Here is a 221,521-nt window from a genome sequence, read left to right as displayed (position 1 = left end):
ACAAGTTCCACTGCGCCGCCTGCGGCCACACCGCGCACGCCGACACAGTCGGAGCTGTCAACGTTCTACGGGCCGGGCTGGTCCGTCGCGACGCCAACCCGGCATAGCGAGAAGCCCCCTCGTTTACGAGGGGGAGGAGTCACGATGAGCGTGAACGTCGACGGCCTGTTCTTCGCCTCCCGCGCCGCCTTACCCCACTTGCGCGCGGTCCGCGGGTGCATCGTCAACATCGGATCCGTCGGTGGCGTGCGCGGTGACTGGACGCAGGCCGCCTACAACGCGACCAAGGGAGCGGTGGCCAATCTGACCAATGCGATGGCCCTCGACCATGGCCGGGAGATCCGGGTCAACGCCGTCCATCCCGGTGTGACGACCAGTCGCGAGGAGATCCGGACAGCGCTCGCCGAGGGCACGCCGCTGCGCGACCGGTTCGACGACCGCGTGCCCATGGGCCGGCCCGGCGATCCCGCCGAGGTGGCCGCTGTCGTGGCGTTCCTCGCCGGCTCCGACGCCTCGTACGTCAACGGCGCGCACATCGCCGTCGATGGTGGCCTGACCGCGTCGAACGGCCAGATCGATCTCTTCCGTTGACGCGACCCGACCACGGATCCGACCCTGTGAGGGGGTAGCGTCGCGGCGGCCGGATCGGCGCCGCACCGCCGGCGTGCAGCTGCGACGCCTCGCATCCGTACCAGCAGGTCACCCCCCTCGCCCCCAGGATGGGAGCCGCGAAAGGAAAGGGAAGCAGTGGTCTTCAAGGTCGATGTGCCGGGCCACTCGGGCTCGGCGACCTGAACGGCTCCCGCGTCCTCTCCACAGCTCTTGCCGAGCAGCGTCCGGCGTGGGAGCCGGGCACCCGGCACGGCTACCACGGCCAGTCGTTGGGCTGGTACGAGAGCGAGCTCGTAAGCCGGATCGACCCTGGGAAGCGCCGCATCGGCCGGTTCTTCGCCGACGAGGTCGCCACACCGCTCGGCCTCGACTTCCGCTTCGGTCTGCCGCAGGACACTGACCGCGACCGGGTCGCCCGTATCCACGGGTTTCGTCCCTGGGAGGTGATGCTGCACCTGAGAGCGATGCCGGTGTCATTCGTCCGGGCATACGCGAATCCACGCAGCCTGACCGCCAGGGCGTTCGGCAATCCGCGGGTTCTGGGCACCGTGGAGAACTTCAACCGGCCGGACGTGCAGGCCGCGGAGATTCCGGCGGCCAACGGTGTCGGCCAGGTGCGGTCGATCGCCAAGCTCTACGGTGAGGTGGCAACCGGCGGTGCCGCCCTGGGGCTCACCGATGTCACGATGGACGCGTTGCGCGTCGCTGCCCACCCCCGACGAACGGACTGTTCGACGAGGTGCTGCGCGTCGATACGAGGTTCTCCCTGGGGTACGTCAAGCCGTTCCCGGCGTTCAGGTTCGGCTCCGCTCGGACCGGGCCTTCGGCACGATGGGCCTGGGCGGGTCCTTCGCCTTCGCGGACCCGGATACCGGTACGGGCTTCGCGTACGCGATGAACCGCACGGGATTCCGGCTTTGGGACGATCCTCGTGAAGTGGCGCTGCGAGAGGCGCTCTTCGCGCGGATCCTCGGCGAACGGCCTCAGCGGCCCGACCCGGCCTCCGGGCGTTCCGGCCCTGATGCACGAGGTGCGAGCCCACGGCGGCATCGAAAGAAGTTGGCCGATCAACCATGTTGGCCTGGAGTCCCGGGCAGAAGATCAGCGAACCCCGCGTCCTTCCAGTCCCGGTGTGGGAGGGGAGGAGTGGAGGGAAGTCCCCGTGTACATGGCTGCGGCTGTCCTCGGCGTGATCCTCGCTCTCGTGAGCCTGGCCGCGGGTGCACCCAAGGGGCGCCTCTCGTGACCCGGGCAGTCGCATCCGCCCCGCCCGGTCAGTCCGGCTGCTTCTCCACGTGGTCCAGGATGCGCTGGGAAATCCGGCCGAATGTCTTGAGCTGGTTCGGGGTCAGGGCGTCGATGAAGAGGCGGCGGACGTGCTCGACGTGCTGGGGTGCGGCCTCTTCGATCGCCTTGTAGCCGGCCGGGGTGGCGACTATGAATGCTCCGCGTCCGTCGTCGGGGCATTCCTCCCTGGCCACGAGCCCGCGTTTCGCCATCCGTGTGACCTGGTGGGACATCCGGCTTTTCTCCCACTCCGCGAGTTTGGCCAGATCCAGGAAGCGCATCCGCCCGTTGCCTCTTTCGGTGAGGTTGACGAGCACGAGGTAGTCGGCTGCTGACATTCCGGAGTCGGCCTGGATGCGTCGGGACAGCCGTCCGGTGAGTTTCTCCTGCATGCGGATGAAGCTGTCCCAGGCGGCCTTCTGTTCTGGGTCGAGCCAGCGTGGTGGTGCGTCCATGAGGGCAGTCTAACGAAATCGTTGACAGCTCACCTACTGGCGGTGGCGGGGATGCGGCCCTCGGCGAGGCCGGGTGTGTCGTGACCCGGATGCTTCGGTTCACATCCGGCCCCGGTGCGCGATCCGGGAGGTGCCGGGATCGATGCCTGTCGGACGAGTGGGGGACGTCGTCGAGCGCTAGGTTGATGTATCAACCTTGTGGGGCTAGGCTGAGGTCCTGGCTGACGGGAATCCGCCGACTTGAGCGGGATCGGACCCCACAAGGAGGACACATGACGATCGAAGTGAGCGACGCGCCGGAGGCGAAGCGCTACGAGGCCCGTGTCGACGGAGAGTCCAAGGTGGCGGGCGTCGCGGAATACATCCGTACGACGGAACTCATCGCGTTCGTGCACACCGAGGTCGAGGCGGAGTACGAGGGCGCGGGTGTCGGGTCCGCGCTGGTTCGTACAGCCCTGGACGAGGCTCGCGCCGCGAACCTGCGGGTGCTGGCCACCTGTCCCTTCTTCGCGGGCTGGATCAGCCGGCACCCCGAGTACCAGGGCCTGCTGTACCAGTCCCGCAGCAGGGTCAGTGACTGAAAGCCGAGCACGGCAGGAACGGAGGCCGGCATGAGCGGCGAATCCGAGCGGAAGGCATACCGGACGGAGTCGATCACGGTGACCTTCGAGGCCAGGCGCTGCCTCCACGCCGCCGAATGCGTCCATGGTCTGCCCGAGGTGTTCGACCCGGCGAAGCGACCGTGGATCCAACCGGACAAGGCTACGGCCGAGCGCCTGGCGGAGGTGGTGCGGCGCTGTCCCTCGGGCGCACTCCGGTACGAACTCGTGGAGGGCGAGGCGGAGTCCCCCGACCGGCCCACCACGATCACCCGCAGTGCCGCCGGGCAGTTGACCCTGCGCGGGGAGCTGAGGGTGGACACGCCGCAAGGCGTACGCGCCGAGACCAGGGCCGTGCTGTGCGGCTGCGGGCAGAGCCGCCTCCAGCCGTACTGCGACCACGCGGGGCCCTGTGGTCAGTGAAGCGGCAGTGCCCGACTACCGCAGGTGACACCGAAGATCCTGACGTCGAGCAAACGTCCCTCGCCGTGCAGTTCTCCGAGTACGTCACCCTGACGTGCTGCGTATCGTCGATGTTCCGCCGCTCACCGCGGGCCCCGGGCAGGTACGGCTCGCGGTGAGCGCCGCAGGCGTCCATCCGATCGACGGGAAGATGCCGCACGGCTCTGCGCGTCAGGTGATGCCCGTCGATCTCCCGGGCGGCTTCGGTTCCAGCAAGGCGGGGTGGTCGACCAGGCCGGCGAGGGGGTGACCGCCTTCAGCCTCGGTGACGAGGTGCTGGGGGGCTGCCTTGCCCCCTCCTGCGCGCGGTCGGCGCTCGCTGACCCCGCTGCACCGGTCGCCAGGCCGTCCTCCGTTCCCGCGTCCTCTCACTCGTGGCCTTCGACGCCGCGGGCGCCGTCGCGCGCGCTCCCTCGCCCTCACGCGGCGGCAGGGGCTGTGCGAGTACGTCGGTGCCGTCCGGTCCAGGCGCACAGGACCGAGCCGGGAGCGGAGGGTCCCGAAGCGCTCGGTGACATCCTCGCCCTCATCGGGGCGGGACGGCTGCAGATGCCTGTCGCAAGTACCCATCCCCTCGATGAGGTTGCGGCGGCACCGGCAGTGAGTCAGTCCGGGTCGACTGAGCGGCAAGCCCGTAGTACTCCCGGCGGAGAGTCGGGGCCTGCGTAGTCGGACCTCCGCCCCGCCGGCCGAAGGTTCGGCGCGCCTGACAGAGGTCCAGCCGGGCGGATGGGCACGGAGCTCCTCCATCCTCGTCGCGGAGAGCTCTTCTGGCTCGGGTGAAGCCGGTGCTCAAGCCCCTGGACGGCCTCCTCGCGGCCATGGCGGCGGCCCTGAACGCCGCCCGCGTGTGGGCCGAACTGGGCGTCCGGCCGGTCGCGTTGTGCCACTCGGGCGACTTTCGCGGCGATCACCGCTGAATCCTGCACCACAAGTTGATTAATCAACCAGATCGTGCTTCAGTTGACCCATCAACAATCTCTCGGGTAGGGGTATGACATGAGCGAGAAGAAGGTCGTCGCGGTCACCGGAGCCACCGGTGCGCAGGGAGGCGGCATCGCGCGGGCGATCCTCGCCGACCCGGACTCAGGATTCACGGTGCGTGCGCTGACCCGGAACCCCGACTCACCCGCGGCCAAGGAGCTCGCGCAGCTGGGTGCGGAGGTCGTGCGGGCGGACTTCTATGACGAGCCGACCGTGCACGAGGCGTTCGAGGGCGCCTACGGCGCTTTCCTCGTCACCAACTTCTGGGCGCACGTTTCGGCGGCCAAGGAGAGGGAGGAGATCGAGGTCCTGGTGCGGGCCGCGAAGAATGCCGGGCTGCGGCACGCGGTGTGGTCGACGCTGGAGGACACCCGCGAACTGCTGCCGCTGCAGGACGAGCGGATGCCTGTCCTGCAGGAGAAGTACAACGTCCCGCACTTCGACGCCAAGGGCGAGGGCAACGAGCTGTTCCGGCAGGCCGGGGTGCCGACCACCTTCCTGAACACCGCCTTCTACTTCCAGGGCTTCCTGTCGGCGATGGGTCCCAAGCGCGCCGAGGACGGCGTACTGACACTGACCCTGCCGCTCGAGGACGGCAAGCTGCTGGCCGGCGTGGACGTGAACGACATCGGCCGCACGGCGCTCGCCCTCCTCAAGGACGGCGAGCGGTTCATCGGCCAGACCGTCGGCCTCGCCGGCGACCACCTGACCGGCGCCCAGTACGCGCAGAAGATGGGCGCCGCGATCGGCGAGCCGGTGCGCTTCCAGTCGGTGCCCTACGACGTCTTCCGCTCCCTGGGCGTCCCGGCGGGCGACGAGATCGCCAACATGTTCCAGTACTACGGCGACTTCGACCAGGAGTTCACCGGCGCCCGCGACCTGGACTTCCTGCGGGAGATCAACCCGGCACTCAAGAGCTTCGACGACTGGCTCGCCGAGAACGCCGCGGACATCGAGGTGGGCTGAGTCGCTACCGTCGGCGGGCCGTGCCCCGGGGGTGCCGCTTGCGGGCACCCTCGGAATGCCGATGAGGGGAACGCGCCTTCACCGGCGCGGTGTCGTGCCGGTGAAGGGGCAGGAACAGAGGAGCTGGGAGCTCCCCGCTCGGCGGGGCTCCTTCGGCTGGGGCGGCATCGCCGGCCGGTCGTCCGAGCCGACCGTTGTGAACTGAGGGCCGGACCGTCGACGAGCGGCCGCGGCCTCTGCATGGAAGAGCGGTGCGTAGGTTGACGGCGCAGGAGCAGCATGTGTGGCGGAGCTTTGTCCGCATGCATGAGAGGCTCATGGGCCGCTTGTCTCGCTTGTTGCAGACGGAGTCCAACGTATCGCCTGCCGACTTCGCCGTACTGGTCGAGCTGACGGACGTACCGGAGGGGCGGCGGCGGTTTCTGGACATCGCCAGGGCGTTGCAGTGGGAGAAGAGCCGGATGTCCCATCACATCGCCCGGATGGTGAAGCGTGGTCTGGTGGTGTGCGGCAGGAGTCCCGAAGACGGCCGTGGCATGTTCGTGGTCATCACGGACAAGGGGCGAGCGGTGATCGAAGCAGCCGTCCCACGTCATGTGGAGGCGGTGCGCAGGCTCTTCCTTGACCACGTCACGCCGTCGGAGCTGCAGGTGCTGGCTCGGATCTCCGAGCGTGTGGTGGAGAAGCTGGACGAGGAACCAACCGGTCCGGATCGGGTGGCCCGGCCTGCGCCATCTACTCGGCACAAGCGTCGCAGCAGTGGCTGCTGAGGGCGGAGCCTCGTGAGGTTTGCGCGACTCGTCAACCGAGTCTCCGCCGCACTGGCCAGGTCTGACTCATGGTTTCGGAATGAGTGCGTTGTGGCAAACCGGATCTCGTTCGAGGTGTGCGGCGCGGGTGGCCATCTGGACAGAGGTACGGGTGCGGCCACGGGCATGAAAGAACGGGCCCCTTGGTAGTGACGCGGTTACGACACCCAGCACGACCAAGGAAGCCCGTTGCCCGACCAGTTGAGCAGTATCTCTGTGGCCGCGTCCACCGCGGTCACCCCTGGGTGTGACTGCTACGTGCACCGGTTCGGTTCGATCGCTGCGGGGCGGGGAGCTGTTGGTGTGGTTGCTCACGTCGGGGGCTCCTTCGGGCCACGCGGGGAGTGGTCGGTGTTCGTGCGGGTGAGTGGCCATTTGGCTGCCTCCATGGCATCATAGTTGACGTAACAACCAGAACGTATAGGGGGTACTCTCGGTGAGCGACACGGAGGCTGATGCCGCGGCTCTGCGCTGCGGTGTGCTCGTCGACGGCGGCCGGCTGGCCGGAGCCCCCAGGGTCGATGTCCTGTCGGCGCGAGAGGTCCCCCTCGGCGGTCCACGTGCGATGCACGTGCGGCGGACGCTGCCCCAGCGGGAGCGCACACTCATCGGTGCCTGGTGCTTCGCCGATCACTTCGGCCCGCACCAGGTCGCCGCGTTGGGCGGCATGGACCTGCCCCCGCATCCACACACCGGTCTGCAGACGGTGAGCTGGCTGTTCAGCGGCGAGTTCGAACACCGCGACACCCTCGGCACCCACGCCTTCATCCGGCCCGGCGAGATCAACCTCATGACCGGCGGATACGGCATCGCCCACTCTGAGGTCTCCACCCCGGACACCACCGTCATCCACGGCGTGCAGTTGTGGGTCGCGCTGCCCGAGGAACACCGCAACGCCGCCCGGGACTTCCAGCACTACGTGCCCGAACGCGCGCAGGCCGACGGGGCCGAGATCAGGGTCTTCCTGGGCTCGCTCGTCGGCCGGACCTCCCCGGTCCGGACTTTCACGCCGCTGCTCGGCGCCGAGATCGTCATCGAACCCCGTGCAACGCTCACTTTCGCCGTGGACGCGGCTTTCGAGCACGGCCTTCTCGTGGACAGTGGGGAGATCCGTCTGATCGACACTCTTCTGCAGCCCGCCGAACTCGGCTACGTCCCTCGCGGCGCGGACACCCTGACGATGGTGAACGAGACCGACGCCCCGGCGCGGACCATCCTCCTCGGAGGGCCTCCCTTCGAAGAGGAGATCATCATGTGGTGGAACTTCATCGGCCGCAGCCACGAGGACATCGTGAAAGCCCGCGAGGACTGGGAAGCCTCCTCCGACCGCTTCGGCGTCATCAAGGACTCTCCCAGCGGCCGCCTTCCCGCACCCGCCCTGCCGAACGCCGTCATCACGCCGCGCCGGAACCCGCCGACCCGCTGATCTCCCTTACGAAAGGCACACCATGAGCGAGTCCTCCACCACCACGGCCGTCGAGCGTGTGGACGCCGATCACCGGTACGAGATCCTGGTCGACGGCCAACGCGCCGGTCTGACCGCCTACCGTGACCTGGGCGTGCAACGTGTCTTCTTCCACACGGAGATCGACGAGGCCTTCGCCGGCCAGGGGCTGGCCTCACAACTGGTCCAGCAGGCACTCGACGACGTGCGCGCATCCGGAATGCGGATCGTCCCGGTCTGCCCCTACGTCGCCAAGTTCCTCAAGCGGCACGACGAGTTCGCGGACATCACCGACCGGGTCACACCGGATATCCTGCGGTGGCTGAAGGCGCAGCTCGGCTGAGCACCCAGTCTTCTTCTCGGCCTGGCCGACGAAGTCGTGCGTCTTGACCTTCGTGCCCGGCGTTCTTCGCAGTCGCCGTTCAGGTCGGGTAGGTGCGGCACATTACTGCGCCGCACCCCCCTCAGAACCGTGCGTGCCCGTCGTCCGAGCACACGGCTCAAGCAGGCCCCTTGGGCTTGCTGACAGGTTGCAGTGCTGTCCGGGTCTGTCAAACGAACGGCTCTGCCTCACATCCGGTGGTGACAGAGCGTCAGCACTGATGCGCCTGGTCCGAGCTCCAAGGAGAGCAGTCGCAGACGCGCCGTCGAGCGAGACAGGCGCGGTGCCGACGGTCGCGTCACCCTTACTGGCCTGGGAGTGTTACTGCCAGCCACGTCAACTACTTACCGTCACCACCGGATATGAGACAGAGCCGAACGTTTTACAGTCCCCGGCAACAGTGATGTCCGTGGCGGCGAACGTGCTGCACGCCTGGCTGCGGGTCGGGGAGCGGCCGGCGGGGCGGTCACCGGGCGTCGCTCAGCAGATCGGGTCCGCGGTGTGGCCGATCGGGCTGTTGCTGTCCGGTCGAGGTGCTGTCCCGGGTGCGCTGGGCGCCGGCCTACCCGGGGTACCAGGGATGCCAGCCGGTCGACGCGAGGTCGGGGCGAACGCAGGCGGCGGTCCCGTCACTGAGGGCGAGGAACGGCAGCACGGGCGGTGGCTCGTGGTCAGCGCCTTCGAGGATCGCGATTTCCTGGTGAGGATCGCGCCCGGTCACCGGTCATCCCGGTTCAGCCCCTCCGCTCGGCGGCGACGAGCTCGCGGGCGCGTGGAGCGACCTCCCGGCCGAACAGCTCGAGTGCGCCCGGCTCGTCGGAGGCGAGGACGAAACCGGACGTCCCGTGGGTCAGGGCGATGTCGGTGATCTGCTCGGCCCACTGCTCCGGCGGCCCGTCGAAGAGCCCGTCACCGTTGCTGGAGAACTGCCCGACGATGTTGAGGTAGCGGGTCACCGCGACCGGATCGCGGCCCGCCCCGGTGGCGCCCTCGTCGATGTGCGCGTTCATCGCCGCCAGCGACGCCGGCCCGTCCGGCAGGTACATCAGTGACGGCAGCCACCCGTCGGCGAGTCGTCCGGTCAGCCGCAGCATCCGGGGCTTGAGCGCCCCGATCCGGATCGGGATCGGGTGGGCCGGGGCGGGGCCGCGTTTCGCACCGTCGACATGGTGGAACTCGCCGTCGACGCGCAGCCGGCCGGGCTCGTCGGCCGCCCAGATCCCCCGCATGATCGCGATGGCCTCCTCGGTCGCGCGGACGGCCTGGCCGGGTTCGAGCCGGGTCCCGCCCATGGCGGCGACGCCGTCCCAGAACGCGCCGGCGCCGAGGCCCATCTCGACCCGACCGTCGCTGAGCAGGTCCAGGCTCGCGGCGGCGCGGGCCAGCACCGCGGGCGGGCGCAACGGCAGGTTGAGCACGTTGCCGCAGATCCGGATCCGCTCGGTGCGGGCGGCGACGAACGACATGAGCGTCCAGGTGTCGGTGAATGCCGCCTGGTACGGATGGTCCTGGTAGGTGACGAGATCCAGCCCGGCTCGTTCGGCGACGAGCGAGAGTTCGACGGGACGCATCGGGGGCTGTGCGACTGGCGTGATGAAGCAGCCGAAGGTCAGCTCGTGGCCGTAGTCGGTCATCGGGGACTCGCTTCCTGGGTGTCGGAGAAGTTGTCCGGGCGGCTGGGTGGGGACAACGAGAAGTTGTCGTCGAAGACGCCGTCCGGGTCGTAGGTCGCCTTGAGTGCCCGCAGCCGGGCGAGCGTCCGCGGCGGCCAGGCCTGCTCGATCCGCTCGGGCCGCAGGCTCGTCTCGAAGCTGAGGTAGAGCCCGTCGAGGAACGGCGCGAGCAATGCCCACTGCGCGTCGACGGCCTCGGGATCGTCGCCCATGACGACGAGCGAGAAGTTCGGCGCCCGGTGCGGGTAGGCCGTCGCGTCCGGATCGACGTCGGCGACCGCACCGCCCACCGAGCGCAGCTGGAACCAGTGCACGGAACCGCTGCGGAGCACCCGACTCGCGGCCGCCGCGAACTCCGGCGTGAGGTGGTGGACGAGCCCACTGCGGGAGACCGGCTCGCCGCGCGAGACCGGTGCGTCGTCACGCGCGTTCGCCATGATGTCGGCGTAGGAGGTGATGGCCACCTGCTGCTCGTACATCGGGGCGAGCCCGGCCAGCGGCTGCAGCCTGGACAGCACGGTGTCCGGGTCCGGCGAGTCGACGACGGTGCGGGTGAGCGCCACCGCGGGCCGCCTGCCGCGCGGCGGTGGCACGATGAGGAAGCTGGTGAGGTCGCGCGGGGACTCCTCGACCACCCGGCCCCACTCGACCAGGTAGCGCGTGGTGTCCCGGACGATCTGGGTGAGCGCGGCCAACGCCACCGGGCCGACCTCGTCGGCGGAGAACTCGAACGCGGTCACGATCCCGAAGTTGGCCCCGGCACCGCGGACCGCCCAGAACAGGTCCGGGTTCTCCGCGTCGCTCGCCCACACGACCGAGCCGTCGGCGAGCACCAGCTCCACCGCACGCAGCCGGTCGATCGTCAGCCCGTGCCCGCGGGCCAGGTAGCCGACGCCACCGGCGGTGGCCAGCCCTCCGACGCCGACGCCGCCGTAGTCTCCCGAGCTGATCGCCCAGCCGTACGGGGCGAGGGCGTTCGCGACGTCGGTCCAGCGGGCTCCCGGTCCGATCCGGACCCGGCGCGACGTCTCGTCGAGCACCTCGATGGTGTTCATCGGCGACACGTCGACGACGATGCCGCCGTCGTTGGTGGAGCGCCCGGACAGCCCGTGCCCCGCGCTGCGCCGGGACAGCGGCAGGTCGGGGTGCCGGCGGGCGAACGCCAGGGCGTCGACGACCTGTCCGACGGTCGCCGCCCGCAGGACGATGCCCGGTGAACCGCCGCGCAGGTATCCCCCGCGCAGACGCGCGTAGGCGAGGTCCCCCGGTTCGACGACCTCGGCCAGCCCGGCCGGGACGCCGTCGTAGTCGATGCCGGGGCGGCGCCGGGCGAGCGCCGCCGAGCGACGCACGCGCACCCCGGCCGCGCCGTGCGGGAGCGCCGCATCGGCACCCGCCCGCACCGCCGGAACGATCTCGCGGGCGAACCGGGTCAGGGTCGCCGGATCGTCGGTGGCGAGGTCGAGCACGATCGTCCCCACCCCCTGCTCGACGACGAGCTCCAGCAGCGTGGCCGCCCAGCCGTCACCACTCGCGGCGGGAACGGTCACCCACCGGCGGATCTCCCGCGGGTCGCGCCCGGCGTCCCGGGCGGCCGCGTCGACGAGGAGCCGGCCCGCGGTGAGGTCGTCGGCGCCGGTCAGGGGCACCGACCAGCCGTCGGCGTGAGTGCCGGCCACCCGCGCCAGGTCCGGGTCGCGCGGGTCCGGTCCGCGCACCGTGATCGGCACGTCGTGCGCGGGCGCCGCCTTCTGCGCGCCGGCGAGCCGGTGCCGCGGACCGTCGACGCGGGCGAGTCCACGGTCGAGGACGTTCCACAGCTCGGCGACGACGTCGATCGTCTCGTCGCCATCGTGCCCGGGTCCACCCACCGTGATCCCGAGCTCGACCCGGCCCCCGCTGAGGTGGTCGAGGCCTGCGGCCGCCCGGGCGAGCATCGCCGGGTTCCGCGCGGTGCCGTCGTGCCCGTCGGTGCCGATCCGGACCGTGTCGGTGACGGCGGCGATCCAGGACAGTAGCGTCCACGCCTCCGCGTCGGGGCGGTCCGGACGGTCGGGCACGACGACGAGGTCGAGCCCCAGCTCCTCGGCCGTGCGGGCGAGCCGGACCGTCGGTCCCGGGGCGGGTCCGACGGGCAGCCGGACACCGAACTCCACCGCGTGTCCGTAGTCCGCCCGGACCGACTGCCCGGGTGTGGCGGTCATCGGCGGATCCCGGCCCGCACCGCCAGCGGCACGTCGGCGCCGGCGGACCCGATGCTCCCGTTGGTGAGCAACGAGATCGGGTGGGCGTCGAGCGCGACGGCGACGGCCATCCGCCGCCGCGGGGGTGGCTGCGCCGGGACCCCGCCGTCGGTGGACCACCCCTCCGTCCCGCTCAGCTCACGGCGGGCGTTCTCGGCGTGGTGGTGCCCCTTGCAGTCGGCGAGGAACGTTGCCCGCCGCGGCGGTTCCGACCATGCCCAGGCCGACTCGCGGTCACGGAACCGGTGCACCACGATGCACCGTCCGTCCGGGGTGGTGGGCCGGAACGGTCCGCCACCGAGGTGCCCCGGTGCGCTCGCCGCGGCGTCGATGAGGTCGCGCGCCCAGGTCTCGAAGTCGTGCTCGTGGCCCGGTTCGACGAGCCGCGCGAGGCTCACCGTCGCATCGCTCGCCCGGGCTGCGCTGTTCACCGAGCCTGCGGTCACGGTGCCGGTCGCCCGCGCACGGCGGGGCTCGGAGTCGGAGTCGGGGTCGGGGTCGGGATCGGTCACAGCGGGCCACACTCTCGTCGTCCGGGCGGTGCAGCACCGCCTGGCGGGTACCGGGTCGCCGGGAACGCTACGAACTCCCCGATCCGGGCGGATCGGGCATCCAATCGGTCACCGTCCGGGTCACCGACCGACCGAGCTGATCCGGAGGTCGCCCGCGAAGTCGATGCGGGCGAGCTCGGCGCGGGAGGTGATGCCCAGCTTGGGATAGACGTTGCCCAGGTGATGGCCGACCGTGCGGGGGCTGATCAGCAGCTGTGCCGCTATCTCCCGATTGGTGAGCCGGTCGGCGGCCAGTTGCGCGACCCGCAACTCCTGCGCGGTGAGCCCGACTGCGTCCCTCGGTCCGGCCGGCCCATGCATCCGCGAGCCTTCGCTCAGGGCCAGCTCGCGGAGCGCCCGAACCCGCAGCGGTTCCGCGCTGAGACGCTCGAAGACCTGGGCGGCACCCGCGAGATGGCGCCCGGCCTCGGCCCGCCGGCGCGCCCGCCGCAACCACTCCCCGTAGAGCAGCCGGGTACGGGCGTACTCGAACGGATCGTCCGGTGCGCCTGGCACCTCGAGGGCAGCCCGGTAGGACTCCTCCGCCTCCGGCCCGTTCCGGACCAGTGCGCGGAGCCGGTGCGCGGCGGTGCGGGCCCAGGTCGCGCCGGTGCGCCGCACCCAGCTGTCGATCATGGTGATCTGCGGTTCGACCACGTCGAGCCGGCCGACCTGCACCGCCGCCTCGACGGTGTCCGCGGCGGCGAGGAGCGCGCACGTGTGGTGGGCGGCGTCGTGGCCCGGTTCGGACAGGCACACGAGGTGGTCCAGTGCCTCCTGCGGGCGGCCGGCGAACAGAGCCGCCCGGCCCCGGTGCCAGTACGCGTTCGAACTCAGCGCCCGCACCCCGCGCGGGACCGAGGCCGCGAGTACCCGGGTGGTGAGGTCGTCGACGGTGTGCTCGTCGCCGCGGGGGGCGGCCAGGGACGCCAGGGTGAGCCGGCACTGCGTGGCCACATTCTCTGTTCCGACCTCCTCGGCCAGCTCCAGTGCCTCGACGGCAGCGTTCCCGGCGGCGTCCCACCTGCCCGCGGTGACGTCGAGGACCGCGGTCTGGACGAGCAACGCCGCCAGCGCGGTGATCTCCTGGCGCCGCCGCAGCGCCACGGTCTGCATGCGCAGCACGTCGTGCAGCGGGCCCTCGACACCCCAGGACTGCAACAGCGGGATCGGTGGCAGCAAGCCCCACGCCCGCGTCCCCAACCGGTCCGCGAGATCGCCGACCGTCTCCGGGTCGACCGGGTCGACAGGGCCGGTCGCGTCGTGGCAGGCCCACCAGGAACGGAGCAGGGGCACCAGGTCGGACAGGGTGGTATCGCCGCGGGTGTCCACGGCCGCCAGCCGCTCCAGCGCCTCCTGCTGGAGGTCGTCCCGCCCGGCCGACCACGCGGAGCGGACCGCCATCGAGCCCATTTCCATGACCCCGTGGGGATCCTCGACGACGGCCATGTCGGAGGTCAGGTAGTGATGGGCACGCTCCGGCACGCCGTAGGCGAACTCGAGGAACCCGCGCAGCCCGTGGCTCAGGCGGGCGACGTGGTGCTCGCCGACCAGGTTCTCGGCGTCGTCGAGCAGCTGCCGGGCCGCCCCGGAGTCCCCCGCGGCCCACGCGGCGCGGGCGGCGGCCGCGAGCCGGCGCGCCGCGTCGCCCTCGTCCGGGGACAGCTCGGCGGCCCGCCGCAGCGTGCGGACAGCCGTCGGCCCGGCGCTGCGCCGCAGCGACTGCTCCGCTGCCTGCTCCAGCAGCGCGGCGACGTCCTCGTCGGCCGTATCGGCCGCGGTGGCCAGGTGCCAGGCCCGTTCCGCGGTGGCGTCGGTCGGCAGGGCGGCGGCCAGCGCCCGGTGGGCGGCCTGCCGCTCCGCGAAGGGCGTGCCGTCGTAGACGGCCGCCGGGATCAACGGGTGCCGGAACTCCAGCCGGGGCCCCGGAGCGCGGACCAGACCGGAGCGCAGGAGCTCGTCCCAGGTCGACCTGTCCACGCCCCAGCCGGCCCCCGCACGGTGCACCACGTGCCGGTCGCCCCGCTCCTCGGCGGCGGCCAGCAGCAGCAGCGCACGGGCCGGCGGCGACATGGCCGCGGCCCGGGCGACGAACGCCCGCCGCAGCCGCGGCCCGACCGTCATCAGGTCGCCGGGCCGTCCGGGCACCGGGTCGGCGTCGGGCTCGTTGTCGATCGTGGGCAGCTCGTGCAGCGCCAGCGGGTTGCCGCCCGCCGCCCGGACCGTGCGGTCGACCAGGTGCTCGGTCGCTCCAGGCACGGCGGCGGCGACGAGCCTGCGGGCATCGTCCTCGGCCAGGCCCACGACCTCCAGCGCCGGCAACCCCTCCCACGGCCCGACATGCGGGTCCTCGTGTCCGGTGAGGAGCACCGCGACCGGATCGGCACCGATCCGGCGCGCGAGGAAGCCCAGGCAGTGCGCCGTCGCCTCGTTCACCCACTGGGCATCGTCCACCACGACGAGCACCGGACGTTCCCGGGCCATGCCGCATACCAGCGACAGCACGGCCGCGCCGACGAGGAACGGGTTGGTCTCGTCCCGGCTCAGCCCCAGCGCGCCGCGCAGCGCCGCGGCCTGCGGGGCGGCGAGCGTGTCCAACCGGTCCATCACCGGCCACAGCAGCTCGTGCAGGGCGGCGAACGCGATGCCCGCCTCCATCCGGGTGCCCCGGCAGCGCAGCACCGTGACGTCGGGTGCGGTGTCGACGGCGTACTCGAGCAGGGCGGTCTTGCCGATGCCCGGCTCGCCCCACAGCACGAGCCCGGACCCCGCACCGTCCGCTGCGCGGGCCAGTACACCGTCGAGTGCCGCGGTCTCCGCGCCCCGTCCGAACAACTCCATGTCGCCCCCTTCAATCTCAGACCGACTACACGACCAGGAGATCGCCGCGATCATCTCCTCCGAGTTGTCTCGGGCGAGGCAGATCGCAGAGATCGCCGCCGAACTCCTACAACTTTCGAGCCACGCACGCGCCGGGCTGCAGGAGTATCAACTCGGCGACGAGCCCTACGACCTGGAGGAGGTCGCTGCTCACACGAGCCAGACCCTCGGTATGGCTGGGCTCGGGTGAGCGCTTCAGTGTCGCGTGGATGAAGAGTGCCCTCAGGCCGTCGAATCGCGGCGGCACGGTCACAGGGTCGAGGGTCAGGTCGGTCATGTCGGCCACCTAGTCGCTGACCCTGGACGGGGCCGCGTTGTAGAGCAGGTCGCGGTACTCGGGGTGATTGCGCAGCCAACTGATGATGTAGGGGCAGATCACCAGCGCTTTCAGTCCTCGTTCGCGGATGTCGTCGAGCGCGGCGCGGGCCAGGGCGCCGCCGACTCCTCGACCCTCGAAGGTCGGGTCGACCTCGGTGTGAGTCAGGACGATCAGCTCGCTGGTCTCCTGGTAGTCGATGAATCCGGCGACCGTCGTCTCGCCGACGGAGGCTTCGTAGCGCCGCCGGTCCGGATTCCTGGTCACGTTCACGTCGATGGACATTGTTTGTCGAGCCTCCTGTTTCGGTGCTGTGACAGGTCGTCATCTCGGGTCGACCGTGGGTTGCCCGGTGGCCAGACGAATCAGATCGGTAGCGCTTCCCGCTCGCCACGTGGAAGGTCAGATACTCGTCGGGCCAGGGGTCGTCAAAGTTGAGTTCATCAACTTCGATGACGGGACTGGCGAACACGACGTTCCTTTCGCTTCGGAGCGTTGCGGTGTCCCCAGACTCGCGCAGCAGGCGCTCGTTCGCGTCAGGGAGAGTTGCCTAGCCTGGTCTACCCAACCTGGTCCCAGCCTGGTTCGGGTGGACAGCCCGCCCTGGACCCGGACCGGGCAGCCAAGCGGCGGATCTGGTGGGCCGGCGCGCCGACGCGAGACGGTCGGACAGCGTCTCGCCCGGGTGCGTGCCGCGGCTGGACCGTGCCGGTGCGCAACCCGACCCGCAGCGGGACTTGACCGGGCCGACCTGGGTCCGGCGTCCGGATTGCACGTCGGAACACGACCGGACCGGGGCCTGGTCGGGACCCCTCGCCACCCCTTACTTGACGATTGTCATCCGGAGCTTCCGACCGTGGTCCGCCTGTCTGGTCAGGGAAGCGGCAGTTCTCTGAGCTGCCGGCGGGAGGTGATGCCCAGCTTGCGGAAGATGCTGCGGAGGTGGGCTTCAACCGTGCGTGGGCTGAGGAACAGTTGCGCGGCGACCTCCCGGGAGGTCGCCCCGGTGGCCACCAGCCGTGCGATGTGCAGCTCGTGGGCGGTGAGGGAGTCGGTCGGCTGGGCGGTCCGTTTGCGGGGATGCTCACCGGTGGCGCGCAACTCGCGGGCGGCCCGCTCGGCGAACGCCTCCGCCCCCATGTCCGACAGCAGCTGGTGGGCGGTGCGGAGGTGTTCGCGTGCGTCCTGGCGACGACGTTCGCGGCGCAGCCACTCGCCGTAGACGAGGTGGGTACGAGCGAGGTAACCGCCCATCCGGGTGTGCTTGAGCTGCGCGATCGCCTCGCGGTACTGATCCTCGGCTGCCGATCCGGTGCTCGTGAGCGCCTGTGAACGCGCCGCCATTCCCAGCGCCCACGGCGTCCCGCTGGCACGGGCCCGGGAGCAGAGCTGCTTCATCGCCTCGACCGCGCGTTCCGGTTGACCGGCGCGGGCAGCTGACTCGATGAGCTCGAAGTGGACCAGGTTGCTGAGCGACAGCTCGGGGGACTCGAACGCCCGTGCCGCAGCGTCCTGCGCCGCCGGATAGTTGCCCAGCCCGTTGTGGAGCACCGCCATCGCGTACTGAGCCATGGAGGCCTCCGTACTCTCGTCGGAGAAGGCGACGTCTTGGGCGGTGATGGCGTTGAGCGCCGTGGTCTCCGTCTGGTCGCCACGCCAGGCACTCAGGATGATGTGAGCGTGCCGTGGCTGTACGCCGCCGGTGGCCTGCGTGATGGCCGTCGCCTCGGTGGCGAGCTCGCCGGCTCGGGCGAGTTCGCCCATCAGGACCGAAGTGATGGACAGGAAGCGCAGCGAGTCGGGGAGCGTCGCCAGCGCACCGGCCTCACGAGCCAGCTGGACGTTACGGCTGGCCAGCAAGTAGAGCAGCTCGTCATCGAGGATTGCCAGCGCGTTGCGACAGGCCAGCCGCAGCCAGCGGTCGCTCTGGCGGTCTGGCTCGGCGTCCGTGAGCAGGTTGTCGCGAAACGCCTCCAGGGCGTGCCGCAGCACGAGCGCTCCCGCCGCATATCCACTCGTCAAGGTCTTCGTGAGGCCATCAAGCAACTGGTCCTGCGGCTGCGGCGACCCGGGCGGTGCAGGTGCGGCCCGAGCGGCCTCGGCGACGTCCAGGACGCCGCGGTCGGAGTCACCGGTCACGAGCGCCGCGTCGAGCGCGTGCAGGTAGGTCTCACGGGCCAGGGCCGCATCGAGCGGGGTGAGGGTCCTGGCGGCGTCCAGCAGCATTTCCGGCACCCCGCTTCCGCGCGTGGTGTGGAAGGCGACCTGGGCGCGCAGCAACTTCAGGCGTGCTGCTTGCAACGCGTCCAGCGGCCCGGCGGCCGCGACCGTCAGCAGCCTCAGGGCGCTCTCGGGCGCGCCGGCCTCGTGCTTGGCGTGCGCAGCTTCCAGCGCCCGTCTCGTACGGTTGGCCGGCTCGGGAGTCAGCTCTGCGGCTTGCTGCAGGAACGCGGCTGCGGCAGCGAGCCCACCGCGGGAGCGCGCCCGGTCGGCCGAGCGCTCCAACTCGGCGGCGGCCTCCTCGTCGATGCCCAGCACGCCCTGCCCGCGGTGCCAAGCGCGCCGGTCAGGGTCGACCTGTGGGTCGGTAGCGTCGGCCAGCGCGCGGTGGGCTCGACGCTGATCCGGCGCTGTGGCCGCCTGGTAGACCGCAGAGCGGACCAGCGGATGACGGAACCGCACCCGAGCGCCTATCTCCAGCAACCCGCCGGCCTCCGCAGGTAGGGCCGCCTGGGGGGAGATGCCCAGGTGGGTGGCCGCGCGCCACAGCAGCGCCGTATCGCCGGTCGGGTCGGCCGCCGCGACCAACAGCAGCAGTTGGGTCTCGGCCGGCAGCCTGGCCGAACGGCGTTGGAAGCCGTCCTCGATGCGGCGAGGAACACTCAGCACGTCTGGCCGCTCGAACCCTCCGGCGAACTGTGCCGGGGGTGCGCCTCGGGGCAGCTCCAGCAGCGCCAACGGGTTACCGCGCGCCTCGGCGACGATCCGGTCGCGCACCCCGTCATCGAGCGGTGTGCGGACCGCGGCGGCCAGCAGCGCCTGCGCGTCGGTCTCACCGAGCCCCTCCAGGCGCAGGGCGGGCAACCCGGGGAACGGATGATCGTCGCCTGCGCCGGAGTCGCGCAGCGCGAACACCAGCGCCACCCGCTCGGCCGACATCCGCCGTGCCACGAACGCCAGGACCTGAGCGGACGCCTCGTCCAGCCACTGCGCATCGTCGACGAGGCACAGCAGAGGCCCCTCCTCGGCGACCTCGGCCAGCAGGTTGAGGACGGCCAGCCCGACCAGGAAGCGGTCCGGCGCGGCACCGGCTCGCAGTCCGAACGCCACGCCCAGGGCGACCTGCTGTGGGTCGGGCAGCGCGTCCGCGCGGCCCAGCAGCGGCGCGCACAGCTGGTGCAGGCCCGCGAACACGAACTGCGTCTCGGACTCCGCTCCGACCGAGCTCTCCACCCGGAAGCCCGAGGGGGCCGCGGTCTCGCGGGCGTACTCGAGCAAGGCGGTCTTCCCGATGCCGGCTTCCCCGCGCAGCACAAGCGTCCCGCTGCGCCCGGCCCGTGCCTGCGTGAGCAGTTGTTCGACCGCCTCGCGCTCCGCACGCCGGCCCAAGAGGTTCGTCAGCTTCGCTCCTTCGAGTACGTACCGGACTAGGTGATTCTTACCTATGCGAACCGCAGCCCGCCAGGTGGGGGCTCGGAATATGGGCGTGATGACCGGCGAAAGACATCGGGGCTTCCACCGAGGCGAAGGCACCGTGCCCGGCGCGAGTCTGATGACACGGCACGAACCGGCATTGACCGGGTCAGCCGGACCTCCTCGGCCCGGGAACGGGCCTGACCCGTGACGCCACCGGCTCGTGGACACGAAAGGAAACACCATGCCCGCCACTCCCGTCATCGACGTCGAACGTCTGAACGTGACCTACGGTGACTTCACCGCCGTCCGTGACCTGTCCTTCCACGTGAAGCGCGGCGAGTTCTACGCGTTACTGGGCACGAACGGAGCCGGCAAGACGTCCACCCTGGAGGTGGTCGAGGGTCACCGCCGGGCCGCCTCCGGCACGGTGCGGATCTTCGGTGAGAGCCCGCAGGATCGGCGCGCGGTGCGGCCGCGGATGGGCATCATGCTGCAGGAGAGTGGCTTCTCCCCCGATCTGACGGTGCGGGATTCGGTCGGCCTGATCGGCGCGCTGAGCGGGAGACACGACGACGTGGACCGGGTGCTCGGCATCGCCGGCCTCACCCGCAAGGCGAGCACCAGGGTCTCCCAGCTGTCCGGTGGCGAGAAGCGCCGCCTGGACTTCGCCACCGCCGTGTACGGCGGGCCCGAGCTGGTCATCCTTGACGAGCCCACCACCGGGCTGGACATCCAGTCCCGCGACGCCCTCTGGGCCGCTGTCGACAGGCTGCGCGAAGAGGGGTCCACGATCGTGCTCACCACCCACTACTTGGAGGAGGCCCAGCAGCGCGCCGACCGCATCGGCCTCATGCACGAGGGCACGCTCCATCGGGAAGGCACGGTCGCGGAGCTGACGCAGTCCCTGCCGTCGGTGATCAGTTTCGCGCTTCCACCCGGCGCCCCCGAGCCGCCGACCGTGGGTGCGCTCAACGGGGCCTTCCACATCGAGACCTTCAGGCTGCAGGACGACCTCTACCGGTTGCTGGGTTGGGCGCATGACACCGGGGTGGAGCTGCGAGACCTGCAGGCCGGCCCGACCCGCCTCGACGACGTCTTCCGCGCCATCAGCCGCGGCTGAAACCACACGGCGCTTTGCCGCGAAAGGAACCACCAGCATGTTGGAGATCGCTCGCAGTGAGATGATCCAGATCTTCCGGAACCGGCTGGTCCTGGTCACCGGTCTCGTCATCCCGGTCGTCGTCAGCGGCTACTTCGTCCACCAGCACGAGGTGTTCTCCGATCTCGGCAGCCTCGGCTACATCGCGGCGATCGTGATGTTCACCGTGCTGGCCTTGGGGCTGTACACCACGGCGGTGACCACGCTGTCCTCGCGCCGCCAGAACCTCTTCCTCAAGCGGCTGCGCGCCACCGCCGCGAGCGACGCGGACATCCTCGCCGGGCTGGTCCTGCCGGTCACCGTTATCGCGCTCATCCAAGCGGTCGCGATCCTGATCGTGCTGGGTGTGGCCGCCACCGGACCGGCTCAGATCCCGCTCCTCGCGGTCGCGATCCTGGCAACGACGGCCATGCTGGTCGCCCTGGCTCTGGCCACGGCAGGACTCACGAACTCCCCGGAGCATGCCCAGGTGACCACCCTGCCGGTGAGCCTGTCTGTGATCGCGGTGGCCAGCTGGGTGGGAATCACCGGCACCGAGGACCTCGCCCTGCTCAAGCGGCTGCTTCCCGGAGGCGCGGCCACCGAACTGATCGTCAACGCCTGGAACGGCGGCGTCCCCCTCGCCGACTCCCTGCCCCTACTGCCGATCACCATGGCCTGGGTCCTCGTCGGCGTCGCACTGGCTGTCCGGCTCTTCCGCTGGGAGCCGCGTCGATGAGCCTGACATGCACCGAAGGGGCTCAGCCGGTCTCGGCGACACGATCACCATCACGATCTCTCCCGGACGGCGGAGAAGGGCTGATGAATGCGGATCGAGTCATTGACGGTCGGTACGAAGTGGGTGACGTCATCGGTCGGGGTGCTACGGCCCACGTCCACCGCGGTCGCGACATCCGCTCGGGCCGTTCGGTCGCCATCAAGATGCTCCGCAAGGACCTCGTGCGAGATCCCGTGGTCCGGTCCCGCTTCCAGCGCGAAGCGATGACGGTGGCTGGTCTCAGCCATCCCGCCATCGTCTCCATCTACGACATTGGGCACGAGGAAGTCGGAGGTGGCTCGGCGGGCAAGGTCCGGGTTCCCTTCATCGTCATGGAGTACGTCGAGGGACGGTCCTTGCGGGATCTCCTCAGGATGCGCGGGCTCACGCTCAACGAAACGATTCAGTACCAGGTCGGGATCCTCTCGGCGCTCGATTTCAGCCATCGAGCAGGCATCGTCCATCGCGACATCAAGCCGGCCAACGTGATGATCACGCCCGAGGGTGCAGTCAAGGTCGTGGATTTCGGAATTTCGCGTGCCACTGGCGATCCGGCCCTGACCCAGGCCCAGGTGGTCCTCGGAACTCCTTCGTACCTCTCTCCCGAGCAGGCGTGCGGTGAAACCGTGGACGCCCGCAGCGACCTCTACTCCGCAGGCTGCGTGCTCTACGAACTCCTGACCGGGCGGCCACCGTTCGTCGGAGACAACTCCCTCTTCGTTGCCTACCAACACGTCCACGAGCAGCCCGCGCAGGCCGGCACCGCTCTTCCGGCACTTGATGCCGTACTCGCGAAGGCTCTCGCCAAGGAGCGGGAGGACCGTTTCCAGGACGCGCGCTCGTTCGAGGAGGCGCTCTTGTCCGCGGCGAAAGACACCAGGCACGTCCATCACGGCGCTCTTGTGAGCACCTTCGACACCGACGGGCCCTTGGCAGCCGCCCTGGGCAGCCGCATCGGTATGGCCGACGTCGGCTGTTGACCGGCACAGCAGAACCGAGCAACGAGGAAAGGAACCACATTATGGGATTCATCACCGTCGGGAACGAGAACAGCACCCCCATCGAGCTCTACTACGAGGATCAGGGCGCGGGACAGCCCGTGGTCCTCATCCACGGGTATCCCCTGAACGGTCACAGCTGGGAGCGCCAGGCGCGCAGCCTGCTCGCTGCCGGGTACCGCGTCATAACCTACGACCGTCGCGGCTTCGGCCAGTCGTCCAAGATCGGGTCCGGCTACGACTACGACACGTTCGCCGCCGACCTCAACACCGTGCTCGAGACCCTCGACCTCCGTGAGGTCGTCCTGGTCGGTTTCTCGATGGGCACCGGGGAGCTCGCCCGCTACGTCTCGCGGTACGGCCACCAGCGGGTCGCGAAGCTCGCGTTTCTCGCCTCGCTGGAACCGTTCCTCCTCGCCGGGGACGACAACCCCGAGGGGATGCCGCAGGTGGTCTTCGACGGGATCGAGGCAGCGGCGAGGGAGGACCGCTACGCCTGGTTCACACAGTTCTTCTCCGACTTCTACAACCTCGAGGAGAACCTCGGCAGCCGGATCAGCCAGGAGGCGGTCGCCGGCAGTTGGAACGTCGCCATCTCCAGCGCTCCGGTGGCGGCCTACGCCGTCGTCTCCTCGTGGATCGAGGACTTCCGCGCCGACGTCGAGGCGGTCCGGGCCAGCGGCAAGCCGGCCTTGATCCTGCACGGTACGGCGGACAACATCCTGCCGATCGAGGTCACGGCCCGCCGCTTCCGCAAGCTCCTCCCGGACGCCGAGTACCTCGAGATCGAGGGCGCGCCGCACGGGCTGCTCTGGACGCACGCCGACGACGTCAACGCCGCGCTGCGGTCCTTCCTCGGCTGACCGAGGGGGGCACAGCGAGGAAGAAGAGCTCATGGACGAGAAGCTGATGCCGGTCCGGGGCGATCTGCTGATCGTCGAGGACCTGATGCTGCTCCTGATGAACGACGACGGCGCCCCCCAGGCGCCGGGCACCCTGTACTACACGCTTGGCGCCGCCGTGCCGACCGAGCTCACGCTGCTCGGTCGGAAGGGTCACCCACCAGACAGCCATCGACCGCATGCTTCAGGCCGGGGCGCAGCCGATCACCTCGCTGGTGTTCGGCTGTGAGCTCATGCGCAACTGGGCACGCTCGGATGCTGACCGGTACCGCACCGTCATCAACGCCTACTTCCGCCGCAGGCGTGAAGCGGGACAGTCCTCAGGCGACCCGTTCTCCTGAGCCCGAAAGGACGCCAGATGACTCAGGAGCTCAATGACAACACCGGTGAGGTTGTCGGTCATTCCGCCCGTACCGGGCCGACCGATCGACCGACCGATCCGGTGAGGCCGGGACGCGGCAAGACTTCGGCATGGCCGCCCGGACGTCGTCGCGGCTGAGCTCCGATCGTCAGAAACCCCAGGAGTCACCCGTGACCCGTGTGAGCCACTCGGCCCGCGCCGCAGTCCTCGAGGAGAAGGACGGCCCGTTCGTCTGGCAGGACATCGAGATCGACGGCCCCCGGCCCGACGAGGTGCTGGTCCGCATGGTCGCGACCGGCATCTGCGCGACCGACGCCCACGTCCGCCGGCAGCAGATGCCGGTCCCGCTCCCGGTCGTCCTCGGTCACGAGGGCGCCGGCATCGTGGAGCGGGTCGGCTCGGCGGTCGCCGGCCTCGAACCGGGCGACCACGTGGTCCTGAGCTACCACTCCTGCGGCCGGTGCCCGTCGTGCGTCTCCGCCCACCCCGCCTACTGCGACCTGGCCTGGGAGGCGAACTTCGCCGCCGCCCGGCTGGACGGCACTCAGGGGCTGCACCGCACGGGAGCCGAGCTGCACGGCCACTTCTTCGGCCAGTCGTCGTTCGCCACGCACGCACTGACCCACCAGCGGAACACCGTGAAGATCCCGTCGGACATCCCGCTCGAGCTCGCCGCCCCGCTCGGGGTGCGGGCTGCAGACCGGCGCGGGGACCGTGCTCCAGGCCTTCTCGGCCTCGCCCGGTGTGTCGATCGGTGTCATCGGGGTCGGTGCGGTGGGGCTCGCCGCGGTCATGGCGGGGAACGTGGTCGGGGCCCGGGCCGTGGTGGCCGTCGACGTCGACGCGGCCCGCCTCGACCTCGCCCGTGACCTCGGAGCGACGCACGTGATCGACGTCCGGGACACCGCCGACCTGTCCACGGCGCTGCGGGGCGTCACGCCCCGTGGCCTGGACATCGTGCTGGAGACCAGCGGCCGGGCGGAGAACCTGACCGCGGCCGTCGACTCGCTCGCCCCCCGGGGGCGGGTGGGGATCGTGACGTTCGAGCAGGGCGCCGGCGGCGGGGTCACCTCGGCGCAGCTCGCGCTCGGGCGTTCGGTGCACGGGATCGCCCAGGGCGACGCCGTCTCGCCGCTGTTGCTCACCACACTGGCCGACCTCTGGCGGGCCGGAGGCTTCCCCGTCGACCGGCTCGTCACCTCCTACGACTCCGACGACATCAACCAGGCGTTCGACGACGCCGCAGCCGGGCGCGTGCTCAAGGCCGTGCTCCGGTTCCCCTGCTGACCCCCTCGGAAAGGACCTCGCAACCCATGTGCGACAAGACCCAACGGCCGATCGCGGCCACCGACGAACCCGGCTTCTTCGGGATCGACAACTACGGCTTACCGGTCAACCGCGACGACCCGCTCGACCCACCGGAGTACTACCCGCCCTACCTCGACACCGAGCACTTCCGGACCTACCGCTACCACGTCGAGGAGCTCCGGGACGGCTTCTACTGGGTCACCAGCGCGGGCTACGACGCCGCGTTCGTGGTCACCGCGGACGGCGTGATCGCGATCGACGCGCCGCCGACGATCGGCGAGAACATGGTCGCGGCGATCGAGAGCGTCACCGACAAGCCGGTGACCCACCTGATCTACAGCCACTGGCACACCGACCACATCGGAGCGACCCCGGTCTACGGGCCGGACGTGGAGATCATCGCGCACGAGATCACCAAGGAGCTCCTCGAACGGTTCCCCGACCCGAACCGCCCGCTGCCCACGGTGACCTTCCGCGACACCTACACGCTCACGGTCGGCGGCGTGACCCTGGAGCTGGCGTACAGGGGCGAGAATCACTGCCCGGGCAACATCTTCATCCACGCCCCCGCTCAGCGTGTGCTCACCGTCATCGACATCGTCAGCCCGGGCAGCGCCACGTTCATGCACTGCGACGCCTCGCAGAACATTTGGGCCTGGTACGAGGCCCACGCTCAGATCCTCGAGTACGACTTCGACTACTTCGTCGGCGGCCACCACATGCACTACGGCACCTACGAGCAGGTGAAGACCTGTGCCGAGTACTTCGCCGACATCCACGAGGGCGCCATGGCCGCGGTGGAGCGGTTCAGCCGTTCGGACCGGCTCGACGAGATCCTGACCGCGACCGGCCCCGGCCGGGTCTGGGTCGGCACCGAGAACGCGATCAACTCGATGGTCAACTACACGGTCAAGCACGTCCTGGAGAAGCGAACGAGCGACGGCCGGCTCTGGTCCGACCGGCTCGCCGGGGTGATCAGCCAGACCAAGTACCACGCCTACACCGTCGTCGAGGCCATCCGCCTGGAGCGGCCGCGACCGCAGGCGGGCTACCGGCTGCGCGGGGAGAACCCGCCGCCGTTCATCGCCTGAGACCGACCTACAGGAGGATCACCGTGCACCACAACCACACCGTGCGCTGGGAACTACCAGAGGCCTACGAGACCGGTGACGGCGTCGTGCGGTGGGCACGACTGGGCACGGGCGGAAGCCCGGTCGTCCTGGTCCACGGGACGCCCTATTCGTCGTTCCTCTGGCGCGACGTCGCCCCGGCACTCGCCCGGACGCGCACGGTGTACGTGTTCGACCACCTCGGCTACGGGCAGTCGGACAAGCACGAGGGCCAGGACCTGACGCTCACGACACAGGCCCACCGGTTCGCCCGGCTCCTCGACCACTGGGGTCTCGACGAGCCGAGCGTGGTCGCGGGCGACATCGGCGGTGCGGTCGTGCTGCGCGCCTACCTGCTCGAGTCGGCCCGCTACCGGGATCTTACGATCTTCGACGCTGTCAGCGGCGGGAGCTGGGAACGCGGCCTGTTCCGGCTGATACGCGAGAACCCCGAGGTCTTCGCCGCGCTGCCCGGCTACGCGCACGAGGCGCTCGTCGCGTCCCACCTGCGCAACGCCAGCCACCGTGGCCTCCGCCCGGACGTGCTCGAGGCCTACCTCGCGCCTTGGCGCGGGCCGGAGGGGCAGGCGGCCTACTACCGGCAGTACCGCCAGCTCGCCGAGGCCGACACCCGCCCATACGAGGATCTCCTCGGCACGATCACCGTCCCGGTGCGGCTGCTGTGGGGGCGGCACGACCGGATCCTGCCGCCCGAGTACGGCACCTGGCTCCACGACCGCATCCCGCACTCGACCCTGCACTGGATTGACGACGCCGGTCACCTGCTGCAGGAGGACGCCCCCGCCCGGCTGATCGCGCATCTGCTCGACGAGCTGCCGCCGGCCGCGTGAGTTGAACACCCCTCTGGTCTGGGAGAGAACACACCATGCCCGAGCTCAGCATCGGTACCGAGAACGGCAGCCCCGTCGAGCTGCACTACACCGACCAGGGCACCGGCAATCCCGTCGTCCTGATCCACGGCCGGCCCCTGTCCGGCCGCTCTTGGGAGACCAGGTCCCCGCCCTGGTCGACGCCGCGCCCCGGCGACCCGAACCAGTTCCCGCAGCGGGTGAAGCCCTCTCGTCGACCGCTTCCCATCACGGCGTACTCCGGCTCCGAGATCCACCAGAGGTGGACGTCCGCTCCCTGCTCCGTCCCTACGACTTCGAAGGGCCCCGCTACTCATGAACGACCGCACTAGCACCGTCCCTCCCGGCGTCGAGTACCACCGGGTACTGGCCGGCGACACCCGCCGCATCGGTCGTGGCCTGCCCGAGGTGTTCGACCCGGCGAAGCGACCGTGGATCCAGCCGGACAAGGCTACGGCCGAGCGCCTGGCGGAGGTGGTGCGGCGCTGTCCCTCGGGCGCGCTCCAGTACGAACTCGTGGAGGGCGAGACCGTCATCGGCTCCTTCGAAGAGAGACGCTGGTGTCCGGCCCCCTACGCAAGTCCACGAACCCAGGTGCTGAGCACCCGCTCGGTTCCACCGTGCGAGAGCCTGGATTTCTGGCACGACGCCGTGCTCGCGACCCTCGTGGGGATGGACATCGCCACCGACGGCCGCACCTATGACGCCGCCATGCGCACCGACCACCTGGGGGGCCTGCAGATCACCACGGTGGAATGCGACCCGGGCCGGGCCCACCGGTCGCCGCGCTTCATAGCCCGCGGCGACGGTCGGGACGTCTTCGTGGCGCTCCAGAGCACCGGCCGGGCCAGAGTCGAACAGGACGGTCGGACCACGGTGCTGCGAGCCGGTGACATCGGGTTCTTCGAGACCATCCGGCCCTTCCGCACCACCTTTCCCGAGCGCTTCCAGTTGAAGATCTTCGCGGTGCCGCGAGCCCTGCTCGGGCGGTCGGAGGCCGATCTGCGGCAGCTCACCGCGCGGGCCGTGCGCCCGAGCGGCGGTCTGCCCGCCCTGCTCACCCCGTTGCTGGAACGGCTGGCGGAGACCTCAGAGGCATACGCGACGCCGGTGGCGGAGCAACTCGCCGAGGGCGTCATCGACCTGATGGCGGCCACGGCGGCGGACCAGCTGGGAGAGGATCCCGCTGTACTGCCGGGTGCCGACCGGGTCCTGCTGCTGCGGATCAAGACCTTCATCCGCTGGCACCTGTCGGACTCCGGCCTGACCCCCCAGGCCATCGCCGATGCCCACAGCATCTCCGTCCGTTATCTGCACCGGCTCTTCAAGGCCGAGGGCCCCAGCGTGTGCCAATGGATCCGCGAGCTGCGCCTGCACGAGTGCCGCAGGGAACTCGCGGTACGGCCACCGGGATCTGTTGGCCTGGGCCAGGTTGCGCGACGCTGGGGTTTCACCAGTCCCGCCCGGTTCAGCAGGGCCTTCCGCAGGTCCTACGGCCTGTCTCCCACGGATTGGCTCGACCGAGAGCGTGCGGTCCGCGCGGCGGGAGAAATGCCGTGCTGACCGGTTTGCTGACTACTCCCGGCCACGGGGTGTCCTTTTCCACCCGGGACCTGGCTCCCGACGATCGCGCCGCGGCCTGGGAGCGTACGCTGTCACAGGTCTTCGTGGGCCTTGAGGTCGCCGTGGAGCGCGGCCGTCCGTGGACGGGCGAGCTGACCGCCGAGCGCCTGGGCGCTCTTCAGATCGCCACCGAGGAGTTCGGCCCGGGGACGATTCTGCGTAGCGCCCGGTCGGTGGCCGCCGACCACAGCACCCACATCCTCGTGCGTCTGCAACTGGACGGCAGCGCATTGCTGTTCCAGGACGGCCGCACGGTCGAACTCCGGCCCGGCCGCTTGGCGTTCCATGACGCGAGGCGCCCGTACCGGATCGTGCTGCCGCAGCGGCAGCGGGCCCGGATCCTCATGATGCCCCGGGCCCTGCTCCGGCTGGAGGAAGGGCAGCTGTCCGCACTGACGGCCACCGTGGTGGACGAAGCCGGTGAGGGCGCGGCGGCCCTGTTGCTGCCGCTGCTGTGCGGGCTTGTCGACGAGGTCATCAGTGCCCATGCGACCCGACGCGACGAACTCGCCCGAATCGCCGTGGAGATCCTGGCCACCCTGGCCATGGAAGCGGTCAGCAGGCGGCCCGCGCCGGCGCTGTGGGAGCGGATCACGGCATCCGTCCAAGCCCGGCTGCAAGACCCCGGACTCACCCCCCAGGACATCGCCGACCAGCACGGCATCTCCCTGCGCTACCTGCACCGGCTCTTCCAGATGCAGGGCACCACCGTCAACACCTGGGTACGGACGCGGCGGCTCGAGGCGGCACGCGAGGAACTCTCCCAGGACGGCGCGACCCACAGATCGATCGGGGCGGTGGCCGCACGCTGGGGCTTCACCAACCCCTCCCACTTCAGCCGGACATTCCGGGAAACATACGGGGTGTCGCCGGTGCAGTGGCGCGGTGAGCACCGAGAGAAGGCAAGACCCGGGACACTGTCAGCATGATCGCTCCCGTGCTCGGTGCCTTCCTCTGATGCGCCCTGATCTGCTGGAGGCGTCGTCGATCTGATCCAGCACAGCACCATCCGCGCACGCGGCCGCTACGCCGCATCTGGACGAGCGTCAGCGCCGGCTGGCCATAGGGGCGGAGTCGCGGTCGCTGGGGCATGGCGGGATCATGATCGTCGCTGCTGGCCCTGGCGAGCCGCGGGCGAGGAGCTGGAAGCGCCTCCAACCGAAGTCCATCATGGGCGGTCGTGGGGCCCATTCGGGCGGATGGCACCGTCGGCCGGGCGTGGCCGCGTGGCACGGGATCTTTGCTCCCTTACTCTCCGGCTGACTGACCAGCGGCATACGGATCTTCGGCCGGACGTTCCCGGTCGGGGCCCGCTCGTTTTCCTGGGGGAGGAAGTGACCCGGCCCACCAGGCGTTGTTCCGCGCCCTCCCGCATCGTCGTCGGTCTGCTCCTTGCCGCGCGCTGGTCCGCAGTCCGAGCTCGGTCGCCAGCTTCGCGACGGGCAGGGTCACTTGATCGACCAGGTCGGCGATCCACCGCATGGCCAGGCCCGGCAGGCAGGTGACCTTGCAGCCTGCGTCTTGAGCGACCGTGAGCGGGAGGGCGTGCCGGCGCGGCCGGTTCGCCACATCGCGTGAATCCGTGCGATCCGGGGGCGGCAGGGCTCGCCGGGCGTGCTCGTGTTCGCTGCCCGGCGAGCCGACCAGAGGTGGACGCCCGCTTCAGCGGGCGGTCGCCCAGGTGCGGTGCGTCCAGTCGGCGAAGCCGGTCCAGCGGATCTCCGGGTGAGCATCGTGGAGTGCGGGGATGTCGACGCGATAGCCGGGCCCGTTCAGGAACGCCCACATCGCGTGCATGTCCGGATTGCCGATGGACGTCAGCGGTACGTACTCATGGCGGACGTCCCGTCGCAGCGCTGCGCTGAGCGCGGCTGCCATCTGCGTGGGAGTGGGTGCGTCGCTGGCTAGTTCGATGCGCTGCTCGAGGTACGGGGCGGGGTTGAGCAGCACTTCCGCCGCGAACGCGCCGAGGTCGGGGCGGGCGAGCTGCTGCAAAGGCCGGTCGGGCGGCAGCGGCAGATCGAGAACGCCGTCGAGGATGCGCCGAGCTCCACCGAGCGCGTTGTCGAAGAAGTACGTCGGCCCCAGAATCGTGTACGGAACATCGCCCGCGGTCAGTTCCGCCTCGATGCGCGCCTTGCTCTCGAAATGCGGTACCCCGCTGTCCTGGTCGGCCCCGGCCACCGAGCTGAACACGAGATGCGGAACGCGCTCCTGCGCCGCGGCGGAGAGGATCGCCCGCCCCTGGCCCACCTCTGCCTCGACACCGGCTTCGAAGGGCGTGGTGAACGCGAAGACACCGGCCACCCCCTTCATGGCCGTGGCGAGCGACTCGCGATCGCTCAGGGAGCCCGCCACCACGTCGACACCCTGCTCGGCCAGTTGCCGCGCGGCACTTCGGCCGGGGTCGCGTACCAGCGCCCTGATTCGGGCTCCGCGACCCAGCAGCGCGTCGGTCACAGCCCCGCCCTGTCCGCCTGTCGCGGCGAGCACCAGGATCGGCCCATGCGTCATGGAAGAACTCCCTTTCCTGCAGAGGGGCATCAGATCCGAAGTCGGCCCCGACCAACTATGCGTCACGAACGACAGCGCACGATAACGACCCGCGCGAGAAGGGCGCTGAAGGGCTCGACCCGGTGCACGCACAGTCATGACGATCGTCCGACCGGCGCCTGGCGTTCCCCACCTCACACGATTGCCGGAAGAAGAGAGACCCATGCAGTTCGGCATCTTCACGGTCGGGGACGTGACGACCGATCCGACCACAGGCCGCGCTCCGTCGGAGCACGAACGCATCAAGGCGATGGTTGCCATCGCGCTCAAGGCGGAGGAGGTGGGCCTGGACGTCTTCGCGACCGGCGAACACACAACCGACCGTTCGTCCCGTCCTCGCCGACGACCATGCTCGGCTACATCGCGGCGCAGACGGAGAAGCTGCACCTCTCCACCGCCACCACCCTGATCACCACCAACGACCCGGTGAAGATCGCCGAGGACTACGCGATGCTCCAGCACCTCGCGGACGGCCGGGTCGACCTGATGATGGGCCGGGGCAACACCGGGCCGGTGTACCCGTGGTTCGGGCAGGACATCCGGCAGGGCATCAACCTCGCCATCGAGAACTACGCCCTGCTGCACCGCCTGTGGCGCGAGGACGTGGTCAACTGGGAGGGCAAGTTCCGCACCCCGCTGCAGGGCTTCACCTCCACACCCCGCCCGCTGGACGACGTACCGCCGTTCGTCTGGCACGGGTCGATCCGCTCGCCGGAGATCGCCGAGCAGGCCGCGCCTTTCGCCGATGCGGCCTTCGCAGTGGTCTCGCGCAGCGCCTCCGGCCTTATCACCACGCCCTTGCCGTCGACCGAGAGCACCAGCGCCGTGGCGTCGGTGCACGGGGCGGGCACCAGGGCGTCGTAGAAGGCGTCGATGTCCACCGCGGCGCCCACGGTCAGCTCCTGGACCTGCCGGTGCCCGATCCCGGCACCGGTGACAGCGTTGATCCGTGCGCACGCCTCGGCGAACGAGCCCCGGGATGCCTCGATCGCCGCGAGTCTGGCCAGCCCCAGACTGTGTATCCCCGTCGGCAGATTCAGCACCGCGTCGGCCGGGTGCAGATCGGCCACCTTGGTGCCGCGGTAGGCGATCCTGGTCACCGACACCTTCCCGAACACCGTCGCCAGGATCCTGGAGCGGCCCCGCTCGATCCGTGTGCGCTCCACGCCCACAGCGTCCACGACCTGCGAAAGCCGCTGCTCGGTCAGTGCCCGCAGCCGCAGGTGATCCTGGAACAGCTGCCGGGTCACTTCCCGCATCCGCGAGCCCAGCAGGTCTTCCAGCTGCGAGTGCGTCAACGCCGCCGCGTCGGCGGATTCCAGCTCACCGGTGACAGACTCGAACAGGCGGCGGGAGGCGGCGAACGCAGTCTCGGCGGCAGTCAGATCCGCCCCGCACCCGCCGCTCACCGCGCACCCGCCCGGGACGACAGCGTGAACAGCCCCGGCTCGGTCTCGGCCAGGATCTGGCGCTCGACCAGCCGCTTCAACTTCGACCGCATGCCCTCGACGTGGCCGGCCTGAGTCCCCAGACCCACGGCGGCGCACACATCCTTGCACCGCAACGGCCCCGGAGCCTCGGCGAACGCCACCAGGATCCGACGGTAGGCCGGCGAGGTCACCGTGGCGTCCCCGGAAGCCTCCGCAGCGAGCATCACCGGTGCCAGGTCCGTCAACGGCAACACCGCGGACTCCACGTTCCCCACCAAAGCCGCCGCACCGGGACCGTCGGCCAGCACCTCATCCACCGTCTGGCGCGTGATCTGCAGCCGAGACAGCTCCACCTCCAACCGCGACAACTCCTCGGACAACTCGGTGATTTGCTCGCGCAGCCGATCAGCCCGGCCACGAGCCGCTGCTTCCCTGGTCTCCAATGCCTCGATCAACGACGGCACTGCACCACCCACCTCAGCCAGCGCCCGCACCCGCAGCGGGCTCAATGCTGACGAAGGGAGGAGCCAGCAACCCCAGTCACGCCGCAAAGCCCGACGAATCACCCCAGCGAGGCACCCTCACAAGATCTGCACCCCACTGGAAACTTGCCTGCGGGACCTGGCGCTATCCGGAGGTCCAAGAGCCGGACCTGGCGTCGCCGGACTCCGGCGTACGCGTGCCTTGATCCGGCACAGTGGGGCCCGACGCGGCGTCGAATGCATGGGTCACCTCGGGCAGGGCCCCCGGCAGGAGCAGCTCACGAGCCTGCTCCTCGTAGCGGCGGTCGGTGGCTGTCAGACGGGTGTGGTGCTGTGCGCGGTGTTCCGCCCAGGAGGCGACCAGGTAGTTCTCGATGAAGCGTTCCGGGTCGTTGCCGTCCTGGTAGAGGCCCCAGGCAAGGGCTCCCGTACGGCGCCTGGAGCGCGCGACATGGTGCATGCGGTCCGTGAACTCGGCGCGGCTGTCCAGAGGGACGCGGTAGATGACTGAGATCAGGACCGGCCCGTCGGTCTCGCCCGCTTCGAACACCAGGGGAGGAGTGGGCCAGTGGTCGGACGGCGAGGGATCGATGCCCTCGGCATCGTGCAGGGGCCACCGCCGTACGCTGGCGGCACTCAGCAGCATCACGGCACCGGCGACCAGGAGGCAGGCGGTGAGCCCGAGCCAGTCGGCCACCGCACCCCACAGGGGCGCCGCCAGCGCCTGACCGCCCTGGAAGACCAGGAGATAGACGGCGAGCCCACGAGCCCTGACCCAGCCCGGAAGCCGCGTCTGCACGGCTGCGTTGAGCGTGGACAGTACACCGATCCAGGCGAGACCCGCGGGTAGCAGGGCGACCGTCACCAGCCACGGTGTTCGGACCGTGCCCAGCACTGCCAGGACACCGGCGAACCCCAGCGCGCCGGCGGCGAGGGTGCCGTTGGCCCCCAGCACGCGGTGGATGCGGGGCAGTGCGAAGGCTCCCGTCACCGCCCCCGTGCCGACTGCCGCCAGCAGGAGTCCATATCCACCCGAGCCCAGGCCGAGGGAGCGGCTCGCGCTCAGTGGCAGCAGTGCCCACAGGGCGGCGCCGCCGGGGATGAACAGGAGCGTACGCAGAAGGACACGGCGCACACCGGGGGCGTTCCACACATAGCGGCGGCCGGCGGACAGGGCGGCCAGCAGCGGTTCGCTCTCCGCGGCGGGGGAGGCCGTCTCCGGGCGCCGCCACATCATGAGGACAGCCGCGATGCCCAGGTAGGAGGCCGCGTTGAAGGCGAAGACCCATCCTACGCCCGCCGCCGCGACCACCGCCCCGCCGAGTGCCGGGCCGACGGCTCGAGCCAAGTTCATGTTCACCGCGCCCAGCGCCGCCGCCTGACCGAGTAGGCGGCGCTCCACCAACTCCGGCTGGATTGCCTGCCAGGCCGGTCCCATCAGCGCAGTGCCGCACCCCAGAAGGAAGGTGAGGACGAGCAGCACTTCCGGCGTGAGCGCGTCCGTGAACGCCAGCACGGCCAGCGCACCGGACACCGCGAGCATCACGAACTGCGCGGCCAGCAGCACCGAACGCCTGTCGAAGCGGTCGGCGACGACCCCGGAGGGCAGGGCCAGCAGCACGACGGGAAGACTGGAGGCGGTCTGAACGAGCGTCACCAGGGCGGCACTGTCCCCGACCAGAAGCCACTGGGCGCCGACCGTCTGCATCCAGCTGCCGATGTTGGAGACCAGCTGGGCGATCCACAGTGCCCGGAAAACGCGCGCCGCGAGCGGCGCCCACGGGGACTCTGATTCCGCGGGTACTGGTGGTGACGGTGGTGGTGCGGCGCTCATCGGATCTCCTTGCCACTCCTCGCGTGACGTCGTCGTCGTGCCGGAGGCCCCCTGGACGAGGAGGCCTCCGGCACTTCATGCGGCATCCCGCGGCCGGTCGGTCCCGTTCCGTCAGGACGGCGGCCGGATCCAGGCGGCGTCGACGGCCGACAGGCGGTGCGTGATCACGGAGGTGAGCACGGTCAGCAGCAGGGCCAGGCCCAGGATGAGCACGAGATGACCGTGCAGGAGGAGGACAGCTCCGACGAAGGCTCCGAGGAACATGGCCAGCACGGACAGGATCCGGCGGCCGGATCGCGGCGCCGCACCGCCGGCCGGGGCGGAGTCCGCGGCCAGCCCCGCCAGAGTCAGCGTCAGCACGGTCGTGGTGAGGTCTGGCACACCGAGGCGCCGGGCGACCGCGTTCTGCAGGCCCATACCGAGCCCCAGCAGCACGATCAGCGTGTACTGGACACCAGTGGTGACCCGGCCGCCGCCGGCCGCGGCGACCGCCACGGTGACGGCGACCAGGACCGCCTGCACGCCGGTGGCCGCCGTCAGCAGGCGTCCCCGGTGCGCCGCGAACCGGCTGCCGAGCCTGCCCCCGGCGAGGGCGCCCAGGAGGAACGCGGCCAGCGCGACGACGGAGGCGGACGCGGAGAGGCCCGCGGCGCCCGCCAGCGCGAACGCCAGGAAGATCACATTGCCGGTCATGTTGGCGACGAGGACGTGCCCGAGACCGAGAAAGCTCACCGCGTCGATCAGGCCCGTGACCACCGTCAGCGTCAGCAGCAGGGGAGGCAGCGGGCCGTGGCGTTCCCCTCGGGGCGGCACGAGCGTGCGGCCGGCGTCACTCAGCAACTGGCGCATGGGGCGTTCCCTTCGGTGTGGCCGCTTCCGGCGCGGCGGGCGAGCGGCGCAGCACGACGCGGGCGAGCAGTCCGCTCATCGGGCCGGCCAGGATCGCCGCGACGACCAGCCACAGCGGCCAGGGGCTGGCGCCGAGGGCGTGGTCGAGGGACCACTGGCCGGGTCCGGTCAGAGCCAGCGCGGCGGAGACGATGACCAGGACCAACGGGTACTCGTAGCCGTCGTTCTGTACCCACAGTCCCTTGGGCCACTTGACGGTGCCCGCGACTGTCATCACCCCCATCGCGGCCATCGCCGCCAGCGGCGTGAGCAGACCGGCGGCCAGGAACAGGCCGGCGCCGATCTGACTGCCTCCCGCGACGATCGCGGTCAGCCGGCCGCCGCGGAAGCCGTCGTGGCGGAACTCCTCGGTTCCGCCTGCCAATCCGTTGCCTCCCAGCCGGAAGCTCATCTTCTGCACTCCATGGCCGGCGATGAGGAGCCCCACCGCCACCCGGAGCACCAGCAATCCAGCGTTCATCGTTTCCCGCCTGTTCCTGACATCCGTCCTTGGCGCTGTTCGACCGGCGCGGGATCAGCCCGCCGCGTGCGCACCGATGACGGCCTGCGCGTAGAGGATGCCGAGGCCGTACGCGCCGCCGTGCTCCTTCACCACGTCCGTCACGGCCGCGTATGTCTCCGTGCGGGCCCAGTCGCGCTGGAGCTCCAGAAGCACCTGCATCCAGGTGACCGGGACCGCGCCGGCCTGGACCATGCGCTGCACTGCGTGGTCGTGGGCCTGCGGGCCGACGCCGCCGGAGGCGTCGATGACCACGTATATCTCGTAACCCTGCGCGAGGGCGGAGAGCGTGGGCAGCACGACGCAGACCTCGGTCCACAGGCCGGCGATGACGAGCTTCTTGCGGCCCGTCGCCTTGACCGCCTCGACGAACGCGGGGTCCTCCCAGGCATTCATCGAGGTGCGGTCGATGATCTTGTAGTCGGGGAAGACGGCCGGCAGTTGCGGCATGATCGGGCCGGAGAAGGACTCGGCGGCCACGGTGCTCAGGACGACGGGGACATCGAACACCTTGGCTGCCTTGGCCAGGCCCACCGTGGCGTTGATGATCGCGGTCCGGTCGCCGCTGCCGGTGCCGAAGAACATCTGCGGCTGGTGGTCCACGAACAGCACAGCGCAGTTGTCGGGTGTGATCAGGTCGGGGCTGGGAGCTGCGGTGACCTGGGTGATGTCGACCATGAGGGTGCCTTTCCATGGGAAGCGGCGCGGACGGGGCGTCGGCGCCGGAGTGAAACCGTCCTGTGACGGGGCTGGAAGGGGCCCGGGCGGGGCCGACTCAGGGCCCGGCCCCGCCCAGGAGTTCTAGAGGGCGAAGCAGGGATCGAAGGGCGTTGCGGTGGCCGGGACGAGACCGCGGGCGACGCGCCACGCGCGGTGCTGCTCGGCCTCGGCGACGGCCTCGCCGAGCGACTCCGCCTGGCGGACGCCCGAAAGGCCCTGCCGGGACGCCTGGTAGCCGCCGAAGTGCGCCACCGGGCTCCAGACGGGGCTGATGGGCGGCAGTTCCTCGTCGAGGCCCTCGTACTCGGCGGCCGCGTAGACGATCCGGCCGCCTGTGACGGTGAGCAGCGACTCGATGTGGGGGATTTCCGGCTCAGGCACCGTGAAGTAGTCCTCGGACAGGACAGCCAGGTCGCCGTAGTACCCCGGGCGCAGAACGCCCTTGACGTCCTCCTCGCCGGTCAGCGCGGCGCCGGCACGAGTGAACATCGTCAGCGCGGTCTGCCGGTCGACACGGTTGGTCCGCGGGCGGAGCACCAGGTCACCGACGCTGCGGCCGCTGACCAGCCAGTGCAGGGCGACCCAGGGGTTATACGTGGAGACCCGGGTGGCGTCAGTGCCGGCGGCCACGGTCAGCCCGCGGTCCAGCATGGCCCGGATCGGCGGAGCGTCCGCGGCGGCTCCGGGGCCGTAGCGGCGCAGGAACGCGTCGCTCTGGAAGGACAGGCGGTTCTGCACGGACATGGCTCCGCCGAGGGCGGCGACGCGGTCGAGGCTGTCCGGGGAAGCGGTCTCCGCGTGATCGAACAGCCAGCGATTCCCGGCCGGGAAGAGCCCCTCCGCGGCCAGCTTCTCGAAGACCGCGAGATCCCGGCGGATGGTCCCGTCATACGTGGCGTGCAGCCGGAATCCCCAGCCGTTCTCCATGAGAAGACGTACCGCCTTCTCGAACTCCGCCTCGTAATCGGGGGCGAGTTCCGGACGTGGCTGGGCAAAGTTCTCGAAATCCGCCGCCGCCCAGGTGAGATTCTCTCCCGCGCCATTGAGGCGCAGCCATGCATCCCCGTCCTCGGGCCGGGTCATTTCGATCCAGCGGGTGAGGTCGGCTATCTCCTGGCCGGCCGTCTGCGGGAAGAGGTGGTAGGCGATCCGCAGCGACAACTGGCCGGTCTTCGCCAGTTCGGTGACGATGCTGTAGTTGTCGGGGAAGTTCTGGAATCCGCCGGCGGCGTCGATGGCAGAAGTCAGTCCGAACCTGTTCAGTTCACGCAGGAAATGACGGGTCGAGGTCTTCTGGTCCTCGCCCTGGAGCACCGGCGCCTTGGCCAGGGTCGAGTAGAGGATGAGGGCGCTGGGTGCGGCCAGCAGCATGCCCGTCGGCTCCCCGTCCCGGCCGCGTACGATCTGACCGCCCCTGGGGTCGGGGGTGTTCCTGTCGAATCCGGCGGCCTTGAGCGCCGCTCGGTTGAGGACGGCCGACTGGTACAGGTGCAGCACGAATACGGGGGTGTCCGGGGCCGCGGCGTTCAGCTCCGCCACGGTCGGCAGCCGCCGCTCGGCGAACTGCTCGGCCGACCAGCCTCCCACCACCCGCACCCACTGTCCCTTGGGCGTGCGCGCGGCCTGCTCACGCAGCATCGCCAGGCCCTGACGCAGCGTGGGCACCCCGTCCCAGCGCAGTTCCAGCACGTAGTTGAGGCCGCCGCGAATGACATGCAAATGGGAGTCGTTGAGGCCCGGGACCACCCGCCGGCCGAGGGCGTCCACCACCTTGGTGACGGCACCGACGTGCGGGGCCACGTCCATGTCGTCGCCGACGACGGTGATGACACCGCTCCTGACGGCGAGTGCCTCGGCGTGCGGGCGGTTCGGGTCTCCCGTATGGACCTTCGCGTTGCGGACGACGAGGTCCGCAGCTTCGTCGGTGGCTTGGGGAACCAGTCCGCCGACCGGCATTGCTGACACGTGAGTACAACCCCTTCCGTGAGGAACGGCTTCCAGATGTCCGCTGTACGGGATGTCGGCGGACGGAGGATGCGGGAACGCATGTGTGTTCGTCCGTCACGCTAGGCGCGGCGGACGCCGTTGCTTGTTCCCTCAGCGCACTGGATGGTTCCGCACAGTGCACGGGATTCCCGTGCCGTCGATCAGGGACCGGGGCCGGACGACTTCCGTGCACTGTGGGGACATCGGTGGTGCGCTCGCGGGCAACGAGTGCCTGTCAGCCGGCTTTAGCGTGGAAGTCGGCGGCACCGGAGCATTCGGCACATGCTTCCCGGGCCGCGGGCCGGAAGAACCGGCGTCCCCAACACAATTCCAGGAGATTCGCATGTCCGATGCCGTTGCGCCGGTTCAGCCCGTGCTGGAGCCCGCGGCAGCCGCGTTCGCGGAGGCGACCGCCAACCCGCCGTACCTGTTCGATCTGGCCCCGTCGGAAGGGCGCAAGGCCGTCGACGAGGCGCAGTCGGGCGACATCGAGAAGCCGGCGATCGACGAGGAGTGGATCACCGTCGAGGGCGGTCCTACGGGCAGTGTCCGGGCTCGTATCGTCAAGCCCGCCGGTGCCGAGGGCACCCTTCCGGTGATCCTCTACATCCACGGTGCCGGGTGGGTGTTCGGCAACGCCCACACCCACGACCGTCTGGTGCGCGAACTCGCCGTCGGCGCGAACGCCGCCGTGGTCTTCCCCGAGTACGACCTCTCGCCCGAGGTCCGCTACCCCGTCGCCATCGAGCAGAGCTTCACAGTCGCGCGGTGGGTCGTGGAGCGGGGCGCGTCCAGGGGACTCGACGGTGCGAGGCTGGCGGTGGCCGGGGACTCCGTCGGCGGCAACATGACCGCGGCGCTGACCTTGATGGCCAAGGAGCGCGGCGGCATCGCGCTGGTGCAGCAGGTGCTGTTCTACCCGGTGACCGACGCGAACTTCGACACCGGCTCGTACCACCAGTTCGCCACCGGCTACTTCCTGCGCCGGGACGGCATGCAGTGGTTCTGGGACCAGTACACGACCGATGAGAACGAGCGCGCCCAGATCACCGCGTCCCCGCTGCGGGCCACTGTGGAGCAGCTGAAGGACCTGCCCCCGGCGCTGGTCATCACCGGCGAGGCCGACGTGCTGCGCGACGAGGGCGAGGCGTACGCCAACAAGCTGCGTGAGGCAGGCGTGCCGGTCACGGCCGTGCGTTTCCAGGGCATCATCCACGACTTTGTCATGCTCAACGCTCTGCGCGGGACCCACGCGGCCGAGGCCGCCATCGCCCTGACCGTCCGCACCCTGCACACCGCCCTGTACGCCGTCTGAGTCCGAGGAGACAACGCACACATGACCACCTCCGTGCCCACGGTCGTCCTGGTCCACGGCGCGTTCGCCGACGCGGCCAGCTGGTCCGGGGTCATCGCGGAATCGCAGGGCCATGGCATTGCCGTGATGGCCCCGCCGGACCCGTTGCGTGGCCTTGCGGCCGACGCCGCTTACGTTGCCTCCGTTGCCTCCCAGATCGATGGTCCCGTCGTACTGGTCGGCCACTCCTACGGCGGTGCGCTCATCACCGTGGCCGGCACCGCCGACAACGTCGTCGGGCTGGTCTACGTGGCCGCCTATGTCCTCGAGGAGGGCGAGAGTCTCGGTGAACTTCAGGGCCGCTTCCCCGCCTCGCCGCTGGTGAGCAACCTCAAGCAGTGGACCTATCCGGTCGCGGACGGGGCCCTGCTGTCGAGGTCACCATCGCCGAGGAGGTCTTTCCGTCGGTCTTCGCCGCCGATGTGCCGGCGGAGGTCACGAAGGTCCTCGCGACGGCTCAGCGGCCGCTCGCCGCCGCGGCCTTCGGAGAGACAGCCACCGCCGCCGCATGGAAGGCCAAGCCGTCCTGGGCACTGGTGGCCGGCGCGGACCAGGCCATCAACCCCGAGGTGGAGCGCTTCGCCGCGAAGCGCGCAGGGGCGACCGTCGTCGAGATCGAGGGCGCGTCGCACGCCGTCGCCGTCTCCCGTCCCAAGGAGGTCGCGGATCTGATCCGCGAAGCGGTACGCGCGACGAGCTGACAGGCGGTAGGGACAGGTATGCGGAACACTCCCCGCACCGCGTCCGTGCGGCTCGGTCGTCGTGCCTCCCGGACCGCACGGGTCGCGGGCAGCGATCTCAGTTGCCGGGCCTTGAAATCTGTAACCTGGCGGGCGGTGAACCGCGCGCCGCTCCGAGGGTGGGGATGCCTCTTCGGTGCAATGCCCGCCAGAGGGCCTCGCTCGGGTGTGGTTGGCTCAAGCTCTGCCGGACGGTTCGAGCCCTCGGGGCCGCCGACGATGAAAACCGCCCGAATCCGACATGAACCAAGTACTTCAGGAGCCAGCTTGTCCCGGAGCCACTCTCGCAAGTTCTCTCGTTCTGAGACCACACGGGCTGAGGCCTTCAGCGATGGTGTGTTCGCCATTGCCGTCACGCTTTTGGCCCTCAATCTCGCTGGTCCGCCGCACAAGCCGGGCGGCCTTGGCCAGGCTTTGCTGGCTCAGTGGCCCGCCTACCTCGGCTACCTGGCGTCCTTCGGCTATGTTTCCGTGATCTGGCTCAACCACCACCAGGCCTTCGTGCGTATCAGGGCCATGGACCGCGGACTACATGCCGCCAACCTGTTTCTCCTGCTCACCACGGCGGCGCTTTCCTTCCCCACCGCGGTGGTCGCGGACGCACTGCAGGCCGACCCCACGGGCTCCGACGCGCGGGTGGCCGTCGCTCTCTACGCCGGCCTCGCCGCAGCGATGTGCCTGAGCTGGGTGGCCTTCTACCAACAGGTCGCCCGCCGACCCGAGTTGCTCGACCCTGATGTGGAGGACACGTACGTGCGGCACGGACAGCTTCGTTCCTGGGCTGGAGCCGCCGCCTACACCGTCGCCGGCCTCCTTGGGGTGTTCGTCGCACCGTTGCTGGCGATCGCGGTGTTCGTAATGCTCCCTGTCTTCTACTTCGTCACCAGCGAAGGTTTGCCCGGTGGCCGGGACGGCTCTCCTGATACAGGACCGCATGCCGACGAGGGAGGTCGTGGCGGTGCGGTCTGACGCGTCCTGACACTCGGTGGCACGGTGTCGGCCAGGCGGGCGGTGTCATACGAGCGTCCGGCTCCCTGGATCAGCTGAGGTGTCCCGCTTCGCGTTTCGACTGGTGCGTCGGGCCAGGCGCGTCACGCAGGTTCCCCTGGACATGGCTCTGCCAGGGTCCGGCGCCTCCAGGGACGCGTATGGGCCACTCGAGAGGAGAGTGGCCGTAGAAGCTGCCAAAGAACCAGACACCTTCCGGCGCAAAGTCGCGGAAGTGGCCGACGCGCAGCAGCGTGGCGATCTCGCCTTGGAGATACAGCCCGACGGTCTCCTGACCATGGTCCTCGCCATGGGCCCAGGCGTGGTTCCGGGCCGCCGTCGGCCGCGCCCCGGTCTTTTCGGCGTGGGTCGGGCACCCGGACGGCGCGGCCGTCATCGACGACACCGCACGCTCCTTCGGCCGGCTTCGGGAGCAGGTGCTGACGCGGCTCGGCATCCCGTCCGCCGATATCGGGTCGGTGGCGCCCGGGCCGGAACGGCCCCGTGTCCCCGGGGGCGAGAGCGGGGATTCCGCCGGGCCCCGGGACTCAGCAGCTGCCGGGACTGACGAGGCGTACGACGACGCCCCGGGTGAGACCCTGCCAGCAGGCTGGATGGAGCTCCTGCCGGAGGACCCGGTACGGCTCGGTCGGTTCCGGCTCCGTGCACGCAGTGCCCACGGTTGGCCCCACCTGACGATGTACCTGGCCGAGGACGAGGACGGCACCATCGCCACGGTCCGGGCGCCGGTCATGCTGCATACCCGCGGCCCGGGAACCGCACGGGACCTCGTCCGGACGGAAGCCGAGTGCCTGACGCGCATGCAGGGCACGCATGCCCCCGCACTCCTCGGCGTGGCGACGCTCACCACAGGGGAGCTGCCGTGGGTCGAGGCGAGCTGCGTCCACCGCCGCGCAGACGCCCCGTCCTCACCGCCCGCACCGAACCTGCGCGCCGTCCTCGACGAACACGGGGGAACGGTCCCGGAGGAGCTCTTCTTGAGCATCGGGCTGGGCCTGACGGAGGCCGTTGCCCTCGCCCACTCCCGGGGGCTCGTGCACGGCTCGCTCTCACCCCTGGCCGTTCTCGTGACCGACCGCGACGTCCGGCTGGTCGGTTGGGCGACCGCGACCGCGACCGTCGACGGAGTCGACAGTGCTCACCGCGACGTGCTGCCCCTCAGCGACACCTACCTGGAGGCGGACGACGACGGGCGGTCGCCCACGCCGCAGAGCGATGTGTACGCCGTCGGGGCGCTGTTGCTGGCCCTAGGTTCAAGTCATGTTGTCCCGACTCGTGAGAGTCGCAGGTCAGGGCCGGTTCGGAGACATCCGAACCGGCCCTGACCATACTTGGGGGGCCGGCGCTCTTGACCGGCGTCAGCGGGTGGGAGCGCGGCGCGTCCCCGGGCACAGAACCCGTCGCCCTACTGGGCGAGCTGCTTGGCCCGCTTCGGCGTGCGGGTGGCCATGTAGAGGGCCACACCCCAGCCGATGAGCGACGCCCCGAAGACGACGTTGATGAGAAGGATCAACCACCGGTCTTTCGCATCACGCGCGAATGCCAGGTACGAGGGCAGCAAATAGACGACCCCGAGGGCCACCACGACCAGCACTGTCAGCAGACTGTCCATGTTTCAGCGCACTCCCATTGATTTTCACCGTGTCCCTGCGCACTGTATCGGGGCGAGGCACGCAGGTGTCGACGGAGACCGGCGACGGTTCCGGCGCGTCAACTACCGCACACCGAAAGGGAACTGGCCTCCGGGTGGTCGTGCGCCGATGTGAAGAGCCCCTTCGGCTCCGGTCGGCTCCGGGCCCTGTGGTCTGCCGTCCGTACGTGGACCCGCTGATCGCCGAAGACCCTTTCCGCGTAGGCCCGTACCGCCCGACCGCCCGCCTCGGTGCGGGCGGTGTGGGCCGCGTGTGTCTTGCGCGATCCGAAGGCGGACGGACCTCAGGTCCGGTAGTGGTCGTCGAGGGGGACGCGTGCCTCGTCGAAGAGGGCCGGGCCGTGCTGTTCCACCGTCGGTCAGGTACCCGACTCCGGGTTGAATTCGACGAGTTGCTCGGTGGACAGGGCGTAGACGACTTGGCCGAGACCGGACCGGGCGATGCCCCGGCGCACATGGTGCGCGGCCGGCAGCTGGTGTACCTGGTGGTGCGTGCGGCGGTGGCGGCATCGAGCTCGCGGGCGGCCCAGCGGGTGAGCTTCAGTTCCGGGTGGGCGCTGATGTCGTCGTCGCGGCGCACCGTGTTGTGGGCCTCGACGAGAAGCGTGCCGTCGGGGCCGGCCGGCAGCGAGCCGTACGGCGCGTCGCCCAGGGTGAGGGCGTGGGCGGCGACGGCGATGCGCGCCGCAGAAGGTTCTCGTCGGCGGTCGTGATCATGACGGTGTGCTCCAGTGCGTGGCCACGGCGGTGAGTGCCCGCCAGGCCTCGTGGGGCCGACGGGTCTCCTGCGGATCTCCGTGGTACGGGTCGAGGACCACGGTGTCGGCGCCCAGTCGGCGAAGCTGCTCGAGATCGCCGAGGATCTGCTCGAGGGTGCCGACGCCCAAAGGCCGTTCGGGGTCGTCGACGGGGGCGGCGGTCAGCCGCAGCGCGATGCGGGGCGCGACGGCCCGCATCGAGTGGTTCGCCAGGGCCGAGCGCAGCTGGGGAATGCCGACCCGCAGTGGATGCCAGGCGTCCCCGAACCGTACGGCGCGCCGGATCGCGGCCTCACTGTTGCCGCCGACCCAGACGGGAATCGCAGGGGCGCCGTCCCCGGTCTCCGCGTGCCAGGTGTCGCGCAGGACGGCCAGGTGCTCGTCGGTCAGTCTGCCGCGCGCGGAGAACGGCACGCCGAGCGCCTCGTACTCCTGGCGTGACCAGCCGACGCCCACGCCCAGCACGAACCGGCCGCCGCTGATGTGGTGGAGGTTCGTGGCCATGCGCGCCACCAGCAGCGGATGCCGGAGGGGCAGGAGGAGTACGGTCGTGCCCAGCCGCAGCCGGGTGGTGACGCCGGCCAGCCAGGACAGTGCGGTGAACGGTTCGTAGAACGGCTCCGGGTACCGCTCGGCCACGTCCGGGGTGACGGCCACGTGATCCGACATCATGAGGAGGTCGAAGCCGAGCCCCTCCACGGTCCGTGCCCACTCGCGAAGAACGCCGGGATCGGTCCCGGGCCCGAAGTTCGGTACGTTGACGCCAAGTTTCATGCCTCGAAGCTATACCGGTGATCCGGCATCACGGAACCGACTTCTCCCTGTTCTGAATGCGTTCTCCCGTGAATCTGCCGGTAGGGTCGCGGCGTGACCGTTAACCTTGATGATGTCGACTGGGCGATCCTCGAGCTGCTGCAGCAGGAGGCGCGGATCTCCCTCAGCGAGTTGGGCCGACGGGTGGGCCTCAGCTCCTCGGCCACCACGGAACGGGTGCGGCAACTGGAGGCGCAGGGCGTCATCACCGGCTACCACGCGGTGGTCGACCTGGCGAAGGTCGGCTACCCCGTGCTTGCCCTCGTCCGCCTGAAGTACCCGGGCAACCGCCATCAGCCGTTGCGCCAACTGCTTGCCGGGCGACGGGAGATCCTGGAGTGCCTGCGCACCACCGGCGACGACTGCTACACCCTGAAGGTGTCGGCGACCTCCATGGGGCATCTGGAGACGCTCATGGACGAGCTGGCCGGTCTCGGCAGTACGACGACCAGTGTGGTCTACAGCCAGACGATGCCTTTTCGGGGACCCGTCCGGCCGTGACCGGCGGCGGACCGCGACCGGTGGGCGGGCGATCGCCCCGGGGCGGCCTGTGGGCAGCCGACCGGCTGGCGCTTTCCTGTACGTGGCGTGGGCCGGGAGTCGGTCACCCTCCCCGGACAATGGCGCTTACAGACTGCGGCAGAACCGGTACTGTCGGGCCATGCCGTTCGCGCCCGCATACCTGCATCTCGTCTTCCCCGGCACGGAGTTCGAGGCCCTCCTCTACGGAAGGGCGTCACGCGACCCAAACAAGCAGGGCTCCAGCGTGACGGACCAACTGGTCGCCGGCCGGCGCCTCTGCCAGGACTACAACTGGCCGGTCTACGAGGAGTTCAAGGATCTTGGCCTCTCCGCAGCCCGCGGTGCCAGGACACGCGACGACTTCGAGGACCTCCTCGAGGCAATCGAGGCGGGCCCCTCCCGCCCCGGCGTGACCCGCATCGTCGTCGCCTTCGAAGCCAGCAGGTACTACCGCGACTTGGAAGCGTACGTCCGGCTCCGCAACGCCTGCTTCAACGCTGGCGCCCTCCTCTGCTACAAGGGCAAGGTCTACGACCTCAGCCTCAGCGAGGACCGCAAGGCCACCGCGATGGACGCCATCGCCGCAGAGGGCGAAGCCGACGACATCCGGGACCGGAACCTCCGCACCGCCCAGCGGACCGCAGCAGCAGGCGACCCTCACGGTCGGCTCCTGTTCGGCTTCGCCCGCGACTACGAGGTCGTCAATGGCCGCCTCCGCTGCGTCCGCCAGTACGAGGACCCCGTCACTGGCCCGTACGTCTTTCAGGCCATCGAGCGCATCGACGGTGGGCACTCCGTCGGGTCCGTCGTGCGCTGGCTCCGCTCCGAGGAGGGCGCCACCCGGCCTGACGGCAAGCCGTGGGTCGCCATCACCGTCCGCCGCATGCTCCAGAACCGGGCATACCTGGGGGAGCGGCTCCACCGCGGCGAATGGCGGAAAGCGTCCTGGGCCCCGATCAAGGGACTCGATACCCCTGCGGGCCGGGCCATGTTCAACCGTGTCGCGGCCAAGCTCTCGGACTCGAGCCGGCGCATGACCCGCGGTACGGAGCCGGTACACCTGCTGACCCACATTGGACTGTGCGGGCACTGCGGCGACCACGCTCCGCTCCTGGCCGCCCGGGTGGGGGACAGACAGGTCCTGCGGTGCGGGGAGAAGAAGGACGTGAGCGTCAGCGAGGCCTGGCTCGACGCCTTCGTGGAGGAGGCGGTCATCGCCTGGTTCGCAGACAAGGCGAAGGCGACCGCGGCTCTGGTCGCGGACGATGGCGACACCGAAGAGAAGGTGGTCACGGCTCAGCGGCGCATCAACGGGTACGAGGAGCAGCTGGCCGAAGCTCGTGCGCTGGCGGAGGACTTCGACGAGGAGACGGGCCGCTTCAAGCTGTCTGCGGGCTCTCTCGCGTCGCTGGAGCAGCGGCTGCTGCCGAAATTGGAGGTTGAGCAGAAGGCGTTGCGGTCTCTGACGGGTGTCTCGCCGCTGGTTCTTTCGCTCCTGAACGCGCCGGATCCGGATGTTGTGTGGAACGGCCGCAGCGACGACGGCGGCCGGGGAGTGCCTGAGCTGACGCTGGGGCAGCGGCGGGAGGTGATCCGGGCGGTGGTGACGGTGCGGTTGGTCAAGTCTCGTCGCACGCCGATGGGCGGTGTCCGCGGGACGGACGATAGCCGGGTGCAGTTGGCGTTCGTGGGGGAGCCGGGGTTCAGGGACCGGCTGCTTCGTGCTCCCGAGTCCGGTCCTGTTCCAGCGCCTCGGGTTGCTTCTGCGGGAACTTGAGGAGGTTTCCGCGGGGCGGTCGGGAGCGTTTGAGCATGCCGGCGCGTTCCATCTCGACGCCGGTCTGGAATGCCTCGCTGAGTTCTTGGGCGCGGCTGCCCTCGAATTCGGCCTGCATTTTTTCGCGTTCGACGGTGAGGGTGGCGGTGAGGCGGGCGCGGTCGGCGGCCATGTCGCGGGTCAGGCGCCCCTGTTCGTTCTCCAGGGCAGCTTGGGCAGCGAAGTAGCGGGAGCGTTCGCCTTGGGCTTCGCGCTGTGCGGCGGCGAGGACGCGCCGCTCGTCGCTGGTGTCGCAGACCCAGCGGCGCACGAAGGTGAGGCTCCCGAGGGCCAGTCCGGCCATGACGAGGCAGGCTCCACCAATAGAGCCTGCCACGTTATCCCTTGAGGTGTTCTGCACAATCACGGCGAATCCGCAGATCAGGATGCCTATTGCTGTTGCGACTGCGGCTTTGTTGCTGGCCGTGAGACCCATGCACACCCCCGGGTATTACGCCTGTGCTGTCGCGCCTCCGGGGGTGTCGGCGTCGTCAGCGTCGTCGGTCGTGAGCTTCTCGACCACAGCGAGGAATGTGTATCGCCCCACGTCGTCATGGATGCCCAGTCGCTCCGCCGCCTCCTCCGGAGTGATAGATCCCGACCTTACCTGTGACCGATTGGTTTCGGACAGTGTCTGCTGAGACTTGAGGTACTCGGGCGGTAGGACGTTGGCGGCGACGAGTAGGTCGACGGGGTCCTTGTCGATGGCTCTGGCCAGGGCGGGGAAGAACTTGACGTGGGGGATGCCCTCGCTGTTGAGGAGTCGAGAGACGGTGCTTTTGTTCATGCCGGTGTCGGCTACCAGCCGTTGCTGGCCGCCGTATGCGGCGTAGCCGGCCTCTTCGAGGGCGGGGAGGACGAGCGCGAAGAAGGCCTTGCGCTGGGGGGCATCCGTCATGTCTGAGCACTTTACTTCCCTGGAGAGGGAATAGTCACTACTTCCCTCACGCGGGAAAGCGGCCATTCGGCCACTGACCTGCGTTAATACTGGTCACACTAGTTATAGAACGCGCGTACGAATACGCTCCCACCCTTCCCTCATGCGCACATTCCCTTGCCAGGGAGGGAATGTGTATGGTCTAGTTTCCCTCGACAGGGAAACCATCTCGCTACCTGCGAAGGGAGGGACATCCGCGTGTACCGACTGAACATCCAGAAGCTCCTCGACGCCGCCTGGCGACGCGGCGACAAGAAGCCGTACGCCATCGCCAAGCGAACCGGACTCAACACGTCCTCGACGTACCGGATCCTCGCCGGACAGACGCAACCTGACTTGAACTCGGCGCTACGACTCGCACACGCATATGACCTGGACATTCGTACCGTCATGGACCTGGTCGACGACGAGGAAGAAGAGCCCGTCGGAGCCGTCGCATGACCCGCGAAGAGCGCCGCGCGATTCTCGGCGACGGGGTCATCGCCCGCATCCGTGAGCGCGTCGCGCAGGCCCCGGAGCCGAGCGACGAGGTCGTGGAGGTGCTCCGCCGGATCATGACGCGCCCTGGGGGCGCGGTCCCGGTGCCCCGGCCGATCTCGGCGTCCTGGCCGGCCGCGAAGGCCGCCTGACCCCATCTACGCCGAAGGGCCGCCCGCTTGTCCGGCTCGGCGACCCCACGACTCGGCGACCCCATCAACCATCGAAAGAGAGGTCCCCGTGACCGCAGAGATTACCCAGCCCTCCACCTTCCAGGAGCGGCAGGCCGCCCGGGAGAGCAACGAGTTCTCCTACCGCAGCACCGTCGACTACCACGGTCTCCTGTCGGTGCACGTGGCCGCGCAGGCCACGCACTCGGCGGTGTTGGTGACCGCGACGAACATCGACGTGCTGGCCGAATGGCTGTACGTGCAGGGCGGCACGGTGACGACGACGGACCTGCCGTCGGGTCAGACGGTGTGGACGTTGCACACGACGACGTGGACGGACTCGCCGGTGAAGTTCCCGGTGGTGCCGGTGCACTTGTCGGTGGTGTTGCCGTCGGGTGAGTCGGTGATGCACGAGATCCGTGCGGCGGTGGCGGCATGAGCGGCTCGATCCGCGGCGTGGCGACCGGTGTCTTCCGCATCATCGCCGAGGTCGCCAACGCTGACGGCGCCGGGGACGCCAGCTACGCCTCTGGCCGCGTCGGCTACGCCCTGGAGGAGTACGGCTACGAGGCCACCGTGTGGGTGGACGCCGACGCCGGCGATGAGCTGGCCGCGTTCCGTGCCCTGGAGTTGGGTGCGCTCAACGGACGGGTGTCGGCGTCGTGCATCGAGCCGGGGCATCCGACGTGGCTGCGGGCGCCGGATGACACCCGGGGCTGCCCGTGGTGCCGGATCGCCGAGTTGGAGGCCGAGGAGGAGCGGGCCGCCGCTCACACCGAGCATCTGGCCACCACGTTGGTCGCTCGCACTGAGGACCTGATGGCCCCCGAGCTGGAGGCCGCGCAGGGCACCGTGTACCGGGCGTCGCACGACTCGATCGTGATGGGCCTGTACACCACCCGCGAGGCCGCGATGCACCACTGCGAAGCCGCCATTACCCGGGACCCGTTCTTCCGTACCTGCTCGTTCTTTTGGGCCGAGAACGAAGACGGCGGCGTCTGGAGACTGACCGCCGAGTCCACCCGCGACGCGAAGAGGGCCACCGACTACCGGGTCACCGCGCTCGAGGTCGCCTCCGAGTACGACGAGGAGGCGGACGAGTGAACGCCGCGACGACCACCGAGTGGGGCACCGCCTTCGCGGTCGGCGTCGCCGCGTTCCTGCCCGGCGCCCTGCTCATCCTCGCCCTCGACCACACGCCCACCCTCGCCCCGGCCCGTACGGCCGTGGCCCGGGTGTGGCTGGCCGTGGCGCTCCGCATCTCCACCATCCCGACGGGGGACAACCGATGAACCGTCTTCGCCTGATCTTGCACCGGCTGCTCCGGCGGCCGGCCATCACCGGCCCCTACCGGCTGTACGTCCGTCCCATCCCCACCGGGGCCATGCTCGACCTGGAGCACTACCTGGTCGCCGTAATCGAGACGATCACCGACAACCCGGGTCTCATGGATCTGCTGGTGGAGATCGAGGAGGACCGGAGGAACGCCCGCGCTCATCGGCACGACGGATGGGAGCCGGAGGAGCTGCTCGTCGAGAAGCTGACGCTGGCCCTCGGCTACGAGGTGCCGGTGTACGGGCCGCAGGTGGCTGCTCTGGCGGACCGGCTGCGGGCGTGCGCTCCGGTGGCCGTGGCCGTCCCGGCGCAGCGTGAGGGTGGTGCTGCCGCATGAGCGCCCGCGACAAGATCCTCAGCACCCTCCGCCCCGGCAGCGTCATCCCGGGCCTGCTCGACACCTACCGCACCGAGGTGCTCGCCGAGGTCGCCACGTGGCTGGTGAAGAAGGCCCGTGAGTTCCGGGCCGAAGGCCAGACCGTGCAGAGCGACACCGCCTCAATCCTCGCTTCGAAGGTCGAGCGTGGTGCGGTCCGTCCCGACAACCTGCGGATGCTGCCCGCCGACTTCTTCGAGCCCGGCCGGACTTACACCGTCAATGAGCCGTTCGCGGCCCCCGAGATCCGGCCCCACTTCCAGTGCGTCGCCGTTGCCATCCACCCCACCACCGGGAAGCGCCGCGCGTTCGGCTTCGAGCAGCGGACGGCGAACGCTCCGTGGACGTCCGCGTCTCTCCGGGATGAGGAGTGGGCGGACGGCTGGGTCGACGTCACTGAGGCAGGTGCCGTATGAGCGCCGCCATGGAGCTGCACGTCGCCCTCTCCCTGCGGCTCGACGCGATCGAGGCGTACCGGCTGGCGCACGCCTACCGCGACGAGGTGCTCGCCAAGGCCGCGGCCGACACCGTCGAGGCGTACCCCGGCGAGTTGGCCATGCTGCACGGCCTCATCGCCACACTTCGCGCCGTCGCCGACCACGGTGACCTGACCGACGTGCGGAAGCTCCTCGACGAGCACCAGCGCGACGACGCCCAGGCCCGCGCCGAGGGGAAGAGCAGCCGCACACCGGCCGACGCCACCGCCCGGCAGACCCAGCTCCTCACCGAAATCCGTCTCCAGGGCGGCCGCTGGAAGGCCGGCCGCGCCCACCGCGCCCTCACCGACCTTGGGTTCGAGGTCAGCAAGGGCACGGCCGGTCATGACCTGGCCCAGCTGGCTGCGGGCTACCTCGTGCGGCACGACGAGCCGGGCGTCACCTACTACACCGTCCCCCGCCAGACCAGCACGAAGGGCGGTACTGCCTGATGCAGACGAGCACGACGGTCGGGGCCACTCAGGCCCCGGCCGCCGGCCGCCGGGTCACACCCACCGGCCGGCTCATCCTCCCCGCCGACGCCGACCGCACCGACTGGCTCACCGCCCGCCGCAACGGCATCGGCTCCAGCGACGTCCCCGCCCTCCTCGGCCTCGTCGACCAGAAGCCACCCCTCGCCGTCTACTACGACAAGACCGGCCACGACATCGACAATGCGGGCGAAGCCGCCTTCTGGGGCAACGTCCACGAAGAGCCCGTCGCCCGCCACTGGGCCATGCGCAACCGCTCCGTCATCCGCCGCGTCGGCCTCGTCGCCCACGAGACCCACCCGCACTGGATGACCACCCTCGACCGCCGCGTCACCGAGTGCCCCCTCACCGAGGACCGCACCCCGTGCGCGCTGGAGGTCAAAACCCGCTCCGCTTTCAAGAACGCCCAGTGGCACGCCGGCGCCCCGGACGATGTCCTCGCCCAGATGCTGTGGCAGATCGTCGTCAACGGCTACGAGCACATGCACTTCGCGGTTCTGATCGGCGGCAACGAGTACCACCAGGGCACGGTCCGCGCCGACCAGTACACCGACGTCATCGACGACATCACCACCGCCGTCGACAAGTTCTGGACCGAGCACGTCCAAGCCGAGGTGCCGCCGGAGCCGTCCGGGGACGGCGAGGCCCTCGCGAAGATGTTCCGCCGCCTCCATCCCACCCGTACGGGCGCCGTGGACGTCGACATGCACACCGATGCCCTCGACGCGCTCCTCGCCTACAACCGGCACCAGCGCGAGGAGTCCGCGGCGAAGAAAGCGAAGGCCGCCGCGAAGGCTCGAATGATCGCAGCCCTCGGTGGCGCCCAGCAGGCCCTGCTCGGCGGCGAGCGCGCCTACTCGCTGGAGCCCACGAACGCGGCTCCGAAGGTCGATCTGGAGCAGCTGGCCGAGCGCTGGCCCGACGCCTACGACGCCTGCGTCACGCCGAATCCGACCGAACGCATCGACATCTCCAAGGCCTTCAAGGGGGGCATCTGACATGGGACTGCGCGAGAACGCAGCAGCCGCGGCCGGCCGGACGCTGGACGACAACGAGTCGGCGAGCGTCGAGGTGCGTGAGGCACCGAACCTGACCGAGCCGGACCTCGGAGACCTGAGCAAGGACGCCGAGTCCGCCAGCGCCGTCATCGCCTGGTCCCGGGTGATGGGCGAGGTCCGTTCCATCGGCAAGAACGAGCGCTTCGACGGCGGACGGGCCGGACGGTTCAACTTCCGCGGCATCGAGACCGCACTGAACGCCTTCGGGCCAGCCTGCCGTAAGCACGGCGTGCTGGTGATCCAGCACAAGGTCGAGACCGAGTACCGCGACATCTCCACCAGCAGCGGTGGCCGGATGCGCGAGTGCACCGCCCTGGTGACGTTCCGGATCTACGGCCCTGACGGGTCGTTTTTCGACTCGCAGGCCGCGGGCGAGGCGTCGGATTCCGGCGGCCGGTCGACCCCGAAGGCGCAGTCGATCGCCCTGCGGACGCTCCTCATCAACAACGGCTTGGTGCCGACGGAGGACCGGGACGCGGACGCGGCGCAGTTCGAGCGGGCGGAGTCGCCGGTGCGGCCGGCGGCCAGCTACCTGGACGAGATCTGCAACCCGCACACGAGCGCCGGTCGGCTGCGGCAGATCCACCACGAGCTGGGCACGACGCGTCAGCTGGGCGCGCTGGTGACGAACGAGGTGGGCGAGGAAGAGCAGATCGGCGCGATGGTCGTGCGGATCGGCAAGGAGCGTGCTGCCGGGGGTGCCGAGTGAGCACCTTCACCGACGTCCGCAAGGCCGCATGGGACACCGAAACAACGGGCCCGAACCCGCTCGAAGACCGCATCGTCACCGCCGCGTTCATCGTCCGCGGCGGCGGCCGGGAAGACCGACTCTTCTCCTGGCTCATCAACCCCGGCATCCCGATCCCGGCCGAGGCCTCCGAAGTCCACGGCATCACCGACGAGATGGTGCGGACCGACGGGCAGGACCCGAAGACCGCCCTCGACGAGATCGCCACCAACCTGCTCCAGGCAGCCGTATGGGGCATGCCGATCGTGGCGTTCAACCAGTCCTTCGACTGGTCGATCCTCCACCACGACCTCGTGCGCAACGGGCTGCCCACCGTCGAGGAGCGCCTCGCCGAGTACTCGGACCTCCCGATGCCACTAGTGGACCCGCACGTCATCGACAAGCAGGTCGACAAGTACGTGAAGGGCTCCGGTATGCGGAAGCTGAAGCCCACCTGCGAGCGGTACGGCGTGCAGCTGACCGACTGGCACACCGCCGAGGCCGACGCCCTGGCCGCGCTCCTCATCGCCGAGGCGCAGTTCGACCGATACCCGCAGCTCAACACCATGGGCCCGCAGCAGCTGTTCGCCGCGCAGAAGGCGTGGCGGGCAGAGCAGCAGGCCGGCCTCCAGGAGTGGTTCCGCACCCGGGCCACGCCGGAGCAGGGCGGCGACCCGAACAAGGTGATCGACGGCTCCTGGCCGCTCATCGCGCGGACGGAGGGCCAGTGATGTTCGGATTAGTTTCCCGCCGCCGGCGCGAGCAGGAGCTGGCCGCCGCGCAGAACGAAATCGCCGCGCTTCGGCGCCGCGTCCTCGCCACCGAGGAGCGGCACGACGAGGTGGTGCGCGAACACAACCGGCTCGCCGAGGAACTCGCCGCGACCCGCATCGTCAACGGCTGCCTCACCGGCGACCTGACCGACGCTCAGGCCCGGCTCGCCGAGTACGACGGCCGCCGCACGGTGTCCGACGTCCTGATCGAGCACGACATCCACCGCACCGCGCTCGCCGACGCGCTCGGGGAGCAGATGCGGCACCTGAACTGGGACCAGCTCATCGCCGACGCCAAGCGGACCCGGGAGGCCGCGGAGGAGTGGATGAAGGACCACACGGCGGAGAAGAAGCGCGCGGACCGCCTCCAGCAGCGTCTCGACGACACGCTCGGCCTCGACGACCCCGCGGTGCTGGCCGGCCAGAACTGGCAAGCCACCCGGCAGGACATCGACCGGAAGGGGACGTCGTCGTGAGTCAGTTCGCTGCGGCTCTCGGTGGGGCGGTCGTCGTGATGGGGTCCGGGGCGGCCCTCATGTCCCGGTACTGGGCGACGCCGAAGCCGAGGCCGGCCGGGCGTCACCGGGCCGCCGGTCCGGCGCTGCCCGCGGTGGAGGCCCTCGACAAGACCGCCGCCCTGTGCGCGACGGAGCGGCAGGTTACGACCCACTTCCGGACGCGGGTGACGCGCGAGTTCCGGTGCATGACCTGCCTCAACCTCAGCCCCGACCCCATGTCCTTCCAGACCCGAGAGGGGGCGAAGTGACCGCCCTGTTCGACCTCACCGAGGCCTCGGCCGCCACCACGGCGGCCGGGCCCCGGCCCACCGGCCCCATCCCCAAGGTCATCGGCCTCGACGTCGCCATGGGCACCACCGGCATCGCCGGAGAAGGCTGGACCGACCACGTCCGCGCCAAGGGAGCCAGCCAGCACTCCCGCTTCGAGCAGCAGCTCACCGGCATCGCCGACCACATCCGGCACGCCGACTTCGTCGTCATCGAAGGCCCCGCCTTCTCCAAGAACAACAACGGGGCCGACGCCCTCTCCGCGATGCGGTGGATGGTCCGCCACGACCTGTGGAAGCGCCGCATCCCGTACGCCGTGGTGAACCCGGACCACCGGATCATCTACGCCGTCGGCACCGCCGCCCCGAAGGACTCCGAGACCGGGGTCCGGCTGAAGGGCGAGCCGCTGAAGGCCGTTGTCCGGCAGGCCGTTGCCGAGACGTACGGGGTGGTCACGGAGGGCCTGGCGAAGTACGACGAGGCCGACGCCTACATCCTCATGGCGATGGGCCTGCACTGGCTCGGTTGGCCCCTCGCGGTCGTACCGGACGACCGTCGGCGGGCGCTGGACTCGGTGCGCTGGCCGGAGCGAGCGGCGGTGACCGCCCGATGATCCCCGACACCACCTGGCTCCAGGAAGCCGCCTGCGCCGGCGTCGACCCCCGCGCCTTCTACGCCGAGGGCCACCACGCCGTGGAACAGGTAGCCGCGGCAAAGCGCATCTGCGCGCTCTGCCCCGTCCGCCCGCAGTGCGCCGAGATGGCGATCACGTCCGGAGAGAAGTGGGGCGTCTGGGGCGGGATGACCCAGACGGAACTCCGCCAGCGCCGCCGCCGCTTCACCAGCCGCGCCAAGTCGGACATGCGGGAGGCGGCGTGAACTGCACGCACTGGATCGGAGCCGAACGCCGCCACTGCCACTCCACGAAGGACGTCCGCCCGTACCTCACCGGCCCGTGCTGCCCCGCCCACACCCCGAACGCCCTTAAGGGTCTCCCCGAGGCCCCGCCCGGGCCCGGCATGCCGGCCGCCGCATGGACCACGCCGTCCCCGCTGAACGACAGCCGGGTGCACGACGCCCGGGCCGTCGCGAGCGGGAAGCGCCGTTCCAACCCGCAGGCCTACCGCGCCGCCCAGGCCGCAGTCGACAACCACCAGAACGGAACCACCTCATGAGCGACTCCCCGTACACCGACAACGACCTCCGCGCCGAGGCCGCCCGCCTGCACGCCAGGGCCGCCCGCGACACCGACGACAGGATCCGCCCGGCAGCCAAGCGCAAGTGGGCGCAGGCCGCGCCCGAGGTGATCGACGAGGCATGCGACGAGCTGGTCAGCCTCCTCGACGGCGCGGCCGACACCTCCGAGTGGGCCGTCAACCTCGGCGCCGACCGTCTCGAGCCCACCGGCCACACCGTCCAGCTCGGCGTCGACCCCGGCGACGGCGACCGCCCCCGCGTCCGCCTCCACTTCGCCTTCCACCCCGACATGACCGACGCCGACCGCGACAGCTTCGTCATGGCGCTGTCGAAGGTCGTGCTCCGCAACCTCTGACCACCCACCCGGGCCCGCCCCGACTTCCCCCTGGCGGGGCGGGCCCACCCCCAGAGCCACACACCCACAACGCCAGACCCATAAGCAGAAAGGCACCACCCAGTGACCGTTCAGCCCGAAACCGGAGAAATCCAGCAGGCCCCCGTCGCCGCCTTCATCGCCAGCCACCTCAACGGCCGCACCGACGAAGAACTCAGCGCCGAATTCCACACCCTCCTCGACGCCGTCCGCACCCACGGCAAAAAGGGCCAGATGACCATCACCATCGTCGTCGAACCCCCCGCCAACGGCGTCGACTCCGCCCCCATGCCCATCGGCGTCGAGTCCACCGTCAAGGCCCCCAAGCCCACCCCCGTCAAGAGCCTCTACTTCCTCGACGACGACGGCCAGCCCGTCCGCGACGACCCCCGCCAGATGTCCATCGAGTTCCGCACCGCCCCCACCACCACCGACTACAAGAAGGCCTGACCCGTGACCGACAACGCCCAGACCATCGTCGACACCGCGCTGCGCACCGCCCCGCCGGCCGAACTGGAGCCCGGCAAGTACTACGCCTTCCACACCCCGGGCGGCATCCGGGAAGTCGACCTCACCGGCGACCAGCACAAGGACCAGCCCACCCGCAAGACCGGCACCACCACCGTCCGCGACGCCCAGTCCTTCCTCGCCTACTGGGACAAGCACCACGACACCGCCTCCGAGGTCTACGCCGACAGCGACCGCCTCACCATCACCGCCGTCCTCGACGCCCACCAGGCCGACAGCGCCCGCTGGGCCGGACACCGCCTCCACCTCGCCCTGCGCGAGACCACCGCCTGGAAGCAGTGGCTGCGCCTGGACGGCGAACTGATGGACCAGGAGGCGTTCGCCGAGTTCCTCGAGGACCACCTCCCCGAACTCCTGGAGCCGGCGGCCGCGGACATGCTGGAGATCGCCCAGTCCTTCCAGGCCGCGCAGAAGGTCGACTTCCAGTCCGCCACCCGACTCACCTCCGGGCAGCGCCAGTTCCAGTACGTCGAGACCCAGACGACCAAGGCCGGGCAGAAGGGCCAGCTGACCGTCCCCGAGACGTTCATCATCGGCCTCGTGCCGTTCGAGGGCAGCGAGGGCTACCGGCTCACCGCCCGCCTCCGCCACCGCATCGGACAGAACGGGCTCCGCCTCGGCTACAAGCTCGAGCGGCCCGACGAGATCCGCACCACCGCGTTCGCCGACGTGGTGAAGGCGATCGGCGAGCAGATCGACGTCCCGGTCATGAACGGGACCGCGGCCTGATGGCCGGGGCCGGCCGCAGGCGGAGCGGAGCCGACACTTCGCGCTGCCCTGCCTGCGGCCGACCCCTCCTCACCCAGTGGGTCGGTGACACCGCGGCCCTCCGCGCGGCCGTCACCCTCCCCCCGGCCGACACCCGCCTCCCCTACACCGAGGCCCTCAAGCACCGCACCCCGAACAACCTCGTCTGGTGCCTGCCCCGCAGGCAGTACGGACCGCTCCGGCTCCGCTGGACCCACAACCGGCACCCACCCGACTGCCCCCACCAGCACCTCACCAGCCACAACTGCCCGCCCGCAGCATCGACCACGCTCTTCTGAGGAGACCGCCCGTGGACATCGTCCGCCACATCCCGCACCAGGCGGACCAAGACGGCCCCGACCAGCATGAGGCTGAGCGGTACGTCCTCGGCGGATGCATGCACGAGCCCAAGCAAATCCCCGCCCTACGCAACACGCTCAACCGCACCGACTTCGCGCTCCCCGCCCACGAACTCATCTGGGACGTCATCGGCCACCTCTACGACGAAGGCGGCCCCGTCAACCCGATCTCCCTGCGCATCGAGCTCGACAACCGCAAGGAACTCCGCCGCGCCGGCGGCACCGGCTACGTCGCCCAGCTCGGCAACTACGGCGGCGACCCCCTCTACTACGCCCAGGAAGTCCGCCGCCGCGCCGAACTCCGCGCCGAAGCCGACCTCGGCCGCCGCATCGTCCAGCAGGCCACCGGCCCCGAAGCCGAACCCGGCCGCGCCGTCACCTTCATCGACGACTACCTCAAGCGGCAGAAGGAACGCGCCGCCGGCCGCTCCGGAGACCCCGCCGACGCCCTGCTCGCTGAACTCCTCGACGCGTCCAGTCTCGACAACATGCCCGCCCTCGAACCCCTCGTCGGCGACCTGCTCCACCTCGACTCCCTGGCCCGGATCATCGGCCCGTCCGGGCACATGAAGTCCTTCGTCACCATCGACCTCGCCGGGCACGTCGGCACCGGCATGAAGTGGCACGGCCACCACGTCCGCCAGGGCACCGTCGTCTACCTCGTCGCAGAAGGCGCCCGCGGTATCCGCAAACGCGTCCGCGCCTGGGAGAAGCACTACGGGCTGAAGATGGGCAACGTCCTCTTCCTCCCCCGCCCCGTGCAGGCGATGGGGCCCGAGTGGGACACCCTCATCGAAGCGATGCGCCGCCTGGCCCCGCAGATGATCGTCATCGACACCCAGGCCCGCGTCTCGGTCGGCGTCGAGGAGAACTCCAACACCGAAGTCGGCGTCGTCATCGAGCGGATCGAGGAGCTGCGCCGCGCCACGCAGGCCTGCGTCCTGGTCATCCACCACACCGGGCACGTCGGCGAGCACGGCCGCGGCGCATCCTCGGCGAAGGGCGCCCTGCAGTCCGAGCTTCACGTGTCGAAGAAGGGCGACAACGCCAAGAACATCGTCGTCACCGTCAAGGTCGGCAAGCAGAAGGACGACGAGGAGTCCGGCGACATCCAGTTCGGGTTGAAGGTGGTCACCCTCGACGGTGAGGCCAAGCCGGACGGCCGGCCGGTCACGTCGATCGTGCTGGAGTCCCTCGACTACCGGCGGCCGGAGGAGATCAAGGGGAGCCCGGAGTGGCTCGTCCGGGTCCTCGACAAGGCGCAGGTGCCGGTGAAGTGGGGCAGCCCGCGGGTCATCAAGTGGTGTGCCGAGTACAGCATCCAGATGCGGAAGGACAAGGTCGAGGAAGCCGTCCGGATCCGGAAGCAGCGGAACAGCTTCGACGAGGCCTATACCGGGACGGGGGATGTCAATTCGGACGCCCAGTCTGGGGCAGACCCGGACATGACCGACAGTACAGCCGGAGCGGTGTCCGAATCGCCCCTAAATAACCTCCCCCCGGACCTCCCCCGCGATCTTGAAAGCCAACTCCCCCGCGATCAAGGGGGGAGTCCCGGGGAGTTCCGGCAAAACCCCACGTCAAACCTCCCCCCAAACCCCGGGGGAGGCCCGGGGGATGCCCCATCAAAACCTCCCTCCCCCCGCTCCCCCTCTAGGGAGGGGGGAGGTGTGGGGGAGGCCAGGGAAAACAACACCCCCCCGAACCCCCTCTGCACCATCTGCGACCACCCCCTCCCCGACTTCCGTGCTGACCGCGGCTACACCACCCACGTCGGCTGCGACCCCGAGACCGGCAGCCACCCCGACCGACCCGACCACCCCCAGCACAACCACACCGAAAGGCACACCGCATGAACGACTGCCGCACCTGCCACGGCGACGGCGCCCACCCCGAGTGCAACGGCACCGGCTGCAACGGCTGCGACCCCGAAACCGGGAACTGCCCGACCTGCTGCGGCACCGGCAACGACCCCAGCCACTGGATGCGCCGCACCGCCTGAGCGCGGTCATCCGGATACACACCAACCACACGCAAACCACCCACCCACAACACCGCGCCCCGGACCCGGTTACCACCGGACCCGCGCGCAGGAACCCGCCCCACCGAACCTGAGGAGAACACCGTGACCAACCAGCAGCCCTACACCAACGACGACCTCCGCGCCGAGGCCTCCCGCCAGCACGCCATCCTCACCGAGGACCCCGACTACGTGGGCGTCGGCGAGCAGATGGAAGACGCCTGGGTGCCGTCCGTCGAGACCACCGAGGACGGCAGCGCGCGCACCTGGAGGCAGCTCCTCGTCATCGAGAAGGACGACGAGGACGACGAGGACTACACCGCCTACGGCGAGGCTCAGGAGAAGATCCACGGCCTGATCAACGGGGCGGCTGACGTGTCCGAGTGGGCCGTCAACCTCGGCGCCGACGGCCTCCAGCCCGACGCCCACCAACTCACCTGGAGCGCCGGGGAGCAGCCGATCGTCCGCGTGCACTTCGCCTTCCACCCCGACATGCACGACGAGGCGCGGGACTACCTGGTGACCGCGGTCGGTGAGGCCCTGCACGAGCAGATGCAGCGCGCCGCCACGGTCCCGGCCGCCGAGGAGAAGCCGGCCGGGGCGTGCGGCCAGTGTCGGCAGTCGTTCGACCCGTCCGACACCCGCTTCGACGGCAAGGCGCAGCAGACCGGGACGCCGTACTGCCGCGGCTGCGTCGACCGCTGCCACGAGTCGACGGATGCCTTCCACGTGTGCGCCATCTGCCGCTGAACAAGGTCGGCCGCCCGCAGTCGAGTTGCGGGCGGCCGGTGTCCGGCACTGTATCCGCCCTTTGAGGAGCACCCCATGACCACACCCGCCGACGAACTCACCGCCGCCGCCGACAAGCTGCGCGCTCTCGCCACCAACGCCACCCCCGGCCCGTGGCGCCAGCACGACACCCACCTCGGGCAGTACGGCCACACCGCGACCGTCCTGTCCGGCGAGCGGAACACCACCGAACTCCGGGCGTGGCTGCCGTCCATGAGCCATGAGCCGTGGGACGAGGCCCGGAACGTGTGGGCTGACGCTGCGTACATCGCCGTGATGCACCCCGGCGTCGGTGAGGCGCTCGCCAAGTGGCTGGAGGCCGCGGCCGTGGACGCCGTGCAGATCGGCCCCAGCCCGCACGCCCTGACCGTCGCCCGCCGGATCAACGCCGCCGCCTGACCTCATCCCGGCTGTCCTGCCCTGGGCAGCCCCCGAAAGGACCACCGATGACCGACCAGCCTCGTGAGCACTGCGGCAACCTGTCACCCCAGACCTTGCTCACTACCCCTCGCACGGAATGCGTCCTGCGCCCGGACCACCAGGGCAGCCACGCTGACGACCGTGGATGCCGCTGGTGGGCAGCCCCCGCTCCGTCTGCCGCCCCGCTGCCGCCCGCCGACCTTCCCGCCCGTCTCGAAGCCACCCTGACTGAGCGCTACACCGAGCTCGGCAATCCCTTCTCCCGGATGCGGCGCCAGGAACAGGGCCCGGACGGCTGGCCCGCCGAGCACCCCGTCGGCCCGCACCACGTGGCCGAGGTACTGCGGGAGCTGCTGGCCGACGAGACACAGCCCGCCCAACCTGAACCCGACGACCACCGACACGCCGCCGCCCTGCACTTCCTCGGCAAGACCATCCCCACCGAGGACGGGGCCACGCCGTGATAGCCGAAGCCATCGACACCGCCCTCATCCTCGGCTGGGCCTTCGCGGCCTGGCTCCTCGTCTTCGCCTTCGTCGGCGCGATCACCCTCCTCACCCTCGCCGCGACCGGCGCGTGGGCCACACGAGCCCTCTGGCGCGCCACAGTCGGCCCCTCCTGGGCCCACGGGCACATCAGGGCCCGAACCCACACCCGAGCCCGCCTCAGACGCCACAACAAGCGCACAGCCGACCACAACTACCAGGAGGCGGCATGACCCCCGCCCGCCGTACCGCCCGCGCCTGCCGCGCCCTCGCCTTTATCTCCGCCGCCAGCGCCGGCTACTCCGCCACCCACCACCCCTACCTCGTCATCCCCGGCATGGTCGCCGCCGCGATCCTCCTGACCGTCGCCGCCACCTACGACACCGAAGACCAGCGGCAGCAGGCCCGGCACGCCGCACTGAAGGCCGCAGCCGACGCCGACGCCCAGCCCCTCGACCCCGGCACCACCGACACGACCAGGAGCCGCACAGCATGAGCGCCCGTCACGCCGTCGATTCGATCACCAGCGACGAACTCGACGCCCTCTACGACCAGCTCGACCGCGTCCGCGCCCTGCACCAGCAGGACGGCGACCACTGCACCACCTGCACCGAGGACTTCGGACGGCTCTCCGCCCCCTGGCCGTGCCCGACCGCCCGCGCCCTCGACGACACCGACCAGCCCGACGAGGAGCGAGAGAAGACCACCCGCGTCTTCACCGGACTCCACCGGTCCGCCGAGGCCGACGTCACCCGCGTCATCGACCTGTACGAGCAGTGGGTGAAGACCGGACCGCCGCCGCTCGGCACGTCGATGGCCCGCTGGTGGGACGCGCGGCTTGTCGAGCTGCACGACGCGATCCGACCGCCCGCCGGCCAGCCCAAGGAGCAGCAGCCGTGACCGCCCGCCTGGAGATCCTCGGCGACGACGGCGAATGGCACGAACTCCCCGACGTCACCAACGTCGAGCTACACGAAGTCGAGCCGGAGCACGACCCCGTCCCGGACCGCGACACGTCGGTGACCACCGCCCGGCCCCGGGTCATCGACCAGGACGGCCGACCGGTCCGACCCGCCTGGCAGTCACCGTACGGACCACCCCCAAGGAGGCACTGACCATGCCCATCTGGCAACTCGCCCTCATCGCCGCCGTCCAGCTCATCGGCTGGTACCTCGCCGCCCTCATCACCGACATGCGCGCCATCGAGCGTGAGACCCGCCGGACCGCCCTCGACCAGCAGTTGAACGAGGCCCTGCGGGACCTGTTCGAGCAGCGCGAACGACAGACCAAGGAACAGTGACCATGCCCCGCTTCATCCTCGGTGTCGTCCTCGGCGCCATCTCCGGAGGCGTCACCTACGGCCTCACCACCGACGGCCAACTCGCCGCGATCATCGGCGTCATCGCCGCAGTGCTCACCTGACTCGGCATCGCCAGCCTGATCATCGCCGACGACTGAGACATGACGAAGGAGCAGTGACCATGGACCCATTCGCCCCACTAGGTCGCTTCGTCGACGTCCGGGGCCAGAAGTGCGGCCACTCGCCCGACGACACCCCAGCTACCGACTGCCCCACCGACGCCACCTGGCACATCATGTGGAACACCGACGGGGACGTCGGACTCGCCTGCGACCCGCACATGGCCGAGGCCCGGCGCCGCTTCGTGTTCGTCGACGCCCACCGGGTCGGGCCAGACTGCTCCATGCCCGGGACGCTCTGGGACTTCGACAACCAGCGGTGCGTCTATCTCGACGAGCCGACCGTCGAGAGCGCCGCAGCCGAGCAGCCCGCGAACGCCTGAGCATGACGAAGGGGCGCGCCCACAGACCTCCCCAGGCCAGGCACGCCCCATCCGGTGGCCATCACGATACGCCGCCCCACCAGCACCACGGAGCCACGATGACCACCACCGCCACCCACCTCCGCACCTGCGTCCTCCACTGGAACGACCTCCACGAAGCCGCAGGCGCCCCCGCCCAGTACGGCGCCTTCGGGTTGGGGTTGAAGGGCTACCTCGCCCGACTCGACCAGGCCGACGCCGAGCAGCTCGAGTACGAACACCACCAGGCCGCCCACCTCCGCAGCCTGGAGCGGGACCCGATCCAGCTCGGCAACCGCCCGGTGCCGGTCCGCCTGACCATCCTCGACACCATGCGCGTCGTCGAGGCCGCCCTGATCGCCTGCGCCGACGACATCGCGGCCGCCGCCCAACGCGCCCCGATCACCGTCCCCGCGGCCCGCAAGGCGGACTACCGGACGCTGCGCGAGGCCCGCATCGCCCACCAGGAGCGTCAGCGACAGCAGCAACTCGCGCTCGCCGACGAACACGACCTCCGCCGCTGGCGCTGGACCGGCCGACGCACCGCCCCGTACGCCGCACTCTGGCTCCTCGCCCGAGTGGAGCGGAAGCCGGGCCCGTGCCGGCGCATCACCGACGACGAGGAACGCCGCATCGGGACCGTCGCCGCCGGCGCTGCGGACCGTGTCGAGCGGGCCCTCGACATCGCCGCCCAACGCCGCACCCTGGAGCAGCCGTGCGCGTGCGGGGGCCGGATCGACGTGCACGGCGGTGAGGGCCGGCTGCCGGTGGCGCACTGCACCGGCTGCGGACGCATCTGGACGGAAAGCGGGATGGTGGCAGCATGACCACGCTCGGCACGATCGTCATCCAGGACGCCCGCCGAGGCGTCGACCACCGACTCGCCGTCACACAGATCACCTTCGCCAACGGGGCCCTCTGCGTAGAAGCGCGCGCCACCATGCGCACGAGCGGCTCCATCGAGGACGGCGACGTCGTGGCCATCTACGACCCGGACCGACGGCTGGTCACCCGCTACTGGCTGACCATGCAGGGCAGCGGCACCCAGTTTGTCGAGGGAGAGGACCTCATGCTGGTGTTGCCCATCAGCATGGGCGGTCCGGGCGGGATGGCGTTCGCTGACCTCAGCTTCGACCTGGCGGCCCAGCTGGGGAGTGCGTGACCGTGGCATTCTGCAAGGCATGCGCGTCTACGGCCACGACCACACCGACCCCGAGCAAGGCCCCCTCCCCGGCCGGGAGTACGTCGAGCTCCTGGGCGGCCCGCTCGACGGCCAGCTGTACGACGTCACCGACCTGAGCCCCGCCGAACAACGCGACGGCGCCCTGCTCATCACCGAGCAGGGCGCCCACGGGCCCGGCGGCCGCGCCGACTACGAACCCGGCAACCAGGCCGGCCGGTGGGAGTGGCGCGGAGACATGCCGTAGCCGCGCCGGTCGAGCGCCCGCCCAGACGACGTCAGCCCCGCCGCCCGACAAGGGCAACAGGGCTGACTCTGACGCTGGTTGGGCTTCTACCGGGTCAGCGCCGCCCGGTCCACGATGCTGTCGCAGCGGTAGCAGGACTGGTAGCCGTGGTTGCTGACGAGGTCGCTGGCGCTTTCGGCGTCGCCCACGGTGGTGGTCTCCTCCCCGCAGAGCGCGTCGTGATCGGGGTTGGTGCGGTGGACCGTTGAGTCGACGCCTTGGCCGTATCCGGGCGTGAAGTCCATGAGGATTTCCTTCCGTTGGGCCTCGTGGCCCCTTGGCTGCATCTCACGATGCAGCATGTGATGAGGCGGTGGCGGGAGAATCCCGAACCGCGCGCGGCCCGCTGTCCTCTGACGGGTGCGGCGGGCCGGAGCCTCCGTCTCGACCAGCCGAGACGGAGGTTCGGGCTACGGCCGCCAGTCGTCCCGGTAGCCCGGCCGGTCCTCGTACGGCAGAGCGAGGAGACGAAGCGTCGGGCAGGGGAAGACCTGGCCGACCTCCCCGTTGTCGCAGGTGGAGCAGACCCAGCCATTGAGTGCGTGTTCGGCGACGAGTTGCCGCTTCGCGTCGATCTCGCGCAGCACCCTCTCCTGCGTCCAGCCGTTCTCGGTGTCCGCCCAGTTCCGCAGCTTGGCCATGTCGTCCCAGCCCTCGGCCGGGTTGCGGTACCAGGTGATCGCCATGTTGCCGCCCGGCCGGACGTGCAGGGCGACCGAGCCGTCTTCGCGCACGCCCGGTGACGGGAAGATGCCGCGCCGCGCCTCCGCGTCCCGCTCGTCCTCGTCGAGCTGTTGCCCGAGCCACCGCACCAACTCATCCATCCGACTTCTCCACCTTCGGCCGCGTCGTCCCCGACCCCTTGTAGCCGCGGAACACCGCCTGCACCGTGGACAACTTGATCCCGAGGCGCGCCGCGATCTGCCGGTACGACAGGTCTTCCTCCTCATTCAGCCGGCGAACCAGCTCGTCCCGCTCCTGCGACCACTCCTTGTTGCGCTCAGCCTGGGCAGCCATCACCTGACTCTTCGCCCTGACCCGCTGCTCCAAGTCCGCAATCCGCTCGATCGCGTCAAGGGCGTCCGACACGCGGCGCACCTCCTCATCACTCATTTCGGGCCCTTCGTTTCGGTGGGCCGCTTGCGCTCACTGTAGGGGACCCCTACAGTCATCAACAAGCAGCCCGACGCTGCCAATGCACAAAGCCCCCGGCCCGGAGTTGCTGCTCCATATGGGCCGGGGGCGGACCCACCCACAACCACGAGAGCAGGTCCGCCATGGAGCGTACCGACCAGCCCACCCCGCCGCCCACCCCGGCGCCAGCCTCCTACGACCCGCTGAGCACCCCGGACACCGAGGTCGCCCCCGCACCCCTGGAGCGCGAGCTGCAGGCGGCCCGCGAGTACCTCGCCCAGGTGGCCGCGGCCAACATCCACGACCACCAGGCGATGGTGAAGGCGGCGGCCTGCCTCCACTACCGGCTCCAGTCCCTGATCGCCGCGGTGAACGCCGAACAGGGTGAGCGCCGATGAGCGAGCAGACGCCCGTCGACCAGGACCGGGACGCGACCGCCGCCGAGCTCCAGCAGCGGGCCGCCGAGGACTACGCCGCCGCCGAAGCCCGCCGACGCGCCCAGGAGGGTCGCCGATGACCTGCTGCGGAAAGTCCATGGCCCGCGAGGGCACCAAGTGGGTCTGCCGGAAGTGCGGCAGCTGGTTCGAGCCCGGCACCCAGCGGCCGGCCTCGACCCGTACCGCGCTCCTCGCCCTGGCCGACCGGCTCGACACCCGCCCCAACCGGCCCGTCGACATCTACACCGTCCGCGGCTGGGCCCGCCGCCTCGGCCTCACCAGCGACTGGGTCGACGTCCTCCCGCCCCCCGCCGGCGCCCACCACTCCGCCTACGCCACCCGGCTCCGCACCCTCGCCGGCTGACCCACCCTTACCGCCGCGCCCGGCCCCACCGGCCGGGCGCGGCCCCTGGAGACCCCGCATGCGCACCCTGCTCCGCATCCTCGCCGTCGCCCTGGTCCTCGCCGTGCCCGCCGCCGTAGCCGTCGCAGTCACCCACCACCGTCTCGCAGGGACCGACTGGACCGACCCCACGCCGCACCGGCCGTCGCCGAAGCCGACCAGCACGGTCACCGTCACACCCGCACCGACCACCTCAGTCAGCCCCACCCCGACCGGCACGCCCCACCCGTGGCCGCTGGGCTCCTGCATCACCACCGAGCTGCAGCCCGCCCCGTGCACCCCGGGCGCGTTACGGATCGTCGGCTGGACCGGCCACCCCAGCTCCACCCCCTGCGCCGGCATACCCGAGACCGACCACATCCGCCGCACCGACGACTACGCCCTCTGCCTCACCACTCACTGACCCACCGGCTCCCGGAGGAGCACCGTGAAGACCCGCACCATCGAGCGCACCCGCCTCGTCCCCCACACCGTCGACGGCATCACCGAGATGGTCCTCGACCGCGAGAAGATCGAGGTGCCCCAGCCGCCCCGCGACTGGGACCACATCGTCCGCACCGCCGTCACCATCGGCGCCGCGCTCCTCGTCACCGTCTCCCTCGCCTGGACCACCACATCCATCGGCGCACTCCTCGCCATGTCGGTCGTCGCCGTCGTGGCGTACGGCGCCGCGGTCGCCTTCGACGCCACCTGGATCATGTGCATGGGCGTGGAATGGCTGCTGCGCTACGACCCCGACCGCGCTGCCCTCGCGAAGAAGGCTGGCCACGCCTCGCTCGCCGTGTCGATGGGCGCGGTCTTCGCGCACGGCTACCTCACCGGACAGCTCGTCGTCGGCGTGGTCGGTGCGCTCGTCTCCGCCCTCGCGAAGGGCGGGTGGACGATCGCCATGCGGGTGCACGCCCGACCGCTCGACCCGCGCACCCAGCAGTGGGTGACGAAGCGGCGCGCCACCGTGGACGGGCAGCTGGCGATGATCCCGATCCGCCGTGAGCTCCAGCGCGGGGAGGCCCTCGTCGACGCGGAGCAGCACGCCCTCGGCGCCGGAGCGGATGCCGGATCCGGCCCCGGATCCGCCGATCCGGACCACTCCGGACAGCGTGCGGACAGTCCGGACCCCGATCCGCAGCCTGCCGCCACCGGGCCCATGACCATCAAGGACGCAGTCCGGACCGCCCTGGACTCAGGAATCCGCGATCCGGATCGGGTCCTGGCTTACGTCCGCAAGGTCGCCGACGCCAACGCGAAGCCGGAGACGGTCTCCCGGTACGTCCGGCTGGCCGGCTGATGGGTGCGCAGCCGTCGCCCGGCGCCGACGAGTTGCGCGCCCGCCACTACCTCCACCACCTCGGCGCCCGCCCCATCGGCCACCAGGAGCCACCCATGCCCGACCGCCCCATCACCCCCACCCGGATCATCCCCGCCGGCGCACCCCTCCCCGCCCGACCCCCCGAGCCCGGAGAAGCCCCGCCGTGGCGGATGCCGCCCCCGGCCCCGCCCGCGGTACCGCCACCGTGGCCCGGCCCTCCACCGCCCCCGCCTCCCGGCCCGATCGAAGTCCGGGTCACCCTCGTCCCCGTCCCGCTGCCCGAGCCAGAGCCGGAGCCCGGGCTGTGGTCCCGCCTTTGGGACCGCCTCGCGACCTGGCGCATGGCCGTCGCCCTCCTCGCCGCCCTCACCCCCTGGGCCGGAGGGCAAAGCCCCGTCGGGCTGTGGGCCCGCACCGTCCACCAGGCCCGCACCGAGGCCGGCATCCCCGCCGCCTACGTCGTCGCCACCGTCGCCCTGCTCGCTGCCTGGGCCCTCGACCGGCACACCGGCCGCGTCATCCCCCGCTTCCTCCTCATCACCGCCAGCCTCGGCGCCCTGGGCGTCCTGCACTGGTGGGATCCGATCCACCTCCTGACCGGAGTCGACCTGTGAACGCCACGTCCACACTCACCCTCGGCGGACTCCTCGCCGCCCTGATCGTCCTGACCTGCAACCTGCACCCCTGGTGGACCGGGAACCGCGAGGTCAAGCAACTTGCCGCGTTCGGGAAGGGCTTCGGTGCCGCCGCCTGCGCCGCGGCCTGCCCCGGCGGCATCCTCGGCTGGGCCCACTCCCGCACCGGCACCGTCGCCAACGGAGCCGGCGAGCGAGCCGGGACCGCAGCCACCGGCACCACCTCCGGCAGCGGACTGACCACCGGGCAGCTCACCGGCATGGGGGCCACCGGCGCTGTCGTCGCCGTTATCGCCGTGCTCCTGGTCGTCCTCTCGTACAAGGCCGCGGGCAAGAAGGACCAGAAGCGCATCCTGGGCGGCGCCTTCGTCGGGTCCGTCCTGTGCCTCACCGCCGGAGTGGCCGGCGCCCTGGCCTGGCTCCCGGGCGCCCTCAACGGTGCTGGCGACTTCGTGGTTGCCGCAGTGCAGGGAGCGGGCATCCTGTGAGCCGTCTCGCCCGTCCCGCCTCCCGTCTCGCCACCGGGTCCGCCCTCCTCGCCCGCCGCCTCGCCGCGCGGGCCGCCGCCTGGTGCGCGCGCGGCCGCCGCGACGACCTCACCGGCTGGCGCGCCACCCTCGGCATCATCGTCCGGCTCGCACTGCTCATCTTCGGCGCGTACCTGCTCGCCCGGATCGTGCGCGCACTGCCCGCCTTGATGTGGCTGCTCTCCACCGGCTGGACGATCGCCTCTTGGAGGGCCGGACGACCCGCCGCCGAGGAGGCCGAAGAGGAGCCGGAGGAGGGGCCCGTCGAGCCCCCTGCCCAGGCTTCCGGGGAGGCCCTCCGCAGCCTCCTCCTCACCCTCATGGGCACCGGGTCCGCAGTCCACCTCTCCACCGTCCTGGCCCACCTCCAGCGACAGCCCGACACCGCGGCCCTCACCGCCTCCTGGGAGATCGCCGATCTGCGCTCCCGTCTGGAGGACCTGGGCATCCCCGTCCACCCCAAGGTGAAGGCCAGCGGGAAGGGCCCGACGAGGGGCGTCCGGCGTGAGGATCTGGCCGCTTCCCCGGCCACTGCCCCGGAGGCGTCTCCCGCCGCGTCTACCGCCGCCTGACCTGCACGTCTACCGCTCTGTCTACCACGATCTACCGCCCGTCTACGGGCCCATCTACCCCGGGGCGGCCGCCCGCCTGGCAGCTACCGGCCGCCCCGGTCCCATCCCAACCACGAGACAGGACCGCCATCATGGCACTCGGATTCCCCAAGCCCATCCGCAAGGACGACCCCCGTTTGCAGGGCCACGAGACGACGTACCAGGCGAGCCGCGGCGGCTGGCTCAAGCCCGCGAAGAAGACCACCCCGGCCAAGCCGAAGAAGGGATGATGCGGGGATGAGCGACCCCACCGTCCTGTACGACGTCACTGAGCAAGTCCGCGAAGCCCTCGTGTCCGCGCCACTCCTTGGCTGGACCGGAGACCGGAACTACGACGTGGCCGCCACGCACGCCGCCTCGATCGCGCTGTACGAGGTGGCTGACATCCTCCGCGAGCGGGCCGAGACGTACGCGGCCGAAGGCAAGCACGAGGCTGCGCGCGCTCTGATCGACGAGGCAGACCGGATCGCCGACCGGGACCGAACCCGCCCGCACTGCCCGTAGCCCTGCCACACTGGCAGTACCCCCCTGGCCCCACCGTCTCCCCCCGACGGTGGGGCCGCCTCATGCTCGCAGGGGCAAACCTCGACCTTGCTTGACGTTCCCGCGCTCATCGGCGACCATGGGGCCAGTCCTGGCGTGCCCGGAACCGGAAGCACCCGACAGCGCATCATTCCCCCCGTACCTCACATCCGTTCCAGGGGGGAACATGCACCACCAATCGCACCAGCCACCGCGCCGCTTCGTCGACCGCAAGGGCTTCCGATTCGGCTGCTTACCCGCGATGGTCATCACCTGGGTGATCTTCCTGCTCACCCTCTTCACCGGCGGCGACACCGACAACACCAGCGGCAAGGACGACGCCAAGGCCACACGACCAACCGCGTCAGCCACCACCACCGCACCCGGCATGGACAAACGGCAGATCACCGAACTCAGCGTCGACATGGTGTGGGACAGCTACAACGCCGCCCGTCGCGACCTCATGTGCGTCGGCATGGAAGTGCATGGCCCTGGCTGGTTCGCCGAGCAGCTGGAGAGCGACAGCATCGACCCGGAGTACGCAGAGGACCTCGTGACGGAGAAGTGCGAGTCCCGCTGACCTTCCGCTGAACTGGCCCGGCCGCCCACCACGTGAGCAGCCGGGCCTTCCGCATGTCCAGGGGGTGACCGCCATGGGCAAGGGGCCCGTCACCGACGACGAGCGCGAAGAGGTCCGCCGGCTGCACGGCGCGGGCAAGGGCCGCAACGAGATAGCGGAGATCCTCGGGCGTTCCGGCCGCACCATCAGCAAGATCGCAGCCAGCTTCGACCCACCTCTCAGCTTCAACCGGGCCGCCGAGGTGCGCGTGGCGACCGAGGTCCGCCAGGCCGACCTCGCCGCCAGACGCGCCGCCCTCGCCCAACGCCTCCAAGACGTCGCCGAACGCGAGCTGGAGAAACTCACCAAGCCGCACACCTACTTCGACTGGGGCGGCAAGGACCACGAGTTCGACACCTACGAGGCACCCGAGCCGACACCGGCCGACAAGCGGGCCCTGATGGGCGTGGTCGCCACCGCGGTGGACCGGTCGATGAAGCTCGCCCCGCCGAAGGATGAGACCGGCACCGAGGAGGGCATCGCCCTGATCACCAACCTGATGTCCGGCCTCGCCGAGATCCACAAGGCGCAGCAGGAGCAGGAGGCCAGCGAGGGGTCCTGATGCTCCAGAACGTCGACCTGCCCCTCTCCCGCAAGCAGATCGCGAGCATCGTCGAAGCCACGGCCCGCATCAACATCTGGCACGGCGCGATCCGCTCCGGCAAGACCATCGCCTCGCTCATCGCGCTCCTCGCCGCGATCGCCACCGCACCCCGGGCCGGCCTCATCCTCATCACCGGCCGCACCCTCGACACCATCGGCCGCAACATCATGGAACCGCTCGTCGACCCCGGCCTGTTCGGGTCGCTGGCGAAGCTGATCGTCTGGACGCCCGGTGCGAAGACCGCGGTCATCCTGGGGCGGACCGTGCACCTGATCGGCGCGAACGACCGCCGCTCCGAGGGAAAGATCCGTGGCGCGACGGTGTCCCTGGTCTACTGCGACGAAGTCAGCCTGCTACCGAAGGACTTCTTCCGCCAGCTCCTCGGCCGCCTGTCGGTCAAAGGTGCCCGGCTCCTGGGCACCACCAACCCCGACAACCCCGGACACTGGCTGAAGAAGGAGTACCTCGACCGCGAGGGCGAACTCGACCTCCGCTCGTGGCACTTCAACCTCGACGACAACCCATCGCTGGACGAGGACTATGTCGCCTCGCTGAAGAAGGAGTACGTCGGCCTCTGGTACCGGCGCTTCATCCTCGGCGCCTGGGTCCAGTCCGAGGGCGCCGTCTACGAGATGTTCGACCCGCTGCGGCACATCGTCCACGACCTACCGAGGATCGACCGCTGGCTGGCCGACGGCATCGACTACGGAACCGTCAACCCGTTCGCGGATGTGCTGGTTGGCTTGGGCGCCGACCACAAGCTCTACGTGGTGGGCGAGTACCGGCACGACTCCCGCATGGCTCGCAAGCAAATGACCGACGCGGAGTACTCGCGGGCGCGCCGACAGTGGCTGGCGAAGGTGCGACACCCGCACTCGTCGACGGTCGGCGTCACTCCAGAGTGGACCGTCGTCGACCCATCCGCGTCCAGCTTCATCGAGCAGCTGCACCGTGATGGCGTGACCGGTGTGACGCACGCCGACAACGCGGTGCTGGATGGGATCCGAACGGTGTCGTCGCTGCTGGCGACCGAGGATCTGCGGATCCATGAGTCGGCTGTCGGCCTGATCGATGAGTTCCCAGGCTATTCCTGGGATGACACGGCGGCTGAGGCTGGCGAGGACAAGCCGATCAAGGAAAACGATCACTCGCTCGACGCGACGAGGTACGCCCTGCGGACGACCGAGTCTCTGTGGCGGCCGTACCTACCGACCCGACTGGAGGTAGCCGCGTGATCGCCTGGTGGTCCTGGCTGCTCACGGCAGTCGGTGTGACCGGCCTGTACTTCGCCGGTCGGAAGCGTGCACTCGGCTGGGCCATCGGCCTCGGAGCACAAGTCCTGTGGGTCGCCTACGCGCTGTCGACTCGGCAGTACGGATTCCTGGTCTCGGCCTTCGCGTACGGCTGGGTGTATGCGAAGAACTTCCGCGCCTGGCGCTCGGAGAAGGGGGTGTCCGATGCCGCTGCCGACGCGTAACGTCGCCTGGCCCCCGCCCCACCTCCGGCCCGCCCTTGACGCCATGCACACCTGGGACACCTGGTGGTCTGGCGACCCCGACCGGCTGGAGTCCCTGTACGGCGCAGGGCACGGCGGAGGCCCCGACCCCAAGCCGGTCCAGTTCTCGGACGGCGTGATGGGGAAGATCGCCCGCTGGTGGTGGGGGACCCCGACCGCACCCGGCGAGCGCCGCACCAAGCTGCACGTGCCGATCGCCGGAGACCTCTGCGGCGGATCCGCCAACCTCCTCTTCAGCGAGCCGCCGACGCTCACCGCCGCCGACGACGAGGCCACGCAGAAGCGCCTGGACCAACTCGTCGACGACGGCATGCTCGCCACCCTCCAGACCGCCGCCGAGGTCGGCGCCGCGCTCGGTGGCGTGTACCTGCGGCCCGTATATGACGTCGACATGGCGGACCGGCCGTGGCTGGACGCCGTCCACGCCGACCGCGCAGTCCCGGAATTCCGGTGGGGCCGGCTCGCCGCGGTGACGTTCTGGCGGATCGTCCACGAAGAGGACGGCCAGGTGTGGCGGCACCTCGAGCGGCACGAGCCCGGCGTCATCGAGCACGGCCTGTACCAGGGCACGAAGGCCAAGCTCGGTCGCGTCGTCCCGCTCGAGGACCACCCGGCGACGCAGGCCTTCGCCGAGACCGTCGACGAAGAGGGCCGGATCGAGACCGGTTTCGACGGCCTGGACGTCTCGTACATCCCCAACGACGTGTCCCGCCGCTGGCGCCGCGACACCGAGCTGAAGGACCTCGGACGGTCCGACCTGGACGGTGTCGAGCCGCTCATGGACTCGCTCGACGAGACCTACGCCTCGTGGATGCGGGACATCCGGCTGGGCAAGGGCCGCATCGTCGTTCCGGACGCGTACCTCCAGTCCAACGGGCCCGGCCGCGGCGCCTCGTGGAACCCCGATCAAGAGGCGTTCGCGGGGATCAACATGCTCGCCCGCGGCGACGGCGCGCAGCTGACCGTCGCCCAGTTCGCAATCCGGGTCCAGGAGCACCGGGACACGGCGGAGGACCTGGTCAACCAGATCCTCCGCAGCGCCGGCTACTCGGGGCAGACGTTCGGCATCGGCGGCGACGTCGCCATGACGGCGACGGAGTCCAACGCGAAGGAGCGCCGGTCGATGACGACCCGCGGCCGCAAGATCCTGCGGACACGGCCCGGCCTCGGCAACGCAGTTGAGGCCTTGCTCGCCGTCGACCGGCACGTCTTCGGTACACCAGTGGTCCCGCAGCGGCCCTCGATCGAGTTCTACGACTCGGTGCAGGAAGACCCACTCTCCCTGGCCAACACCGCCGACGTGCTGAAGCGTGCTCAGGCCGCGTCGACGGAGACGCTTGTGCGGATGGTCCACCCCGAGTGGGACAAGACCCTGGTCGAGGCGGAGACGAAGCAGATCCTGGCGGAGACCGGACAGGCAGTGCCGGACCCGATGCAGACCGGCGCGCTTCCGTAAAGGAGGTGAGCGGCCATGCCCGTTTCCCCGGCCATGGCCGAGGACCTCGCCTCCACCGTCTCCACGCTGTACGAGCAGGTGGAGATGGTCCTCACCCAGCGGATCCGCCAGGCGGCCGCCGACGGGATCGACGCCCCGACCTGGGTCGAGCAGAAGCTCGCCTCGCTCGGCAACCTCCAGGCTGGTATCCGCTCCGTCGTGGACGCGCTGAGCGTCGACGCATCCGGCGCCATCCACCAGGCAGTCACCGACGCGTACCGCCGAGGCCAGCAGGCCGCAGTGGCGGAGCTCGGCGCGCTGCCAGCAGGCGTGACCCAGGCGGTCGCAGACGCGATCCCGAACGCTGCGGTCATCGACCGGCTCGCTGCCGCGCTGGTCAACGACACCCGGCCGGTGCATCTGCGGATCTTGCGCGAGTCGATGGACACGTACCGCGACGTCATCGCTCGAGCCTCGGCTGCTCCGCTGTCTGGTGCCCAGACACGCAGGCAGGCCGCGCAGTCGGCGCTGGACGACTTCGCCAACCGTGGTGTCACTGGCTTTGTCGACAGGTCTGGCCGCTCCTGGAACCTGTCGTCGTATATCGAGATGGCGACCCGGTCCACAGTCGGCCGTGCCGCGATCGAGGCGCACACGGACCGGCTCGGTGAGGCCGGAGTCGACCTGGTGATCGTGTCGCGGGCACCGGAGGAGTGCCCGCTGTGCCGCCGCTGGGAGACCAAAATCCTCGTCCGTTCTGGCCAGCCTGGGGCGCGCACCATCGAGGTCGAGCACGCCACCGAAGACGAGCGCATGGTCAAGGTGCGGGTGGCTGGCTCGCTCGAGGAGGCGCGGGCTGCTGGCCTGATGCACCCGAACTGCCGCCACACCATCAGCGCTTACCTGCCTGGGTTGACCAAGGAGCCTGAGCCGGTCCCGGCGCGCGGCACGTACGAGCAGTCTCAGCAGCAGCGCTACCTCGAGCGGCAGGTGCGGAAGTGGAAGCGGCTCGAGGAAGCAGCCACGGACGACGCCACAGCGAAGACACGGCGGGCGCGGGTGCGCGCGTACCAGGCGAAGATCCGCGAGCTGGTCGACGAGTCGGGCATGCCGCGCAAGCCACGCCGCGAGCAGCTGGCCAAGCCGTCGCCGCAGCAGAAGGCGGAGCTCGGCGAGCAGCAGCCGGTGACGCCGCCGGAGCCGCAGGCGGTGAAGCCGCCTGCTCCGCCGGAGCCGCAGGCTCGCGTGTCTCAGGCGACCCGGGACCGTATCGAGCAGGTGCGGCGCGAGCTGCCGAAGGACCGCTCCGAGTGGGTCGATGGGCGGTTCCAGGAGGTCGACAACCGCGACCTCATCGCAAGACGTGAGCAGTCGATCGCTAACGCCGACGTCCGCCTGGAGCAGGCCCGCGCGGATCGTGAGGAGATCGTCAGGGCGAAGGAAGCAGAGTTCCGGGCGCGGCGCACACCGAAGGCGAAGCGGTCGGATCTGCTGGCCGAGGCGACGAGGAGCGTCGACGACTGGATCGCTTCCCTCGAACGTGGTCGCGAGCGTGACCGTGCTTCATTGGAGGAGCTGCGCAACAAGCCTCCGGAGTTCAAGTGGCTCTACCGCAAGCAGCCTTCAGGCGAGCTGCTGCCGCCGAAGGAGTACGAGCAGCACCTGGACAGGGTGCTCGATGCCGGTCAGGCGCTGGAGGGCGATCTACGGAGCGCGCTGGACAACGACCAGCACCTCGCGGAGCTGCGGGAGAAGGTCGTGCGGCTGTCGCAAGGAGCGAAGCCGGACGCTGATGAGCTGCGTGCAGCTCAGGCTGCAGTCGCGGCGCGGGAGGCCGAGACGGTCCGTCGGCTCGTGGCGGACGTGCGGAAACTGGGCGGTCGGATGACCACCAAGGTGGCTAACTCCGACTTCATCGCAGCACGCGGACGCGGCACGACCGCGGTCCGTGAGGACTGGGAGGACGTACTCGACGAGGCGCTGGGGCACTTCCCACGTGAGTGGCTGGACCGCATGCGGTCCACGCCGCTGGTCATGGTGGGGGCCCGCCGGGCTCACTACCAGGGCCGCGGCGGGGGCGACGGCTCCGACCTGATGGCACTCGATACGGACGCTCCGACCTGGTACAACGGCGCATTCAGCTCGTATGCGGCGGAGGTCGCCACGCACGAGCTGGGGCACCGGATGGAGCAGTACGTGCCCGGCCTGCGTGAGCTGGAGTACACGCTGGTACGCAGGCGCGCCATGTTCCAGGGGGTGCTGGGGTCGGCGAGTTCGCTGCAGTACGTCTATCCGGGGTCGTCGTACCGTGACGACGAGATGACCTACCGGGACCGATGGGCGGACGCTTACGCCGGCAAGACCTACGAGGCGGCGAACCCGGGCGACCCTGCGTCGGTGTCGTCGGAGGTGTTCCAAGTGGGTCTGCAGGATCTGTTCGGTCGGTCTGGGCGCCGCTTCGACAATGAACCGGACCTGCAGAGGTTCGTCCTTGGCTGCCTTGCGCTGCTGTGAAAGGCTGGATGCGTGGCTTGGAGAGTGGAGTCCCGTACTGAAGCGGGCCGCTGGGTTGCTCACGATGGGAGCCGGTGGTCCGCTGACGATGCGACTCGCCCTCACATGATCGCTCTGGGGGGCGGGGCGCAGCCGCTGACGCCGACCGGTCCGTACTACACACCGACAGGTCCGGACGACGAGGTCGCTGCGTACCTGACCGCGGTGCGTTTGGTGCCTGCTCCGCAGGTGTCTGGGCAGCCGCCGCAGGTGCCGAGGCTGCCTGCTGGTGATGACCCGCCGGACATCGTCTACTAGCTCCATCTCTTTGGAGGGCCCGCCTGGTGCGGGCCCTTTTTCATGCCCGGATCCGGGCGTCTGATCTTCCGCCCGCCAGGCGCGGGCCGGATCGCACAAAGCCCCGCCAGGCGCGGGGCCTCTTATCACCGACGCGCACCAGGAGTGCACGCATGCAGAAGCGAACCCTCCCCAGGCTCCAGCTTGCTGGCGGCGGCTGGGCACACCCCTACGGTCACGGCCCTTTCGCCCCGTTCCTGTACGCCGACGGCGGGGACGGAGACGACTCCGGATCCGACGACAGTGGCGGCAGTGACGACGGTGCGGCAGACGACGGCAAGGGCGACGACGCCGGCGGGACCGGCGACGACGACCAGGACGACGACGGCGCGGCCAAGGACGAGAAGCCGAAGCCGCCCGCCAAGAAGGACGGCGACGAGACCCCGGCCGCGACGATCGCCAGGCTCCAGAAGGAGCTGAAGACGGCGAACGGCGAGTCCGCGAAGGCCCGCACGACCGCCAAGAAGCAGGCGGCGGACGAGGCCCGCAACGAGATCGTCCAGGAACTCGGCAAGGCCCTCGGCCTGATCAAGGACGACAAGGACGCCCCGCTGGACCCGGCCGCCCTCAAGGCGCAGGTCGAATCCGCGACGGCCGCCCACAAGTCCACGGCCATCGAGTTGGCGGTCTACCGGGGCGCGGCCAAGGCGGGCGTCGACCCGGACGCGATCACGGACTCCCGCGCCTTCATGGCGTCGATCCAGGCTCTCGACCCGTCCGACGAGGGATTCGCGAAGGCAGTGACGGCCGCCATGAAGAAGGCGGCCGAGGACAACCCCAAGCTCAAGGTCGCGACCGCTCCCAAGCGGACGAGCAGCGACTTCTCCGGTGGGGCCGGGAGCTCCTCCGAACCCGACAGCATCGACGAGATCCGCGCCGCGCGCCGTAAGCGCCGGACCGGATAGGAGGAAACACCCTCATGGCCAACACCATTCTGACCCCCGGTGCCATCGCTCAGCAGGCTCTCGCCTCGCTGTACGAGGCCACCGTCATGGCGAACCTGGTCCACCGCGACTACGAGAACGAGTTCGCCCGGAAGATCGGCGACGCGGTCACCATCCGCAAGCCGGCCGTCTTCACCGCGAACGAGTACGAGCGGTCGTCCGGCATCACGGTCCAGGACGTCACCGAGACCTCGGTGAACCTGACCCTGAACCACATGGCGGACGTCAGCTTCGCGGTGACCGCGGAGGACCTCACGCTGAAGATCGAGGACTTCGACGAGCAGCTCCTCACCCCCGCGATGGAGGCCATCGCGCAGAAGATCGACCGCGATCTCCTGGCTCTGCGGGACGACATCGTGGCCGAGGTCGGCGACGTCGCGGCGTCCGGCCCGCCCGCGACGTACCTGTGGTCCAACCCGAAGGTCCTGATCGAAGCCGGCAAGACGCTCGACATCGCCAAGGTGCCGAGCACTGAGCGGCGTGTGGTCACCGGTCCGACGACCGCTGCCGAGTGGGTCGCCGACCCGCTGTTCCACGAGGCGGACAAGCGCGGCAGCACCGAGGGCCTCATGGAGGCGTCGCTGGGCCGCCGGGTGTTCGGTTTCGACCCGTACATGACGCAGAACATCGCGGTCCCCAGCCCGCAGGGCAGCGGCATCTCCACGACCGAGGTCGGCCTCGCCTTCCACAAGACGGCGCTCGCGCTCGCGTTCCGTCCGCTCGCCCTCCCGAAGGGCAACACGAACGCCGCGATCGCGAACTACAAGGGCTTCGGCCTGCGGGTGATCTACGGGTACGACATGGACAAGAAGCAGGACGTCGTCTCCATCGACTGCCTGTACGGCACGAAGGTCCTGGACGCCAACCGGGCCGTCCTCATCAAGGGCCTTGACGGCTGATCCTCTGCGGCCGCCAGCTCGCGGCGGCCGCACTGTCCACGCCCAGCACTCCAGTCAGGAGACCCCCATGGCGTACCAGCGCCGCATCGTCACTCAGTCCATCCGGCTGACCGGTTCCCCGGTCGGCGCCGCCTCCACTGTTGTGTGGCGGGCGCCCGTCCCCTGCACGGTCGTCCGGCTGCACGGCTACCGCTCCGGTGGGGCCGCGGCCGCCGTCAACGCGAAGATCGGCGCGACCGCCGTCCTCGCCTCCAACCTGACCGCCGGCAACAGCGCCTTCGCCTCCGCCGTCCCGACCGGCACGGCCGGAGACATGGCGGCCGGCGCGGTCCTGGCGCTGGACGTCATCAGCGGTGACGCCACCACGGTGATCATCCAGGCGGACATCGCGATCGACGCCGACGTCAACGACCTGCCCTGATCGGAGGCGCACACCGCATGTTCGTCTACCGCAACAACAACACGGGCGATGTCGTCCGGTACGAGTACCGGTCGGCGCGGCTCGACATGCTGCCGAACTGGGAGCTGCTCCAGGAGCCGGAGGCACCCGCCGGGCCGGAGCCGCAGGACCCCGGCCCCGCCACTCAGGAGCCGGGGCAGCAGGGCGGCGCAGAGACGCCGCCCACGGAGCCACCTGGTGGAGGTGGAGGGGACGGAGACGGGCCGGGCGCACTCGAGCGCCCGGCCCGCTCCGCGAACAAGGCCGACTGGCAGGCGTACGCCCGCTCGCTCGCGCAGGACTCCGACGAGGAGGCCGCGATCGACGGCCTCACCAAGGAGCAGCTCATCGAGCAGTACGGGAGTGACGACTGATGGCACTCTCCGGAACGCTCCTGGCCGTGGCCGCTCACGCGGAGCTCACCCAGGCGCTCGACCTCGGGGCTGGCCGGGCGCCGCAGTCGCTGACACGGAAGATGCAGCTGGCCAGCGGTACGGGCGTGGGCAAGGCTGACCGCGTGTGGTCGGACCGGCGCACGATCGCCGCGTCCGGCAGCGAGGACCTCGACCTCGCCGGGGTGTTGCTCGACGCTTTCGGCGCGGCGGTCACCTTCGCCCGGGTCAAGGGCCTGATCATCGCCGCGGCCGTCGGGAACACGAACAACGTCGTCGTCGGGGCCGCTTCGGGCAGTCCGTGGATCACGCTGCTCGGCGCGACGCACACGCTCACCCTGCGCCCGGGCGCGTTCGTCGCGGTCGGCACCGGCGAGACGGACGCGACCGGCTACGCCGTGACCGCCAGCACCGGCGACCTGCTGAAGATCGCCAACTCGGCGGGCTCGACCGGCGTGACCTACGACATCCACATCATCGGCTCGAGCACGTAGCCGACCTGACGCGGTGAAGGGGGCCCTGGTGGCCCCCTTTCCGCATGCCTGGAGGACGGATGAACATCACTTTCAACGTGGCCTTGGGCAGGACGGCGTATTACGCCTCGCTGCCCGCCGCGTCCGACGGTCTCGTCATGGTGCCGCTGGAGGCCGCCGGCCTCGTCGACGACGCCACGATGCGGGACTACGACGACCTGCAGGCGCTCCTCGCGGGAGCGTCGAACGAGCAGACCGGCATGGGCCGTAAGCCCCTCACCGGGGTGACGGCGACAGTGGACGACACCAACGACCGCGTGAACCTGGACGCGGCCGACGTCACCTGGACCGCCGCCACCGGCGCCCCGATCGGCGCAGTCGTCATCTGCTACGACCCGGACACCACCGGCGGTACGGACGCCGACCTGATCCCGCTGACGAAGCACGACGTCAGCATGACGCCGGACGGGTCGGATTTCACGCTGACCATCTCGGACTTCGCACGGGCCACCTCGACGGCCTGACACACGGGGGTGGATGATGGGACGGCTGTGGACGTGTGGCTTCGAGCTGCAGAGCACCTCAGCGGAGGCCGGCGTCAACTCTGGTGCGATCGTCACCGGTACGCCGTCCATCTCCACCACCGTGCGCCGCGCAGGCACCGCCTCCCTACGCTGCAACCCCACCGTCGCCACGGGGTTCGTGGAGCATCAGTTCACCCCGGGCCTGGTCATGCGGAGCATGCACCGCCTGTACCTGCGCGTGGACGCCTACCCGAGCACCAACACGAACATCTACAGCATCGGCCAGGGCGGGTATTTCCCGGCGCTGCTGCGGCTCCAGCCTGACGGCCGGTTGGTGCTCAGGGATGGCTTCGTCGAGACCACCCTCGCGGGCACCTCCCCGGTGCTCGATCTGGGCCGCTGGTACCGCATCGAGCTGGACTACACCGACGTCGCCGGGGCCCTCACCGCCGGAGTGGCCGCCTTCAAGGGCTACCTGGACGGCACCCTGTTCGCCGACGCCCTGTGCACCAACACCAACGGGGTCAGTCGCGTGCGCATGGGCGTCCAGCTCGCGGCGACGACCGACCTGTACATCGACGACGTCGCGATCAACGACACCGCCGGCAGCGTGCAGAACGGGCTCCCCGGGCCCGGCAACGTGGTGCACCTGCGGCCCAACGCGGCCGGGGACGCCAACCTGTGGGCGACCGCGGTCGGCGGCACGGCCGGCGCGGCGAACAACTGGACCCGCGTAGCCGAGCGGACGCCGGACGACGCGACGTCCTACAACCAGACCGCCGTGACTGGTACGACCGCCATCGACGACTTCAATGTTGAGTCCCCGGCGGCGGTCGGGATCGGCTCGGGGGACGCGGTCACGCTGGTGCAGGTCGGCGGCCGGGTCGCGTCGAACGCGGCGACGGCCGCGAGCATCGTCTACCGGCTGAAGGGCCAGGCGGGCGGCACGGTAGCCGAGTCCGCGTCGGTGTCGGTGGCGAACACCGCGTGGTCGGTGCACTCCGGGGTGTCCCCGCGCCCGTATTTCCTGACCGCGTACACCAACCCGCAGACCGGGGCGGCCTGGTCGCCGGCCGCGCTGGAGGGTCTGCAGGTCGGCTACCGCGGCAACGTCTCCCAGACCACCGTGCGCAGGGTGAGCACCCTGTGGGCGCTGGTGGAGTTCGTGCCCGCGACCGCGCAGGCGCTGGGCACGGCCTCCGAGACGGGCATCGCGCAGTCTCTTGGCCGTACCAAGACGATGGCGCTCGGCACCGCCACGGAGACGAGCGCCGCGCAGCCGGTCGCCGCCGCCCTGCCCGGCACCCCGATCAGCGCGCTCGTCGACGCCTTCGACGACGGCGTGGTGGACCCGGTGCGCTGGCCGGACTCCTACGAGGCCGGCGGGTTCCTCGAGGTCGGCGGCCGGGCCCGGGTCGCCTGCAACGTCGGCTACAACGCCTTCGCGTCCGATCCGGCGTACCGGCTGCGCGAGTCGTCGGCGCACGTCCGCCTCTGGCCACCGGCCGCCGGCGGGGCGACCGACGAGGCGTGGGCACAGCTGCTGATCCAGACGACCACGCTCGGCACCGACGCGATTTTCGAGGTGTCGGCGGTCGCCGGGACCCTGATCATGGCCAGCCGTACGGCGTACTGGGACCCGGAGCAGGTCACGATCCCGTACGACCCGATCGAGCATGCGTGGCTGCGGGTCCGGGAGGCCAGCGGCCAGCTGATGTGGGACACGTCGCCGGACGGGGTGACGTGGACCAGCCGGCGCACCATCACCTCCCCGGTGTGGGTGGGGGATACGACGCTGCAGGTGCAGCTCATCGCCCACCGCGACGGCGGCGTCGACGACTTCGCGGAGTTCGACAGCTTCAACGTTGTCCCCGGCGGAGGCACGGAGGCGGACCTCGTCCCAGCCACCGAGACGGGCAGCGCGCAGGCCCTGGCTGGCCGGAAGACACTGGCGCTCGGCACCGCCGTGGAGACTTCCGCCGCGCAGGCCTTGACCGGCCGGCGGACGCTGCTGCTCGGCACCGCGGGCGAGACGTCCGCCGCCCAGGCGCTCGGCCGCGCGCGGTCCCGGGCGCTGACGCCTGCGGCCAGCACCGAGGCAGGCCATGCCCTCGCCGGAACCAAGCGGTCCGCTCTCGGGGCGGCTACGGCCACCGACACGGCGCAGGCTCTCGGCCGGGCGAAGCAGACGGCGCTTACCGGGGCTACGGCCGTGGAGACGGCCCGCTCGCTCGGCCAGGCCAAGCAGATCGTCCTTGGCGCCGCGGTACAGACCGAGGACGCGCGCACGCTCGCCAGCGGACGCACTGCCGCACTCGACCCCGCCGGGGAGAGCGCGGCCAGCCAGCCCCTCGGCCGGCGGAAGGCGCGCGCGCTCGCGGGCGCGGCTGGGACGGAGACCGCGCAGCCGCTCACCGCGGCGAAGCGGGCTGCCCTCGGTACCGCGTCCGAGGCGACCGCCGGTCAGCTGCTCGTCGGCCGGAAGGCTGAGGCGCTCGGTGTCGCTGGGGAGACGAGCGCCGCGCAGCCGCTCGCCTCGGCGTCCGGGCTGACCCCAGCCGAAGAGACCAGCACCGCCCTGCTCCTGGGGCGGTCGAAGACCACCACGCAGGGCGTGGCGGGTGAGGTGGGTGAGGCCCGGCCGGTGGGTCGGGCCAAGCGGCAGACGCTCGGCTGGGCGGCCGACACGTCTACCGCGGGGCCGCTGGCAGGCGGCCTCTACCAGGCGCTCGCCCCGGCCGAAGAGACGAGCACGGCTCTCCTCTTCGGCCGGGCGAGTACCCGGGCACTGCCCACCGCAGCCGAGACGTCGGAGGCGTCCACTCTGGCCGCCGGGTCGGTCACTGCGCTCGACCGGGCGCGGGAGACCGGTACGGCTCGGCCCGTGACCGGCCGCAAGACGCAGCCCCTGCCCGCCGCTGGCGGGGTGGACGCTGCGCAGTCGGTCACGGGCCGCAAGGCGCTCGCCCTGGGGACTGCCGCAGAAGCGACCTCCAGCCAGGCCCTGGCCGGAGCGAAGCGGCGCCCGCTCGGGCCCGCCGTGGAGAACAGCCAGGCGCAGCAGCTACTCATCCCGGGCCGGGTCGACACAGCGGAGGAGGAGACGGCCGCCCGGCCGCTCCGCCCCGGGAAGACGCGCGCGAGCGGGCCCGCGCTCGAGACCGTGGCAGCGCGTCCGGTCACCGGCCGGAAACGGGCCACGCTCACGGCCGCTGCTGAGACCAGCGCCGTCCGGCCGCTCGCGGGCAGGAAGACCCGCGCGCTCCAGACAGCGGTCGCGGTCGACGAAGCCGGGCAGCTCGGCTCCATCACCCGCCTCCACCTCGGCATCGCCACCGAGACGACACGGGCCCTGATCGGCCCGGCGATTCGCCTCACCTGGGCGGCCGAACGGGGCGAGGCCCGGCCGATGACAGGCCGTCGGCAGCGGCCCGCCGACCACCTGGACGCCACCACCAGCGGGCCGGTGCTCACCACGAGCACGAGCGGTCCGGCCCTGACCACCAGCACCAGCGGGCCCCACCTGGCGGCCACATCGACCGGAGGAGGCTGACGTGCCTGATGTAGGGGACCTCGTCACCGCACGGCTGGCCGTGACACCGGCCGACGAGACGACCACGGCGGCCCTGCTGGTGACCCGGCCGGACGGTACGACGGACACGCCCGTGGTGACGTCCGCCGAGGGTGGCGCGGTGTGGACGGCGCCTGTCGTCTACACGCTGGCCGGGATCTGGCTGCTGCGGTGGACGGTGGCGGGCACGGGTGCGTCGGTGGAGACCGAGACGGTTGCCGTTGCGCCGGCGCCCGCGACGATGGCGGACGTCCGCTCGTACGCGACGACCACCCAGCTCGCCGTGTTCCTGCACGCTGCGCCGCCGCTGGACGCGGTGAAGCTCCTCGAGCGCGCGACGGAGCTGCTGGACTCAGACTTCCTGAAGGCAGCGCTCTACGACACCGACGCGGACGGCATGCCGACCGACCCGGTGGTCCAGGCCGCGTTCGCCGAAGCCACGTGCGCCCAGGTGGAATTCTGGGGTGAGGTCGGCGAGGAGACGGACATCGCGGGCCCGCTCCAAGGCGTGACGCTCGGCTCCGTGAGCCTGCAGTTCGGCGCTGGCGACAACCGCAGCAGCCCGGACTACTACGCACCCAAGCTCGTCCGCGCAATCCAGACCATCCCCTCGGACAAGCTGCGCTGGATCGCGTCCACGGGCGGCTACTGATGGCCCGTATCCCCCGCCGGTACCTGATCCACACGATCATGGTGGAGCCGTACGCCGGCGAGTCCAGCACCGGCCCTGTCTACGGGACGGCCACCCCGGTGCCCTGCCTCCTCGATGAGCAGACCCGGGCCGTCCGGACGCCGGGCGGTGAGCAGGTGACGTCCACGTCGACCGCGTACGCCGACCTCACGGTGACGGCCCCTCCCCTGTCCCGGGTCACCCTCCCGGGCGGCCGGACCACGACGGTCATCCAGGCCAAGCGACGCGACGGCAAACGCCTCGGCACCCCCAACCACCTGGAAATCCAACTCGAGTGAAGGGGGACGGCCATGGCTCAGGTGCGGGTGCGGTTCAACGGGGCCCCGGTGGCACGCAAGTTGCGGGCCGCCGCGGCCCGGGGCGTGTTCCTCGGCGCTGAGCACGTCCTCGGCGTGAGCGACGACCGCGTGCCGTTGGACGAGGACGCGCTCCAGCGGTCCGGGATGGCCAGCGTCGACGAGGCCACCCTGACCGCGATGGTCAGCTACAACACGCCGTACGCGGTCCGTCAGCACGAGGAGCTGACGTGGCGGCACGCGCCCGGCCGGACTGCCAAGTACTTGGAGAACAGCCTCAACGAGGAGCGCGCGCAGGTCGACGCGATCATCGCCGCCCAGATCAGGCGGGCGCTGCGGTGAGCGGGGAGACCCACGATGTCGACCTCCTGGTCGGTGTCGCCGAGCTGCTCGCTGCCGAGGGCGTCGGGACGTACGAGCCGTCCGGGGTCCTGCCGGCGGGCGGTACGGGGATCGTCCTGGGGCGGGTGCCGGACGGCCCGGACCGGGTGATCGGGCTGACCCCGTACCCGGTCAGCGATGACGACTCGACGGACTCCGTGACCGGAATCCAGGTGCGCATGCGTGCGGGCACGAACCCGCTCGACCTGATCCAGCTCGCCAACAGCGTGTTCAACGTCCTGCACAACCGGCGCTCCTGGGATGCCCGGGGCGTGTGGGTGGAGATTTCCTGGCGCAACTCGCAGGCGTGGATCGGCCAGGACAGCCGCGGGCGCATGGAGCTCGTCGGCAACTACTACTTCCGGACGGTCAGGTCCGGGACCCACCTGAACGACTAGGAGGACCTGATGTCCACTCCCACCGAGGAGACCGAGCTCGCCCGCGAATGGCGACTGGAGGTCAACATGGGCACCACGGAAGCCCCGGACTGGCGGCTCTGCCCCGGAGTGCGGGAATTCCAGCCCGCGAGCGAGCCCAACCTCGAGGACTCGAGCGACTACGACGGCGAGGGCTGGAACGACAACGAGAAGACCGGCCAGTCCTGGGAGGTCAGCGTCACGATCCGCCGGAAGGCGAACAAGGCGACGAAGGTCTACCACCCCGTCCACGAGGCCATCCGTCTCGCGCACTTCGCGTGGGGCGATGCCAATAAGGTGCACTTGAGGTACATGAACCGCGAGGGCCTCCCCGAGGCTTACGAGGGCCGCGCGATCCCCAACTGGCAGCCGAGCGGCGGCGAGCACACCGCCCTCGGCGAGGTCGAGATCACCTTCACCGGCTGCGGCAAGCTCACGCCGATCGACAACCCGCAGGCGCCCTGATGGCCGGCGAGCCCTTCGAGGCGCTCGACGCCTTCCTCGACGACTACCTGGAGCTCCCGGTGAAGGGGCGCGACGGGCAGACCCGGGTGTACCGGATCGAGGACCCGCCCGCCGAGGACGGCATCCGCATCGAGCGCGTCACTACCCTGGCGGCCCGCCTCGCCGCCGGGGAGAAGCGCCCGGACGCCCCGGTCCTGGACGACGACGAGGAGCGGGACCTGTACCGCATGTGTCTCGGCGACGCGTACGACGAGATGCTGGCGGACGGCGTGGGCTGGTCCCGCTTCAAGCACGTGGCCTTGACCAGCATGTTTTGGGTGATCTCCGACAAGGAGACCGCCGAAGAGTTCTGGAAGACGGGCCAGCAGCCGGGGGGAAAAGCGCCGAACCGGGAGGCCCGGAGAGCGCAGGAGAGGCGCGCCATCTCGGGGTCGGGCGGGGCGAGTACGACCCGGTCACCGGCCTCTACGAGTGGTACGAGGGCGGGCTCCCGACGCCGGGGCGGGCGCGGTCGGGGAGCCTCTCGAACCTGACCTGGGAGCGGCTCCTGGAGCAGTGGTCGCTGATCGAGGCCGACCTCCACTCGGAGTACGGCATCGACGCCGAGTCCGGTGTCCTCCGTGAGCGGACCTGGCGGTGGCTCCAGGTCCGCATCCTCGGCCTCCTCAGCTGCGAGTCCCGCCTGTACCGGCACTTCGCACCACCTCCTGAGGAACCCAAGAACCGCAGAACCCGAAGGAGGTGAGCCCTCATGGCGCTGACCGCTGGTGAACTCAACGTCGTCCTGGCCGTCGATGACCGTGCCGTACAGCCTGCTCTGCGCCGCGTAGAGCAGGCGATGCGCAGCACGGGCCAGCAGGTGGGCGACGATGCCGAGCGTGCCGGACAGGAGGCCGGGGAGGAGCTCGGAGAGGGCCTCGTGCGTGGCGCTGACGGTGCGGGCGAGGATGCGGGCCGCCTGCTCGGGCAGGGCCTCGTGCGTGGCGCTGACGGCCAGTGGCGGAACATGCGTGGCGAGCTGGTCGACGCGGTGACGGCTGCGGCTGCTGAGGCGGAGGGTGCGGCTCGTCGTGGTGGCCAGCAGGCGGGCCAAGCTCTCGGTGACGGGCTCGAGCAGGGCGCAGACCAGGGTGCGGACCAGGCGACCACTGCGGCCACGGGGCGCCTGGAGAAGCTGAAGATGGGTGCGGCTGCGATCGGCGCTGTAGCTGGCGCCATGTTGATGTCGGCGATGGCCGACGCGATGGATCAGTCGCGGATCACTGGCCGTCTGGGTGCGCAGCTGGGTGCGACGCCCGCGGAGGCGCAGCGGTACGGCAAGCTCGCCGGGCAGCTGTATGCGGACGCGGTCACGGAAGACTTCCAGGGTGCCGCGGACGCGATTTCGGCTGTGATGCGGGCGGGGATCGCCCCGCCTGGCGCGACGAATGCGCAGCTGAAGAGCATCGCGACGAACGTCTCCGACCTCGCCAGCACCTTCGAGCTGGACTTGGGGCAGGCGTCGAACGCGGTCGGCCAGATGATCAAGACGGGGATCGCGAAGAACGGCCGCGAGGCGCTCGACGTGATGACCGTGGGCCTGCAGAAAATGGGCCCCAGGGCCGACGACATCGCCGACACCTTCAACGAATACAGCACGATCTTCCGGAACATGGGCCTGAGCGCGAAGGACGCGACGGGCCTGATGTCGCAGGGCATGAAGGCGGGCGCCCGCGACACGGACATCGTCGCCGACGCCATCAAAGAATTTTCGATCGAGGCCGTCGCCGGGTCCGACAAGATCGGCAAGGCGTGGGACACCCTCCACCTCGACAGCGACAAGCTCTTCAAGCAGGTCGCCGCCGGCGGCGACCAGGCCAAGGAGGCCTTGGACCAAACCCTCCAGGCCCTGGCGACGATGGAGCCCGGCGTCGAACGCAACGCCTTGGCTGTCGAGTTGTTCGGCACCAAGGCAGAGGACCTGGGCGACGCTCTTTTCGCCCTCGACCCGGCCAGTGCATCCGATGCTCTGGGCAAGGTGGGTGGGGCCGCGGACAAGATGGGCGACACCCTCCGCGAGAACTCCGGCACCCGGTTGGAATCCTTCAAGCGGAACATGCAGCAGAACGTCGTCGACTTCCTCGGCGGGCAGGTGATCCCGGCCTTCGGCAAGGTGAAGGACGTAGCAGGCAAGGCACTCGGCAGCATGTGGGCGGAGGCCGGGAAGAACGCCGACAGCGGGGGCCTGGCGGACCGCATCGTCGCCTTCGTGCCGCTCTTGGGGCAGAAGCTCTTGGAGAAGGCCAAGGAACTGGCGCCGAAGATGATCGAGGGCATCATGGGCGCCGGCCAGACGGTCGCCGAGTGGATCATGGCGAACCCGACGCAGGTGCTGAAGATCGCGGCGCTCGCTGCGGCGATCACCATGGCGCTGGTGGCCCTGCCGGCGCTCGCCGCGGCCGCGATCGCCGCCGCGGGCATCTCGTTGATGGTGGGCTTCGTCTCGTCGCTGATCAGCGCGCTCGTGGAGAACGTGCCGCGCTGGTGGTCGAGCTTCACCGGCTGGGTGTCGGAGAAGGCCGGCCAGGCGGGCGCGGTCTTCAGCGTCCTGGGCAGTGCGGTCGGCTCCTGGTTCGGGGGCCTGTGGTCCAAGTACATCAGCGGCCCTGTCAGCCGTACGTGGAACAGCTTCATCACAACGGTGCAGGGCCTGCCTGGCCGGGCGAGCAACGCTCTGTCGGGGCTGGCCTTGGCGATCACCCTGCGTGCGGTCGCGGCCTGGAACAGCTTCCGGGACGCCTCCGTCCAGAGGGCCCTCGGTCTGGTGACGTGGGTGGCTGGACTGCCGTCCCGGATCTCTGCCGGGATCGGGTCCCTGTCCGGGCTGCTCACCCAGAAGGGGAGGAACGTCGTCCAGGGCCTGTGGGTGGGTATCCAGGGCATGGGCGGCTGGATCAGAGACCGGATCATCGGCTGGGCCAAGTCGGTCATCCCGGGCCCGATCGCGAAGGCCCTCGGGATCTCGTCGCCGTCGAAGGTGACGGCGGCTCAGGGCAAGTGGATCGCGCGCGGCCTGGTCGACGGCCTCACCGGCTCGACGAAGCAGGTCAAGGCCGCGTCGTACAAGCTCGTCGACATCGTCAAGGACGCACTGACCGGCAAGCGGGAACGGGCCGCCCTGAAACGGATCAACAAGGACGCGAACAACCTGGTCTTCAACGCGAACTGGGCCGACAAGGTCGCCAGCCAGCTGAAGAATGCCCGGAAGAAGCTCGACGACCTGAAGAAGGAGCGGTCAAAGCTCGTCGCCGATGTGAAGAAGGGCGTCTTGTCCGACGCCGACATCACGAAGCAAGACTCGGGCGGCTGGGCCCAGACGGCGGAGACGATCCTGGCCGGGCTGAAGCAGGACACGGCCGCCGCCGTGACCTTCGCGAAGCACCTCGCGACGCTGCGGAAGAAGGGCGTCCGCTCCGACCTCATTGCGCAGATCGCGCAGGCTGGCGTCACGGGCGGGGCCTCCTCGGCTGCCGCTCTGGCGAACGCCAACAGCTCCCAGATCAAGCAGATCAACGCCCAACAGTCGACGCTCGTGAAGGCTGCCGGGCAGGCAGGCACGACGGCTGGTGACGCCATGTACAAGGCGGGGATTCAGGCTGCTGAGGGTCTGGTGAAGGGCCTTACGAAGCATCAGAAGTACATCGAGTCGACGATGTTGAGGATCGCGAAGGGGATGTCGTCGGCGATCCGGAAGGCTCTCGGGATCAAGAGCCCCAGCCGCGTGATGGCGGCGATCGGTGTGCACACGGCGCAGGGTCTGATCCGGGGCGTGGAGGGCCAACGGTCCGCGGTCAACCGCAGCATGGCCAGTCTGGTGGAGACGCCGGCGCCGGGCTCGTGGGACATGGCGAGCGGGCGCGCCCGCGCGGCCGCATCCCAGCGGGTCGTGCTCGAACTCCGGTCCAGCGGGCGGCAGGCCGACGAGTTCGTGATGGAGAGCATGCGCCGCGGCGTACGAAAGAAGGGCGGCGGCGACGTCGACCTCGTACTCGCAGGAAGGAGGAACGGCTGAGATGGCGTTTCCCGAGGACTCGTTGGGCACCGAGGTCGCATTCCAGATCGGCGGCACTTGGGTCGACGTCACCGAGTACGCGCAGCTGCGGGACATCATCACGCACGCCCGGGGCAAGTCGGGTGAGGGGCAGGGCGTCGATCCGGCGTCCTGCACCCTCACCCTGCGCTCCCCCGAAGGGCGCTTCTCGCCGCGCAACCCGCGCTCTCCGTATTACGGGCTGCTCAGCAAAAACACCCCGATGCGGGTGGCGGTACACGCCGGCGCCCCGCGCCTGCTACTCCCGGAGGGGCAGCGGACGGCCCGCGCAGCCACCCCAGACACCGGGGTCCTGGACGTCACCGGCAGCATCGACCTCCGCATCGAGGTCGCGCTCCGCCCGCGCCCGGGGCAGATCGTCGAACTGTGCGGCAAGTACAGCCTGACCGGGGATCAGCGGTCGTGGCTCATGCTGATCGGCAGCAGCGGTGAGCTCACCCTGCGCCGGAGCACAGACGGAATCGGCCTCGTCCAGTACGGGTCCACCAGCCCGATCCCCTTCCCCGCCTCCGGACGGATCGCCCTGCGGTCGACGTGGAATGCGGCGACCGGCGTGTACACCCACTACACGGCCCCGTCGATCGCGGGCCCGTGGACCGAGCTCGGGCTCGCGTCGTCCGGCAGTGGCGGCACCGCACCGACGTACGCGTCGTCGGCGCCGCTGCATGTGGGCGATGTCGCGAGCATCGGTCTCGAGCCCCCGGACGGCAGCATCTACAGATTCCAGATGCGGAACGGTATCGACGGCACCCTGGTCGCGGACGTGGATTTCACCGCGCAGGCGGTCGGCGCGGCTGGTTTCACCGATGCGGTCGGGCGGGTGTGGTCGCTGTCCGGGGGCGCGGCCATCAGCACCTGGCGGATCCTGTTCTCCGGGGAATACTCGGACTGGCCGCCGCGGTGGGACCGGGCCGGTCAGCTGATCACGATCGAGGGCGAGGCGGCCGGCGTCCTGCGGCGGCTGAATCAGGGGAAGAAGGTGCTCCAGTCGACGCTGCGGCGGCGGATCCCTTCAGACCCGACGCTGATCGCGTACTGGCCGATGGAGGACGACTCCGAGGCGACTCAGGCGTACAGCCCGGTAGCGGGCGTGAAGCCGATGCGGCTCACCAACTTCGCGATGTCCTCCGACGACAGTTTCTCGGGGTCGGAGCCGCTGCCGGTGGTGGAGCCCGGGGCGATCCTGTCGGCAGAGGTACCGCCGCCGGCGGTGGGCACCGGCCCGTGGCAGGTCGAGATGGTCTACCGCATCCCGACCGCGCCGGTCGCGCTCGCCACCTTCTTCGAGGTCCACACCACGGGTACGGCTGTTCGGTGGACCGTGCAGGTTCAGACGGACAATGTGCAGGTCAAAGCGTTCGATTCGGACGGGGCACAGCTCTTCTTCATCAACTCCACGGCTGGCAGCACGCCGAATTTCTTCGGCAGCGAGAACCGAGTCCGCCTCTTCGCCCGACAGGTCAGCGGCACCGTCCAGGTCGACCTCGGGTGGATGAACGTCTCCTCCGTCGGCGTCTTCCACACCACGAGTTTCACGGGTCAGGTCGGCCGCGTCCGCCGTATCAGCAGCGCCTTCGGGGCCGGCATGGACGACACCGCCATCGGTCATCTCGCCGTTTTCCAGGCGACTGACACGAAGATCATGGACGGAGCCGACGACGGCTACCTGGGCGAGACCGCGGCCGCGCGGCTGCGGCGCCTCTCGCTTGAGGAGGGTCTGTCGATCGCGGTGGCGGGGGTGCCGGGCGAGACGGCTCGGATGGGTCCGCAGCGTCCGGGGACGCTGCTCGAGCAGCTGGAGCAGTGCGAGCAGGCCGATGGCGGGATGCTGGTGGAGGATCGGGAGCGGCTGGGGCTGAAGTACCGGTCGCGGGGGTCGCTGTACAACCAGCAGCCGGCTCTCACGCTGTCGTACCGTCAGCGGGGCCTGGGCGGGCTGGAGCCGATCGACGACGACTCCACCCTCCGCAACGACTGGACGGTCCAGCGAACGGGCGGGTCGTCGGGGCGGGCGGAACTGACCAGCGGACCGCTGTCGGTGGAGGACCCGCCGCTGGGGGTGGGCCGCTACGACGACAGCGTCACGCTGAATCTCGACAGCGACGATCAGCTGGAGCCGATGGCGTGGTGGCTGTTGCACCTTGGCACCGTCGATGAGGCCCGGTATCCAGTCGTCTCGATCCGCTTGCACCGGGCGCCGGAGTTGATCCCCACGGTCCTCGAGCTCACTGAGGGCGACCTGATCCGGCTGACGGATCTGCCGGATTGGCTGCCGCCGGGGCCGGTGGATCTGATTGTGCAGGGTCTCAGTGAGGAGATCGGGGTCCGCACGTGGACGGTGAATCTGGTGTGCGCGCCCGGGTCGCCGTGGCGGGTGGGGGTCGTCGGGGACGCCGAGTTGGGGCGGGTCGATACGGACGGCAGCCAACTCGCCGCACCGGTGGGTGAGGCTGTTACCACGCTGTCCGTGGCGACCGCCGTGGGCCCCGCGTGGGTCACTTCGGCCACGCGCCCGGGGGAGTTCCCGTTCGACGTTCGGGTGGGCGGTGAGGTGATGCGGGTGACCGCCATCACCGGCGCCGCGTCTCCGCAGACGTTCACCGTCGCTCGAGCCGTCAACAGTGTTGTGAAATCCCACGCGGCGGGCGCGGATGTCCGGCTCGCCACCCCCACCATCGTCGCCTTGTAGAGGAGCAGCATGCCGTACGAGCCTTGGCAGCCGGGGATGCGGATCACCGCGACCCGGCTGGGGTCGATCTCCCCGACGTGGCAGGACTGGACACCGGTCTGGGCGACAACGTCCGGTGCGGCGACGCCGTCTTTCAACAACGCGAACGTCACCGCCCGCTACGCGGTCGCCGCCCGCACGGTGTACTACCGGCTGGAGATCGCCTTCGGGACGACCACCAACTTCGGCGGCGGCACTACCACCGACAACTGGCAGTTTTCAGCCCCAGTCGCCGCATCGTCGGCCATGCTGATCACCGGCATGGGGGATATCGAGCTGTCCGGTCCGTCGACCCGCATGCCAGTCCGCGCCCGCCTGAACAGTGCCACGCAGTTCGTCATCGAATGCTCGGGCCGCCGGTACGACGACGCTGTGCCCAACTCGTCCGGGGTCATCGACGCGGTCACGCCGTGGACGTGGGCGTCCGGGTCTGCGATTCGTCTGCATGGGTCGTACGAGGCCGCCGCCTGATCTCGCCCCTGCACGCACGCGCCCCGGGCCGAACGGCTCGGGGCTTCTTCATGCCCTGGAGGGCCCATGGCACCACCCCTGACCGCCGCCAGATTCCTGGCCGCACTGAAGGCCGAAGGCGTCACCGTCGTCGAGGTCGGCGACTGGCACACCCACACCCGCACCAGCGAGACGAGGGCCTGGGGCCCGGTGCACGGCGTGATGATTCACCACACCGTGACGAAGGGCAGCGCGGTCACCGTAGACATATGCCGCCGCGGCTACTCCGGCCTGCCGGGCCCGCTCTGTCACGGCGTCATCACCAAGGACGGCCGCGTGCACCTGGTCGGCTACGGCCGGGCCAACCACGCCGGCCTGGGCGACGACGACGTCCTCCGGGCGGTCATCGCTGAGCGGCCGCTGCCCGCCGACAACGAGGCGAACACCGACGGCAACAGCAGGTTCTACGGCTTCGAGTGCGAGAACCTCGGCGACAACGTCGACCTGTGGCCGGCCGCCCAGGTCGACGCGATCGTCCGCGCGTCCGCCGCGGTGCTCCGGGAACACGGCTGGAACAAGGACGGCAAGGGCGCCATCTCCGTCATCGCTCACGAGGAGTGGCAGCCCGGCAAGGTCGACCCGCGCGGCCCGGGCTACCCCGGGCACAGCACCATCCGCACTCGCGTCGCCGAGCGCCTCACGCACCCCGCCAGCTGGTCGCCCGGCGCGAAGCCGCCCGCGCCGAAGCCCCCGACCCCGAAGCCCACCACCGAGGAGCGGCTCACCGCTCTGGAGAAGCGCGTCACCGCGCTCGAGAAGAAGTGAGGATCACCATGGCATCTGCCTCTGCCCCGATCGAGAAGAAGGTCAAGGCGTCCAGCGTGCTCGCCTACCTGGCCAGCCTCGCCGGACTCGCGATCCTCGGCGCCGTCACCGACGACCCGTCCCTCATCTCCGGCATGCCGGACGCGCTGGAGCCGTTCGTCCTCGCCCTCGTCCCTGCTTCCGCGGCGGCGATCGCCGGGTGGGCGGCGCCGCATACGCCGCGCTCGGACGTCTGATGCCCGGCCGGGCGGCCCGGTGGCTCATCCAGCATCTGGGCCGCCGCGGCAAGGCTCTCCTGATCCTCGGCGTCGGCAAGGTCTGCTACGGCGCAGGGTTCATCGTCGACCCGCCCTCCGGCGACGGGCTGGAGCTGCTCACGATGAGGTGCTCCCTCCAGTCCTGGGCGTGGCTGTGGATCGTTTGCGGCAGCATCACCGCCATCAGCGCGTTCCTGCGGGTGGGGAACGACCGATGGGGATTCGTGGCCGCGCTCGTCCCGCCCACCGTGTGGGCAGTCGCCTACGCCGTCTCGTTCGCCACCGGGTTCTACTCGCGCGGGATCTTCCCGTTCATCTGGTACGCCACATCTCACGTGGCAATGATCGTTTGGGCCTCGCGTGTCCCGGAGGAGGTACCTCGCAAGACTGCTCGCCGGGGGGCTGAGAGGAAACCCGGATGAGTCCACTCGTCGGTGTCGCAGGTGCCGTAGCCGCTGTCCTCGCCGCGATCGTGGCGGGGTGGTTCTCCGTTCGAGGGTCCCGCGCCGCAGCCCGCATCTCTACCGCCCCAACGGCGAAGGCCATCGACCTGTCAGTTCTGCAGGCGTCCGTGGAGCGGCTCAAGGAGGAATGCACCGAACTGCGGCAGGAGCAAACCCGCACCCGCGGGGTCCTGTGGTCGATCAGCCGGTGGGCGCTCGTCCTGCGAGACCAGGTGACCACCCTGGGCGGGACGCCACAGCCCCCTCCCCAGGATGTGGAGGACCACTACCGCACTGGTGTGTAGGCCCCGGACCGGCCCCGGCGTATGAGGCCGGCCCGGGACGTCTCGCCCCGTCAACGTGCCCCTGCTCTCCCCAGTTATGGGGAGGGTGGGGGCCGTTTTGTCGTGTCTGGGGTCAGTCGGTGGGCGGGTGGTCGACGACGAACGTGCCGATACCGGCCTCGCCCCTCAGGTACCCCTCGCGCCGCAGGTAGGCCAAAGCCTTCTGGCTGGTCGAGGAAGCAATACCCAGCTCGGTGGCTAGCTCGAGCGTGCCCGGTACCCGGCTGCCGGGCGGGTAGGTGCCGTCCTTGATCCGGCCGATGACGATCTGCGCCACCTGCCGCCATACGGCTCTCGTCCGGTCAAGATCGTCACTCATGCCACTGACCGTAGGAAGCCGCGCCTCACCGCGCGACCGCAGGAACCCGCGCGATACCTCGGCAAGGCGCGGTAAGCCGCGGTATGGTCCAGGTCACAAATGACCCCCGCGCCGTGGGACCGGCCGGGGGTGTGGACGACGCTTCGAGGAGCGACGACATGGCAGAGACTACTGACTCCACCGCCTTACAGACAGACTCCAGCGCCCTACCCATGCTGCCGCTGCCGCAGGTCATCGGCCTGACCGAGCCGCAGCGGCGCGGCGCCGAATGCGTGTGGTGCAGCACCGCACTGACCGCCGAGACCGCGCGGGACCTGGGTGAACGGCTGACGTCGGGAGGCCGCATCTGGCCCCGCGGCTGCACCCCGTGCGTCTGCACGGAGGCGCGCCGTATTTTTCTCCTGCACGCACGCCACTGCCAGAGCTGCATCCGCAACAAGGCCCGCTGCCCGGACCGGCGCGCGCTGCGCGACCTGGCCCTCGAGGACCGACGGGAGAGCTGCTGATGTTCTGCCAACGCTGCAACAAGCCGCTCAAGGACAACCAAGCCAAGCGCATCAACCACTCTGGCGCGACGGGTGCCGGGGCCACGATCTACGTCTGCCGGGGTGGGTGCAAGCGGGTACCGACCCAGACCGCTCCGTCCGGCCTCGGCCGATAGCCCACCAGACCCCCGCTACCGGCACGCAGCACGCCGGCCGTGCCGGTAGCGGGACCGAGCGGCCCGACCCCGACCCCCGACGGGGACGGGCCGCTCACCCAACCAGGCCGGCGAGGGGTACGTCGAGGGCGTGCGCGATGAGCAGTAGGTGATCGACGAGCGTGCCGTGGCCCTGCTCGATGCGGTTGACCGTCTTCCGGTCGAGGCCGGACAGCTCGGCGAGCTTCTCCTGGCTGAGCTTCCGCTCTATGCGGGCGGCACGAACGCGGTCCCCGATGGCCCGGCGGCGGGTGAGTACCCAGGCGGGCAGCGGATCGGACGGCACCTATCTACGCTGGTTGGTTCCATGATCAGTGTCTGTACCAGTGTTGGTACATTTCCCGTCAACAGCTATTGAACTGTTGTCAACGCGCCCGACACGCGTCACAGTCGATCATTCCAACGTCCGTACGCCAGACATTGGCAGGTGCCACCCTCATGCCCGACCCCCTCACCGAGGCCCAGGCGGCCCGCCGTGACTATGCCCGCAGGGACCTCGACTCCGCCCGCGCAGCCGACCTTGCGCAGCTTCCGGCGGACGGGCTGATCCTCCTTGTCGAGAGACTCCGGACCCGCCTCGATGACACCCTGAATCTGGTCGACGAGGTCACTAACAGCCCACCCTCTTGAATCGGCGGCCGGAAGACGGCCACCTCCACAGTGCCTAAGCGACACTGTCCCCCGAAGGTGACCGACTCCCGGCCGCTCCCCCGGCGCCGGACAGTGGTCGTGGCGTCCGTGTTCAGCGGACCGGTGCCGTCACCAGCACATGACCGCGGTCTCGCCCGAACCCCGTGCGGAGTAGAGGCGGATCCGGACGTAGTAGCGGCGGCCCTTGACGAGCCGGACCGCGAGGGTCGCGTTGTGCGGGGTTCCTCCGTCGTCGTGCCCGGCGAGGTAGCGGGGCTCCCCGGCCCGTTCCTCGAACAGCACGACGACCAGGTCGCCGTCGCCGAAGGTGCCCACCGTGTAGTCGCGGGTCTCCACCGGGTCGATGGGGAAGTCGGCCTGTTCGCCGGGGCCCAGACCGAGCGGCACCGAACGGAACGGCACCAGTGCGGCCGGGCCGGGCCGTTCGGCCGGGGGATACCAGCCGAGGGCGAACTCCTTGTCCGCCGCGGACAGCGTGCCGGGCGGATGCACGCCCCCGCGGAACTGCTCCGGTTCCAGTATCAGTCCCGGCGCGAAGGCATACCCCATGATCGAATCGGCGTCCCAGACGGGACCGTTGGCCTCGTTCACGTCCAGCTTGCGCAGGATGTTGTGGTGCGTCCGTTCCCGGCTCCAGTGGTTGGGCGGACCCGCGAACTCGGCGTACACGGCCTCGTCGTCCCAGTGGAGACCCGCGCAGGGGCTCTGGTGCTCGTGCAGCATGCCCAGGGCGTGCCCGATCTGGTGCAGGGCAGTCGCACGCTCCCCGGGCTCGGTCAGGTCCCAGCCGAAGTTCATGGTGCGCTCGTGCAGACCCGCCAGGAGTGCCTCCTTGCCCACGGCCGACCAGGAGCCGCCGCCGGACTGGAAGCCGATGCGCAGCTCCGCCTCCGAGCGGTCGTGGACCTCGGTGAAGGTGAGCCCGATCCCGAGGCCCTGCCACTCGGCGAAGCACTCGCGCACCACGTCCTGCTGCGTCTTGGTGCCACCCCATGACACCCACCGGGTCCGGCCGGTTCCCGGCACGGGAATGACCGACCCGTCGGTGTCGCCGCGGAAGAAGCAGTAGTGCAGCACGGTGCCGTTGACCCACATCCGCCGCCCGGCGGTCAGCGCGCCGAGCCGCTCGGCGGCGAGCCCCGGAGCGAAGGCGGGGGCCGGCTGCCGCGTCAGCGAGCAGTAGCGAGGGGCCATGGCGAACAGGGTGCCCCACGGACGTTCCCCGACGCCTGAGTCGGGGCCTACTCAACTCGCCCTGTATCAGGCGTGAGTATCCCCGCTCCTGTTGATGTGACGACTTCGCCGGGAAGCACGACCACGCCGTACAGGCTGTTTTGGCCCCATGAGAGGGAGCGGACGCAGTCCGTGAGGGACGCGGTGGCGCTGGATCCCTCCCCGCTCTGGCCCTTCATCGGCAGGGAGGACGAACTGCAGCTGGTCCGTGGGTCGTTGACCGGAGCACGGCGTGGCATCGTGGTGACCGGACCGCCGGGCCGGGGCAAGTCCCGGCTCGTCACCGAGGCCGTCCGCGGCACCGACTGCGCCCGGGTCGCAGGAATCCCGCAGGCCCACCGGATGCCGTTCGCCGCCTTCGCCTCCCTGCTGCCCGAACCGGTCACCCTGCACCGCGCGGTCCGACTCCTGTCCGGAGTAAGGATCCTGCTGGTCGACGACGCCCACCTGCTCGACGACTCCTCCGCCGCCCTGGTCCATCAACTCGCCGTACGGTCGGACACCCGGCTCCTGATCGTCGTCACCGACGGAGCTCCCGTGCCCGCCGCGGTGTCTCGGCTGTGGACCGGTGAGCTGCTGCCCCGCCTGCCCCTGGGGCCGCTGCCCCGTGAGGAGACCGCACAACTGGTCACGGCGGGCGCGGGCCGGACTCCGGAGCCTCTCACCGTCAACCGGCTGCACCGCCTCGCCGGCGGCGACCTGCGGCTGCTGCGCGAACTCCTGTGGGTACTACGGGTACATGAGGGCCTCACCCGTGTACCGGGTACGGACGAGTGGGCCTGGCGGGGCCCGGTGCCGCTCACTCCTGCCGTCCGCGAGCACACCGCCGACCTGCTCGCCCGCAAGGGCGCCGGCGAACGCGAGACGCTGGACCGCCTCGCCTTCGCCGAACCCCTGCCGGTGAACGTGGACGACCCGAGGGGTGCGGAGGGACCGACGGACCCGGCGGGCCGCCCGGTGGGCCCCGGCCCCCTCGACCTCGCCGCTCTCGAACGCCTGGAGGACGAAGGCCTGGTCCACGTCGACTGCCAGGGTGCCGTCCGTCTCGCCCACCCCCTGCACGGCCCCGTCCTGCGGGCCGCGGCCGGCAGGCTGCGGGCACGACGGCTGGCACGCTCCCCCGAGGAGTACGGGCCCGCCCTGGACGCCGAGGCCGCCGCCCTCACCGCGCTGATCGGACAGGCCGACGTCCGGACCGTCCCGGCGCCCGTGGGGGACTGGCTGGTCGCGGAGGGGGTCCCGGTGCCCGCCGGGTACGCGGCGCTGCGGGCCCGGTACGCGCGGCTGCGTGGCGAGGTGCGGGAAGCCGCCGCATGGGCTCGCGAGGGACTGCGCACGACGGTCTCCGCACCCTCCGGCCCCACCGGCACCGGAGCAGAAGCCGAAGCCGGGGCGGCCGTCGAAGCCGGAGCCGAACTCGCCCTCGCCGAGGCCCGGTCGGCCGCTCTCATGAGCGGCCGGCATGCCACCCAAGCCACCCACACCACCCACGACCCCTATGACGCCGTCCGCCTGGGCACCCCCGAGCGGGCCGCCGGGCGGCTCACCGGTGTCTTCGCCGCCCACGCCGCCGCCCTCACGCACGCCGACGGTCCAGCCCTGGACCGTGTGGCCGGCGAACTGGAGCGGCGCGGCTTCCTGTTGTTCGCGGCCGAGGCGTACGCCCAGGCCGCCGTCGCCCACCGCGACCCGGGCGCCGCCCGTACCGCGCGCACGCGTGCCGTCGCCCTCGCCCGCCGCTGCCAGGGCGCCCGCACCCCGGCACTCGCCGGTCTGGTCCTGGGCGAACTCACCGCACGGCAACGGCAGATCGTCACCCTCGCCGCCACCGGCCTCAGCAACCGGCAGATCGCCGAACGCCTCACCCTGTCGATCCGCACCGTCGGTAATCACCTGTACAGCGCCTACACCCGCCTCGGCGCGAGCGACCGCGCCGCCCTGCCCCGGCTGACCGACTTCCGGCCGACCGAACTCCGGCAGGCGCAGCCCGCCTGACCCCTCGTACTCCGGGCCGGGGGCCGACCGTTCGGCTCAGGCCGCGCCGAACGCCGAGAACGCCCACCCGGTGGCCCGGTGCACCGCGTCGTCCGGCAGCGAGGCCCGCGCGTCGCGCAGGGCCTGGGCCAGGGACAGCCCCGCGTCGAGCCCCTTGTGCAGCGCGAGCATCAGAGGCACCACCGCGGCGTCGTTGACGGGCGCGCTGCACGCCACCACCCCCGCAGTGCCGAGCGGCAGCAACGCCGTGACCAGACCCAGGAGTTCGTCGGCCCCCACATTGGCGAACCGCGCGGTGTCGCAGCAGGACAGGATGATCCGGTACGGGCTGCGGTCGAGCCGCTCGAAGTCGTGCACGATCAACGGCCCGTCGGCCATCCGCAGCGAGGAGAACAGCGGACCGTCCGCGCGGAACTCGCCGTGCGCGGCGATGTGCGCCAGCTCGGCCCCGTCCAGTTCCTCCAGTACCCGCTCCACCCTCGCGTCGTCCTCCTCCAGGACCCTCGCCCCGCCGTACCGGCCGGCGAGCTCCGGCACCTCCGCGCCGCCCGTCGCGAGCCCGGGACCGCGCACCAGCACCTGGCGGCCACCGGGCGGCGGCGCGGTCTCCCGCGCGCGCAGCCACCCGCTCGCCGACGGCGACACGCTGAGCACCCGGTCCCGCAGCGACGGCAGCAGCGCCCACGGCACCCGGTGCAGCCGCCCCGGCGGAACGACCACCAGCGCACCGGGGCCCAGATGCGCCGCCGCCGGACCCAGCAACAACTCCTCCAGACGCCGGCCCGCCGCCTCCACCACCGGCAGCCGCGCCTGAGCCCCCGGATGGGCGAGGCGCCGCAGCCCGGCCTGCACATGCTCGGCCTCGGTCTCCGCCGCGGCCAGCAGGCCCGCCTGGAACCGCCGTACCCGCCCCTGCCCGCACAGCAGCACCTGCACCCGCCCGTCGAGCACGGCGAGTTCCACCAGCTGGACGTCACCGCTGTCGCTCAGCCGCCGCAGCAGCCTGCCCACGTCGAACCGGCCCCCGACGTCGAACCGGCCCCGGCCGTCGGTCGCCGTACCGCGCATATGCAGGGTGCGGGAGCGGATCTCCCGTTCCAGGCGCCGCTGTTCCCGCTCCAGCGCCGGCACGGCCCTGCCGTCCATCCGGGCCTCCTCCGCGCGGGCGGCGATCTCCCGGTAGGCGGTCATGCCGCTGAGCAGCACCGGGTCAGCGGGCGGCCGGGTGGGCGGCGTGGACAGCGCGGTGGCCCGCCAGCGTTCGCTCCACACCAGCAGCCGCCGCGGCCCGCCCGAGACCAGGCTCGCCCGCTGAGCCAGAGCGGCCAGTTCCGCGCCCTGCGCGGTGGCACGCGCCCGAAGCTCCGACGCGCCCAGCGTCATCCGGTGGTCGTCGAGCACGTCGAGCCCCCGACGGCAGGCCTCCAGGACACCCCGCGCGGACCCGGCCGCCTGCGCCCGCAACGCCTGCGCGGCCCAGCCCGTCAGCCGCGCGAGCGGAGGCCCGCTGCGTCTGCTGCGGGCGGCGACCGCGAGATGCCGCTCGGCGTCCGCCGTCCAGCCGAGGTCCAGCGCGATCCGGCCCGCGAGCAGGGACGCCTCCGGCGCCGCCGGCGCGCCCAGGGAGGCCAGCCGGTCGGCCACCGTCGCCGCCTCCGCGACCAGCCGTCCCGAACCGCGCCCGGCCGCGTGCCGCGCCTCGATCAGCACCAGCCGCGCGTGCGTTTCCCACCAGGTGCGCCGTTGCCCCGCGAACAGCCGTACGGCGAGCGCCGCACGGGCGATCGCCGTCTGCGGGTCGTCCGCCAGCCGGGCGGCCCGCGCGGCGGCCAGCAACAGCTCCGCCTTGCGGGTGGACTGGCCGCCGATCCCGTCGAGCGCCTTGACCGCCGCGTCCGCCCCCGCCAGAGCCTCGGACGGCAGTCCCGCCGCCAGCAGCACCTCGCAGCGCCGGATGTCGAGCATGAACGTCGGCGTGCCGAGCTTGGCGTAGCGCTCCTCCGCCTCGTCGAACAGCCTGAGCGCCGCCGGGACGTCACCGGAACGGAACGCGGCAAGACCCCGGCTCTCCACCGCGTCCGCCTTGTCGTGTTCCTGGCCCGTGGTGTCCCACAGCGCCTCCGCCGCGGTGAAGTCGGCGTTCGCCTGCTTCACCGCCCCCAGCGCCAGATGCACCGTCGCGCGCAGAGTCAGGGCGCGCGCCGTCCAGATCACGTCGTCCGCCTGCCGCAGCACAGTGATGGCCCGCCGTACGTCCTCCAGCGCCTCCTTGTGATGTCCCAGCACCCACCACGAATAGGCACGCCGGAACAGCACACGCGCGCGTGTGTGCCCGCTGCCGCGCTCGACTCCACGACCCAGGGCGTCCAGGCCCTGCCGGGTGCGCCCCGCGTGCACCAGTGCCACCCCGAGGGTGCCCAGGACGTCCGCCTCCCGCTCGGCCGAGTCCGCGCGCGCCGCCCAGTCCCGGGCCCGCCGCAGATGGGTCAGAGCCAGCCGCATGTCGCCGAAGTCCCGCTGCCAGATGCCGATCACCTGGTGGGCGACGGACGCGTGCAGCGGCGGGGGGCGGTCGCCCAGCACCTTTTCCGCCCTCGCCAGGGCTTCGCCCGGGTCGGCGAAGACCATCGGCAGCAGTTCCAGCACCGGTTCGCTTCCCGCTGTCACCTCATGGATGGTAGTGCTCCGCAACCGTGCCTCACAGGTGCGATGTTGTATCAAACGGCCGCCCCACGACTCTGATTCACGACGCGCCGTTCTCCGGCAGCCCGGCCGGACACCGGCACCACCCGACATCCGCACCGTTCTACGGCAGCTTCGTTCTATGGCATCTCCGTTCTACGACAGCACCGTCCTACGACGACAGCACCGCTCTACGACAGCTTCCGCGGCCCCGGCCGCCATCGCCCCGGTGGAGGACACGCCATGGCACCACAGCGATTCCGTGAGCAGTACGACCAGATCCAGCGCTCCATGCCCGACGTCCCCCTGGCGGTCGGCCCGGACGACGCGGGAGAGTTCCTCTACGAGAAGGGCGTCGTGCTCGCCCGCGACGGCGAGGAGGCGCGCCTCGTCGAGGACACCGTGCGCCGGCACTTCACCACGTTCGCGGGCCTGACCGCCGACCATGTGCGCCGGACGAGCCCGGAGACCAACCGCTCGGGCATCACACGCATCCGGGTCGCCGACCCCGGGCAGGGCGACGGCAGCGGCGACCCCGCCGTCGCGGGCGCCCTGCGCGCCCTGCGGGAGCCGGAGGGCCGCACCGGCCGCAGGCTGGTCAGCCGCAACCACGTGGTGTCGATCGCGGTCAACGCCTGCCCCGGCGACGAGCCCGTACCCGTGGAGGCCGGCGCGCAGCCCAACCCGGCCGTCGCCGACGGCGCCCACACCCCGGCCGGTGCCGTAGGAGTCCTCGTCATCGACACCGGCCTCATGAACGACTACCGCTCCTACCCGCTCCTCGCCCACACCCGGGGCGACGCCCAGGTCGAGGAGTGCGGGGACGACGGCATCCTGAGGCAGTACTGCGGCCACGGCACGTTCATCGCGGGGCTCGTCGCGGCCGTCGCCCCCAACACCGACATCACCGTCCGCGGCACCCTGAACGACGCCGGCGCCATCCTGGAGTCCGAGTTCGGCGAGAAGCTGTTCGAGGCCGTCGACCAGGGCGGCTGGCCCGACATCCTCAGCCTCTCCGCCGGCACCTCCAACGGCCGCACCGACGGACTGCTCGGCGTCGACGCCTTCATGCAGGAACTCCGTCAGCAGCGCACCCTGCTGGTCGCATGCGCCGGCAACAACTCCAGCGCCACCCCGTTCTGGCCCGCCGCCTACGCCGACCTCCCCGGCTTCGAGAACGCCGTCCTGTCGATCGGTGCTCTGCGCGGCGACGGCGAGTTCGGCGCCTGCTTCAGCAACCACGGCGCCTGGGTGAAGGCCTACGCTCCCGGCGAGCGCCTCACCAGCGCGCTCACCGGCTTCGACACCCCCGTGCCGTACGTGTATCAGCACTCCACCTACGATGCCTGCCGCTACGGCTTCGACTACGCCTGCACCTGCCGGCACCCCCGGCACGCCGGCGTCCTGAGCGAGGAGGGCGGCTCCGGCAAGCCGGACCAGGTGATGTTCGAGGGCCTCGCCCAATGGAGCGGTACCTCGTTCGCCACGCCTGTCGCCGTCGGCATGGTCGCCGCCCACATGACCGCGCGGGCCGAGACCGACCCGCGCAAGGCCCGGACGCAGCTGATGGACGGGAACAGGGAGGTCGCCGAGGTGCGCGGAGCAAACGTACCGGCACTCATACCGGCCACCTGGAGTCCCACGCCGGTCGCGCTCCCCTCCACCCGGACATGAGGTGCGGAACCGCCCCCTCCACGGCGTACGATGACTTGCCGTACACGAGGGGTGGGGCAGTGGACCGTAGTGATGTCGGCGCGTTGGTCCAGTCCGCCGCTGGCGGTGACGCGGCGGCCTGGAAGTCGATCGTGGAGGGGCTGGGCCCTCTGGTGTGGTCCGTGGTGCGCGCCCACCGGCTCGCCGACGCCGACGCGCACGAGGTCTACCAGACGGTGTGGTTCCGCTTCGCCCAGAATCTGGGGCGGATCCGTGAACCGGAGAAGACGGGCGCCTGGCTGGCCAGCACGGCGCGGCACGAGTGCCTGAAGGTGCTCAGGAACGCGCGCCGGCTGACACTGACGGACGACCCGCAGCTCCTGGACCGGGTCAGCGAGGACGGCACACCGGAGCAGTCGCTGCTGGAGGCGGAGGAAGCCGCCGCCCAGAGCGAACGGGTACGGCGGATGTGGCAGGAGTTCGAGGAACTCGGCGACCGGTGCAGGCAGTTGCTGCGCGTGCTGATCGCCTCGCCGCCGCCGAGCTATCAGGAGGTGTCCGCCGCGCTCGGTATCGCGGTGGGCAGTATCGGGCCCCTGCGCCAGCGCTGTCTGCGCCGGCTGCGGGCCCGGCTCGAGGCACGGGGGGCGATGTGAACGGCATGGACGGTACGGACGGCCCGGACGGTATGCGCGACGGCATGGACGACGACCTCGACGACGGCGCGTTCGACGAGCACGCCGGGACGGCGGAGTCCGTCGGCGGCGATGTCGACGCCGACCTGCTGGAGGAGGAACTCCGGCAGGCCGCCGCCGTCCTGGACCCGCTGCCGCCGGCGCTGCTGCAGATCGCCGTGGACGCCTACGCCCTGCACGACCTGGACACCAAGGTGGCCGAGCTGAGCTTCGACTCGCTGGTCGACGCCATCCCGGTCAGAGGGGCCGAGGCCCCGCCGCGGATGCTCACCTTCAGTGTGGGCGAGGTGACCGTGGACGTCGAGGTGACCGCGCACGGCCTGATGGGGCAACTGATGCCGCCCCAGCCGGCCCGGATCGAGGTGCTGGGCGGACCCCAGCCGGGCTCCTCCCTCACCGCCGACGACATGGGCCGTTTCGCCGGCGCCGCCCCGCCCTCCGGCCCGTTCGCCCTGCGCCTGCGGACCGCGGGGGACATGGTCGAGACGGAGTGGCTGCGCACCTGACCCGTGTCCCGGGCCGGGCGCAGCGCGCTACGCCCGGGTGACGGGAAGGGCACCCGGTCAGCGCGACACGGCCTCCACCAGGGTCCGGAGAGCCGAGGCGAGGTCCCACAGGCCCGGGCCCGCGGGGCCGCCCGGCTCGGTCATGTACGTGTCCCTGCGGATCTCCACCATCAGCGCCGTCACCTCCGCCCGCTTCTCGTAGAACTCCAGCGGCACGTACGTCCCGGCGAAGGGGCTGTCGAGTCCCGTCTCCCCGCAGGAAGCAAACGCCTCGCGGGCCGCGTCGAGCAGACCGGCCGGCGTGTGGAAGGCGTCAGTGCCCAGACAGACCGGCGGGCGCGGGCCCACGCCGTGGAGTTCGTAGGGCAGGGGCGCGGTGGGGTAGGAGTGGACATCGATGATCACGGCCCGCCCGGTGGCCGCCAGACGGTCCGCCACCGCCTGGGTCATGGCCTGTGCGTACGGACGGAAGTACCGCTCGATCAGTGGCCCGTGGTCGAACCCGTCGGGCCGCAGCGCCTCCTTGTGCGTGGTCCTGGTGTAGACCGCGCCCATCCCGGACGCCAGCATCTCCTCGCGCTCGTCCGGGAACCGCTCGGGGTCGATCACCAGCCGGGACAGCCCGTTCACGAACCGCCACGGAGTGATCCCGGCCGCCTCGGCGGCGGCCTCGGCGATCGCGGCGGTGTGCGCGTCGGTGATGTGGTCCAGCTCCCGCTCCAGCTCCGCGTCGCCCAGCACGATCCCGGACCGCACCTCGGCCGGTATCTCCCGCGAGGAGTGCGGCACATGGAGGATCACGGGGGAGTCCCCGGCTCCGGGGAGGAGATCGTAGGACTGCGGGGTGTCGGCCATCAGGCTGCTCCAGGAGGGTTCGTCAGTGGTGCACGGCGTGATCAAGGTGCCACACACCACTGACAACACGTCGAGACCGGGGGCCGCCGTGCCGACTACCCCAGCAACTCGCGGATCAGTGCGCCGACCTGTTCCGTCTCGAGGAGGAAACCGTCGTGTCCGTAGGGCGACTCCACCACTCTGAGCCGGTCGGCACCGGGAAGGTGCGCGGCCAGCTCGGCCTGCTGGGACAGCGGATAGAGACGGTCCGAGTCGACCCCGGCCACCAGCGCGGGCGCGGTCACCCGGCGCAGGGCCGCAGGGACGCCACCCCTGCCGCGTCCCACGTCGTGGCCGTTCATCGCCTCCGTCAACACCACGTAGCTGCCCGCGTCGAACCTCCGGACGAGCTTGACCGCGTGGTGGTCGAGGTACGACTCGACCTGGTACCGGCCGCCGCGCCACGGATCCTCCGCTCCCTGCGGCTCCCGGCCGAACCGGGCCGACAGTTCCGGCTCGCTCCGGTAGGTGACGTGGGCGATGCGGCGGGCGATCCCCAGTCCGGCGTGCGGGCCCCGGTCGGTGTCGTGGTAGTCGCCGCCGCGCCAGTGCGGATCACTGCGAATGGCGTGCATCTGGAGGGTGGACCAGGCGATCTGCTCGCCACTCGCGGCCGCCGCGGTGGCGAGCAGCAGTAGTGCCCCCGTGCGTTCCGGATGCGTCACCGCCCACTCCACGGCACGCATCCCGCCCATCGAACCGCCGACGACCAGCGCCCACGTCCCGACGCCGAGCGCGTCCGCCAGCCGGGCCTCGGCGGCGACCTGGTCCCGCTGGGTCAGGTACGGGAAGGCACCGCCCCACCGGCGCCGCCCGCCGGGGCGCGGCGAGGCCGGTCCCGTGCTGCCCTGGCAGCCGCCCAGCACGTTCGGGGCGACGACGAACCAGCGGTCGGTGTCGAGGGCCAGGCCGGGCCCGATCAACCCGTCCCACCAGCCCGCCGTGGGATGACCGGGGCCGGCCGGTCCGGCCGCATGGCTGTCCCCGGTGAGCGCGTGCAGCACCAGGACGGCATTGGATCCGTCCGGCGCAAGCCGCCCCCAGGTCTCGAACGCCAATTCCACACCGGGGAGTTCACCGCCCGCCTCCAGCGGCAGCGGCGTACCGAGGGCATGCCATTGACGCCGTCCGGGCGGGTCCCCCTCCTGCCAGGCCCCGGTGGCCGACGGGAGGGGAACCGATGTTCCGGAGGCTGCGAAGGCGCTCAGGGGGCACCCTTGGCCGCGCGGAAACCGGACTCCAGGTCGGCCGTGAGGTCGACGAGGCTCTCGATGCCGACCGAGAGCCGTACCAGACCCGGCGCGGTGCCGGTCGCCTCGAGCTGCTCCTCGTCCAGCTGGCTGTGGGTGGTGGACGCCGGGTGGATGATCAGGCTGCGCACATCACCGATGTTGGCGAGGTGGCTGAACAGCTCCACACCGTCCACGAACCGCTTGCCCGCTTCGACACCGCCCTTCAGTTCGAAGGAGAACACCGCGCCGGCACCGCGGGGGAGGTACGTCCGCGCTGCCTCGTGCCAGCGGCTGGACGGCAGGCCCGGGTAGTGCACCACCGCCACCTCGTCACGCTGCTCCAGCCACTCCGCCAGCGCCTGCGCGTTGGCGGACTGCCGCTCCATGCGCAGGCTCAGCGTCTCCACGCCCTGCAGCAGCAGGAAGGCGGAGTGCGGGGCGATGGCCGGTCCGAGGTCGCGCAGCAACTGGACGCGCAGCTTGATCGCGAACGCACCGGGTCCGAGCGCCGGCCAGTAGCGCAGGCCGTGGTAGCTGGGGTCGGGTTCGGTGAAGTCCGGGAACCGCTCGGCGTGCGCGCCGAAGTCGAAGGTGCCGCCGTCCACGACCACGCCGCCGAGCGTGGTGCCGTGCCCGCCGAGGAACTTCGTCGCCGAGTGCACCACGATGTCCGCGCCGTGCTCGAGCGGGCGCAGCAGATAGGGCGTGGGAATCGTGTTGTCCACGACCAGCGGCACGCCCGCCCCGTGCGCCGCGTCCGCGACCGCCCGCACGTCGAGCACGTTGCCCCGCGGATTGCCCAGCGTCTCGGCGAAGAACGCCTTGGTGTTCGGCCGGACGGCCGCCCGCCAGGCATCGGCGTCGTCGGGATCGTCGACGAAGGACACCTCGATGCCGAACTTCGGCAGGGTGTGCCGGAAGAGGTTGTACGTTCCGCCGTACAGCGAGGAGGCCGAGACGATGTGGTCGCCGGTCCCGGCGAGTGTCAGGAGGGCCAGCGTCTGCGCGGCCTGCCCCGAGGACAGCGCCACCGCCGCCACACCGCCCTCCAGGGCGGCGACGCGCTGCTCGAAGACGTCCTGGGTGGGGTTGTGGATGCGGGTGTAGATGTTCCCCGGCTCCGCCAGCGAGAAAAGGTCGGCCGCGTGCTGGGTGTCCCGGAACACGAACGAGGACGTCTGGTAGATCGGCGTGGCCCGGGCCCCGGTCGTGGGATCGGGCTCGGCGCCGGCGTGGATCTGCTTCGTCTCGAACGACCAGGCCGACATGTCGGGACCGGTGGACGTCTCCTCGGGAGTGTGACCGGCGGGGACGGGTTCGGTGGGCTGGCTCACGGTGTGCTCCTCGTGCGCAGTGCGGGCGCGGACGACGGGTGGGCGTGCGGATCCGCGGACGTACCTGTGGGGTGCGGGGGCGTGCCGGATGTCCCTGGGGATCAGGGCGTCGGGAAGGACCACGTGCCGACGTGGGTGTCGGCTTCTCGCGCGACACGCCGTAGTGGTGACACGTGCGCGGTGGCAGCGCGTCACCAGCTCGATACTACGACGAGGGGAGCTGAAAATGAGATGGCGTCTCAGTAGGTGGTCGGTCTCTTCACGCGGCATTCACGAACGTGATGTGACCGGGGCACGGCCCGCCGGCCGGGCCGGCGCCGAACACGGCTCCGCCCCGGCCGGGCGTCATGCCGACCGGGGCGGAGCCAGTGGATCCTTTGCCTGCTCGCGTCAGCTCAGCGACGCGAGCGCCTCGTTCCACGTCACGGACGGACGCATGACCGCGGCTGCCTTGGCCGGGTCGGGCTGGTAGTAGCCGCCGATCTCGACCGGCTCGCCCTGGACGGCGATCAGCTCGCCGACGATCTTCTGCTCGTTCGTGGCGAGGGTCTCGGCGAGCGGGGCGAAGGCCTTCGCCAGGTCGGCGTCCTCGGTCTGCCCGGCCAGCTCCTGCGCCCAGTACAGGGACAGGAAGAAGTGGCTGCCGCGGTTGTCGATGCCGCCGAGGCGACGGCTCGGGGACTTGTCCTCGTTGAGGAAGGTCGCCGTGGCACGGTCGAGCGCGTCGGCGAGGACCTTGGCGCGGGTGTTGCCGGTGGTCTCGGCGAACTGCTCCAGGGACGGCACCAGGGCGAAGAACTCGCCCAGGGAGTCCCAACGCAGGTAGTTCTCCTTGACCAGCTGCTGCACGTGCTTGGGCGCGGAACCGCCCGCGCCCGTCTCGAACAGGCCGCCGCCCGCCATCAGCGGGACGACCGACAGCATCTTGGCGCTGGTGCCCAGCTCCAGGATCGGGAACAGGTCGGTGAGGTAGTCGCGCAGCACGTTGCCGGTGACCGAGATGGTGTCCTCACCGCGGCGGATGCGCTCCACCGACAGCTTGGTGGCCTCGACCGGGTTCAGGACACGGATGTCCAGGCCCTCGGTGTCGTGCTCGGCCAGGTACTGCTCGACCTTGGCGATCAGGTTGGCGTCGTGGGCGCGGGTCTCGTCCAGCCAGAACACGGCCGGGTCGCCGGTGGCGCGGGCGCGGGTGACGGCCAGCTTGACCCAGTCGCGGATCGGCGCGTCCTTGGTCTGGCAGGCGCGGAAGATGTCGCCGGCGGAGACGGCCTGCTCCAGTACGACATCGCCGGCCTGGTCGACCAGGCGGACGGTGCCGGTGACCGGGATCTCGAAGGTCTTGTCGTGGCTGCCGTACTCCTCGGCCTTCTGCGCCATCAGGCCGACGTTGGGGACCGAGCCCATCGTGGACGGGTCGAAGGCGCCGTGGGCGCGGCAGTCCTCGACCACGGCCTGGTAGACACCGGAGTAGCTGGAGTCCGGCAGCACCGCGAGGGTGTCGGCCTCCTGGCCGTCGGGGCCCCACATGTGGCCGGAGGTGCGGATCATGGCCGGCATGGAGGCGTCCACGATGACGTCCGAGGGGACGTGCAGGTTGGTGATGCCCCTGTCGGAGTCGACCATCGCCAGCGCCGGGCCCTCGGCGAGCTCGGCGTCGAAGGACGCCTTGATCTCGGCGCCCTCGGGCAGGCCCTCGAGGCCCTTGTAGATGCCGCCCAGACCGTCGTTCGGGCTGAGGCCGGCCGCGGCGAGCTGCTCGCCGTACTGCGCGAACGTCTTCGGGAAGAAGGCGCGCACCACGTGGCCGAAGACGATCGGGTCGGAGACCTTCATCATCGTGGCCTTCAGGTGCACGGAGAACAGCACACCCTCCTGCTTGGCGCGGGCGACCTGCGCGGTCAGGAACTCGCGCAGCGCGGCGACCCGCATCACGGAGGCGTCGACGACCTCGTCCTTCAGGACGGGTACGGACTCGCGCAGCACCGTGGTGGTGCCGTCGTCGCCGACCAGCTCGATGCGCAGCGCACCGTCCTCGGCGATCACCGCGGACTTCTCGGTGGAGCGGAAGTCGTTCTCGCCCATCGTCGCCACGTCGGTCTTGGACTCGCCGCTCCAGGCACCCATGCGGTGCGGGTGGTTCTTGGCGTAGTTCTTGACCGAGGCGGGGGCGCGGCGGTCGGAGTTGCCCTCACGCAGGACCGGGTTCACGGCGGAACCCTTGATCTTGTCGTAGCGGGCGCGGATCTCGCGCTCCTCGTCGGTCTTCGGGTCGTCCGGGTAGTCCGGCAGCGCGTAGCCCTGGCCCTGGAGCTCGGCGACCGCGGCCTTGAGCTGCGGGATCGACGCCGAGACGTTCGGCAGCTTGATGATGTTGGCCGCGGGGGTCTTCGCCAGCGCGCCGAGCTCGGCGAGGGCGTCCGGGATGCGCTGGTCCTCGGTGAGGTACTCCGGGAACACGGCGATGATGCGTCCGGCCAGCGAGATGTCACGCGTCTCCACGGGGACACCCGCCTGTGAGGCGTACGCCCGGACCACCGGCAGGAACGAATACGTCGCCAGTGCGGGGGCCTCGTCAGTGTGCGTATAGATGATGGTCGAGTCAGTCACCGGGTGCTCCGCTCCACGTCTGCAACATTGCTCGACATCAAGATATCCCGTACGCGTCCTGAGCTCGACAGGGGTCCGGACCGCATGGGGGCCGATCGTGTCGGGCCCCATGGGTTTCGGCCCCCGGAGGCGGCCGCCCCGCCCCGCCCACCGCGGTCCGCGGCGGACCGCCGCGGACCGGCCTGTCCGCCGTACGTCAGACCGGGCGGGACGCCGTCATGTCGCCCGGCTCCGGCTCGGTGCCGCGCTGCTGCGGGAACACCACCGAGCCCTGCTGCAACGCCACCGTCCGCGCGGGCGACGGAATGCGGATGCCCTCCTCGCGGTAGCGCCGGTGCAGGCGCTTGATGAACTCGTGCTTGATCCGGTACTGGTCGCTGAACTCGCCGACGCCGAGGATCACGGTGAACCCGATGCGGGAGTCGCCGAAGGTGTGGAAACGCACCGCCGGCTCGTGCTCCGGGAGGGCTCCGGTGATCTCCGTCATCACCTCGGTGACCACTTCCCTGGTCACCTGCTCGACCTGCTCCAGGTCGCTGTCGTACGACACCCCGGCCTGCACCAGGATGGTCAGCTCCTGCTCGGGACGCATGAAGTTGGTCATGTTCGTCTTCGCGAGCTGCCCGTTGGGGATGACCACCAGGTTGTTGGAGAGCGCGCGGACCGTCGTCTGACGCCAGTTGATGTCCTCGACGTAGCCCTCCTCGCCGCTGCTCAGCCGGATGTAGTCACCGGGCTGGACGGTCTTGGAGGCGAGGATGTGGATGCCCGCGAACAGGTTGGCGAGCGTGTCCTGGAGCGCCAGCGCGACCGCCAGACCGCCGACGCCGAGAGCGGTGAGCATCGGGGCGATGGAGATGCCCAGCGTCTGGAGCACCACCAGGAAGCCGATCGCCAGGACCAGGATGCGGGTGATGTTCATGAAGATCGTGGCGGAGCCGGCGACGCCGGACCGGGCCTGGGTCACCGACTGCACCAGGCCGGCCACCACCCGCGACACCGACAACGTCGCCGCGAAGATGACCAGCACCGTCAGCGTCTGGTTGACGTTGTGCTGCACGGTCCGGGTCAGTGGCAGCGTGGCCGCCGCGGACGCGGCGCCGCCCGCGAGGGCCGCCCACGGCGCGATCATGCGCAGGGCGTCCACGGCGACGTCGTCGCCGCGCCACTGGGTCCGGTCCGCGTGCCGGCCCAGCCAGCGCAGCAGCATGCGCAGCAGGAACGCCGCGACCAGGCCCGCGGCGACCGCGATACCGGCGAACAGCACATCGTTCATGGTGAGCGCGCGCGTCATCGCTCACCTCCGGCAGATGCCCTTGCAATGGGGCGTATGTGATGTCGTGTCACGTCTCGTCACCTGCTCGCGTTCGGGGGTGCCCGGGAGGGCGAGGCCCGGGAGGGTGCGGCCCGGGAGGGTGTGCCGTGCCGAACCGGCCGGAGGTCGGCACGATTGCTCATCCTGCCGTATCCGGCAGGGCAGTTCGTACCACGCCGGGGCCGGGAGGTGCCCTGCTGCCGCCCTGGTCAGATCACCTTCAGCCGTACCAGTGCGCCCAGTGTCAGAGCGCCGGGCAGCAACGGCAGCCACACCGTGACGACCCGGAACGCCAGCACCACCGCCGTGGCCACCGCGGCCGCCCCGCCCACCGCGACCAGCGCGACGATCAGGGCGGCCTCCACCGAACCGAGCCCGCCCGGTGTGGGCACCAGCGCGACCGCGACGGTCGCCGCGAGATACGCCACCGCCATGTGGGCGACCGGCACCGACAGCCCCAGCGCCAGCCCCACCAAAATCAGCGACGCCGTCTGCAACGCCGGGAACGCGAGCGCACCGCCCCACAGCGCCAGCGCCCTCGACGGCCGGGTGTGCACCGACCGGGCCTCGCCGAGTGCCGTCCGCAGGAAGGAGACCACGGCCGTCCGTACCCGCCGTACGAGCGCGAGCACGGCCGCCGCGACGACCAGCACCGCGCCGAGCGCGAGCAGCAGAGGGCCCAACGCGCCCTCGGGCAGCAGGGATCCGGGACGCAGCACGTCCGGGAACGCGACGAGCAGCGCGCCCAGCAGGGCCACCCGGCCGATGGACTCCGCCAGCAGATACAGCGCGAGGGCGGCCGAGGAACGGGTCAGGGACAGCCCGCACACCGTCATGAACCGCAGGTTGACCGCGCTCGCGCCCAGCCCCGTCGGCAGTAGATGGTTGGCCGCGCCCGCCGCGAACTGCGTGGCCAGCAGCCGTCGCGCGGGGAGCCGTTCGAGGACCGCGCCCTGCCGGGTGCACGCGGCGGCCCCCCAGGTCAGACAGGTCGTGCCGGCCGCGGCCAGCAGCCAGGGCCATCGCGCGGTGCCCAGATGGACGAAGCCGTCGGCGAGCACCGACCGCTGCCGCACCGCGACCACGGTCACGAGCAGCAGGGGAAGGACGTACAGGATCCTGCGGATGGTCCGCGTCACATCAAGGAAGCCTTTCCGCCCCGCGCCAACTGCGGGTGGCGGCAGGCCGGACGGCGGCTTACGGCTGGGCAGCGGCTGTCGGCGCGTCATACGGACCTCGAATGCCCCGAACGGGCGGCGGGCCTTGACCTCAACAATGCTTGAGGCTCTACCTTCTCCGGCATGAGCATGGAGACCACCGCCTGGACCCAGTTGCGCAGCGTCATGAATGCGGAGGAGGAACGCCGCCCCTTCGCGCGGGAAACGCTACGCCGCATCGCGGGATTCGCCCGCCCGCACCGCCGCCGCATGACCCTCTTCGTCCTGCTCGGAGCCGGCACCGCGCTGCTCGCCGTCGCCACCCCCGTCCTGGCCGGACGCGTCGTCGACACCATCGTGTCCGACGGCGACTCGGCCACGGTCGTCCGGCTGGCCCTGCTCATCGCACTGATCGCGGTGGTGGAGGCGGCCCTCGGCATCCTCGGCCGGAGGCTGTCGGCGTCCCTCGGCGAGGAACTCATCCTCGATCTGCGGACCGCCGTCTTCGACCATGTGCAGCGGATGCCGGTCGCGTTCTTCACACGTACTCGTACGGGCGCGCTCGTCTCCCGTCTCAACAACGACGTGATCGGCGCCCAGCGGGCCTTCAGCAACACCCTGTCCACCGTGGTCGGCAACGTCGTCACGCTGGTGCTCGCCCTGGCCGTGATGCTCACCCTGTCCTGGCGGATCACCCTGCTCGCCCTGGTGCTGCTGCCGGTGTTCGTGATCCCCGCCCGGCGCATGGGCCGCCGCATGGCCGGAATGCAGCGTGAGGCCGCCGCCCTGAACGCGGCCATGGGCACCCGGATGACCGAGCGCTTCTCGGCGCCCGGCGCCACCCTGGTCAAACTCTTCGGCCGCCCGCAGGAGGAGTCGCAGGAGTTCGCGGTGCGCGCCCGCCGGGTCCGGGACATCGGCGTACGGACGGCCACCGCCCAGACCGTGTTCATCACCGCGCTCACCCTCGTCTCCGCGCTCGCCCTGGCCCTCGTCTACGGCATCGGCGGCCACCTCGCCCTGCGCGGCGCCCTGGAGCCCGGCGCGGTCGTGTCCCTGGCCCTGCTGCTGACCCGCCTGTACGCGCCGCTGACCTCCCTCGCCGGGGCGCGGGTGGAGGTGATGAGCGCCCTGGTCAGCTTCGAGCGGGTCTTCGAGGTGCTGGACCTGGAGCCGCTCATCGAGGAGAAGCCGGACGCCCGCGCCGTGCCCGACGGCCCGGTCTCCGTGGAGTTCGACGACGTCCGCTTCGGCTACCCGTCCGCCGACAAGGTCTCCCTCGCCTCCCTGGAGGAGGTCGCCGCCCTGGACACGCACGGCTCCGCCGAGGTTCTGCACGGCATCTCCTTCCGCGCCGAACCCGGGCAGACCGTGGCCCTCGTCGGCTCCTCCGGCGCCGGCAAGTCGACCATCGCGCAGCTGCTGCCGCGCCTCTACGACGTCGACTCGGGCGCGGTGCGGGTGGGCGGCGTCGACGTCCGGGACCTGACCGCGGGATCACTGCGCGACACCCTCGGCATGGTCACCCAGGACGGCCATCTCTTCCACGACACCGTCCGCGCCAACCTGCTCCTGGCCGGGCCCGGGGCGAGCGAGCCCGAACTGTGGGACGCGCTGCGCCGCGCCCGTCTGGACGGACTCGTCCGCTCCCTGCCCGACGGCCTGGACACGGTGGTCGGGGAGCGCGGCTACCGCTTCTCCGGCGGTGAGCGCCAGCGCATGACCATCGCCCGGCTGCTCCTCGCCCGGCAGCGGGTCGTCCTCCTCGACGAGGCCACCGCCCATCTGGACAACACCTCCGAGGCGGCCGTCCAGGAAGCGCTCGCGGAAGCCCTGGAGGGCAGGACGGCCATCGTCATCGCGCACCGGCTGTCCACCGTCCGGGCCGCGGACCAGATCCTGGTCGTCGAGGCCGGCCGGATCGTGGAACGGGGCACGCACGAGGAACTGCTGGCGGCCGACGGCCGCTACACCGCACTGCACCGCGCCCAGTTCGCCCCCCGGCCGACGGACCACGACCACGACCGGGACCACGACCGCAGCGCACCGGCGGCAGCGTAGCCCTCTCCCTGGCAGCCCCTGGCCGCCCTTGGCGGACCGGTGGGGCCCGCGGGCCCCACGCAGAGCCGCCGCCGACCCCGGTCCCGGGGTCGGCGGCGGCTCTCGCGTGTGCACGGCGGCTCCCCGCGGGGAACCGCCCGGCGTCAGGTTGCCTGGCTGGTGGCCTTGGTCCGGCCCGAGCCCTCCCCGTCGCCGGACTTCCCGCGCCCGGAATCGCTACGCCCACGCCCACGGCCGCGACCACGCCCACGGCCGCGATTGCCGTCGCCGCCGTACGCGTCGAGCTCGATGGCGAGCGGCGAGGCGGTCAGGACCGACGAGTACGTGCCCACCAGCATGCCGATCAGCAGGGCGAGCGCGAAGTCGGTGAGCGAGTCACCGCCCAGCAGAGCCAGTGCGGCCAGGATGAACATCACACCGATACCGGTGTTGACCGTACGCGGCACCGTCTGCAGGATCGCCAGGTTGGTGGACTGGGCGAGGGGTGCCTTGCGGTCCTTCTGCCACAGTTCCCGGACGCGGTCGAACACCACGACGGAGTCGTTCACCGAGTAACCGATCACGGTGAGCAGGGCGGCCAGGAACACCCCGTCGATCGGCTTGCCCAGCCACGCGAAGATGCCGGTGACGATCACCACGTCGTGGGCCAGGGTGGCGACCGCCGCCGTACCGAACATCCAACGGAACCGGAAGGCGAGGTACACGAGCTGGGCGACGAGGGCCAGGCCGAGTGCGATCAGCGCGTTGCGGCGCAGCTCGTCGCCGAGGCTCGGGCCGATCAGCTCGTCGCGGACCTTCTCCGCCCCGCCGCCGACCTTCTCGACGGCCTCGGCGACCTCGACCGCCTCGGCGTTGCTCAGTTCCTCGGTACGCACCGTCAGCCCGTTGTCCCCGGAGGACTGCACGACGGCCTGCGGGAAGCCGGCGTCGGCCAAGGCCTCACGAGCTCGGTCCGGCTCGACGGTGTTGGTGGTCGAGTACTCGATCAGCCGTCCGCCGGTGAACTCGACACCGTAGTTCAGCCCGCGCACCACGATGCCGGCGCCGGTGACGATGACTACGAGGAGGGACACCGCCAGCCAGCGGCGGGGGCGGCGCATGAGCTGCGGGTCGCGGCGGGTGAGATAGGCGCGGACCCGCCCGATGGAGGCCAGACCGGTCATCTTGGGACGGCGGTGCACCCAGTTGCGCTCCACGGCGAACTCGGCGAACACCCGCGTGATCACCAGTGCGCTGATCATGGAGGCGAGGACACCGATGGCCAGGGTGACGCCGAAGCCCTTCACCGGGCCGGAGGCGAGCAGGAACAGCAGCCCCGCGGCAATGAGCGTGGTGACGTTGGAGTCGGCGATCGCGCTGAACGAACCCTTGAAGCCGGCGGTGAGCGCCGAGCGGCTGCTGGGCCGGTTGCGTTTGCCGTACTCCTCACGCGCTCGTTCGAAGACCAGCACGTTGGCGTCGACGGCCATGCCGATCGCCAGGACGAAACCGGCCAGGCCCGGCAGGGTCAGTGTCGCGCCGAGGGCCGCGAGGGCGGCGTAGGAGATCACCCCGTAGCAGGCCAGGGCCGCGGTGGCCAGGAAGCCCATCAGCCGGTAGACGACGATGATGAACAGCGCGGTGAGGGTGGTGCCGAGAGCGGCGGCCCAGGCGCTGGACTCGATGGCCTCGGCGCCCAGCGTCGGGCCCACGGTCCGCTGCTCGACCGTCTCGACCGGCACCGGGAGGGCACCGCCGCTGATGAGCAGGGAGAGTTCCTTGGAGTCGTCACTGGTGAAGGACCCGGTGATCTGGGTGGACCCGCCGGTGATACCGGCCCCGCAGGCCACGGACGGATCGACCTGCGGCGACGAGATGATCTTGTCGTCCAGCACGATCGCGACCCGGCGCTTGGGATCACCCGCGGGGTTGCAGGCCGCCTCGCCGGTCAGCTTCGACCAGCCCTTGTCGTCCGCGAAGTCCACGCTGACCATCCAGCCGGCGCCGCTCTGCTGGTCGAAGGTGGCCTCGGCGCCCTTCACGTCCTGGCCGGTGAGCGCGGCGGGGGCCAGGTGGAGCCGTTCTCCGGCCTCGTCGGCCAGGACGCGTTCGCCCTTCGGTAGCTTCTTGGCGGACTCGGGATCGGTACCGGGGGCGAGCACCGGGTGGACGGTGAGCTGCGCGGTACGGCCCAGTACCTCGGCGGCCTGTCGCGGGTCCTGCACGCCGGGCAGTTCCACGATGATCCGGTTGTCCCCGGACCGGACGATGGTGGGTTCGGCGACACCGAGCGCGTCGATACGGCCGCGCAGCACCTCGAGTGTGCGGTCCGTCGCCTCGCCGTCGGCCTCGAGGGTTTCGGTGGAACGGGTCTCCAGCACGATCTGGGTACCGCCGCGCAGGTCGAGTCCCAGGCGGATGGGGACCGTCGCGGCGATGTAGACGGACAGGGCGATCACGACAAGTGCGAACAACGCCCGGATACGGGCGGAACTTTTCACGGATGACTCCAGCAGTCACGCCGCGGCCGGTCCGGGACGCGGCGGAGAGGAAAGGAACAAGACTCTCATGTGCTGGAGGGTCCGGGAGGCCCCCGGCCGAGGTCCGACGGCATGTGGGCGGCGGCGGGCGGCGCGTGCCCGGCCGCCGGGGCGGGCCGGGCCGGCTGCGGAGGTGTGCGGGGGGTGTGCGCGGGAGTGAAGAGCAGATGTCCCGCCGGTACCGTGCGCTCCCCGGCGTCGCGCTGCGGCCTCAGGGGGACGATACGGGCGGTGCAGCCGTCGTCGGTGTGGGGACGGATGCCGGACGAGTGGGGCCCGGGCGCGGGGGAGGGATCCGGAACGGACGGCTCCGGCCCGTCGGGCGCCGGGGCGCCGGGCACCGCAGGCGCGTCGTGGGCGGGCGGCTGAGCCGCCCGGACGGCCCGGGGGTCGTCGGTGAGGCCGAACCCCAGGGTCAGGAGAACGGCCGCCAGGGCGGCCAGAACCGCGACGGCGCGGAGCGGAGGGCGGGCGGTGCGGGAGACACGTCCCGGCAGGGTGGCGTTCAAGGCTCGACGAGCCCCGCGCGGATGGCGTAACGGGTCAGATCCAGGCGGTCCCGCAGCCCCAGCTTGCTCAGCAGGTTCTCGCGGTGCCGCTGCACCGTCTTGATGCTGATGAAGAGTATCTCGGCGATCTCCTTCGACGAGTGCCCTTCGGCGACCAGCTTGAGCACCTCCTCCTCGCGCGGGGTCAGCAGCTGGGGCGCCTCCTCGCCGTGCTGCACCCGGTCGAGGTAGTTGCGGATCAGGGCGGTGACCGCCCCCGGGTACAGGAACGGCTCGTCCCGCATCGCGGCCCGGCAGGCGGCGACCAGATCGCGGTCGGCGACCGACTTCAGCACGTACCCGCCGGCCCCGGCCTTGAGGGCCTGGAACAGGTACTGCTCGTTGTCGTGCATCGTCAGCATCAGGATGCGCAGGCCCGGCTTCAGCGCGGACAGCTCACGGGCGGCCTGCAGACCGGTCATCCGGGGCATGGCGATGTCCAGCACCGCCAGGTCGATCTCCTGGGCGCGGGCCATGGAGATCGCCTCCGCGCCGTCGCCGGCCTCGGCCACGACCTCGAGGTCCGGCTCCCGGTCGAGGATCAGCCGGACGCCGCGGCGCACCAGGGCGTGGTCGTCGGCGAGCAGGATGCGGATCGGGGTCGGTGGGGCCTGGTGGTTCATGACTGCTTCCTGACGGCGGGCACGGCCAGCCGGATCCGGGTACCGGTCCGGGCGACGGGAGTGATGTCCAGTGTGGCGCCGATGAGCAGGGCCCGTTCACGCATACCGCGCAAGCCGGCCCCCTCGTGGGCGGCGCCGATGCCACGGCCGTCGTCGGTCACCTCGAGAACGACACGCTCGTCGTCCCGGTACAGGCTCACCGTCGCGGAACGCGCCTCGGCATGCCGGGCGACATTGGTCAGACTCTCCTGCGCCACACGGTAGATCACCAACTCCGTGCCGTTGTCCAGGGTGGGCAGATCGGCACCGAAACGGCGGTGCACCCGCAGCCCGGTGTGCGTGGCGAACTCGGTGGCGAGTGAGGTGACCGCACTGATCAGACCGAGATCGTCCAGCACGCCGGGACGCAGCCGGCGCACCAGCCGGCGGACCTCGTCCAGACTCGCCCGGGTGATCTCCTGCACCTGGTGGATCTCGTCGCGCAGCGGAGCGGGTGCCTCGTCGGCGACCTGCTTCAGGGCCAGCAGGATGGCGGTCATGCTCTGCCCGACCTCGTCGTGGAGTTCGGCGGCGATCCGGCGCCGCTCCGCCTCCTGGGCGAGCAGGGCACGGGCGCTGCTCGCGGCGCGCTCCTTCTCCAGCCGCTCCAGCATGGCGTTGAACGTGCTGACCAGCTCGGCGACCTCCCCGCCCCCGCGCACCGGAAGCCGTTGGCCGGGCCGCAGCAGGTCGACGGTGGCCATCAGCCGGGTCACCCGGTCCAGCGGAGCGAGCCCGACCCGCAGCAGGGCCGCGTTGGCGACGAGCATCACACTCATGCCGCCCACGAGGATCACCGCCTCGGTCAGCAGCACCGGCACGGACACGGTCACCGGAGCCCACAGCAACAACGCCGTGGCCGCGCCCAGCACCATCGCGTTGAGTCCGAAGATCCGCCAGTACAGGGACACGGAGGTCACGCCTTTCCTCTTTCGTCTGCCTCTACTGTCGGGCACCGCGACACCCGATGCGGCAGCGGCCCCTGATCCCGGCGAACAGCGAAACCGACAGAGTGCACGAGCTGACGATATTCGGTCGATGGGCTCCATGACCCATTTCCCCCGTCCGACGGGCCCATGCCGCCCGGGGTGGGTCCTGGGACCCGGCAGAGATGGGTATCGCGCCCGATGGGTTCCGGGCGGGCGAACGGGGATGGTGATGGATCGACCACCTGTAACCGGAGGAGACTTTCCGTGTCGCTCGACCTGCCCCTCACCGAATCGCGCACCGACCACCCCGCCGTGGACCAGATCCGGCAGCGCCTCGAACACGCGCGCACCACACGGGTGGCACAACTCAAGGCCCTCGATGACACAGGGCAGAGCCCCGACGACCACCTGCTGGCCAACCAGCGGGACTCCATCAAGCGCGTCCTCAAGGAGATCGACGAGGCCTTCGCCCGCGTCGAGGACGGCAGCTACGGCACCTGCCTGGGCTGCAGCAAGCCCGTTCCGGCGGAGCGGCTGGAGATCCTTCCGCACACCCGGTACTGCGTCTCGTGCCAGAGCCGCGCGGCCTGACCGCATCCGCTCCCGGCCCCGCCCCGTCCGTATTCCTCTCCCGCTCCGCCCAAGGGGGGTGCAGTGGTGACCCACCAGACGATCGACGAGCACGGCGAGGTCCTCACATCCGAGGACCTCGCGCTGTTGCGTGCGAACCTGTGCGAACAACAGCTGTTCCGCAGGGACCAGCTGCGCCAGTTCGCCGTCGATGCGGGGCCGCACCCGGGGGACCCGGGTGCACCACCGGTCGCCGGCCAGCTCGAGGTCCAGGTCAGGCTCGCCGCGTCCGCCCGGATGGTACTCGCCGACGTGGAAGCGGCGCTCACCCGCATGGACGCCGGGGACTACGGCGTCTGTCACCTGTGCCGCGGCCGCGTCGAACGCGACCGGCTGCTGATCGTTCCGCAGGCCCGCTACTGCGCCCGCTGCCAGCAGGTGCGGGAGGCCGCGCGATGACCACGGCACACCACCGGCCACCGGACCGGCCGGAGCACGTGCGTACGAGACACGTGCGGGCGGATCACCTGCGTGCGGGGCACGTACACGGGTGACCCGCCCGGCCCCCGTTCCTCCGCCCGCGCGCTGCACCCACCGTCCCGGGCGCGCAGGCGGCGGCCGCCCCCCGCCGCGGACGCCCGTCCCACCGGACCGCTCCCGGTGGGACACCCCGGTGCGCACCTCACCGGGGCGGTGCCGTGTGCGGAGGGCACCGTCACCGGCGCCCGGCGCATTCCGCCGGGCGCCGGTGACCCAGGCCCCGAGACCGACCCACCTCGAAGGAGTGACGACGTGGCGGGCACCATTCCTCCCGCGCAACCGCCCCCGGGGCCCCGCCTCGGCCCGCTCCAGGGCCCTCGGCCGTGGCGCCGGCGGCTCAACCCCCTGCGCCGCCCCACCGACCGTTTCCAGGCCCGGATCGGTCTCGGACTGCTGCTCGCCGTACTGGTCGTGGCGCCCGTGGCAGGCGTCGTCGTCGCAGAGCTCGCCCACCGCCACTACGCGGACACGGCCCGCCACCAGACTCTGACCCGGCACGAGACGAGCGCGACCCTCACCGAGGACGTCCCGCGCCATCCGGAGCCCGGATCCGACGAGGCGAAGCTCGCCCGTTACCCGGCCGAGGTCCGCCTCACCACCGCCGACGGGCGTACCGCCACCACCCGGGCCGAGGTCCCACCGGGCCTGTCGGCCGGCAGCCAGGTGCGTATCTGGGTCACCGCCGACGGCGAGGCGAGCGAGCCGCCGCTGACGCGTGAACAGGTCCGCAGCCGCAGCATGGGCTGCGCCCTCCTCGCCGCTGTGGGAACCGTCCTCACCGGCGCCGCCGCCCACGCCGTGACCTGCCATGCCGTGCGTCGCCGCAACCTCGCCGCCTGGGAGAGGGCCTGGGCCGAGACGGCCCCCCGCTGGACGACATCCGGATGAACCGTCGCGCGGCCGGCGGGGAACTCGCGCAGCCCCGTACGCGCGCCCGGTCCTGGTGTCACCTGTGCTCGGCGGTGAGGGTCTTGACCCGGCGGAGCGTGAGGACGGTCTCCGCCGTGTGGACGCCGGGCAGCGCACCGATCCCCTCGCTGAGGAACGTGTAGAGCTCCTCGGTGCTGCGGCACAGAGCCGAGATGACGAGGTTCGTCCGCCCCGTGACGGCGGCGGCGAACCGCACCGCCGAATGGCCGGCCACTCCCGCGCCCGCTTCGGCGAGGGCGTGCGGGGCGACCGTCAGCCAGATCAGCGCCTCGATGCCCTGCCCGAGAGGCTCGTGGTCGTACTCGACGGCGAGGTGGAGCACCCCCGTGCCCCGCAGCCGTCCCAGGCGCTTCTTCACCGCCGTCTCGGACAGCCCCGTCGCCGACTGCAGCTCGGTCAGCGGGACACGGCCGTCGCGATGCAGCGTCTCCAGCATGACCTGATCGGTGGTGTCGAGAACGACCGGCGACATCGAGGGACCCGGGGCGGGCGTCCGCAGGGCTGCCTCCTCCTCCGGACCGAGCGCGCTGATCTTGCGCAGCCAGCGCAGGGAGTTGCCGTAGTAGGACCGCAGGATGCAGTGCGCGCCGACCGAGGTGACATGCGGGATGCGCTGGAGCCGCTCGAGAAGAAGATCGTCCCGTTCCTGGCTGCTGCGCGGGCTGATGGCACAGACGACCTCGGTGCCGCCGGCGGCCAGGTCGACGTAGTGGGTGTCGGGCCGTCCGGCGATGGTGCCGGCCAGCTGCGACGCGGTGTTCCGGCTGCAGCCGAGCCGGACGATCCAGCCGTCCCTGCCCAGGCGGCTGTCGTCGGTCATACCGGTGACCCGCAGGTTCATGGTGGTGCGCAGCCGTCTGAAGCGGCGCGCGACGGTCTGGTCGGACACCCCGAGCACTTGGGCGATACGGCTGAAGGAGGCCCGCCCGTCGAGTTCGAGGGCCTGCAGCAGCTTGAGGTCGAGGGAGTCGAGGGGCGAGGGGGTCACTGGTCTGCTGGTCTCTCCTGAGTGAGGCCGGGGGGAAGGGCGGGCAGCCATCGTAGGACCGTGCCCGCCCCGGGGCACGACGCCCCGGCCTCCGGCCCCGGCCTTCGCTCCGTACCCGGTCCCGCGCCGTGAGAGCGCGGGACCGGGTACGGAGGCGGGCGGGGGCGTCATCGCCCGGGGGAGCCGCCCGTGTTCCGGCCGGAGGACGAATCCACGGCCTCCGGCCGCTCTGCGGGCCGGCCCGACGTACCGTTCGCCCCCACGGCGACAGTGGTGCTGCCGGACGTTTTGCCCATGTCCGCCGGAGCGGACGCGCTGCCCGCGCCCGCGGTGGCGGGCGTGCCGTCCGAACCGCCCGCGCCCACCGTGACGGACGCTCCCGTCCGCCGCCGCAGCAGGACGGCCGCGGCCAGGGCGGCGAGGACCAGCAGGACCGCGGAGACGGTCAGGCACAGGCGCAGGCCCTCCAGGAACGCCTCGGAGACGGCACCCATCGCCCGGCCGGTGTCCGCGCCGAGTTCCATGCCGGCGACGGCGCCCAGTCCTCCGGCCCCGACCGTGTCGGTGATCGACTGTGCCGTGCCGCCGTTCAGACCCGCGTCGGCGAGGTGAGCGGGCAGTGTGTCGGCCGCCTTCGTCGCCAGCAGGGTGCCGAGCACGGCAGGACCCAGCGCGCCGCCGAGCTGCCGGAAGGCGTTGTTGCCCGCGGCGGCCATGCCGGCCTGACGGTCGGGCACCGCGGAGACCGCGGTGCTGGTGATGCACGGGAAGGCGATACCGAGGCCCAGGCCGAGCAGGGCCAGCCGCCAGGCCAGCGACCCGAACGAGGTGGTGAGGCCGAGCGTCGTCAGGGACAGCAGGGCGGCCGCGCTGATCAGCATGCCGGCCGTGATGATCACCCGGGGCGACACCCGCCGCATCACCGGCCCGATCACCATGCCCATGATCATCGAGACGACGTTGACCAGCACCAGGCGCACCGCGGACTGCCAGGTGTCCAACTGCTGCACCATGCCCAGATAGAGGCTCAGAACGAAGAAGAAGCCGATCAGTCCGAGGAAGCTGATCATCACGACCAGCGTGGAGCCCGTGAAGGCCGGGCTGCGGAACAGGGACAGCTCCAGCATCGGCGACTCGCTGCGCCGCTCCACCACGACGAACAGTGTGCCGCTCACCACGGCCACCACCAGCGCGACGACGGTCTGCGGAGCGGTGAACGAATCGGCGCCGCCCTCGATGACCCCGTACACCAGGGCCGTCATGGCCACCGCGGCGGTGACCTGACCGGGCCAGTCCAGTTTGCGCCGGGAGGTGGCCCGGTCACCGGGCAGCAGCCGCGCGGCCACCGCCATGGTCGCCAGGGACACCGGCAGCGGCAGCAGAAAGACCCACCGCCATGAGGCGTGCTCGACGATCACACCCGCGATCAGCGGGCCGACCACCATGGCCGCCATCATGCAGGTCGTCCACCAGCCGATGTACTTGCCGCGCTCACGGTGGTCCGGCACGGCCTGGCTGATCAGCGCCAGCGTCACCGGCAGCAGTGCCGCGGCTCCCGCACCGGCCAGCGCCTGGCCGGCCCACAGCATCCCGATCGACTGGGTGCTCAGGGACACCGCCGCGCCCGCCGCGCTGAGCGCCATGCCCACCTGGTAGACCTTCTTGCGGCCGTGCACGTCGCCGAACACGCCCGCGGTGAGGATCAGCGCGGCCACCGGCAGCACGTAGGCGTCGGAGACCCACGACAGTTCCGCGGTCGTGGCGCCCAGAGCCTGCTGGATCACCGGCAGACTCACCGCGACGGTCGTCACCGGCAGATAGGCGACGAAGACGCCGGCGCATGCCAACGCGATCACGGCTGCCCTACGGCCGTCTCCGGCCGCCTTTCGAGAAGCGTTCAAGGAAATGCTCCCGTGCGGTGCCCGGCACCGCGGATATCGAATGAATCGGCTCCACTGTGAAGGGCGAGGACCGTCACAGGCCAGCCAGCGACCGGACCGCCGAGGGAATCCGACATCAGGAAGGCGAAATCCCGGTATTTCGCTCGCACGCCCGGCCGATGCGTCTTCGGTTCTTCGCATCGTCCCAGTTCACCGACGTCGTAACGGCTGACGGAATCCACACCGGACCGGATTCCATCGCGACCCGCACGGTACGGCACCGCATTTCTGGATTCCCCGGATCGCGTGCGATGGGTGGGATTCCCGTCGATTGGCAAGAGTGCGGGAAGGGTGCGGGAACGCAATTTAACCGTGCGTTTCCGGCTACTTCCGGCCGGCCCGGCTCTCCTCTACGTTCGGCACACCTTGGCTCCGTGCACTTCCGTACGGAGCCGGACGAACGACATCAGGTGGTTGAAATGAGCCGAGGCAGTGTTCTCATCGTCGGTCTACCTGGGCCAGTCGGCGTTCCGGCTCAACATCCCCCGGGAACCGGAGATCGACCGGATCATCCTGCAGAACGGTCCCGAGGGCATGGCGGGCTTCGTGCCGATCGGCCCCGACCCGGCCTACCTGTTCCACAACACCACCTGGGAAGAGGGCCTTCGGCTCGAACAGGACCGGATGGCGGACGAACTGCGTGAGCGGCTGGCCCCGTTCGGTGGACTGACCGGACGCGTCCGCGACCGGCACACCAACGACTCGGCGCAGATCGTGTTCCGCCCGGAGGAGTGGCTGATCGCGCCCGCGCCCTGGCACAACGGCCGGATCGCGCTCATCGGCGCCGCCGTCCACGCCGTCACCCCGCACCTCGGGCAGGGAGCCGCCCAGGCCATCGAGGACGGCGTCGTACTCGCCGAGTGCCTGTCCGCCCACACCGACCACGAGACCGCGCTGAAGGCCTACAGCGAGCGCCGCTACGAGCGGTGCAAGCGCATCGTGGAATCGTCGGTCGCGATCGGCGAGTACGAGATGGACCCGGCATCCCACCCTGACTTCGACCACGCCGGCCTGACCCAGCACGTGCTGGAGCGCATGGTCCAGCCCATCTGAGCCCCCTCCTCCCGCACGGCGAAAGACAGTCCGGCATGACCCCTTCCCCACGCGCACTCAGATGGCCGGCCGTCGCGGCGGCCCTCGGCTCCGTCGCGGCCGTCGGCGGCTGCGGCGCCGGCGCCGCGAGCGGTGACGGCGCCGCGCTGACCATCGGATTCGTCAACGGCGACACCAGTGAGTTCGCCACCTGTCTGCAGAAGGCCGTCGAACAGGAGGCGAAGGCGCGGGGCGTCACGCTCAAGACGGCCAACTCCCGGATGGACGCGGCCAAGGAACTGTCCAACATCAAGGACATGATCACCCGTCAGGCCAACGTGCTGATGGTGCAGACCGTCAACATCGACGCACTGGAAGGCGACATGGCCAAGGCCGAGGCGGCGGGCGTGCCCCTCTACCTGGCCTCGCTCGCCACCGACGACGTCTCCGGCATCCTCGGTGCCGCCGCCGTGGACCTGAAGGGGCTCGGCGCCCTGGACGCCGGCTGGGTCGCCGAGGACGCGGGCGGCGAGCCCGTGCAGGTCGGAGTGATCGCGGGTGCTCCCGGAGCCGCCTCCGACCTGATGGTCGCCGGCTTCACCGAGGCGCTGCCCGACACCGCGAAGGTGGTGGCCGACCAGCCCGGCATGTTCAACCCGGTCAAGGCGCAGGACGTCGCAGAGAACATGATCGAGGCGCACCCGGACATGGACTACGTCTTCGTCGCGAACGAGGAGATGGCCTTCGCCGCCCGCAAGGTCTTCGACTCCCGCGGCGGCGAGGATATCAAGATCGTCACCGAGAACGGCACGGAGGAAGGCCTGGCCGCCGTCGAGGACGGCCGCTTCTCCGCCACGGTCGCCAACTCTCCCAAGGTGATCGGCGAAACGGCGGTCAGGAGCACGGCCGACCTGATGGAGAAGGGCGAGAAGGGCAAGGTCTCCGGCATTCCGCTCACTCTGATCACCAAGGACAACAGGGAGGAGGCTCCCCAGTACTGCCCGGCCGGGTAGCACCGGCCGCCCGGTCGGCGGAGCGTCCTCGCCACGGAGTACTTCACCGCCATGGGCGGCTGTCGCACCTCACGTCCCTGAGGGGCGCGGTCACCGGGGAGGCGAGGAGGAGAAGAGGACCGGGGTCGGGGTCGAATATATTTTTTGCAGGCTCTGCATATTTGCGTATCCTGCACGAGTGAGTGACAGGGACCCCGCAGAGGGTGGGCTTCGGAGCCGCAAGAAGCGGGAGACCCGCGCTGCTCTGGTGGCGGCCGCGGTGCGGCTGGCGGCGGAGCACGGCGCGGAGAACGTCACCGTCGACGCGATCAGCGAAGCGGCCGGTGTATCGCCCCGCACGTTCTTCAACTACTTCGACTCCCGTGACGAGGCGTTCATGATGGTGGGCGCGGAGTCGAGCGTGCGCATCCGGCGGGCGGTGCTCGCCGCGCCCGCCGACATGCCCCCGCTGGCGGCGCTGCGCGACGCGCTGGCCGCGGAACTGGGAGAAGTGGAACAGCAGCACGAACTGTGGCAGCTGCACTCCCAAGTGCTGCGCAGGTCACCGTACCTGCTCGCGCGCAGCATCGGCGCCCACGTCGAGGACGAGTTCACTCTGGCCGAGACGCTCGCGGAGCGCATCGGCACCGGTTCGCCGCTGTTCACCGGGGACCGTCCCCCCTTCGGGACGGCCGAGGGGGAACAGAGGAGACAGGCCCTGGGGCTGTATCCGCGACTGCTGGCCGCAGTCGGCACCACGGCCGTCCGGGTTGCCGCGGAGTACTGGTGCGTGCGGCAGGACGAAGCCACCTTCGAGGCCGTCTTCCGAACGGTGTTCGACCATCTGGCCGCCGGACTCACGGAACCGGCCGTTCCGGCCGTTCCGGTGGACGAAGCCTGAGCGGGTCCGTCCCTCACCCGACCTTCGAACGTTTCTGAAAGAGCTGAAGTGACCTCAACGCCGGCGCCCCTGGAGGCGCCACCCACCCCCATGACCAACCGGCAGATACTCCAGGCCATGTCGGGGCTGATGGCCGGCATGTTCGTCGCCATCCTGGCCGGCACCGTGGTCGCCAACGCGCTCCCGCGCATCATCGCCGACCTGCAGGCCAGCCAGTCCTCCTACACCTGGGTCATCACCGCCGAGCTGCTGGCGATGACGGCGACGGTGCCCCTGTGGGGCAAGCTGTCGGACCTGTTCAACCAGAAGCTGCTGCTCCAGCTGTCCCTGTCCCTGTTCGTCGTCGGCTCCCTGCTGGCGGGCTTCTCCCAGGACGTGGGCCTGCTGATCTTCAGCCGCGTGGTGCAGGGCATCGGCGCGGGTGGGCTCACGGCTCTGGCGCAGATCGTGATGGCGGCCATCATCCCGCCGCGCAGGCTGGGCAAGTACGCCGGCATCTTCGGAGCCGTCTTCGCGGTCGGCACCGTGGCCGGACCGCTCATCGGCGGTGTTCTGGTGGACACCTCCTGGCTCGGCTGGCGCTGGTGCTTCTTCATCGGTGTGCCGTTCGCACTGCTCGCCATCGCGCTGCTGCAGCGCACCCTGAAGCTGCCCACCGTCCGCCGCGAGGTGAAGATCGACTTCCTGGGCGCCTTCCTGATCGTCGCGGGTGTCTGCGCCCTGCTCATCTGGGTCTCCCTCGCGGGCAGCGAGTTCGACTGGATGTCGTGGCAGACCGCCGCGCTGGCCGGTGGGGGAGTGCTGCTGCTGATCGCCGCGGTCGTCGTCGAGGCACGGGTGCCGGAGCCGATCATTCCGCTGGGCATCTTCCGCAACCGCACGGTGACGCTCACCACGGTCGCGAGTCTCCTCGTCGGTGTGGCCATGTTCGGCGGCACCGTCTTCCTCTCGCAGTACTTCCAGATCTCCCTGGGCAAGTCCCCGACCGTCGCGGGCCTGATGAGTCTGCCCATGATTCTCGGCCTGCTCGTCTCCTCGACCGTCGCCGGACAGATCATCACCGCCACCGGCCGGTGGAAGGTGTACCTGGTCGCGGGTTCCATCATCATGACGGCGGGCCTAGGCCTGCTGTCCACCATTGAGGCCGACACCCCCTTCGCCCTGCTCAGCGTCTACATGGCAGTCATGGGCGTCGGCGTCGGCATGCTGATGCAGAACCTGGTCCTGGCCGCGCAGAACGACGTTCCGGCGACCGAGCTGGGCGCCGCCACCTCGGTGCTCTCCTTCTTCCGGAGCATGGGCGGCACGATCGGCACCAGTGTGCTCGGGGCCATCCTCGCCAACCGGGTCGCCACCGAGATGACCAAGGGCCTGGCGGAAGCGGGCATCCCGGCCGGCTCGAACGAGTCCGGCGGGAGCGGCGTGCCCGACATGACGACGCTGCCCGAGCCGATGCGGGAGATCGTGGAGCACGCCTACGGCGTTGCCACCGCGGACCTCTTCCTCGTGGCCACGCCCGTCGCGGCCCTCGCCGTGATCGCCGTGCTGTTCATCAAGGAGAAGCCGCTGAAGGACACCAGCGGCATGGAACGGCTCACCGCCGAGTCCGCCGAGTCCTCCGAGTCCGCCGAGTCCTCCGAGTCCTCCGAATCGGCCGGTACGACGGCGTCGCCGGCCGGCGTCGGCTGAGACGAACGCCCTCCGGGGCGGTAGCGTGCGGAGGTCTTCCGGGGAGGTGCCCGGAGGGCCTCCGCACGTGTATGCGGTGGGCCGGGCGTTGTTGACGAGAAGCGAGTCGTCCGGCTCAATGGAGCGCATGAATTCCGGGCAGCGTCTCGTCACCCGTGACCACATCGAATTCGGTCGGGTGTGGTCCGCGGCGTGTCGCGCCTGACGCGGCTGCGGGCCGTCTGACCGGCCTTCCCCTCCCTCGGTGCCCCTTCGCGGGCCGAGGCCCTTCCTCCGCAGCCCTCCGCAGCCCTCCGTGGCCCTTCGCGGCACGGCCGTACCCACGCGTCCGACTCCACCCGAGGCCCATGCCCCTGCCCCGGCCCCGGCCCCTGCGCCGTACCGAGGGCGCTCCGGGGCGGCCGTGAGTTGCCCCGGGCCCGGCCGCCCCGGAGAATTCGAAGAAAGGCCGTCCCGGATGACGTCCGTCGCACCATCACCCCCGCCGCCGTTCGCCGGCGGGCCGGCGGCCGTCCACGTAGCCGTGTCCGATCGCGGGCAGGCCCCCTACTGCGTGAACTCGGCGACGAGGATGCGACGCGCTACGGCGAGGAGGCCCATGCCGAGCCCGCCCGCTACCCCGACGAGGAGTTCACGGACCCGCTCGGCGGCGTCCTGAACGACCCGCGACGACCCGTGCGGAGGCGCCGCTCAGTGGCCGGCCGGACTGATGCGGCGTCCCGTCAGGGTCGTGGGACGGATCGTCACCCACATCTCGCGTTCGCCTCCGGCCCACGGAGCGGTGTGGGTGTGTTCGGTCAGCCGCCGCACGTCGTCGGGGTCCGTGACCCGCCGTGCGGGGCCGACGGCGAGCACGCTCCAGCCCTGGCTCATGGCCTCGTCCACACGGTCGACCTCGAAGGCGGTGTCCGATCCCACGGCCGCGGCGAGTACGGAGTCGGGAGCGGTCCGGAAGACGATCACGCCATCGACGACCTCGTAGTTCACCGGAACGACCGCCGGGCCGTCCGGGGCCGACACCGCGACGCGCCCCACCCCGTGGGTGGACAGCAGGGTGCGGCATTCCTCGGGGCCGAGGTCCAGGAGCCGGGGGTGCGCGAGCGCGGCGCCCTGGCCCGGCGGCATCTCGGTGCCGCCGCCGCGCAGGGTCTGGACCGTGGTGTTCAGCGCCCCGGCCAGGTTGATGAGCGTCGCCAGGCTCGGATCGGCCTGGTGCTCCTCCAGGTACGCGAGATACGCCGGCGCCATCCTGGCACGGTGGGCCGTCTCGGCCCGGGTCAGACCCTGATGCTCGCGTTCGGTGGCTATCCGTCGGCCGAGGTCGCTGGTGTGGTGCGCATCGGAGCGGTGCGCACCGGAATCGGCACCCGCTCCGGTCGTGCCCGGTCGACGGGACGGGTCCCGGGCCGTCCCGGGCTCGTGCCCCGGATGCAGGAGGTGCGCGTCGGGCCCGGGAAACACGAGCGTCACCGCCTGCGTGTCCGACCAGCGCACGTCGTACGGAGGTGTCCCGTCCTTGTGGTGGAGTCCGACGATCTCGCCGTCGCGCCTGGTGGTGCCGGTCGCCGGGCTTTCGATGACGAGTCGATCGCCGAGGTGAGCTCGCATGACCGCCGCCTTCGCTCGAATGTTCGGGGTGGGGGAGGGGCCGGTGGAACGGGGCCGCCGCCTCTCGCCGACGGCCGGCCCCGCCCTCGGCTCAGCCGGTGACCTCGATGCGGCGCGGCGTGCTCTTCCCCGTCCTGGGGACACGCACCGTGAGGACTCCGTTGGTCAGCTCCGCACTGATGTGTTCGGTGTCGGCGTTGGGCGGCAGCGTCGTGCGGTAGTGGAACCGTCCGACGTGACGGGTGTGCCGCCGGACCACGCCCATGCGTTCCCGCTCCTCGACCTCGCCGTGGACGACGAGTTCGCCGTCGCTGATCTCGACATTGATCTGGTCCTTGTCCACACCGGCGAGCTCCAGTTCCACCACGTGGGCGTCCCCGGTGTCCTCGACGTCGGCCGGCGGTGTCCACGTACCGGTCGTGCCGGCCTCGGAGAAGTCGTCGCCGGGAAAGGGGAAGGTGGAGTGCATGAGGTACTCCATCCGGGAGCGGAGGTCCTCGAACTCCCGGAAGGCGTCCCACCCGGAGAACGGCCCCCTGCTGCGGCGTGAGGGATGCGACATAGGTCCTCCTCCTCGGCTTCTGCGACGGCAGCGCCACCCGTCGGCGATGGGGGACGGATCCGCCGGTCCGGAGCCGGGTACCCCGGCGGGCGCGGGACACCCACAAGGCTGTCGCGGCCGCTTCAGCGGTGCCTCGAGGACCGCGACCGGACGGTCACGCGGGAGCCGTCGGCCATGACGGTCGCCGCAGGAACCCCTGATCCCAGGATCCGTGGGACCGTCCCGGCCGGCATGGGCCGGCATGGGCCGACCGGGACACGGAACGGGACCGAGTGGCCTTCGGCACAGCGCGGCGCGGCGTTTCGCGCGTACTGTGCCTCGTGTGGTCGCGCCTGTCCTCCTCAGCGGTAGTTCTTCGGGTTCGTCCGCGACCCCGGTGGGGCAGCCCGGCGACGGGAGGAGATTCCTGATGACGCTCGTACCTCCGCCGCTCAGGCGCACGGCTTCCCCGGCCATCGGCTGCTGGGCCGCCCACCGGCCGGGCACCGGACCCGCCGCCCGGCGGCCTCTCGGATCGTGGTGACAGCCATGGACAGCGGCCACGCACACGCGGCCGGCCCGGACACGGGCCCCGCACCCGGCCCGGGCCCCCGCTCCGAGCCCGTTCCGTTCGGGCCCGGCTCCCTCCTCTGGGACATCGCCGGTGACGTCCGGCTCCTGCTCTCCCTGCCCGCCGCCCTGGTGCTCCAGGTCGCCCACCCGGCGGTCGGCGCGGGCGTCGACGACCACTCCGTGTTCCGCACCGACCCCTGGGGCCGGGCCGAGCGCTCACTGGACTCCCTGCAACTGTGGGTCTACGGCGGCGAACAGGCCCTCGAGGAGGGCCGCAGGCTCCGCAGACTGCACAGGACCATCAGCGGCACCGACACCCGCGGCCGCCCCTATCACGCACTCACCCCCGCCTCCTACGCCTGGGTGCACGCCACCGCCTACCCGGCCTTCCTGAGAGCGGCGCAGTACCTGTTCCACCCGCTCGACGAGCGGGACGAACGCCGCCTCTACGACGAACTCCTCCACCTCGGCGCCATCCTCGGCATCGACCAGCGCGACATGCCGCGCACCCCGGAGGAGTTCTGGCCGTACTTCGACACGATGGTCCGTGAAGAGCTGGAGAGGACGCCCGTCGTGGCGGAACTGCTCGACCCGCGGCGGCCGATCCCTCCGCCGGACGGCGCGGGCGCGTTCCTGCGCCGGACCTGGCCCGTGCTCCGCCCGCCCCTGGCGCGGCTGCACGTCTTCGTCACGACCGGCCTGCTCCCGCCGGCCGTCCGCGAGCACCTCGGCCTGGCGTGGACGGCACGGGACGAACGCGGACTGCGCCGCCTGGGCACCGTCGTCCGCACGGTGGTCCCGCTGCTGCCCGAGCGCCTGCGCTACCTGCCCAGGGCCCGCGCCGCCCGCCGCGCCGCCCGTACGTGACCCCGGCCGGCAGCGGCGGAGGCGGACCGAGCCTCTCCCCGCCCCGGCGGATCTCCCCGGACGGGACAGGCGCGGGCCGGGCGGCCCTTCAGGACCCGGAGATGGCACGCGTTGTCCTCACGTCGCTCCGAGAACGCCTGCCGCCGCCGGACGAACGCGGCGTTCGCTCGCCCTCCCGAAGCCCGCAGCCCCGAAGCGGCGGTCGGCTCCCGGCCGGGTCGTCGGCGTGGGCTTCGGTGTGGACGGGCCCGGAGCCGGTGATGGACGTCAGGCGGTGTCGGTCACGGCGCTCACCGTCTACGTGGTCCACGCTTCGGCGTTCACGTCCTCAACGGTCATACGAACTCCCAGGGTCGGTGGGCGGGGGAGAGGCCCGTTCAAAGGGTTTGTTCAAAGGGCCCCTTCAGGCAGGTCCACGACGGTGGGCGGGGCGGGGCGGGGGACGGTGGGTGCCGGGGCGTACTGGGCGGCCTGGGCGTCGAACATCGCGGCGTACCGGCCCCGGGCGGCCATCAGCTCCTGGTGACTGCCCTGTTCGGCCAGCCGGCCCTGGTGCAGGACGTAGATGCGGTCGGCGTGCCGGACCCCGGACATGCGGTGGGTGACCAGGACGACGGCCAGGTCGGGGGAGGCGAGCCGGCGGATGCGGTCGAAGGCGGCGATCTCGGCTTCCGGGTCGAGGGCGGAGGTGGGCTCGTCCACGATCAGGAGGCCGTCCGCCGTCGCGGTGGAGTTGCGCCAGTGGGTGCGGGCCAGGCCGATCTTCTGCCACTCGCCGCCGGACAGTTCACTGGCGCCGCGGAACACGCGGGCCAGCAGGCTCTGCAGGCCGTCGGGGAGTTTCGCGACGACCGGTCCGGCCCCCGCGTAGTCGACGGACGGCCGGAGGTCGTCGGGGCCGGCCTCGTGGGCGGGCCGGCCGATCCGGATGTTCATCGCCGCCGTCACGGGCCAGCGCTGGAAGTCCTGGGTGAGCAGCGCGACGCGGTCGAAGAGCTGGGAGCGGTCCAGAGAAGCCACCTCGGCATCTCCCCATCGCACGGTCCCGCCCTGCGGCAGCAACAGACCCGACAGCAGTTTCATCAGGGTGCTCTTGCCGGAGCCGTTCTCACCGACCACGGCGGTGACCGAGCCCATGGGCAGCGTGAGCGACATCTCGTCCAGCGCGGGATCCGCCCGGTCCGGGTAGCGGTAGGTGACCTGGTCGAGCGTGACCCGTCCTACCCGCGCGGGAACGGGCTCGCCCCCGCTGGGGATGGTCCACCGCGCAGCCTTGTCCAGGAAGCGGGAGTGGTCGCGGACGTAGAGGGACTCCTCGTGCAGCTGGTTCACGTTCATCACGAGCGCGCCCAGGCTCGCCGAGCCGGAGCGCACGGCGATGACCGCGGTGCCGGCGACGGCCAGGCTCATGTGCCCGCCCATGATCAGCCAGAACATGATTCCGTACGTGACGGCCATGGCCACGCCGGACAGCGCGGCGGCCACCCACTCCGTGACGGCTTTGCTGGAGGCCAGCCGCTCCTGTTCGGCCTCGGCGCTTTCGGCCATGCGCTCGTAGCGGCTGAGCAGGAACGGCCCGACGGAATGGACGCGCACCTCCTGCGCGGCGGTGCGTTCGGTGAGCAGGTTGCCGATGAGGCGGCCGGCCCGTACGTGCTCGACCCAGCTCATCACCGACACGTACCGCTCCTGCGCCACCCGCATCGCGCCCCAGCCGCGCGGGGCCGCGATCAGGATCAGCATCGGCAGCAGGGCCGGGTGCAGGATGGTGAGCACTCCGGCCGTGGAGATCAGGGAGATGCCCCCGTTCAGCGAGGCCACGGAGGCGCCGATCATGCGACGGGCGGATGCGGCGCCGTACTGGGCGACATCGATCAGCCGCCGGAACTCCGGATCCTCGATGGCCTCCAGCTCCACCGACGCGGCGGCGGCCAGGTACTGGGTCGTGGCGATCCGCTCGACCAGCGGCTCCAGCCGGCCGGCCCGTGCGGTGGACCATCCGGCCATACCCGAGTTGACCACGGCCGCCCCGGCGGCGACGGCCAGGCCCGGGAGCATCGCGTGCAGCCGCTCCACCGGCGCGCCGGAGCCGAGCAGCGCGTGCATGACGGCGTTGACCGCGAGCAGGCCCACGGCCGCGGCGATCCCCTGTCCGACCTCGCTGATCGCGACGGCGAGCAGGGCACGCCGGTTCGCCTGCCAGGCCATTCGCAAGGTCGCCCCGACCAGCCTCGGCATGGAGCGCAGGGCGGACAGCAGGGTCAGGTCGAGCGGGGCATGATCGTGTTCCGACCAGCCCATGTCGTAGCGCAGCGGACCACCGAACAACTCCCGTTCGGCGTCGGAGACCTGGGGTTCGGCCATCCGCACGCGACCGAAGAACCCCCGCACGGGACGCCTCCCGGCTTTGCCCTTCGGATCCTTCACGGACTCCGTCATCGTGTTTCTCCCGAGCCCGTGAGCGAGCCCGCGACCGAAATCGCGTCCGCGTCCGAGCCCGCGTCCGAGCCCGCGTCCGAGCCCGCGTCCGAGCCCGAGCCCGAGCCCGAGCCCGTGTCTGTGTCCGTGCCCGGCGTGCCGGGATCCGGTTGTTCCTGTGTGCCGGCCGAGGTCATGGTGGCCCCCTTGACGGTCGCTGCGGTTGGCTTTCCGGGCTCAACGACCCAGCCGGGATTTCGAACACCTGTGTTTCGGTCGTGTGCGGACCCCCGGGATCGGGGCGTGGCGGAGCATGTGGGGTGCACCGACCCTTGTCGCACAAAGGGCCAGGCACACGGCGGTGGTGGCCGAAACGCCGAGCGTGCTTCCGGCCAGGGAGCCGCGTCCGTCCTGCGGGCCCGGGCACACACTGAGCGGGGCCGTCCAGGAGACGGCCCCGCTCAGTGTGTGGGTGGTGGGGATACAACCGGATGCCCCACGCCCGCACGGCGGACCGCGCGGCTCTCCGAGGCGGCTGAGGACCGGCCGTACGCGCCTCCCGCCGCCGAGGGAGCGGGCAGCCCTTTACAACGTTGAACGGGGCGCCCCCGCACCGGCAACCGCCCTACCGTCCGAACCGGCCCGGCAGGCCGCTCCCGCCCGGCCGACGAGAACCCGGACCGGGCACGCCGCTCGGCGTGCCCGGTCACTGGCGGTGTCGGGGAGCCGCCGGTCAGGATCGCGTCCGGGCGGGTGTCCGCAGGGCGAGGAGGGCGACGTCGTCGTCGTTGGCGGCGGGGCGGACCCGGCGCAGCAGATGGTCGGTGAAGGAGGCCAGAGGGCGGTGGGCGAGGGCGGCGGCGTGCCGGCGCAGCCGGTGCAGACCCTCGTCGAGGGTGTGGCCGGGTTCTTCGATCAGCCCGTCGGTGTACAGCAGAAGGGTGGATCCGGGAGGCAGCAGGGCGACGGCGTCGGTGCGGGGTCCACGGGACCCGGTGCCCAGGAGAATGCCGTGGCCGTCCGTGAGGTAGTCGGCCAGGCCGTCGTGGCTGATCAGCAGGGGCGGCGGGTGCCCGGCGTTGGTCCAGGACAGTTTCCAGTGGCCGTCCTCCGCCTCTTCGAGCCGGGCGAAGATCACGGTGGCCATGGCGACGTCGGTGATGTGCAGGAGGGCCTCGTCCAGCCGGCCGATGATTTTGCTGGGGGGTTCCTGCAGGGCCCAGGCGTAGGCGCGGAGCATGTTGCGCAGCTGCGCCATGCCGGCCGCGGCCTCCAGATCGTGACCCACGACGTCTCCCACCGCCAGCGCGGTGGCGCCGTCGGACAAGGAGAAGGCGTCGTACCAGTCGCCGCCGACCTGTGAGGCGTCGGGCGCGGGCAGGTAGCGCACCGTCATCTGCAACCCGGGTACGCGCGGCATCTGGGGCAGCAGGTGGTTCTGCATGGTCTCCGCGACCTTGCGCTGGCGCTCGTAGAGACTCGCGTTGTCCAGGGCGAGGCCGGCCCGGCGGGCGATGTCCTCGATCAGGGGAAGATCGTCGGTGGTGAAGTCCACCGGCTTCCTGGTGCGGCCCAGGGTGAGGGCCCCCAGCACTTCGCGCGTGCTGCGGATGGGGGCGATGGCCGCGGAGCGGATGCCGGTGGCGTCGAACAGACCGCGCTGTTCGAGCGCGATGCCGGAATCCGGTGCCCCCCGGTAGGTCAGCGGGCCGGCCAGGGCGGAAGCGACCCCGCGAAGGGCCCTGGACAAGGGCATCTGGGAATCCTCCGGGACCGGTGGCATCGGTCCTTGCAGCTCCTCGTGGCGCACCAGGGCACCCCCGTCCGCGTGGACGACGAGGGTGCGCCACACCTCGTCGCGCTCGGTGATCAGATCGACGACGGCCCAGTCCGCCAGCCGGGGCACCACCAGAGTCACCAGCCGGCGCAGCGCCTCCTCGACATCAAGGGTGGAGGTCAGCTGAGTGGTGGTCTCGGCCAGCAGCGCGAGCCGTTCGAGCTCCGGCAGCGGGCCGGCCGCCGGCTTCGGCTGAGTGTCGATTTCCAGCGGGTGCCGGGGGTGGAAGAGAACGAGCGTGCCGAGTGCGTGGTCACCGACGTCATAGGGGGTGACCAGCCACGAAGTGGGCAGCAGGGAGCCGTCCCCGCATGCGAAATAGTCCCCCTCGACCTGGGCGGTGCGCCCGGCGAGGAAAGCCTGCCGCATGCTGCACTGAGCCCTGGACAAAGGCTGGCCGTGGGCATCCCGGTGCAGCAGGTCGTGCGCGTCGCGACCGAGAAGATCCTCTGCGGGCATGGCCAGCAACTGTTCGGCGTGGGCGTTGACCGCGATCACGCGGCCCTGCTCGTTTACGACGTACGCGCCGCTCCCGATGGCCTCCAGTGCCCTGGTGAGCGTAGCGGCAGATTCGGCCGGGGACTGTTCCCCGAGGGCCTGCGTAGGCTCCACCCCTGCCATACCCTCATCCCCTTCGCCGGCCGGCGGCATGTCCGCACAGCAATATTTTCTTCCCCGGGTGCCCCCGTACCGGTGAATCCAGCCTCACCCCCGAGCGCGTCCCGGAAACCGGATGCGAATTGAAACATCTCCGCCGACGAAACTTCCACGCCGCCTGCCGCCTGCCGCCTGCCGCCTGCCGCCTGCCGCCTGCCGCCCGCCGCCGCGGACCGGCGGCTCGGCATACCCGGCGAGAACCGGGCGGGCAGCCTCTCCGCGACCACCTTCGTCGCCTGGTCCAACGCACACCCGGAGGTCGCACCGGATGCCGTCGGCCTCTCGGCCGGACGTGCCGTCGTGGTCGGCAACGGCAACGTCGCCCTCGACGTCGCCCGGATCCTGGTCTCCGACCCGGAGACACCGGCCGGCACGGTGATCGCCGGCCACGCGTGGGAGGAGTTGCGCCGCAGCACGGTGTGCGAGGTGGTGCTGCTCGGGCGCCGTGGGCCGGAACACGCGGCGTACACCAGGTCCGCGCTGCTCGCTCTGAAGCACCTCCCGACGTGGACCTGCTCGTGGACGGCCCCGATGCGCGCATCGGGGCCACGATCGACGCCGCCGACTCCCACGACCGACACCATCGAGTCGCCGGTGACGGGGCCACGGGTGCGCTGAGAGGGGCCGCTGGAAGGAGCGGCTTCGACCGGCTCACGGGCAGGTCTCCCGCTCTTGGGCGGAGAGAGCCGGACGGTGCTCGCCCGCCAGGGACGGGAGCACGCTTCAGCGGCCCTCGCCACGAGACCGCCCGGTTCCCGCCGGACGAATCCGCTGTTCCGGTTCACGACGGTGGAGAGATCCGGTCCGTACGGGCCCCTTTTCACGGGAGGCGGGGCGGCCGACGCACGGGCGAGCCGGCACCGGTCACGCTCGTGACCCCTCGCGCTCGAAGGACTCCCGCCGTGTGTTCCTCCCCGGCCTTCGGGTACTCAGCCGGGAACCTGGACGAATGAGGGAGAAAGCGTGCATCTGTCGTTTTTGGGGCCACTGCTCGACCGCCCCGGCCCGTGGGCCACCGTCTACTTCGATCCCGCTCAGAACGACGAGTCGGGAGCCAAACGACGCGAGCTGTCCGTACGGGAAGTGTGCCGGACGCTGGAGGAGGAAGGCGCTGACGCGGCGACCACCCAGGCGATGCGCGATGCCCTGACGAACATCGGCCCCGCCGAGGATCCGGCGGGGCGAGTGGTCTTCGCCGCCGGAGGGGACGTGGTGCTCAGCCGTCGTCTCTCCCGGCCTCCACAGCGGCAGATCGCCTGCTGGGCTCCGCTGCCCCGTCTGACGCCCCTGCTGGAGCTGTGCGGCCAGGACCCGGTCTGCCTCGTGGCATACATCGACCGCGCCGGCGCCGACTTCGAACTGCGCGGGGCGGCCGGTCCGCAGGACGCCGGACAGATCGAGGGGCAGCAGCGGCCGGTTCACCGCACGGCCTCGGCCGACTGGTCCGAGCGGCACTTCCAGCTCAAGGTCGAGAACACCTGGGAACACAACGTCGTCGAGATCGCCGATGCGCTCGGCTCGGCGTACGAGGAGTCCGGCGCCGACCTGGTCGTCCTGGTCGGCGACCCCCGTGAACGGCCCGCCGTGCGGGAAAGGCTTCCCGAGGCCGTCCGCCAGGTCACGGTGGAGACCGAGCACGGCGGCCGTGCCGCCGGCTCCTCCTCCGCCGTACTGGAAGAGGCCATCGAACAGGCCCGGCGGCAGTACGCCCGCCGCCGCGTCGAGGAGGTGCTCGACCGCTTCCGCGCCGGACGGGTGGGCACCGACCGGCCCACGGACGCGGTGGAAGGCGTCCCGGCCCTGGTGGAAGCCGCCCGGGAGCACCGCATCGACACGCTGCTCGTCCGGCCCGACGGGGCGGATCTGGCCCGTGAGGCCTGGGTGGGCGGCGACCCCGACCAGGTGGCGGTGCGCCGGAGCGACGCCAAGACCCTCGGCGAGGGCGATCCGGCGTCCGTGCGCGCCGATGACGCGCTGCTGCGGGCAGCGGCCGCCACCGCCGCCGACGTGCTGATCGTTCCGCCCTCGGACGAGGACGGCGCGGACGTTCCGGCAGGCGGTCTCGGCGCCCTGCTGCGCTGGACGTACGAACCGACCGCTGTGTGACGGCGCCGCCCGTATGTGAAAGGAAGCGGGCGGGGGTGTGGGACATGGAACGAGGCGGCAGTCCCGTCAGTCCGCGCAAGGACGACGGGATGGAACGTGAACGGGAAGGCCACCTGCGTTCTGGGCGGACCGGTACCGCCACCCGGCGAGGAGCGCGAGCGGGCCCGAGCGGGAGCCGCGGCGGAGACTCTGGTCATTCGCCGAGGCTGAGGAGGAACAGGGCGATGTCGTCGCCGGGAGCGGGGGCGTGGCGGACGAAGAGGTCGGCCATGGCGTCGAGGTCGGTGGGGTCGGCGTGTTCGAGAAGCCCGGCGAGGGCCGCGGTGGCGTCGTCGATGTCGGTTCCTGGGGCTTCGACGAGCCCGTCGGTGTAGAGGGCGAGCACACAGCCCGGCGGCAGGGGGATCTCCAGGACCGGATAAGGGGTGTCCTGCTCGATACCGAGCAGGAGACCGGGCGGAACCGGGAGCAGTTCGGTGCGTCCGTCGGCATGGCGCAGCAGGGGCGGCGGATGGCCGGCGGTGGCCAGGCGCGCGCGGTGGGTGGCGAGGTCGAGGTGGACGTAGAGGCAGCTGGTGAACAGGCCGGGATCGAGGTCGATCAGCAGGCGGTTGGTGCCGGCCAGGACGTCGTCGGGGGATGCGCCCACGGTGGCGTGGGCGTGGACGGCGGTGCGGACCTGCCCCATGAGGGCCGCGGCGTCCACGTTGTGTCCCTGCACGTCGCCGATGGTGGCACCGGCCGTGCGCTCGTCGAGACGGATGAGGTCGTAGAAGTCGCCGCCGATGCCCAGGCCCCGGGCAGCCGGCAGATAGCGGGCGGCGACCTTCAGACCGGGGACGTGGGGGAGTGTGTGCGGCAGGAGGGCGGACTGCAGACGGTGGACGAGGTGGTGTTTGGCGTCGTAGAGACGGGCGCGGTCCAGGGCCTGCCCGACCAGACCGGCCAGCGACGTGAGGACGGCGCGCTCACCGGACGGGAAGGCATGGGGCCGGCTGTAGGCGAGGAGAAGGGAACCGATGGGGTGGCCGGACGCGATCAGCGGCAGAAAGGCCCAGGAAGCCATTCCGTCCTCGTGCACGGCGGACGGGTAGGCGCGCCGGAGTTCCGCGAAGGTCGCGAAGAAGTCCGGGACTCCGGTGGTGAGGACCTTACTGCCGGGAATGTCCGAGCTCAGAGTGGTGGCGTCGAAGCGGCCCACGATGCCGGCGAGGTAGCCGCGGTGGCCGTGGATCTTCAGACGGCCGTCCTCGACCGTCATCAGCACCATGGCTTGTGCGCCCAGGGCGGGCAGCAGTTGGTCGGCGCTCTGCTCGACCACGTCCTGCACGCCGACGGCTTCGGTGAGGGTGGCGGCCAGATGCATCAGGTGGTACAGCAGGATGGCGCGGCTGGGGCCCGCGGCCGGCGCGGACGGTGATGCGGGGGCACCCTCGGACGGGTCGGCGCCGGTGATGCGGACGCTGATGCCGGAGAAGTCCGGGTACAGCTCGAAGGACAGCCACGCGTCCGGGGGACGCCGGACGGTGAACGCCTGTGGCTGACGGCTGACCATCGCGGCCCGGTAGCGGTCCTCGACCTGGGGGACGTCCATCCACGGCAGTACTTCCCAGGGCAGGGCACCTACCAGGTCGGCCCGATCTGCACCGACGAGCTCGGCGGCGGCCGGGGTGATGAAGGTGATGCGGCCGTTCGTGTCCAGTGCGCAGGACCCTCCGGGCAGGCGATCGACGAAGGCCGTGACCGCCGCCGCCTCGGCGGGAAAGGGCATGCGCCCGGCCGGCGGGGGCAGGGTCCGCGGCCGGCCGGCGGGCAGGAGCGGATCGCCGCGGTCCGCGGCCTGTCGCAGGAGGTTGCCCAGGTGACGGCAGCCCGTTTCGATGGCGTCACGCTCACGTGGGCTCAGCTGCGGTGGGTGGGCCCCGGGCCACAGCAGCACCAGCCCGCCCTGAAGCGCGGTCCCGGAAGCGACCGGGGCGGCCGCCACCGCGAAGTCGTACGGCAGCACGAGCGCCGGCCGCGGGTAACGGCGCGCCATCTCCTCCTGACCGCCGATCCACACCAGGCGCCGCTCGCGCACGGCGTCCGCCACCGGTATCGGGTCGGACAGCGTGACCCGCCGCCACGGGGCTGCGAACTCATGCGGTGTCCCTGCCACGATGACCAGCCACAAGGCGTTGTCGCCCGGTGGCAACACATACAGCATCCCCCCGAATGCACCGGTCTCCCGCACCACGGCCGCCATCGCGGTGTCCATCAGCCGTCCACCTGAACCCAGCCGTCCACCTGAACCCAGCCGTCCACCTGAATCCGCGGCAGCAGGGAGGCCGGCCCGGCTGCGCCCCGCCCAGCCGCGTCGAGCGCCGGCCGCCGGTCCCCCCGTACCCACCGGAAGCGAAACCCGGCCGCCCCGCCACCGGTGTCGGAACACGTCCCGAACTGTGGTCGGCTCGCCCGGACCCGCCGCCGGGCCGGTGCCGCAGAGCGCGCCGTCTTTTGGCTGTCGGCCCCTGCGGCACAGTGGCATCCGCCCGTCCGCTCCGTGGAGGAAAGCCCGCTTCTCCGCTGGATGACGCCCACGTCCTGCGGAGCGCCGTCGGTGATCCGCCGGCGGTGCTGTGCCCGCCCCGTCGCCTGCCGGTGCGCTGGACGGCGGCAGCGGTTGCCGTGTCCGGCCGGCTCCGGCAGGGCCGCACCACGCCGACCACACCGAACATCACCCATACGTGGACACTACGCCCGACTCACCGCGACGGCATATCGCCCTCCGTGAGGCGCGAACGACGACCGTGGGTGCCGACGCGTAGGCGTAAACGTGTATGAGTCCGCTGATGCGCGTCAGCGGAACGGCCACCGCCACCAGGGCATTCCGGTCACGAGGACTTGCTCGCCCCTCGCCCGGGTGCGCTATGCGTCGTCGGTGCAGGAGCACCGAACGGCACGGCGTCGTAGGTACAGCGGCAGCGCGTACCAGCAGAGGCCGAACCACAGCATGACCCCGCCGACGAGCACTTCGGCGAGGACACCGGGAAGCACGACACGGAGGATCAGCAGAAGGGTGCAGCCGATGGTCAGCGCGAGGAGGACCATGCCGCACATCATCAAGCGGCCGGCGGCCTCCACGAGCTCGTCCTTCATGCGCTGACCGGACAGGAAGCGGTGGATGGAGACGGGCGCTATGAGTGATCCCGTGGCTGCCGCGCCGAGCACCACGGTGATGACGTAGAGGACGCGGTCGAACGTTTCCAACTCCCGGAACAGCGGGGTGAAGGCCACACTGAGCAGGAATCCGAAAAGGATCTGCACGCCCGTCTGGGTGACCCGTGTCTCCTGCAGGATCTCGTTCCAGCGGCGATTGACGCGCTCACGCGCCGTTTCCGGCGGTTCGGCACCGGGTCCCGGACCGTGGCTGTCGTGGCGTGCGCAGCAGGCGGTGTTCTCCCCCGCCGACTCGACCGGCTGCTCCGTCATGGTCATGGCATCCTCCGAATCTCAGGAGACCGGTTGCCCCCTCCGGGCTCTTCCACGCAGGTTCCGGCCGTCGTAGGCGCCGGGATCGGAGTCCTCGACCACGGCACAGCCGACACCGGGCTCCCCCTTCCCGCGCAGGTCGATTTCCGTGTTGTGGATGTCCGAGCCGGCCGGGAGAAAGAAGTGCGGGCTGTCACCTGGGCCGGGTCGGGGCGATTCGTGCCGCGAAAAAAGCTGAGGCCGTCCGCAGGCTTGTAGGTCGATCAGCCGATGTGGCCGACCGTGCCCGTACGCAAGCATGTCCGCGGCGGCCCACTGCGCTGTCGGCTCATCCGCTGGTGCGCGCATCGCACATGGTGCCGGATCCCGGGTCGTCCCAGTCACACGCCATGGAGAGACAGATGAACGCCCCTGCCCGGACGAACACCGACGCCGGCGCTTCGGTGCGCACGCTCTACGGACGCCCGGCCGAAGGAGAGGTGGCGGGACTGCGCGAAGGGCTGCACGAGGACGTCGAGCAGGCGAACTCCGAGAAGGCCTGCTCTCCGAGCAGGGCGAGTTGTCCGAGCCTTCGGCGGAGCCTGGGGGAGATCTTCCGACCGGCCTTGTCCAGCTCCTCCTGAGCCGGCAGTCCCGCCTCGATGGCCTGTGCCGACTCCGCCTCCTGCTGCCCGGAGAGCAGTTGCTACGCATGCCTGTGAACCTTTCGCAACGAGCGCTTCCGCGAGTTGTTGAGCCGTGGTGAAGCGGTCGCGCTACTCGCTGCCTTGGCAGGCAGAAGTGCGAACTGAACGGTAAGCAGACGCCTGCCTTACGCCACCCCCTTTGTGATCGGAACCGAGGGCATGGGGCAGTCCGGTCTTGATCTGTCCCGGTCCGCGCCTTCCCTGCCCCGGCGCAGGGCACCTGGCAGTCGGGCCCCGCGAGGTGTCCCTCGACGGTCGACGCGCGGGCACCGTACGGTCGGCGATGGTCACACCGGGCCGGCCGGGCGTGCAGCCCCGGCCGCAAGGAGGAAAGGGCGGGGAGCGTCGATGGAGAGCAAGGACCCCTGGATCAGGACACTGCGCGGTGCCGTGCCACCTCGCGCGCGCGTGCTCTTCTTTCCGCACGCCGGTGGCGCCGCCTCGTTCTACGCACCGTTCGCGCGGCGGTTCCCCGAGGGGTACGACGTCACGGCCGTTCAGTACCCGGGGAGGCAGGAGCGCTTCGGTGAACCGTTCGTGACGACCGTCGAAGGACTCGCCGACCGGCTGGTGCCGTCCCTGCGGCGATGGGCGGCGGAGCCTGTGCCGCTCGTGCTCGTCGGTCACAGCATGGGGGCGTCCGTCGCCTTCGAGTCGGTACTCCGGCTCGGGCGCGACCGGTTGACGGCGCACTGCCGTCTCGTCGTCTCCGGCCGGACCGCCCCGTCGGCACCGCGCGAGCTGCCCGCTTTCGACTCCGACCAGGAGATCCTCGACCACCTCGCCGGTCTCGGCGGCACCGATCCGGCGATCGTCCGCAGCCCGGAACTCATGGACCTGTTCCTGCCCGTCATGCGCAATGACTACCGGGCGGCCACCCGGTACCGGCCGGTCCCCGACGTGGTGGTGGACACACCCGTCCTCTGCCTGACCGGGGATCGGGACCCCCAGGTCGCGCCGGAGGAGGCCGCAGCATGGAAGAGCCACACCACGGCCGGTTTTCGGCTGGAAACCCTCTCCGGGGATCATTTCTTCCTGATGGACCATCCGGACACCGTCGTGCGGTTCGTCACCGAGTGCGCCGGCGCGGGCGGACGGTGACGGTCGGAGCGTTCGCGGCTCGCGGGGGCTCGTGGTAGTGCTGCGACCTCGTTGGTGTGCGCCCGTGCATGCGCGGTGTCCGTGAGCGCCGGTGACTCCTTCCACGCGCCGGGTCGTGCTCCCGTGCCGGACGCCCGCCGGAAGGCCCGGGACCGGGCGGCGTTCAGGCGTGCCTTTTCCGAATCTGGCCGAAATCCATGGGGCGAGAGCCCATGTCTCCGAGGCGGACGGTGCAGGTGGTGACGGTCATGAGCCAGTTGTTGAAATGAAGTCAATTCTACGTCCAGGTAAGGGGTTTGAGCGTGGAGAGGCGGGATACACGCACCTGGCGGTGGGTCGCTGACAGGCCGTCCCTCTTCGATTTCGGGGGGTTGCCATCCAGTGACCCAACGTGAAAACTGTGAGCGCATTCGGCCCGGATGGATCGGGTCGAAGCGCCTTTTCGGTACGCAAAGCACTAAATCGCAGGACAGGGGAGCAGTCCTGCGTGGAGCCACTGCGCGGGAAAAGTCACTGGGGGGATGTAGTGATGTCTGCTTTGTGCCCGAGGCACGTGTCACCAGGCTGCGGGCGTGCGGGCTTGCCGGCCCCGCGGCGGACGTCCGGACCGCTCAAAACCGTCGCCCCGGCGTACGGAACCTGTCCCCGGGGCTGCTGACGCCCCGGCTGTCACGGGTGTTCCGTGAGGGGGCGGACGGGCGGGCCGCTCCCGAGCGGCGGCCGGCCCGGCCCGACCACGAGTCGGTCACCTGGCACGGAGCGAGACCCGCCGCGCGGTGGCACACCCGCTGACCGTGCCCGCGACGGCCACGACTTCCTTCCCGGCGAACCCGCACCACCGTTGACGGCCCATGCCGGGCCCGCGCGTCCCCATCCAAGGAGAACCGGTGACAAGCACTCGACCGACCGAGGCCGAATCGCCCCTGGACGTGTTACTCGACCTGTGGCGGTCCTTACGCGAGGCGGGTCCCGTGCCCTACGACGAAGCGCAGGGCCAGTGCCGTGTCGTGGACCACCAGGGGGTCTCCGCCGTACTCGCCGACCCGGGGGCCTACTCCTCCGACCTCACACCGATCACCCCCGCCCAGCAGGACGTCGAGACCTTCCGGCAGGGCGACTTGGTCGGCATGGACCCGCCGGAACACCGCACACTCCGTACCCTGGTGAGCCAGGCCTTCACCCCCGGAGTGGTCCAAGGGCTCGAACCGCGTATCGAGGCCGTGTGCGCGCGCCTCCTCGACGGTGTCGCCGACCGTGACCGGTTCGACCTGGTCGACACCCTCGCCCGCCCCCTGCCGATCGGCGTGATCGCCGAACTCCTCGGCATCCCCGCCGACGACCACGGGCTGTTCCAGGAGTGGGCCGCCGCCCTCTTCTGCGGCGGCCGGCTCGGCGGCAGCCTCGACATGGCTGACATGGCTGACATGGCCGACCTGGAACGGGCCCTGGAGGCCATCGCCCCGGCCGTGCGCGAGATGAACGGCTACGTGCTGGACCACATCCGGCACCGCCGCGCCCACCCCGGGGACGACCTCACCAGCAGACTCCTCACCGCCGAGGTGGACGGAGCGCGCCCGGCGGACGAGGAGATCGTCGGATTCGTCGCCCTGCTGCTGGTCGCCGGGCACATCACCACCGTGCTGCTCGGCAACGCAGTGGTCACCTTCGACCGGCATTCCGGAACCCTCGTCGCGCTGCGCGGGAACCCCGGCCGGCTGCCGGACGCCGTCGAGGAGGTACCGCGCCGGCTGCCGCCCTCCCCCGAGCCGGGACGGCGCACCACCCGGCCGGTGGTGTTCGGCGGCCACGAGATCCCGGCCGACACCCTGCTGATGGTGCATCCGGGTGCCGCCAACCGTGATCCCTCCCGCTTCAACGATCCGGACGTCTTCGACGTGGCCCGCAGTCCGAATCCCCATCTGACCTTCGGCCACGGCATTCGCTTCTGCTTCGGCGCGCCACTGGTCCGGCTGGAGGCACGGAGCGCGCTGCATATGCTGATGGAACGTTTCCCCACCCTCGCGGTCCCCTCCTGCGACGACATCACGTACCAGAACCCGGCCGTCAGCGTCGGCGTACGACACCTGCCGATCGTCGTCACCAGACCGTGACGCGCGTCGACGCGCCCAGGTCCCGCACCGCTCACCCGCGGGCCGGCCGCGTCCCCTCCCCGCACCCGCTCTCACCAGGAGTCCCCTTCCCATGCCCTACCCCACCACCGCTCCGGCCGCCGACCGGCCGACGTCCCCGCTGCGCCAGGAGGTGCAGAGCCGCCTCGACTCCCTCGCGCGCGCCCACCGTGTGCCCGGCGCCCAACTGGCCGTCCACACCGGCACGCACACCTTCAGCGTGCACACCGGCACGGCCGACGCCCTGACGGGAACCCCGTTCACCGAGGACACGGCCGTACCCCTGGGCTCCGTCACCAAGCTCGGCACGGCCGCCGCCCTGCTGCTCCTCGCCGACGACGGAGACCTCGACCTCGACGAGCCCGCCGCCGAACTGCTACCCGAATTAAGGCCGTCGTCCGAGGTGACCGCGCGTCACCTGCTCAGTCACACCGCCGGCCTGCCCACCGGACCCGACTCCGACAGCGCCGCCGGCACCACCGCCACGCGCTACCTCTCGGCGGTCTGCACCGCGCGGAGCGCCCTGTTCCCGCCGGGAACCGGCTTCTCCTATTCCAACGCCGGCTACGTCGCCGCCGGCCGGCTCGTGTCCGAAGTGACGGGCATGACCTGGCAGGAAGCGCTGCGAGCGCTCCTCCTCGAGCCCCTGGGCATCGTCCCCGCCTTCCTCGGCGCCGCCGCCCCCGCGCGGCCGGTCGCCACCGGCCACGCCCTCAACACGGCCACGGGCCTGGTGCGCCCGGCCCACCAGAACCTCGCCCCGGTGGAGGCTCCGGCCGGAGCCCTGCTGGCGAGCGCCGGGGACCTGATGGCCCTGGGAAGGGCCGTCATCGGCCGGTCCACCGTCCTGCCCGCGTCCGTCGCCGCCCGGATGCGCCGTCCCGAACCGGCCGCCGACCCCGGCGCCCTGGCGGACTCCTGGGGCCTGGGCCTCGCCCTCTTCCAGCAGGACGGCCGCGTGTGGTGCGGCCACGACGGGAACGCCCAGGGCACCTCCTGCCATCTGCGGGCCGACCCGGACAGTGGTGTCGTCGTCGCCTTCACCGGCAACGCCGGCGGCGCCACCGCCCTGTGGCGGGACCTCGCCGCCGACCTCGCCCGGCTCACCGGCATACGCGTGCCGGCCGCCCCGGCCACCGCCCGCCGCGGCCGGGCCGTACCGCTGCCGGAATGCGCCGGCACCTACCGCAACGGGGGCACCGAGTACGCGGTCAAGCTCGACGGGGACGGCACACCGACCCTGTCCGTCGACGGTGACTGCCCCCTCCCGCTGGTGTGCTACCCGGACCTGTCCTGTGATCTGGTCGACCCGGCCACGGGCCGGCACGAGCCCGGCGGCCGCTTTCACCGCGACCCCGCCACCGGGACCATCGACCGCCTGCAGATATCCGGACGCACCGCGCGCCGCACCGGCACCGTCTGACCGCGCCCGCGCCCGCGCCCGCGTCACGCACCCTCCCCGTACGCACGGACCCCGCACCGCTCAGGTGTGCCCGCAGGCCGCCCGAGACCGGCGCGCCGGGTCCGCGCGCCGCCCCACGTCCGAAGGACTGCACCCCGATGACGGACCTGCACGCCCAGCGCCCCGCCGCGCCCGCCTCCGCACCGGTCGGCACCACCCCGCCGGCCCGCGCCGACCATGCCGTCCGGCACGTCCCGCTCGGTGAGCTGTTCGCCGGGTGGGTGACGCGCGACCCGCACGCCCCCGCGGTGACCGACGGCCAGCGCACCTGGTCGTACGGGGAACTCGCGCGACGGGCCGGCCGTCTCGCCGCCCACCTCGTCGGCAGCGGCGCCGGACCGGAGCGGACGGTGGCGCTGGTCCTGCCGCGCTCCATGGAACTGATCGCCGCCGAGCTGGCCGTGGCCCTGGCCGGTGCCGCCTTCCTCCCCGTGGACCCCGGCTATCCGGCCGAACGGCGTGCGCTGATGCTCGCCGACGCCGCACCGGCCGTCGTCCTGGACGACCCCGACCGGGTCCGCGCGCTGATGGACGCCGGGACCCGGGAGACGGACCCGCCCGGGAGCCGCGTGCTCCCCGACCACGCGGCGTACGTCATCTTCACCTCCGGCTCCACCGGCACCCCCAAGGGCGTCACCGTCACCCACCGCGGCATCGGCGCCTTCGCCGCGGCCGCCGCCGAGCGGTACGACGTCGGCCCGGGCGACCGCGTGCTGCAGTTCTCCTCACCCAGCTTCGACGCCTCCGTACTGGAGTTGTGCGTCTCCGTCCTGTCCGGCGCCCTGCTGGTCGTACCGCCGGACGGACCCTGGCTGGGCGACGAACTGGCCGCCGTCCTGGACGAGCACCGCATCACCCACGCCCTCATACCGCCCGCGGCCCTCGCCACCCTGCCGGACCCGGCGGACACCGGCGGCGCGCCGCACCTGCGCACCCTGATCGTCGGGGCCGAGGCATGCCCGGCCGCGCTCGTCGACCGGTGGGCACCCGGCCGCCGCATGATCAACTCCTACGGGCCGACCGAGGCCACCGTCGTCGCGACCTGGACCGGGCCGCTGACCGCCGGCACCGGAACGCCGGCCATCGGCAGCCCGCTGCCCGACGCCCAGGCCCACGTCCTGGACGCGGCGATGCGCCCGGTGCCGTCCGGCACCGAGGGCGAACTGTACGTGGGCGGCGACGGGCTGGCGCGCGGCTACCTCGGCCGCCCCGGCCTGACCTCGACCCGGTTCGTCGCCCACCCCTTCGGGCCGCCCGGCGCCCGCCTCTACCGCACCGGCGACCGGGTGCGCCGCAGGACGGACGGCGAGCTGGAGTTCCTCGGCCGGGCCGACCGGCAGGTCAAGGTGCGCGGCTTCCGCATCGAGCCCGGCGAGATCGAGGCCGCCCTGACCCGCGACCCCGGCGTCCGTGAGGCCGTCGTCGTGGTCCGCGACGAGGAACCCGCCCGCGGCCGGCTCGTCGGCTACGTCACCCCCGCCGACCCGGCCCGCAGGCCCGAGCCCGCCCGGCTGCGCGCCGCCCTCGCCGCCGCCCTGCCGGCCCACATGGTGCCCTCCGCCGTCGTCGTCCTGGACGCGCTGCCACTCACCCCGCAGCACAAGACCGACCTGAGGGCCCTGCCCGCCCCCGGGGGCGGGCGGACCGAGGAGCACGTCGAGCCGCGCACCGACGGCGAGCGGGCCCTGGCCGCGATCTGGGCCGACGTCCTCGGCGCCGACACCGTCGGCGTCACCGACGACTTCTTCGACCTGGGCGGCGACTCGATCCTCGCCGCCCGCACCCTGACGCGGATCAGGGACGTCCTCGGCGTCCGGCTCTCCCTGCGCGACGTGTTCACCGCGCGGACCGTCGCCGCGCTCGCCCCGCTGACCGCCGAGCCGTCCGCCGCCGCACCGCCGGACCCGATCCCCTCCGCCCCGCGCGAAAAGCCCGTCCCGCTCTCCAGCGCCCAGCGACGCCTGTGGTTCCTCGACGACCTGACCGACGGCGGAACCGAGTACCACACCGGTGTCGCGCTGAGGCTGCGCGGCCCGCTCGACACACCGGCCCTGCGACGCGCCCTGGACCGGCTCGCCGCCCGCCACGACTCCCTGCGCACCACCTTCGCCACCGTCGACGGCCAGGGCGTCCAGCTGATCGCCCCCGAGGCGGTACTGCCCCTGGGCACGGCCGGCGTCGAGCACCTGCCCGCCGACCGGCAGAGCGGCGCCGTCGAGCGCCTGCTGACCGAGGAACTGCGCCGCCCCCACGACCTGACGTCCGGCCCCCTGACCCGGGCGCTGCTCGTCCGCCGCGCACCCGAGGACCACATCCTGCTGCTGGCCCAGCACCACATCGTCACCGACGGCTGGTCGGTCGGCGTCCTGACCCGGGACCTGGCGGCGCTCTACCGCGCGGAGGCCTGCGGCGAACCGGACGGCCTTCCCCGGCCGGGCGTGCAGTACCCGGATTTCGCGCTGTGGGAGCGCGAGCGGCGCACCGGCGACGCGGACGCCGCCGACCTCGGCTACTGGAAGCGTCACCTGGCCGGCCTGCAGCAACTCGAACTGCCCACCGACCGGCCCCGGCCGGCGGTGCGTACCACCGCGGGCGCGGCCCACCGCCACGACCTCCCGAGGCACCTGGTGGGCCGACTGCGACAGTTGGCCGGGGGGCGCGGCACAACCGTCTTCACGCTGTTCACCGGGGCGGCGGCCGTGCTGTTCTCCCGCTACTCGGGGCAGCGGGACGTGGCGTTCGGGACCGTCACCAATGGGCGGGGCCGCCGCGAACTGGAGGACGTGACGGGCTTCTTCGCCAACACTGTGGTGCTGCGCGGCGAGGTCGACGACGCCGTCACGGTCGACCGGTTCGTGGAGTCCGTGCGCGCGACCGTGCTGGACGCCTTCGCGCACGACGGCGTGCCGTTCGACCGGGTGGTCGAGGAACTGGCCCCGCCGAGGGACCCCAGCCGCACTCCGCTGGTGCAGGTGCTGGTGGTGCAACAGGCGGCGCCCGCCCGGCCGCCGCTGGCAGCCGGGGTGCGGATCGAGGAGCATCCGCTGCCCCGCCCGGCCGCCCGCTTCGACCTCGTGCTGGAGTTCGCGCCGCGCGCCGACGGCGGCTGCGAGCTGACGGTCGAGTACAACACCGACCTGTTCGAGGCGGCGACCGTGGCCCGGATGAGCCGGCAACTGCACCGCCTGCTGGAAGGCATGGCGGACGGCCCGCACCGGACGCTGGCCGAACTGCCGCTGCTGTCGGACGACGAGCGGCGCACGCTCCTCGACTCCTGGAACCCGCCCGCGCCGGCCGGCGACCACGCCGACGGCGCCACGCTCCCGGCGCTGTTCGAGGCGCAGGTGGCCCGAACTCCCGACCGGACCGCAGTGACCTGTGGCGGGGCCCGGCTGGACTACGCCGGGCTGAACCGGCGTGCCAACCGGCTCGCCCGGCTGCTGAGGGCGCACGGCGTGGGCCCGGAGTCCCTGGTGGCGCTGTGCCTGCCACGCTCGGCCGACCTGCTGCCGGTGCTGTGGGCCGTCCTGAAGTCGGGCGCCGGATACCTGCCCGTCGATCCCGGCTACCCGGCGGAGCGGATCCGCTTCATGCTCGCCGACGCGGCCCCCGCCCTCGTCGTCGCCACGCGTGAGACCGCCCACGCGCTCCCCGACGACTGCGAGCCGCTGCTCCTGGAGGACACCGAACCGTCCGATGACGGTGCCGATGCCGGTGCCCCGGACCCGACCGACGCCGACCTGACCGACGCCGACCGGACCCGGCCGCTCGACCCGTCCCACCCCGCCTACGTCATCTACACCTCCGGATCCACCGGCCGACCCAAGGGCGTGGTCGTCACCCACCGCAGCGTGGCCGCGCTGGCCGTCTGGACGAAGGAGACGTTCGGCCCGCGCGGGCTGGCGCACGTCGTCGCGTCCACCTCCCTCAACTTCGACGTGTCCGTATTCGAGCTGCTGTGCCCTCTGCTGGCCGGCGGCAGCGTCGAGGTGGTCGCCGACCTCCCGGCCCTCGCCGACGGCGCCGGCCCGCGCCGGGCCGGACTCCTCAGCGGCGTCCCGTCCGTGCTCTCCCGCGTGCTCGGCGGAGGCGGCCCCGTCGAGGCGGACACTGTGGTCCTGGCCGGCGAGGCCCTGCCCGCCCGGACCGTGCGGGACATCAGGGACGCCATGCCCTCGGCCGAGGTGGCGAACCTCTACGGCCCGACCGAGGCCACCGTCTACGCCACCGCCTGGTTCGCCGGCGGCACCGCCCCCGACCAGGCCCCGCCCATCGGCCGTCCCGTCGCCCGCACCCGCGCCTACGTGCTGGACCGCCTGCTGCGCCCCCAACCCCCTGGTTTCATAGGTGAGTTGTACCTCGGTGGCGATGGACTGGCCCGCGGCTACCTGCGACGCCCCGGTCTGACCGCCGCCCGCTTCGTCGCCGACCCCTTCGGTGCCCCCGGCGGCCGCATGTACCGCACGGGCGACCTGGTGCGCTGGAGTGCCGACGGCCGGCTCGAGTACCTCGGCCGCATCGACCAGCAGGTCAAGGTGCGTGGCTTCCGCATCGAACTGGGCGAGGTCGAGGAGGCCCTGCGCCGCTGCACGGGCGTCGCCGAGGCCGCCGCGGCCGTCCGCGACGGCGACGGCCACCGCCGTCTGGCCGGATACGTCGTCCCCGCCCCCGGCGCCCGCGTGGAACCGGAGGCGGTACGTCGCGAACTCGGGCGAGTCCTGCCCGACTACATGGTCCCCGCGGCCGTCGTGGTGCTGTCCGTCCTGCCGCTCAACCCCAACGGCAAACTGGACCGCGGCCGGCTTCCCGACCCGGCGCCGGCCGAATCCGCCACCCGCCACGTCGCGCCCCGCACCCCCACCGAACGGACCCTCGCGACGATCTGGGCCGACGTCCTGCACGTGGAGCGGGTCGGAGCGGACGACAACTTCTTCGCGCTGGGCGGCGACTCCATCCTCAGCATCCAGGTCGTGGCCCGGGCCCGGCAGGCGGGCCTCACGATCACCTCGCGGGACGTCTACCGGCACCAGACGGTCGCCGCCCTGGCCCGCCGCGCCGACGAGGCGGGAAGCCGAAGGCCCGCCCCCGTGTCCGCACCCGTCGAGGCGACCGGCTCCGCGCCGCTGACACCCATTCAGCACTGGCTCTTCGAGAGCGCGGGCGGGCGGGCCGGGCACTTCGGCCAGACGCTCTCGGTGGAACTGCGCGCCGGCGTCGACGCGACCGCACTCGAGGATGCCCTCAACGACGTGATCGCCCACCACGACGCCCTGCGTTCCCGCTTCCTCGCCGACGAGGCGGGCGCACGGTGGCTGATCGACGGCACGGCCGCCCGCTGTCGCCTCGCGCGCCACACCGGCCCGGACACCGACACCCCGCACCTCGGCCCCCACGACCTGAGCCACGGCCCGCTGCTGCGTGCCGTGCTGCACGACCGGGGCCCCGGACTGCCGCACGTGCTGCACCTGGCCGTCCACCACCTCGTCGTCGACGGAGTCTCCTGGCGTCTGCTCCTCGAGGACCTCGACCGGGCCTACCGCACCCGCCGGGCCGGCCGGGACGGAGCAGCGGCGCTGCCCCGGAAGTCGTCCCCGCTGCGGCAGTGGGCCGAGCGCCTCGCCGCGCACGCCGCCGCCGGCGGCTTCGACGACGAGCAGGCCTACTGGACGCGGGCGACCGAGGGCGCCCGGGCCGCCCTGCCGTCGGACCGGACGGGCGCCAACACCTACGCCTCCCAGCGCTCGGTGACGGTACGCCTCGGCCCCGAGCACACCGAAGTGCTCCTGCGGACCCTGCCCGAGACCTACCGCACCCGGGCCAACGACGTCCTGCTCGCCGCCCTCGGCCGGGTGCTGTGCGGCTGGACGGGGCACGACCGGGTGCTGGTGGACGTCGAGGGCCACGGCCGCGAGGAACTGTTCGCCGACGTCGACACCAGCCGCACCGTCGGCTGGTTCACCACCCGCCACCCCGTCGCCCTCGCCGTCCCGCCCGAGGTGTCCTGGGACGCCGTGCTCAAGCAGGTCAAGGAGCAGCTGCGCGCGGTCCCCCGGCACGGCCTCGGCCACGGCGTCCTGGCCCTGCCGGGCCGCGACGCCGCACCGCTCCCGGCGACCACCGCGCAGATCAGCTTCAATTACCTGGGCCGCTTCGGGCTCTCCGGAACCTCCGGTGCCTCCGAGGGGTTGTACGGCGGGCCGTTCCGTCCGCTGGAGCTGGACGCCGACCCCGCGGCGTCCCGCCCGCACGCCCTGGAGGTGGTGGGGCTGCTGGACGGCGACAGCCTGGAGTTCACCTGGTTCTACTCGGACGAGCTGCACCGGCGGGAGACCGTCGCGGACCTCGCCGGACGGTTCGCCGACGCGCTGGCCGGCCTCGCCCGCCACGCGGCCCGGCCCGGCGCCGCCGGACGCACCCCCTCGGACTTCCCTCTGGCCCGGCTCGACCAGACGCACGTCGACCACATCGTGGGCGAGGACCCCGCCGGGGTGGAGGACGTCCACCCCCTCACGCCCACCCAGGCCGGCATGCTCTTCCACCGGCTCTCGCAGGACGACCGCGGCGTGTACTTCCAGCAGTTGACGTTCGTCCTGGACGGCGTGGAAAACCCGGCCGTGCTGGCGGACGCCTGGCAGCGGGTCACGGACCGTACGCCGGTGCTGCGCGCCCGGGTGGTGTGGCAGGACGTGCCCGAGCCGCTCCTCGTGGTGCAGCGCCGGGCGGCCGTGCCGGTGGAGTGCCTCGACTGGCGCGGCCTGTCGGACGCCGAGCGGGACGAGCGGCTGCGCGACCTGCTCGCGGGCGACCGCGCCCGCGGTGTCGACCTGACGCGTGCGCCGCTCCAGCGCCTGACGCTGGCCCGCATCTCCGACCGCGAGGTCCGTGTCGTGTGGTCCTTCGACCACCTGATCCTGGACGGCTGGAGCCTGTTCCAGGTCCTCTCCGACGTCTTCGCGTGCCACGCCGGCCTGACGGACGCCGCGGACGTCCCGCTGCCCGACCGCCGCCCCTTCCGCGACTACGTCGCCTGGCTGCTCGACCGCGCGGACCGGGCCGAGGCCGAACGGCACTGGCACACCCGCCTGAACGGCCTGGACGCGGCCACCGCGCTGCCCTTCGACCGCGAACCGCGCGAGAGCCACCGCGCGGAGTCGACGCGGGAGGTACGCGTCACGGTGCCCGAGACCACCACCCGGGCACTGGAGGCCCTGGCCAGGACGGCGGGCCTGACCATGAACACCCTCGTGCAGGGCGCCTGGGCGCTGCTGCTGAGCCGCCAGGCGGCCCGCGACGAGGTGGTCTTCGGCACCACCGTCTCCGGACGGCCGCCCGAGCTGCCCGGGGCCGACACCATGACCGGCCTGTTCATCGCGACCCTGCCCACCCGCGTGACCGTGCCGCGGGACGAGCCGCTGCTCACCTGGCTGGGCAGGCTCCAGCAGGAGCAGAGCGAGGACCGCCGCCACGACCACGTGCCGCTGCACCACATGAAGGTGTTCACCGAACTACCCGAACGCGTCGCCCTGTTCGACAGCATCGTGGTGTTCGAGAACTACCCGGTCGACGACGACCTCGCCGCCGCGCACGGGCTGCGGCTCAGCGGCCTGGACGGTATCGAGACCACCAACTACCCGCTCGGCCTGGTCGCCTACCCCGGCACGGAACTCACCCTGCGCCTCGGCTACGACCCGGACCTCTTCGACACCGCCACCGTCGAGCGGATGGCCGAGTACCTCACCGTCCTGCTGGAGGGCTTCGCCACCGCACCGCAGAGCGCGCCCGCCCGCCTGCCCCTGCTGACGGCCGCCCGGCGTGAGCAGGTGCTCCACGCGTGGAACGACACCGCCACCCATGCCCCCGCGGCGACCACCGCGGACCTGTTCGCCGCGCAGGTGCGGCGCACCCCCGGCGCCGTCGCGCTGCTGGCCGGCGACGCGCGGCTCACCTACCGCGAACTCGACGACCGGGCCGGGGCTCTGGCGGACCGGCTGGCCGCGCTCGGAGTGCGCCCGGAGGTCTCCGTCGGCGTCCTGATGGACCGCTCGGCCGGCCTCGTCGTCACCCAGGTCGCCCTCGCCCGTCTCGGCGGCGTGTACGTCCCGCTCGACGGCAGGGCGCCGCGGGAGCGGCTGCGCACGATGCTCGGGGAAGCCGGTGCCGACCTGCTGCTCACGGACGGGGTGTGGGAGGAGACGGCAGCGGCCCTCCTCCCGGGAGGCCGCGTACTGCGGCCGGACGACGATCCGGACGACGAAACGGCCGAGGCCCCGGCACCCACGGCCGTGCCGCGCGTGCACCCGGACAACGTCCAGTACCTCATGTTCACGTCCGGCTCCACCGGCAACCCCAAGGGCGTGGCGGCGCGGCAGCGGGACGTCGCGGCGCTCGCCCTCGACCGTGCCTTCGCCGTCCACGACCGCGTCCTCGTGCACTCCCCGCACGCCTTCGACGCCTCCACCTACGAGCTGTGGGTGCCGCTGCTGCGCGGCGGTACGGCCGTGCTCGCCCCACCGGGGGACCTCGAAGCCGCCGCCGTGCGTCACGCGATCACCGAACAGGGAGTGAGCTGCCTGTTCCTGACGGTGGGCCTGTTCCGCCTCCTCGCCCAGGAGGACCCCGCCTGCCTGCGCGGCGCGCGGGAGGTGTGGACCGGCGGCGAGGCCGTGCCCGGCTCCGCCGTACGACGCGTGCTGGACGCCTGCCCGGACCTCACCGTCGTCGACGTGTACGGGCCGACCGAGACCACCGCCTTCGCCACCCGGCGGGACTTCCGCGCCGGTGACGAGCTGCCCGCGACGCTGCCCATCGGCCGCCCCCTGGACGACACCCGCGTGTACGTCCTGGACGGCGCACTCCAACCGCAACCACCTTGTGTTCCGGGGGAGTTGTACCTCGCGGGCGCCGGACTGGCCCGCGGCTACACCGGACGCCCCGGCGCGACGGCGGCCCGCTACCTCGCCGACCCGTTCGGCCCGCCCGGCAACCGTATGTACCGCACCGGTGACATCGTGCGCTGGAGCGCGGACGGCGAACTGCACTTCGTGGGACGCGCCGACGACCAGATCAAGATCCGCGGCTTCCGCGTCGAACCCGCCGAGATCGAGGCCCGGCTCACCGCGCACCCGGCGATCGCCGAGGCGGTGGTGTCGGCGGCGCGGCACGCGGGACGCACACGCCTGGTCGCCCACCTGGTACCCGCCCCCGGCACGGCCGTGCCGTCGGCGGCCGAGCTGCGCGAGAGCCTGTCCGGCGAACTGCCCGACTACATGGTGCCGGCCGTGTTCGTCACCGTGGCGGAGCTGCCCCTGACCGTGAACGGCAAGGTCGACCGGCGACGTCTGCCCGACCCCGACCCGTCGGCGGCGGGCGACACCGCCCACCGCGCGCCGCGCACCGACGTCGAGCGGGTGCTCGCCGGCATCTGGGCCGAGCTCCTGGGTGTGGAACGGGTCGGCGTCGACGACAACTTCTTCATGCTGGGCGGCGACTCGATCGTCAGCATCCAGGTCGTCTCCCGCGCCCGCACCGCCGGGCTCGCACTGACCCCGAGGGACCTGTTCCGGCACCCCACGCTCGCCGCCCTGGCCACCGCCGCGACCGGCGCCGCCCCGGCCGTCGCGGGCACCGGTCCGGTGACCGGCGAGGTCGGGCTCACCCCGATCCAGCACTGGTTCCTCGACGCCGAACCGCCGCGCCCGGAGTACTTCAACCAGTCCGTGGTCGTCGAGACGGCCGAGGACGTCGACGCCGACGCGCTGAGCGCCGCCCTGGCCGCACTGTGGGCCCACCACGACGCCCTGCGCGCCCGCTTCACCCGTGCCGCGGACGGCACCTGGCACCAGGAGTACGCCGCCCCCGGCACCGAGACCCCCCGACTGCTGCGGGTGCACGACCTGAACGGCCTCGACGCGCGGGCCGCCGAGGAGGCCGAGGCCCGCTTCTCGCAGGAGGCGCACACCGGTTTCCGGCTGGACACCGGCCCGCTGATCGCCGCCCGGCTGTTCACCCGCGAGCACCGGGCCGCCCGCCTGCTGCTGACCGCCCACCACCTGATCGTCGACGGCGTCTCCTGGCGCGTCCTGCTGGAGGACCTGGAAACCGCCTACCGGCAGGCCCGGGACGGCGAGCGAATACGGCTTCCGCAGCGCACGACGTCCGTGCGCGCATGGGTGCGGCGGCTCACCGAACGCACCGGCGAGGAAGACTTCGCCGAGCAGCGCGCCCACTGGGAGACCGTGGCGCGGTACTGCGCCGAACCGCTGCCGGTGGACCTCGACGGCGGCAACACCACCGCCGACCTGCGCGCGGTGACCGTACGCCTCGACCGCCGGCGGACCGCCGACCTCCTGCGCAGGGTTCCCGCCGCCTACCGCACCCGCATCGACGACGTCCTGCTGACCGCCCTCGGCCGCGTGCTGGCCGACTGGACCGGCCGCGCCACCGTCGCCGTGGGGCTGGAGGGGCACGGCCGCGAGGACCAGCTCTTCGACGACCTCGACCTGTCCCGCACGGTCGGCTGGTTCACCAGCCTCTTCCCGGTCACCCTCGAACTGCCCGACGGTGACTGGGGCACCGCCCTGAAGTCCGTGAAGGAACAGCTGCGGGCCGTACCCGGACGGGGCGTCGGCCACGGCGCCCTGCGCCACCTGGCGGGCGACGAGCGGCTCGCCGCCGCGCCGCTGCCCGGCATCAGCTTCAACTACCTGGGCCGGTTCGACTGGTCGGCCGACGGCGGCGCGCTGGTCCGGGCGGTTCCCGGCGGCCTGGGCGGCGCCGAGGACCCCGCCGCGCCGCGCCCGCACCTGCTGGACGTGGTGGCCCGCGTGGAGGACGGCGAGCTGGAGATCACCTGGCACTACAGCGGCGGACGCCACCGGGAGGAGACGGTCGCCTCGCTCGCCGAGGGCATGCTGCGGTCACTGGAGGAGATCGTCGCGCACTGCGCCGCCCCGGACGCCGGCGGCCGCACGCCCTCGGACTTCCCCCTGGCCCGGCTCGACCAGGCCGCCGTGGACCGGGTCGTGGGGGACGGGCGCACGGTCGAGGACGTGTACCCGCTGACGCCGATGCAGGCGGGCATGCTGTTCCACAGCCTCATGGACCCCCAGGGCCGCACCTACGTGAACCAGGTGCAGGTGGTGCTGCGCGGCGTCACCGACCCGCACGCGCTCGCCGAGGCGTGGCGGCGCACGGCGGACGCGAACCCGATCCTGCGCACCCGCCTGGTGTGGCAGGAGACCGCCGAACCCCTCCAGGTGGTGGAGCGGCGGGCCGTCGTGCCCGTCACCCACCACGACTGGTCCGGCCGGCCCGCCGAAGAGTGCGCACGGGACATGGAGCCGCTGCTGGACGCGGACCGGCGGGCCGGGATCGACCTCGGCGCGGCCCCGCTCACGCGGCTCGCGCTGATCCGGCTCGCACCGGACCGGGTGCGCATGGTGTGGACGTTCCACCACGTCCTGCTCGACGGCTGGAGCGCGGCCCAGGTGTTCGACGAGGTGTGCGAGCGGTACGCGGCCCTGACCGCCGGCCACCGTCCGCAGGTGCCCGACCGGACGCCCTTCGCGGACTACCTGCGGTGGCTGGCCGCCCAGGACACCGGCCGTGCGGAACGCCACTGGCGCGAGACCCTCGCCGGGTTCGCCGTCCCCACCCCACTGCCGCGCGACCGGCGCCCCGCCGAGGCCCACCGCACGTCCTCGTCGGGAACGGTCCGGGTGACCCTCGGGCAGGAGGTGTCGGCGCGGCTGAAGGACACCGCTCAGCGGGCCGGCCTGACCGTCAACACGGTGCTCCAGGGCGCCTGGGGGCTGCTGCTGCACCACTACGGCGGCGGTGACGACGTCGTCTTCGGCACGACCGTGTCCGGCCGCCCGGCCGAACTGCCCGGCGTGACCTCCATGGTGGGCCTGTTCATCAACACCCTGCCCACCCGACTGCGGATCGAGGGTGAGCGTCCCCTGCTGGAGTGGCTGCGCGAGGTGCAGGCCGCCCAGTCGGAGGCCCGGCGCCACGACTTCGTCTCCCTCGCCCAGTTGCAGACCTGGAGCGAGGTGCCCGGCGGCACCAACCTGTTCGACAGCATCGTCGTCTTCGAGAACTACCCGTTCGACGAGGGCGCCCTGGCCCGGCACGGGCTCGCCCTCGAGCAGGAACGCGACCTGGAGCCGACCAACTACCCGCTCAGCGTGGTCGTCGCCCCCGGCGACGACGTGACGGTGTCCCTGGACTACGACCCGGCGGCCTTCGACGCCACCACCGTCGAAGGGCTCGGCGCGAGCCTGCGCACGCTGCTGACACGGATCGCCGCCGACGCCGACCGCCGCCTGGCCGACCTGCCGCCGCTCGAGCCGGCCGACGGACGCCGCCTGCTGGACCGGCTCGCGGGGCCGGTGGCGACGCTGCCGCGCCGCACCCTGGCGGACGCCTTCGGGGCACAGGCCGCCCGCACCCCCGACGCCCCGGCCGTGACCGCCGGCGCCGAGCACCTCACGTACCGGCAGCTCGACGAGCGCGCCAACCGGCTGGCCCGCCTCCTGATCGAGGCCGGGGCCGGACCGGAGCGGTTCGTCGCGCTGGCCCTGCCCCGCACCGCCGACCTGATCGTGGCGCTCCTCGCGGTCCTCAAGAGCGGCGCCGCCTACCTCCCGGTCGACCCCGGCCATCCGGCGGAGCGCATCGCGTTCCTCCTCGAGGACGTGCGGCCCGACGCGGTGATCACCTGCGCGGAGACCTCCGCGCGGCTGCCGGACGGTCCGTACACGCGGATCGTCCTGGACGACGCGGCCTGCGCCGGGCGGCTGGCCGCCACGTCCGCCGCCCGCGTCGATGACGGCGAGCGGCGCGGCGGGCTGCTGCCGGGCCACCCCGCCTACGTCATCCACACCTCCGGCTCCACCGGCCGGCCCAAGGGCGTCGTCGTCCCCCACGCCTCGGTGGTGGCACTGACCGACTGGGCCGCCGCCGAGTTCACCGGCCGCGGACTCGCCCACGTGGTGGCCTCCACGTCACTCACCTTCGACGTGTCGGTGTTCGAGATCCTCACACCGCTGCTGACGGGCGGCCACGTCGAGGTCGTCCGCGACCTGCTGGCCCTCGCGGAGCGGCCCGGTCCGTGGCGTGCGGGACTGCTCAGCGCCGTCCCCTCCGCCCTGGGCCACCTGCTGGCCGAGGACACCGTGCACGTCACGGCCGACACCGTCGTCCTGGCCGGCGAGGCGCTGCCCGCCCGCGCCGTCCGCCAGGTGCGGGAGGCGATCCCCGGCTGCCGGGTCATGAACATCTACGGCCCCACCGAGGCCACCGTCTACGCCACCGCCTTCACCTGCGACCCGGCGGACCCCGACCGGGTCCCGCCCATCGGCCGGCCCGTCGGCGGCGCCCGCGCCTACGTCCTCGACGCCCGCATGCGCCCCGTGCCCGTCGGGGCGCCCGGCGAGCTGTACCTCGCCGGGACCGGCGTGGCCCGCGGCTACCTGAACCGGCCCGGCCTGACCGCGTCCCGTTTCCCCGCCGACCCCTTCGGCCCGCCCGGCAGCCGCATGTACCGCACCGGCGACCTGGTCCGCTGGACCGCCGACGGCGACCTGCTGTACCTCGGCCGGACCGACGACCAGGTGAAGGTGCGCGGCTTCCGCATCGAGCTCGGCGAGGTGGAGGCCGCACTGGCCCGCCACCCGCAGGTGGCCGCGGCCGCCGCCCGGGTCGTGGAACACGACGGCCACAAGCGCCTCGTGGGCTACGCCGTGCCGCGCGGCGGCGACGCCCCGGCACCGGCCGACCTGCGCGCCTTCCTCGCCCGTACGCTGCCCGACCACCTGGTCCCGGCGGTCGTGGTGCCGCTGGAGCGGCTGCCGCTGGGCGCCACCGGCAAGCTGGACCGGCGGGCCCTGCCCGAACCGGTGTGGTCCGCGGCCACCACCACGGGGGGCACCCGGCCGCCGCGCACCGCCACCGAGCGGACGCTCGCCGCGATCTGGTCCGAGGTACTGGGCGTGCCCGACGTGGGCGCGACGGACAACTACTTCGCGCTCGGCGGCGACTCCATCCTCGGCATCCGGATCGTCTCCGCCGCCCGCCGCGCCGGACTCGCGCTGACGCCCCGGCACCTCTTCCAGCACCAGACGGTCGCCGAACTGGCCACGGCCGCCGAGGAGTTCCCGGCCGTGACGGCGGCCGCCGCCGAACAGGGCCCGGTCGTCGGAGACGTCCCCCTCACGCCCGTACAGCACTGGCTGTTCGACACCCTCACCGGCGACCCGGCCCGCTTCACCCAGGCGGTCTCCTTCGAGTTGGCGACCGACACCGACGAGACGCTGCTGCGCGCCGCCCTCGCGGCGGTGCTGGAGCAGCACGACGCGCTGCGCACGCGCTACGAACCGGCCGGCGGCGGACGGTGGCACCAGCACGGCACCCCGCCCGGTGCCGCGCCGCACCTCGAGGTACACGACGCGCCCATGGCGCCGGCCGCCGTGGCCGCCGGCCTGTGCGCCGGATTCGACCTGACACGGGGGCCGCTGCTCAAGGCCGCCCTGTGCCGCACGAACGGCCACCGGCCGCCCGTCCTGCTGCTGGCCGCCCACCACCTGGTCGTTGACGCGGTGTCCTGGCGGGTGATCCTGGAGGACCTCGACGCCGCCCACCGGGCGCTGCGCGCCGGTGCCCCGCCCGACCTGGGGGCGAAGACGACCTCCTTCCGGGAATGGGCCCGGCGCCTGGCCGCGCACACCGCCGACGGCGGCTTCGACGACGAGATCACCCACTGGAGCGCCCTGCGCCCCACGGCCCTGCCGACCGACCTCACCGGCGGCAACACCGCCGCCGACGAGGAGACGGTGACGGTGACCCTCGGCAGCGAGGACACCCGACGGCTGCTCCAGGACGTTCCCGACGCCTACCGCACCCGCGTCAACGACGTCCTGCTGTGCGCCCTCGGCCGTGTCCTGGCCCGCTGGACGGGACAGGACCGGGTGGTGGTCGCGCTGGAGGGCCACGGCCGCGAGGACCTGTTCGACGACGTCGACCTCGCCCGTACCGTCGGCTGGTTCACCACCATGTTCCCCGTGGGCCTCGACGTGCCCCGCGACGCCGGCCTCGGGGCCGCGCTGAAGACGGTCAAGGAGAACCTCCGGGCCGTGCCGCGCGGGGGAGTGGGCTACGGCGCGCTGCGCCACCTGCACCCCACGGCGGGACGCGAGCTGCCGGAACTGCCCCAGGTGGGCTTCAACTACCTGGGACAGCAGGACTGGAACGCGGCCGAGGGAGGTCTGCTGCGCACGCCCCACGGCGGGCTGACCGGTGACATGGACCGCTCGGCGGACCGGCCGCACCTCATCGACGTCCTCGGCCGGGTCACCGACAAGCGGCTGGAGTTCACCTGGTCGTATTCGCGGAACGCGCACCGGCACGACACCGTCGCCCGGCTGGCGGCCGAGACGGCCGAGGAGCTGCGGGAGATCGTCCGGCACTGCGCCGAGCCCGGCGCGGGCGGCCGCACCCCGTCGGACTTCCCGCTGGCCGCACTGGACCAGGCGGCCGTCGACCGGCTCGTCGGCACCGGGCGCGACGTGGTGGACGCCTACCCGCTCACCCCCACGCAGACCGGCATGGTCGTGCACGGCATGGACGAGCCCGGTGAGGGCCTGTACACCGAGCAGATCACGTTCGTGGCGGACGGCGTGCGCGAGCCCCGGCTCCTGGCCGCCGCCTGGCAGCACGTCGTCGACCGGACTCCCGTACTGCGCACCGCCGTGGCCCTCCGAGGGATGCCGGTCCCGCTCCAGAGCGTGCACCGCCACGCCACCCTGCCCGTCACCGAACTCGACTGGAGCGCACTGAAACCGGCGGAGCGGGAGGCCCGGCTGCGGCGGCTGCTCGACGAGGACCGAGCCCGGGGCATCGCCCTGGACCGGCCCCCGCTGCTGCGCGTCACCCTGATCCGCCTCGGCCCGGACGAGGTGCGCGTCGTGTGGACCTTCCACCACGTCCTGCTGGACGGGTGGAGCGTCTTCCACGTGCTGGGCGACGTGATGGCCGCGCACGCCGCACTCGCCGCCGGCACCGAGCCGCCCCCGCCGCAGCGGCGGCCCTTCGCGGACTACATCGCCTGGCTCGCGGGCCGGGACACCGCCGCCGCCGAGGAACACTGGAAGGCGGCCTTCGCGCACTACGCCGCACCCACCCCGCTGCCCTACGACCGCAGGCCCGCACCCGGCGCCGCCGCCCGCTCGGGCACCTGGCTGTCGCGGCGGCTCGGCGCGGACGGCACGGCCCGGCTGACGGAGTTCGCCCGCCGGCACCGCCTCACCCTCAACACGCTGGTGCAGGGCGCGTGGGCGCTGCTGCTGGCGCGCTCCAGCGGCGAGCGGGAGGTGTGCTTCGGGACCACCGTCTCCGGGCGGCCCGCCGACCTGCCCGGCGCCGACACCATCACCGGCCTGTTCATCACCACCCTGCCCGCCCGGGTCACCGTGGACGAGGACGCACACTGTGCCGCGTGGCTGCGTGAGGCGCAGGCCGCGCGGGCGGAGGACCGGCGCTTCGACCACGTCCCGCTGTCCGAGCTGCACCAGTGGAGCGAACTGCCTTCCGGAACGGCCCTGTTCGACAGCCTGCTGGTCTTCGAGAACTACCCGGTCGGCGACGCCACCGCCGGCGCCCACGGCGTCCGGATCCGGGACCTCGACGCCCGCGAGGCCACCAACTACCCGCTCACCGTGGTGATCTCACCCGGCGACGAACTGAGCGTCGAACTCGGCTACGACCCACGCTACTTCGAGGAGTCCACCGCCCACGCCCTGGCCGTCCGGCTGGTGCACACCCTGTCCACCCTCGCCGAATCCGGTGACCGGGCGCCGTTGCACGCCCTCGACGTGCTGCCGCCCGGTGAACGGCACCGGCTGCTGCACGGCCCCGTACGCCCGCAGCTGCCGCCGGTGCCCCCGGCGACGCTGCCGGCACTGATCGAGGCCGGGGCCGACCGGTGGCCCGACCGCACGGCCCTCGACACGGGGGAGTCACCGCTGACCTTCGGCGAGGCGGAGGCACACGCCAACCGGCTCGCGCACCGGCTCATCGCGCGCGGGGCGGGACCCGGCGACATCGTCGCCCTCGTCCTGCCGCGCTCGGCGAACATGGTCCTCGCCCAGCTCGCCGTGGCCAAGGCGGGCGCCGCCTTCCTCCCGGTGGACCCCGGCTACCCGGCTGAACGGGTCGCGCTGATGCTGCGCGACGCGGACCCCGCCGTCACCCTCACCGCCGAGGAGGTCGCCGGCCTGCTCGCCGCGCCGCCCGACGGCACGCCCGGCCACCGTCCCACCGACACCGACCGTGTCCGCCCCCTCCACCTCGACGACCCGGCGTACGTCATCCACACCTCCGGCTCCACCGGCACCCCCAAGGGCGTCGTCGTCCCCCACCGAGGACTGGCCGGCTTCGCCGCCGCCGAGGCCGCGCACTATCAAGTCCGCGCCGGGGACCGCGTCCTGGCCTTCGCCACGCCCAGCTTCGACGCCTCCGTGCTGGAGCTGTGCATGTCCCTGCCGAGCGGCGCGGCCCTCGTCGTACCGCCGCCCGGCCCGCTGCTCGGCGCGGAACTGGCCGACTTCCTGCGCACCGCGCGCATCACGCACACCCTGCTGCCGCCCGCCGCGCTCGCCACCCTCCCGCCGGACACCCCCGGCACCCTGCCGGACCTGCGCACCCTGATCGTCGGCGCGGACGCCTGCCGGGCCGAACTGGTCGCCCGCTGGGCGCCGCACCACCGCATGGTCAACTCCTACGGCCCCACCGAGGCCACCGTCGTCGCCACCTGGTCCGGCCCGCTGGAACCGGACGGCTCCGCACCGCCCATCGGCCGCGCGCTGCCCGCCACCGGCGCCTACGTCCTCGACGCGCGCCTGCGCCCCGTCCCCGACGGCGTGCCCGGCGAACTGTGGCTCGCCGGACCGGCCCTGGCCCGCGGCTACCTGCGCCGACCCGGCCTGACCGCGACCCGCTTCACCGCCGACCCGTTCGGACCGCCCGGCACCCGCATGTACCGCACCGGCGACCTGGTCCGCCGCGACGCCCACGGCGAACTGCACCACCTCGGACGCACCGACCACCAGCTCAAGCTGCGCGGCCACCGCATCGAGGCCGGCGAGGTGGAGGCGACCCTGGTACGCCACCCGGCGGTGCTGGACGCCGTGGTGAGCGTACGGGAGGACGAACCGGGACTGCCGCGCCTGGTGGCCCACCTGCTCGTCGCGCCCGGCGCCGAGCCGCCCGCCGGCGCGGAACTGCGAGCCTTCGTCGCCCGCACCCTGCCCGGACCCATGGTGCCCTCGGCGTTCGTGACCCTGGACCGCTTCCCGCTCACGGAGAACGGCAAGACCGACCGGGCCGCGCTGCCCGCGCCCGGCCCGGACACGCAGGAGCGGGCCGCCGGACACGTGCCGCCCCGCACGCCCACCGAGGAGGCCGTCGCCGCCCTGTGGGAGGAGGCCCTGGGAACCACCGTCGGCGCCGAGGACGACTTCTTCGCCCTGGGCGGCGACTCCCTGCGCGCCCTGCTCATCGCCTCCCGCGCCAACGACACCTTCGGCGTGACCCTCACGCCCCGCGACGTCCTGGTCCACCGCACCGTCGCCGCCCTGGCGGAACTGGTGGAGGAACAGGTGCTGAGCGAACTCGAAGACGCCGCACGCGGCGACAGCGACCACGACGAACGGTGAGGACCGGACAACCATGACGTCTTCGAAGCGAAACCGCGCCGAGGCCCTGCCGCAGGACCTCCAGGAAGCACTCCGCCGCCGGCTCGCCGGACGGGCCGCCGACACCCCCGGCGCCGCCCGGCAGGCCATCGGGCACGCGGACCGCACCCGGCCGCTGCCTCTGTCCTTCGCCCAGCAGCGCCTGTGGTTCCTGGACCGGCTGCGCCCCGGCGACCCGCGCTACAACAGCGCGGTCGCGCTGCGGCTCACCGGAACCCTCGACCACACCGCCCTGGCCGGCGCGCTGGAGCACGTGGTGGGGCGGCACGAGGCACTGCGCACCACCTTCCAGGAGGCCGACGGCATACCCACGCAGACCGTGCACCCCGCCGGACCGCTCCCGCTGCCCGTCCGGGACCTGGCGGTCCCCGGTGACGGGCCGGCGGACCTGGACGCCCTGCTGACGGCCGAGTACGAGCGCCCCTTCGACCTGCGCACCGGGCCGCTGCTGCGCGCCCTGCTGCTGCGTGAGTCGGACCACGCGCACGTCCTGTTGCTGACGGCTCATCACATCATTACCGACGGCTGGTCGATGGGCGTGCTCCTGGAGGAGCTGTGCACCGCCTACGACGCCCTCGCCCAGGGCGCGGAGCCCGCGCTGCCGCCGGTGGCGACGCAGTACCCGGACTTCGCCGTCTGGCAGCGCGAGCAGCTCTCCGGCCCCCGGCTGGAGCGCGAACTGGCGCACTGGAGGGAGCGGTTGACGGATGCGGTGGCGCCCGAACTGCCACTGGACCGGCCGCGCCGCGGCGAGGAGTCCGGCGCGGGCGCGGTGCACGCCTTCGCCGTCTCCGCGGCCACCACCGCCCGGCTGAAGCACCTCGCGGCCGAGCGGCACAGCACGCTGTTCACCGCCCTGGTCGCCGCCTCCCAGGCCCTGCTGGCCCGCTGGTCCGGGCAGGACGACATCACCGTCGGCTCGCTCACCCCCGGGCGCGGACGCACCGACCTGGAACGGGCCGTCGGGTTCTTCGTCAACACCGTCGTGCTGCGCACCCGCGTCGAGACCGGCGGTTCCTTCCGCGGCCTGCTGGCCGCCGCCGCGGACACCGTCAACGACGCCTTCGCGCACGGCGACACGCCGTTCGAACGGTTGGTGGAGGCCGTCGGCGCGACCCGGGAGGCGGGCCGTAACCCCCTGTTCGACGTGATGGTCCTGCTGCACCCCGCGCCGCCCGCCGCCCCCGACCCGCACGGCCTGGCCACCGCCCCGGTCGCCGTACCCCGGCGGGCCGCCACGTTCGACCTGAGCGTGGAGTTCGTACCCGACGGGGACGGGCTGACCGGCCTGCTGGAGTACCGCACCGACCTGTTCGACGCGGCCACCGCCGAGCGCATGGCGGACCAGCTGCTGCGCACGCTGGACGGCGCCGCCGCAGAGCCGGACCGCCCGCTCGGCGCCCTGCCCCTGCTCTCGCCGCGCCGGCTGGAGCAGGTCACCCGGGACTGGAACGCGACCTCCCTGCCCGTCCCCGAGGACACCCTGCCCGAGCTGTGCGGGCGGCAGGCCGCCCGCACTCCGGGCGCCATCGCCCTGGTCGCCGGGGACGAACGCCTGGACTACGCGACGCTCGACGCCCGCGCCGACCGGCTGGCCCGGCAGCTCGTGGCGCGCGGAGCCGGCCCCGAGCGGCTGGTCGCCCTGCAACTGCCGCGCACCGCCGACATGATCGTGGCGATCCTCGCCGTCTGGAAGGCCGGCGCCGGCTATCTGCCCCTGGATCCCGCGCTACCGGAGGACCGCATACGGTTCCTGCTCGACGACGCCCGGCCGGCCCTCGTGCTGGACGGGATCACGCTGCGGGACCTGTCCGGCACCGGCCCCGCCGCCGACGCGGGTCCGCTCGCCCCACCGCACCCCGACACCACCGCCTACGTCCTCTACACCTCCGGCTCCACCGGCCGCCCCAAGGGTGTCGCCGTGACCCACAGGTCCCTGGCGAACCTCCTGGCGGGCCATCGCGAGGGCTTCGTCGCCGAGGCGGGCGGCGGGCCGCTGCGGGTGGCACTGACGGCGTCGTTCTCCTTCGACACCTCGCTGGAGGGCGTGCTGCTGATGGCCGACGGCCATCCGCTGCACCTGGTCGACGAGACGACCCGGCTGGACGCCGCCGCGCTGGTCGAGTACGTCGTCGAGCACCGCATCGACTTCCTCGACCTGACCCCCACCTACCTGCGCCAGCTGCTGCCCGCCGGGCTGCTCACCGATCCGCGCCACCGCCCCCGGGTGCTGATGCTCGGCGGCGAGGCCGTCGGGCCCGGCCTGTGGCGGGAGCTGGCCGAGCGGCGGGACGTGGCCGCGTACAACTTCTACGGGCCCACCGAGTGCACGGTCGACGCCCTGGCCTGCCGCATCGAGGGCGACGGCCGTCCGACCGTCGGCCGGCCGCTCGCCAACGTGCGCGCCTACGTCCTCGACGACCGACTCCGGCCCGTGCCGCCCGGGGTCGGCGGCGAGCTGTACCTGGCCGGCGTGCAGCTGGCGCGCGGCTACGCGGGCAGGCCGGGGCTCACCGCCGCACGGTTCCTGCCCGACCCGTACGGCCCGCCCGGCGCCCGCATGTACCGCACCGGCGACCTGGCCCGCTGGACCGCCGACGGACGCCTGGACCACCTGGGGCGCGCCGACGACCAGGTCAAGGTGCGCGGCCACCGCATCGAGCCCGGCGAGGTCGAGGCGGCCCTGACGGACCTGCCCGGGGTCGCCGCCGCCGCGGTCGTCGCCGTCACCGACCCGCACGGCCACACCCGGCTCGCCGCCTACCTGGTGCCCCGGCGGGCGACGTCCGCCCCGTCGGGACCGGTGCCCGCCGGCCGCGACGCGCGGCTCGCCGCGGCCGAGGTGAGGGCGGCCTGCCGACGTGTGCTGCCCGACCACATGGTGCCGTCCTCCTTCACCGTGCTCGACGCCCTGCCGATGACCGTCAGCGGCAAGGTCGACCGGCGTGCCCTGCCCGCCCCCGACCCCGACGGAGGCGGGCGCGACAAGGAGTTCGTCGTCCCGCGCACCCCGCAGGAGGAGACCCTCGCCCGCATCTGGGCCGAGGTGCTGGGCGCGCGCCGGGTCGGCGTGAACGACAACTTCTTCGAGCTGGGCGGTGACTCCATCCTCAGCATCCAGGCCGTCTCCCGTGCTCGCGCGGCGGGCCTGCACCTGACCTCACGGGACGTCTTCCGCCACCAGACCGTCGCCGACCTCGCCGCCGCCGCGTCCGCGCGCACCGCCGAGGTGCCCGCGCCCCGGCGGCCGCGCGAGGAGGGCCCGGCACCGCTGACGCCGATCCAGGAGTGGTTCTTCGCCACCCACGGCCCGCTGCGGCACTTCAGCATGTCGATGCTGCTGGACCTGCCGCGCGACCTGGACGAGCCGGCCTTGGAACGTGCCCTGGAGGCACTGGCCGCCCACCACCCCGCGCTGCGCACCCGCTTCGTCCGCTCGGGGGACACCTGGCGCCAGCACCCCGGCGACGGCCCGGTCACCGGCCCGGTCACCGGCCTGCTCACCCGCCACGACCTCTCCCGCGCCGTCGACCCGGCGGCCGCCCGCGAGGAGGCCGCCGAGGCCGCCCGCGCCGCCCTCGACCCGGAGACCGGCACCCTGCTGCGCGCCGCCCTGCTGTCCCGCTCCGGCGAGCGCCCCCAACTCTTCGTCACCGCCCACCACCTGGCGGTGGACAGCGTCTCCTGGCGCATTCTCCTCGCCGATCTCGCACAGGCCTACCGGCAGGTGGCCCAGGGTGACCCGGTCCATCTGGAGCCCGTCTCCACGCCGTTCGCCGACTGGGCCGCGCACCTGTCCCGCCGGGTACGCGCCGGTGACCTCGACGCCGACCTGCCGCACTGGGCGGCCGAGGCCGCCGAACTCCGTACCCCGCTGCCCGTGGACCGCCCCGGCACCCCGCTCGCCGGCTCGGTCCGCACCCTGCGCACCCGCGTGGACCGCGCCACCACCGACGCTCTCCTGCGCCAGGTGCCCGCGGTCTACCGCACGCAGGTCAACGACGTGCTGCTCAGCGCGCTGGGCCGGGTCCTCGCCGACTGGACGGGCACCGGGCGGGTGGCCGTCGCCCTGGAGGGCCACGGCCGCGAGGACGACACGCTGGACCTGTCCCGCACGGTGGGCTGGTTCACCACCCAGTACCCCGTCACCCTCACCCCCGCCGGACCGTCCGACGCGCCCGACTGGGGCACCACCCTCAAGACGGTGAAGGAACGGCTGCGGGCCGTTCCCCGGCACGGCCTCGGCTACGAGGCCCTGGCCCGCCTCGGCTCGCCCGACCCGGCCGCCCGCGCCCTGCGGGACCTGCCGCTGCCGCAGGTCTGCTTCAACTACCACGGCCAGTGGGAGGCCGGCGACGGACGGGACTTCGCCCCGGCGGGCGAGACGCCCGGCCGTGACATCGCCGCCGACCAGCCGCCGGCCCACCTGCTGGACGTGTCCGCCGTGGCCGCCGACGGCGAACTGGAGATCACCTGGCACTACAGCGACCAGGTGCACGACGAGGACACCGTCCGCACCCTCGCCGACGGCATGACCCGCGCGCTCGCCGCGATCGCCGAGCACTGCGCCCGCCCCGGCACGGGCGGCCGCACCCCGTCCGACTTCCCGCTGGCCCACCTCGGCCAGGACCGCCTGGACCGGCTGGTCGGCGACGGGCGGGACGTGGAGGACCTCCTGCCGCTGACCCCGCTCCAGGAGGGCATGCTCTTCCACCGGCTGGTCGGCGGCCCCGACGACGTCTACGTCGACCAGGCGGCGCTCCTGCTGGACGGCGCCGCCGACCCGCACGCCCTCGCCGTGGCCTGGCAGCGCGTCACCGACCGCACGCCCGCCCTGCGCACCTGCGTGGTCTGGGAGGACGTACCGGTGCCCCTCCAGGTCGTGCGCCGGGACGTGCGGGTGCCGGTGACCCACCTCGACTGGCGGCATCTGGACGAGCCGGAGCGCGCCGAGCGCCTCGACCGGCTGCGGGCCGACGACCTGGCCCGCGGCATCGACCTCGCCGCCGCGCCGCTGATGAGGCTGACCCTGGTCCGGCTGCCCGACGCGCGGCTGCACCTGCTGTGGACCTCCCACCACCTGATCCTGGACGGCTGGAGCCTGGCCCAGGTACTGACCGAGGTGTTCGAGGAGTACGCGGCGCTCACCGCCGGCGCCGAGTCCCGGCCACCGGTACGGCGCCCCTTCGCCGACTACGTGCACTGGCTCACCGAGCAGGACCCCGACGCCGCCCGCGCGCACTGGCAAGGCGTCCTCGCCGGCTTCACCGCCCCCACCCCGCTGCCCACCGACCGCCCCCTGCGCGAGGCCCACTCGGCCCGCTCCGCCGATGTCCACGTGGCCGGCCTGGACGACGAGGCGTCGGCCCGGCTGGCGCGCACCGCACGCGAGGCCGGACTCACCCTCAACACGGTCGTGCAGGGCGCCTGGGCGCTGCTGCTGGCCCGGTACGGCGCCGAGGACGACGTGGTGTTCGGCACCACCGTCTCCGGCCGGCCCGACGACCTGTCCGGCGTCGAGTCGATGGTGGGCATGTTCATCAACACCGTGCCCACCCGAATACGCGTCGCCCCCGGGCGCACGGCCGGCGCGTGGCTGCGGGAACTCCAGGACGCCCAGGCCGAGTCGAGGCGGTACGCGGCCGTGTCGCTGGCCGAGCTGACCCGGCTGAGCGACGTGCCGTCCGGCAGCCCGCTCTTCCACAGCATGGTCGCCTTCGAGAACTACCCCTTCGACGAGGCCCGCACGGCCGGCTCCGGGGTGCGCCTGGCCGAGGTGACCTCCCGCGACGCCACCAACTACCCGCTCGTCCTGCGCGCTTACCACGGCGAACGCCTCGGCTTCGACCTCGCCTACGATCCCGCCCTGTTCGACGCGGCGACCGTCCGCTCGCTCGCCGACCGGCTGTGCCTGCTGCTCACGGAGATCGCCGACGGCCCCGACCGGCCGCTGCGCGCCCTGGCCCGGCCGACGGCCGGGGAACGGCGGCGCGTACTCACCGACTGGAACGGTACCGAAGAGGGCCGCCCCGACGAGACCCTGGTGGACCTGTTCGAGGCGCAGGCCGCCCGCACGCCCGGCGCCGTCGCCGTCACCTGCCAAGCCGAGCGTCTGGACTACGCGACGCTCGACGCCCGCGCGGGCCGGCTCGCCCACCGGCTCGCCGAACTCGGTGCCGCGCCCGAGCGGTTCGTCGCCCTCGCCCTGCCCCGCTCCTGCGACCAGGTCGTCGCGATCCTCGCCGTGCTGAAGACCGGCGCGGCCTACCTGCCGATCGACCCGGCCTCGCCCGCCGAACGCATCGGCCACCTCCTCGCCGACGCCGCCCCGGTGACCCTGGTGACCACGACCGGCACGGCGGCCCGGGGCGACGGCACCGACGTACCCCTGCTGCTCCTCGACGATCCGCGGGTCGAGGCCGACCTCGCCGGCCGCCCGGCCACCGGCCCCGCCCCGGCCCGCCGGCCCCTGCCGGAGAGCCCCGCCTACGCCATCCACACCTCCGGCTCCACCGGCCGCCCCAAGGGCGTGGTGATCCCGCACGCCAACGTGGTGCGGCTGTTCACCCGCACGAGCCACTGGTTCGGCTTCGGCGAGGACGACGTGTGGACGATGTTCCACTCCTACGCGTTCGACTTCTCCGTGTGGGAGCTGTGGGGCCCGCTGCTGCACGGCGGCCGGCTCGTGATCGTGCCCGACGAGACCGCCCGCTCCCCGGAGGACTTCCTGCGCCTGCTGGCGGACGAGCGGGTCACCGTCCTCAACCAGACGCCGTCCGCGTTCTACCCGCTGATCCGCGCGGACGCCGAACACCCCGGGATCAGCGCCCGCCTCGCGCTGCGCACGGTGGTCCTCGGCGGTGAGGCCCTGGACACCGGCCGGCTCGCCGACTGGTGGACGCGCCACCCGGCCGCCGCCCCGCGGCTGGTCAACATGTACGGCATCACCGAGACCACCGTGCACGTCACCCACGCCCCGCTCGACCCCGACACCGCTGCCGACGGCCCCGCCAGTCCCATCGGCACGGCCATCGAGGACCTGCGGGCGTACGTGCTCGACGCTGACCTGGCCCCCGTGCCGCCCGGCGCGACCGGCGAACTCCACGTGGCGGGCGAGGGCCTGGCCCGCGGCTACCTCGGCCGCCCCGGTCTCACCGCCACCCGCTTCCTCGCCGACCCGTTCGGACCGGCCGGCAGCCGCATGTACCGCACGGGCGACCGGGCGAAGTGGCGGGCCGACGGCACCCTGGAGTACCTGGGCCGCGCGGACGCCCAGGTGAAGATCCGCGGCTACCGCATCGAGCCCGGCGAGATCGAGGCGGCCCTGCACACCCACCCCGGCGTCGCCGAGGCCGCGGCCGGCGTGTTCGAGGACGCCGCCGGCACCCGCCGACTCGTGGCGCACGTCACCGGCTCCGGCGGCGCGCCCCCCGCGGCGGCCGAACTGCGCGCCCACCTGGAGCGCCTGCTGCCCGCCCACATGGTGCCCGCCGCCTACGTGCCGATGGACGTGCTGCCGCTCACCGTCAACGGCAAGCTGGACCGGCGCGCACTGCCCGCGCCGGGACCGGACGGCTACGCCACCGGCACCGACCGGACACCGCCGCGCACGCCCGCCGAACGGCTGGTCGCCGCCGCCTGGGCGGACGTGCTGGGAGTCGAGGAGGTGCACACCGGCGACGACTTCTTCGCGCTCGGCGGCGACTCCATCCTCGCCGTCCGCGTCACCGCCCGGCTGCGCGCCGCGTTCGGCCCCGACGCCTCCCCGAGGCTGCTGTTCACCCGTCCCACGGTGGCCGCCCTGGCCGCCGAGCTCGGCGAACCGGCCGACGACGCGTCCGCCCCGCGGGCCGACGCGATACCGGCCTCCGCCCCGCACATCCCGGCGCCGCTGTCGTACGCCCAGCAACGCCTGTGGTTCCTCGACCGGTTCGAGCCCGGCAGCACCGAGTACACGACGCTGTCCGTGCTCCGCCTGCGCGGACCCCTAGACGTAAGCGCCCTGCGCACCGCGCTGGACGGCCTGGTCGAGCGGCACGAGGCGTTGCGCACCACGTTCGCCGAACAGGACGGACAAGCCCGGCAGTTGGTGCATCCGCCGCACCGGGTCGACCTGCCCGTGGACGACCTCACCACGGCCCCGGACGGACGGGCGGCGCTGGACGCGCTGCTGGAACGCGAGGCCGCCACGCCCTTCGACCTGGCGGCCGGGCCGCTGCTGCGCGCCCGGCTGGCCCGCACGGCCGCCGGCGAGCACGACGAGCACGGCGAGCACGTCCTCGTACTCGCCGTCCACCACATCGTCACCGACGGCTGGTCGCTCGGCGTTCTCGGCCGGGACCTGGGCGAGCTGTACGCGGCGGCATACGAGGGCCGCGAGCCCGAACTCCCGTCGCTGCCCGTCCGGTACGCCGACCACGCCACCTGGCAGCGCACCCGCACCGACCACGTCGAGGACCAACTCGCCCACTGGCGCGAGACGCTGGACGGAGTGCCACCGCTGGAGCTCCCGACCGACCGTCCGCGCCCCGCCGTACGCACCAGGGACGGTGCGCTGGTGACCTTCACCCTGCCCGCCGAGCTGACCGACCGGCTGCGCGAGCGGGGCCGGGAGGCCGACGCCACTCTGTACATGACGCTGCTGACGGCCTGCACGGCCCTGCTGTCCCGCTGGGCCGACCAGGACGACTTCGCCGTCGGCACCGTCACCGCGGGCCGTGAACGCCCCGAGGTGCACGACGTGGTCGGCATGTTCGTGAACACGCTGGTGCTGCGCAACCGGGTGCGCCCCGGCACGTCGTTCCGCGCGCTGCTGGAGCAGGTGCGCGGCACCGTCCTGGAGGCGTTCGCCCACCAGGACGTGCCCTTCGAGCGGCTGGTGGACGCCCTCCAGCCCGAGCGGGACACCAGCCGCACCCCCCTGTTCCAGGTCATGGTCGCCCTGCACAACCTGGGCGCCGAGGCCCCCGCGCTCTTGGACCTGGACGTCGAGCCGGTCGCCCCGCCGGTCCGGCACGCCACGTTCGACCTGGCCTTCGACTTCGTGGAGACGGACGGCGGCGTCACCGGCCACCTGGAGTACGACACCGCCCTGTTCGACGAGGACACCGTCCACCGTCTGGCCGCCCGCCTGCGGCTGCTCCTGGAGGCCGCGGCGCAGGACCCCGACCGGGACGTGCGGGCACTGGAACTGATGACCGCCGCCGAGCGGCACCGGGTGCTCCACGACTGGCAGGGGCCGCGGCTCGCGGTCCCCGACACCACCTTCCCCGCCCTGTTCGAGGCGCAGGCCGCCCGCACCCCGCACGTCACCGCCCTGGTGGCACGGGACGCCACGCTCGACTTCGCCGCCCTCAACGAGCGCGCCAACCGGCTCGCCCACCACCTCCTCGCCCGGGGCGTCGCCCCCGAGAAGGTGGTCGCCGTACGGCTGCCGCGCACCTCCGACCTGCTCGTGGCGGTGCTCGCCGTCGCCAAGGCGGGCGGCATCCTCCTCTGTCTCGACCCCGACCTGCCAGCCGAACGCGTCACCCACCTCCTCGCGGACGCGGCCCCGCACACCGTGCTGACCGCCGACGCACTGCGCGAGGTGCCGTGGGACCGGCTGCCCGCCCACGACCCCACCGACCGCGACCGCCCGGCCCCGCTGCGCCCGGACCACGCCGCCTACATCGTCTACACCTCCGGCTCCACCGGCCGCCCCAAGGGCGTCGTCGTCGAACACCGCCACCTGGTCAACCTCTGCCACGACCACCGCGAAGGGCTCGTCGCCCCGCACACCGCGGACGGGCGGCGGCTGCGCGCCGCGCTGAGCGCCTCGTTCTCCTTCGACACCTCCTGGGAGGGGCCGCTGCTGCTCGCCCTCGGGCAGGAGGTCCACCTCGTCGACGAGGACGTGCGCCTGGACCCGGACGCGTTCTGCGCCCAGATCGCCGAGCGCGGCCTGGACCTGGTGAACGTCACCCCGTCCTTCCTGCGCGAACTCACCGCCGCCGGACTCCTCGCACCCGGCCGCCACCACCCGCGCGTCCTCATGGTCGGCGGCGAGGCGACCGGCCCCGACACCTGGCGGGAGCTGTGCGCCGCCGCAGACCTCGGCGTCACCGCGTACAACATGTACGGGCCCACCGAGTGCACCGTCGACGCCACCTACGGGCGTGTCACCGACCACCCGGACCGGCCGGTCGTCGGGCGTCCCGGCAGCAACCTGCGCGCCCACGTCCTGGACGGCGCCCTGCGCCCGGTGCCGCCCGGCGTGCCCGGCGAGCTGTACCTCGCCGGCGCGCAGGTGGCCCGCGGCTACCTGGGCCGCCCCGGCCCGACCGCGTCACGCTTCCTCGCCTACCCGTTCGGCGCGCCGGGGGAGCGGATGTACCGCACCGGCGACCGCGCCCGCTGGGACGAGCGAGGACTGCTGGAGTTCCTGGGCCGCGCCGACGAGCAGATCAAGATCCGCGGGTTCCGCATCGAACCCGGCGAGGTCGAGGCCGCGCTGCTCGCCCACCCGGACGTGTCCGAGGCAGTGGTGACGGCACGCGAACACGCGGGCCGGCTCATGCTCGTGGCCCACCTGGTGCCCACCCAGGACGCCGCCCCGACCGCCGACGAACTGCGCCTCGCGCTCCGGCGCACCCTGCCGGACCACATGGTGCCGGCCGCGTACGTCCCGCTGGCGCGCATCCCGCGCACCAGCAGCGGCAAGACCGACCGGCGTGCCCTGCCCGCCCCGCCCACGCAACCGGACCCCGCCACGACGTACGTGCCACCGCGCCCCGGCACCGAGGAGACGCTGGCCGCGATCTGGGCGGACGTCCTGCGGACCGAACGGGTGGGCGCGCGGGACAACTTCTTCGCGCTCGGCGGCGACTCCATCCTCAGCATCCAGATCGTCTCCCGGGCCCGCCGGGCCGGACTGGCGCTGACCACCAAGGACGTCTTCCGCCACCAGACCGTCGCCGAACTCGCCCTGCACGTCACCGAGGCGGCACCGGCCGAGGCGGAGGTGTCCGCGCCCGCCGAGGCGCCGCTCACCCCGATCCAGCGCTGGTACCTCGACGGCCGCCGCCCCGGCGACCCGCTGCGCTTCACCATGTCGCAGCGGATCGAACTAGCCCCCGGCACCGACATATCCGCCCTGCGCCCCGCCGTGGACGCCCTCGTCCACCACCACCCGGCCCTGCGCACCCGCTTCCGCCGCACCGACGACGCCTGGCGCCAGGAGGTTCTGCCGGACGTCCCCGGAGGCATCCTCACCCACCACGACGTGACCGGCCTGGACGGCCCCGTGCTGGAGGCCGAGGTGCGGCGCGCCGCGGACGCGGCCCGGGACTCCCTCGACCCGGCCGAGGGCCGGGTGGTGCACGTTCTGCTCTTCGACCGTGGCCCGGACCTGCCCGCGCAACTCCTCTTCACCGTCCACCACCTGGTCGTCGACGGCGTCTCCTGGCGGATCCTGCTGGCCGACCTGGAGACCGCCCACCGTTGCGCCGCGGACGGGCGCCCCGTTGAACTGCCCCCGGCCGGAACCCCGTTCGGCCACTGGGCGGCCCGGCTGGAGACGCACACCCGGTCCGGCGCCCTGGACGGCGACCTCCCCCACTGGGAGCGCACCGGGCAGGCCCCCGCCGACCTGCCCGCGGGCCTGCCCGGCCCCAACACCCACGGCACCGCCGCCACGGTCACCGTGCTGCTCGAACCGGAGACGACCGGGGCCCTGCTGCGCCGGGTCCCGGAGGTCTACCGCACCCAGGTCAACGACGTCCTCCTCAGCGCCCTCGGCCGCACCCTGACCCGCTGGTGCGGGCGCGAGACCGTGCTGGTCGGCGTGGAGGGCCACGGCCGCGAGGACCTCTTCGACGACGCGGACCTCTCCCGGACGGTCGGCTGGTTCACCGCCGAGTTCCCCCTCGCGCTGAGCGTCGCCCCCGACGCCGGCTGGCACGACACCCTGCGCTCGGTCAAGGAGCAACTGCGCGCGGTGCCGCTGCACGGCCTGAGCCACGGCGCGCTGCGCCACCTGCTGCCCGACAGCCCGCTGACCGGCGCTCCCGTGCCGCAGGTCGGCTTCAACTACCACGGCCGGTGGGACGCCGACGGCGGAGGGAGCGGCCTCTACGGCGCCGCCCTGCCCCCGGCCGGCTCCGACGCCGACCCCGACGCGCCCCGCCCCTACCTGCTGGACATCACCGGTGTGGTCCAGGACGGCCGCCTCGAACTCGGCTGGACCTATCCGCCGGCCGTCTACGACGAGTCCACCGTCCGTGAGCTCGCCGACGGGATGTGCGCGGCGCTGCGCGACATCGCGGCCCACTGCGCCGACCCGGGCGCGGGCGGCCGCACCCCGTCGGACTTCCCGCTCGCCGGGCTCGGCCAGCCGGAGCTGGACCGCCTCGTGGGCGACGGCCGGCAGGTGGCGGACGTCCTGCCGCTGACGCCCCTGCAGGCCGGGATGCTCTTCCACGGCCTGGTGGACACCGCGGGCGCCTACTTCGACCGGACGGCCGTACGACTGTCCGGGGTGGCCGACCCGCGGGCCTTCGCCGCGGCCTGGCAGCAGGTCGCCGACCGCACCGAGGCCCTGCGCACCAGCGTCCACTGGCAGGGCCTGCCGCACCCGGTGCAGGTCGTCCGCCACCGCGTGGAGCTGCCCGTCACCCACCTGGACTGGCGGCACCTGACACCCGGGCAGCGAGAGAGGGAGACCGAGGACCTGCTGGCCGCCGACCGCGCGGCGGGCATGGACCTCACCACCGCACCCCTCACCCGCATCACCCTGGCCGCGCTGCCCGGCGACGAGATCCTGCTGCTGTGGTCCTCCCACCACCTGATCCTGGACGGCTGGAGCACCGGGCAGCTGCTCACCGAGGTGTGCGAGCGCTACGCCGCGCTCACCGGTGGCCGCGAGGCCCCCGCGCCGGTCAGGCGCCCGTTCTCCGACTTCCTGCGCTGGCTGCAGGACCAGCACGCCACGGCCGAGCACGCGGCCGAGGCGTACTGGGCCGACACCCTCTCCGGCTTCCCGGCCCGCACCCCGCTGCCGTACGACCGCACACCGGCCGAGGCGCACCGCGCCCGCGCCGCCGCCACGGCGCACCGGCAGCTGGACGAGCACATGTCGGCGCGGCTGCGGGAGACGGCGGCACGGGCCGGGCTGACGGTGAACACCGTGATCGAGGGAGCCTGGGCGCTGCTACTGGCCCGCCACGGCGGACGCGACGACGTCGTGTTCGGCACGACCGTCTCCGGGCGTCCGGCCGAACTGCCGGGCGTGGAGACGGTGATCGGCATGTTCATCAACACCGTGCCCACCCGGATCCAGGTCACGGGCGGGGGAGCGGCGTCCTGGCTGCGGGGCGTGCAGGAGCGGCAGAGCGACGCGCGGCGCTTCGACTTCCTCGCGCTGCCCCGCATCCAGACGCTGAGCGGGGTCCCGGCGGGCGAGGCGCTGTTCGACAGCATGGTGGTCTTCGAGAACTACCCCGTCGACGAGTCCGCCACGGCCCGCACGGGCGTGCACGTCGAGGAGGTGCGGGCCGACGACGCGCCGACCTTCCCGCTGTGCCTGCGCGCCCACCTCGGCGACCGGCTCGGCATCGACCTCGCCTACGACGCCGACCTGTTCGACGCGGACACGGCCGAATGCCTCGCGGCCCGGCTCGCGGTCGTCCTGACCGCCCTCGCCGACGCCATCGAGGCCGACGCGGACGTGATGGGCCTGCCGCTGCTGACCGAGGAGGACCGCGCCCTGCTCCAGCGGTGGAACGCCACCACCCGGCAGGCGGCGCCGCGCAGTCCCGTCGGGCTGTTCGCCGAGCAGGCCCGGCGCACCCCCGACGCGCCCGCCCTGCGCGACGTCGACACGGAGCTGACGTACCGCGGCCTCGACGAGTGGTCCGACGCCGTGGCGTTCCGGCTCCTCGCCGGCGGCCTGCGGGCCGAGGACCGGGTGGCGCTGCCGATGGACCGCTGCGCCGAACTCGTCGTCGCCCAGCTCGCCGTCCTCAAGGCGGGCGGCGCCTACGTGCCGGTGGACGCCCGCGCCCCCGAGGAGCGACGCCGGGCGCTGGCCGAACGGGCGGGCGCGACGGCCCGGCTGACCGTCGCGGACGTCGCCGCCGCACGCACTCCCGTGCCGGGCGCGCCCGTCGTCGTACCCGCGGACGCCGACCGGCCGGCGTACGTGATGTTCACCTCCGGGTCGACCGGCGAGCCCAAGGCGGTCGCGGTACGGCACCGCGACGTGGCCGCCCTCGCCACCGACGGCCGCTTCACCGGCGGGGTGTGCGACCGGGTGCTGCTGCACTCCCCGGTGGCCTTCGACGCCGCCACCTTCGAGGTGTGGGCGCCCCTGCTCAACGGCGGCTGCGTGGTCGTGGCACCGCCCCGGCCCGTGGACGCGGCACTGCTGCGGCGCCTGGTCCGCGACGACGGCCTGAGCGCGCTGTGGCTGACCGCCGGCCTCTTCCGGCTGCTGGCGCAGGACGCGCCGGACTGCTTCGCCGGCCTGCGCCAGGTGTGGACCGGAGGCGACGTGGTGCCCGCCGCGGCCGTACGCCGCGTACTGTCCGCCTGTCCCGGCCTGACCGTCGTGGACGGCTACGGCCCCACCGAGACGACGACGTTCGCGACGTCCTTCGCGCTCACCGACGCGGCGGCCGTGCCGGACACCGTGCCCATCGGCCACCCGCTCGACGACATGCGGGTCCACGTCCTCGACGGCCGGCTGCGACCTGTGCCGCCGGGCTGCGCCGGCGAGCTGTACCTCGCCGGCGAGGGCGTGGCACGCGGCTACCTGGGCCGGCCCGGCGACACCGCCGCCCGCTTCCTCGCCGACCCCGCCGGCCCGCCCGGCAGCCGCATGTACCGCACCGGCGACCTGGCCCGCCGCCGCCCCGACGGCACGGTCGAGTTCCTGGGCCGTGCCGACGACCAGGTGAAGATCCGCGGCTTCCGCGTCGAACCCGGCGAGGTGGAGGCGGCCCTCGCGGCGCATCCCGGCGTCGCGGACGTGGCGGTGCTGGCCCGCGAGGACCGGCCCGGCAGCCGGCGCCTGGTGGCCTACGTGGTCGGCCCCGAAGACCTGACCGAACTGCGGGAGTTCGCCCGGCGCTCACTCCCCGACTACCTCGTGCCCTCGGCGTTCGTCGCCCTGCCCGCGCTGCCGCTCAGCGGCAACGGCAAGGTCGACCGGGCGGCCCTTCCCGCACCGGAGACCGCCGGCGGCGACCGGCGGGATACGCCGACCGAGCCGCGCACCGACGCCGAGCGGCGCACCGCCGACGTCTTCGCGGAGGTCCTGTCCGTGGAGCGGCCCGGCGTGGAGGACGACTTCTTCCAGCTGGGCGGGGACTCCATCCTCAGCATCCGGCTGGCCGCCCGCCTGTCCGAGGCGTTCGGCGCCGACCTGTCACCGCGCGCGGTGTTCACCCACCCCACCCCCGCCGCCCTCACCGTCCTGCTCACCGAGCAGTCGTCCGGCGACACCGCGCCCACCGCGATCGTCCCGGTCCTCCGCGACACGTCCGCCCCGATGTCGTACGCCCAGCAACGCCTATGGTTCCTGGAGGAGTTCGCGCCGGGCAGCGGCGAGTACGTCACCGCGCTCGCCCTGCGCCTGCGCGGCCGGCTCGACGTGCCCGCTTTCACCGCGGCCCTGCGTGCCCTGGTCGAGCGGCACGAGGCGCTGCGCACCACCTTCGACACGGTGGACGGCCGCGGCGTGCAGCTCGTCCACCCGGCGCCGGACGTGCCGCTGCCGCTGCACGATCTGTCGGGAACGGCGGAGCCCCACCGGGCGGCCCGGCTGGAGGAGCTGCTGGAGGCCGAGCGTGCCCGCACGTTCGACCTGCGGCGCGGCCCGCTGCTGTACGCGGGGCTGATCAGGCTCTCGGACGAGGAGCACGTCCTGACGCTGACCCTGCACCACATCGTCACCGACGGCTGGTCCACCGGGGTCCTCACCGGCGACCTCGCCCACTTCTACCGCGCCGAACTGGGCTCGGACAAAGGGAAGTTGCCGCCGCTGCCGGTGCAGTACGCCGACTACGCCCACTGGCAGCGCGGCAGCGGCACGGACGAACACCTCGCGTACTGGAAGGAGCACCTGACCGGTCTGGAGACGCTGGACCTGCCCACCGACCGGCCGCGTCCGGTGGTGCGCACCCACGACGGCGCCACCGTGCGCCTCGTCCTGCCACGCGGCACCACCCGCCGCCTCGTCCAGGTGGGCCGGGACCGGCAGACCACCCTGTTCACCACGCTGGTCGCCGCCGCGCAGACCTACCTGGCCCGCCTGACCGGCGGCCGGGACATCACCGTCGGCACGGTCACCTCCGGCCGCGACCGTTCCGAGACCCAGAACCTCGTCGGATTCTTCGTCAACACCCTCGTCCTGCGCTCCCGCGTCGAACCCGACCGCCCCTTCCCCGAGTTCCTCACCGAGGTGCGCGGGACCGTACGGGACGCCTTCGCCCACCAGGAGGCGCCGTTCGAGCGGGTGGTGGACGAGGTGCAGCCGGTCCGCGACACCAGCCGCACCCCCCTGTTCCAGGTCATGGTGGTGCTGCAGAACGCCCCGGCCGCCGACCTCGACCTGCCCGGCATCGAGGTCACCGACGTCGACACGGACCTGCGGCACGCGGCGTTCGACCTCACCCTGGAGTTCGCCGAGACCCCCGCCGGGGAACTGCACGGCCTGCTCACCTACAACACCGACCTGTTCGACGCGGCCACCGCCGAACGGATGGCCGACCAGCTCGGCACGCTCCTGACCGCCGTCGCCGATGACCCCGGCCGGCCCGTGGGCACCCTGCCCCTCGCCACCGACGAGACGCTCAAGGCCGTCCTCGTCCAGGGACGCCCCGCCGCCCGCCCGGTACCGGCGGCGACGCTGCCGGAGCTGTTCGAACAGCAGGCCGCCCGCACGCCCGACGCCGTGGCCCTGGCCGACGCCGACGGCCGCGAGCTGACGTACGCGCAGGTCGAGCGCGCCGCCAACCGGCTGGCGCACCGGCTCATCGCCCGGGGCGTGGGACCCGAGCGGGTCGTGGCGCTGGCCCTGCCCCGCGGGGCGGAGACGGTGGTGGCCCAGCTCGCCGTGGCCAAGGCCGGCGGCGCCTTCCTGCCCGTCGACCCGGACTACCCCGAGCAGCGACGGGAGTTCATGCTGCGCGACGCGGGCGCCCGGCTCGTCCTGGACGACCCCGCCGCCGTACGGGACGCGGAGGGGCCGGACACCGCGCCCACGGACGCCGACCGCACGGCCGCGCTGACCGTCGACCACCCGGCGTACGTGATCTACACGTCCGGTTCCACCGGCACACCCAAGGGCGTGGCGGTGACGCACAGTGGCCTGGCCGCCTTCGCAGCGGCCGCCGCCGACCGCTACGACGCGGGCCCCGGCGACCGGGTCCTGCAGTTCGCCTCGCCCAGCTTCGACGCCTCCGTGCTGGAACTGTGCGTGTCCCTGCTCGCCGGAGCCACCCTCGTCACCGGGGAGGAGGGCCCACTGGTCGGCGAGCGGCTCGCCGAGGTCCTCGCCGGGCGGCGCGTCAGCCACACGCTGATCCCGCCCGCCGCCCTGGCCACGGTCGCCCCCGGAACCGCCGACGCCCTGCCGCACCTGCGCACCCTCATCGTCGGCGCCGAGGCGTGCCCGGCCCACCTCGTCGAACGGTGGGCACCCGGCCGACGCATGATCAACTCGTACGGCCCGACCGAGGCCACCGTCGTCGCCACCTGGACCGGCCCCCTCGCCCCCGGCACGGGCGCCCCACCGATCGGACGCCCGGCCGGCGCCACCCGCGTCCACGTCCTCGACGCCGCCCTGCGCCCCGTCCCGCCCGGCGTCACCGGCGACCTCTACGTGGCCGGACCCGGGCTGGCCCGCGGCTACCTGAACCGGCCCGGCCCGACCGCCTCGCGTTTCGTCGCCGACCCGTTCGGCGCGCCGGGGGAGCGGATGTACCGCACCGGTGACCTGGCCCGCTGGGACGCGGCCGGCGAACTGCGCTTCGCCGGACGCGCCGACGACCAGGTCAAGCTGCGCGGCTTCCGTATCGAACCCGGAGAGATCGAGAGCGCGCTGCGCCGCAGCCCGCGGGTGCGCGACGCGGTGGTCACCGTGCGCGGTGGCGGGACCGACCCGGACGGCCGGTCCGGCGGACGGCTCGTGGCCCATGTCGTGCCCGCCGAGGGCACAACGGAGGAACTGCCGGTGCCGGAGCTGCGCGACCACCTCGCCGGGCTGCTCCCGCCGCACATGGTGCCGTCGGCGTTCGTGCCGCTGGAGCGCCTGCCGCTCACCCCGAACGGCAAGACCGACCGCGGCGCCCTGCCCGAACCCGGCCCCACGCACTCTGCCGCCGGGCCGCGCACGGCACCGCGCACCGACACCGAACGCCGCATCGCCCGCATCTGGGCCGACGTCCTCGGAGTGGCGGACGTCGGCGCGCACGACAACTTCTTCCACCTCGGCGGCGACTCCATCCTCAGCATGCAGGTCGTCTCCCGGCTGCGGCGGGACGGACTGCACCTGGCCACCCGCGACCTGTTCACCCACCAGACGGTCGCCGAACTGGCCGGCGTCGTCACCGGCGAGCCCCGGCACTCCGGCGACGGCCCGGTGAGCGGGGACGTGCCGCTCACCCCCATCCAGGAGTGGTTCCTGACCGGCCCGCGCGCCAGTCACGGCCACTTCAACCAGTCGCTGCTGCTGGAGCTCGGCGCCCACCCGGACGCCACCGCCCTGGAAACGGCCCTGAACGCCCTGCTCGACCACCACGACGCCCTGCGCATGCGCTTCACTGAGGACGAAGGCGGCCGGCGTCAGTTCAACCCGCCGCCGTCCGACACCGACCGCGACCGGCTCCTGAACCGCCACGACCTGAGCGGGCTGACCTCCGCCGAGGCCGACGCGGCGATGGAGAAGGCAGCAGACGACCTGCACACCGGCTTCGACCTGGCGCGCGGCCCGCTGCTGCGGGCGGCCCTGTTCACCGGGGACGCCGGCCGGCCCGCCTTCCTCCTCCTGGTCGCCCACCACCTCGTCGTGGACGCCGTCTCCTGGCGCGTCCTGCGCGACGACCTGGAAGCCGCCTACCGGCAGGCCCTCCAGGGCGAGCCCGTCGCACTGGGAGAACGCACCACCTCCTTCCGCGACTGGGCCCGAGGCCTCGCCGCACACGTCGCGGCCGGAGCCCTCGACGACGAACTGCCCTACTGGGAAAGTGCGGTCGCCGCCGAGCCGCTGCCCACCGGAATACCGGGCGGGATACCGGCCGGGCCGCAGGCGGGCCCCGTCGACACGCTCACCGTCGAACTGGACGAGGCGGACACCGAGGCGCTGCTGCGCGCCGCGCCGACCGCCTACCGCACCCGCGTCAACGACGTGCTGCTCACCGCCCTCGCCCTGGCCCTGGCCCGCTGGACCGGCCGCGAGGAGGTCCGCCTGGATCTGGAGGGACACGGCCGCGAGGACGTCCTCGACGATGTGGACCTCTCCCGCACGGTCGGCTGGTTCACCACCGTCCACCCCGTCGCCCTCCGGGTGCCCGAATCCGCCGACCTCGGCCCCGGGCGGGACTGGCGGACCCTGGTGAAGTCGGTGCGCCGACAGTTGCGCGCCGTGCCCGGCAACGGCCTGGGCTTCGGCGCGTTGCGCACCTTCGGCCCGCCCGAGGTGCGCGAACGGCTCGGACGGGCCGCGCACGGGCAGGTCGTGTTCAACTACCTCGGCCAGTGGGACGCCCGCCCGGAAAGCCCCGGCGAGGGCCTGATACGCGCCGAGCGCGGCTCGTTCGGCCGGCACCACGACCCGCGCGACAGCGGCTCCCACCCGCTGGAGATCGTCGGCGCGGTGCAGGGCGGCCGGCTGTCCTTCACCTGGCACCACCGGCCCGCCCTCCACGCCACGGACACCGTGCGACGCGTCGCGGACGACTTCGCCGAGGCTCTGCGCCACATCGCCCACCACGCCCGGGACAACCGGTGACGCCCCGCCCCGCGGCCCGCGCCCCGCCGCCGGACACCCCGCCACCACCAAGCCCGTTTTCCGCCATCCGCCCGACCCGAGAGAGCGAGACCGACAGACATGGACGAGAACACCCGCTACCAGGTGCTGCGCAACGACGAGGAGCAGTACTCGCTGTGGCCCGTCGACGTCGAGGTGCCCGCCGGCTGGCAGCCCGTCGGCAAGGAGGGCACGGAGGCGGAGTGCTCCGCCTACGTCGACGAGGTCTGGACCGACATGCGCCCGCGCAGCCTGCGGGAGCGCATGGAGAACGCCGAAGCCTGACGCGTCCCGCACCACCGCGAAGGACGGACCGGGGTGCGTCCCGCAACCGCACCCCGGTCCCCGCCCTGCCCGACCGCCCTGCCCGTCGCCCGTCCATCCTGAGGAGCCGTCATGACACCGGTCCTGCACACCGAACGACTCACCTTCCGGCCCTACCGCCCCGAGGACGAGGACCACTTCGTGGCCCTGCTGCGCGACGAGGAGGTCTGCCGCTGGATGGGCCAGGACCGCGTGCCGGAGGCCGACCTGCGCACGCTGTTCCGCGCCATCCTCACCGACGTCTACCCGCAGCGCAGGTTCGACGTGTGGGGACTGTGGCGCGAGGAGGTCTACGTCGGCCACGCGGAGGTGAAGAAGACCGGCAACGTCGACGGGCACGAACTGGTCACCGCCCTCGTCCCCGAGTACTGGGGTCAGGGCCTGGGCACCGAAGTGGTCCGCGGCCTGCTCCGCCACGCCGCCGACGACCTGGGCCTGAAGGATGCCTACGGCATGGTCGGCGCCGACAACGCCGCCAGCCTGGCCATGGCCCGCCGACTGGGCTTCCGGCACGTGCGCGACGTGGTCGGCGACGACGGCACCGTGACCAAGATGGTGGTGATCTCGACGACGGACCCGGCCTGACGCCGGGAGCCGGTCCGGAGCACCGCCGTCCGTCCGGCGACCTCACACGCGACGATTTTGGAGTCTGCGGCTTTGGAGTCTGCGGCCCAAGGCGCCCCTGGTCCGCGTTGTCGTCGTCGACCGAGGCCGTTCGACCTGCTGCCGGTCAACCGCCACGTCGAGCGGGCGTTCTGTTCGTGACCCGGCGCTTCCCCGACTGTGCCGCAAGGGTGCTGCCCGGGTGACGGACGCGGGCGGGCGACCGATCGCCGCGACTGATCCACAGGACGGTCGGCTGGAGTACGGCCTCGGTGCGGACTCACGCAGTCGCGTCCGGGATGCCGTGGGAGCCCGCCCTCATGGCCGTCGGAGCGTGACCGAGGGGGAGCCACGAGGGAGACCCACGGCATCGCGTACGTGCGGACAACAGGGCGCCGTCGAGCACCCGGCGGTCGAGTGAGTGACCGGCCTTCGCAGGGCGGCCCGGTGTCGTTACTCCGGGGCGAGGGCCACCGTCGTCGTGACCCGGGTGACGGCGGGTTTCGGCGGCGTCGAACCGAACCCGAAACGCACGGGCGGTTCGACCGGTGCCATCACTCCGAGGTCGGTGCTCCCGAAAGCCGCCGACCCCGCACGGATCGGCAGCAGGTCCCGGGCGCCATACCACTCGCGGCGGCCCTCACCGGCGCTGCCGCGGGTCCGTACGCCCGACAGCAGCAGGCGGGCGAACGGGTCGGTCAACGTGCTCCATGCCGGACGGCGGACGAGCGCGCCGGGAACGGCACGCAGCGCAAGGCCCAAAAGCCCTCGCCGACCGGTGGCGAACCACAGGTCGAGTGGTCCCGCGGCGACGGTCCAGGTGTGGTCCGTGACGCTCACGCCGACCGGGACGACACGCACCGTGTCGAAGACGTAAGTACCGCTGATGAAGGCGGCCACCTCCTGCGTGGGGGCCAGCAGCAGTCTCTCCCCGTCGGCCCGTTCCAGCATCACGTCGCTGAACGGGCCGAACGGTGAACGTTGCCAGTGCCCGAGCACGATCCGCGTGCCCGAGGAGGTGCCCATGCCCGCGATCCACCCGTCGAAGCGCAGTCGCGGGCGTCGTACGGCTCCGCCGAACATCCGGTTCATCCGCTCGTCCCCGCTCTGAGTGCTCCCCGGGCCTTGCCCGGAGCGGGGTTCGCCGGGGAGTCGGAAACGCCGGGGGACACACCCTGGGACGTCGGGGTCGAAAGACTCCAGCCGTGCATGCCCGACTCCTTCCGAGAGGTGCGCCACGGGCTTGCCGAGAGGGCGTCCGCAGGCCCGTCGCGATGGCCGGTGTCTCTTCCAAAGCATCGACGGTGGCATCGCCGACGGCCACTGGTCATGCGCGACGGACCTTTTCCGGAGCAAGCCGAACCGGCGCGCGTCCCTCGACGCGAGGCCGGCCACAGGATGCCGTGCTGCTCACCGGGGAGTCGGACACGCCCGTGGCTTCGGTGACCCAGTAGCTCCACGCACGGGCGGCGAAGGGTCCGTAGGTCATGTCTCAAGCCCTCTGCAACCGAGCCGTGCTCTGTCGTACCACCAGGTGTGTCGCCAGTTCGATGCGCTGTGCCGCCGTGCCGGGGTCGTCCGGGCGGAGGAGCATGCGGGTGGCCTCCTCGGCCATGTGCCGCAGGGGCTGGTGGACCGTGGTGAGGGGCGGGCTCGACCACTGGGCCAGTGGTACGTCGTCGTAGCCCACCACCGACAGGTCCTCCGGCACGCGCAGGCCCCTGATCCTGGCCGCCTCCAGGACGCCGAGTGCCTGGAGGTCACTGCCCGCGAAGACCGCCGTCGGCCGGTCGGTGCCGTTCAGCAGGTCCATGGCGTGTTCGAAGCCGCTCTGTACGTGGAAGTCGCCGAAGCGCATCAGACGCGGGTCGGTCTCCAACCCCGCCATCGCCATGGCGGAGCGGTAGCCGTCGAGGCGGGCGAGCGAACAGAGCATGTCCTCGGGGCCGGTGATGATCGCGACCCGCTCGTGACCGAGGTCGGTGAGATGGCGGGTGGCGGCGAGGCCGCCGGCCCAGTTCGCGGAGCCGACAGAGGGGACGTCGGGGGCGGGGTCGCCCGCCGGGTCGATGACGACGAGGGGGATGGCCGCCGCTCTGAGCTGGCGTTTGATGTCCTCCGGGAGGGTGGAGAGGACCAGCACGACGCCGAGCGGCCTGCGTTGCAGCACGCCCGGGAGCCACTCCGGAGCGGGGGTGTGCCGGGTGCCGCTCTCGGTGAGCGCCACCGTCGCGCGGTTCTCCTTGGCGACGTTCTGCACGCCCCGGATCAGCTCCATCGCCCAGACGCTCTCCAGCTCGTGGAAGACGACTTCGATGAGCGGGGAGCGGGAGGCCGACTGGGTGCGACGACGGTAACCGTGGACGTCCAGCAGCCGTTCCACCCTGGCTCGGGTCGTGCGAGAGACGTCCGATCGGCCGTTGAGGACCTTCGAAACTGTCGGCATCGAAACGCCGGCCTCTTTCGCCACCGTGGCCAGGGTGACTCTGCCGCTCGTCTCGTGGTCATCGTGCATGGACGCAGGATACGGCACCGCGCGTCGATAACGGTTTGAGTGAGTACCGACTCGACCGTTGACCGGAACTCCCGTCCGACCTACTGTCCCACGGCATGGACTTTCGGTGATGAGGCCGAAACTTTCGAAAGGCGAACGATGAAGACACGTGCGCGCTTGCCCAGACTGGTCGCCGGTGGTGCGACGCTCACCCTGGTACTGACCCTTTCGGCCTGCGGTGACGGGGGCGGCGGGGCGTCGTCGGACGACGGCAAGATCCACGTCCTTGTCTACGGTGACGCCACCAACAAGGTCGAGAAGCAGCTCGTCGACACGTTCAACAAGACGTCCGACGTCAAGGTCGTCCTCGACACCATCCCCGGTGCGGACTACCAGAAGAAGCTTCAGACGATCATCAGCACCCCCCAGGCCCCGGACGTCTTCTTCAACTGGGGCGGCGGCAGTATCAAGCCGTTCGTCAAGGCCGATCTGCTGATGCCGCTCGACGACTTCATCAAGAAGGACCCGGGCCTGGAGAACAACTTCCTGCCGTCCGTCTTCAACAACGCCGTCGTCGACGGCAAGCCGTACGGCGTCCCGATGCGCGGCACCCAGCCGGTCCTGCTCTTCCATAACAAGAAGGTCCTCGACGAGGCGGGCGTCAAGCCGCCGAAGACCTGGGACGAACTGCTCGACGCGGTCGGGAAGCTCAAGGCCGCGGGCGTCACGCCGATCGCGCTCGGCGGCGGCGACGTCTGGCCGACGCAGATGTGGTTCCAGTACCTCTACGACCGCGTGGCCGGCCCCGGGCTGTTCGAGAAGGCCGTCGGGGGCGACAAGAGCGCCTGGGAGAGCGCGGACAGCAAGAAGGCCCTGGGCATGATCAGGGAACTCGTCGACGCCGGCGCCTTCGGCAAGAACTACGACTCCGTCAAGTACACCAACGGCGGCTCGGTCCAGCTGGTGTCCTCGGGCAAGGCCGGCTTCGAGCTGATGGGCTCCTGGTACTACTCCCAGCAGCTGACGGACCACAAGGCGTTCGCCGAGAAGGACCTCGGCTACACCGCCTTCCCGACCGTCGAGGGCGGCAAGGGCGACCCGGCCGACGTCGCCGGCAACACCAACAACTACTACTCGGTGATGAAGAAGACCGAGCACCCCGAGGCCGTCGCCGAGTTCCTGAAGCTCATGTACTCCGACGACTTCGTCAAGGCACAGCTGGACATCGGCAACCTGCCGACCACGACCAACACCGACAAGTTCATCGAGACCGCGGGCACCCCCGAGTACTCGCGCTTCCAGTACGACCTCGTCGCCGACGCCCCGTCGTTCCAGCTGTCCTGGGACCAGGCGTACCCGCAGAAGGCGAGCTCGTCCATGCACAAGGCCATCCAGCAGTTCTTCAACGGACAGCTCGACACGGACGGCTTCATCAAGGCCATGCAGGCCCTCCCGACCGAGTGACGAACGGCTGATGACCACAAAGACCACGAGCGCTCCGCCCGCCGCCGGACCCCGCAAGGGGTCCCGGCGGCGGCCGCCCGCCTCGTCCGCAACGAAGGTGGGCCGCCCCGGCTTCGCCTGGGCGCTGCCCGCCGCAGTGTTCTTCGCCCTCTTCGCGATCACCCCGCTGATCATGGTGGCGGTGCTGTCCTTCATGAGCTGGGACGGAATCGGCTCGCCCGAATTCGTCGGCATGGACAACTGGTCGCGCCTGATGGACGACCCGGTGATGCTCCAGAGCATCTGGCTGACCCTGCTGCTGACCGTGCTCGGCGTGGTCATCCAGACGCCGCTGAGCATCGTGCTCGGCGTCTGGGCCGCCGGCCATCAGCGCAACCGGGCCGTGCTGTCCGTCATCTACTTCATCCCGCTGCTGCTGTCCGCGACGGCCGTCTCCGTGCTGTGGCGAGCGCTGCTCGACCCGAACTTCGGCATCCCGGCCGAAGCCACCTGGCTGTTCGGCGACGGCAACCTGTTCGGTGAACAGGCCACCGCCATCGGGGTGCTGGCGTTCGTCAGCACCTGGCAGTTCACCCCGTTCCACACGCTGATCTATCAGGGCGCAGCCCGGGCCGTCCCGCCGGTGCTCTACCAGGCGGCCGAGATCGACGGGGCGGGCCGCTACCGGCAGTTCTTCCACATCACCCTGCCGCAGCTGCGCAACTCGATGATCACCTCGATGATCCTGATGATCGTCGGCGGCCTGACCACCTTCGAGACGGTCCTCATCCTGACCCAGGGCGGCCCCGGCACCGACACCACCATCAGCGCCTACTACATGTACGACAAGGCGTTCAAGAGCTTCGACTTCGGCGCCGGCTCCGCCATCGCCCTGGCCCTGGTCGTCGCGGCCACCATCATCTCGCTGATCGTCGTCCGGGTCTCCGGCTACGACAAGATGCGCAGCACCATGGAGGGTGTGTCATGAGGCGCCGCCCCAACTACCTGGCCGGCGCCGGCTCGCTCTTCTGGCTCTTGCTGGTAGGCCTGCCGCTGTACGTGATGCTCGCCGCGACCGTGCGCACCCGCCAGGACTACGCCGAGAACGGCCCGGTCTCGATCCCGGACAGCTTCACCCTGGACAACTACACCGGCGCCTTCGACTCGGGCTTCGGCCAGTACTTCTTCAACACGCTCGTCGTCACCGGCTGCGTGATCGGGATCGTGCTGCTGCTGGTCCCGCCGCTCGCCTACGCGATCGTACGCAGCCGCGGCCGGACCACGTCGGCGATCTTCCGGCTGTTCCTGCTCGGCCTCGCCATCCCCGCCCAGGCCGTCATCGTGCCGATGTTCTACCTGATCAGCAAAGCCGGGCTGTACGACAACCTGCTGGGCGTCATCCTGCCCACGGCCGCGTTCTGCCTGCCGATGTCGGCGCTCATCCTCAGCGGCGCGATGCGCGACATCTCCCCGGAGCTGTACGAGGCCATGGCCATGGACGGCGCCTCCCCGCGGCGCGTGTTCTTCCAGCTCGTACTGCCGCTGTCGAGGGGCGGACTGTCCACGATCGTGGTCTTCTCCGCGCTCCAGGCATGGAACGGCTTCCTGTTCCCGCTCGTCCTGACCCAGTCCGACTCCGCCAAGGTGGTCACCCTGGGCCTGTACAACTTCCAGACCGAACACGGCATCGACATCCCCGGCCTGCTGGGAGCCGTGGTGCTGTCCATGGTGCCCATCCTGCTCGTCTACCTGTTCGCCCGTCGCGCCCTGGTCCAGGGTCTGATGGGCGTCGGAGGAAAGTGACTGCCGACGTGGCCGTAGAGACCACCCCCGAAATCCCCCTCTGGAACGACCCCGAGCGCCCCGTCGCCGCCAGAGTCGACGCGCTGATCGGCGCGATGACCCTGGACGAGAAGATCGCCCAGCTGTACGGCGTGTGGGTCGGCGCGTCCGCCAACGGCGGCGAAGTAGCCCCGCACCAACACGACATGGAGGAGGCCGTCGACCTCGACGCGCTTCTGCCCGCCGGACTGGGCCAGCTGACCCGCCCCTTCGGCACCGCACCCGTCGACCCGGCGCTCGGCGCGCTCTCCCTGCTGCGCACCCAGTCCCGTATCACCTCGGCCAACCGCTTCGGCATTCCCGCCGTCGCGCACGAGGAATGCCTGGCCGGCTTCGCCGCCTGGGGCGCCACCGCCTACCCCGTCCCGCTGTCCTGGGGCGCCACCTTCGACCCGGACGTGGTGCGCCGGATGGCCACCGCCATCGGCCGCGACATGCGGTCCGTCGGTGTCCACCAGGGTCTCGCGCCCGTCCTCGACGTGGTGCGCGACGCCCGCTGGGGCCGGGTGGAGGAGACCATCGGCGAGGACCCCTACCTCGTCGGCACCATCGGCACCGCGTACGTCCAGGGCCTGGAGTCCGCCGGGATCGTCGCCACCCTCAAGCACTTCGTCGGCTACTCGGCCTCCCGCGCCGGACGCAACCTCGCCCCCGCGCCCATGGGCGCCCGCGAACGGGCCGACGTCCTGCTGCCGCCGTTCGAGATGGCCATACGCGAGGGCGGCGCCCGCTCCGTGATGCACTCCTACACGGACACCGACGGCGTCCCCGCCGCGGCCGACGAGAACCTGCTGACCGGACTGCTCCGCGACACCTGGGGCTTCGACGGCACCGTCGTCGCCGACTACTTCGGCATCGCCTTCCTCAAGACCCTGCACGGCGTCGCGGGCGACTGGGCGGAGGCCGCGGGCGCCGCGCTGAAGGCCGGCGTCGACGTCGAACTGCCCACCGTCAAGACGTTCGGCGCACCGCTCGCCGAGGCCGTCGCCGACGGCCGGGTACCGGAGTCGGTCATCGACCGCGCCCTGCGCCGCGTCCTCGGCCAGAAGGCGGTCCTCGGCCTGCTCGACCCGGACTGGAGCCCGGTCCCGCCCGTGCTCGAGGGCGTCGACCTGGACGACCCCGAGGCGCTGCGAGGCAGGGTCGACCTGGACCGGCCCGAGAACCGGGAACTGGCCCGCGAGGTCGCCGAGAAGGCGGTCGTCCTGCTCACCAACGACGGCACCCTGCCGCTCGCCCGGCCCCGCCGCATCGCCCTGGTCGGCCCCAACGCGGCCGAGGCCACTGCCGTACTGGGCTGCTACTCCTTCCCCCAGCACGTGGGCGTGCAGCACCCGGACGTCCCGGTCGGGATCGACCTGCCCACCCTGCGGGGCACCCTGGCCGCCGAGTTCCCCGACGCGGACATCACCGTCGCCCGCGGCACCGGCGTCGACGACGGAGACCTCTCCGGCATCGGCGAAGCGGTCGACGCGGCCAGGGAGGCGGACCTCGTCATCGCCGTACTCGGCGACCGCGCGGGCCTGTTCGGCCGCGGCACCAGCGGCGAGGGCTGCGACGCGGAGTCCCTCGCCCTGCCCGGTGCCCAGCAGCACCTGCTCGACGCGCTGCTCGACTCCGGCAGGCCGGTGGTGACCGTCCTGCTCGCCGGGCGGCCGTACGCGCTCGGCCGTGCCGTCGCCGAGTCCGCGGCGATCGTGCAGTCCTTCTTCCCCGGAGTCGAGGGCACCCACGCGATCGCCGGAATCCTCAGCGGCCGCACCGACCCCTCCGGACGGCTCCCGGTCAGCGTGCCGCGCGGCCCGGGCGCCCAGCCGACCACCTACCTCGGTGCACGGCTCGCCCAGGTCAGCGAGGTGTCCAACATCGACCCGACGCCGGCGTTCGGCTTCGGCCACGGCCTGACGTACACGGCGTTCGCCTGGAACGACCTAGCTGTGGACGCCGAACAGGCTTCGACGGACGGCGAGTTCACCCTCTCCCTCACCGTCCGCAACATCGGTGGGCGGTCCGGCACCGAAGTCGTCCAGCTCTATCTCCACGACCCGGTCGCCTCCGTCGTCCAGCCGGTGCAGCGGCTCGTCGGCTACACCCGGGTGCCGCTGGAGCCGGGAGAGGCCCGTCGCGTCCGCGTCACGGTTCCGGCCGACGTGGCCTCCTTCACCGGCCGCACCGGCCACCGGATCGTCGAACCCGGCGACCTGCAACTCCGCCTGGCCGCCTCGAGCACCGACGCGCGCCTGACGGCGACGGTCACCCTGACCGGCCCGGAGCGCCAGGTGGACCACACCCGCCGCTTCCACGCGGCCTTCACCCAGGAACCGGCTGCCCAGGCCTGAGCCGGATCGCACGAGACGGCCCCCGGCCGGTGGGAACCGGCCGGGGGCCGTCTCGTGCTGAGCCTGCCTCGGTAGCTTCGGACAGGGGCCGTCCGATCAGGTCTCCCCGGGCCCCGAACGCCGCCTCTACAAAGAACTTCTCGACTTCGGCCGCATTCCCGGCATCAAACAGCGGGACATGCCATGGATCCCAGAGGAGTTCCGGCCGTACTTCGACACGATGATCCGGGACGAACAGGAGAAGACGGTCGTCGTCTCGGAACCGCTCGCGACCACCTACGACTCCGACGCGCCGATCGCCGAACACGGTGCGCTCACCCCGAAGTCCCACGCCTTCCGGGATCTCCTGCACACGGCCGCCGGAGCAGCGCGACGCCCGCTGCCCGCCGACCCGCCCCTGCTGTCCACCGCACGGTCCCCGTCACCGCCGGAGCCGCCCTGCTGGAGGCGCTCCGCGCGGTCTCCGACCCGGTGGCCCCCCACCCGCTGAGCTTCGAGGAACTGGACCAGACCTCGGGCCTCCTCCTCTACCGGGCCGAGCCGCGCCTGCCCGGCAGCGTCCACCCGTTCATGGTCCACGGGCTGCGCGACCGCGCCCAGGTCTTCCTCGACGGCGCCCCCCTCGGTGTCCTCGGCCGGCCCGGCCTCGGGCCGACCGAGGAAGTACATCGAAACCTTCTGACGAGCGAGAGGCGAAACCACGGCATTATCGTCGCCCCGCCCACCCGGGCGCAGACGCGTTCCGCGCCCCCGCGGCCCTCTGTTCGGCAACTGCAGCCCAAATTCCGGGTATTCGGCGCTCATGGGTCCCCTGCACCTCCACGAGGGAGATCTTGCGGCAGCCCACCGGGACCCACTGGCAACCGCCGTTCAGTGGGCCGCCCGGCCCTTGGACGTGAACTCGTTTCCGATCGCGGGGTGGGGCCGGCCGGTGCCGGTGCCGCCGCCGGGGGAGGGTTGTGCCAGGAGGCCTGCGCGCCATGGCCTCGGGTGCGGCAGGTCAGCTCCGGTCCCGCCCCAGGTCCGCGACGAACCCGGACCATGCGCTCCGCGCGAACGCGAGCCGAGGGCACCGCGTTCCTTGGAATCCTGTACGTGTACGGCGGTGGCGTCGACGGCGGTCTCGACGCACGCCCCTCCCTTGCCGCCGCTGCGGCTGCCTCCAGTGACTCTCCCGGAGTAAGCGCCTGCGCCCTGATGCTGCCGTGGCGTGGGGCAAGGCTGCGTACCTCGTCCGGATCTGTGATCAGACGGCTGAGGTGCTGTACCTCCAGGTACGCAACCTGTGGTCCGCCCTCCTGCGCGTCATAGGCGGCCGTACCGCCACCGGACGCCCCTGAGACCGGCACCGGCTCCGTCGACGGCGGGCGGAGCCCGGATGCCGGGATGCTGCCGGGCGTCGTGCCGGTCGGAGAACCGGCAGACCGCGGAGGAACGCGAGCCGCCGGACCGCCCGGGCCCCGGTCAGGCCGTCGGCCCAGGTGCCCCGCCCCCTGCCGGCCTCGCGCCGTGGACAGCATCTCGCGCCCCCGCACCGGGGTCAGCAGTGGCCCGAGTACCGGGTCGGCCACCCACCCCAGCGGCGCCAGGAGGTCGGGGCCGAGCGGATCCCACAGGGGCAGAACGTCCATCAGTGTCTGCCAAGCCCCGTTGGAGTCCCCCCCACTGTGCCCGCTCCCGGGCCCGTTCGACCGCCGCTCCGAACGGGCCGTCCGCCGTGTACCGGTAGGTGCCGCTCCGCACCTGCCCCAGCGTCGCGTGAGCCGGCGCCATCGGTTCGGCGTCGGCACCGCGCAGGGGGGAACTCGAGCCGGGAATCGTCCTGGTACCGCCGCGCCGCGTGCTCGGCCACCAGCGGCGGGAGTAACTCGGGCGCATACCGCGGGTCCGTCACCAGGTCCGTGCAGTCCAGCCCGGAGGCGCCTCCGAGCAGGCGGCGTATCTGGTCCCCCAGCCCGGCGGCACGGGGTCTGCCGTACTCCGTGGCCTCGTCCAGCGCCCGCACAGCACGCTCTCAATCGCCGCGTAACGCCTCCAGCCGGGCCTCCTCCACCAGGGCGTCCAGCCTGCGCGTGGTGGCGTTGACGAACTCCGGCTCAGGCCCGCTCCGGTGCGCTTGCAGGCTGTGGAACTCGCGGTGCATGCCCTGCATGAACGCGAGGAAGTCCGCGTACCGCTGCGGCGGCTCCGCCCACCAGCTTGCCCAGGTGTACACCGCCCACTCGCCGTGCTCGTCCACGTCCTCGGGATCCATCAGGACGCAGGTGGCGTCGGACTCCACGTCCAGCCGCAGTCCGCGCCGCCAGAGGTCCGCCTCCCGCCGCTCCTCGGGCCCGGCGTCCTCGTCCCGCATCTCCTTGAAGACCTCCGCGAACCCCATGGGTTCGTGCACCTGCCAGTGCGCGTGCTCGGTCCCGGCCAGCAGGTACACGAATCCCCCGGCGTCCTGCCACCCGTCGCTTACCTTGAGGAACTCCCGGTAGGACGGGGGCATCCGCCGGCCGAGGAGCTCCTCCAGGGCGGCGATCCGCTCCTCGGACGCGGGTGGTGACCCCAGCCACCGCGCCTCCCTGGCGGCCTCGCCGATCTCGTCCAGTTCCTCGTCCTGCGGCAGGGAGTCCGCCCATTATTCCGCGCTCCACATGCGCAGGAAGGACCGTCAGTACCCCGGCGCGCGCCGTTTGCTCGTCGAACGCCCAGATGGGACGGCGCTCCGTGGGTTGACCGAGGCACGTCGGTCAACGCCGCCCCCCACTGACTTCGAAGACCCGACATCCCTGCCGCCCGGCCCGCCCTCCTGGGACGAGCCGAACTCCTGGACTTTTCCCGTTCTTTACAACCCGCCCGCCCCGTACCTCGTCTCTCTGCCCGACCGATGGTCCGGACCGTCGTGCCCGTACCGGGCGAACCGCCGGCGACCGGGCCGACGACCCGTCACCTCTCATGACGAATCCTTCTGGAGGACTGTTGAGCCTGCGAAGACTGAGGCTGCACGCGACTGCGGCCGGTACGGCGATGGCGTTGGCGGCGACGGTCACGCCGTCCCACGCGGCGGATGCCCTCACCGGCGGCGGGGGCCTGGCGGCGCGGGCTCCGGGTGCGGCATCGGTCACCCTGATCACGGGTGACCGGGTGACGCTCGATGCCGGCGGAGACATCACCGCGGTGGTGCGGGCGAAAGGGCGGGAGAACATACCGATCCGCGTGTACCGGCAGGACGAGGCCACCATGGTGGTGCCTCTGGACGCGCACGGGCTGATCGAGGACGGAACCGTGGACGCGGGCCTGTTCGACGTCACCGAACTCTCCCGGCGGGAGTACCGCGCCGTCGACGGGCTGCCCGTGATCGTCAGCTACGAAGGGGACTCGAAGCCGGTCGCGAAGGCGTTGCGCCGCGATGAGGACGTCCGGATCCGCGCCGAGTTCAACACCGTGCGGGCCGAAGCGCTGACCGCGCGTCAGGGGCACGGAGTGTCCCTGTGGAAGACGCTCACCGACCGCAAGCGGGCGAGTGACGGCGGGATGTCCCTGGAAGCCGCTCCCGGCGTCCGGGCGGTCAGCCTCGACCGGGTGAAGCAGCTCACCCTTGACGAGAGCCTCCGGCAGGTGGGCGCCGACGCGGCGCGGCGGGCCGGACTCGACGGCAGCGGAACGAGGATCGCCGTACTCGACTCCGGCATCGACGCCGGTCACGGCGACTTCGGCGACGGCAGGATCCTCGCTTCGGCGGACTTCACCGAGGAAGGCGACAAAGACACCGTCGGGCACGGCACGCACGTGGCGTCCACGGCGGCCGGGTCCGGGGCCCGTTCCGGCGGTACCTACCGCGGTGTCGCCCCCGGGGCCGATCTCATGGTGGGCAAGGTCATCGGAGAGTACGGGGGCCTCACCTCCTGGATCATCGAGGGCATGGAGTGGGCCGTCGGCCAGGGCGCCGACATCGTCAACATGAGCCTCGGCGGTCCCGCGTCCACGGGGCACGACCCCCTGGTGGAGACGGTCGACCGGCTGTCGAGGGACAGCGGCACGCTCTTCGTCGTGGCCGCGGGCAACGAGGGGCCCACCCGGGGGACCGTGGGCTCACCGGGCGTGGCGGCGTCGGCGCTGACCGTCGGCGCGGTCGACGGCAAGGACGCGGTCGCGTCGTTCTCCTCGGCGGGGCCGGGGCTGCCGGGCGGAGCGCTCAAGCCGGACATGTCCGCACCGGGAGTCCAGATCGCCGCGGCCTCGGCCGCCGGCAGCGAAATGGACCTGCTGGGCACACCGGTGGCGGACGGGTACGTCGCCATCGACGGCACGTCGATGGCCACCCCGCACGTGGCGGGCGCGGCCGCGCTGCTCCTGCAGAAGCACCCGGACTGGACCGGCGAGCAGCTCAAGAGGGCTCTCGTCGGTTCCGCCGAGGGCATCGACGCCGCGCCCGTCCAGACCGGCACGGGACGGCTGGACATACCACGGGCCCTGGCCCAGACGGTGACCGCCGACTCCGGCACGCCGAACTTCGGAACCGTCACGTCGCCGCAGGCCGGGGCCGACCCTGTTACGAAGAGCATCACCTACCGCAACAGCGGTACGGCCGACGTGACGCTGCGGCTGGATGCCCGCACCACCTCCGCGAACGGGGGACGCGCCCCCGAAGGGCTCTTCTCGCTCGGCGCGTCGTCGGTGACCGTGCCGGCCCGGGGCAGCGCCACGGCCGAGGTCACGGCCCACCCGGCCGCGCTCGCCGGGGCGAAGGCCGGTGACCACGGCATCGTCGTCACCGCGAAGGCCGGTGAGATCCAGGTCCGCACCGCGGGCAACCTCGCGGTCGAAGCGGAAAGGGTGGACGTCACCCTGGAGATCACCGGCTCCGACGGCGAACCCGCGCAAGGCGCCCGGGCCTTCGTGATCGGTGAGTCGGACGGCTTCAACGCGGTGAGCAAGGACGGCGTCATCACCGGAAGCGTGGAACGCGGCGACCACTTCATCGAGGTGCTCTCGCCCGATTCCTGGGAATCCGGCGGTGACGACGTGCGGATCGACTGGGCGCTCGCACCGCGGCTGACGGTCGACGGCCCGACCACCGTGAAGGTGGACCTGCGCAAGGGCAGGAAGCTGGACTTCACCGTCCCGGATCCGGACGCTTCCCTGAAGGAGATGGCGGCGAACTTCGACTCCGACCTGAGCGGCTGGTCCTGGTACTTCGGTGCGCCCGAAGGCGGCGTGCACACGCACGCGATCGCCGGCTCGGCAGCCGACACGTCCCTGCGTCTGTCGGTGCGCACTCTCCACGAGGGTTCCGACGGCGGGCGCTACTACGGATACCGTGAGACGCGGGACACGTTCCCGACCGGCCTCGTCAACAACCCCGGGCGCGAGGACATGGCGCAGGTCACCGCGGTCACGGGCCTGAGCACCGAGCGGGCCGAGGGCTGGCTGGACGCCGCGCCCGAGGGCGCAAGGCTGGGTATGGGCGCTGCCGTCAGCCTGCCGGGCGAGACCGGCATGTGGCTCCAGAGCGGCACTCCGTGGACGCTCAGCAGCTCGCAGTACGACGCGGACGAGTCCCTCGTGCAGATCTCGCAGACGCCGGACGAGGTGTTCGCACCGGGCAAGCACCACGAACGGACCCTGAACGTGGGCGTGTTCGGACCGGCCCTTTTCGGTGAGGCCCCCGCGTTCCTGTTGGAGGGGAACCTGCTCACCGGGCAGTTCGCCATGTTCGCGCCGGGTACCTCCGCCGACGGCTGGGCCCACGCGGACGAGGCTCGCACCCGGGTCTACCGCAACGGGACCCTCGTCCGCGACCTGCCGGTGCCCATGAACGAACTCGCCTTCGGCATCGCCGACGGCAGGGCCGAGTACCGGATCGTCTCCTCCGCCTCCCGGGCCGGCCTGGACTACACGAGCGTCTCCCGGGAGGTGACGGTCGACTACACCTTCGCCGTCGAGCCGGGCGGCGAGGAGATGAAGCCCGTGACCGGGCCGCTGGCCGTGCGGTTCTCCCCGGACCTCGCCACGGACAACACCGCGCCCGCGGGCAGGAAGCGCTTCCGCGTCCCGGTGGCGGTGCAGGGCGGCACTGCCGCGTCGTTGACGATCGAGACGTCCGTCGACGGCGGCACGCGCTGGACCACGGTCCACAAGGGGGCGGGGAACATCGCCGAGGTCGCGGTCCGCACGCCGGACGCGGGCGGTTCGGTGTCCCTGCGGGCCACCGCGGTCGACACCGCGGGCAACCGGAGTGTCCAGACCATCCTGGACGCCTTCCGGACCCGCTGATCCCGGTCCCTTCCGCGCTCCGACGAGGCGGGGGGGGGGGGGGGGGGGGGGGGGGCCCCCCCCCCCCCCCCCCCCCCCCGCCGCGGCATGCGTGCGTCGCGCTGCCGCGCGCACCGTGCCGCCGGTCTTGGACCGGGGCTCCCACGGGTGGCTCCGGCAGTGCTTCCCCCCAAGGCACCGACCCGTCGAGTCGGCCACCGCCGAGTGGACCGACCGGTACAACCACCGGCGACTCCACGGTGAGACAGGCCACGTTCCGCCCGTCGAATACGAAGCCGACCACTCCGTCGAACTCACGAAACCCCAGGTCATCACCACCGTCCGAGATCTCTGCCGAACCCGGGGCGGTTCAGCCCACACTGCGCCCGGCATGACAAGCTGTGCTTGCCCACTCCCGAACCCAGGAGGTCACCATGACCGCAGAGCCCGTATCCACGGAAGGTTCGGAGGCAGCTGCCCCCGAGACGTCCTCTCTGGCGCCCGACAGCGACGGCAACTACGACCTCAAACGCAAGTTCCGTGAAGCTCTGGCGCGCAAGCGTGGTGCGCAGACGGACGCGGCCGATGCTGCCGCCAACCCGAATGCGTCGAAGGTGCGTGCGGCGCACGGCCCGGCCGGGAGCCAGCGGTCGTTCAGGCGTAAGAGCGGCGGCTGAGTCGATCAGTCCTGCGGTCTGGCCGTTTCACCGGCACTCTGTGCGCTATCCATGGCTTCCAGATAGAGCCGCGCCCTGGGGTGGTTGGAGGAGTCGTCGGGGACCAGCGTGGTCTTCCTCGGGTCGAGGACCGTGATCTCGTCGAGGTGGCTGCAGAAGACGGCGTCCGTACCGCGTACGAACGCCGAGACACCGGTGACCTCCACCATCCAGCCGTCCCGGGCCGTGGGGGAGACCTTCTTCACCAGCCACTGCTCGTCACGGATGCGGACCTGGGCACCCGGGGCGTACGCGGCCTGGCCGCTCGGGCGGGCCACGTCCCCCGACGCGTCGAGGACGATCCCGTCGTCGCTCACCACGTCGAGCACGCCCTGGCCGTCACCGGCCTCCGCAACGGTGGTCACGTGCTGCTCCATTTCCCGCCCTCGATCTTCCTGAACCGCCGTCGTGCACGGCTCGTCCGCGTCTCTGCTTGTCGCATGCCACCGACACCGTGTCTCCCACGGCGCCACCGGAAGCCGGGCTCAGAGACCTGGCTGTGCGGCGTACCGGGTTCGCAACTCCTCGGTCACGCGCAGTGACGCGGGTGGGCGCCCCGGCTTCCGGGCCGCGGGCACGGGGACCCCGGCCGCCGGGCTGTGGGGTGCCGTGCTGCTCACCGGGGAGTCGGCCACGTCCGTGGCCTCGGTGACCCCGGTGGCCTCGGCGGTGTCTTCCTCGTTCGGCTCCGGTGCGGCCGGTGGAGGGCTGTCCAGGGGACTGCCCGACTCGTCCTCGTCGATGTCGACCGCCCGCTCGGCGAGCCGCTCCCACACGGTCGGCGGGTCGTTCTCGGGTGCTGCCGAGGCCGCCCCGTCCGTGGCAGTGGCGTCGATCAGGGCGTGCCGGGCCTCCATGGGGGACAGGCCCGCCGCGGACAACACGCTCGTGCATCCGGCCATCACCTCGTCGAGGGAAGGCCGGTCGGCCGGGTCGTGGGCCAGCATGGAGCTGATCAGCGGGACCAAGGCCTCGGGGAGGCCGCTCAGGTCCGGAGCGTGATCGGGGTTGGCGACCTGCCCGACGATCGCCTCCCAGCGTGCCCCGTCGTAGGGGTAGTGCCCGGTGGCCGCGTACAGCAGAACCGTGCCGAGTCCGTACACGTTGGCGGACTCCTTGACCTTCGTCCGCCCCAGAGCCTGCTCGGGCGGCATGCAACGCACGGTGTCAATGATCATTCCGCTGTGGGACAGCGTGTCCTTGGCGGTGTCGAGTAACGCCCCGAGGCCGAAGTCGATCAGGATGGGGACGTACACGCCCAGCATGACGTTCTGCGGCTTCAGGTCCCGGTGGAGGAGCCCCACCGCGTGAACGGCCTGAAGCCCCTCCGCCAGCAGAGCGCCGAGGCTCGCCACCGGGGGGCAGTGGACCCTGCCCGTCGACGTATACCAGCAGCGTCTGGCCCGGCACGTATTGCATGGCCAGCCACGGCCGCTCCGCGGAGGGGTCGGCGTCCAGGAACCGGGCGACCCGGTTCGTCCCCATCACCGTCCTGGCGATGAGCGCTTCCTTCTCGAAACGCGCCCGGGTGACCGGATCCAGCCGGTCCGAGCGGATCAGCTTCAACGCGACCGGATCGCCGGCGGGCGAGAAGGCCAGATAGACCTCGCCCATTCCCCCCGAGCCCAGCTCCCGTTCGACCGCATACCGGCCGATCTGCTCGGGCACCCCGTTCATGAACCGTGCGTATCCTCTCGCGCACCACGCGTCCCCCTGCGCGGCCTTGACCAAGCCCACACCATAGTCCGCAAAGCGAAGCAGGGGGACCCACCCCGTCCATTAACGTGCGAAAAGGCCATCGCCCTGAGAAAGGGAGAGCGGGACGGTCGCATCCGTGGCCGATTTTCGGGCGACCGGTGGCGCGGCCCTCCCCAGGTGCCGGGGCCGTCACCGGGGGAGGGCCGCCGTGCCGGGAAGCCTGAGCGTCACGGCCTCGGGCGCGGCAGGTCAGATCCGGTCCCGCCCCAGGTCCGCGACGAACCCGGACCATGCGCTCCGCGCGAACGCGAGCCGAGGGCCACCGCGCTCCTTGGAATCCCGGACGTGTATGGCGGTCGCGTCGGCGGCGACTTCTACGCACGCCCCTCCTTCGCCGCTGCTGTAGCTGCTCTTGAACCAGTCCAGCCGTGCGAGCTGTTCAGTGTTCATCGGTCTCCCAGCATCTTCTCGATCAGGGTCAGTGACTCTTCTGGCGTGAGCGCCTGCGCCCTGATGCTGCCGTAGCGTGCGGCAAGGATACGTACCTCGTCCGGATCCGTGGCCAGACGGCTGACGTGCTGTACTTCCAGGTACGCCACCTGGGGCTTGCCCTTCGGAGTGAGCAGGATGAAGGGCCCACCCAAGCTGGGATGCTCCTTGCGTTCCGTCGGCAGCACCTGAAGCTCCACGCTGCGTAGCCTGCCGAACTTCAGCAGCGCTTCAAGTTGCTCCCGATGAACGTTCCACCCGCCGAGCGGCCGACGCAATACGGATTCCTCGATGGTGAAGGTGGTGAAAGGCGGAGGCCAGCGGTCGAAGATCTGCTGGCGGTCCAGCCGTGCGGCCACGCGCTGTTCGACGGTTGCCTCGTCCAGCAGAGGTTGGCGGGTACCGAATACCACATGTGCGTGAGCCTCCGTCTGAAGGAGCCCGGGGATCGCGAGCGAGCTGTAGTCGTGCAGCTCGACTGCCTCCGCCTCCAACCGCGCGTAATTCCGAAACCACTCCGGATGCCGCACCCTCCGCCGGTTCTTCGCCCGTTCCACGTCTTCCGCCGCGGACGCGAGCAGGCCCCCGCAGTCCAGCAACTGGTCCACCGCGACGAGCAGTTCGGGTTGAGGCGTGCGCCGTGCCCGCTCGACCGACGAGATCGTCTCCTCGCCGTACCCGAGCCGGTCGCCCAGCTCCTTCTGGCTCAGACCGGCCCGCTCCCGGGCCACCTTGATCTGGCGGCCGAGGGCCCGGAACAGGTCCGCGACCTCGTCCGTGCCGTCCGCCTCATCGCCCGTGGGAGTCCCCGTACCCGGCTGTGCTGCCATGCCGTACCACCACCCTGTTCCTTGTGCAGAGGACGAACCGGCGAAAGCGCGGCCGGGACACGGCCGTACGCCCGTACATCACACCTTTCGTGCCGGGACAGTCGCCCTGCGTACTGCCCGGAGTGCTCCACGCAGTAGGACGAATCGGTCACCCTCGGTGATGTGAATCAGGAAACCGTCACCGCACCCGGTGAACCGACCGTCGGCACAGCCCACTTCCGCACCATGTTTCCCACCACGGCGCACGGCGCGCACACCGCACGCCATGCGGCCGAGCGCTGGCTCGCCGCACAGCAGGGGCGGCCGGAGCCCGCCGACGACGACAGCACGGCGACGGCCTCCCTCCTCATCGCCGAACTGACCGCGAACGCGGCCCTGCACGGCCGGGTGCGAGGAAGGAACGCACGCCTCGCCCTCACCCTGACCCCCGCCACCCTGCGGATCGAGGTCACCGACGCGAGGAGCGAACGTCTGCCCGCGCCGACCCCGGCCGCCGATGCCGACGGTGAGTCCGGACGGGGCCTGCTCCTCGTCGCCTTGCTGGCGGATGCCTGGGGCTGCGAGCCGCACCACCCGGGCGGCAAGACGGTGTGGGCGGAGTGCGCCCTGCGGGCCGCCCGGACAGGACGGTAGGCAGGGCAAGGGCACTCTGCCGCCCGGTGTCCCGCCCGCCCTGCTCACCACAGCCCGGCCGTCGGCCGGCCCGTCCTCAGGACGTGTCCCGGCTCTCCCAGCGGTCCCGGAACCACGTCAGCGTCTCGGTGAGCAGCTCCCGGTTGCGGTCCTTCTCCAGCAGGGACAGCCGGATGTTGGGGCGCAGCTCGAGCGAAGCCCTCTCCTTGGTCGCCGATGGCCTGTCCGATCAGGCCATCGGTCGCCGTCGCCGTCGCCACCGCCACCGCCACCGACTTCGGCCTCATCCACTGCTGACCCGAGCACGCGCCCTCCGTTCGACAGCTGCGGGAGGACGCCGAGCGCCGGCCGGCGGCCCTGCTCGCGGTGCCCGGTTCTCACCCGTACGTGGTAAATGCCTGGACCGGCGCCGTCTTTCAACGGAAGACTTCCGACTTCCGAACTTCCGGGAGTGTGATGGGGACCGTAGATACACGAGGGCCGACGCCGGGCAGGAGCGCGGTCGTTCTCGCGCTGCGCCGCTACGGCCGGGAACTGCTGCGCCTAAGACGGCTGGCCCTGCCCGCGCTGCTGCTGCCGGCCGTGGGCAACATCGGTATCCGCTACGTCGCCCCCCTGCTGATCGCCAAACTCGCGGGGCAGGCCGCCGGCGACGATGGTCTCACCCTCGGCTCGGCGCTGCCGTACGTGCTGGGCTTCGGCGCGGTGCTGCTGCTCGCCGAGACCGTGTGGCGGATCGGGCAGCACTGCCTGAACCGCGTGGATGCCCTCGGCGTGGAGCACCTGTACGTGAGCGGCATGGACGAACTCCTCGCCAAGGACGCCGCGTTCTTCCACGACAACTTCGCCGGCTCCCTGACCAAACGGGTGCTGAGCTTCGGCAAGCGCTTCGAGGACTTCGTCGACACGCTGACGTACCGGATCGTGGGCAGCCTCGTACCCCTGGTGTTCGGCGCCGTGGTGCTGTGGCACTACGAACCGATGCTCGTCGCCGGCCTTCTTGCGATGATCGCGCTGACCGTGGTGGCCGCGACGCCTCTCATCCGTCGCCGTCAGGCGCTCGTCAACGACCGTGAGGTGGCGATCGCCCGGGTCTCCGGCCATGTCGCCGACAGTCTCATGAACATGGAGACCATCCGGGCGTTCGCGGCCGAGCGGCGGGAGGCCGAAGAACACCGCAGCCGTGTCGCGGACTCCCGGCGCCTGACGTTGAAGTCGTGGGACTACGGCAACCTGCGCGTCGACACCCTGGTCGCCCCCATGGCCGTGCTGACCAACGTGCTGGGTCTGCTGGTCGCCGTCGCCTTCGGTGGCCCGGATCAGGGAGTGGAGGAGATCATTGTCGCTTTCACCTACTACTCCAACGCGACCCAGATCATGTTCGAGTTCAACCAGATCTACCGGCGTCTGGAGAGCTCGATGACCGAGGCCGCACAGTTCACGGAGTTGCTGCTGGACCCGCCCACCGTGCTGGACCCGGCGGAAGCCGAACCGCTCGCGCCGCGGAACACCGACATCCGCTTCGAGGCGGTGACCTTCGCCCACGAGGGTGCGAAGCCGATCTTTCAGGGCCTCGACCTGGACGTGCCCGGCGGCGCACGGATCGGCCTGGTCGGCAGGTCCGGCGGTGGCAAGACCACACTCACCCGACTCCTGCTGCGGATGGCGGACATCGACGACGGACGTGTCCTGATCGGCGGTCAGGACATCAGCCGGCTGCGCCAGGCCGACCTGCGCTCACTGATCGCCTACGTTCCGCAGGAACCCGCGATGTTCCACCGCAGCCTGCGGGACAACATCGCCTTCGCCCGGCCCGGCGCCACCGACGAGGAGGTCCACGCGGCGGCCGAGGCCGCCCACGTCACGGAGTTCGCCGAGCAACTGCCCGAGGGCTTCGCCACCCTGGTGGGGGAGAGGGGAGTGAAGCTGTCGGGCGGTCAGCGCCAACGGGTCGCCCTCGCCAGGGCGGTCCTTCGCGACGCCCCGATCCTGCTGCTCGACGAGGCGACCAGCGCGCTGGACTCAGAGAGCGAGATCCTCGTCCAGGACGCCCTGTGGCGGCTGATGGACGGACGTACGGCCCTCGTCGTCGCCCACCGCCTGAGCACCGTCGCCGGCATGGACCGTCTCGTCGTCCTCGACCGGGGACGCGTCGTCGAGCAGGGCACTCACGGGGAACTGCTCGCCGCGGACGGCGCCTACGCCAAGCTGTGGCGGCACCAGTCGGGCGGTTTCCTCGGCGAGAATGCTGAGCCGGCCCCCGACGGCGACCCACCGGGAACCGGTCTCGCCGCACTGCCGGGACCGGCCGAACCGGCGCCGGACCGGGGTGGGAAGGCGTCGCCGCAGGCTCGCACGAGCACCGGGCCCGCATGATCGAGCCGGTTCCCGGCCATCGCCGGGCCCCCCGTCCCCACGAGGCCCGGCGCCAGTCGGCCTTCCACGCCGTCGGTGACCACCACGTCCCCTCACGCCTGGTGATACCGCTGCGCGCCCGGGACGGGTGTCGCGTGGTTCTTCCGTCATTGCAGAACACCCGGTGCCGGCTGACCGGGCATGCCGATCGATGTAGCCTCCGGACAACGCCCTTGACCTGCAAAAACAGGCAGGGAGCAGATGAAACGGGAGCATCTTCATGTTTCGCACCATGTTCAAGTCCAAGATCTAGCGTTCGGGTGTTCGCACAGGTCAGGGGCGTGATCAGGCCGTTCGGGTCAGCAAATGGTCAGCATCGGGCGCGGGGGCGTCCCAGCTCGCTGACCGGGTGACCGCCATGACGGGGGACCTGGGCACAGATGCCTGGCTTCCGCTTGGAAGGTTCGCTGCATGACTCGGCAGCTCGTCTGCGGCATGGATCCTGAGCGAGTGGGCTGCGTTCCGGGTCAAAGCGGCGTGTCTTGCGGGTGCGGCCTGCCCTCTCCGGCCGCTGCCGCGATCCCGCCCGCCCCGGTGTCGTTCTCGTCCACCGCGCCGGCGCCATGGGCCTCGACTTCGGCACCGGTGTCATCCCCGACACCGAGACCGACGCCGCAGCCGACTCCACCGCGGCAACCCTCCGCATGACCTGCTGTGTCATGATCACCCGCGCCCGCGAGCGGGGCTGGTCCTGGGTCGGCAGGGCAGCAGGCTGCCGCGCCACCTGGAAGGGCTGCACGGGTGGGTCATGATGGGCTGTGAGGGCCCGCCGGGTGAGATGCCCGAGGGAGGGGCGGGCGGTGCCCGACCCGTACATACGACAGGGGAGCCCCGTATCCGCCATGCCGCCACCTCCCAGCAGCGATACTGGATGCATGGACACGACGACCACCGCCCCCCGCGCCGAGGTGCTGCGGGACCGCTACAACAGTCGGCTGCCCGAGCGCTTGCAGGAGCTGGTCGGCCCCATCGAGGGCAACGTGGACCTGCCGCTCCACATCGTCTGGTCCGGGCGGACAAGCTACGCTCTGGACCGTCCGAAGTCCCGCATGACGCTCTACCGGACCGTCCTCGCCGAAGGCCTGCGCGAGGACCTGGTGGCCCTCCTGCACCACCGGCTGCTCACCGAGCAGTGGCCCGTGCTGCGCCGCTTGGTCAGCCCTTATATCCGCGAGGTCTGGGAGGACGCCTTCCCCGAGCTGCTCCGCACCGCTCCGGCCGACACGACCGCCGCGTGAAGCTCACTGCGCTCCACGAGCGTCTCCTCGCCGACATCCTCGACCTCGGCTCCCCCTACCCGCTGGTCCTCACCGGCGGATACGCCGTGCAGGCCCACGGCCTGGTCGAACGCTTCAGCCGCGACCTCGACGTCGCCACCGAGAACCCCGCTCCGATGGGTGAGATCGTCGCCTCGCTCACCGCAGGCCTCAGCGCGCGCGGATGGCGGACCACGCACGTCCGGACCGATCCGCTCAGCGGCCGGTTCCTCGTCACCGATCCGGACACCGGCGAGGAGTGTGAGGTCGACGTCCTCAAGGAGGCCTTCTGGGCCCCGCCCGCCCAGACCCCCTACGGCCCCGTCCTCTCCCTTGACGACGTGATCGGCACCAAGGTCCGCGCCCTCGCCGACCGCGGCGCCGTCCGCGACCTCATCGACGTCCAGGCCGCCTCCCGCCACCGCTCCACCGCCGACCTCGAAACCCTCGGCCGCCGCCGCGCCCACGACGAGTTCAGCCTCGAAGACCTCCGGGACCGGCTCATCGGCGCGGACTGGTACGAGGACGAGGACTACACCGCGTACGGGCTCACCTCCCGGCAGATCGAAGAACTCAAGGTGTGGGCGCTGGAGTGGGTGGAGGATCTGGGGGCACGGATCCATGACGAGAACGCCTGAGAGGGCGTTTTGAGCAGGCAGATTGCCCTTGATGCCCTGACCCCTGCGCACAGCAAAGAGGGGCGCCCGCAGGAGTGACCTGGCGCAACGTCAGCACCCCGAGCCGGGCCCAGGGAGGCTCCGCACGTGCGGGACCGGGCCTCGATCCGTCTCGGTCGGACTTCGCGCAGGGTGATGTCGGCGTTTCGGCCATTCCCAGTCCAGAGCCACCCCGAGCCGGACCAGGGGTTCCGGGGCCGCAGCGTTCCCTCGCGCATGTGATTACGGGCTCCCGAGCACGACCGAATGACATGTGTTCGAAATCGATGCTGGGTCGTTGGTCCTCACGAATCCGCCTCAGCGATCGTCCCAGGGGGGAACGATGACCTCGGCCATCACACAAGAGCAGCCGCTTCAACCATCGAACGGCACCTCGCAGGACGACGAACCGGAGGAGGCCAGTGTTCGAGAGGAGGAGTTCCTCCACCGCGACGAGTCACGGCTCCAGACCGGATCGCTGCTGACCACCCACACGATGGCGCGGCGCCTGCCCCACTCGTCCTGCACCCGCTGCTCCTCCCTCTGCTCTTCCTGGCATGCCTATCGCAGGCAGCCGCCCACGTCCGGTCCGCGCGCGTGATCTACGGCGGGGCGAGGCCGGTGACCGCGGTGGTTCTCCGCGCGGAATGCACCGTGTTGCCCGGGCACCGTTCCGGCGGTGACGTGTGAGCAGCAGACGGCACACGGAGCCGGTGGACGTCCACCTGATTGCGCTACGCGAGGGCGCCACGGGGCCGGAGGTATTGCTCTCGCGCCGCGCCGGGGAGGTGTACGCAGCGGGGTGCTGGCACCTGCCCTCCGGACACCTGGACGGACCGTGGGAAGACATGGTCACCGCTCTGGTGCGCGAGACCCTCGAAGAGACCGGCCTTGCCGTCGATCCGGCCGATGTCCGCGCTGCCCTCACCGTGCACCACCGCTCTCCCGCCGGCGCAAGCCGTGTCGGGCTGTTCTTCGAAGTCAGGCGCTGGAACGGCGTCCCGCAGGTGAGAGAACCCGAGGTGTGCGACGCCATGGCCTGGTTCACGTTCGATGCGCTGCCCGAGCCGATGGTCGCGTACTGCCGTGCCGGACTGGACGCCTACCGGACCGGCGTCCGGATGGCGGTGCACTTCCAGGAGCCAGGCGACTCGATCTCCTACGACCCGGCCGCCGACCGGATGATCACGATCCCTGGCAGCGGGATCGACGGCGCTGTCCCGGACGACGTGCGCGATTTCGCCGAGCCGGCGGTCGGCTGGATCACCGGCTGGACGGACGTCTCCTGGCCACGCGAGGGCAGCCGCGTATGGCGAGCCCACGGCGCCGAAGGCGGCACCTGGTACGTCAAGATCCACCAAAACGGCCGCTTCCATCAGCGCGAGGTGGACGCGTTGCGCGGCTGGGTTCCCGCTCTCGGTACGGCCGCGCCACGGCTGGTGGCCGCCGACCTCGCTCTGCGGGCCGTGGTACTCACCGCAGTGGGAGGCCACTGCCGGCACGGCGCCGTCCACTCTCCCCGGCAGCAGCGCCGGATCTTCCATCGCATCGGGCGGCTCGCGGCGACCATCCACCGCAGCGCCCCGGCACGGCCGATCGTCAGCCCTCTGCTCCTGGGGAAGCTGGAGCGACACCTGGACGGAGCCCGCGCCTACCTCGCCACCGGGAATGAGGAGTTCATCCGCGCCATCGCCGGCACAGCCGCCGCTCTTCCTCCCTTGGAAGCGGTGCCCACCCACGGCGACTTTCAGTTGCGCAATCTGCGTTGGGACGAAGCCTCCGACGAGCTGTACGTGTTCGATTTCGAGAGAAGTGAGGCGGGACCGGCGATCCGCGACTTCGTGCGGCTTTCCGATGCCTGGCATGGCCGGCCCGACCTGCAGGAGGCCGTGTGGAACAGCTACGGCCGCGCCCTCACCCGGGCCGAGGAGGAGCACCTCGAAGTCCTGTCCGTCCTCGATGCCGTTCCCGGAATCTCCTACGGCGCCGCTCACAACGATCCGGAGCTGGTGGAGCGTGGTCTGCGCACCCTGTCTCGACTCCGCACCTCCCCATACCCCACCGCGCGTGAGGAGTAGCAACGTGACGGACATCGCCCGCAGCACGGCAGAGCACCACATGCGCCTGCTGCCGCGCTACTACAACCAGGTGGAAGCGGGACGCAAGACGATCGAGGTTCGCGTGGGCACCCCTGCCAAGCGCGCGATCCGGGCCGGTGCCACGCTCGTCTTCCACGACCGTGGCAGCGCCCGGGAAGTCGACGTCGTCGCCCGGAGCATCACCGAGCACCCCACCTTCGAGGAACTCCTCGACGCCCACGGAACCCTGCTCATCGAGCCCGATGCCACGCGTGCCGAACTGCTCCAGGCGCTCCGGGGCGTCTACCCGCCGGAGAAGGAGGGCTTGGGCGTCCTGGCGATCTCTTTCGATCACCGACCTGGGCGCCCCGGCCGTCCACAACCGATGACGCCGACCGAGTACGTCAAGACGGTGCCCCACCACACCGTGTACGGATGCCTGTACGTCCGCGACGCACTGGACCGCCCCGTGCAACTGCGTTCGGTGTACGGCAACCGGCTCTGGCAGTTTCCCGGCGGAAACACCGACACCGGTGAAGACCCCCTGGAGACGGCACGCCGCGAGGCGGTCGAGGAGACCGGCCTCGAACTCGGCAACGGCACGCCCCGCCTCCTGCTGACGCACTACCTCCTCCCAGGGCCCTTCTGGCCGATGGGCAAGGTCGGCTTGATCTTCGACGGAGGGAACCTCACTGACGGGCAGCTACGGAGCATCCGTCCGGACCCGGCCGAGCACGACATGTGGGCCGTCCACGACCTCGCCCGGTGGCGGCGCCTCATGGGTGAGGCGCCCTTCGCCCGTCTGGAGGCCGTCGAGCACGCCCGCACCGGCCAAGGCCCGCACTACCTCGTCAGCGGTTGGCCCCTGAACGGGGCACAGAAACCGTGGAGCGACCGTGACCGCTGAAGAACTCAACGCGAACGCCTGGGCCCTCTACGGCCGCCGCCAGCTCACCCGTGCCTACACGCCACCCATTCCCCAGCAGATCAATTGGTCGCCCTGGGAAGGCGTCGGCCCCGGCACCGAAATCCTCGGGGACATGGCCGGCCGCCGAGTCCTGGACATCGGTTCCGGAGCCGGCCACCACGCCGTCCACCTCGCCCGACGCCACGGCGCCCGCGTCACCGGCATCGAACTCTCACCCACCCAGCACGAGCGCGCCATCTCTGCGCACGGGCACGTCCCCGGCGTGCAGTTCGTGCAGGGTGACATGGTCGACCACCTCACCGGCGGCGAGCGCTTCGACGCCGCCTACGCCATCGGCACCCTGGCGTTCATCGACCCGTACCGTGCGCTGCCCGCGCTGCGCGACGGCCTGCTCCCCGGTGCGCCCCTCGTTCTCTCCCTCCTCCACACCGACCTGCACGGCCGCGGCCCCATCTCGATGGTTGAGCCACGCGAGCAGATGATCCTGCTCAAGGGTGAGCCGCCCCTGCCCACCCAGATGTGGGTCCTGGGCCCCCGACTGTGGGAGGACCTGCTCACCGAGCACGGATTCCGCGTCGACACCGTCGACCTGCTGCACCACCCCGACCGGAGCGCCCCCGTCGTGTACCAGCTCATCCGTGCCCGCCGCCTTCCCGACCGGCCCGGCCGGGCCACCAGTCGGCCCCGCACCGCCCGCCCGCTCGCTGCGCACGCCGCCGTCGGCGTCGGCGCCATCGTCCTCAGCGATCGAGGTGTCCTCCTGGGCCGCCACCGCCACGGGACCCTGGAACTGCCGGGAGGAACCGTGGAGGCCGGGGAATCTCTCGAAGCCACCGTGGTCCGTGAACTCGCCGAGGAGACCGGCCTGACCACACGGCCCGCCGACGTCACGCTCCTGGGCACACTCGTCGACCACGTCGGAGACGTCGTGCGGGTCACCATCGGCGCCGTTGTCAACTCCTGGCACGGCCGGCCGGCCACGCAGCCCGACGAGAGCGTCGGCGACTGGGCCTGGTACCCCCTGGATCAGCTGCCGGACGGCCTGTTCGTGTGCAGCGCCCAGATCCTCACCGCCTGGCGCCCCGACCTGCCCATCGACCACGCCCCGGCACACTTCACCCCCTACGCCCACCGTGCGGCGCCCTCGACATGCTGACCTGGATGCCTGTGCTCGCCCTGACTCGGCCTACTTTGACGGAGAGGGATCGGGCGTTTTGAGCGGGGTTGGGGCCGGGGCTTCGAGTGTGGGGAGGCTTGGTGGGTGCTGTCCTGCTGTGGAGGTCTGACTCCTGACATCGTTGACCGGGGTGTCTTGCTCACACTGTGTCGACCGCCGGCCGGGGATGGTGCGTTGCCGGCATCGGGCCGGCCTGCCCCGGTGCTCCCCCTTCAGGGGGTACCGGGGCGGAAAGCTGTGTGAGGACGCGGACGTCAGTCGTCGTACGACAGGCCGTGCCCGGAGCGGAAGAGGACCGCGGCCGGGTCGTCGGCCCGCTGGATGGGCACGGGCAGCTTGCCGCGCGGCTCGACCCGGCCGGCGATCACCCGGGCGGCGGCGCGCAGTTCGACCTCGGTCCAGCAGTAGGAGACCAGCGAGGCCGGGATGTCGCCGAGGTGGGCGATGTCGTAGGGGTTGCGCACCGCGAGGTGGACGACGGGGATGCCCGTCGCGAGCAGTCGGGACACCAGAGTGCGCTGGGTGCTGGTGGCGTCGACGTTGTCGGTGGTGACCACCACCGCGTCCCGTCCCCGTGCGGCGGCCACGGCCTCGTCGACCTTCGCCGCGTCGGGCGCCCGGCCGGTGGCGAGGTGGGTGGTGCTGTAGCCCAGTTCGTCGAACGCCTTGGCCAGCTCGGGCACTGTGGTGCGGGTGTCGTCGGTCGGGAAGGCCGGGCTGGCGCCGACCACGAGCAGCTTCTTCTGCCTGCGGCGCAGCGGGAGCGCCTCGTCCTCGTTGACCAGCAGGGTGGTGGTGCGCTCGGCGATCCGGGCGGCGGCGAGTTGGTGCTTGCGGGCGCCGACGACCCGGTCGACCTCCTTCGGGGAGATGTAGGGGCTGCCGCTGAGCAGGCCGACCTTGTCCTTGACCCGCAGGATGCGCAGGACCGACTCGTCGAGTCGGTCCTCGGTGATCTCTCCGCTGCGGACGGCGGCCAGGACGCCGTTGTAGGCGACGTCGATGTCCGGCGGGAACAGCAGTTGGTCGGCGCCGGCCTTCAGGGCGAGGACGGGCACGCGGTCGTCGCCGTACTTGGTGCGCACGCCGCGCATGTTGAGGGCGTCGGTTACGATCACGCCGTCGAAGCCGAGCTCGTCACGCAGCACGCCCTGGAGGATCCTGGGCGACAGGGTGGCCGGTTCGTTGCTGGGGTCGAGCGCGGGGACCTGGAGGTGCGCGGTCATGATCGAGTCGACGCCGGCGGCGATCGCGGCCTTGAAGGGCGGGGCGTCGATGCGGTCCCACTCCTCGCGGGTGTGGGTGATCACGGGCAGTTCGGTGTGGCTGTCCTCCCCGGTGTCCCCGTGGCCCGGGAAGTGCTTGGCGCAGGCCACGACGCCGACTTGCTGATAACCCGTCACCTGGGCCGCCACCATGCGACCGACCTCGCGGGCGTCGGCGCCGAAGGAGCGGACGTTGATGATGGGGTTGGCCGGATTGACGTTGACGTCGGCGACCGGGGCAAAGTTCTGATGAATGCCCAGGGTGGCGAGTTCGGTGCCTGATATCCGTCCGGCGGTGCGCGCGTCGGAGAGCGAGCGGCCCGCGCCGAGCGCCATCGCGCCCGGCAGCTGGGTGGCGCCGCTGCCGATGCGGACGTTGGCCCCGTGCTCCTGGTCGATGGAGATCAGGGACGGGATGGGGGTGGGCAGGGCGAGCGAGGCTCGCTGCACACCGTTCGTCAAGTCCGCTATCTGACGGGGGTCTTGGACGTTGTTCGCCCAGCCGGAGAAGTAGATGACACCGCCGATGTGGTACTTGGCGATGAGCTCGGCCACGGTGCGGACGCCGAGTTCCCTGAGGTTGCGGTCCTGGTCGAACTGGCTGGGAGAAGTCGCCGAGGTACCGTAGAAGTACGGCACGAACAGCTGGCCGATCTTCGCCTCGATGCTCATTTTGGAGATGATCTTCTTGAGGCGGTTGTCGCGCTTGTGCGCGACCGCGGGGGTAGCCGTCACGCCCACGATGCCCGTTGCGCTCGCAGCAACCACGGTCGCGGAGGCGAGAATGGTTCGTCTGGACAGACTCCGGTCCTGCATGCGGACATGCTCCTTCCAGCCTTGCCCATCAAGGGAATTGAAGGAAACGTGAAGGACTCCGAACAGCGGGAAAAGTAGCCCGCAGATCACGGGCAGGGCAAGAGGTCTAGACAAAATAGGTCTAGACAAAAGGGAATGCTGCGCGGTGCGATGACATCTGATCTGGGCTGATACGTGAAACACGCCGCTTCCTGTGATCCTTGAGGCGCCTAGCTTGATCTTTAACCTGTGCGGCGGGGTCATGGGGTGGCTGACTTCTTCGCGCGTCGTTGCGCTGGCTGTGTCCGGTCCCTTGCCCGCCGGCTGTTCATCAATGCGGCGGACGTCCCCTGGCGCCTTCCGATCCGCACGATCTTCGCCCAGCCCACCGCCGAGGCCGTCCGCACCCAACTCGACGCCGTCGCTGACATGCTCGGACGACAGTTCCCCAAGGTGAGGACGATGCTCCTGGAGGCCAAGGCCGACCTGACCGCCTTCGCAGACTTCCCCGAGCGACATTGGAAGAAGATCCAGTCGACCAACCCCTTGGAGCGGGTCAACCGGGAGATCAAGCGCCGCATCGACGTCGTCCAGATCTTCCCCAACCCCGGCGCCCTCGAACGCCTCACCACCGCCGTGCTCATCGAGATGCACGACGAATGGATTGCCTTCCCCTGCCGCTACCTCCCCGAAGGCAGCATGGACAAGATCTATCCAGATGAAGATCAAACCGACACGGTTACACCACTACAGGGGACATGACCGAGTTGCGCAGGAGAGAGTCCGGGGCGGCCGTCGCGCGGATACCAGGAAACGAAGTCCGTGTCGTCCCAGAGCCCGTCAAGGTGATCACGTACCCACATCGCAGTCGTACCGCTGGGGTTACTGGCCCGCGCTATCCGAGCGGTGAGCTCCGGCACTACCGCACCGGACCGGGGACGAACAGGCACGGACCACCTCAGGAAGACAGGACACCTACCGAACCACCCGAAGTGTTCCAACCGCCGGCTGTCCTGTCCCGGGAACTTCAAGCTCCCCGACGGAGTCGCTCGGTCACGGAGCGCATGTTCGTCCTGGTGCGCCGCTGCCTTGCTCCGCTCGGCAGCATGGTCCACGCACCAGAGGAAGGTCTCTGAACGTCCTTCACTGTGCCGGCGGGTGACCTGGGCTTTTCAGATCACGGAGTGGCGGGGGGGGGGGGGGGGGGCCCCCCCCCCCCCCCCCCCCCCACCCCCCCCCCCCCCCCCCCCCCCCCCCCCCCCCCCGCCACACCCCCCCCCCCCGCCCCCCCCCACGGCACCCGAC

190 protein-coding genes and 10 pseudogenes are annotated in these 221,521 nt (G+C 71.6%); 146 read left to right on the top strand and 54 right to left on the bottom strand.

From position 1 onward, the window contains the following. The 3 genes from ACFYQA_RS08820 to ACFYQA_RS08810 all read left to right on the top strand — a co-directional run. A partial coding sequence (locus ACFYQA_RS08820) for a zinc ribbon domain-containing protein (RefSeq protein WP_388913623.1) occupies positions 1 to 107 on the top strand: 107 nt, incomplete at its 5' end. Between the two features lie 37 nt (positions 108 to 144). Further along, complete coding sequence (locus ACFYQA_RS08815; protein WP_388913599.1) at positions 145 to 591, top strand: SDR family NAD(P)-dependent oxidoreductase; 447 nt, start codon at positions 145 to 147, stop codon at positions 589 to 591. Between the two features lie 128 nt (positions 592 to 719). Further along, positions 720 to 1,547: a serine hydrolase gene (locus tag ACFYQA_RS08810; protein WP_388913597.1), complete on the top strand. Its 828-nt coding sequence runs from the start codon at positions 720 to 722 to the stop codon at positions 1,545 to 1,547. 339 nt (positions 1,548 to 1,886) lie between these two features. Here the strand turns inward: ACFYQA_RS08810 and ACFYQA_RS08805 are convergent, their stop codons facing one another. Next, positions 1,887 to 2,354: a MarR family winged helix-turn-helix transcriptional regulator gene (locus tag ACFYQA_RS08805; RefSeq protein WP_388913595.1), complete on the bottom strand. Its 468-nt coding sequence runs from the start codon at positions 2,352 to 2,354 to the stop codon at positions 1,887 to 1,889. A gap of 272 nt (positions 2,355 to 2,626) precedes the next feature. On the opposite strand from ACFYQA_RS08805, the gene ACFYQA_RS08800 reads away from it, so the two are divergent. From ACFYQA_RS08800 to ACFYQA_RS08770, 7 genes are all read left to right on the top strand, one after another. Further along, positions 2,627 to 2,935 carry a GNAT family N-acetyltransferase gene (locus ACFYQA_RS08800; RefSeq protein WP_388913593.1) on the top strand — a complete coding sequence of 103 codons (309 nt, stop codon included), beginning with the start codon at positions 2,627 to 2,629 and terminating at the stop codon, positions 2,933 to 2,935. 30 nt (positions 2,936 to 2,965) lie between these two features. Next, the gene (locus tag ACFYQA_RS08795) at positions 2,966 to 3,376 is read left to right on the top strand and encodes a (4Fe-4S)-binding protein (RefSeq protein WP_388913591.1); all 411 of its coding nucleotides are present in this window, start codon (positions 2,966 to 2,968) and stop codon (positions 3,374 to 3,376) included. Positions 3,377 to 4,203: 827 nt separating this feature from the next. Further along, complete coding sequence (locus tag ACFYQA_RS08790) at positions 4,204 to 4,335, top strand: hypothetical protein (protein WP_388913589.1); 132 nt, start codon at positions 4,204 to 4,206, stop codon at positions 4,333 to 4,335. A gap of 79 nt (positions 4,336 to 4,414) precedes the next feature. Beyond that, positions 4,415 to 5,365 carry an NmrA/HSCARG family protein gene (locus ACFYQA_RS08785; protein ID WP_388913586.1) on the top strand — a complete coding sequence of 317 codons (951 nt, stop codon included), beginning with the start codon at positions 4,415 to 4,417 and terminating at the stop codon, positions 5,363 to 5,365. Positions 5,366 to 5,667: 302 nt separating this feature from the next. Beyond that, complete coding sequence (locus tag ACFYQA_RS08780) at positions 5,668 to 6,135, top strand: MarR family winged helix-turn-helix transcriptional regulator (RefSeq protein ID WP_388913582.1); 468 nt, start codon at positions 5,668 to 5,670, stop codon at positions 6,133 to 6,135. Between the two features lie 475 nt (positions 6,136 to 6,610). Next, complete coding sequence (locus ACFYQA_RS08775) at positions 6,611 to 7,600, top strand: pirin family protein (RefSeq protein WP_388913579.1); 990 nt, start codon at positions 6,611 to 6,613, stop codon at positions 7,598 to 7,600. A 22-nt stretch (positions 7,601 to 7,622) separates the two neighbouring features. Then, a complete protein-coding gene (locus ACFYQA_RS08770; RefSeq protein ID WP_388913576.1) occupies positions 7,623 to 7,961 on the top strand; it encodes a GNAT family N-acetyltransferase in 339 nt (112 codons plus the stop codon). A gap of 773 nt (positions 7,962 to 8,734) precedes the next feature. Here the strand turns inward: ACFYQA_RS08770 and ACFYQA_RS08765 are convergent. From ACFYQA_RS08765 to ACFYQA_RS08750, 4 genes are all read right to left on the bottom strand, one after another. Then, a complete protein-coding gene (locus ACFYQA_RS08765) occupies positions 8,735 to 9,634 on the bottom strand; it encodes an LLM class flavin-dependent oxidoreductase (protein WP_388913573.1) in 900 nt (299 codons plus the stop codon). Beyond that, positions 9,631 to 11,877 (bottom strand): LLM class flavin-dependent oxidoreductase, encoded by a 2,247-nt coding sequence (locus tag ACFYQA_RS08760; RefSeq protein ID WP_388913570.1) that lies wholly within the window; start codon positions 11,875 to 11,877, stop codon positions 9,631 to 9,633. Before ACFYQA_RS08760 ends, ACFYQA_RS08765 begins: the two co-directional genes overlap by 4 nt. Beyond that, positions 11,874 to 12,428, bottom strand: coding sequence for an antibiotic biosynthesis monooxygenase (locus tag ACFYQA_RS08755; protein WP_388913567.1), 555 nt, complete (start codon positions 12,426 to 12,428; stop codon positions 11,874 to 11,876). Before ACFYQA_RS08755 ends, ACFYQA_RS08760 begins: the two co-directional genes overlap by 4 nt. A gap of 120 nt (positions 12,429 to 12,548) precedes the next feature. Then, on the bottom strand, positions 12,549 to 15,308 hold the full coding sequence (locus tag ACFYQA_RS08750; RefSeq protein WP_388913563.1) for an AAA family ATPase: 2,760 nt from the start codon (positions 15,306 to 15,308) through the stop codon (positions 12,549 to 12,551). Here ACFYQA_RS08750 and ACFYQA_RS08745 point away from each other — a divergent pair. After that, positions 15,307 to 15,408 (top strand): annotated as a pseudogene (locus ACFYQA_RS08745) (hypothetical protein); the annotation flags it as partial. The gene ACFYQA_RS08750 and the pseudogene ACFYQA_RS08745 overlap by 2 nt on opposite strands. Before the next feature lie 6 nt (positions 15,409 to 15,414). Here ACFYQA_RS08745 and ACFYQA_RS08740 read toward each other — a convergent pair. From ACFYQA_RS08740 to ACFYQA_RS08730, 3 genes are all read right to left on the bottom strand, one after another. Further along, entirely contained in the window at positions 15,415 to 15,624 is a 210-nt protein-coding gene (locus ACFYQA_RS08740) for a hypothetical protein (protein ID WP_388913629.1), read from the bottom strand. A gap of 9 nt (positions 15,625 to 15,633) precedes the next feature. After that, on the bottom strand, positions 15,634 to 15,948 hold the full coding sequence (locus ACFYQA_RS08735; protein WP_388913560.1) for a GNAT family N-acetyltransferase: 315 nt from the start codon (positions 15,946 to 15,948) through the stop codon (positions 15,634 to 15,636). A gap of 588 nt (positions 15,949 to 16,536) precedes the next feature. Next, positions 16,537 to 19,272, bottom strand: coding sequence for an ATP-binding protein (locus tag ACFYQA_RS08730; RefSeq protein WP_388913557.1), 2,736 nt, complete (start codon positions 19,270 to 19,272; stop codon positions 16,537 to 16,539). Between the two features lie 268 nt (positions 19,273 to 19,540). On the opposite strand from ACFYQA_RS08730, the gene ACFYQA_RS08725 reads away from it, so the two are divergent. The 12 genes from ACFYQA_RS08725 to ACFYQA_RS08670 all read left to right on the top strand — a co-directional run bounded on the left by ACFYQA_RS08725 (position 19,541) and on the right by ACFYQA_RS08670 (position 29,314). Then, on the top strand, positions 19,541 to 20,419 hold the full coding sequence (locus ACFYQA_RS08725) for an ABC transporter ATP-binding protein (RefSeq protein WP_388913554.1): 879 nt from the start codon (positions 19,541 to 19,543) through the stop codon (positions 20,417 to 20,419). Positions 20,420 to 20,456: 37 nt separating this feature from the next. Then, complete coding sequence (locus ACFYQA_RS08720; protein ID WP_388913551.1) at positions 20,457 to 21,176, top strand: ABC transporter permease; 720 nt, start codon at positions 20,457 to 20,459, stop codon at positions 21,174 to 21,176. Between the two features lie 83 nt (positions 21,177 to 21,259). Then, the gene (locus ACFYQA_RS08715; RefSeq protein WP_388913548.1) at positions 21,260 to 22,195 is read left to right on the top strand and encodes a protein kinase; all 936 of its coding nucleotides are present in this window, start codon (positions 21,260 to 21,262) and stop codon (positions 22,193 to 22,195) included. A gap of 41 nt (positions 22,196 to 22,236) precedes the next feature. Further along, positions 22,237 to 23,076 (top strand): alpha/beta fold hydrolase, encoded by an 840-nt coding sequence (locus tag ACFYQA_RS08710; RefSeq protein WP_388913545.1) that lies wholly within the window; start codon positions 22,237 to 22,239, stop codon positions 23,074 to 23,076. Positions 23,077 to 23,107: 31 nt separating this feature from the next. Then, complete coding sequence (locus ACFYQA_RS08705) at positions 23,108 to 23,344, top strand: hypothetical protein (RefSeq protein ID WP_388913542.1); 237 nt, start codon at positions 23,108 to 23,110, stop codon at positions 23,342 to 23,344. 302 nt (positions 23,345 to 23,646) lie between these two features. Continuing rightward, positions 23,647 to 24,345 (top strand): alcohol dehydrogenase catalytic domain-containing protein, encoded by a 699-nt coding sequence (locus ACFYQA_RS08700; protein WP_388913539.1) that lies wholly within the window; start codon positions 23,647 to 23,649, stop codon positions 24,343 to 24,345. Further along, the gene (locus ACFYQA_RS08695; protein WP_388913536.1) at positions 24,299 to 24,763 is read left to right on the top strand and encodes a zinc-binding dehydrogenase; all 465 of its coding nucleotides are present in this window, start codon (positions 24,299 to 24,301) and stop codon (positions 24,761 to 24,763) included. The genes ACFYQA_RS08700 and ACFYQA_RS08695 overlap by 47 nt, the downstream gene beginning before the upstream one ends. Before the next feature lie 26 nt (positions 24,764 to 24,789). Beyond that, positions 24,790 to 25,875 (top strand): MBL fold metallo-hydrolase, encoded by a 1,086-nt coding sequence (locus ACFYQA_RS08690; protein ID WP_388913533.1) that lies wholly within the window; start codon positions 24,790 to 24,792, stop codon positions 25,873 to 25,875. Positions 25,876 to 25,898: 23 nt separating this feature from the next. Beyond that, a complete protein-coding gene (locus tag ACFYQA_RS08685) occupies positions 25,899 to 26,744 on the top strand; it encodes an alpha/beta fold hydrolase (protein WP_388913530.1) in 846 nt (281 codons plus the stop codon). Between the two features lie 35 nt (positions 26,745 to 26,779). Then, positions 26,780 to 27,094 carry a hypothetical protein gene (locus ACFYQA_RS08680; RefSeq protein ID WP_388913527.1) on the top strand — a complete coding sequence of 105 codons (315 nt, stop codon included), beginning with the start codon at positions 26,780 to 26,782 and terminating at the stop codon, positions 27,092 to 27,094. After that, positions 27,078 to 28,325, top strand: a complete 1,248-nt coding sequence (locus ACFYQA_RS08675; RefSeq protein ID WP_388913524.1) for a helix-turn-helix domain-containing protein — start codon at positions 27,078 to 27,080, stop codon at positions 28,323 to 28,325. Before ACFYQA_RS08680 ends, ACFYQA_RS08675 begins: the two co-directional genes overlap by 17 nt. A gap of 29 nt (positions 28,326 to 28,354) precedes the next feature. After that, a complete protein-coding gene (locus ACFYQA_RS08670) occupies positions 28,355 to 29,314 on the top strand; it encodes a helix-turn-helix domain-containing protein (protein WP_388913521.1) in 960 nt (319 codons plus the stop codon). 440 nt (positions 29,315 to 29,754) lie between these two features. Here ACFYQA_RS08670 and ACFYQA_RS08665 read toward each other — a convergent pair. Both ACFYQA_RS08665 and ACFYQA_RS08660 read right to left on the bottom strand, forming a co-directional pair. Next, positions 29,755 to 29,930, bottom strand: a pseudogene (locus ACFYQA_RS08665) (IS110 family transposase); the annotation flags it as partial. A gap of 117 nt (positions 29,931 to 30,047) precedes the next feature. Continuing rightward, positions 30,048 to 30,899, bottom strand: a complete 852-nt coding sequence (locus tag ACFYQA_RS08660) for an NmrA/HSCARG family protein (protein ID WP_388913518.1) — start codon at positions 30,897 to 30,899, stop codon at positions 30,048 to 30,050. Between the two features lie 202 nt (positions 30,900 to 31,101). Here ACFYQA_RS08660 and ACFYQA_RS08655 point away from each other — a divergent pair. Then, positions 31,102 to 31,694 (top strand): annotated as a pseudogene (locus tag ACFYQA_RS08655) (LLM class flavin-dependent oxidoreductase); the annotation flags it as partial. Between the two features lie 649 nt (positions 31,695 to 32,343). On the opposite strand, the gene ACFYQA_RS08650 reads toward ACFYQA_RS08655, so the two are convergent. The 6 genes from ACFYQA_RS08650 to ACFYQA_RS08625 form a co-directional block, all read right to left on the bottom strand. Beyond that, positions 32,344 to 32,832 carry a hypothetical protein gene (locus ACFYQA_RS08650; protein WP_388913515.1) on the bottom strand — a complete coding sequence of 163 codons (489 nt, stop codon included), beginning with the start codon at positions 32,830 to 32,832 and terminating at the stop codon, positions 32,344 to 32,346. A 163-nt stretch (positions 32,833 to 32,995) separates the two neighbouring features. Continuing rightward, complete coding sequence (locus tag ACFYQA_RS08645; RefSeq protein WP_388913512.1) at positions 32,996 to 34,684, bottom strand: MFS transporter; 1,689 nt, start codon at positions 34,682 to 34,684, stop codon at positions 32,996 to 32,998. 111 nt (positions 34,685 to 34,795) lie between these two features. Then, entirely contained in the window at positions 34,796 to 35,533 is a 738-nt protein-coding gene (locus ACFYQA_RS08640; RefSeq protein WP_388913508.1) for a DUF1275 family protein, read from the bottom strand. Beyond that, a complete protein-coding gene (locus ACFYQA_RS08635) occupies positions 35,514 to 36,053 on the bottom strand; it encodes a DoxX family protein (protein ID WP_388913505.1) in 540 nt (179 codons plus the stop codon). Before ACFYQA_RS08635 ends, ACFYQA_RS08640 begins: the two co-directional genes overlap by 20 nt. 54 nt (positions 36,054 to 36,107) lie before the next feature. Continuing rightward, positions 36,108 to 36,770 (bottom strand): hydrolase, encoded by a 663-nt coding sequence (locus ACFYQA_RS08630; RefSeq protein WP_388913502.1) that lies wholly within the window; start codon positions 36,768 to 36,770, stop codon positions 36,108 to 36,110. Between the two features lie 123 nt (positions 36,771 to 36,893). Further along, entirely contained in the window at positions 36,894 to 38,768 is a 1,875-nt protein-coding gene (locus ACFYQA_RS08625; RefSeq protein ID WP_388913620.1) for an amidohydrolase, read from the bottom strand. A gap of 373 nt (positions 38,769 to 39,141) precedes the next feature. Here ACFYQA_RS08625 and ACFYQA_RS08620 point away from each other — a divergent pair, with 373 nt between their 5' ends. The 5 genes and pseudogenes from ACFYQA_RS08620 to ACFYQA_RS08600 all read left to right on the top strand — a co-directional run bounded on the left by ACFYQA_RS08620 (position 39,142) and on the right by ACFYQA_RS08600 (position 43,225). Beyond that, positions 39,142 to 40,113, top strand: a complete 972-nt coding sequence (locus tag ACFYQA_RS08620) for an alpha/beta hydrolase (protein WP_388913499.1) — start codon at positions 39,142 to 39,144, stop codon at positions 40,111 to 40,113. A gap of 93 nt (positions 40,114 to 40,206) precedes the next feature. Then, a pseudogene (locus ACFYQA_RS08615) lies at positions 40,207 to 40,853 on the top strand (alpha/beta hydrolase). Positions 40,854 to 41,159: 306 nt separating this feature from the next. After that, positions 41,160 to 41,861, top strand: coding sequence for a TMEM175 family protein (locus tag ACFYQA_RS08610; RefSeq protein ID WP_388913496.1), 702 nt, complete (start codon positions 41,160 to 41,162; stop codon positions 41,859 to 41,861). Positions 41,862 to 42,003: 142 nt separating this feature from the next. Next, positions 42,004 to 42,447 (top strand): hypothetical protein, encoded by a 444-nt coding sequence (locus ACFYQA_RS08605; RefSeq protein ID WP_388913493.1) that lies wholly within the window; start codon positions 42,004 to 42,006, stop codon positions 42,445 to 42,447. A gap of 46 nt (positions 42,448 to 42,493) precedes the next feature. Next, positions 42,494 to 43,225 carry a hypothetical protein gene (locus tag ACFYQA_RS08600; protein ID WP_388913490.1) on the top strand — a complete coding sequence of 244 codons (732 nt, stop codon included), beginning with the start codon at positions 42,494 to 42,496 and terminating at the stop codon, positions 43,223 to 43,225. Positions 43,226 to 43,305: 80 nt separating this feature from the next. Here the strand turns inward: ACFYQA_RS08600 and ACFYQA_RS08595 are convergent, their stop codons facing one another. From ACFYQA_RS08595 to ACFYQA_RS08585, 3 genes and pseudogenes are all read right to left on the bottom strand, one after another. Beyond that, positions 43,306 to 43,512, bottom strand: coding sequence for a superinfection immunity protein (locus tag ACFYQA_RS08595; protein WP_388913487.1), 207 nt, complete (start codon positions 43,510 to 43,512; stop codon positions 43,306 to 43,308). A 323-nt stretch (positions 43,513 to 43,835) separates the two neighbouring features. Continuing rightward, a pseudogene (locus ACFYQA_RS08590) lies at positions 43,836 to 44,268 on the bottom strand (nucleoside deaminase). Next, positions 44,265 to 45,083, bottom strand: a complete 819-nt coding sequence (locus ACFYQA_RS08585) for an LLM class flavin-dependent oxidoreductase (RefSeq protein WP_388913484.1) — start codon at positions 45,081 to 45,083, stop codon at positions 44,265 to 44,267. The pseudogene ACFYQA_RS08590 and the gene ACFYQA_RS08585 overlap by 4 nt, the downstream one beginning before the upstream one ends. A gap of 93 nt (positions 45,084 to 45,176) precedes the next feature. Between ACFYQA_RS08585 and ACFYQA_RS08580 the strand changes: the two genes are divergently transcribed. Continuing rightward, positions 45,177 to 45,623: an Lrp/AsnC family transcriptional regulator gene (locus tag ACFYQA_RS08580; protein WP_388913481.1), complete on the top strand. Its 447-nt coding sequence runs from the start codon at positions 45,177 to 45,179 to the stop codon at positions 45,621 to 45,623. A 160-nt stretch (positions 45,624 to 45,783) separates the two neighbouring features. Beyond that, positions 45,784 to 47,421 (top strand): recombinase family protein, encoded by a 1,638-nt coding sequence (locus ACFYQA_RS08575; RefSeq protein WP_388913478.1) that lies wholly within the window; start codon positions 45,784 to 45,786, stop codon positions 47,419 to 47,421. On the opposite strand, the gene ACFYQA_RS08570 is transcribed toward ACFYQA_RS08575, so the two are convergent. Both ACFYQA_RS08570 and ACFYQA_RS08565 read right to left on the bottom strand, forming a co-directional pair. Beyond that, entirely contained in the window at positions 47,348 to 47,896 is a 549-nt protein-coding gene (locus ACFYQA_RS08570; RefSeq protein WP_388913475.1) for a hypothetical protein, read from the bottom strand. The genes ACFYQA_RS08575 and ACFYQA_RS08570 overlap by 74 nt on opposite strands. A gap of 15 nt (positions 47,897 to 47,911) precedes the next feature. Next, positions 47,912 to 48,358, bottom strand: a complete 447-nt coding sequence (locus ACFYQA_RS08565) for a hypothetical protein (RefSeq protein WP_388913472.1) — start codon at positions 48,356 to 48,358, stop codon at positions 47,912 to 47,914. Positions 48,359 to 48,595: 237 nt separating this feature from the next. Here ACFYQA_RS08565 and ACFYQA_RS08560 point away from each other — a divergent pair, with 237 nt between their 5' ends. The 34 genes from ACFYQA_RS08560 to ACFYQA_RS08395 all read left to right on the top strand — a co-directional run bounded on the left by ACFYQA_RS08560 (position 48,596) and on the right by ACFYQA_RS08395 (position 65,230). Beyond that, a complete protein-coding gene (locus ACFYQA_RS08560) occupies positions 48,596 to 48,838 on the top strand; it encodes an XRE family transcriptional regulator (RefSeq protein ID WP_388913469.1) in 243 nt (80 codons plus the stop codon). After that, positions 48,835 to 49,026, top strand: coding sequence for a hypothetical protein (locus tag ACFYQA_RS08555; protein WP_388913466.1), 192 nt, complete (start codon positions 48,835 to 48,837; stop codon positions 49,024 to 49,026). The genes ACFYQA_RS08560 and ACFYQA_RS08555 overlap by 4 nt, the downstream gene beginning before the upstream one ends. A gap of 88 nt (positions 49,027 to 49,114) precedes the next feature. Next, positions 49,115 to 49,483, top strand: a complete 369-nt coding sequence (locus ACFYQA_RS08550; protein WP_388913463.1) for a hypothetical protein — start codon at positions 49,115 to 49,117, stop codon at positions 49,481 to 49,483. Then, positions 49,480 to 50,148: a hypothetical protein gene (locus ACFYQA_RS08545; protein ID WP_388913460.1), complete on the top strand. Its 669-nt coding sequence runs from the start codon at positions 49,480 to 49,482 to the stop codon at positions 50,146 to 50,148. The genes ACFYQA_RS08550 and ACFYQA_RS08545 overlap by 4 nt, the downstream gene beginning before the upstream one ends. Then, the gene (locus ACFYQA_RS08540; RefSeq protein ID WP_388913457.1) at positions 50,145 to 50,336 is read left to right on the top strand and encodes a hypothetical protein; all 192 of its coding nucleotides are present in this window, start codon (positions 50,145 to 50,147) and stop codon (positions 50,334 to 50,336) included. The genes ACFYQA_RS08545 and ACFYQA_RS08540 overlap by 4 nt, the downstream gene beginning before the upstream one ends. Then, positions 50,333 to 50,716, top strand: a complete 384-nt coding sequence (locus ACFYQA_RS08535; protein ID WP_388913454.1) for a hypothetical protein — start codon at positions 50,333 to 50,335, stop codon at positions 50,714 to 50,716. Before ACFYQA_RS08540 ends, ACFYQA_RS08535 begins: the two co-directional genes overlap by 4 nt. Next, a complete protein-coding gene (locus ACFYQA_RS08530; RefSeq protein ID WP_388913452.1) occupies positions 50,713 to 51,171 on the top strand; it encodes a hypothetical protein in 459 nt (152 codons plus the stop codon). Before ACFYQA_RS08535 ends, ACFYQA_RS08530 begins: the two co-directional genes overlap by 4 nt. After that, the gene (locus ACFYQA_RS08525) at positions 51,168 to 51,683 is read left to right on the top strand and encodes a hypothetical protein (RefSeq protein WP_388913450.1); all 516 of its coding nucleotides are present in this window, start codon (positions 51,168 to 51,170) and stop codon (positions 51,681 to 51,683) included. Before ACFYQA_RS08530 ends, ACFYQA_RS08525 begins: the two co-directional genes overlap by 4 nt. After that, complete coding sequence (locus tag ACFYQA_RS08520) at positions 51,683 to 52,720, top strand: YqaJ viral recombinase family protein (RefSeq protein ID WP_388913447.1); 1,038 nt, start codon at positions 51,683 to 51,685, stop codon at positions 52,718 to 52,720. The genes ACFYQA_RS08525 and ACFYQA_RS08520 overlap by 1 nt, the downstream gene beginning before the upstream one ends. Before the next feature lies 1 nt (position 52,721). Next, a complete protein-coding gene (locus ACFYQA_RS08515; protein WP_388913444.1) occupies positions 52,722 to 53,489 on the top strand; it encodes an ERF family protein in 768 nt (255 codons plus the stop codon). After that, a complete protein-coding gene (locus ACFYQA_RS08510) occupies positions 53,486 to 54,238 on the top strand; it encodes an exonuclease domain-containing protein (RefSeq protein ID WP_388913441.1) in 753 nt (250 codons plus the stop codon). Before ACFYQA_RS08515 ends, ACFYQA_RS08510 begins: the two co-directional genes overlap by 4 nt. Continuing rightward, positions 54,238 to 54,756, top strand: coding sequence for a hypothetical protein (locus tag ACFYQA_RS08505; protein WP_388913438.1), 519 nt, complete (start codon positions 54,238 to 54,240; stop codon positions 54,754 to 54,756). The genes ACFYQA_RS08510 and ACFYQA_RS08505 overlap by 1 nt, the downstream gene beginning before the upstream one ends. Continuing rightward, a complete protein-coding gene (locus ACFYQA_RS08500; RefSeq protein WP_388913435.1) occupies positions 54,753 to 55,046 on the top strand; it encodes a hypothetical protein in 294 nt (97 codons plus the stop codon). The genes ACFYQA_RS08505 and ACFYQA_RS08500 overlap by 4 nt, the downstream gene beginning before the upstream one ends. Next, entirely contained in the window at positions 55,043 to 55,678 is a 636-nt protein-coding gene (locus ACFYQA_RS08495; RefSeq protein WP_388913432.1) for a hypothetical protein, read from the top strand. The genes ACFYQA_RS08500 and ACFYQA_RS08495 overlap by 4 nt, the downstream gene beginning before the upstream one ends. Next, positions 55,675 to 55,944, top strand: coding sequence for a WhiB family transcriptional regulator (locus tag ACFYQA_RS08490; protein WP_388913429.1), 270 nt, complete (start codon positions 55,675 to 55,677; stop codon positions 55,942 to 55,944). Before ACFYQA_RS08495 ends, ACFYQA_RS08490 begins: the two co-directional genes overlap by 4 nt. Next, positions 55,941 to 56,240 (top strand): hypothetical protein, encoded by a 300-nt coding sequence (locus ACFYQA_RS08485; protein ID WP_388913426.1) that lies wholly within the window; start codon positions 55,941 to 55,943, stop codon positions 56,238 to 56,240. Before ACFYQA_RS08490 ends, ACFYQA_RS08485 begins: the two co-directional genes overlap by 4 nt. Beyond that, positions 56,237 to 56,617, top strand: a complete 381-nt coding sequence (locus ACFYQA_RS08480; protein ID WP_388913423.1) for a hypothetical protein — start codon at positions 56,237 to 56,239, stop codon at positions 56,615 to 56,617. Before ACFYQA_RS08485 ends, ACFYQA_RS08480 begins: the two co-directional genes overlap by 4 nt. Before the next feature lie 102 nt (positions 56,618 to 56,719). Further along, positions 56,720 to 57,085: a hypothetical protein gene (locus ACFYQA_RS08475; RefSeq protein WP_388913420.1), complete on the top strand. Its 366-nt coding sequence runs from the start codon at positions 56,720 to 56,722 to the stop codon at positions 57,083 to 57,085. 3 nt (positions 57,086 to 57,088) lie between these two features. Next, on the top strand, positions 57,089 to 57,892 hold the full coding sequence (locus ACFYQA_RS08470; protein ID WP_388913417.1) for a DUF2303 family protein: 804 nt from the start codon (positions 57,089 to 57,091) through the stop codon (positions 57,890 to 57,892). After that, positions 57,892 to 58,209 (top strand): hypothetical protein, encoded by a 318-nt coding sequence (locus ACFYQA_RS08465; protein WP_388913414.1) that lies wholly within the window; start codon positions 57,892 to 57,894, stop codon positions 58,207 to 58,209. The genes ACFYQA_RS08470 and ACFYQA_RS08465 overlap by 1 nt, the downstream gene beginning before the upstream one ends. A gap of 11 nt (positions 58,210 to 58,220) precedes the next feature. After that, positions 58,221 to 60,125 (top strand): AAA family ATPase, encoded by a 1,905-nt coding sequence (locus ACFYQA_RS08460; protein ID WP_388913411.1) that lies wholly within the window; start codon positions 58,221 to 58,223, stop codon positions 60,123 to 60,125. Next, positions 60,122 to 60,271: a hypothetical protein gene (locus ACFYQA_RS08455; protein WP_388913408.1), complete on the top strand. Its 150-nt coding sequence runs from the start codon at positions 60,122 to 60,124 to the stop codon at positions 60,269 to 60,271. The genes ACFYQA_RS08460 and ACFYQA_RS08455 overlap by 4 nt, the downstream gene beginning before the upstream one ends. Before the next feature lie 123 nt (positions 60,272 to 60,394). Further along, on the top strand, positions 60,395 to 61,039 hold the full coding sequence (locus tag ACFYQA_RS08450) for a hypothetical protein (RefSeq protein ID WP_388913405.1): 645 nt from the start codon (positions 60,395 to 60,397) through the stop codon (positions 61,037 to 61,039). Between the two features lie 75 nt (positions 61,040 to 61,114). Continuing rightward, a complete protein-coding gene (locus tag ACFYQA_RS08445) occupies positions 61,115 to 61,477 on the top strand; it encodes a hypothetical protein (RefSeq protein ID WP_388913402.1) in 363 nt (120 codons plus the stop codon). A gap of 47 nt (positions 61,478 to 61,524) precedes the next feature. Further along, entirely contained in the window at positions 61,525 to 61,962 is a 438-nt protein-coding gene (locus tag ACFYQA_RS08440; protein WP_388913400.1) for a hypothetical protein, read from the top strand. Then, positions 61,959 to 62,216 (top strand): hypothetical protein, encoded by a 258-nt coding sequence (locus ACFYQA_RS08435; RefSeq protein ID WP_388913397.1) that lies wholly within the window; start codon positions 61,959 to 61,961, stop codon positions 62,214 to 62,216. Before ACFYQA_RS08440 ends, ACFYQA_RS08435 begins: the two co-directional genes overlap by 4 nt. Then, on the top strand, positions 62,213 to 62,479 hold the full coding sequence (locus ACFYQA_RS08430) for a hypothetical protein (RefSeq protein WP_388913394.1): 267 nt from the start codon (positions 62,213 to 62,215) through the stop codon (positions 62,477 to 62,479). The genes ACFYQA_RS08435 and ACFYQA_RS08430 overlap by 4 nt, the downstream gene beginning before the upstream one ends. Continuing rightward, positions 62,476 to 62,883: a hypothetical protein gene (locus ACFYQA_RS08425; protein ID WP_388913392.1), complete on the top strand. Its 408-nt coding sequence runs from the start codon at positions 62,476 to 62,478 to the stop codon at positions 62,881 to 62,883. Before ACFYQA_RS08430 ends, ACFYQA_RS08425 begins: the two co-directional genes overlap by 4 nt. Further along, complete coding sequence (locus ACFYQA_RS08420; protein ID WP_388913389.1) at positions 62,880 to 63,098, top strand: hypothetical protein; 219 nt, start codon at positions 62,880 to 62,882, stop codon at positions 63,096 to 63,098. The genes ACFYQA_RS08425 and ACFYQA_RS08420 overlap by 4 nt, the downstream gene beginning before the upstream one ends. Positions 63,099 to 63,100: 2 nt before the next feature. Further along, a complete protein-coding gene (locus ACFYQA_RS08415) occupies positions 63,101 to 63,283 on the top strand; it encodes a hypothetical protein (RefSeq protein WP_388913386.1) in 183 nt (60 codons plus the stop codon). 181 nt (positions 63,284 to 63,464) lie between these two features. Beyond that, entirely contained in the window at positions 63,465 to 63,785 is a 321-nt protein-coding gene (locus ACFYQA_RS08410; RefSeq protein ID WP_388913384.1) for a hypothetical protein, read from the top strand. Between the two features lie 98 nt (positions 63,786 to 63,883). Further along, entirely contained in the window at positions 63,884 to 64,630 is a 747-nt protein-coding gene (locus ACFYQA_RS08405) for a hypothetical protein (protein ID WP_388913381.1), read from the top strand. Next, positions 64,627 to 64,965: a hypothetical protein gene (locus ACFYQA_RS08400; RefSeq protein ID WP_388913378.1), complete on the top strand. Its 339-nt coding sequence runs from the start codon at positions 64,627 to 64,629 to the stop codon at positions 64,963 to 64,965. Before ACFYQA_RS08405 ends, ACFYQA_RS08400 begins: the two co-directional genes overlap by 4 nt. A gap of 19 nt (positions 64,966 to 64,984) precedes the next feature. Further along, a complete protein-coding gene (locus ACFYQA_RS08395) occupies positions 64,985 to 65,230 on the top strand; it encodes a hypothetical protein (RefSeq protein ID WP_388913375.1) in 246 nt (81 codons plus the stop codon). An 86-nt stretch (positions 65,231 to 65,316) separates the two neighbouring features. Here ACFYQA_RS08395 and ACFYQA_RS08390 read toward each other — a convergent pair whose 3' ends face one another. The 3 genes from ACFYQA_RS08390 to ACFYQA_RS08380 form a co-directional block, all read right to left on the bottom strand. After that, positions 65,317 to 65,514 carry a hypothetical protein gene (locus ACFYQA_RS08390; RefSeq protein ID WP_388913372.1) on the bottom strand — a complete coding sequence of 66 codons (198 nt, stop codon included), beginning with the start codon at positions 65,512 to 65,514 and terminating at the stop codon, positions 65,317 to 65,319. Positions 65,515 to 65,679: 165 nt separating this feature from the next. Then, positions 65,680 to 66,093, bottom strand: a complete 414-nt coding sequence (locus tag ACFYQA_RS08385) for a DUF6221 family protein (protein WP_388913369.1) — start codon at positions 66,091 to 66,093, stop codon at positions 65,680 to 65,682. Next, positions 66,086 to 66,382, bottom strand: a complete 297-nt coding sequence (locus ACFYQA_RS08380; RefSeq protein ID WP_388913366.1) for a helix-turn-helix domain-containing protein — start codon at positions 66,380 to 66,382, stop codon at positions 66,086 to 66,088. Before ACFYQA_RS08380 ends, ACFYQA_RS08385 begins: the two co-directional genes overlap by 8 nt. Positions 66,383 to 66,546: 164 nt before the next feature. On the opposite strand from ACFYQA_RS08380, the gene ACFYQA_RS08375 reads away from it, so the two are divergent. From ACFYQA_RS08375 to ACFYQA_RS08200, 36 genes and pseudogenes are all read left to right on the top strand, one after another. After that, positions 66,547 to 66,801 carry a hypothetical protein gene (locus tag ACFYQA_RS08375; RefSeq protein ID WP_388913363.1) on the top strand — a complete coding sequence of 85 codons (255 nt, stop codon included), beginning with the start codon at positions 66,547 to 66,549 and terminating at the stop codon, positions 66,799 to 66,801. Beyond that, the gene (locus ACFYQA_RS08370) at positions 66,798 to 66,920 is read left to right on the top strand and encodes a hypothetical protein (RefSeq protein WP_388913360.1); all 123 of its coding nucleotides are present in this window, start codon (positions 66,798 to 66,800) and stop codon (positions 66,918 to 66,920) included. Before ACFYQA_RS08375 ends, ACFYQA_RS08370 begins: the two co-directional genes overlap by 4 nt. Next, the gene (locus ACFYQA_RS08365; protein WP_388913357.1) at positions 66,917 to 67,204 is read left to right on the top strand and encodes a hypothetical protein; all 288 of its coding nucleotides are present in this window, start codon (positions 66,917 to 66,919) and stop codon (positions 67,202 to 67,204) included. The genes ACFYQA_RS08370 and ACFYQA_RS08365 overlap by 4 nt, the downstream gene beginning before the upstream one ends. Before the next feature lie 58 nt (positions 67,205 to 67,262). Further along, positions 67,263 to 67,646: a hypothetical protein gene (locus ACFYQA_RS08360; protein WP_388913354.1), complete on the top strand. Its 384-nt coding sequence runs from the start codon at positions 67,263 to 67,265 to the stop codon at positions 67,644 to 67,646. Between the two features lie 24 nt (positions 67,647 to 67,670). Beyond that, positions 67,671 to 68,531 carry a protein transporter Sec31 gene (locus ACFYQA_RS08355; RefSeq protein WP_388913351.1) on the top strand — a complete coding sequence of 287 codons (861 nt, stop codon included), beginning with the start codon at positions 67,671 to 67,673 and terminating at the stop codon, positions 68,529 to 68,531. Beyond that, on the top strand, positions 68,531 to 69,166 hold the full coding sequence (locus ACFYQA_RS08350; protein ID WP_388913348.1) for a hypothetical protein: 636 nt from the start codon (positions 68,531 to 68,533) through the stop codon (positions 69,164 to 69,166). Before ACFYQA_RS08355 ends, ACFYQA_RS08350 begins: the two co-directional genes overlap by 1 nt. Continuing rightward, positions 69,163 to 69,675, top strand: a complete 513-nt coding sequence (locus tag ACFYQA_RS08345) for a hypothetical protein (protein WP_388913345.1) — start codon at positions 69,163 to 69,165, stop codon at positions 69,673 to 69,675. Before ACFYQA_RS08350 ends, ACFYQA_RS08345 begins: the two co-directional genes overlap by 4 nt. Further along, complete coding sequence (locus tag ACFYQA_RS08340) at positions 69,672 to 70,286, top strand: hypothetical protein (protein ID WP_388913342.1); 615 nt, start codon at positions 69,672 to 69,674, stop codon at positions 70,284 to 70,286. Before ACFYQA_RS08345 ends, ACFYQA_RS08340 begins: the two co-directional genes overlap by 4 nt. Before the next feature lie 131 nt (positions 70,287 to 70,417). Further along, on the top strand, positions 70,418 to 70,555 hold the full coding sequence (locus tag ACFYQA_RS08335; protein WP_388913339.1) for a hypothetical protein: 138 nt from the start codon (positions 70,418 to 70,420) through the stop codon (positions 70,553 to 70,555). Between the two features lie 7 nt (positions 70,556 to 70,562). Next, on the top strand, positions 70,563 to 70,829 hold the full coding sequence (locus tag ACFYQA_RS08330) for a hypothetical protein (RefSeq protein ID WP_388913336.1): 267 nt from the start codon (positions 70,563 to 70,565) through the stop codon (positions 70,827 to 70,829). A gap of 205 nt (positions 70,830 to 71,034) precedes the next feature. Next, a complete protein-coding gene (locus ACFYQA_RS08325; RefSeq protein WP_388913333.1) occupies positions 71,035 to 71,427 on the top strand; it encodes a hypothetical protein in 393 nt (130 codons plus the stop codon). Positions 71,428 to 71,500: 73 nt separating this feature from the next. Continuing rightward, positions 71,501 to 72,028 carry a helix-turn-helix domain-containing protein gene (locus ACFYQA_RS08320; RefSeq protein WP_388913330.1) on the top strand — a complete coding sequence of 176 codons (528 nt, stop codon included), beginning with the start codon at positions 71,501 to 71,503 and terminating at the stop codon, positions 72,026 to 72,028. Then, positions 72,028 to 73,305 carry a PBSX family phage terminase large subunit gene (locus tag ACFYQA_RS08315; protein WP_388913326.1) on the top strand — a complete coding sequence of 426 codons (1,278 nt, stop codon included), beginning with the start codon at positions 72,028 to 72,030 and terminating at the stop codon, positions 73,303 to 73,305. The genes ACFYQA_RS08320 and ACFYQA_RS08315 overlap by 1 nt, the downstream gene beginning before the upstream one ends. Next, complete coding sequence (locus ACFYQA_RS08310) at positions 73,302 to 73,547, top strand: hypothetical protein (protein WP_388913323.1); 246 nt, start codon at positions 73,302 to 73,304, stop codon at positions 73,545 to 73,547. The genes ACFYQA_RS08315 and ACFYQA_RS08310 overlap by 4 nt, the downstream gene beginning before the upstream one ends. After that, positions 73,528 to 75,042 (top strand): phage portal protein, encoded by a 1,515-nt coding sequence (locus ACFYQA_RS08305; RefSeq protein ID WP_388913320.1) that lies wholly within the window; start codon positions 73,528 to 73,530, stop codon positions 75,040 to 75,042. The genes ACFYQA_RS08310 and ACFYQA_RS08305 overlap by 20 nt, the downstream gene beginning before the upstream one ends. Before the next feature lie 33 nt (positions 75,043 to 75,075). Next, positions 75,076 to 77,535 (top strand): phage minor capsid protein, encoded by a 2,460-nt coding sequence (locus tag ACFYQA_RS08300; RefSeq protein WP_388913317.1) that lies wholly within the window; start codon positions 75,076 to 75,078, stop codon positions 77,533 to 77,535. 449 nt (positions 77,536 to 77,984) lie between these two features. Then, positions 77,985 to 78,776: a hypothetical protein gene (locus ACFYQA_RS08295; RefSeq protein ID WP_388913315.1), complete on the top strand. Its 792-nt coding sequence runs from the start codon at positions 77,985 to 77,987 to the stop codon at positions 78,774 to 78,776. Positions 78,777 to 78,790: 14 nt separating this feature from the next. Next, the gene (locus ACFYQA_RS08290; protein ID WP_388913311.1) at positions 78,791 to 79,714 is read left to right on the top strand and encodes a P22 phage major capsid protein family protein; all 924 of its coding nucleotides are present in this window, start codon (positions 78,791 to 78,793) and stop codon (positions 79,712 to 79,714) included. A 67-nt stretch (positions 79,715 to 79,781) separates the two neighbouring features. Then, on the top strand, positions 79,782 to 80,135 hold the full coding sequence (locus tag ACFYQA_RS08285) for a hypothetical protein (protein ID WP_388913308.1): 354 nt from the start codon (positions 79,782 to 79,784) through the stop codon (positions 80,133 to 80,135). A 17-nt stretch (positions 80,136 to 80,152) separates the two neighbouring features. Beyond that, on the top strand, positions 80,153 to 80,527 hold the full coding sequence (locus ACFYQA_RS08280; protein WP_388913305.1) for a hypothetical protein: 375 nt from the start codon (positions 80,153 to 80,155) through the stop codon (positions 80,525 to 80,527). After that, positions 80,527 to 81,039, top strand: coding sequence for a hypothetical protein (locus tag ACFYQA_RS08275; protein ID WP_388913302.1), 513 nt, complete (start codon positions 80,527 to 80,529; stop codon positions 81,037 to 81,039). Before ACFYQA_RS08280 ends, ACFYQA_RS08275 begins: the two co-directional genes overlap by 1 nt. A gap of 59 nt (positions 81,040 to 81,098) precedes the next feature. Next, on the top strand, positions 81,099 to 81,542 hold the full coding sequence (locus ACFYQA_RS08270; RefSeq protein ID WP_388913299.1) for a hypothetical protein: 444 nt from the start codon (positions 81,099 to 81,101) through the stop codon (positions 81,540 to 81,542). A 13-nt stretch (positions 81,543 to 81,555) separates the two neighbouring features. Then, positions 81,556 to 85,095 (top strand): hypothetical protein, encoded by a 3,540-nt coding sequence (locus ACFYQA_RS08265; protein WP_388913296.1) that lies wholly within the window; start codon positions 81,556 to 81,558, stop codon positions 85,093 to 85,095. 1 nt (position 85,096) lies between these two features. Then, on the top strand, positions 85,097 to 85,765 hold the full coding sequence (locus tag ACFYQA_RS08260; protein WP_388913293.1) for a hypothetical protein: 669 nt from the start codon (positions 85,097 to 85,099) through the stop codon (positions 85,763 to 85,765). Then, a complete protein-coding gene (locus ACFYQA_RS08255) occupies positions 85,765 to 86,082 on the top strand; it encodes a hypothetical protein (RefSeq protein WP_388913290.1) in 318 nt (105 codons plus the stop codon). Before ACFYQA_RS08260 ends, ACFYQA_RS08255 begins: the two co-directional genes overlap by 1 nt. Before the next feature lie 12 nt (positions 86,083 to 86,094). Continuing rightward, on the top strand, positions 86,095 to 86,442 hold the full coding sequence (locus ACFYQA_RS08250) for a hypothetical protein (RefSeq protein WP_388913287.1): 348 nt from the start codon (positions 86,095 to 86,097) through the stop codon (positions 86,440 to 86,442). After that, the gene (locus tag ACFYQA_RS08245; protein ID WP_388913284.1) at positions 86,439 to 86,879 is read left to right on the top strand and encodes a minor capsid protein; all 441 of its coding nucleotides are present in this window, start codon (positions 86,439 to 86,441) and stop codon (positions 86,877 to 86,879) included. Before ACFYQA_RS08250 ends, ACFYQA_RS08245 begins: the two co-directional genes overlap by 4 nt. Before the next feature lie 9 nt (positions 86,880 to 86,888). After that, entirely contained in the window at positions 86,889 to 87,362 is a 474-nt protein-coding gene (locus tag ACFYQA_RS08240) for a phage tail tube protein (RefSeq protein ID WP_388913281.1), read from the top strand. Further along, complete coding sequence (locus ACFYQA_RS08235) at positions 87,362 to 87,895, top strand: hypothetical protein (RefSeq protein WP_388913278.1); 534 nt, start codon at positions 87,362 to 87,364, stop codon at positions 87,893 to 87,895. The genes ACFYQA_RS08240 and ACFYQA_RS08235 overlap by 1 nt, the downstream gene beginning before the upstream one ends. Positions 87,896 to 88,113: 218 nt before the next feature. Next, positions 88,114 to 91,413: a phage tail tape measure protein gene (locus ACFYQA_RS08230; RefSeq protein ID WP_388913275.1), complete on the top strand. Its 3,300-nt coding sequence runs from the start codon at positions 88,114 to 88,116 to the stop codon at positions 91,411 to 91,413. Between the two features lies 1 nt (position 91,414). Further along, a complete protein-coding gene (locus ACFYQA_RS08225; RefSeq protein ID WP_388913272.1) occupies positions 91,415 to 94,141 on the top strand; it encodes a hypothetical protein in 2,727 nt (908 codons plus the stop codon). A gap of 9 nt (positions 94,142 to 94,150) precedes the next feature. Beyond that, a complete protein-coding gene (locus ACFYQA_RS08220) occupies positions 94,151 to 94,651 on the top strand; it encodes a hypothetical protein (protein WP_388913269.1) in 501 nt (166 codons plus the stop codon). Positions 94,652 to 94,717: 66 nt separating this feature from the next. Next, a pseudogene (locus ACFYQA_RS08215) lies at positions 94,718 to 95,404 on the top strand (N-acetylmuramoyl-L-alanine amidase); the annotation flags it as partial. A 59-nt stretch (positions 95,405 to 95,463) separates the two neighbouring features. After that, entirely contained in the window at positions 95,464 to 95,691 is a 228-nt protein-coding gene (locus ACFYQA_RS08210) for a holin (protein ID WP_388913266.1), read from the top strand. Next, positions 95,655 to 96,134: a hypothetical protein gene (locus ACFYQA_RS08205; RefSeq protein WP_388913263.1), complete on the top strand. Its 480-nt coding sequence runs from the start codon at positions 95,655 to 95,657 to the stop codon at positions 96,132 to 96,134. Before ACFYQA_RS08210 ends, ACFYQA_RS08205 begins: the two co-directional genes overlap by 37 nt. Further along, positions 96,131 to 96,460 (top strand): hypothetical protein, encoded by a 330-nt coding sequence (locus ACFYQA_RS08200; RefSeq protein WP_388913260.1) that lies wholly within the window; start codon positions 96,131 to 96,133, stop codon positions 96,458 to 96,460. Before ACFYQA_RS08205 ends, ACFYQA_RS08200 begins: the two co-directional genes overlap by 4 nt. Before the next feature lie 112 nt (positions 96,461 to 96,572). On the opposite strand, the gene ACFYQA_RS08195 is transcribed toward ACFYQA_RS08200, so the two are convergent. Continuing rightward, positions 96,573 to 96,818, bottom strand: coding sequence for a GntR family transcriptional regulator (locus ACFYQA_RS08195; protein ID WP_388913257.1), 246 nt, complete (start codon positions 96,816 to 96,818; stop codon positions 96,573 to 96,575). Positions 96,819 to 96,976: 158 nt separating this feature from the next. On the opposite strand from ACFYQA_RS08195, the gene ACFYQA_RS08190 reads away from it, so the two are divergent. After that, positions 96,977 to 97,324: a hypothetical protein gene (locus ACFYQA_RS08190; protein WP_388913254.1), complete on the top strand. Its 348-nt coding sequence runs from the start codon at positions 96,977 to 96,979 to the stop codon at positions 97,322 to 97,324. A gap of 249 nt (positions 97,325 to 97,573) precedes the next feature. Here the strand turns inward: ACFYQA_RS08190 and ACFYQA_RS08185 are convergent, their stop codons facing one another. After that, positions 97,574 to 97,804 (bottom strand): helix-turn-helix domain-containing protein, encoded by a 231-nt coding sequence (locus ACFYQA_RS08185; protein ID WP_388913251.1) that lies wholly within the window; start codon positions 97,802 to 97,804, stop codon positions 97,574 to 97,576. A 152-nt stretch (positions 97,805 to 97,956) separates the two neighbouring features. Between ACFYQA_RS08185 and ACFYQA_RS08180 the strand changes: the two genes are divergently transcribed. Continuing rightward, positions 97,957 to 98,148, top strand: coding sequence for a hypothetical protein (locus ACFYQA_RS08180; protein WP_388913248.1), 192 nt, complete (start codon positions 97,957 to 97,959; stop codon positions 98,146 to 98,148). A gap of 129 nt (positions 98,149 to 98,277) precedes the next feature. Here the strand turns inward: ACFYQA_RS08180 and ACFYQA_RS08175 are convergent, their stop codons facing one another. After that, positions 98,278 to 99,363 (bottom strand): M12 family metallopeptidase, encoded by a 1,086-nt coding sequence (locus ACFYQA_RS08175; protein ID WP_388913245.1) that lies wholly within the window; start codon positions 99,361 to 99,363, stop codon positions 98,278 to 98,280. A 171-nt stretch (positions 99,364 to 99,534) separates the two neighbouring features. Here ACFYQA_RS08175 and ACFYQA_RS08170 point away from each other — a divergent pair, with 171 nt between their 5' ends. After that, positions 99,535 to 101,397, top strand: a complete 1,863-nt coding sequence (locus tag ACFYQA_RS08170) for a LuxR C-terminal-related transcriptional regulator (protein ID WP_388913242.1) — start codon at positions 99,535 to 99,537, stop codon at positions 101,395 to 101,397. 36 nt (positions 101,398 to 101,433) lie between these two features. Here ACFYQA_RS08170 and ACFYQA_RS08165 read toward each other — a convergent pair whose 3' ends face one another. After that, positions 101,434 to 104,025 carry a CHAT domain-containing protein gene (locus tag ACFYQA_RS08165; protein ID WP_388913617.1) on the bottom strand — a complete coding sequence of 864 codons (2,592 nt, stop codon included), beginning with the start codon at positions 104,023 to 104,025 and terminating at the stop codon, positions 101,434 to 101,436. 297 nt (positions 104,026 to 104,322) lie between these two features. Between ACFYQA_RS08165 and ACFYQA_RS08160 the strand changes: the two genes are divergently transcribed. Genes ACFYQA_RS08160 through ACFYQA_RS08150 form a run of 3 tightly spaced genes read left to right on the top strand, consistent with a single transcriptional unit; the run spans position 104,323 to position 106,933 of the window. Then, positions 104,323 to 105,753: a S8/S53 family peptidase gene (locus ACFYQA_RS08160; RefSeq protein WP_388913239.1), complete on the top strand. Its 1,431-nt coding sequence runs from the start codon at positions 104,323 to 104,325 to the stop codon at positions 105,751 to 105,753. Positions 105,754 to 105,812: 59 nt separating this feature from the next. Next, positions 105,813 to 106,388, top strand: a complete 576-nt coding sequence (locus tag ACFYQA_RS08155) for an RNA polymerase sigma factor (protein WP_388913236.1) — start codon at positions 105,813 to 105,815, stop codon at positions 106,386 to 106,388. Between the two features lie 44 nt (positions 106,389 to 106,432). Continuing rightward, on the top strand, positions 106,433 to 106,933 hold the full coding sequence (locus tag ACFYQA_RS08150) for a hypothetical protein (RefSeq protein ID WP_388913614.1): 501 nt from the start codon (positions 106,433 to 106,435) through the stop codon (positions 106,931 to 106,933). A 57-nt stretch (positions 106,934 to 106,990) separates the two neighbouring features. Here the strand turns inward: ACFYQA_RS08150 and ACFYQA_RS08145 are convergent, their stop codons facing one another. From ACFYQA_RS08145 to ACFYQA_RS08120, 6 genes are all read right to left on the bottom strand, one after another. Next, complete coding sequence (locus ACFYQA_RS08145) at positions 106,991 to 107,788, bottom strand: N-formylglutamate amidohydrolase (protein ID WP_388913233.1); 798 nt, start codon at positions 107,786 to 107,788, stop codon at positions 106,991 to 106,993. Positions 107,789 to 107,883: 95 nt separating this feature from the next. Beyond that, positions 107,884 to 109,035, bottom strand: coding sequence for a homoserine O-acetyltransferase (locus ACFYQA_RS08140; RefSeq protein ID WP_388913611.1), 1,152 nt, complete (start codon positions 109,033 to 109,035; stop codon positions 107,884 to 107,886). Further along, entirely contained in the window at positions 109,032 to 110,393 is a 1,362-nt protein-coding gene (locus ACFYQA_RS08135) for a bifunctional o-acetylhomoserine/o-acetylserine sulfhydrylase (protein WP_388913230.1), read from the bottom strand. The genes ACFYQA_RS08140 and ACFYQA_RS08135 overlap by 4 nt, the downstream gene beginning before the upstream one ends. 390 nt (positions 110,394 to 110,783) lie before the next feature. Next, positions 110,784 to 113,003: an NADP-dependent isocitrate dehydrogenase gene (locus tag ACFYQA_RS08130; RefSeq protein ID WP_388913227.1), complete on the bottom strand. Its 2,220-nt coding sequence runs from the start codon at positions 113,001 to 113,003 to the stop codon at positions 110,784 to 110,786. Between the two features lie 196 nt (positions 113,004 to 113,199). After that, positions 113,200 to 114,297: a mechanosensitive ion channel family protein gene (locus tag ACFYQA_RS08125; protein WP_388913224.1), complete on the bottom strand. Its 1,098-nt coding sequence runs from the start codon at positions 114,295 to 114,297 to the stop codon at positions 113,200 to 113,202. 230 nt (positions 114,298 to 114,527) lie between these two features. Beyond that, on the bottom strand, positions 114,528 to 115,547 hold the full coding sequence (locus tag ACFYQA_RS08120) for a YbhN family protein (protein ID WP_388913222.1): 1,020 nt from the start codon (positions 115,545 to 115,547) through the stop codon (positions 114,528 to 114,530). A gap of 72 nt (positions 115,548 to 115,619) precedes the next feature. Here ACFYQA_RS08120 and ACFYQA_RS08115 point away from each other — a divergent pair, with 72 nt between their 5' ends. Further along, the gene (locus tag ACFYQA_RS08115) at positions 115,620 to 117,536 is read left to right on the top strand and encodes an ABC transporter ATP-binding protein (protein WP_388913219.1); all 1,917 of its coding nucleotides are present in this window, start codon (positions 115,620 to 115,622) and stop codon (positions 117,534 to 117,536) included. 143 nt (positions 117,537 to 117,679) lie between these two features. On the opposite strand, the gene secD is transcribed toward ACFYQA_RS08115, so the two are convergent. From secD to ACFYQA_RS08095, 4 genes are all read right to left on the bottom strand, one after another. Further along, positions 117,680 to 120,016 (bottom strand): protein translocase subunit SecD, encoded by a 2,337-nt coding sequence (gene secD, locus ACFYQA_RS08110; protein WP_388913216.1) that lies wholly within the window; start codon positions 120,014 to 120,016, stop codon positions 117,680 to 117,682. Between the two features lie 65 nt (positions 120,017 to 120,081). Beyond that, complete coding sequence (locus ACFYQA_RS08105; RefSeq protein WP_388913213.1) at positions 120,082 to 120,564, bottom strand: hypothetical protein; 483 nt, start codon at positions 120,562 to 120,564, stop codon at positions 120,082 to 120,084. Further along, positions 120,561 to 121,226 (bottom strand): response regulator, encoded by a 666-nt coding sequence (locus ACFYQA_RS08100; protein ID WP_388913210.1) that lies wholly within the window; start codon positions 121,224 to 121,226, stop codon positions 120,561 to 120,563. Before ACFYQA_RS08100 ends, ACFYQA_RS08105 begins: the two co-directional genes overlap by 4 nt. Further along, complete coding sequence (locus ACFYQA_RS08095) at positions 121,223 to 122,176, bottom strand: histidine kinase (protein WP_388913608.1); 954 nt, start codon at positions 122,174 to 122,176, stop codon at positions 121,223 to 121,225. Before ACFYQA_RS08095 ends, ACFYQA_RS08100 begins: the two co-directional genes overlap by 4 nt. Positions 122,177 to 122,458: 282 nt before the next feature. Here ACFYQA_RS08095 and ACFYQA_RS08090 point away from each other — a divergent pair, with 282 nt between their 5' ends. The 3 genes from ACFYQA_RS08090 to ACFYQA_RS08080 all read left to right on the top strand — a co-directional run bounded on the left by ACFYQA_RS08090 (position 122,459) and on the right by ACFYQA_RS08080 (position 124,192). Further along, on the top strand, positions 122,459 to 122,785 hold the full coding sequence (locus ACFYQA_RS08090; protein ID WP_388913207.1) for a TraR/DksA family transcriptional regulator: 327 nt from the start codon (positions 122,459 to 122,461) through the stop codon (positions 122,783 to 122,785). Positions 122,786 to 122,851: 66 nt separating this feature from the next. Further along, entirely contained in the window at positions 122,852 to 123,223 is a 372-nt protein-coding gene (locus tag ACFYQA_RS08085) for a TraR/DksA family transcriptional regulator (protein ID WP_388913205.1), read from the top strand. A gap of 333 nt (positions 123,224 to 123,556) precedes the next feature. Continuing rightward, on the top strand, positions 123,557 to 124,192 hold the full coding sequence (locus tag ACFYQA_RS08080; protein WP_388913202.1) for a hypothetical protein: 636 nt from the start codon (positions 123,557 to 123,559) through the stop codon (positions 124,190 to 124,192). A 58-nt stretch (positions 124,193 to 124,250) separates the two neighbouring features. Here ACFYQA_RS08080 and ACFYQA_RS08075 read toward each other — a convergent pair whose 3' ends face one another. After that, on the bottom strand, positions 124,251 to 125,222 hold the full coding sequence (locus ACFYQA_RS08075; RefSeq protein ID WP_388913199.1) for an Lrp/AsnC family transcriptional regulator: 972 nt from the start codon (positions 125,220 to 125,222) through the stop codon (positions 124,251 to 124,253). 167 nt (positions 125,223 to 125,389) lie between these two features. Then, positions 125,390 to 127,123 carry an MFS transporter gene (locus ACFYQA_RS08070; RefSeq protein WP_388913196.1) on the bottom strand — a complete coding sequence of 578 codons (1,734 nt, stop codon included), beginning with the start codon at positions 127,121 to 127,123 and terminating at the stop codon, positions 125,390 to 125,392. A gap of 471 nt (positions 127,124 to 127,594) precedes the next feature. Here ACFYQA_RS08070 and ACFYQA_RS08065 point away from each other — a divergent pair, with 471 nt between their 5' ends. The 5 genes and pseudogenes from ACFYQA_RS08065 to ACFYQA_RS08045 all read left to right on the top strand — a co-directional run. Then, a complete protein-coding gene (locus tag ACFYQA_RS08065) occupies positions 127,595 to 128,215 on the top strand; it encodes an FAD-dependent monooxygenase (RefSeq protein ID WP_388913193.1) in 621 nt (206 codons plus the stop codon). A 35-nt stretch (positions 128,216 to 128,250) separates the two neighbouring features. Beyond that, positions 128,251 to 129,207: a sugar ABC transporter substrate-binding protein gene (locus tag ACFYQA_RS08060; RefSeq protein ID WP_388913190.1), complete on the top strand. Its 957-nt coding sequence runs from the start codon at positions 128,251 to 128,253 to the stop codon at positions 129,205 to 129,207. Between the two features lie 178 nt (positions 129,208 to 129,385). After that, positions 129,386 to 130,087, top strand: coding sequence for a TetR/AcrR family transcriptional regulator (locus ACFYQA_RS08055; RefSeq protein WP_388913187.1), 702 nt, complete (start codon positions 129,386 to 129,388; stop codon positions 130,085 to 130,087). A gap of 90 nt (positions 130,088 to 130,177) precedes the next feature. Then, on the top strand, positions 130,178 to 131,776 hold the full coding sequence (locus ACFYQA_RS08050; RefSeq protein ID WP_388913605.1) for an MDR family MFS transporter: 1,599 nt from the start codon (positions 130,178 to 130,180) through the stop codon (positions 131,774 to 131,776). Between the two features lie 457 nt (positions 131,777 to 132,233). After that, positions 132,234 to 132,433, top strand: a pseudogene (locus ACFYQA_RS08045) (GNAT family N-acetyltransferase); the annotation flags it as partial. Positions 132,434 to 132,466: 33 nt separating this feature from the next. Here the strand turns inward: ACFYQA_RS08045 and ACFYQA_RS08040 are convergent. Further along, positions 132,467 to 133,384 carry a pyridoxamine 5'-phosphate oxidase family protein gene (locus ACFYQA_RS08040; RefSeq protein WP_388913184.1) on the bottom strand — a complete coding sequence of 306 codons (918 nt, stop codon included), beginning with the start codon at positions 133,382 to 133,384 and terminating at the stop codon, positions 132,467 to 132,469. A gap of 91 nt (positions 133,385 to 133,475) precedes the next feature. Continuing rightward, on the bottom strand, positions 133,476 to 133,946 hold the full coding sequence (locus ACFYQA_RS08035) for an Hsp20/alpha crystallin family protein (RefSeq protein WP_388913181.1): 471 nt from the start codon (positions 133,944 to 133,946) through the stop codon (positions 133,476 to 133,478). A gap of 528 nt (positions 133,947 to 134,474) precedes the next feature. Here ACFYQA_RS08035 and ACFYQA_RS08030 point away from each other — a divergent pair. Further along, positions 134,475 to 135,365 carry an oxygenase MpaB family protein gene (locus ACFYQA_RS08030; RefSeq protein ID WP_388913178.1) on the top strand — a complete coding sequence of 297 codons (891 nt, stop codon included), beginning with the start codon at positions 134,475 to 134,477 and terminating at the stop codon, positions 135,363 to 135,365. A 390-nt stretch (positions 135,366 to 135,755) separates the two neighbouring features. On the opposite strand, the gene ACFYQA_RS08025 is transcribed toward ACFYQA_RS08030, so the two are convergent. Together ACFYQA_RS08025 and ACFYQA_RS08020 are read right to left on the bottom strand one after the other, a co-directional pair. After that, entirely contained in the window at positions 135,756 to 137,729 is a 1,974-nt protein-coding gene (locus tag ACFYQA_RS08025) for an ATP-binding cassette domain-containing protein (RefSeq protein ID WP_388913603.1), read from the bottom strand. Positions 137,730 to 138,516: 787 nt separating this feature from the next. Then, positions 138,517 to 140,241 carry a SpoIIE family protein phosphatase gene (locus ACFYQA_RS08020; RefSeq protein ID WP_388913175.1) on the bottom strand — a complete coding sequence of 575 codons (1,725 nt, stop codon included), beginning with the start codon at positions 140,239 to 140,241 and terminating at the stop codon, positions 138,517 to 138,519. Positions 140,242 to 140,439: 198 nt separating this feature from the next. Here ACFYQA_RS08020 and ACFYQA_RS08015 point away from each other — a divergent pair. Beyond that, a pseudogene (locus tag ACFYQA_RS08015) lies at positions 140,440 to 140,873 on the top strand (ferredoxin-NADP reductase); the annotation flags it as partial. A 367-nt stretch (positions 140,874 to 141,240) separates the two neighbouring features. After that, positions 141,241 to 142,383, top strand: a complete 1,143-nt coding sequence (locus ACFYQA_RS08010) for a Vms1/Ankzf1 family peptidyl-tRNA hydrolase (protein ID WP_388913172.1) — start codon at positions 141,241 to 141,243, stop codon at positions 142,381 to 142,383. A gap of 193 nt (positions 142,384 to 142,576) precedes the next feature. Here the strand turns inward: ACFYQA_RS08010 and ACFYQA_RS08005 are convergent, their stop codons facing one another. Together ACFYQA_RS08005 and ACFYQA_RS08000 are read right to left on the bottom strand one after the other, a co-directional pair. Continuing rightward, a complete protein-coding gene (locus ACFYQA_RS08005) occupies positions 142,577 to 144,640 on the bottom strand; it encodes a SpoIIE family protein phosphatase (RefSeq protein ID WP_388913169.1) in 2,064 nt (687 codons plus the stop codon). A 650-nt stretch (positions 144,641 to 145,290) separates the two neighbouring features. Beyond that, the gene (locus tag ACFYQA_RS08000; protein WP_388913165.1) at positions 145,291 to 145,860 is read right to left on the bottom strand and encodes a DUF6328 family protein; all 570 of its coding nucleotides are present in this window, start codon (positions 145,858 to 145,860) and stop codon (positions 145,291 to 145,293) included. Positions 145,861 to 146,255: 395 nt separating this feature from the next. Between ACFYQA_RS08000 and ACFYQA_RS07995 the strand changes: the two genes are divergently transcribed. The 8 genes from ACFYQA_RS07995 (at position 146,256) to ACFYQA_RS07960 (ending at position 190,901) form a co-directional block, all read left to right on the top strand. Beyond that, complete coding sequence (locus ACFYQA_RS07995) at positions 146,256 to 146,477, top strand: hypothetical protein (protein ID WP_388913162.1); 222 nt, start codon at positions 146,256 to 146,258, stop codon at positions 146,475 to 146,477. A gap of 411 nt (positions 146,478 to 146,888) precedes the next feature. Then, a complete protein-coding gene (locus tag ACFYQA_RS07990; RefSeq protein WP_388913160.1) occupies positions 146,889 to 147,641 on the top strand; it encodes a thioesterase II family protein in 753 nt (250 codons plus the stop codon). A gap of 887 nt (positions 147,642 to 148,528) precedes the next feature. Beyond that, a complete protein-coding gene (locus tag ACFYQA_RS07985) occupies positions 148,529 to 149,752 on the top strand; it encodes a cytochrome P450 (RefSeq protein ID WP_388913157.1) in 1,224 nt (407 codons plus the stop codon). Positions 149,753 to 149,843: 91 nt separating this feature from the next. Beyond that, positions 149,844 to 151,193, top strand: coding sequence for a serine hydrolase domain-containing protein (locus ACFYQA_RS07980; protein ID WP_388913154.1), 1,350 nt, complete (start codon positions 149,844 to 149,846; stop codon positions 151,191 to 151,193). Positions 151,194 to 151,330: 137 nt separating this feature from the next. Further along, positions 151,331 to 169,945: a non-ribosomal peptide synthase/polyketide synthase gene (locus tag ACFYQA_RS07975; RefSeq protein ID WP_388913151.1), complete on the top strand. Its 18,615-nt coding sequence runs from the start codon at positions 151,331 to 151,333 to the stop codon at positions 169,943 to 169,945. Positions 169,946 to 169,958: 13 nt separating this feature from the next. Then, positions 169,959 to 189,974 (top strand): non-ribosomal peptide synthase/polyketide synthase, encoded by a 20,016-nt coding sequence (locus tag ACFYQA_RS07970; RefSeq protein ID WP_388913148.1) that lies wholly within the window; start codon positions 169,959 to 169,961, stop codon positions 189,972 to 189,974. Between the two features lie 99 nt (positions 189,975 to 190,073). Beyond that, positions 190,074 to 190,277 (top strand): MbtH family NRPS accessory protein, encoded by a 204-nt coding sequence (locus tag ACFYQA_RS07965; protein WP_042166983.1) that lies wholly within the window; start codon positions 190,074 to 190,076, stop codon positions 190,275 to 190,277. A 111-nt stretch (positions 190,278 to 190,388) separates the two neighbouring features. Next, positions 190,389 to 190,901: a GNAT family N-acetyltransferase gene (locus ACFYQA_RS07960; RefSeq protein WP_388913143.1), complete on the top strand. Its 513-nt coding sequence runs from the start codon at positions 190,389 to 190,391 to the stop codon at positions 190,899 to 190,901. A 471-nt stretch (positions 190,902 to 191,372) separates the two neighbouring features. On the opposite strand, the gene ACFYQA_RS07955 is transcribed toward ACFYQA_RS07960, so the two are convergent. After that, on the bottom strand, positions 191,373 to 192,011 hold the full coding sequence (locus tag ACFYQA_RS07955; protein WP_388913140.1) for a hypothetical protein: 639 nt from the start codon (positions 192,009 to 192,011) through the stop codon (positions 191,373 to 191,375). Between the two features lie 400 nt (positions 192,012 to 192,411). Further along, positions 192,412 to 193,434, bottom strand: coding sequence for a LacI family DNA-binding transcriptional regulator (locus ACFYQA_RS07950; RefSeq protein ID WP_388913137.1), 1,023 nt, complete (start codon positions 193,432 to 193,434; stop codon positions 192,412 to 192,414). 138 nt (positions 193,435 to 193,572) lie between these two features. On the opposite strand from ACFYQA_RS07950, the gene ACFYQA_RS07945 reads away from it, so the two are divergent. The 7 genes and pseudogenes from ACFYQA_RS07945 to ACFYQA_RS07915 all read left to right on the top strand — a co-directional run bounded on the left by ACFYQA_RS07945 (position 193,573) and on the right by ACFYQA_RS07915 (position 200,377). Next, the gene (locus ACFYQA_RS07945; RefSeq protein ID WP_388913134.1) at positions 193,573 to 194,877 is read left to right on the top strand and encodes an ABC transporter substrate-binding protein; all 1,305 of its coding nucleotides are present in this window, start codon (positions 193,573 to 193,575) and stop codon (positions 194,875 to 194,877) included. A gap of 10 nt (positions 194,878 to 194,887) precedes the next feature. Continuing rightward, positions 194,888 to 195,844, top strand: a complete 957-nt coding sequence (locus ACFYQA_RS07940; RefSeq protein WP_388913131.1) for a carbohydrate ABC transporter permease — start codon at positions 194,888 to 194,890, stop codon at positions 195,842 to 195,844. Next, on the top strand, positions 195,841 to 196,659 hold the full coding sequence (locus tag ACFYQA_RS07935) for a carbohydrate ABC transporter permease (protein ID WP_388913128.1): 819 nt from the start codon (positions 195,841 to 195,843) through the stop codon (positions 196,657 to 196,659). The genes ACFYQA_RS07940 and ACFYQA_RS07935 overlap by 4 nt, the downstream gene beginning before the upstream one ends. Then, positions 196,656 to 199,037: a glycoside hydrolase family 3 N-terminal domain-containing protein gene (locus ACFYQA_RS07930; RefSeq protein WP_388913125.1), complete on the top strand. Its 2,382-nt coding sequence runs from the start codon at positions 196,656 to 196,658 to the stop codon at positions 199,035 to 199,037. Before ACFYQA_RS07935 ends, ACFYQA_RS07930 begins: the two co-directional genes overlap by 4 nt. A gap of 178 nt (positions 199,038 to 199,215) precedes the next feature. Beyond that, a complete protein-coding gene (locus ACFYQA_RS07925; protein ID WP_388913121.1) occupies positions 199,216 to 199,527 on the top strand; it encodes a hypothetical protein in 312 nt (103 codons plus the stop codon). Continuing rightward, positions 199,509 to 199,616: pseudogene (locus ACFYQA_RS07920) on the top strand (hypothetical protein); the annotation flags it as partial. The gene ACFYQA_RS07925 and the pseudogene ACFYQA_RS07920, both read left to right, overlap by 19 nt. Positions 199,617 to 200,242: 626 nt before the next feature. Next, positions 200,243 to 200,377, top strand: coding sequence for a hypothetical protein (locus ACFYQA_RS07915; protein ID WP_388913626.1), 135 nt, complete (start codon positions 200,243 to 200,245; stop codon positions 200,375 to 200,377). Positions 200,378 to 201,051: 674 nt separating this feature from the next. On the opposite strand, the gene ACFYQA_RS07910 is transcribed toward ACFYQA_RS07915, so the two are convergent. Beyond that, positions 201,052 to 201,531, bottom strand: coding sequence for a hypothetical protein (locus ACFYQA_RS07910; protein WP_388913118.1), 480 nt, complete (start codon positions 201,529 to 201,531; stop codon positions 201,052 to 201,054). Positions 201,532 to 202,004: 473 nt separating this feature from the next. Between ACFYQA_RS07910 and ACFYQA_RS07905 the strand changes: the two genes are divergently transcribed. Both ACFYQA_RS07905 and ACFYQA_RS07900 read left to right on the top strand, forming a co-directional pair. Then, entirely contained in the window at positions 202,005 to 205,301 is a 3,297-nt protein-coding gene (locus tag ACFYQA_RS07905) for a S8 family serine peptidase (RefSeq protein WP_388913115.1), read from the top strand. Between the two features lie 413 nt (positions 205,302 to 205,714). Then, positions 205,715 to 205,957, top strand: a complete 243-nt coding sequence (locus ACFYQA_RS07900; protein ID WP_388913112.1) for a DUF5302 domain-containing protein — start codon at positions 205,715 to 205,717, stop codon at positions 205,955 to 205,957. Positions 205,958 to 205,962: 5 nt separating this feature from the next. Here the strand turns inward: ACFYQA_RS07900 and ACFYQA_RS07895 are convergent, their stop codons facing one another. The 4 genes from ACFYQA_RS07895 to ACFYQA_RS07880 form a co-directional block, all read right to left on the bottom strand. Further along, complete coding sequence (locus ACFYQA_RS07895; protein ID WP_388913110.1) at positions 205,963 to 206,361, bottom strand: hypothetical protein; 399 nt, start codon at positions 206,359 to 206,361, stop codon at positions 205,963 to 205,965. 120 nt (positions 206,362 to 206,481) lie between these two features. Further along, positions 206,482 to 207,351, bottom strand: coding sequence for a protein kinase (locus tag ACFYQA_RS07890; protein WP_388913107.1), 870 nt, complete (start codon positions 207,349 to 207,351; stop codon positions 206,482 to 206,484). A gap of 592 nt (positions 207,352 to 207,943) precedes the next feature. Next, on the bottom strand, positions 207,944 to 208,144 hold the full coding sequence (locus ACFYQA_RS07885; protein WP_388913104.1) for a DUF397 domain-containing protein: 201 nt from the start codon (positions 208,142 to 208,144) through the stop codon (positions 207,944 to 207,946). Further along, positions 208,141 to 209,013: a Scr1 family TA system antitoxin-like transcriptional regulator gene (locus tag ACFYQA_RS07880; RefSeq protein WP_388913101.1), complete on the bottom strand. Its 873-nt coding sequence runs from the start codon at positions 209,011 to 209,013 to the stop codon at positions 208,141 to 208,143. Before ACFYQA_RS07880 ends, ACFYQA_RS07885 begins: the two co-directional genes overlap by 4 nt. Before the next feature lie 162 nt (positions 209,014 to 209,175). On the opposite strand from ACFYQA_RS07880, the gene ACFYQA_RS07875 reads away from it, so the two are divergent. From ACFYQA_RS07875 to ACFYQA_RS07835, 9 genes are all read left to right on the top strand, one after another. After that, positions 209,176 to 209,646 carry an ATP-binding protein gene (locus ACFYQA_RS07875; protein ID WP_388913098.1) on the top strand — a complete coding sequence of 157 codons (471 nt, stop codon included), beginning with the start codon at positions 209,176 to 209,178 and terminating at the stop codon, positions 209,644 to 209,646. A 456-nt stretch (positions 209,647 to 210,102) separates the two neighbouring features. Then, the gene (locus ACFYQA_RS07870; RefSeq protein ID WP_388913095.1) at positions 210,103 to 212,022 is read left to right on the top strand and encodes an ABC transporter ATP-binding protein; all 1,920 of its coding nucleotides are present in this window, start codon (positions 210,103 to 210,105) and stop codon (positions 212,020 to 212,022) included. A 521-nt stretch (positions 212,023 to 212,543) separates the two neighbouring features. After that, the gene (locus ACFYQA_RS07865; RefSeq protein WP_388913092.1) at positions 212,544 to 212,813 is read left to right on the top strand and encodes a hypothetical protein; all 270 of its coding nucleotides are present in this window, start codon (positions 212,544 to 212,546) and stop codon (positions 212,811 to 212,813) included. A gap of 123 nt (positions 212,814 to 212,936) precedes the next feature. Beyond that, positions 212,937 to 213,299, top strand: a complete 363-nt coding sequence (locus ACFYQA_RS07860; protein WP_388913089.1) for a hypothetical protein — start codon at positions 212,937 to 212,939, stop codon at positions 213,297 to 213,299. Further along, positions 213,296 to 213,955 (top strand): nucleotidyl transferase AbiEii/AbiGii toxin family protein, encoded by a 660-nt coding sequence (locus ACFYQA_RS07855; protein ID WP_388913086.1) that lies wholly within the window; start codon positions 213,296 to 213,298, stop codon positions 213,953 to 213,955. The genes ACFYQA_RS07860 and ACFYQA_RS07855 overlap by 4 nt, the downstream gene beginning before the upstream one ends. A gap of 361 nt (positions 213,956 to 214,316) precedes the next feature. After that, positions 214,317 to 214,574, top strand: a complete 258-nt coding sequence (locus ACFYQA_RS07850; protein WP_388913083.1) for a hypothetical protein — start codon at positions 214,317 to 214,319, stop codon at positions 214,572 to 214,574. Between the two features lie 85 nt (positions 214,575 to 214,659). Further along, entirely contained in the window at positions 214,660 to 216,051 is a 1,392-nt protein-coding gene (locus ACFYQA_RS07845; RefSeq protein ID WP_388913080.1) for a phosphotransferase, read from the top strand. Between the two features lie 4 nt (positions 216,052 to 216,055). Further along, the gene (locus ACFYQA_RS07840; RefSeq protein WP_388913077.1) at positions 216,056 to 216,958 is read left to right on the top strand and encodes an NUDIX domain-containing protein; all 903 of its coding nucleotides are present in this window, start codon (positions 216,056 to 216,058) and stop codon (positions 216,956 to 216,958) included. Then, complete coding sequence (locus tag ACFYQA_RS07835) at positions 216,948 to 218,135, top strand: NUDIX domain-containing protein (RefSeq protein ID WP_388913074.1); 1,188 nt, start codon at positions 216,948 to 216,950, stop codon at positions 218,133 to 218,135. Before ACFYQA_RS07840 ends, ACFYQA_RS07835 begins: the two co-directional genes overlap by 11 nt. 275 nt (positions 218,136 to 218,410) lie before the next feature. Here ACFYQA_RS07835 and ACFYQA_RS07830 read toward each other — a convergent pair whose 3' ends face one another. Further along, positions 218,411 to 220,237, bottom strand: coding sequence for a glycoside hydrolase family 3 protein (locus ACFYQA_RS07830; protein ID WP_388913071.1), 1,827 nt, complete (start codon positions 220,235 to 220,237; stop codon positions 218,411 to 218,413). Positions 220,238 to 220,579: 342 nt separating this feature from the next. On the opposite strand from ACFYQA_RS07830, the pseudogene ACFYQA_RS07825 reads away from it, so the two are divergent. Continuing rightward, positions 220,580 to 220,978, top strand: a pseudogene (locus tag ACFYQA_RS07825) (transposase); the annotation flags it as partial. Positions 220,979 to 221,521: the final 543 nt, after the last annotated feature.

Origin of the sequence: Streptomyces sp. NPDC005774, from assembly GCF_042871645.1 — a bacterium.
Lineage (GTDB): Bacteria > Actinomycetota > Actinomycetes > Streptomycetales > Streptomycetaceae > Streptomyces > Streptomyces pratens.
This window is presented reverse-complemented; position numbering and strand designations above follow the sequence as displayed.

What these genes read in the sequence shown, in the direction of transcription:
- ACFYQA_RS08125 (WP_388913224.1), bottom strand. Translation starts at nt 114,297, where the DNA reads ATGACGCGCGCGCTCACCATGAACGATGTGCTGTTCGCCGGTATCGCG.
- ACFYQA_RS08060 (WP_388913190.1), top strand. Translation starts at nt 128,251, where the DNA reads ATGACCCCTTCCCCACGCGCACTCAGATGGCCGGCCGTCGCGGCGGCC.
- ACFYQA_RS08815 (WP_388913599.1), top strand. Translation starts at nt 145, where the DNA reads ATGAGCGTGAACGTCGACGGCCTGTTCTTCGCCTCCCGCGCCGCCTTA.
- ACFYQA_RS08265 (WP_388913296.1), top strand. Translation starts at nt 81,556, where the DNA reads ATGATGGGACGGCTGTGGACGTGTGGCTTCGAGCTGCAGAGCACCTCA.
- ACFYQA_RS08330 (WP_388913336.1), top strand. Translation starts at nt 70,563, where the DNA reads ATGAGCGACCCCACCGTCCTGTACGACGTCACTGAGCAAGTCCGCGAA.
- ACFYQA_RS07935 (WP_388913128.1), top strand. Translation starts at nt 195,841, where the DNA reads ATGAGGCGCCGCCCCAACTACCTGGCCGGCGCCGGCTCGCTCTTCTGG.
- ACFYQA_RS08220 (WP_388913269.1), top strand. Translation starts at nt 94,151, where the DNA reads ATGCCGTACGAGCCTTGGCAGCCGGGGATGCGGATCACCGCGACCCGG.
- ACFYQA_RS07940 (WP_388913131.1), top strand. Translation starts at nt 194,888, where the DNA reads ATGACCACAAAGACCACGAGCGCTCCGCCCGCCGCCGGACCCCGCAAG.
- ACFYQA_RS08225 (WP_388913272.1), top strand. Translation starts at nt 91,415, where the DNA reads ATGGCGTTTCCCGAGGACTCGTTGGGCACCGAGGTCGCATTCCAGATC.
- ACFYQA_RS08250 (WP_388913287.1), top strand. Translation starts at nt 86,095, where the DNA reads ATGGCTCAGGTGCGGGTGCGGTTCAACGGGGCCCCGGTGGCACGCAAG.
- ACFYQA_RS08660 (WP_388913518.1), bottom strand. Translation starts at nt 30,899, where the DNA reads ATGACGCATGGGCCGATCCTGGTGCTCGCCGCGACAGGCGGACAGGGC.
- ACFYQA_RS08235 (WP_388913278.1), top strand. Translation starts at nt 87,362, where the DNA reads ATGGCCGGCGAGCCCTTCGAGGCGCTCGACGCCTTCCTCGACGACTAC.
- ACFYQA_RS07975 (WP_388913151.1), top strand. Translation starts at nt 151,331, where the DNA reads ATGACGGACCTGCACGCCCAGCGCCCCGCCGCGCCCGCCTCCGCACCG.
- ACFYQA_RS08690 (WP_388913533.1), top strand. Translation starts at nt 24,790, where the DNA reads ATGTGCGACAAGACCCAACGGCCGATCGCGGCCACCGACGAACCCGGC.
- ACFYQA_RS08720 (WP_388913551.1), top strand. Translation starts at nt 20,457, where the DNA reads ATGTTGGAGATCGCTCGCAGTGAGATGATCCAGATCTTCCGGAACCGG.
- ACFYQA_RS08605 (WP_388913493.1), top strand. Translation starts at nt 42,004, where the DNA reads ATGGCTCTGCCAGGGTCCGGCGCCTCCAGGGACGCGTATGGGCCACTC.
- ACFYQA_RS07925 (WP_388913121.1), top strand. Translation starts at nt 199,216, where the DNA reads ATGCCATGGATCCCAGAGGAGTTCCGGCCGTACTTCGACACGATGATC.
- ACFYQA_RS08680 (WP_388913527.1), top strand. Translation starts at nt 26,780, where the DNA reads ATGCCCGAGCTCAGCATCGGTACCGAGAACGGCAGCCCCGTCGAGCTG.
- ACFYQA_RS08210 (WP_388913266.1), top strand. Translation starts at nt 95,464, where the DNA reads ATGGCATCTGCCTCTGCCCCGATCGAGAAGAAGGTCAAGGCGTCCAGC.
- ACFYQA_RS08115 (WP_388913219.1), top strand. Translation starts at nt 115,620, where the DNA reads ATGAGCATGGAGACCACCGCCTGGACCCAGTTGCGCAGCGTCATGAAT.
- ACFYQA_RS08380 (WP_388913366.1), bottom strand. Translation starts at nt 66,382, where the DNA reads ATGAGTGATGAGGAGGTGCGCCGCGTGTCGGACGCCCTTGACGCGATC.
- ACFYQA_RS08305 (WP_388913320.1), top strand. Translation starts at nt 73,528, where the DNA reads ATGCCGCTGCCGACGCGTAACGTCGCCTGGCCCCCGCCCCACCTCCGG.
- ACFYQA_RS08035 (WP_388913181.1), bottom strand. Translation starts at nt 133,946, where the DNA reads ATGTCGCATCCCTCACGCCGCAGCAGGGGGCCGTTCTCCGGGTGGGAC.
- ACFYQA_RS08405 (WP_388913381.1), top strand. Translation starts at nt 63,884, where the DNA reads ATGACCACCACCGCCACCCACCTCCGCACCTGCGTCCTCCACTGGAAC.
- ACFYQA_RS08320 (WP_388913330.1), top strand. Translation starts at nt 71,501, where the DNA reads ATGGGCAAGGGGCCCGTCACCGACGACGAGCGCGAAGAGGTCCGCCGG.
- ACFYQA_RS08150 (WP_388913614.1), top strand. Translation starts at nt 106,433, where the DNA reads ATGGACGACGACCTCGACGACGGCGCGTTCGACGAGCACGCCGGGACG.
- ACFYQA_RS08005 (WP_388913169.1), bottom strand. Translation starts at nt 144,640, where the DNA reads ATGGACACCGCGATGGCGGCCGTGGTGCGGGAGACCGGTGCATTCGGG.
- ACFYQA_RS08645 (WP_388913512.1), bottom strand. Translation starts at nt 34,684, where the DNA reads ATGAGCGCCGCACCACCACCGTCACCACCAGTACCCGCGGAATCAGAG.
- ACFYQA_RS08635 (WP_388913505.1), bottom strand. Translation starts at nt 36,053, where the DNA reads ATGAACGCTGGATTGCTGGTGCTCCGGGTGGCGGTGGGGCTCCTCATC.
- ACFYQA_RS08195 (WP_388913257.1), bottom strand. Translation starts at nt 96,818, where the DNA reads ATGAGTGACGATCTTGACCGGACGAGAGCCGTATGGCGGCAGGTGGCG.
- ACFYQA_RS08375 (WP_388913363.1), top strand. Translation starts at nt 66,547, where the DNA reads ATGGAGCGTACCGACCAGCCCACCCCGCCGCCCACCCCGGCGCCAGCC.
- ACFYQA_RS08395 (WP_388913375.1), top strand. Translation starts at nt 64,985, where the DNA reads ATGCGCGTCTACGGCCACGACCACACCGACCCCGAGCAAGGCCCCCTC.
- ACFYQA_RS08505 (WP_388913438.1), top strand. Translation starts at nt 54,238, where the DNA reads ATGTTCGGATTAGTTTCCCGCCGCCGGCGCGAGCAGGAGCTGGCCGCC.
- ACFYQA_RS08030 (WP_388913178.1), top strand. Translation starts at nt 134,475, where the DNA reads ATGGACAGCGGCCACGCACACGCGGCCGGCCCGGACACGGGCCCCGCA.
- ACFYQA_RS08255 (WP_388913290.1), top strand. Translation starts at nt 85,765, where the DNA reads ATGGCCCGTATCCCCCGCCGGTACCTGATCCACACGATCATGGTGGAG.
- ACFYQA_RS08595 (WP_388913487.1), bottom strand. Translation starts at nt 43,512, where the DNA reads ATGGACAGTCTGCTGACAGTGCTGGTCGTGGTGGCCCTCGGGGTCGTC.
- ACFYQA_RS08750 (WP_388913563.1), bottom strand. Translation starts at nt 15,308, where the DNA reads ATGGAGTTGTTCGGACGGGGCGCGGAGACCGCGGCACTCGACGGTGTA.
- ACFYQA_RS08725 (WP_388913554.1), top strand. Translation starts at nt 19,541, where the DNA reads ATGCCCGCCACTCCCGTCATCGACGTCGAACGTCTGAACGTGACCTAC.
- ACFYQA_RS07945 (WP_388913134.1), top strand. Translation starts at nt 193,573, where the DNA reads ATGAAGACACGTGCGCGCTTGCCCAGACTGGTCGCCGGTGGTGCGACG.
- ACFYQA_RS08545 (WP_388913460.1), top strand. Translation starts at nt 49,480, where the DNA reads ATGAGCGGCTCGATCCGCGGCGTGGCGACCGGTGTCTTCCGCATCATC.
- ACFYQA_RS08160 (WP_388913239.1), top strand. Translation starts at nt 104,323, where the DNA reads ATGGCACCACAGCGATTCCGTGAGCAGTACGACCAGATCCAGCGCTCC.
- ACFYQA_RS08425 (WP_388913392.1), top strand. Translation starts at nt 62,476, where the DNA reads ATGAGCGCCCGTCACGCCGTCGATTCGATCACCAGCGACGAACTCGAC.
- ACFYQA_RS08600 (WP_388913490.1), top strand. Translation starts at nt 42,494, where the DNA reads ATGGAGCTCCTGCCGGAGGACCCGGTACGGCTCGGTCGGTTCCGGCTC.
- ACFYQA_RS07960 (WP_388913143.1), top strand. Translation starts at nt 190,389, where the DNA reads ATGACACCGGTCCTGCACACCGAACGACTCACCTTCCGGCCCTACCGC.
- ACFYQA_RS08290 (WP_388913311.1), top strand. Translation starts at nt 78,791, where the DNA reads ATGGCCAACACCATTCTGACCCCCGGTGCCATCGCTCAGCAGGCTCTC.
- ACFYQA_RS08165 (WP_388913617.1), bottom strand. Translation starts at nt 104,025, where the DNA reads ATGGTCTTCGCCGACCCGGGCGAAGCCCTGGCGAGGGCGGAAAAGGTG.
- ACFYQA_RS08190 (WP_388913254.1), top strand. Translation starts at nt 96,977, where the DNA reads ATGGCAGAGACTACTGACTCCACCGCCTTACAGACAGACTCCAGCGCC.
- ACFYQA_RS08295 (WP_388913315.1), top strand. Translation starts at nt 77,985, where the DNA reads ATGCAGAAGCGAACCCTCCCCAGGCTCCAGCTTGCTGGCGGCGGCTGG.
- ACFYQA_RS07970 (WP_388913148.1), top strand. Translation starts at nt 169,959, where the DNA reads ATGACGTCTTCGAAGCGAAACCGCGCCGAGGCCCTGCCGCAGGACCTC.
- ACFYQA_RS08365 (WP_388913357.1), top strand. Translation starts at nt 66,917, where the DNA reads ATGACCTGCTGCGGAAAGTCCATGGCCCGCGAGGGCACCAAGTGGGTC.
- ACFYQA_RS08465 (WP_388913414.1), top strand. Translation starts at nt 57,892, where the DNA reads ATGGCCGGGGCCGGCCGCAGGCGGAGCGGAGCCGACACTTCGCGCTGC.
- ACFYQA_RS08490 (WP_388913429.1), top strand. Translation starts at nt 55,675, where the DNA reads ATGATCCCCGACACCACCTGGCTCCAGGAAGCCGCCTGCGCCGGCGTC.
- ACFYQA_RS08315 (WP_388913326.1), top strand. Translation starts at nt 72,028, where the DNA reads ATGCTCCAGAACGTCGACCTGCCCCTCTCCCGCAAGCAGATCGCGAGC.
- ACFYQA_RS07860 (WP_388913089.1), top strand. Translation starts at nt 212,937, where the DNA reads ATGGACACGACGACCACCGCCCCCCGCGCCGAGGTGCTGCGGGACCGC.
- ACFYQA_RS08400 (WP_388913378.1), top strand. Translation starts at nt 64,627, where the DNA reads ATGACCACGCTCGGCACGATCGTCATCCAGGACGCCCGCCGAGGCGTC.
- ACFYQA_RS08800 (WP_388913593.1), top strand. Translation starts at nt 2,627, where the DNA reads ATGACGATCGAAGTGAGCGACGCGCCGGAGGCGAAGCGCTACGAGGCC.
- ACFYQA_RS08390 (WP_388913372.1), bottom strand. Translation starts at nt 65,514, where the DNA reads ATGGACTTCACGCCCGGATACGGCCAAGGCGTCGACTCAACGGTCCAC.
- ACFYQA_RS08275 (WP_388913302.1), top strand. Translation starts at nt 80,527, where the DNA reads ATGGCACTCTCCGGAACGCTCCTGGCCGTGGCCGCTCACGCGGAGCTC.
- ACFYQA_RS08805 (WP_388913595.1), bottom strand. Translation starts at nt 2,354, where the DNA reads ATGGACGCACCACCACGCTGGCTCGACCCAGAACAGAAGGCCGCCTGG.
- ACFYQA_RS08335 (WP_388913339.1), top strand. Translation starts at nt 70,418, where the DNA reads ATGGCACTCGGATTCCCCAAGCCCATCCGCAAGGACGACCCCCGTTTG.
- ACFYQA_RS08535 (WP_388913454.1), top strand. Translation starts at nt 50,333, where the DNA reads ATGAACCGTCTTCGCCTGATCTTGCACCGGCTGCTCCGGCGGCCGGCC.
- ACFYQA_RS08200 (WP_388913260.1), top strand. Translation starts at nt 96,131, where the DNA reads ATGAGTCCACTCGTCGGTGTCGCAGGTGCCGTAGCCGCTGTCCTCGCC.
- ACFYQA_RS08360 (WP_388913354.1), top strand. Translation starts at nt 67,263, where the DNA reads ATGCGCACCCTGCTCCGCATCCTCGCCGTCGCCCTGGTCCTCGCCGTG.
- ACFYQA_RS08810 (WP_388913597.1), top strand. Translation starts at nt 720, where the DNA reads ATGGGAGCCGCGAAAGGAAAGGGAAGCAGTGGTCTTCAAGGTCGATGT.
- ACFYQA_RS07955 (WP_388913140.1), bottom strand. Translation starts at nt 192,011, where the DNA reads ATGAACCGGATGTTCGGCGGAGCCGTACGACGCCCGCGACTGCGCTTC.
- ACFYQA_RS08325 (WP_388913333.1), top strand. Translation starts at nt 71,035, where the DNA reads ATGCACCACCAATCGCACCAGCCACCGCGCCGCTTCGTCGACCGCAAG.
- ACFYQA_RS07910 (WP_388913118.1), bottom strand. Translation starts at nt 201,531, where the DNA reads ATGCCCCCGTCCTACCGGGAGTTCCTCAAGGTAAGCGACGGGTGGCAG.
- ACFYQA_RS08525 (WP_388913450.1), top strand. Translation starts at nt 51,168, where the DNA reads ATGAGCGCCGCCATGGAGCTGCACGTCGCCCTCTCCCTGCGGCTCGAC.
- ACFYQA_RS08675 (WP_388913524.1), top strand. Translation starts at nt 27,078, where the DNA reads ATGAACGACCGCACTAGCACCGTCCCTCCCGGCGTCGAGTACCACCGG.
- ACFYQA_RS08715 (WP_388913548.1), top strand. Translation starts at nt 21,260, where the DNA reads ATGAATGCGGATCGAGTCATTGACGGTCGGTACGAAGTGGGTGACGTC.
- ACFYQA_RS08415 (WP_388913386.1), top strand. Translation starts at nt 63,101, where the DNA reads ATGCCCATCTGGCAACTCGCCCTCATCGCCGCCGTCCAGCTCATCGGC.
- ACFYQA_RS08515 (WP_388913444.1), top strand. Translation starts at nt 52,722, where the DNA reads ATGGGACTGCGCGAGAACGCAGCAGCCGCGGCCGGCCGGACGCTGGAC.
- ACFYQA_RS08530 (WP_388913452.1), top strand. Translation starts at nt 50,713, where the DNA reads ATGAGCGCCCGCGACAAGATCCTCAGCACCCTCCGCCCCGGCAGCGTC.
- ACFYQA_RS08630 (WP_388913502.1), bottom strand. Translation starts at nt 36,770, where the DNA reads ATGGTCGACATCACCCAGGTCACCGCAGCTCCCAGCCCCGACCTGATC.
- ACFYQA_RS08285 (WP_388913308.1), top strand. Translation starts at nt 79,782, where the DNA reads ATGGCGTACCAGCGCCGCATCGTCACTCAGTCCATCCGGCTGACCGGT.
- ACFYQA_RS08175 (WP_388913245.1), bottom strand. Translation starts at nt 99,363, where the DNA reads ATGGCCCCTCGCTACTGCTCGCTGACGCGGCAGCCGGCCCCCGCCTTC.
- ACFYQA_RS08385 (WP_388913369.1), bottom strand. Translation starts at nt 66,093, where the DNA reads ATGGATGAGTTGGTGCGGTGGCTCGGGCAACAGCTCGACGAGGACGAG.
- ACFYQA_RS08180 (WP_388913248.1), top strand. Translation starts at nt 97,957, where the DNA reads ATGCCCGACCCCCTCACCGAGGCCCAGGCGGCCCGCCGTGACTATGCC.
- ACFYQA_RS07980 (WP_388913154.1), top strand. Translation starts at nt 149,844, where the DNA reads ATGCCCTACCCCACCACCGCTCCGGCCGCCGACCGGCCGACGTCCCCG.
- ACFYQA_RS07870 (WP_388913095.1), top strand. Translation starts at nt 210,103, where the DNA reads ATGGGGACCGTAGATACACGAGGGCCGACGCCGGGCAGGAGCGCGGTC.
- ACFYQA_RS07900 (WP_388913112.1), top strand. Translation starts at nt 205,715, where the DNA reads ATGACCGCAGAGCCCGTATCCACGGAAGGTTCGGAGGCAGCTGCCCCC.
- ACFYQA_RS07830 (WP_388913071.1), bottom strand. Translation starts at nt 220,237, where the DNA reads ATGCAGGACCGGAGTCTGTCCAGACGAACCATTCTCGCCTCCGCGACC.
- ACFYQA_RS08740 (WP_388913629.1), bottom strand. Translation starts at nt 15,624, where the DNA reads ATGACCGACCTGACCCTCGACCCTGTGACCGTGCCGCCGCGATTCGAC.
- ACFYQA_RS08000 (WP_388913165.1), bottom strand. Translation starts at nt 145,860, where the DNA reads ATGACCATGACGGAGCAGCCGGTCGAGTCGGCGGGGGAGAACACCGCC.
- ACFYQA_RS08230 (WP_388913275.1), top strand. Translation starts at nt 88,114, where the DNA reads ATGGCGCTGACCGCTGGTGAACTCAACGTCGTCCTGGCCGTCGATGAC.
- ACFYQA_RS08040 (WP_388913184.1), bottom strand. Translation starts at nt 133,384, where the DNA reads ATGCGAGCTCACCTCGGCGATCGACTCGTCATCGAAAGCCCGGCGACC.
- ACFYQA_RS08565 (WP_388913472.1), bottom strand. Translation starts at nt 48,358, where the DNA reads ATGACGGATGCCCCCCAGCGCAAGGCCTTCTTCGCGCTCGTCCTCCCC.
- ACFYQA_RS08765 (WP_388913573.1), bottom strand. Translation starts at nt 9,634, where the DNA reads ATGACCGACTACGGCCACGAGCTGACCTTCGGCTGCTTCATCACGCCA.
- ACFYQA_RS07995 (WP_388913162.1), top strand. Translation starts at nt 146,256, where the DNA reads ATGAACGCCCCTGCCCGGACGAACACCGACGCCGGCGCTTCGGTGCGC.
- ACFYQA_RS08445 (WP_388913402.1), top strand. Translation starts at nt 61,115, where the DNA reads ATGACCACACCCGCCGACGAACTCACCGCCGCCGCCGACAAGCTGCGC.
- ACFYQA_RS08050 (WP_388913605.1), top strand. Translation starts at nt 130,178, where the DNA reads ATGACCAACCGGCAGATACTCCAGGCCATGTCGGGGCTGATGGCCGGC.
- ACFYQA_RS07990 (WP_388913160.1), top strand. Translation starts at nt 146,889, where the DNA reads ATGGAGAGCAAGGACCCCTGGATCAGGACACTGCGCGGTGCCGTGCCA.
- ACFYQA_RS08555 (WP_388913466.1), top strand. Translation starts at nt 48,835, where the DNA reads ATGACCCGCGAAGAGCGCCGCGCGATTCTCGGCGACGGGGTCATCGCC.
- ACFYQA_RS08570 (WP_388913475.1), bottom strand. Translation starts at nt 47,896, where the DNA reads ATGGGTCTCACGGCCAGCAACAAAGCCGCAGTCGCAACAGCAATAGGC.
- ACFYQA_RS08145 (WP_388913233.1), bottom strand. Translation starts at nt 107,788, where the DNA reads ATGGCCGACACCCCGCAGTCCTACGATCTCCTCCCCGGAGCCGGGGAC.
- ACFYQA_RS08625 (WP_388913620.1), bottom strand. Translation starts at nt 38,768, where the DNA reads ATGCCGGTCGGCGGACTGGTTCCCCAAGCCACCGACGAAGCTGCGGAC.
- ACFYQA_RS08300 (WP_388913317.1), top strand. Translation starts at nt 75,076, where the DNA reads ATGGCCGAGGACCTCGCCTCCACCGTCTCCACGCTGTACGAGCAGGTG.
- ACFYQA_RS08705 (WP_388913542.1), top strand. Translation starts at nt 23,108, where the DNA reads ATGGACGAGAAGCTGATGCCGGTCCGGGGCGATCTGCTGATCGTCGAG.
- ACFYQA_RS08735 (WP_388913560.1), bottom strand. Translation starts at nt 15,948, where the DNA reads ATGTCCATCGACGTGAACGTGACCAGGAATCCGGACCGGCGGCGCTAC.
- ACFYQA_RS08585 (WP_388913484.1), bottom strand. Translation starts at nt 45,083, where the DNA reads ATGAAACTTGGCGTCAACGTACCGAACTTCGGGCCCGGGACCGATCCC.
- ACFYQA_RS07880 (WP_388913101.1), bottom strand. Translation starts at nt 209,013, where the DNA reads ATGGCAGCACAGCCGGGTACGGGGACTCCCACGGGCGATGAGGCGGAC.
- ACFYQA_RS08270 (WP_388913299.1), top strand. Translation starts at nt 81,099, where the DNA reads ATGAACATCACTTTCAACGTGGCCTTGGGCAGGACGGCGTATTACGCC.
- ACFYQA_RS08025 (WP_388913603.1), bottom strand. Translation starts at nt 137,729, where the DNA reads ATGGCCGAACCCCAGGTCTCCGACGCCGAACGGGAGTTGTTCGGTGGT.
- ACFYQA_RS08710 (WP_388913545.1), top strand. Translation starts at nt 22,237, where the DNA reads ATGGGATTCATCACCGTCGGGAACGAGAACAGCACCCCCATCGAGCTC.
- ACFYQA_RS08785 (WP_388913586.1), top strand. Translation starts at nt 4,415, where the DNA reads ATGAGCGAGAAGAAGGTCGTCGCGGTCACCGGAGCCACCGGTGCGCAG.
- ACFYQA_RS08120 (WP_388913222.1), bottom strand. Translation starts at nt 115,547, where the DNA reads ATGACGCGCCGACAGCCGCTGCCCAGCCGTAAGCCGCCGTCCGGCCTG.
- ACFYQA_RS07965 (WP_042166983.1), top strand. Translation starts at nt 190,074, where the DNA reads ATGGACGAGAACACCCGCTACCAGGTGCTGCGCAACGACGAGGAGCAG.
- ACFYQA_RS07950 (WP_388913137.1), bottom strand. Translation starts at nt 193,434, where the DNA reads ATGCACGATGACCACGAGACGAGCGGCAGAGTCACCCTGGCCACGGTG.
- ACFYQA_RS08280 (WP_388913305.1), top strand. Translation starts at nt 80,153, where the DNA reads ATGTTCGTCTACCGCAACAACAACACGGGCGATGTCGTCCGGTACGAG.
- ACFYQA_RS08770 (WP_388913576.1), top strand. Translation starts at nt 7,623, where the DNA reads ATGAGCGAGTCCTCCACCACCACGGCCGTCGAGCGTGTGGACGCCGAT.
- ACFYQA_RS08455 (WP_388913408.1), top strand. Translation starts at nt 60,122, where the DNA reads ATGAACGACTGCCGCACCTGCCACGGCGACGGCGCCCACCCCGAGTGC.
- ACFYQA_RS08780 (WP_388913582.1), top strand. Translation starts at nt 5,668, where the DNA reads ATGCATGAGAGGCTCATGGGCCGCTTGTCTCGCTTGTTGCAGACGGAG.
- ACFYQA_RS08640 (WP_388913508.1), bottom strand. Translation starts at nt 35,533, where the DNA reads ATGCGCCAGTTGCTGAGTGACGCCGGCCGCACGCTCGTGCCGCCCCGA.
- ACFYQA_RS08430 (WP_388913394.1), top strand. Translation starts at nt 62,213, where the DNA reads ATGACCCCCGCCCGCCGTACCGCCCGCGCCTGCCGCGCCCTCGCCTTT.
- ACFYQA_RS07885 (WP_388913104.1), bottom strand. Translation starts at nt 208,144, where the DNA reads ATGAACACTGAACAGCTCGCACGGCTGGACTGGTTCAAGAGCAGCTAC.
- ACFYQA_RS08620 (WP_388913499.1), top strand. Translation starts at nt 39,142, where the DNA reads ATGTCCGATGCCGTTGCGCCGGTTCAGCCCGTGCTGGAGCCCGCGGCA.
- ACFYQA_RS08760 (WP_388913570.1), bottom strand. Translation starts at nt 11,877, where the DNA reads ATGACCGCCACACCCGGGCAGTCGGTCCGGGCGGACTACGGACACGCG.
- ACFYQA_RS08520 (WP_388913447.1), top strand. Translation starts at nt 51,683, where the DNA reads ATGCAGACGAGCACGACGGTCGGGGCCACTCAGGCCCCGGCCGCCGGC.
- ACFYQA_RS07850 (WP_388913083.1), top strand. Translation starts at nt 214,317, where the DNA reads ATGACCTCGGCCATCACACAAGAGCAGCCGCTTCAACCATCGAACGGC.
- ACFYQA_RS08575 (WP_388913478.1), top strand. Translation starts at nt 45,784, where the DNA reads ATGCCGTTCGCGCCCGCATACCTGCATCTCGTCTTCCCCGGCACGGAG.
- ACFYQA_RS08240 (WP_388913281.1), top strand. Translation starts at nt 86,889, where the DNA reads ATGTCCACTCCCACCGAGGAGACCGAGCTCGCCCGCGAATGGCGACTG.
- ACFYQA_RS08480 (WP_388913423.1), top strand. Translation starts at nt 56,237, where the DNA reads ATGAGCGACTCCCCGTACACCGACAACGACCTCCGCGCCGAGGCCGCC.
- ACFYQA_RS08100 (WP_388913210.1), bottom strand. Translation starts at nt 121,226, where the DNA reads ATGAACCACCAGGCCCCACCGACCCCGATCCGCATCCTGCTCGCCGAC.
- ACFYQA_RS08370 (WP_388913360.1), top strand. Translation starts at nt 66,798, where the DNA reads ATGAGCGAGCAGACGCCCGTCGACCAGGACCGGGACGCGACCGCCGCC.
- ACFYQA_RS08440 (WP_388913400.1), top strand. Translation starts at nt 61,525, where the DNA reads ATGACCGACCAGCCTCGTGAGCACTGCGGCAACCTGTCACCCCAGACC.
- ACFYQA_RS08350 (WP_388913348.1), top strand. Translation starts at nt 68,531, where the DNA reads ATGGGTGCGCAGCCGTCGCCCGGCGCCGACGAGTTGCGCGCCCGCCAC.
- ACFYQA_RS08020 (WP_388913175.1), bottom strand. Translation starts at nt 140,241, where the DNA reads ATGGCAGGGGTGGAGCCTACGCAGGCCCTCGGGGAACAGTCCCCGGCC.
- ACFYQA_RS08795 (WP_388913591.1), top strand. Translation starts at nt 2,966, where the DNA reads ATGAGCGGCGAATCCGAGCGGAAGGCATACCGGACGGAGTCGATCACG.
- ACFYQA_RS08410 (WP_388913384.1), top strand. Translation starts at nt 63,465, where the DNA reads ATGGACCCATTCGCCCCACTAGGTCGCTTCGTCGACGTCCGGGGCCAG.